This is a genomic window from Verrucomicrobia bacterium S94 (assembly GCA_004299845.1).
In the GTDB taxonomy this organism is placed as follows: Bacteria; Verrucomicrobiota; Kiritimatiellia; order Kiritimatiellales; family Pontiellaceae; genus Pontiella.
Map to the genome: position 1 here is coordinate 865,072 of CP036201.1, position 230,686 is coordinate 1,095,757.

Sequence of the window (230,686 nt, forward strand, 5' to 3'; positions counted from 1 at the left end):
CGAAAAGGTGAATATGGAACTGCTGAAGCGGTATAATGAAGCCGGCATCGAATTTGCATTCCCGACCCAGACCCTTTATGTGAACGGTCTGGAAGGGAATGTCGAGGATCTGAAAGTATAAAGGAAAAACGGATAGGGTTTCCGTTTACTTTTCACTCAGGCTCGGCGCATCGGCATCCTGAGCGGCGATTTGCTGCAGATCGATCAGGTCCGAGAGAATCATCAGGGTCTCATTCAGGATAAGGTCGTGATCGTTGTCTGCATCCTCATCTTCATCGTCGAGAAATGCTCCGGACTGAATTTCGTCGAGTTCCTTTTCCGCTTCCGCTTCTGCCAGACGTTTTTTAAGAGAGAGCGAAACGGTTTTGGTTTCGTAACGTTCTTTCAGACGTTCGCGCCGGGTGAGATAGACCTGAAATTCCTCATTGGCGGCCAGACGTTCTTCGGACTGTGAGATAAGGGCCGGAAGATATCGGTCAAAACCATCATAGGTACGGTACATGGCCGGGCGGATGGTATCCCACGGCAGTGCGTGCTCCAGCGAATCCTCTCCGACATCCATGACATCAAGATAGGAGGGAATATAGATGTCGGGGGTTACACCTTTAAGCTGGGTGGAGCCGCCGTTGATGCGGTAGAAGCCGGCGGTGGTCAGTTTGAGTGAGCCTTTTTTGTCGCCCAGCGGCATAAGGGTTTGAACGGTGCCTTTGCCGTGGGTCTGACGGTCCCCGACGATGATGGCGCGTTTGTAATCCTGCAGGGCGGCCGCAAGAATTTCGGAAGCTGATGCACTGAGGCGGTTTACCAGAACAATCATCGGTCCGTCATATTCCACCGTCGGATCGGCATCGGGAAGCACCTGCACGCCTTTTTTTTCTTTCACCTGAACAATAGGGCCGGAGGAAATGAACTGTCCGGTAATGTCAATGGCTTCAACCAGTGAGCCGCCGCCGTTATTGCGGAGATCGAGAATGAGACCTTCAATCCCTTCTTTCTGCAGGTTACGGATAAGTCGGCGTACATCGGAAGAGGCCCGTCGGGCATCTGCAAGATTCTTGCTGGTGGCGGTGAAGTCGGCATAGAAATCGGGCAGGGTGATCACACCGATTTTCCGGGTGATTCCGCCGTCGAGTTCCAGCTCTTTGATTTCACTTTTAGCGGCCTGTTCCTCCAGTTTGACCTCATCGCGCACGAGATCGATTTTTTTGGTGCGTGTGCCGGAACGGTCGGAGGCCGGAATGACGGTGAGAACAACGGTTGAATCTTTTTCTCCACGAATGAGGCGGACCGCTTTGTAAAGCGGCCAGTGCAGAATGCTGACGGGTTCCTCGTCGCCCTGGGCCACCGCAATGATTTTATCGCCTGCTTTCAGGCGGCCGTCCCGGTCGGCGGGTCCGCCGGGAATAATGCGGACAATACGTGCGGTTCCGTCATCCGGGCGGAGCATGGCCCCGATGCCGACGAGCGACAGTTTCATGTTGATGTCGAAATCTTCAACGCTGCTGGGCGACATATAGTCAGAGTGCGGGTCGTAGACGAGCGAAAAGGAGGAGAGGTAGCGCTGAAGAATCATCTCTTCATCGAAGGATTTCATGGTGAGCTGGAACTGCTTATACCGTTCCAGAATAAACTCCTCCGGGGAAAGGTTGGCGTCTTCAGCTTCTTCGTCGTATCCCGTTTCAGCCGCGGTGTTGGTGGTTTCCGTTTCGGTTTCCGCCACCGCATTACTGGAGACGGTTTCCACGGTATTTGTTTCGTCGCCGTAGACTTCTTTGGAAACAAGGCGTGCAATATATTCATTTTTCAGTCGTTTGCGCCAGAGGTCATTCCATTCGGTTTCGTTTTTCGGCCACGGGGCATCTTTGCGGTCCCACAGGAACTCTTCCTCCACCTCAAGGTCAAAACCTTTTTCGAGCTGCTGTTCAATAAATTTCATGCGGTTGTCGATGCGCTGCATAAGGGCTTCGTAGGCATTTCTGGCAAAATCGATGTCGCCTTTGCGCAGTCGCTTGTGGAGATTGTTCGCCTCTCTGGAAAAGGCATCGATATCCGACTGGAGAAAATAGCTGCGTGAAGGGTCGAGCGAGTTGATGTAGAGATCGAACGCATTGGTTGAAATATGTTCGTCGAAGTGCAGCTGATTCAAGTGAAAAACCGGCAGGGAATAGGCAACAGTCCGGCTGATCTTCTTAACGTCGAGATCACTTTTTTCCAGTTCCCCCTTTCCCAGCATAGGAAGAGTAAGCAGGGCGAGAACAGACAGTGTGGTTTTAAGTCTCATATAAATCCTTAGTCATCAAAAAATACGAACTCAACAATATCGGCTGGGTATTTCCAAAACAAGTCGCATTCAGGTTTAGATTCCTGAGTTTTTCCTTTCAACCCGGGTTCCGATACCTGTATTTTCCTGCACTCAAATTCAGACGATAACAGGAGCAATTTCTATGACAGCCAAATTAACGGAACGTTCAGAGTGGAAAGCATTGGAAGCGCATTTTGCCGATGCGAAAGATGTACACCTTCGTGATCTGTTCACCGATCCGGCCCGTGCCGATGCATTCACCCTGCAGGCGGAAGACCTGCGACTGGACTATTCCAAAAACCGCATTACCGCCGAAACCATGGAAAAACTGCTGGCGCTGGCCGAATCCGCCGATCTGAAAAAGTGGATCGAAGCTATGTTCACCGGCGAAAAGATCAATGCCACGGAAAACCGCGCTGTGCTGCACGTGGCCCTGCGAGCCCCGAAAGACGCCGTGATTGAAGTCGATGGTGAAAATGTGGTGCCGAAAGTGCATGCGGTTCTTGATCAGATGAGCGAGTTTTCGAATCTGGTCCGTTCCGGAACGTGGAAAGGATTCACCGGAAAGAAAATTAAAAATGTGGTCAATATCGGTATCGGCGGATCCGATCTCGGTCCTGTAATGGCCTACGAAGCACTGAAGCCCTACACACAACGCGACCTGAATGTCGTTTTTGTTTCCAACGTTGACGGCACTCATATTGCTGAAGCACTCCGGGATCTTGATGCCGAAGAAACTCTTTTTATTGTGGCCTCCAAAACCTTCACCACGCAGGAAACCATGACCAATGCCCACACGGCGCGCGAATGGTGTATTGAGCAGCTGAAAGACGAAAAGGCCATTGCCAAACATTTCGTGGCGCTATCCACCAACAGTGAAGCGGTTTCCGAATTCGGCATCGATACCGCTAATATGTTTGAATTCTGGGACTGGGTCGGCGGCCGGTATTCTCTGACGTCGGCCATCGGCCTGCCGCTGATGATCGCCATCGGTCCGGAAAACTACCGCGAACTGCTGGCCGGATATCACAAAATGGACACCCATTTCCGCACGGCGCCGTTTGCTGAAAATATGCCGGTTATTCTTGCGCTGCTGGGTATCTGGTACAACAACTTCTTCGGGGCGGAATCGCAGGCGATTCTGCCGTATGATCAGTATATGTCCCGTTTTGCGGCCTATTTCCAGCAGGGCGACATGGAATCCAACGGGAAAAGCATCACCCGCTCCGGCGAAAAAGTGGAATGGCAGACCGGTCCGATTATCTGGGGCGAGCCGGGAACCAACGGACAGCACGCCTTCTATCAGCTGATCCATCAGGGTACCAAACTGATTCCATGCGACTTTATCGGTTTCTGCAAATCCCAGAATCCGATCGGCGATCACCACGTTAAACTGATGGCCAACTTCTTTGCGCAGACCGAAGCGCTGGCCTTCGGGAAAACCAGAGAGGCGCTCGAGGCCGAAGGCGTACCGCCGGAACTGATCCCGCACAAAACGTTCGAAGGCAACCGCCCGACCAATACCATTATGGCCGAAAAACTGACGCCGTCCGTACTCGGTCAGCTGGTGGCGCTCTACGAACACAAAATTTTCGTACAGGGCATCATCTGGGATATCTACTCCTTCGATCAATGGGGTGTTGAACTCGGTAAAATTCTCGCTAAAGCCATTCTGCCGGAGCTCGAAGGCGACAGCGAGCTCGCGCACGATGCCTCCACCAACGCGCTGATCGAATACTTCCGCGCGAATAAATAAGGTCCGCACACCGGGCATTTCAATTCCAGCAAAGCGGGGCCTCGGCTCCGCTTTTTATATTTCGTGGTTCCAATAGGCACTCAGGATATAACGGATTCGGCGGTCGTGCTGGCCAGTTTCCGGGAAGTGGCCGCTGCGCTGGAATCATGAAATAATGAAATAAACGATGCCGGCAAAGGCGGCCAGTGTAAGAAGAAGTTTCAGCTGAAAACTGCGTTTCCGGGTTTTGTGCCGGAACAGGGTCATGCCGAGCAGAATCCCGGGGAAACCGCCCAGCAGCGTCGGCGCAATCAGCTGAATTTCCGGAATCCGCCGCCGCTGTTTTTCCGCCTTCCGCTTGTCTGCCGCCATTTGAATGAGAGCGATGAGGTTGGCGCAGATGATGAGATAGACGAAATAATGCATGTCGGTTTTCCCGGCGGAGGTGATGCTCCGTCCCGCCGTTATCGGTACTGTTTCTCCAGGTTTAAGAAGAAACGTTCTTTGTAGGGTTTTTCGTGCAGAGCTGCCTGAAAATCTTTTTCGTTCAACAGTTTTTCCAGTTTCCATAATCCCCGTCTGTCCGGTTTCTCGTTTGTGATTTCGAGTTTGTGGTAGTGTTTGCCCAGCGGATTGGTGAAAGGGCGGCTGTTGTACAGGTGGACGGCGAAGAAATAGGATTCATTCTCAACCATATAGATATAGAAATTCGGTGCGTCGACGGGAACTTTTTGGGGATCGAATCGGAATTCGATATCCCGGCCCAGCCCCTGTTTTAAAACGGAGCGAAAGCGTTCAATATCGGTAACCTTAAACTGTTTCGGAGTTCCCCTGGCATATTTCCGCTGGTGGGGCGCTGCGATAAGGACATAATGCTGCGTTTCCGTTTCTCCCTGCAGGGGATATTTACCGATTTTCCGGTGATATTCCTCAATCAGTTCCCCGAAGTATTGCAGATGGCGAAGGCGGAAGATGTCGGCATCATGCTGATAGGCCCGATCCATTTTTTCGGCAAAGGTTTCCTGTTCTTTCCAGCCGATTACGATTTCCAGCGGTTTACTTGGAAAGCCGGAAAGGTCGAATTCCAACAGAGCCTTTTTCTCCTGTTCGTTCTGAAGAATCTGAAGTGCGTTATTGTCGGCAATATACATATTCTTCTGCAGGGAAATAATGATGTGCATTTTCATTTCCATCGGTCCGGCATCATCCAGACTGACCGCAGCCTCTTCTCCGAGGATATTGCTGAATAGTTGTTGAACAGGGGTATTTCGGAGGAAGTTTTTTGTCCGGGCGAGGACGCGGATGGAGCTCGGATGTTCGATGGAATCATAGCCGAGCTCTTTAATCTCAAATTCGGAAAGCTCGAACATGTCCTTGAAACGTTCTTTGCTCATGCGGGTTTTCTCTGTGAATTTAAGATTATAAAGGATGATTTCCGTTTCTCCATTCATCGTGTTGTATTTCAGAAAACACTCGGAGAACCTGAATGTTGGCCTGGGTTCGGCCTGCACAGAGATTGCGAGGAACAGGAGGGTGGCAAACAGGGGTATTGATTTGGTCATATGTTTTCTCGGCAGCTGGTTGTACGTTACGTGATGCAGGAGAGCATACATATTCAACCCCGGATCAGGGATTTATATAATCTGTCTTTAATCGAATATAAAGTACGTATTGTTTTTTGTCTATTCAGTCGCGAGCCGGAGAGCGAGGGCGACGGCGGCTTCGGCGGTTTGTGCGGTATGGATGCCGGGGTCGGGTTGATCATTGCGGCGGATTTCCCAGGTGTTGAGGCCGATGACGGGGACTTTGAGACGGAGGGCAAAGGCGATTTCGGAGAGGGTGCCATAGGCCCCGTGGATGGCGATGACGGCGTCGCAGGAGCGGACGAGCAGGGCGTTGCGGTAGGCCCCGAGGTCGGTGGGAATGCGGATGTCAATGAATTCGTTGGCGGCGGCTTTGTCGGTGCCGGGCAGGATGCCGACGGTCAGACCACCGGCGGATTTTGCGCCTTCGGCGGCGGCGCGCATCATGCCGTCGAGTCCGCCGCAGAAGAGTACTGCGCCGTTTTCTGCAATTTCCCGGCCGACGCTGAGGCCGAGTTCATATTGTTCAGGAGTTGTGGTGTGAGGGCCGAGTACACCGATGTGTATTTTCATGGTTCCGAGTGTGTCGCTTTTGGATTTAAGTTTCAAGAGGAATGGCTTAGACTGTCTGTACGTTATGAATGGGTTGTTCCGGAAAATTCTGCCTGTACTTTTTTTCCTGCTTTTTGCGTCGGCGCTCTTCGCGGATGAGCCGGAGGGCGTGGAGTACCGCGTAAAAATAAAGGGTGCAGAAAGCTATGCCTTGAAAAAAGCGATCCGGGAATCGTGCCGTACTTTTACCCTGCGCAAGCGGCCGCCTTCCACGGCGGGGCAGTTGCGTCGTAGGATGGAGAAGGATGCGGCGCTGATTGAAACGCTGCTTGAAGCGCGCGGGTTTTATGACGGGTCGGTATCGATGACGCTGGATACAGAACGCGATCCGATGCGGGTGCTGATTCTGGTGGAGCAGGGTTCTCAATACCGGTTCGGTAATGTGGAACTGCGGTTTGCGGGTGGACCGGATGAGGAGCTGGGAAAGATTAAACCGTTGGTCCGGCGGGGGCATAAAGCGGTGGCGGCAACGGTATTTGCAGAGCAGCAGCGTATTATTGATCTGATGACGCGGCGCGGGTATCCGTTTGCTGAGCTGAGTCGGCGGAAGGTGACGGTTGACCGGGAGCAGAAGCGGGTGGATCTGCTGCTGGAGTTCGATCCGGGAGGGTTTTCGGTTTTCGGAGAATCCACGGTGAAGGGGCTGGAGCAGATTCCGGATAAATATATTCATCGGCAGATTCCCTGGAATCCGGGGCAGCGCTATGATGCGCAACTGGTCTATGATTTTGAGACGCGGCTGCTGGGAACGGGTCAGTTCGGTTCGGCCCGAGTGATTCCGCTGCGGCCGCCGGAAACGACCAATGCGATTCCGCTGGAAATTACACTGAATGAGCGGGCTATGCGCACGATCCGGCTGGGCGTGAACTATTCCGATATCGGGCCGGGCGGGCGTATTTTCTGGTCGCATCGCAATATTTTCGGAGGCGGAGAGCGTTTTGAGACGTCACTGAGCGGTTCGCCGATTGAGACGAAATGGGATGGTAAGCTGACCCGGTCCGGTTTTTTGGATGGTCGGCAGGCGCTGGTGCTGGATATGGAGGCGGGGTATGAGGATCCTGAAGCCTACCGCGCGAAAAACGGTAAAATTTCGGGCATGGTTCTGCGCGATTTTACGCCGAATATTCAGGCAGGGCTGGGTTCGGGATATCGCTATTCGCTGGTGGATCAGTTTGGGGAACAGGATCGTTTTTCGTACGTGTTTTTTCCGCTTCAGGGGGTGCTGGATTATCGCGATGACCGGTTGAATCCGCTGAAAGGGTTTCAGCTTTTCGGGCGCACGGCCTGGAACGAAGATGTTAATGGAAAAAATTCCTATTTGAAATCAGAGGTAGAGGCGCGGGAGTATATTTTGCTCTGGGAACGCATTCGGCTTTCGCTGGCATTGCGGGGCAGGGTCGGCAGTATTGACGGTGCTGATATTGCGGCTGTGCCGGCGGATGAACGTTTTTATGCGGGCGGGGGCGGTTCGATCCGCGGATATGAATATCAGCAGGTCGGTCCCCGTGTGGGAGATACTCCGACGGGCGGTAATAATATTGTGGAGTTTTCGACCGAGTTGCGGTTGCAGCCCGGAAGCAGGCTGGGTTATGCGGTTTTTGTTGATGGCGGAACGGTTTATAACAATTTGCTACATTCAGGAACAGACCGTTCTCTACGGTATGGTGCCGGTTTGGGCCTGCGCTGGTTTACCGGAATCGGACCTTTGCGGGCTGATTTGGCTTATCCACTGAACCCTGATGATTCACAGATAAAGCGATTGCAGTTTTATATTTCGCTGGGGCAGTCCTTCTGATGACGAGAACGTTTTTCAATATTTTGAGATTCGGGCTGGTGATTCTGCTGATCCCTGTCCTGCTGTTGGCCTGGGTTCAGACGCCGTGGGGTAAAGCGATGGTGTCAGAAAAGCTTACAGCATCTTTGAGCGGATCGGCTCATTTAAAGGTGCGGATCGGGAAGATCTCAGGTTGGATTCCGGGGAATATATCGATTGATTTTATTGAGGTTGCCGATGCTGAGGGGGCATGGCTGACTTTTCGGAATCTGCATTGCCGCTGGATGATTCGCGATCTTGTGCGGAAGCGTGTGCGTTTAGCTGAGCTGAGTGCGGATGAAATTATCTGGAGCCGTTTCCCGGAGTCAGAAAAAAAACGGCGGCAACTGGCACGTGCGGCCTTTCATTCGATGGAATTCTGGCTGGATGATCTGACCGTTACTTCGTTGAAACTGGGAAAACGTGTGGCGGGGGTGCCGCTGGAGTATACTGTGAACTCAGGTGGATTGGCCTACTTGGCTGATGGAACTCTTACGGGGCGGCTCGCGGTCGGGGGCGATGCTGAGGGGCTGGTTGATCTTGATGCGGTTTTGCGCGGGGGACCGGAAGACCGGCTGGTGCTGGATGCTGAAGTGGAAAAGATGCATCGCCCGGCATTTGGAATGGATTCGCTTTCCGGAAAGGGAGAAGTGATTCTCGATGCTGCGGGAGTTGATGCGCAGCTGGAGCTGGATCTGGGCGGGGACCGGCTTTCGACGCGGCTGCGTTATCGGGGGCATAAACTGGATCTGGAACAGATACAGTATGATGGAAAAGAAGGATCGCTTCAGGGGGATTCCAGTCTGATGTTCAGTAATCGGAATATCGCGGTTACATTGGATACTGTTTTTGTGGATGTGCAGACCAACCGGTATGACCTGAAGGGAGCCGCCCGTGTTTTGAGAGAGAATAAAACATGGGCGGTGGAGGTTGATTCGGCCGAGATTCGCGGTTGGGATTCGGTGGCGGTCAAGCTGGCGGGCAGGGTGGATCCGGCGGCGGTAAATTTGAGCGGTATTCTGGAGGAAATGCCGTTTTCGGGTCTGCCTGTATCCGGAAGTTCCAACTTTCAGGGTCGGGTGAGCGGGTCAGTCCGTATTACCGGTACGCTGGAAGATCCGAAGATTTCGGCCGGGATTGATGTGGTGGGTTTTTCCAGTTCTGAGGATGCGCTGGATGAACTGCCGGAGCTGGATTTTTCAATTCACTGCGGACTGGCCGGAGGCGAGCTGTCTGCTGAAACTTCAGTTACTAACGGAGCGGAAGGCCATGTTCAGGCGGAGCTGCGTATGCCCTTTGTTTTTTCGCTGGTTCCGTTCCGTTATTCTCCGTTGGTGAATGAGCTTGATATGCGGGTGACGGCTGATATGGATCTGGGGCTGATCAATCGGATGGCGGCTTTTCAGAATCAGTATCTGGCGGGACGGGTCGAGGCGGAATTGAGCTATAGCAGCGGGGTGCCGTCGGGTTTTCTGCGGATTCGTGACGGGGCGTATGAGCACTATGACTGGGGGCTGGTTATTCAGCAGTTCAATGCGGATCTGAAAGCAACGGAGGAGGGGGTTGTTGTAGAACAGGTTTCCGCCTCCGGTTCGGGGGCGGGATCGGTGAAAGTGAACGGTGGCTGGTATTGGTCGAGACTGGGGCTGGGGCTCGACTTTTCCAATGCCTGGATTATCCGGCGCGATGAGGTAGAGGCCCAGGTTTCGGGGCATCTGGCCATTGAAGGTCATCCGCTATATCCCGATATTTCCGGAAACCTGACCATTAACCGGGCGGATATTCTGCTTGATAATATTACGCCGGATCCGCCGCCGCTGCTGACGGATTATGACGCATCGGTAACCAATCGCACGGTGGTTGCCGGAGTGCGCAAAAAAGCACCGCGGTTCGGGCTTGATGTGGTGATCGATATTCCTGATGAGGTTTTTGTGAATGCGTCGATGATTGAAGCGGTGCTGGGGGGGCGGTTGCATGTGACTGATTCACCGAAGGGAATTTCAGTGAAAGGGGAAATTACACCTCGGCGGGGTTTTGTCAGTTTCATTGGGAAAAAATTCCGGTTTACGGAGGGGGAGATTGTTCTGGATGGTTCGGTGCCGACTATGGCGATTATGGATAATCTGACTGCGGAGTACGCACGGCGGGATGTTACTGCGCGTCTGGTGCTCAACGGTCCGGTAAATAATCCGCGCTTTCAGCTGGAGTCCGACCCGGCTATGCCGGAAGACGAAGTGCTGTCGCATGTGCTGTTTAACCGGGATAGCAGCTCGATCTCCCCGTGGCAGGCTTATCAGATTGCTGCTGCGGCGCGTCAGCTTTCGGGGGGGCTGAACGGGCCGGGTTTTATGTATCAGATCCGCCAGGCCGTGGGGATCGATACACTGGAGTGGCGCGAGGCCGAGGTGGCCGGGGAGTCCTCGTCCGTGGCAGCCGGGAAATACATTACTTCCGGACTCTACATTGAAGTCAACCGTTCGCTGGACGCGCAGCAGCAGACTGGAGTAGCCGTAGAGCTTGAAGTGACGCGCCATTTTTCGGTTGAAACCTATACCGGACCGGAAATGCGGGCCGGCATCGGGGTGAACTGGCGGCTGGATTATTAAGAAAATACGGAGTAAAACTGTTGTTTTACCCGTGAAAAAGGGTATCCCATAAAACCCTTACAACTATTTCCATAAATACGGCTTGACGGGTAATACAGTCATGATTATACATGATAAAAACTATAACCAATTCACGGTTTGATAGGAGATTAGCAATGAAATTATCAACCAAAGGCCGATACGCAACGCGTATACTTCTTTGTATTTCCCGTTTGCAGGGCGACCAGCCCGTTCCGAAAAAGCGCATTTCTGAGCAGGAAGGCATTTCCACCGACTATATTGAACAGATCATCGTTCCGCTGAAAAATGCCGGCCTGGTGAGCAGTGTACGGGGGCTGCGCGGTGGTTTCCGTCTGGCAAAAGATCCTGCGGATATTACCGTTTACGATATTCTGGCGGCATCAGAAGGCGACATTAATCTGGTGGGCTGCCTGGCCGAAGGCTGCAGTAAATCCGATACCTGCGTTGTGCAGCGGGTCTGGCAGGGAGCCAGTGATGAGCTTCGCGCCTACTTCTCGCAAATCACGTTGCGCGAACTGCATGACGACTATGATAAGCAGACTGCAGATCAGCCGATTAACTTCAGTATTTAATCTTAATTCTAACGGAGAGAAATCATGCCTATCTATGAAGATATTACAAAAACAGTAGGACGCACCCCGCTTGTGATGCTCAACCGGATCACAGAAGGCCTTCCCGGAAAAGTAGCCGTGAAGCTGGAATCCCGCAACCCGCTCTACAGTGTAAAAGACCGTATCGGTGTTGCCATGATTGAAGATGCTGAGAAAAAAGGCCTCATCAAACCCGGTTCCACTCTGATTGAACCGACCAGCGGCAACACCGGTATCGCCCTTGCATTCACCGCTGCGGCGAAAGGATATAAACTGGTGCTCACCATGCCGGAAAGCATGAGTATTGAGCGCCGCCGTCTGCTTCAGGTGCTCGGTGCTGAACTGGTCCTTACGCCGGCGGAAAAAGGAATGCCCGGAGCAATTACCGAGGCGCAGAAACTGGTGGATGAAAATCCGGATGCCATCATGCTTCAGCAGTTTGATAATCCGGCCAATCCGCAAATCCATTACGACACCACCGCTCCGGAAATCTGGGAAGATTCCGACGGTGCCGTTGATGTATTCGTGGCCGGTGTCGGTACCGGCGGCACGCTGACCGGAGTCGGCGGTTTCCTCAAGGAAAAGAAAGACGGTGTCAAAGTTGTGGCCGTTGAGCCGGTGCAGTCTCCGGTGATTTCCGGCGGTAAACCGGGGCCGCATAAAATTCAGGGCATCGGTGCAGGTTTTATTCCGAAAAATCTCAATACCGAACTGATTGATGAAGTGATTACTATTGAAGGGGATGCTGCGGGTGCTATGTCGCGTCGGCTGGCTAAAGAGGAGGGTATCCTCTGCGGAATTTCAGCCGGCGGTAATGTACATGCCTCCGTTGAGCTGGCTAAAAAACCGGAAAATGCCGGTAAACTGATTGTTACGGTTATCTGTGATACCGGTGAGCGTTACCTTTCCACCTGGCTCTTTGAAGATAACTAGGTTTTCCGATTCGGAAATGCAATCTCCGGAAAACTTCGGGGATTCGGATTGTTGATAAAGCTCCGGCAATTGTGCCGGAGCTTTATTTGTATCCGGATATCTTCAAACACAGGGTGACCAGCTGTTATTCATCAGCGTCGAAACGGTTGCGCTTAAGGTTTTTGCGAATATAAATCAAAGCCGTTGAGCCGTCCCTGATTTCGCCGGCTTATGCCCGGAGCAACAGGAAAACGTCCTAAGCACTCGGAATGTCTGGAGTTGTCAGATCGATGCTCTTATTGAACCCGTTTTCCGGAGGATGGGAATGTGCATTCTGAAAGCTCCTTTTGTCGGGGCTTAGCGGTGAGGAAGAGAATGGAAGCGGTAGGGGATGGTGTTCTGCTGCGTTTCCGCGGAATGCAGGGAAGGGACGCTTCATCGAAGATCGGCATGACTGGCTCAAAGTGCGGATGGATAGTTGTGTCTGTGCCGTACACGTTAGTGAATTTTGAGGTTGTATCAGTGAAATGTTAAAAATCTTTTAAATGTTAAAGAAAGCATTGATTCTTGTTTTTTAAGTCCGTTCTAATCTTTAATATATCATGTTTTTTAGTAGAATCTTGCTATCCAGTATGTCATTCACCGTAACGCTCTGAAAGGAAATAAATAATAAAAATCAACAAGAAATGATCGTTATTTTGTTGCCTGAGATCATTCGCATGAATATATTGTTTACAATCACAAAAAAGGCCGCTGACCTATGCTTCGGGGCTAGGTCGCATGTCATATGTTCATTGTGGGCGGCTGTTATGAGGAGATGATGAAATGAAAAGACTGATGTTATCGGTGTCGTGTGCCTGTATGGCGGCGTTATCGGTTCAGGCTGTTGAGTTGTTCAGCGAGGATTTCAGCACCTGGTCCGATGGGGATATCAATGGTATCAGCGGTTGGATAGCTTCTACCAACGGCTGGACTAATGCGGTCGTCAACGGGGAACTTATGCTTGAGCCGGCTGGAGACCGTATCATGAATTCAACAGCGGGTGCTGAACTGAATGTCGGGGAGAGTGTTCGCCTAACCATGGATTATCGGGTCTCTGTAGCCCCTGAGCGTCGGCATAGCGGCTGTTTCGGTTTCGGTATTCAAACCAATGATTCCGCTGTGGCCGGATCCTCTGACGAACTCATCAATGCCTATATGTTTATTTTCGGTCAGGAAGCTTCCTCTCGTGCGGATGGCCAGGTGCATTTTTTTCCGGATAATCAGCAGTGGAACGGTCCGGGAACCTATGTGATGTCCGGGGCGGATTGCGGTATGAACCCATATGGATATTATACCAATGCGGCACCGTATGATGATGTGGCGTACATTGATGCGGATTCAGATGTGCTGCGTTCAGTTTATACGGTGACAAAATCGCATATCACCAATCAGTTTAACATTACGGTTTCAACCAGTAACCTGTCATCCGGGGTTTATTATTCCGGATCGGATTACGCCATTGAGCGTCCGGCGGCCTGGGCGGCTCCTGCACTGTATGCAACGCTATACGGTGCCGGCGGAGATCATGCCGGAAATACCAATTATATTCAGAAAGTTACGTTGGAGAAGCTTCCGGTATCCATTGATGCCCCGACCGGTGTTGGTGCCTTGGGGCTGGATGGGCAGGTTGATCTGACCTGGAATATTATGCCGGGTGCGACGGAATATGATATTTTCAGAACGGAAACGGCCGGTGATTATTCGGGGGTAACGCCGATTACGGTGAGTTCGGAAAGCTACAGTGATACTTCCGTAGTTAACGGAACGACTTATTATTACTCGATAGTTGCAAAATATGCAGACGGTGATTCGGCAATGTCGGTTGAAGTCAGTGCAACCCCGAAAACGATCTACAGTGATACGCTGGTCTATTCCACTGATTTCAGCGGAATGAACGGTGATCTTGCGGGTGATGCTGAGTGGTCGGCCGTTTCCGGTAGCAGCAATAATGCATTTAATGTGATTACCGATGCGGGGACCAATTGGGCGGACACGGTTTCGGTTTCCAATTTTTTTGATGAAACTGTAGGTAACGCGGTGTATTTGGATCGTCTGATCCGCAATGATGTAGATGATGCGGTTGAGGGTTCGTTTGATGTGGTGGTCAGTGTGACGGCTTCCGGAACGGATGATTCGGATCATAACAACCAGGGAGTGTTGAGTTTCGGTATCACCAGCTCCTCTACTGAAGCGTTGGATGCGGATAAAGCCATGATGGCCATGTTCTATCTGGGCGTCCGTGCTGAAAACAATATCTATGTGACTTTTGGTCAGGAGGGCAATGACATTGATAGTAACCGTTTGGCTTTTCTCGGTTGGAGTGAGGCCGGATGGAACCCGAAACCGGTCGAAGCTGTAAGCAAGTCCTGGTTGGGGAATCCTGCTGCTCCACGTGATCTGGTCACAGATCTTCTTCGTGTCCGCTGGAAAATCCGTAAAACGCGCGAGCCGGGCGTTTATCAGGCCTGGGCATCGCTGTCCAACACGGTCTCCGGTGTTGTTAACACGACTTCCACTCTGATTGAGTTTGAAACTGATACTATGCAGGAAATGTACGATGCAGTTGCTGGTGTATTTGCAATGGGTCGTCATCCCAATGCGAAAAAGGCGGAGTACAATTCCGAGCTCTTTGCTGCGGTGGAAAATGTGAGTATTTCACATTCGTCCGGCAACCTTCCTGAGGTGATTGCGCCGACCGTGACCAGCGTTCTTTCCGGGGACCGTTCGGTCATCATCGAATGGGAGCCGGTGCTGGATGCGCTTGGAGGGTATACACTGACTGTGGAGACTCCGGATAATGAGGTCTATGTTGTCGCCGATGGTATCAGCGAAACCACATTCACCGATGCACCGCGCTGGAATGGTGAAACCAATACGTATACACTGACGGCCAACTTTGATTCGGATCTTGCTCCGAATACGGCCAGCACGAACTTTGCTGCTGCCCCGATCGGGCTGGAAACGGTTTTCGCTATGGATGGCAGCTACGGAGCCTATGTTGTTGACTTTGTAGCAAGCAATTCGGTGATTACCAATGCCGGTAATACCGTGCGGTATGTTGATTATCTTTCAACCCCGCTGTTTGTAAAAGATGAGAACGGGTATACCGGTCCTACGCTGTATGCCCTGCTGCAGCAGGATATTCATGAAAATACGGCTAACTTTTATGCGGAAGCCAGTACGGATGGCGGCGGAAAAATCGGTCTGAGTACGTCAGCGTGGAATGCCTTCGGTAACGGGCTGTTCTTTATGCCGGTGTCGGATATGGGATACGGCGCGTCGACGCTTGATGCGGTCAATAATGCGCCGCTGAGCACCTATGTGTATTTCGGCAGCTGGACCTGGGGTGCAGGAAACGGTTCTGTGCGCGCCGCTGTGCGTAACGGCAGTACCTGGTATGTCAGTGGCACCAAATATGCCGCCAATTACATTTCCGGTGGTGAACCCAAACCGGTATTTGTTCCGGATGTAGCGGCGGAAACGTGGTATGAACTCGATATTTCTGACCCGTCGGTTCATCTGGCACCAGGTGCATCAACAGACGGAAGTGGATTCACGGACGTCAATGCAATGGGCTGGTACTTTGACAATGCGGCAAATGCCTATGTTTACGAGATGGAAGTTAAAATCTCCGGAGCTTTGGGGTCCTATGACTATTGGGCGCTGAACAGTGGATTAGTCAGTTCCAATTCGGCTGCGGGTCTCGACCCGGATGGTGATCTGGTTGTAAACAGCATTGAGTATGCTTTCGGTGGTGATCCGCTGGATCCTGAAAATGTCGGAAATCTGCCTGTAATGGATGCGTCGGTTTATTCAGAACCGGGTACGGGGGATGACGCTTTCGTTTATGTCTACCGGAAGCGGCGCGATCCCATCAGTGGTATCACTTATAATCTGAAATCCACGGAAAACCTGATGACCGGTTGGAGTTCGGCTTCCTTTACCGCAGAGGAATCAGTCCTGGATTATGAGTGGATGGTAGTCACGAACTATCTTCCGCTGACATCGGATCAGTTGTTTATTCAGCTCGATGTTGAATAGGTTCCGGTAACAAGGGAGTTAGGAAATAGGTAAGTCCTGCTTCGGCAGAGGCTGCCGAATGGATAATCGCCCCGCCATCATTTTGGCGGGGTTTATTTTTGGCCATGTCGATATGTCAGGGCATAGAGAAAATTTTCGTATTCCTTATATCGTACTGTGGATGAACCAAAGGAAGGGAGTTGTTGGATATTTATCTGAGCGTCGGGAGCCGTGCTCCGGTTGAATTGCACATCAATGTTGGAGAGGCCGGCGGGACAGGTGCGCTTTATCGTGAAAACTGTGCGGTTTTCTTAGCTGTATCAAAATCAGTATTGAGTGCTGGAGATCGGGTGTTAGTTGCGAAGGGTTGGCTGTGAAAAGTACAAATAAATTGAAATGTTAAAGAAAACATAAAAAGCGATATTTACCCCTCTGTTGTTGGGATTGCTTATGCGTTAAATGATCTGATCCCTGTTCTTTTGGTCAGTATTGAAATGCGGGAAATATTAGAAAAAAACGGTGATAATTGGATTTTGTGTTAAATATTAACTTTTTCTGGTTGCATGAGAATGTGAACAAAATTATCTTGTAAAAGATCGGGAAAAGGCCGTTAACCTGACCGTGGGGTTAGGTTGCATGTTAAGTGTTCGTTCTGGGCGGTCGATCAAAAGGAGAGATGAGATGAAAAGACTACTTTTATCGACGTCATGTGCTCTCATGACGTCGATTTCATTACAGGCTCAGGAAATCATAAATGTTGATTTCAGCAGCTATGCCGACGGGGCCATTGCCGGCACAAACGGATGGGTTACCGGCGGCACGCACAGCATTGTCAACGGAGAGCTTCAGATTACCGGAGATGCATCGGATATCCTGTATTCAGGTGCCGGTGCCACAGTCCAGGTCGGTGACCGCGTGCAGATCACAATGGATCATTATGTTCAGGCGAATTTTTACGGGGAGCGTGCGCATGGCCAGTTGTTTTCGTTTGGTTTGCAGACGAATGCAACGGTCGCTACCGGCAGCTCGTCAGACCGCATTTATCCTAATATATACCTGTGGGGAGCGGAGTTAAACCGTATGGATGGTACGGTCAGCGTAATGCCGGACCAGACTCAATGGAGTGTGAATCCAATTGCGCTGGATGCGCTGGATGACTGCGGCTTCAATCCCTTTGGGTATGATGCTGTTTCCGGTACGGATATGGCCGACGAGGTTATCACCCGTTCGGAGGACTTCCGGACCGTCTATACTGTCACTAAATCCCATGTGGAAAATCTGTTTAATGTTGAGGTGACCACGAGTAACAGCCTGACCGGTACACTGACGACCTCTCTGGCAGAGATTGAGCATGCCGGTCTCTGGGAAGCATCGACGTATTATCTGTTCCTTGATGGAATCAATCGCGTCGGGCTTACCAATATGGTTAAAAGTATTAAGGTTGAGCGCCTTGATCCGGTTATTGCAGTTCCTGCGGGTGTTTCTGCTCTCGGGCTGGACCAGGAGGTTTCGCTTTCTTGGAATATTATGCCCGGTGCAACGAATTATTATATTTACCGGACTCAGACTGCCGGTGACTATGCAGGTGTGACGCCGATTGAGACCACATCGGAATCCTATCTCGATCAGGGACTGACGAATGAAACGACGTACTATTATTCGATTGTTGCGGCCTATCACAACGGCACCTCTGCGATGTCAGCAGAAGTTGCAGTGACTCCGAAGCAGATCTATATTGACGAATCGGTTATCAGTACCACATTCAGTGCTGAAACGGCAGGTTCAGATCTGGCCGACAGTGCAGACTGGAATGCCATCTCCGGTTCCGGCAGCAATGCGTTTACTGTTGTGGATAATGCAGGGACCCAGTATGTGGATACCACACCGACTACAGCGGACTTCGATGCTGCAGGAAATGCTGTCTATCTGGACCGCCTGCTTCGCAACGACGAAGACGATACGGTGGAAGGATACATGGATATTTCGGTCAGCGTGGACGGCTCGGTGATTACTAATCCGGACGGTGCCGTTTTCGGTAATAACGGCGTACTGGACTTCGGTCTCACGTCTGATACGGTAACTCCGCTGGACCCTTCAGGAACAGACAGTGCTCTATTCCATCTTTACATACGCTTCGGTATGAACATGGGTATTATCTTTGGCGGATACGGAACCACAACGGAGCTTGCTTATCTTTCACGAGAGGAAGCCAACTGGAATCCGAAACTGAATAACTGGAATTCCGGTGGCGGTGGACTCGATTATGAAACCGACAAGATCCGCATTCGTTGGAAACTTCGTAAAAGCCGGGTAGACGGTTATTATCAGGCCTGGGTGAGCATGTCCAATATGGTGAGCGGCGTTGTGGATTCCGGAACTGTGGAATTCGATACAGCAGAAATGCCGGAAATGTATAATGCTGTTGCTTCTCTGTTTACATTCGGACACTCCGCAAAAGCGAAGCAGGCTGAGAATGAGGATCTGCTTCAGGTACAAGTTTATGAAGTTGGTATTAATCATATTGCGGATGTAAAACCGATTGCGTCGGTACCGAATATCACCAGTGTAGTGAGCGGAGACCGTTCGGTTATTCTGGAATGGGATCCGATCTTTGAATGTATCGGATACTCGATTGAAATGGTTGATCCCCGTAGTGAACTGGAGGTTGTGGTTCAGAACTATCAGGAATCAAGTTATACGGATGAACCGCGCTGGAACGGTGAAATGAACACGTATACGCTGTATGCGCATTTCGATGCCGATGCGGAGCCGACGGATGTCACCAGTACATCCACCAACGGTCAGGCCGTGGCTTTGCAGCCGGTCTGCCATGCCGCTGAAGATGACTGGGCCACCACGAGTCTGACATTCGGTATGGACGGAAACTGGGAAGTTGAAGGAGACATTATTTATGTCGACCGCACGGAACAGCCGTTCTTCACGCAGGGGGTTGATAATTACACCGGACCTACGCTTTATGGAATTCTGCAGGGGCCGGCCCTGACCGGTTCGGCGGATGCCGGCGTGGCAACCAATGACTGGCTGAAAATAGAAGCCTTGGCTTCGGGCCCCGGCTCGATTGCATTCGGTGGAAGCGGGCAGATCTGGAACTATAATCCGTTTCGCCGTCTGCTGGCTTATTCAGAAGTGAGCGACCTGGATTTTGAAGGGGCGGCGTCTTTCGATGCCACCACTTCTGCACTGTACATGAAGGTGCGCACCGGACCGGGCGGATGGACCAACGGTAATAATGGCGGTCTGTATACTGCGATCCGGAATGGAAACACCTGGTATGTAACCGCGAATCCGACTCCGATTGTAGGCGGAAACGGTTCTGCGCCCTCTGAGCGTGTAGCTCTCACACCGGATGTGGATAATGAGGAGTGGAATGAGCTCAACATTAGCAATCCCGGCACCCGGCTGAGTCCGGGCACGGCGCTGTCGGATACCAGCGTCTTAACGAATATCACCGCGGTCGGTTTTCTGGTTCAGGATGTCTTCAGTGGTAACATCACCGAGTTTGAGGTTCAGACCTCCGGTGCACTGCCTTCATATGACTACTGGGCAGAAGGGTTTGACGGCTTCACCAACGCTGCACCGGAACTGGATGCAGACGGTGACGGAGTCATTAATGAACTGGAGTATGCGTATAACGGCGATCCCACCGATCCGGAAAATGTCGGGACACTTCCCAAGTTAAATCTTGATGCGGGACAGACTGAGCCAGGCAGCGGTGATGACGTATTCACTTATGTCTATATTAAACAGCGCAATCCGGATGCAGGCATTACGTATAATCTGAAGGCAACCGAAAACCTGACGCTGGGCTGGGAGCCGGCAACGTATACTTCGGTGGAGGAAAATCTAAACTATTACTGGACGGTGGTTACAAACTACATTCCGGTAACAGCGGATCAGACCTTCATTACGGTGGAAGTAGAATAAGCGTATAACGTTTGGTTGGATATACAGGAAAACCCCGCTGCGGCGGGGTTTTCCGATATTTGGATACAAAGAGGGAAAAGAATGAGCATACTCAGGAATCTGACAACGGTGGCTATGCTGGTCGTTCCGATGGTTGGAAGTGCCGTGCTGGAAATCGGATTTTCGGCCTCAGAGGGATTTGTCGACGGCACCGCAGTAAATAATATTCAAGGGATGAACGCCCAGGCCGGATGGATTGCGGAAGAGATCTCCGGGATTGGGTATATGGTCTGTACCAGCAGCTATAACCGGGCGAGGAACTATGCCGGTTTTACGTTGGAAGTGGGGGACTCGGTTGTAATTGAAACCACCCTGCGTCTTCAGGGCGATCGTTCGGCATTCCAGGATCTGAATCTCTTCAGAATCGGATTTGCTGAAAACGAGCAGCATTCCGGGGCGGATACTCCGTCCATTGGTGCAGAAGTTTCGGCACGTGCAGACGGCAGCTATACGGTGGGGCGGACGGGAACGGAAATTCAGATTCCGGCATCGGCTTCCAACGACTGGATCAAAATAACACAGGTTATTACTCGGCACTCCGAAAGCAATACGTTCTCGGGAACGGTGAGTGCGTATAATGTGACTTTGGATACTGATCTGGGAACGACATCTTCCGCCTGGATGCAGTCGACCGATGACGGTTCGTGGGGCGGCACTATGCGCCCGAGTTTCCGGGCGTGGAATTTAGCTTTTCCGGTCGCGCTGCAGGTGGATCACTGGAAGGTGTACACGCAGGAGGCAGAGGAGTCTCCGCAGGAATCTGAACCGGTTTATATACTGATTGATCCGGAGGTAAGCGTGGCCATTGGAGGTCACCTTGAACTGGATCGCCAGCAGTTTTTCAACCTGAGTGATGCGGGCCGGAAGTTTGAAGCCAGAATTAACAACGATGTCCAGGAAGCCTACTATGTTGAAGAGCTTGGGATGAATTTCGGTCGTGAACTGGGCGGGGCATATGGAACAACCGGCTGGAGCCGTGCGGTTCGCGAAGATCCGGAAAATCCCGGGCAGGTGGACATATCCTATTTAACCAATAATCTGACGGGCGATAATGGCGGCAGTTCCGCCTGGATGATGGATTCATTCAGTCCGAATCTGGATGTGGCCATGCACGACAGGTATGGAAGTGTTCCTGATTTTATGGATTCCTGGTATGCAGATGGAGACAGCGCCAGTCATCTGCATGCCGTAAATACCAATGCCTATGCGGAATATGTCGCTGCTGTTCTGGAATATGGTTACACCGACTGGACGCGCCCGAAAACGTACGAAATTGTGAATGAGCCGAACTGGCGGGTCTGGGGGATCAGCGTTTTGCCGATCTTCATACTGCGGTGAAACGTTATGTTGATGATGCGGGGCTGGATGTGGCGGTCGGCGGTCCCTGTATGTCTGTCGGCTATTTTTATAAAAACAACTATCAGAATTTCGGACTCGATACGTTTATGGCCAACACCGGCTGCGCTCTCGATTTTTATTCTTTTCATATCTACGACTACATGAGCTTCGATACCAGTAAGAATGATTTCGTCGGGCGGGTTTCCACCGGGCTGCCCATCGAAGGGGTGCTGGACATGGTGGAAAACTATGCGCTCATTACGCATGGAAAAACCGTGGATATGGTGCTGAGTGAGCACGGGGGATATATTTCGAACGATCAGGAAGGGGCACTGGACCTGATTGCCAATACCTATTTCCCCAGCAATTCATTTTCCGGAACGGCGTTTGAATGGGAAATGAAACGGCGCTCGGTGAGTGAACATCTGGCCGTCAGCAGTGCCATCGCCAATACAATGGCGTTTATGAACAACCCGCATGTGGTGCGCAAAGCAGTACCTTTTATTCTCCTGGAGTCGGCGAGCTGGGACCCTCGTTATTACTCAACATTGCTGGTGAAGGAGAATTTTGATAAGAACAGCACGGTCTGGCATGAATCGACCTATGTGAACTTTTTTAAATTTTTCCGGAATGTGGAAGGGCGGCGCGTTCGCGTGATGCTGGAGGATCCTGATATTCAGACGCAGGCCTATGTCAGAGGATCGAAGCTGTTTATTCTGATGAATAATCTGGCCGATAAAGCAGAAAATCTGGCGCTGAATCTTCCAACGGGCGGGCTGGAAACGATCACGTTACGCCGCTTCGGACGAAACGATGATTTTACACCGTTCTTCACTGAAACGGCGGTTCAGTCTCTGGACGGACTGCAGATCGGTGCGCGCGAAGCATTGGCCATTGAAATGACCTACAGCACCGGTTTTTCGGAAAACATGCTTCTGGATGAGGTACCGTATTATGGCGATCTGGTGCGGCAGGAATTTTCCGGCAGCAGAACCTTCAGCGTGGCGGTTCCTGAATATACGCGGGCCCGATCTGCCATGCTTCGTATTTCCGTGGGGCGCGATTCCGGATGGAGCAATGATCTGGAGGTGATTTTTAACGGAACGCCGCTGGAGGTGCCTATGGAAGATTGCGCCGATCGCTTGGATAACGGGAGTGAATACGGCAGTCTTAAGCTGATTCCGTTACCGACGGATTTGCTGCAGGCGGTGAATACGGTTGAGGTTTCCTTTCCGGATCAGGGAACCGGCGGTATCGGCTCGGTTGTAATTCGTGCTGCGCTTGAAGAAACGATGGAAAATCAGGTCTATGCCATTAACTGTGCCGGGCCGGAATACACGGCCGCCGACGGTACGGTATACATCGCCGACACCTATTATTCCGGCGGTTCAACGGGGACGGACAGCACTTCCGGTTTTTCCGGAACCGAAGAGGATGCGCTCTATACCAATGAACGCTATGCCGCCGACTTTTCGTATAATATTCCGGTAGCTGATGGGGATTATACGGTGACGCTGCATATGGCGGAAAACTGGTTCGAAGTCACAAACGGGCGTGTTTTCAGTGTGGATATTGAAGGTGAAAATGTAATCAGCAATCTGGACCTGTTTGCGGAAGCCGGCCGTGCCGTGATACATGATCAGATTTTCAGTACTACCGTGAATGACGGGTCGCTGGATATCGATTTTTATGCTTCAGTAAACAATGCCAAAATCAATGCCATTAAAGCTGTGCGGGCAGTTGAGCCGGGACCGGTATATTCCGATTGGGTTCTGCAGCAGGGACTCAGCCTGAGTGATGCGGTGACCAATGCGGATGATGACGGCGACGGATTTGATGCCTATGCCGAGTTTGTTGCAGGTACTGATCCGTCTGATCCGTCGTCATGTTTCCGGATTGACGGAGCCGAAGTAGAGAACTCCGGTTTCAGTATTTCATTCCTGTCTTCCAGCAACCGCACGTATACGGTCTGGTCAGCTGATAAACTGTCCGGAGAGTGGCGGATTTTAACCAACGGAGTTTCCGGCACTGGAAATATGCTTGATATCATCGACCCGGCCCTGAGCTCCAACCGGTTCTATCGTATTGATGTGGATATCGAATAATGACCTGAAAAAGGAATAATTTTACTATGAGAATAACGGTATTAACTATAGTTGCCTTGTGCCTTTTTCTGGGCCGGTCGACGGTGTCGGCCATCGCGGTCGTTTCGGATGATTTCAGCTCCTATATCTCGGGCGTTCCGATTTCGGGACATTCCTGGGATCCGAAAAATGATAGCGGAGGACAGCAGGAGCTTTTTACCGGCAGGAACGGTGAATATGCTGTTCTGGATGGAGGCGTGGAGCAGAATTATCATATTCCGAACCAGACCGGGTTTACCATTGGAGCCGGTGAATACGCAGTCGTCAGTTCCGATTTCCGTTATGTTTATGCCGGGGGGGAGGCATCACGAATCATTTCAATAAAAATGTGTTCGGCTTAATGGTTTCCACGACGTCCGATTGGGATACCGGTATCAACGAAGGGTTCTATATTGCCCAGCGTGGAGAAGCCGTCGGCAATCGCCTTCCGGATTATCCCTGGATTGAAGGCTGGATTACGCACAGTGCTCTGGGGGTGGATACGGCCAATGCCGATACCAGCGTCTGGTTCTCGGTGGAGTGGACCATCCGGGATGTGAACGGGTCGCTGTATGCGCAGGCGGTTTTGAGCGACGGGGATGCTATAAACTATGCCTCCACCGAAGTGGATCTGGGTATCCCAACGGGTACGGAGTTGTTTGCGGGATATTCGACCGGAGGGAATGATACCGGGTTGAGCATCGAAACGTTCGGTAAAATTTCCGAAGTACATGTGGATAATTTTTCTGTCGTTGACAGCACGCCGGCGGCGGGGGGACCGTATCCGTATACCGACCCGTCTAATCTGAGCGGCTGGATTGCCTATGAGCCGATGTGGGATGAGTTTGACGATTCTGTGCTGGATGCTGAAAAATGGGAACCGCTTTCCTGGAGTGGGCGGAAACCGGTGTATCATGAATATAACAATGTCAATCTGACGAACGGTGTTGCCGTATTGACGACCGATTGGAAAGACGGCGAGGTCAGTGCTGTTTCGGAAAGTGACTATTCTATTTCATCGGGCTATTTCCAGAGTACGACCGTGCGGCGGTACGGTTATTTTGAGATCAGATGCCGTGCACTTGATTTTCCGATTATGACCACCTGGTGGCTGACCGGCGGGAGCAGTTCTTTTTCCCGGGAAATCGATATGCTGGAATGTCCGTCCGGCGTTGATGGGCGGAAGGATTATTATTCATGTAATTTTCACATCTGGAAAACGCCGACGCCGGAGGGTGTGGATGACAACGGCGGAACTTCCATTGCCGATCCCGCACATTATACGCTTCCGTTTGATATGGTGGACGATTTCCATATCTATGGATTTGAGTGGGATAAAGACACTTGTAAAATCTATATCGACGGCGAGCTTTACCGCACCCGCGATACCGGAAGTTTCACGGTCGGTCAGCGGCTCATGGTGGGGAATGAATACAACAGCTGGCTGAATGACATTGTAGAGATCAATTCCAATCTCAGTAAAATGGGGGCGTCGTATGATGTGGATTATGTCCGTGCGTGGATTAAACCGGAAACTGATACCACGTGGTATGTCGATGGCGCGAACGGAGATGACAGTAATTCCGGATTAAGTTGGGCGGCGGCCAAAAAATCAATTCCGGCTGCGATCGATGAGGCCTACGACGGTGATTCCATCTGGGTGACGGGGGGGTACTATCCCGAATATCTCACTTTTTACGGCATGCATAATCTGAAGATTTACGGCGGATTTTCCGCCGGCGATACTTCGCTTGACGATCGTGACTGGATCGCAAATCCAACTATCATTGATACACCGCCGGATGGTTATTCCGCTGTTAGCATTAAGGGGTTCAGGGGTTCCGTTTCGATGGATTTACGGTTACGGGAACCACCGGAAGTTATGAGCACGGCATTGATATTGAGGGGGTCTGTTCGAATGTGGTTATTGCCAACTGCCGGATTGTTGACCACAACCCGGCCAACGGCGGCGCCAGCGGCGCCTACGTGGACGGTGTTGACGGGCAGGGACTGACGCAGGTCCGTTTTGAAAACTGTGAGTTTTCCGGAAACCGGTCTTTTGGAAATTATGCCGGAGGCGCGGCATTTGGTGCCCGGGACGGCGCGGTGGTGGAAATTGCGGATTCGCAGATTATTCATAACGAAACGTCTGGGGATGGTGGATTTTTTACTATGCAGTGGGATACGGATAATACGACGGTGCTGGTGACCAACTGTCTGATTGCGGCCAACACCAATGTCACCGGACGCGGCGTGATCCGGCATAACTGCGGTACGGTGGAGCTCGTGGACTGTACGCTCATGAACAACAGTGCGGACGGTGTGGAATCGGATAAATGGGGTGCGCCTTCCACGGCGGTGATCAACAGTCTTTTTGCCGGAAACGGTGGCGAGGGATTCTGGGCCAATCATTCCGATTTTTCGCTTCAGGATAATCTGTTCTTCGACCATCCGGACGGACATGTGAATTATAACGGGGATAAAAATACGGAATCGGCGATCAATGCTTTGGATCAGGCTTCCGGCAACAGGGTGGGGGATCCCGCTGAAATTCTGGTTGTTTATTCCGACAGCGATCTTGACGGTATGCCGGACTGGTGGGAAGCCCGTAACGGGCTGGATGTAACGACAGATGATTATGAGTCAGATGGTGATGCCGATGGCTCGTTTGCCGGGGATGAATTTGTGGCCGGAACAGATCCGCAGGATACGGACAGTGTATTCCGGCTGGTGAGTGTTCCGGACGGCGGAGATTTCCGGATTTTTCTGGATACCCGTCCCGGGCGTTTGTATGCCGTTGAAGTGACGGATAACCTGATCGGGGGCTGGAATATTCTCACCAACGGCATTGCGGGGGATGGAGACACGGTTGAAATTGCTGATACAGCAATGACGAGCAACCGCTTTTACCGTGCGACTGCTGTGATAGAATAAGCAGGAGAATCTAACTGAAAGGTGTATGTGCGTTTTCCAGAAGAACTGTCTTACTTGCGGGGTGGAAATGTATTTTAAAAGGATGTTGACCAATGGACAGAAGATGCTTTTTGGGAACTACGATGGCGGCCGGATTTGCTACGGCGGCATTGGCTGAAAAAAAACAGCAGCCGAATATTCTGTGGATTGTTACAGACGATCAGCGACCGGATTCACTGGCCTGTTATAACGAGGCGGTTCGCGGTACAAAACTGAGCCCGCTGGGGTATGTAATGTCGCCGAATATTGACCGGTTGGCTAAGCGGGGAACGTTGTTCAGTCAGGCCTATTGCAATGCGCCGGCCTGTGCGCCGTCGCGGGCATCAATGCACACGGGGCAGTATCCGTTCCGTTGTGGGATTTATGGATTTGAGCAGGCCCATCAGGCGGCGGCCCCCAGTAAAAAGACTATTCCGCAGGTGATGCGTTCGGCGGGGTACACCACCTGTCAGTTCGGGAAGCACGGATACTATATTTTTGACTGGGGTCCCGGGCTGACGTGGAACACGGTGGATCAGTATGATGTGGTTGTAGAAAAGAAAAATGATCTGCAGAAGAGCGGGAGAACCGATTATTTTCCGGAGGTGATCTGGAGTAAAGAAGGTTCAAAGCGTGTGGAGCGGTTTTATTATCCCGATGGGACAACGAAAGAATACTACACCTCTCGCGGCAAAGGAAGGGAGCCGTTGCCCGAGGATGAGAAAAACCGTAAGGCTATTGATGAAGAGCGTGATATTCTTCGGGCCTATACCCGGGATCAGAGCGGTATGATTATCGGCGGGGAAAGTTCGCAGCCTGCAGAAAAAACGCTGGATGGCGAAATCGCCACTTCGTTTATTCAATATTTGGAAAAGGAGGCGGACAGGAAGTCTCCGCAGTTTGTGTATCTGGGCTTCCACTTCCCGCATTCTCCGGTACTGCCTTCAAAGGAGTTTCGTGATCTCTTTAAAATGAAGGAAAAAGAGATCCCCTATAAAATTCCGGAATTCGATCCGGCAGAAATCGAACGGGCACCGGCGCAGTTGAAAAAACTTCATGAAAAAATGAATTTTTCAAAACTGAAACAGGAGGAAAAGCTGCAGGCGATACGCGACTATTATGCGTTTTGTGCGCACGGTGATGCGCAGATCGGCCGGTCGATCGACGCCTTTCTGAAATATAATAAAAAAGCGGGCCGCGACTGGATTATCGTTTATGTCTGCGGGGACCATAGCTGGCACCTGGGCGAGCAGGGGATTGAAGCTAAATTCGGTCCCTGGGATAAATCCACACACAATGCGGTTGTGGCGGCTTCATCGATCAAGGGGCTTTTCCCCCAGGGAAAACATGTTGAACATCTGGTCGAGTTTGTCGATTTTGCGCCGACGTTTTATGAGGCCGCCGGGCTGAAAACGAAAATGCAGGAGTTTAGGTATCTGGACGGTTCAAGTCTGTGGAGATCGGTTCAGAGCGAGCAGCGCGAATATATTGTCGGGGAGATGAACCATGTGGTCGGCCCCCGTGCGTATATGCGTTCGCGTGATTTTGCCTTTTCCATGAAAACACGCAAGAAGGATGGGAAACCTGGGGATAAGTGGGGCGAGAAGCCCGGTGCCAATATCCGTTGGGCTCTTGACTGTCCGCGCGATGAGGTTCAGATGGCGCTCTATGATCTGCGGGTGGATCCGGGGGAACGGTGGAATGTGGCAAACGATCCGGAATATGTGGCGCTGGCAGACTGGTTCCGGAATAAACTCGGCAATATTGTGCTGGGTGACCGGCGGGCAGAAATCAACTGGTCGAAGGAAAATGATTATGTCATCACCGATTTTGCGCTCGGTGCGGACGATAAGAAGCTGGATATCCCGGCCGAGATCATTCCGGAGATAGAATGAACCGGCGTCATTTTATGGCCCTGACTTCTGCCGCCGCTGCGACAACGGCATGGGCTGAGGAAATAAAAAAAGTTCTGTTTCTCGGCGATGAGGTTATGCTCACCTATAAACCGGATCTGTTGAAGCTGATCGGGGATAAAGCGCAGTGTTCTTTTGCTCTGTTTCCAAAAACCGGGAAGCCGGACTGGGAAGCTTTTTGTAATACGCAGGTCTATGGAAAAGGGTATGACGTTATTCATTTTTCCTATGGTCGCGAACTGATGTTCCATGAAAACGGTAAACCGCGGGCAAAGACGGAGAGACGTGGGGAATTTATACCGGTCTGATTAAAGCGCTCCGGAAATCGGGGGCTTTTCTGGTGGGTTGCACCACAACTCCGGTCCGCGGAAAAATGCCGGGTTATGAAGGTTCTGTTGACTGGAACTACAGTGCGCGGTTTAAGCAGATGCTCGGACCTGACGGGGTTAAGATTAATGATCTGGGCGACTACACGCGTACTCGCTTGTCTGAAATGGTGCAGTATGACTCGAACCTGCCGACGCCTCTCGGTGCCCAGCTGATGGCGGAACAGGTGGCCAACGCTGTTTTGGAAGCATTTAATGAGGGGCAGGATCCAGGTCGGCCGCGTATTCTGATTGTAGGGGATTCCATTGTCGGCGGCTACTATGGCGCTACGCGCAACCGGTTTGCCGGCGAGGCCATTGTGTATTCCGGCGGCACCACCTATAATGATCCGCATCCTGATTGGAAAAAAATAGTGGATGAATATATTGCAAAAGGGGGAGAACGCGGCTGGGACGTGATTCAGTTTAACTGGGGGCTGCATGCCATGAAGCATGTGGATACCGGGAATAAGACGATTGATGCCGATAAACCCGGTGCCCGTATTCAGTTTTCTCCGGAGGAATATATTCAGCAGCTGGAGCTTTTCGTTAAGGAATTAAAGCGGACCGGTGCTCAGTTGGTTTTCGCAACCACCACACCGATTCCTGAGGACTGCCCCGGTTCAATCATCTTTCTGGATCAGTCCGCCTACAATGAACCGGCGAAAAAGCTGATGAAGAGGGAGGGGATTGTGATTAACGACCTTTATGCTTTTGCATTGCCCCGGATGAAGGAGCTGATGATTCCGCGGAATGTTCATTTCACGGCTTACGGTTCCGAGCAGCTGGCGGAACAGAATTATTCGGTGCTGAGCCCGCTGATTTGCGACAGGTGAGAGAGATATAAAAAGCCTCCGCCGGAGCGGCGGAGGCCGGGGTTTGTCTTAGACGAGGAGACGTCTAAATCATAAAGCGTCGGCGGATAAACAGAACTGCTCCTCCGAACATGGCAACCAGTCCGAGCGTCGCCGGTTCCGGAATCACTTCAACGGAGAAGTTATCGACCTCAATACTTTTCATACTGGCCGATGTCATGATGTTGGTTCCTGAAGGATTCCATGCGGTGGAATAACCAGCATAAATCGTGGTTCCTTCGGCAATACCTAGATCCATTGCAGTCATAGTATATGAACCTGTATCATGATTAAGAGTGGCCTCTCCCCAGTATGTGCCATTGGAGACACTCAGGTTCCAGTCAATGCTGAACCAGCTGCCCACTCCGCCGACCGATGTGTCAATGCCGACGTTGTTCCATGTAACCCAGCCTTCTATCCAGGGGTCGGCATTTACACGGTTCCCGATTGCTCCGCCTCGGTTGGCAATGGCATGAGATTGTGAAGATCCGGCCCACCAGTCTGTATTGTCTGTGATGTAAAGACCGAAAAAGTTTTCATTAACGGCCGTTGGAGCGATACCGGTGTGCTCAAGACGAATGTCAGAACTGATTGTACCTGTTTCCGAACCTGTCAGTGAGAAGCCGGTGTCCATGTATGCATGGTAGTTGGCTTCCGCAAGACCACTCAAATTGGCAGTTGTACCACCATTATTGAATAGACTGTTTTGGGTCGCAGTCCATTTCTGGATCCACCCATCGAGGTTTCCGTCGTCGAAGTTATCTCCAAACGATATCGGGGTAGCCTGGCTGATCCCCGCCATCATCGAAATAACTGCAACGGCTGTTGCTGTTTTTTTCATCTTTATGTTCTCCTTATTTTTGAGTCGCTGTCCTTATCATAAATTATATGAGTACGTAAACATCGACTTATTGAGAATCTACATAACGTTGTTTAGTGTTCATATGTATATTATTTTAATATTTAACAGAAATTGAATAATTCACGGAATTGGGTGTTTTGAGTGAGAACGTACACTATCTAATGGGTAGGTTGGCGGCGGCCGGGGCGCAACGGCCGTTTCGGGCAGACGCGGCAAAGAATGGATCGATTCCCCGATTAGCCTTGATCTGAAGGGAGGGATTTCCAATTATCTGCGCTTTTGCATTCAGTCCCAACTATTGAAAAAGGAGGGCTCATGCTCGGAAACGGGGGCATCATAAAATCGGCCATGACGAAACGCGGGTTTAAACACCGCCGGACGGAGGATCAGTTTACGATCCGTGGTGAGTATGCGCGTAATCTGCAGTATGTTTATTCTAGGGAATATCAGACTCGAAGCGGTCTTGTCGTGGATCTGGTTTATTTTTCTGCGGATATGCTGAGTGAAAAACTGGTTATCGGGCTGTACCGGGAAAATCCGACGATTGAGAACGGAATTTATGAAAATAAGACGCGGTCATTGGACCTGCGAAAGTTTGATTCCGCCAATCTGGAGAGTGAGCTGGATCGGTTGATCACACCGATTAAGGACCAAATTTAATCAAGGAGATATAAAAATGAACTATGAAGCACTGTTTGCTGAACGTATCGGTGGAACCCAGTTCGGTAAATCCACCGAAATTTATAAGTTTGAAAAAATAAAACGCGCCAAAGCGAAAGCGCGAGAGCTGCACCCGGATCTCGAGATTCTCGATTTCGGTGTGGGTGAACCGGACCAGATAGCTCCGGCACCGATTCGAGAAGCATTGAAGGTCGAGTGCGATAAACCGGAAAATCGCGGCTATGCTGATAACGGCGGTCCTGACTTTAAGCAGGCTGCTGCCGATTATATGAAGACCTTCTTCGGTGTTGAGGTGGATCCGGCGAAAGAAATCAACCACAGTATCGGTACCAAACCGGCACTGGCGATGCTTCCGCTGGCGTTTGTGAATCCGGGCGATGTTGTGTTTCAGACCGTGCCCGGATATCCGGTGATGGCTACCCATTCCAAGTATCTCGGAGCGGAAGTGGTCGATATTCCTCTGCTTGAAGAAAATGCTTTTCTGCCGGATCTTGAAAAGATTGACCCGGCGCTGGCGGATCGCTGTAAACTGTTTTACATCAATTATCCGAACAATCCGACCGGTGCCGTCGCTACGCCGGAATTCTATGATGAGCTGATTGCCTTTGCGAAAAAACACAACATTCTGATTGTTCAGGATGCTCCGTATTCGACGCTGGTTTATGATTCCGAGCGGACATCGCTGCTGCAGCGTCCGGGAGCCAAAGACTGTGCACTCGAACTGCACTCGATGTCGAAAGCCTACAATATGACCGGCTGGCGTCTTGCTTTCTTCTGTGGCGCTGAATGGGCGGTTAATGCGCTGGCCACGATTAAAGACAACTGCGACAGCGGCCAGTTTCTCGCCATTCAGAAGGCGGCCTGTGCCGGTATTGCGGATGTCAGTCTGGCGGACGGTATTCGTGACCACTATGCGAAACGTCTGCGAAAAATGGCGGAAGTGCTTGCAGCAGTCGGGTTCGATGCAAAAATGCCGGGCGGCACCTTCTTTATGTATCTGAAGGCCCCGAAGGGGGCCGGCGAGGTTACATTTGCCAACGCCGAAGAAGCCTCGCTGTTTTTGATCGAAAACTATGGTATTTCCACGGTTCCGTGGGATAACACCGGACCGTTTGTCCGGTTCGGTGCCGTGTTTGAATCGGCCGGCGAGGAGGACGATGAACGCGTGCTGAATGAGCTGAAAGACCGTTTGCTGAAAGCGGATCTGAAATTTTAAAAAAAGCAAAGGGCGGGAGTGGTTTTCTGAACTTCCCGCCTTTAGTGTGCTCGTATGCTCTGGTTTATTTACAATCTGCTGTTTCCCGTAGTTTTCCTTTTTATGCTGCCGAAGTTTATTTCGCGCATGCTGAAGCGCGGTGGTTATGGGCAGCATTTTGAGCAGCGTATCGGGCACTTCGGACACAGTACAAAAGAAAAGCTGCGGGAACACAGACGCATCTGGGTGCATGCGGTGAGCGTGGGCGAAATTTATGTGGCGCTCCGTTTCATAAAAGCCTATCGGGAAAAATATCCGGAGGCGTATTTTGCGCTGAGTACCACTACATCGACGGCCCACCGAATCGGCCTGAAGGAAATTGATGAACGGGATGTGCTGTTTTATTTTCCCGTTGATCTGCCGGTGATCATCAAAAAAGTACTGGGCATCATTAATCCGCAGCGCATTGTGCTGATGGAAGGGGAATTCTGGCCCAACCTGATTCGGCTGGCGGATAAACAGGGAATTCCCATTTCACTCGTCAATGGCCGCATGTCGGAAAAATCGTACAAAGGCTATAAAAAACTGCGCTCGCTGACGGCGGATATTCTGCGCCGGATTGACCCGATCTGTGTTCAGGGTGAGCTTGATGCGGAACGCATGCTGGGTATCGGGGCTCCGAAAGAGCATGTGCATATGATGGGCACGGTGAAGTTCGATGTCGCCGAGCGTGATCCTGTCGGTGAGGCAGTGGCCGGTGCGGTGATGTGTAAAATCGCTGTTCATGAAGATGCTGTGGTATTACTGGGCGGTTCCACCTGGCCCGGTGAAGAGGACGCGCTCTGTCGGCTGTATAAAAAACTGAGGGCCGATTTTCCGGATCTTTTTATGGTGCTGGCACCGCGCCATGTTGAGCGCGCGCCGGAGGTGATCCGGTGTCTCGAACAGCACGGATTGAGTTTTGTGCGCCGAAGTGAAATCGATACGTTCCCGGCATTGGAAAAGCGGCCTGATGTTTTATTCGTTGATACCACCGGCGAGCTGCGGAATTTCTATTCGGTGGCAGATATCATTTTTGTGGGAAAAAGTCTGTGCGAAAACGGCGGGCAGAATCCGATTGAGCCGGCGATGTATGGGAAAGCGGTTCTGGTCGGTCCGAATATGGAAAATTTCCCGTCAGTTATGCCGGTTTTCCTGAAAAATAAGGCGTTACAGCAGGTGGAGTGTTTCGAGGCTTTGGAACAGACCGTGGAAAACCTGCTGCGCGACCCGTCGGAGCGTACTGCACTTGGGGAACGCGCTTTCCGAACCGTGCAGGAAAATCGCGGGGCCATTGCTCGTACGGTTGAGCTCATCGGCGATTAGGGTGGACGGTTCACGATCTTTTTGCCACTTTTACTGAAATTTTTTACTGGAAACGGATTTACGATGTCTGAGAGCGATATTTATAAGCAACGCGAACCGATCCCGATGGGGAAAAAACCGGAAAAAAAAAGGCGCCGCCGCCGTTCGGATTCCCAGCGTGCGTTTGATGACCGGCCCCGTAAACGGCGGAGCAGAAACAGCGGGTTGCGTCGGTTGATCCATTTAGCGCGTAAGTCGGAAAACGAAAAAATCGTCTGGTCGGTTTTTGGTATCGGGATTCTGCTACTGGTGGTGGTGGTCGCCATCTGGCAGTTTTTCCTGCAGGAACGGCTGATTCGTCAGGAAGAACAAAGTAGTGACTACATAGAAAATCAGACCGTCATTCCGGCCACAAGCCATGAATCGCTCATTCCGGGTTCTGTGCCGACCACCGTGTCAGCCGCGGAATAAATCCCGCAATTTTTCAGCAATTGATGCGCCGGTACTTCCGCTGCGTGCGTAGGGTGGAGGGCTGACTTCCACATCAATCTGTCCGTCGCGATATCCGCTGAAGTGCGCGGCCTGATGTTCCATCATGACCATGCGTAGTTCCTGCTGTCCGGCAAAATAGATGTAGCCGCCGATGAGGGCCAGAATCAGGTTCATGCTCCACAGGCCGTAGACCACAAAAAAAATGCAGAAATATTTACCGATGGTGGCCGCCAGTCGCGTGGCATCCAGTCGAGTGCGTTTCAATGCGAGAGCGGCGCGCAGTACGCGCCCGCCGTCCATCGGGAAACAGGGCAGAATATTAAAAAACAGGAGCACCAGATTAATGGCTCCGATGAAAAAAAGAATCGACGACGCCGTTTGAATGCCGATGAATGTCAACACTGCACCCAGTACCAAACTTACGGCCGGACCGGCCAGTGCAATTAATATTTCCTGTTTGGGGTGTGTGGGCATGTAAGACATGCGGGCAACCCCTCCGAGAATCCCCAGCTCAATATCCTTTACATGCCCGCCCAGCCGGATTGCCGTCAGGGCATGACCCAGCTCGTGGAGGGCGACGCTGGCAAAAATACCCACAACGATAACCAGACCCAGCAGCAGATTCTGTGAACTATAACGCAGGGCCAGCAAGGGTGAAAGAATCAGAAGGGTCATGCTCACCTTGATCGGTATGCCGAAGGCGCTGCCCAGTACAAGTGTGTTGTTTTCCATTTTCATCAAAAGTATATTCCCGGATTGTCAGAAGTCCGACAACCTCCCTCTATGAAGGTTCAAAAACAAGTCGAAACCGTCATTTTATCGTTTAATATCTATAAATTTCATACATTATAATGTGTGAAATAAGTGCAGGAAGCATTTGTTTTCTTGTCAGATGCGTTGACAGGTCGGGGGAAATATCCTTTTATCCGGAAATTCGGATATATGGATAATGAGTGATATTCTTGATATTTTTAAAGCACTGGCCGATGAGGGGCGTCTGCGTATTCTGCGTTCAATTGACCAGGCGGAGCTGTCGGTGGCTGAGCTGGTCCAGGCGCTGGACATGCCGCAGTCGACGGTCAGCCGTCACCTGAAGCCGATGCGTGAAGCGGGGCTGGTGGCGTCGCGTCGGGACGGGACGTCGGTTTTCTACAATCGTGGTGAGCTTTTTCGCGATGAGGCGTTTGCGCGGATTCTGAATGAGCGTCTGAAAGAGATTTCCGTGGCGAATCGCGATGCGGCGGCGGTGGAGCGGGTATTGGATCTGCGGCGGAAAAAAAGTCGGGAATTTTTTGATGAAATTGCCGGGCGTTATGGATCGCTGACGGAACCGGGCGGGGGCTGGCAGGCGCTGGCGGCCGGTCTGGCGGCCGGATTTTCGGGAAAGCGGGTTGCTGATCTTGGCTGCGGTGAGGGTGCGCTGACGTTGTTGCTGGCGCGTTTTGCAGCTTCAGTTACGGCATACGATCAGTCGGAAAACATGCTGAAGCTCGTTTCGGAAAAAGCAAAAGAGCTGAATATCGGCGAACGGCTTGAGCTGAAGGTCGGTAATCTGGAGCATCTGGATTTGAGCGGTGAGGTTTATGATGCCATCTTTATCAGTCAGGCGCTGCATCATACTTCGAATCCTGAAGAGGTTATCGAAAAGGCGGCGGCGGGCCTGTGTGCTGGTGGGCAGCTGATTATTCTGGATCTTGACCGGCATGAACATGAATGGACGCGTGAGGAGTGGGCCGATCAGTGGCTCGGTTTTGAGCGGCTTGAAATCCGCGACTGGCTGACGGATGCCGGTATTGACCCGGTGGTTATCGATTCGCTGCCGGGTTCAACCCCCGATCTTTCGGTTTTAATTGTTGTAGGAATGAAAAAGTAGTTTTGAGTTTTGATTTCCGAATGTTGACAAGGTGGCCGGCGCAGTTTCTTTCTTAAAAAAGATCAGTGTCGTCTGAGCTCTTAACATCGGGAATCTTCAATCTGAAATCATAAATGGAACAGGAGACTTCCAATGGCTGGAAAAAAGAAAGCTTCCAAAAAGAAAGCTGCAAAGAAAAAAGTACAGGACTACATCATTGCGGATATCGGTTTGGCCGATTTCGGCCGCAAAGAGATGGAGCTGGCGGAATATGAAATGCCGGGCCTGATGGCATTGCGTGAAAAATACGGTAAGGAAAAACCGTTGAAAGGCGCACGCATCACCGGATCGCTTCATATGACGATTCAGACGGCGATGCTGATTGAAACGCTGCAGGCTTTGGGGGCGAAAGTACGCTGGGCGAGCTGTAATATTTTTTCGACTCAGGATCACGCCGCAGCCGCTGTTGCGAAAAAGGGGACTCCGGTTTTTGCGGTTAAAGGTGAATCACTGAAAGAATACTGGGAATACACCGACCGGATTCTCGACTGGGGTAACGGTCTGGGGCCGAATGTGATTCTGGATGACGGTGGTGATGCCACTATGTTTGTGCAGGTGGGCTATAAGGCGGAAAAGAATCCGGCTGTTTTGGATAAAAAGCCGGGGTCTGAAGAGGAGGCTGTTTTTCTGGCGCAGGTGAAGACGGCGCTGAAAAAAGATCCGAACCGTTTTTCCCGCATCACGAAAGAAATCCGGGGCGTCTCCGAAGAAACCACGACGGGTGTACACCGCCTTTATCAGCTGGCTGAAAAAGGGGAACTGCTCTTCCCTGCTTTTAATGTGAATGACTCGGTCACGAAGTCCAAGTTTGACAATCTTTACGGCTGCCGTCATTCGCTGGTCGATTCGATTATGCGTGCGACCGATGTTATGCTGTCCGGCAAAGTGGCCGTGGTGGCCGGTTACGGGGATGTCGGCAAAGGATGTGCACAGTCTCTGCGCGGCCAGGGAGCCCGCGTGATTGTAACTGAAATCGATCCGATCTGTGCGCTTCAGGCGGCGATGGAAGGTTATGAAGTTATGACCATGAATGAGGCCTGTCTGCTTGGTGATGTTTTTGTGACCACAACCGGAAACTGCGATGTCATCACCGAGCGTCATATGAAGAAAATGAAGGATATGGCGATAGTCTGCAATATCGGCCACTTTGATTCCGAGATTCAGGTGGAGAAAATGCGGAAATACAAATGGACGAATATCAAACCGCAGGTTGATAAAATCACTATGCCGAAAGGGAACAGCATTATCCTGCTGGCCGAAGGCCGTCTGGTGAATCTCGGCTGCGCGACCGGTCATCCGAGTTTTGTAATGTCCAACAGTTTCACCAATCAGGTGCTGGCGCAGATGGAGCTGTATTGCAATCCCGGAAAATATCCGATCGGTGTATACACACTGCCGAAGATTCTCGACGAGGAAGTAGCCCGGCTGCACCTCGAAAAGATCGGTGTAAAACTGGATACGTTGACGCACAAGCAGGCTAAATACCTCGGTATTCCGAAAGACGGCCCGTTTAAACCGGAGCATTACCGGTACTAAGGTTTCCGGCAGTTGGAAAACAAAAGGCGACTCGTTGCGGGTCGCCTTTTTTCATCTAAACCTCGATGCAATAGGATTCCGTGATTACGTAATCCATACGGGGCGCTTTATCGGGAACCGGGAGATTTTTCAATCGCTGGGCATCGACTGCGAGGCCGATGGTGACGGCGTTGTAAAAAGTGAGCAGGTCATCGTAGAAGTCGAGTTCTTCACCGATTCGGTGTCCTTCATTATCAAACGCAACCCCGGGAACGAGAATGAGGTCGAGTTCGTCGGCATCGGCAAACTCCGGATTGAGCGGTTCGACGGTTCCGTATGTATTGCGTTTGAACGTCTCTCCCATTTTAGCCATGCGGTAGATGCCGAGATTTTCATCGAGGGCGGGGATGTAAAATTCACGCTCCTCCTGCGGCATAATGTGGGTGACGTCGACCTGCTCCGGCTGCGGGGCGTAGGCCCCGATTTTCCTGGCGGCGATATAATCCTTGTGGGATTTCAGACGTTTGACTGCAAGAAATCCGTTTGCTTCCACAATGGGCAGTCCCATGCCGTGGAGCTGATCTTTGATGTATGTGCGTATTTCTTCGGTTGTCATGGATGAGGTCTCCGTTCAGATAAAAAAAGCCATCGCTGCGGCATACAGGATAACCATGCATGCGGCAACCGAGAGCGAGGCGGTTCTGGTTTTCGTTTTAAGCAGCAGACTGCCGGTCAGTGTCAGTACAAAAATCAGCATAACACTCGTCCAGTGTTTGGAAGAGGCGTTGGTCAGCAGGCTGGCTTTCCGCATGGCCACATCGGCTACAAAAATGATCAGCAGGTTAAACATATTGCTGCCGAATACATTACCGACCGCCATATCCAGAAATCCGAGCCGGATGCTGCTGAATGAGATTACCAGTTCCGGAAGGCTGGTGGAAATAGCGAGGAAAATGGTGCCGATAAGACTGGCTTCAAGGCCGAACCCGCCCTGTTCAGGCGGAAGAGCCATACGGCTTCCGAGAATGGAGAGGATAACGCCGCCGCCGATAATAAGTGCACAGAGACAGAGCAGAATACTGTAAAAACGTACTGCCGGCATATGTGTGAGAGCGTCCTCTTCGGGCAGATGTTCCTCCGTTTCTTCGACGGCGTTTTTATGCTGCCGATGTTCGCGGAGCAGCACGCCGAGGTAGAAGAGGGGAAGGGCAAGCACCACAGCTGAACAGTCGAGTCCGGGAATCATCCAGGTTTCGCAGGGAGCGCGGATGTAGGCGACGGCAAAGAGGCCGAGCATGACCAACCCGTAAATAGCGGAATCCATATGCGGACTTTTCATCTCCGTTGGCTTGAAATATCTGGTGAAAAACAGTGCCATAAAAGCCAGAATAAGTAGGTTGAATACATTCGACCCCAGCATGTTTCCGATCGCGAGATCGGCCCCGTCGGCTGCCGTTGCCGCGTTAAAAACGGAGGTCAGCGAGACCACCAGCTCCGGCAGGCTGGTCACCCCCGCCAGAAAAATCAATCCAATCAGTCCGTTGCCCAGACCCGTTCGGCTGCCCAGTGCATCACCGTACATACTCAGTTTAATTCCGGCAGCCACCACCAAGGCTGCTGTAGCGATAAAAGCGAGCACCAGTCCGGATTGCGTGCCGATCAATTGTTCAAAGAATTGCATGTGTCTTTTTGTACACGAGTTTCAATCTCCGGAACAACTCTTATTGACTCAGTGTGACATCTCTAAGGGTTGAAATGGCGCGGTTTTCAGAGGTTGGAAACAGCTAATCTTTGGAAAAGGGGCATTTTTTGCGTTGGCACAGTCGGTGCGTTAAAGCAGATAACCTTATGAAAGGAGTCGAACCATGGATTTGAATAAAAGTACACAGAAGGTACAGGAGGCGCTGCAGCAGGCGCAGGTTAAGGCATTGCGGTACGGGCATCAGGAAGTGGATGCGGAGCATGTGCTTTTTGCATTGCTGGAGCAGGAGAATGGATTGGTTCCGCGTCTGATTGAGACGATCGGTGCTTCGGTGCCGGTGATTACGGCGCGTGTGGAGCAGGAGCTGGAGAAGAAACCGCGGGTTTCCGGGGCGACGGAGCCGGGCAAGGTTTATATTACCCAGCGTTTGAATCAGCTGCTGGTAAAGGCCGGAGATTTGGCGAAAAAACTCAAGGATGAGTTTGTTTCGGTGGAGCATCTGCTGGTGGTGTTTGCAGATGAGCTGCCGTTGCTGAAGGAAAACGGTGTGGATGCAACTGCGGTTTTTCAGGCCTTGGAAAAGGTGCGTGGAAATCAGCGTGTGACGTCGGATAACCCGGAGGGGCAGTACGAGGCGCTGGAAAAATACGGCCAGGACCTGGTGGAAGTGGCGCGTTCGGGTAAAATGGATCCGGTGATCGGCCGGGATGCGGAGATCCGGTCGGTGATCCGTATTCTTTCTCGGAAAACGAAAAACAATCCGGTGCTGATCGGTGAGCCCGGCGTGGGTAAAACCGCGATCGTGGAGGGGCTTGCGCAGCGTATTGTACGCGGTGACGTTCCGGAGGGACTGAAGGAGAAGTCGATCTGGGCGCTGGATATGACGGCGCTGATGGCCGGGGCTAAATACCGTGGTGAATTTGAAGAGCGTCTGAAGGCGGTGCTGCAGGAGATTAAGGCGTCCGAGGGCCGGATTATTCTGTTTATCGATGAGCTGCATACAATTGTGGGCGCCGGAAAAACAGAAGGTTCCTCCGATGCCGGGAATATGCTGAAACCGATGCTGGCGCGCGGAGAGCTGCACTGTATCGGTGCGACGACGCTGGATGAACACCGGAAATATATTGAAAAGGATTCGGCGCTGGAGCGGCGCTTCCAGCCGGTGATGGTGGATGTGCCGAGTGTGGAGGATACAATTTCTATTCTGCGCGGATTGAAGGAGCGTTTCGAGGTGCACCACGGGGTGCGGATTCAGGATGCGGCGCTGGTTGCATCGGCGGTGTTGTCGGATCGGTATATTTCCGACCGTTTTCTGCCGGACAAGGCGATTGACCTGATGGACGAGGCGTGTGCCACGATTCGTACGGAGATTGATTCGATGCCGGCGGAGCTGGATGAAATCACCCGTAAGGTGATGCGTCTGGAAATTGAAGAAACGGCATTGAAAAAAGAAAAAGACGAAGCCTCGAAAGAGCGGCTGGAGTCGCTGCGTCAGGAACTGGCAGATCTGAAGGCGGAAGCGGATTCGATGCGTGCCCAGTGGAATAATGAAAAGGTTGGTATTGAGCGGGTCCGTGAACTGCGTGAAGGGCTGGAACTGGCCCGGAGGGAGGCTGAGAAGGCGGAGCGGGAATATGATCTGGAACGCGTGGCGAAACTGCGGCATGGAACGATTCCGGATATTACGGCAAAGCTCAAAGAGGCGGAAGCTTCGATGGAGCAGAGCGATGTGGCCCTGCTGCGCGAAGAGGTGACGGAAGAGGAAATTGCCGAGGTGATTTCCCGCTGGGCGGGCATTCCGCTGACGAAGCTGCTCGAAGGCGAACGTGAAAAGCTGCTGAAACTGGATGATGTTTTACACCAGCGGGTAATCGGTCAGGATGATGCCGTGCAGGCGGTGGCCGATGCAGTGCTGCGTGCCCGTGCGGGGATCAAGAATCCGAACCGACCGATCGGTTCATTTCTGTTCCTGGGACCGACCGGAGTGGGTAAAACCGAGCTGGCGCGTACGCTGGCCTGGGAGCTTTTTGATTCCGAGACGAATATGGTCCGGATCGATATGAGCGAATATATGGAAAAGCATACCGTATCGCGCCTGGTCGGGGCGCCTCCCGGTTATGTGGGTTTCGAAGAGGGTGGCCAGTTGACGGAAGCGGTGCGGCGGAAACCGTATTGCGTGGTGCTGCTTGACGAAATTGAAAAGGCGCATCATGACGTGTTCAATGTGCTGCTCCAGATTCTGGAAGACGGTCGGTTGACGGATTCTCATGGGCGTACTGTGGATTTCAAGAATACGATCATCATTATGACCAGCAATATCGGTTCGACGCATCTGCTGGACGGTATTGATGAGGGCGGTCAAATTTCGGAGTCTGCGCGGGCTCAGGTGATGGCCGCGCTGCGAAGCCATTTCCGTCCGGAATTTCTGAACCGGGTGGATGAGACGGTGTTGTTTAAACCGCTGAAGCTGGATGAAATTGCCGGCATCGTGAAGTTACTCGCAGAGGAATTGAAGGATCGGCTGCAGCAACAGCGGATCGGGCTTGAAATCAGTGATGACGCCTTGCGGTACATTGCCGAGGAAGGATTTGATCCGGTCTACGGAGCCCGTCCGTTGAAGCGATTTATTCAGCAGTATCTGGAAACGCCGATTTCCCGCAGCATCATTTCCGGGAAAAAAACGGAAGGATCTGATGTTGAGGTGGTTCTGGAGGGAAGGGAATTAATAATCAGGTAGACCATTTCGCGGTAGTAAAAAATACTAGCGAAAATATTGACAAAAACGCATTGCCGACTAATGTGGCGGGATTAGCTTGGGGGAGAAGAGAGGAGGACCATGCTAAGATTCCTGCGTATTACGGGAGTGATCGTTTTTTCGATCCTGGTCGGTGTCAGTACCTACAACATCAAGGAGATGCGGGAGAGCGGCGCGTTGTATGAGCCGTACAACTCAGCTCGCCGCTCGAATATTACCCTGTTGAGTTCTTCGATGCTGGTGCTGTGTGCTTTGGTCGGTTTCGAGATTAACAGTATTCGTCGTCGCCGCGAACATTACCGGCTAGGGGATCATCGGCATCGGGAAGAGCGTCCGGAAAAAACAGAACGTCCGACTTCTTCTTCAATCTATGCAGCACCGCGACAGGTTGATGAATGGCAGATGCGACAGTGTAAACGTTCAAAAACGCGCAAAACAAGATTGAAGAAAAAAGAGAGTGCCGGCGGCGGACTGATCTTTCTACGTGCAATCAGTCTGGCTCTTCCTTCTGTTTATGCGGTTTTGTTGGGGTGGATCCTGATTCAACGGCCGGAGGACGAACTGTTCAGGATGCTGTTGCCGGCACTTGCAGCTATGCTGTTGACGGTTTCGGTGCTGGCTGCCATTGGTATCTTCCGGAAGAAAACCTGGGGGCTTTCATTGGGCTATCTGCTGGCACTCTGTAACCTGCTTATTTTTCCGGTCGGCACGGCCGTCGGTCTTTTCCTGCTACTGGCTCTGGTGGCTTCAGCCGATGCGTTTGCCGAAGCCGCAGCACAGCGGCGGCGTCAGGCCCGTCAGCGCAGTTCGTCCCGTTCGGGTGCCGCCACGGTTTAATGGCGGGCGGCTTCGAAGGTTTCCATAATTCCGGATTCCGGTTTTTTATCGATCAGGCTGAAGACGATAATCAGGATGCTGGAAATGATAAATCCGGGGACAATTTCATAAAGATCGAAAAGACCGCCGTTCAACTGCTTCCATATCAGGACGGTAATCCCTCCGCCGATAATGCCGGCAATGGCTCCATTACGAGTCATCCGTTTCCAGTAAAGGGAAATAATGACCAGAGGTCCGAAGGTGGCACCGAATCCTGCCCAGGCATAGGAAACGAGTCCAAGCACACTGCTGTCGGGTTTGAGAGCAATCAGGCTGGCCAGCACAGCCACGGCAATAACGGTTCCCCGGCTGACCCAGACCAGTTCTTTATTTGATGCTTTCGGCCGGATGATTACACGGTAAAGGTCTTCGGTCAGAGCGGATGACGTGACCAGCAGCTGTGAATCGGCTGTGCTCATGATGGCGGCGAGCACTGCGGCCAGCAGAATTCCTCCAACGATTGGATGGGTCAGTTGATCGACCATAATCATAAAGATTTTCTCTGCGTCGGAAGCGGGGAGTAATTCGGTAAGGTAGATGCGGCCGGTCATCCCGACGAGTACGGCACAGGTGAGGCTGACCGCTACCCAGATCATGGCGATTCGGCGGGCGGGTCTGATTTCCTCCGGCGCCCGGATGGCCATGAAACGGGTGAGAATGTGCGGCTGGCCGAAGTAGCCGATTCCCCAGGCCATCAGTGAAAGGATGGAAACTGCGGTCAGTGTTTCTCCATCAGCATGGGAAAAGATATTGAGAAATCCGGGGCTGGCTGATTTCCAGGCCGTCGATGCTTCGGCAAAGCCGCCCGTTGCATGAATGCCAAGCATGGGGACCGTGATGATGGCGAAGAACATGATCACTCCCTGGAAAAAATCGGTCCAGCTGACGGCCATAAAGCCGCCGAGTGCGGTGTAGGAGATGATGACCGCCACGCCGATCAGCAGGGCGGAGTGATAGGGCAGCCCGAAGACCGATTCAAACAGTTTGGCTCCGGCGACGAATCCGGAGGCGGTGTAGATGAGGAAAAAGACGAGAATGAATACGGCGGACAGTACACGCAGAATTTTATTGTGGTCGTCGAAGCGGTTGGCAAAGTAGTCAGGCAGAGTGATGGAATCGCCGGCGAGTTCGGTATAACAGCGGAGTTTCCGGGCCACGAATTTCCAGTTCAGGTAGGTGCCGATGCCTAGACCGAGGGCAATCCATACGGCTTCCAGTCCCTGGAGGTAGGCATAGCCCGGAAGGCCGAGCAGGAGCCATCCGCTCATGTCGGAAGCCTGGGCGCTCATGGAGGTGACCCATTTGTTGAGCTGGCGGTCGCCGATGAGATAGTCGGAGAGGGATTCGTTTTTTTTGTAGAAATGCGTGCCGATCAACAGCATGAAAAGCAGGTAGGCGGCGAAAGTGATTATTATGTGTAGATTCATCGTGTGTATTTCGTACTGTGTATTCGGTATTGATACAATACGGAATCTCAATTACCCATATAGACCATAATTTCAGGAGACCCTATGAACAAGAAAGCCAAGCAGTTTCTCGCCAGTCTTATAAACAGCATCAGTCCGTCCGGTTATGAGGGGCCGGTAGCTGAAGTATGGAAGAAAGAGGCGGAGTCGTTTGCCTCCAGCGTCTGGACCGATACACACGGAAATTCGCACGCCATTGTAAACCCGGGCGGTTCGCCGGTGGTCATGTTTGCTGGCCATTACGATGAAATCGGATTTCAGATTTCGCACATCGATGATCAGGGCTTCTGCTGGATTCAGGCACTGGGCGGCTGGGATCCGCAGATTGCACAGGGCCAGCGGGTGCAGATTAATACGAAAAAGGGGATTATTCGTGGAGTAATCGGCAAAGTGGCCATTCATCTGCAGTCGCCGGATGACCGGAAAAAAGTTTCTGAAGTGAAGGACCTGTGGGTGGATATCGGCGCAAAGGATAAAGCGGATGCTGAAAAAATGGTGGACATCGGCGATCCGCTCGTTGTGGCGTATGGCTATGAGGAAATGGCCAACGGGTTGGCGGTCGGCCGGGCATTCGACGACCGGGCCGGTGCATTTGTGGTGCTGGAGGCGGCGCGGCAGCTTTCCGGCATGAATCCGGCAGCGGAAATTCACTGTGTAGCCACCGTGCAGGAAGAGATCGGGCTGCGTGGGGCCCAGACGGCAGCGTATGGCATCAATCCGGATATCGGAATTGCGGTGGATGTGACGTTTGCAACGGATCATCCGAATATGGCTGATGCGGTAAAACGGGAGAATCTGATCGAACTGGGCAAAGGACCGGTGATTACACGAGGACCGAATATCAACGCCAAGCTGTTTGACCTTCTGATTGAAACGGCGAAGGCGGAACAGATCCCGGTGCAGATTAATGCGGAGCCGCGCGGAACAGGAACCGATGCCAATGCGCTGCAGCTCAATCGGGCGGGGGTCACGACGGCGCTGGTCAGTATTCCGCTTCGTTATATGCACAGTCCCTGTGAACTGATCTGTCTGAAGGATCTGGAAGCCTGTGCGGAACTGATTGCGAAAACGGTGGATAAAATTACGCCGGAAACAGATTTTGTTCCCTTTTAGAAAGAGTTGAAACCACCGCTTTATTGGCGGTGGATTTTCAGGGAGTTGATTGCTCCGCTGAAACCGGCGGTTTCCATATTGTCGAATTCGCGGAAAACACCGGGGATTTCGCGATGAGTTCCAATACGGATCCGCATGTTGCTGCCATTCAGCGGCGGCTGTCCCGAAACCATTGCAGCATATCTGCGGTTAAGACTGAGAAAAGCCCGTCCGTCTCTGATCCGCAGTTCAATGGTCACCCATTTTTTGTGGAACTTAGTGATGCCGCTACGTGGATTTTCCTGCAGGGTATAGGCGACATTTCCGGTGCGCACACGGGCGAAGACCTGATGATCTTCTGTATAAATGGCAAAACCGTGTCGGTCGTTGCCCTGGGAAATAATCAGACCGTCAGTAAGGAGAAATACGCGGATCGAAACCACCCACTCATCGCCCGCCGGGTCGAGCAGCGAACTGTGCGGAATGTCCAGTCCACGCCCCTCATCCACCACCAGCAGATTCCGGTGCTTTAAGCGTTCGACAAACAGATCTCCGGTGGGCACGAAGAGAGGATAAAGCGCTTTGCTCGGGATAAGCCCTGCTTTTGTACCCTCAAAATCCAGATTCAGCATCAGTCCTCTCGGGCGGGTGTTCCGGTTCCGGGCGAACGCGTTTCCGCAGGACAATCCTGAAAGTGCTGTTGTCAGCATTCCGAGGATTGGACGCTGGGCTGCTCGTCGGGTAATGCGGATTTGTTTTTGCTGTTGTTCTCGCATAGTTCGTTTAGTATTTGCCAAATTCACTTCCAGTAGCAAAAAGAAAAGGTGTGAAACAGTAGGGAAATGCAATCTGTTCAATCATACATTGAGTTAGACGAGAGTTTATTTATCAGCAAAGGTTCTCATCGGGAAACCTACCGCCATCCACAGGATGAAAACATGTGTCTGAAAGTGGTGATTCCCGGAAGCCTTGAGCGCCGGAGATCAAAAAACAGAAAATGGTATAAGCGATTGCGCAGTCTTTCCAAATTTGATGAGACCAACAAAGAGCTGCCGGCTTATCAGGAGATTGAACGGCAGGGCATTCAGATGACCCATATCCCGAAATTTTACGGAATGGTCGATACCAACCGGGGGCGTGGGATGTTGCTGGAGCTGATTCAGAACGAGGACGGAACGCGGGCCCGCTCTTTGAGAGATCATCTCGATCAGGCAAAAGATATAAACCGCTATGAAAAACCGTTGCTGGAGCTGGGGCAGTACTTAATAGAATCTGCTCTCGTGATTCGGGATTTTTCTGTGCGTGATCTGCTGGTGAAAGAATTCCGTGACGGGCATTTAAAAATGTATGTGGTTGATGGATTCGGTGGACATACCATGATTCCGCTGAATCGTATCCGGATCTTTGCACATGCCGCGGCAAGACGTCGGGTACGCCGGTTTTTCAGAAATATCGCACAACGCTATCCGGGGCTCTCAGCACTTGAAACGAAATTATAGGTATCGACCATTTGTGGCTGGCGAAACGGGACTTCTTTCTCCGGATCAGAATCGCTCTGCGGATTTTTTCTGTTGTTTTGTTTCGGTGTGTTTACTATTCATCGAATTTTTAACATACCTACTGATCTTGAAGGGGTGCGACATAGAGTCGGGATGCTGATGTGGAATTAATATCAATAAAGAGACGTAATAAAATTCGCTTTTATGCCAAGGGGTTTGCTCAGCATGTACTGGTTCCGAATGCATGGTTCCGGAGCCGGCTGGCCAGTAAACTGGCGCGAATCAATCGGTATGACCCACAATGGATTCAGGAACGGGTGGAGTATTACAATAAACTGAATGCCGCATTTAATGTTTCTGCCCAGGCTCTTGATTTAAAATCGATCCCGTCGACCAAACAGACCGCCTATTATTATGATATGCGGGCGCTGCTCAGGCATTATCCTCCCTCCTGCCGAATTGACTATAAATTCGGGGATAATCGCGATACTGCAGAAATCCCGACTTTGGTTAAAAGCCGCGCTGTCGGGGCGGGAAATGATAACAATGTCCTGTTGAAGCTGAATCAGGTGCGTCATTTTATGACGATTAAAGACCGGGTTTCTTATGCGGATAAAAAAAATATGCTGGTGTGGCGGGGGGCTGCCAGGCAGCAGCACCGGAAAGATTTTCTCGTGAAATTCTGGAATCATTCGCTTTGTGATGTGGGACAGGTCAATTCTCCGGCCCGGGGAGGAAAGGCGGAATGGGTAAAACCCAGAATGTCGATTGCCGAGCAGTTGAATTATAAATTTATTCTCTCTATCGAAGGGCACGATGTTGCTACCAATCTGAAGTGGATTGCGCAGTCGAATTCGCTGTGTTTTATGACTCGTCCGAAATATGAAACCTGGATGATGGAAGGACGGTTGGTTGGCGGGCAGCACTATGTTGAGCTTCGGGAGGATTATGCGGATCTTCCCGAAAAAATTGAGTACTACACGCGGCATTCTGAAGAGGCGAATGAGATTATCAATAATTTGCAGGAATATTACAGGCAGTTTCAGGATCCGGTCCGCGAGGAGTTGATTTCGCTTTTGGTGCTGAATAAATATCTGAAGCTTTCAGGACAGATTGCGGAAGTATGAATGAGGACATCGCGAAATGAAGCCTGAACTGGCATTCTGTCTTTTTAAATATTTTCCATTCGGAGGATTGCAGAGCGATTTTCTGGCGATTGCTTCAGCGTGTCAGCGGCGCGGTTTCCGTATTGTAGTTTATACCCGGTCCTGGGAAGGGGATATCCCTGATGGATTTGAGGTGCGTCTGATTTCGGCGAATGCTTTGAGTAATCATGGGAAGGCGTTGCGTTTTTCGCAGCAGGTGACGGAGGAGTTGATGCAGCGTCCTGCGGCGGCGGTAGTGGGTTTCAACCGGATGCCCGGTTTGGATATCTATTTTGCGGCCGATAACTGCTATGCTGCTAAAGCGGCAACGCAACGGGGTTTTCTGTATCGGCTGGGCCGCCGTTATAAAACCTATGCGGCGCTGGAAAAGGCGGTTTTTGATCCGGAGTCCGCAACGGAAATCCTGCTTATTGCCGAGCGGCAGCAAGCGGAATTCTGTCAGTATTATGGAACGCCGGCGAAACGTATGCATCTTTTGCCGCCGGGGATGAATCGGAACCGGTCGCGGCCGGATAACGCCGAAGAGATTCGGCGAACCGTCCGGGAACAGCTCGGTGTGCGGAAAGGTGAAATTATTCTGATTCAGGTGGGATCCGGTTTTGTCACCAAAGGGGTTGACCGGTCCATTCGGGCGTTGACTTCGCTGCCGTCTGAACTGAAGAAAAAAACGCGTTTGCTGGTGGTCGGGAAAGATCGTTCGGCAGCATTTCGACGTCTGGCGAAGAAACTGGGGGAGGAGGATCGTGTTGATTTTCTGGGTGGACGTGATGATGTGCCCTCGCTTTTGCTTGCGGCGGATTTGATGATTCATCCGGCTGTTAACGAAGCAGCGGGAATTGTATTGCTCGAGGCCCTTGCGGCCGGTTTGCCGGTACTGTGCTCTGCTGCCTGCGGGCATGCGGTTCATGTGGAGCGGTCCGGCGGCGGACTGGTTTCTCCGGAGCCGTTTGATCAGGAGTGGCTGAACCGTTCTTTACTGAAACTTGTTTCCGAGGCGACGACGCTGCCTGCTTTGGGCCGTGCGGGGCTGGCTTATGCAGAAAAGACCGATTTCTACAGCCAGCATGAACGGGCTGCGGAATTTATTGCAGACGTGGTCAGGCGGAAAAGCTGATGGTGTACCTAAGGGAAGATTTCAGGAAGGCATGGAAAGGAAAAGATCCTTTCGATGCTGCAGATGCGCTTGAGGGCGAAATTTTCCGTGCAGTTAAAACGCGTCGGACGCTGCGCTTTCAACTGAATGGGAAAAGCTATTTTGCGAAAATTCATCATGGTGTCGGTTGGGGTGAGATTTTTAAAAATATTTTGCAGTTAAAAATGCCGGTGTTAGGTGCGGAAAATGAATGGGCGGCGTTGCGCCGGCTTAAGGAGCTCGGGGTTGATACCATGGAACCGTGTGCCTACGGACGTCGCGGAAAAAATCCGGCAAAATTGGATTCGTTCATCATTACTGAAGATCTGATTGAGACCGAGAGCTTAGAGGATTTCTGCCGCGACTGGCCCCGGAATCCTCCGCCCTTTGCTTTGAAAAAGGCGCTGGTTGAAAAGCTGGCATGGGTGAGCCGGGTGATGCATGAAAACGGAATGAATCATCGTGACTATTACATTTGCCATTTCCTGCTCGACGTTTCCTGCGGACGGGAAAATCTGGATCCGGATAATTTGAAAGCATCGTTGATTGATTTGCATCGTGCTCAGATTCGGAAAAAGACGCCGAGACGCTGGGCGGTGAAAGATGTTGCCGGACTTTATTTTTCCGCAATGGATATCGGTTTGACCCATCGGGATATATTACGGTTCGTGAAAGTGTACGCGGATCTGCCGTTGCGGCGGGCTTTGCAGGAACGAGCCGGATTCTGGGCAGCCGTTAAGCGGAAAGCTGAACGGCTGTATGAAAAAGAACACAGGAATCCGAAGGGGTAAAAACAGGTTAATGAAAACGCTACGGTTATATTGGTCCCGTTCTAAACCGAATTTCGGCGATTGTCTGTCTCCGATTATCTGTGAAATGGAGGCCGGATGCAGGATGGTCTATGCCAAGAAAAACCGCTGTGATTTAGTGGCTGTAGGCAGTTTGCTGGATCGGTTTCACGAACATGTTTTTCATCGTAAAATTCATGTCTGGGGAACGGGATTCATTGAAGAACAGGCGTCGCGTAAGGCGCGGTTCCATTATCATGCATTACGGGGGAAAAGCAGCGCATCGTTATTAAAAGGATGTGATGTTCAGATTTTCGGTGATCCGGGATTGCTGGCAGACCGTATCTGGCCGGAGCTCAAAGTCCGTCCCAAAAAATATCGGGTCGGTGTTATTCCACATTATGAGGACCGGTCGCTGCCTCGTCTAAAGGAGTTTGTGAATGCGATTCCCGGAGCCAAAGTGATTGATGTGTTCGATGAAGTGCGCGGCGTTCTTCGCATGATTGCAGAGTGTGAATTTATTTATTCCTCCAGTTTGCACGGGTTGATTGTTGCAGATGCCTTCGGGGTTCCGAATGCATGGGTTAAGCTTTCGGATCGTGTGCGCGGAGATGATTTTAAATTTATTGATTACTACAGTGCTTTTGGTTGGGAGAGAGAACAGGTCAATCCGGTAGATTTATTATCGGGGGTGGAATCTAAGTATATAGAATCTCTGATGCAGCGCTATTCCCGTACCGGGATTGAAATGCTGAAGGATAATTTATCTGCGGCGTTTCCGTTTCGTCCATGATGCTGAGTTTCCGGGGATCGTCATTTATCGGATATTGTTGATGAGAAATTTATTTCTGAAAGAGGAAGAATAATATTTGCTGGAGAACAGGTTTGATCTGACACGGGATGCCGACTGCTGATTGGCTTGGGCTTGTTTTTCGTGATCGTTCACTTTTAACTCCAGCTAAAAAAAACGGGACTCATAACTATGCTGCAAAAAATAAAATATCTATTTGATCATTCCACTACTCGTCCGGTTTTCGTGATTGGAACGGGACGGTCAGGTACACATTGGCTTGGGTATTCGCTTGGAAATCATCCGGAGGTTCGGGCTACCGTTGAGGATAAGCCTATGTTTAATCTTTCCACGAGAATGGCTCTTAATCCGGCTCTGGAGGATAAGTTGTTTAAGCCTCTGGTCCGAGCGTACAAGTGGCAGCTTTTTAAATCAGCGCCTCGACTGTATATGGATAAAACGCATCCGAATATCTGGATTGCGGAGAAGTTGCTGGAGGCTTTTCCGAATGCTCTTTTTCTGGGAATAGAAAGAAATCCTTACGCTACCGTTGCCAGCATGATGAAACATGGAGGGGTTTCGGCATGGCACAAACGCTGGCGGGAATTTCCCATACCGAATCGCTTTCTCGGCATTACTCAGGATCTGGCGGATCGTTATGACCGGATTCCGTTTGCCTCTCAGTGTGCAATGAGATGGTTGGCTCACCATAATAGAATGAATGAACTCAGAGGAACGCTTGGAGATGCGTTTCTGCTGATTACATACGAATCATTCGCACATGATACAAAAGCTACAGTCGATACACTGAAACAGTTCCTGGCACTGAAGTCTCCTGTTCCGATTCCGGAGGTAAAAAAAGATTCTTTGAACAAATGGAAGCATCAGCTTTCTGATTCCGAGCTGGCCGATATTCAGAAAACAGTTGGTTTTTCTCCTGATAGCGTCCGCGATTAACAGGAGAAATTGTCTGACGGGAATCGGCGAACTGTTGCTGAAAAGCGGTACGGGTTATTTTTAGCGTTTATCAGAACGTGCATTAGACCTTGCCCGATGCCGGTTATGAACAGGCTTTGTTTTGGCTCGGATCGCAGTGTGTGATAAATCTATTGTCTTCAGTTGTTTGCCGGTAGAGCCCGCTCTTTTTTTCTTGTTTTATGACCGCATGCTGGTGGCAGTCGCTACCTTGAAACTGTGGGGATATCGGAATTCCCGCTTTATTGCAGCCAGCTTCTTTAGGGTGGAGTCGCTTTATTTCAAATGATAGAAACGGGACATGAAGTTTATGAATAAAGTTTTTCGAACGGGCTTTGAACGGTTCGCCCCCTATTTTTCTCTGCTCAAGCCGGTTAAGAAGCAGTTTATTATCGGTATTCTGATGGGGGTTTTGTACGGTCTCGCCAGTGGTGCGGGGCTGCCTTATCTTACCAAAGTTCTGATTCCCGTACTTACGGCCAAGCCGTTGCCGGATACGTTGATCCTGATCGGCTATATTTCCATTTTTCCCGTGGGGATGTTTTTGCGGGCGGTTTGCGGTTATTTCAATACGTATCTTATGGCCTATTGCGGGACGCGGGTACTGCTTCGGCTGCGCAGTAATGTCATGGGGAGGCTTCAGGAGCTTCCGCTCTCCTTTTATCATGAGAATACGGTGGGAGATCTGATGGCGCGGGTGACCGGAGATACAGGTGCGCTGCAGCAGGTGCTGACGCAGGTTTCGAATGATCTGATTAAACAGCCGGTGACGCTGGTTGCGGCTGTGGGCTATCTTATTTTTCTGGCAATCAGTGAACGGGAGGCTTCTTTTCTTCTGATGTTTCTGGCAACGGTTCCGCTGATTATTCTTCCGTTGAGGATTTTCGGAAAGCGGGTGCTCAAGCGGGCGAAGCAGGTTCAGAACCAAAGCGGAGATATATCGAATTATGTGTCTGAAAATCTGAATGCTGTTAGAGAGGTCCGTGCGTTTAATCTCCAGCAATCTGAAATGGCACGTTTTGATCAGGCGCTCGAAAACTTTGCGACCTATTCGATGAAGGTGGTGAAGTACAGTAAAATTATTCGTCCGACGATTGAGGTCGTCGGTGTGGTGTGTGTGACCGGAGCGGTGGTTTATATGCTGCAACGCGATATTTTTGCGATTGCGGCTTCCATGCTGGTGGCACTTTATGTGGCGTATGAACCGGTGAAAAAATTCGGCGAAATTCATGTGCTGTTCAAACGGGGGAGGCGGCTCTGGATCGTGTGGAGTATATTCTGCATGCGGAAGACCGTGTTCCTGAAGCGGATCATCCGCAAACGATAGGCCCGGTTCGCGGTCGGGTGGATTTTGAGAATGTGAAATTCCGGTATCTGGATGAATGGGTGCTGAAAGATGTGAATCTGTCCTTCAGTCCCGGTTCAGTGGTGGCCCTGGTGGGGCCCAGTGGAGCGGGAAAAACCACGATTGCGGATCTGATTCCCCGTTTTTATGATGTCCAGCAGGGCTGTGTTAAGGTGGATGGCGTGGATGTCCGGGCTATATCAAAACATGAGTTGCGTGAGCATATCTCCATCGTTTCGCAGGATACCTTTCTGTTTAATGATTCCATTCTGGAAAATATCCGGCTCGGAAAACCCGGTGCTTCGGATGAGGAGGTCCGGACCGCGGCCCGGCAGGCTTTTGCCCATGATTTTATTCTGGAGCTTGAAGAGGGATATGACACGGTGGTTGGTGAGCGCGGAACCCGGTTGTCGGGAGGGCAGAAACAGCGTATTGCCATTGCGCGTGCGTTTCTGAAAAATGCGCCGATTCTGATTCTCGATGAAGCGACATCCGCTTTGGATTCAGAAAGCGAAAAGAAAATTCAGACTGCGCTTGAGAAACTGGTGAAAGGGAAAACCGTTTTCATGATTGCCCACCGTTTTGCCACCATTCGCATGGCGGATACCATTGTGGTTATGGAAGACGGTCATGTACGCGGTGTCGGCAGTCATAGCGAGCTTTATGAAAAGGATGAGCTTTATACCAAACTATATAACCGGCAGTTCATTGATTAATGCGCAAACTGACTAAATATCTTTTATCGGACTTTCTGACCATTTTCGGGACAGCACTGCTGCTGATCACATTTGCGTTCAGTATCGGCACCATGTACAAACTGATTGACTACATGGCCAAGGGACTGCCGCTGGGTGTGATCGGGCAGTTTGCGGTTTACACTCTGCCGTATTCCCTTTCATTTACGATTCCGATCAGTGCCCTGTTTTCGACGCTGCTGCTTTTCGGGCGGCTGTCTTCCGACAGTGAGCTGGCGGCCATGCGGGGCGGGGGACTGAGTCTCTGGCAGATTTCATCGCCGATTATTCTGTTTTCCATGTTTCTCAGCATCATCTGCTTTTACAACAGTTTTACGATCTATCCCAAAACCACCTTTGCGGCGGAGCGCCTGAAAAAGAATGCGCTGAGTATGGGCGTGGAGGATCCGATCAAGCTGCTGGAGGAGGGACGGTTTATCCGTGATTTTCCGGGCTATATGATTTATGTGGGCAATAAATACCGGAACAAGGTGAAAGATCTTGTGGTGTATAAAACAGACCGGAGCAGCGGTGAGATTACGGATACGCTTCGGGCTGACAGCGGTATCCTTACCATTGATGAAGAAAATATGATCCTCAAAATCGATCTTTTTGATGTGCGTATGGAAATTGCCGATGCTAAGGAACCGGGTAAAATCCACTATATGAGTGCTAAAAAGCATCCGATTCGTGTGGATCTGAATGATCTGACCCAAACCGGTTCAGTTCGCAAAAAGCGTAAATATCTGGATTTCCGGGAATTGGTTTATGTCATACGCAACCCGGAGGCCGATTTGGGCTGGATGCGAAAATATGATATGCAGGTGGAGCACGGCCGCGACCTGATCGAATTTCATCAGCGTATCTGCCTGGCCGTTGCGCCGCTGATGTTTGTATTGGTGGCGATTCCGCTGGGGATTACTTCGCACCGAAAGGAATCGTCGATCGGGATGCTGATGAGTCTGGGTATTATGTTTGTTTATTACGTCTTTATTATTCTTTCTGACACTTTCGACAAAAAACCGCAGTATTATCCCTGGCTGCTGCCGTGGGTTCCGATTGTTCTCGGTCAGGTCTACGGGCTGATTATGATGCGCCGGGCAAATTAACGGGGAATATCAAAGGAAACGAGGTTTCCGGTCCTTGGAACTTGCCATGCCCGGAGGCCCTTAGTATCTTCCTCGTTCTTCCCTGAAAAGGGAAGGGAACGAGACGGTTCCCGGCAGGCGTGTTGAGCGTCGGCATCCGGATGACGAAATCGGGTTAACCCCGTCAGGGCCGGAAGGCAGCAGCGGTACACCATGTTTTTCGGGTGTCCGGACCCGCTGGCGGGAGCGACTGCCGGGGGCCCTTTCGTTCTCTTGTCTGCAGGAAACTTTTTATTATGGCCTATGAAGTTCTAGCACGAAAATGGCGCCCGCAGCAGTTCGCTGATGTTGTGGGGCAGGGGCATGTTACCCGCACGCTCACCAATGCCATCGAGACCGACCGCGTGGCACATGCCTATATGTTTGTCGGTTCGCGCGGAACCGGAAAAACCACCTCAGCCCGGATTCTTGCCAAAGCGCTTAATTGCGAAAAAGGTCCGACTCCGTATCCGTGCGATCAATGCGATTCCTGCAGGGAAGTTATGGCCGGCAACAGCCTCGACGTTATTGAAATCGACGGAGCGTCGAATAACGGGGTTGATCAGGTGCGTGATCTGCGCGACAACGCCCGCTATGCTCCGGCGCGCGGACCTTACAAAATTTACATTATTGACGAAGTGCATATGCTCTCCACGCAGGCGTTCAACGCGCTGCTTAAAACGCTGGAAGAGCCGCCGGAACATGTGAAGTTTATATTCGCGACGACCGATGTGCATAAAGTGCTGCCCACGATTCTCTCCCGCTGTCAGCGGTTCGATCTCCGCCGGATTTCGGTGCAGGATATTGTTGATCGTCTGCGCAAAGGCTGTGCGGAAGAGGGAATCAACATTACTGAGGATGCACTGCTTGCCATTGCCCGCGGAGCTGAAGGCGGTTTGCGCGATGCTGAATCGGCGTTGGATCAGATTATCTCTTTTCGCGGTAAGGATATCGGCGAAGACGATGTGCTGGCTGTTTTCGGGCTGGTTTCCCGGCATGTGCTTGAAAAGCTGACCGTGGCCATTCTAAAGTCCGATGTGCCGGCCATTATTCAGATTGTTTCTGAAATGGATCAGGCGGGCAAGGATCTGCAGCGGGTGGTGATGGAGCTGCTTGAAAACTTCCGGAATCTGCTGGTGGTGATCTATGCGCAAAACGGGGCTGCTGCCTTGGAACTGCCTGAAGCGCAGTTGGAATTCTATAAACGTGTTGCCTCCGAAACCGAAGCCGGGCGCGTTTTGAAAATTATCGATGCGCTGATCGAAACCGATGGTCGTATGCGCTACGCGCTTTCCAGAAAAACGTTGCTGGAAACCGGACTGATCCGCTGCTCGCGGGCAGCCGAAACCGCCACGATTAACGAGCTGCTTAAACAGGTGGCCGAACTAAAAAAAAACTTTAAATCCGGCGGAGCACTAGCTGGATCTCCTTCAGAAACCACGGTTTCCTTCGGTACAGCCGGACAAAAAAAAAAGATAGCTCCTGCCGGTGAGGTTGAACTGCTGCTTAAAAAGTGGCATGAGATTATCCGCCAGGTCGGCAAAGCTGATCCGCTCGCCAGAAGCTGTCTGCTGAATACCGCGCCGCTGCAGACTTCGGAAACGCAGTTGGTCGTGGGCTATGATCCTGAATTTTCCAAAGATCGGGATCGGCTGGAGGATAGCCGGGCAAAGTTGGCGCTGACCCGTTCGGTGGAAAAATATCTGGGCCGAATGCTTTCCGTTACCTACGAGCCGCTCAAGGCCGACGATCCGCGTCCGTTGCCGGCAGACCGTTCTGTTTCGAATTCGGGGTCCGAAAATACCGTAATGCTCACTAAAGAACAGCAATGGTATGCAAACCCCGTTGTCAAAATGGTTGTTGATGCATTTAATGGGGAGATTACCGATATAAGGGAGTGACGCACAGCGAATCCGACATGAAAACCGCTGCACACATTTTGAACAGAAAACTCAAACCGTAAAACGGGAACTTAATTATGAACATGATGAAAATGATGAAGCAGGCGCAGGACCTGCAGAAAAATATGAAGAAAAAGCAGGATGAACTGGCGAAAACCGAAGTCCAGTTCACTTCCGGCGGCGGTATGGTTACCGTGACAGCCACCTGCGATATGAAAGTCCGTTCCATCAAAATCAATCCGGATGCTGTTGATCCGGACGACGTGGAAATGCTTGAAGATCTTGTGCTCGCCGCTGTCGACGGATGCATCAGTTCCGCGCAGGAAACTATGGCGAAGGAAATGAGTAAGCTCACCGGCGGAATGAATATTCCCGGCATGGGCTTTTAACAGAAAACCGAAGTACGATCTTCGGATTTCAGGGTGTTCTGCGAATGCAGCATTTGGTTCCTCTCGATAATCTAGTGGCGGCGCTCAGCCGCCTTCCCGGCATTGGAAGGCGCACGGCCGAACGTATGGCCATGGCGCTGGTGCAGGACAGCAAAGGATTGATGCGTATTCTGGCCAATGCGCTGCTGGAGGCTGATGACGCTATTGCCAACTGCGAGCGTTGCGGAAATGTAACGCTTTCGGCCGTCAATCCGTGTGAGCTCTGCACGCGGCACCGTAAGGATGGTCACATACTCTGTGTGGTGGAGTCGCCCGCCGATATCATGAAGATTGAAGAGTCGGGCGGTTTTCTGGGGCGCTACCACGCCCTTATGGGCCGGCTTTCGCCCATGCATGGAACGGGTGCGGCAGATCTGAGGGTCGATCAGCTGCTTGCCCGTATTGCCGATGAAAAAATCACAGAAGTGCTGATTGCACTCGGCACCGATGTCGAGAGTGATGCCACCGCCAGTTATCTCAGAGAAGTGCTGTCGACACGGGATGTCCGTGTTTCGCGGATCGCCTTCGGTCTGCCGTCCGGAAGTGCCATCGAATATTCCGATGCTGCGACGCTGGCGAATGCAATTTCCGGGCGTCGGAAATTTGATTAATTCCATTTTTTTACCGCGTATGAAATCTGCAAGTTATTGGTTTCCAGGCACTGGAAAAAATCAGGATAAAAAAGTTAATTTCGGGGTGTTGACAAGGCGGAGGATTCCTGTACCTTATGCGCCTCTTTTACGAGATATCCGGCGTAGCTCAATGGTAGAGTAGGTGACTGTTAATCACTTGGTTGCTGGTTCGAGCCCAGCCGCCGGAGCCACTTTAAAACCCTGTTATCTTCAGTGATAGCAGGGTTTTTCTTTGTCTGTTTGAATTTACTGACTCCGCCCTTGTTTCCTGATAACTTCCGATATTTTCTGATGATTTGACGAACAAATGACGAACTTCTATTGACACACCCCGTCTTTCCTGTACCTTCCCACCATCAGCCGAACGGCCGATCCGGAGTAGTGCCCGGGAAACAATAGAAGGAAATCCAATGAACTTTTGCCGTCCAGATCTGTGGGCGAGCCCAATCTTTCGGGCTCGGCACTACCCTGCATTTCTGGGCGGCTCTTTTATTGGAGAAACAAATGAGCAAGAAGTTTGTGATCGAGATTAGCGACGAATATTACAAAGAACTCGACATCGTCGATTCTGAATGGCCAGCAGTTATTCAAGAGGTTGTGGTGTGCGGTGCGGTTGCTTTGGTTGAAAGTTGCGGCGACCATGCCGAGGAGCGGTACGAGCAAGTTGTTGTCAAGGAGCTTATTGAACTTGATTCTCTCGCAACGGCATCTTTCTTTGTATGAGATTTTTCCGAGCAAGCAAAGTTATCACCAAAAAGATAACATGATTCCGTACAGGAACGACTTTGTCAGTCGTGTTATATCATCCGAATGCGAAGCTTGCGTTTTTGATGATCATGCGCGCAGTCTGGCATTCCACAATAAGCCAATTAGAATAACTATCAGCGAATCAAAAGTGGAGTTTCCTGAGATATGAGGAAATAAGATCAGATGAAAAAAGAAAAACTAATACTAACAACATCTGAGGCAGCGGAGTACCTGGGCATTAAGTATCGGGAAATGACGCGGCTGGTGAAGCAGGGGCATGTTCGGCGGCAGCGTGGATTCAAGAATCCGATGAAGTTTTCGCGTATGGAGCTGAACCGCTATTTGAGTGAGGGGCAGACGTGGGGCGGTCCGTCGGCTCGGTTCGGAGGGCGCGAGCAATGATCTGGTTTATATTGTTCATATTTCTGTTGGCTGGTTGAAATCTTAATGTGCGCATTGTGTCGCCTCCTCAAGTCTGGACGGCTTTCTTATTCATCCAGCACGTACGGCGTATAGCCAACGGATCGGCGCAGGGGATATTCGGTATCGCCCATGACCGCATCCATGACACCATTAACCGTATTGCGCCCGCCCTCGTATGGGATGCCCGTTGCCTTGCCGGCGACGGCTGCGGTTTTGTCGGCCACATAGAGCAGATCCGCGAGATCGAATTCGCCGTCGTCCAGCTCGCGGGATAGACGGCCTACAGCATAGACTACATCTTGCCCGATGTCCCCGAACGGTGTTGCAGTCAATCCAGAGGCCGAACGTATGTCATGACTGATTATGGCCGCAATAACAGCATCGGCGATGTCGCCGGCCAGAAAGAGCCGGTTCATCGATCCCAGCAAGGCCGCACGCAACTGGTCTTCCTCATCCCAGCGGAAACCGCTTGCGATAAACTGGAACAGCATCGGCAACAGGAAGTGCCCGATAAAGACGCGTTTCCACGCCTCCTTGCTCTTGCCCCTGGTTCTGGCCAGTTCGCGCACACCTGCCGACACGCTGCGGTAGTAGCTGATCGGAGAGGTAGAGAACATCGTCAAAAGCTTCTGGATCGATCCGCCGCGCTGGAAATGTCCTAAATCCATTACATCGCCCGATTGCTGCGTGCGCCTGGTTGTCATTTCAAATTGCGCGAGGGCTTCGCGTTTGGCCGCTGCATCGGATTTTCCCGCTTTCTTGGCGAGGTTGTAGTGGTGCAGGTAGACGGGATAGCCGCCGATCAGGATCGCGCCCGCATCGCCGAGCTGCGTCATGATCATGAGTTTGTCCGTGAACGACTTTGCGCCGGCCAATGCCTTGGGAACACTCGAATGCAGAGCGAGAACGACATCGCGCTCGTGTCCTTTCTGGTAACGGTCTTTCATGAAATCCGACTGCATTAGCGTTACAATGGCCTCTTTCGGGTTCTTCCAGAACTCGGCCTCGCCCTTCGCCCATGCACCGGCAGGCATGTCCATCGCGTATGCGGGGATACTCGATAGCTGCTTGAAGAAGATCGGGGCTTTCAATCCGATAACGGCCTTGGTGAACCGGGCGCGGAATCGGTCGAGCGCACGCATGGTCACCATTGCGTCTACTCCACCGGCGGCGAAATGGTTCAGCTGCGTATTGAGCGCCTGCAACGCCTTTACGCCGTGGTGCTCGCGGATCACCTCCGCAACTTCCGGATCTCGGAACACACCGTTCATAAGCCGCATGGGTTCCGCCCAGGCTACGAAGTGGCTCATATTCTCGATGTGCATCATCAGCACGGCATCGCCGTCCATAAGCTCGAAGTCACGCAGATTGGCAACACGCGCTTTTACACTCATGTTTGTGACGGCCCGGCGTCCCTGCGCCGCACGCTGCTGCGGATTCATGTCCTGCACATCACTGCCGGAAAGATGCCGGTAGACCGGGCTGTAGTTTTCCGTAAAGGGCATGTTCACAAACCAGAGCTTTCGATAGGTGGGATTTATGACGTGATAGAACTCCGGATAGAACTCCTCCAACTGCCACCGCGCCCAAGCCAGCACCTTGGTGCCAATAAACTTTTCGAGCTTCTTTTCCATTTCCAGCGTGTAGCCGTTTTTCTCAAGAGCTTCTTCAAGGGTCTCGTCCTGGAATAGCTGCCAGAGTTTATAGGCCTGATTTTTGGAAAGGATCATTTCTTCGCCAAAGTGGAAAATGCCGGTCTTTTCGTGTTCGCGGCTGTTTTCGGCAAAGAGCTTTGCCACGTCCTTTTTGGTCTTCACGCCGAAAATACGCATGGCCGCATTCGTCACCTTTTCGGTCTGCTGGCGAATGATCCGGTCTTTTCGCACACTCGCGTCATGGGCAAGCCGTCCGAATTTACGTGCTGTCTTTCCACCAAGAATACCCGCGCCCGACTGGTCGAATTTATCAAGCAAAAACTCGAAAGACTGGTGGAAGGTGTCGAACGTATCCAGAGCCTTGATCCATTCCGGCGTGTTCTGGTCGTAACTGCGCTTGCGGCGGCTCGTGGCCGATGTGCCGTAGCCTTCGAGGCCGCCGAACTCGTCAAAGGCATTTGCGCGGTCGTGGTCGCGCTCCTGCCGGAACATGCGCTGCTCGATCTCGTGAATGGTCTTGCCGTCGCGCACAAGGTCGGTCAGCTCCTTCGAGGCGCGTACCACATGGGCGAGACTGCGCGAACGTCCGTTGATGTCGGAAAAGTTTTCGTATGCCCATAGCTTACGCGCCAACTGGTCGCGCTTCTCGATCATGCGCACCACTTTCTTTTCGTCGGCATTCGCCGCGTTTTCGAGCGTATCAAGCTCATGGTTCATTTCCTCGATTTCGGCCTGTAGGTTCCATATGATTTCCGAACTCTGTGCAACGTCCCGAACCTTCCATGCATCACGCACAAAGCCGAGTGCCTCGTGTTGGTCCGGGGAAAGCGGATCGCCGCGAAGTACCTTATTTTTCCCGACTTTGGGCATGCGGTTCTTGATAATGTCGTCCATGTAGGCGACGGCGTCGCGCCGTTCGGCCTCGGTGAAAATCCGGTCAATGTCGGCGACGGTCTCATCGAACCATTTGGCACGGGTCTTGTCCGATGCGGCCTTGATGAGGCGAAGGGACTTCTTTCGCGCCTTTGCCGCCGCGTCCTTCATGATCTCCGACGCACCGGCGGGGGTTTTGATCCGGATGTACTCATCGAGCAACGCCATTTTCTTGGCGATGTCGATCCGCTGGCCTTTGAGCTTGTCGGTAAGGGTCTGCTTGGATGCAAGCAACCGCTTGACCTCCTGCTGGCGTTGCCGTAGCTCGGCCTGCAGGCTGCGAACCTGCTGGCCTTTGTTGTGTAGCAATGCGTCCTGCAGTTCGTTGTCGCGCTTTGCCGGTGCGGTCTCCTTCCGGGCGTCAATCTTCGCGTTTCTGACGGCGCGGCGCACATCGAACTCGGCCTGCCGGACGGCCTGGTTGATTTCGGCCTGTGACATTTCAAGCAGATCGGCACGGGCTTCGACCATGCGCACAACCTCGTTGGCGCGGCGCACGGTCTCCGGAATATTTGCGGCGGGAAAATGACGGTTTAGAAATCCCGCCACATTGTCCTGTGCGCGGTCGAGTGCCAATTCCTTGCCCGTGATACTGTCGGCAAAGTCATCACCGGCCAGACGGCGCAGGGCGACGGAAACCACACTCTCACGTTCTGTATATTCGCGGTCGGCACTGTACCGGGTTTTTCCTGTCGTGGCTTTTACAACAGCACTGGGTCCGTTGAACACGCGCTCCATGAGGCCGCGCACAATTTTGGCGGTCTCGCGGTCACCGATCATGCTCTCGGTCGTGATCCCGAGCCAGTCCTGCGCCCATTCCACGGCGGCACGCCACACCTTTTTCTGATTTCCGGAAAGTTTACCTTTCGCGGGGTCGATCTGCTTTGCCGCGAGGTCGGCAATGTATTCGTGGACGACATCGGCATCGCTCATGGTTTCCGAAGCTCCGGATATTGCGCGTATTCGTTCAATGCCTCCTGATAACTGCGTCACACCGGCGAGTAATAGCTCCTGCATGGCTCCGAGCGCATCGACGGCGGCGTGGCCTTGTTCGTGCCCCCAGCCTATGGCCGCGGACTCTTCGGAATCCAGATTCTCGCGGACAAGGTAGATTTTGCCGTCGCTGTACCATCCTGTCGCACGCGCGCTTTCACCATGCACAGCCTCAAGTTCATTGCGCACGGTCTCGGGTAGATCGTCCTGCCGTTCCACAATCACCATAGCCGCAGCGCCCCTGGCGCGTTCCTGCATGGCCTGTATGTTGGAGAGGTCAACTTCCCGGGCATCGGCTGTAACGTCGCCGTGTTGCCCCGCATTCTGGCGCGCTGCGTCGCTGATAAGCTGTTCTTCTTTCAGGTACGCATTTTCCAAGGCCGCGATGTCGGCGGAAAGCTGGGCATCGGTCTCGGGCTGTGCCTTGGCTTCTGCCTTCGCACGGTCGAGCCGGATGCCGATCTCATGCAAAAGGGCGGGGTCGCCTGCACTCATGCCGCGTTTTGCAATCTCAATGGCGGTTACGTCCGCACCGATAGAGGGAGCCATAACAAACGGCATAACCTTCGCGGCCTGCACGGTTTCGTCGAACCAGTCGCCGAGCAATTCCGTATATTCCACGCCCTCGGCGTCCGCGAATTCCTTGGCCGCCGCCTTCATGGTCTGTTCAATTAGGCTCTGGGCGCTTTCCTCGCCGATCTCGTGCAGGGTCGTGAGTCCGCGCTGCTTCATGGTTTCGCCGAGCAGGCCTTTCCAGTTACGTTGTGCGTACAGCATGAACCGCTTTTGCGCGGGTTTTGCTGCACCCTGTAGCCCCTTGATCTGGGCATACTCGACCGCCGCATAGGGTGCGCTCGCAATCGAGGCAAACAAGAAAGCCTCATCGTGATCTACGCCGTAATCGTATTCGAGTTGATCCTGCAAGGTGGACTGAATACGCGCATAGCTGTAGGCGATACCGCCCGCCACACTCTGCGTTGCTGCCGAAGAGGCCAATGCCGCGCCCATATCGACAAGCATTTCCATCGCCTGCAACACGGGTTCGCCAGCGGTCTTTTTAAAGCGATCCAGTTCCGCGCCGTGGAAAATTGCGCGCTCAATGCCGCGCAGCTCCCAGCCGTCGCGCCCCTTGGCGTAGGCCTGCGGCACCTGATCCATGTAGCCGTCCAGCTGTTCGCCTGGTGGAGGCTGGTTAAGATTTCGTATCATGTTATAGGACATCTGCGGGCGCATGTATTGCGCTGTAAGCTTTTCCAAGATTGCTGAACGAACGGCTTCGCGCGCCTTACCGGATGCAAACCCGCCGTTTCCATCAAACAGCGGGGATCCGTCGGGCAGCATGCCGCCTGGATATTTGCCGTTGACGGCATGGAACACGCCCGCCGGATGCAGAACGGTTTGCTTGTCGGCAAAGTTTTCGGCCGTCCGGCGGATCGCAAAGACAGACCGCTTTCCGGCATCGCGCAGGCGGGGAGCAATCTGTCCCCAGAAGCCGACATCGCGTGCAGGATTTAAAAGGGCAACATAGGCCAGTACATTCCCCCGGTCTTGTTCAGGCATCGCGTGAACGGAACGCAGACCGTCCATAGGGGATGCCGTAACCGCAAGGAACCGTCCGACTCGCTCTTGGTCAGGAGAAAGAACCGATTCAAGTCGCCTGGCTTGTGTTGCAAAATCGTTGTTTTCAAGTTCCCGCTCATGATCGGCCACATCTTGATCGGATATGCTCCAATCCCCGTATGAGGTGGGGCCGAATAGACGTGCAATGGTGCGTGTGCGCTGCATACGCTGTTCTAGCGGATTTCTTTTCTCTTCATCACTGGAAGAACGGAATTTTTTCAATTCACTTTCTCCATGACGTGCTTCAAGCATTCGCGTTGTCCATTCAAAGGCATCGTCGTCGCTCATTTCTTTTCCGAAAACGGAACGGGAAATGGAGGGCAAGTCCTGGTCTGACATTCCGAAATAATCGCGCATGTACATAAGCGCAAACGCACGTTTTTTGTCGGGGGTATTGATCGAACGGCTTTTTACGGCCTGGTGCATTTTTCCGGTGTCAAGCCGTGAGTGCGGCACCATCTTATCGAGCTTGCGCAGTTGTTCTTGCGTCTCTTCGTCAAAGGTATCGATGCGTTCGAGTGTGGAGTCTAGTTCGGCGCGTGTAAAAGACATTAGTTTCCGCCCTTCGTGCTGTTAATGGCCTGCATGGCCTTTCCGTATGCCGGTGCATCCCATCCGCCGAGACCGGCCTCATATTCCGATGTGTCGAATGCCTGAACTGGCGCGAGTTCGCCCACGCGCTGGCCGGTTCCGAGCAGGGTGTAGAAATCCTCGGCATAGCCCTTGAGATTGGTCGTGTCCCGCAACTGCTTGAATGCTGGATGATCGTGCATGGCCTCGAACATCTGCGGTTCCGTAAGGTTGGCATCCTCTGACATCCGGCGCAGGTAGTTTTCGAGGCTGGTATAGAGTCGGAAAACCTCGCCTTCGCCCCGCACTTTTCCGGCCTCGGTCATATCCTCAAAAGAAAGTTTGCCGTCGAGCGGGGATTTTTTACCCCATCCCGGATCTTTGTTGGCCTCCTTTACAATGCCGATCAGTTCGCGCCGTGCCTCGCGGAATGCGAGGGTGGAAATCTTGTTCTTGGACTGAATGCCGCTTACAACCTCCGACAATTCTTTCAGAGCAAAGTCACGATCCGCCCCGAACGTAAGTGACTGTTTAACGAGCGCACGCAACTGTGTTCCGTCCGGATCCATTTTGGGGTCGTAGTCATTGGCTTCAGCAAGAAAATCGTAGTAATCCTCGCTTCGGGATGTCGCTTGGTCCCCCTTTGATGCTGCTGCATTGAATTCGACGGATTCCTGCAAGCTCATACCAAATTTGCTCGCGGTTTCCGGTGTCCATACCGCGCCGGGTTCAGTCGCGTGTTTCAGAATTGAGACTGCGTACTGAAACTGCTGTTCCTGCTGCATCTTTTTGGCGTTGCGGATAAACTGCTCACGCCCGCTTTTAATAACGCTTTTGGTTTCGGTCTTTTTCTTATCGTCGTAATCATCCTTTACGACCTGCCCGAGATAGGCCTGCGCTTCGTCGAATTGGCCGGAAGTGATCAGCGTGCCAATAACGTCGTCATGCACGGCACCGCGTGCGTCCAGCGGGAGAGCATCGACCTCCTTGCCGCCTGGGAGCTTTGTTTTTCCGGACAGGCCGCGTACGGAATTAAAGACCTTGCGAGCACTCACGACATTGCTGAATTCATCTCCGACAAAATCAAATGTAATCGCGCCGTCGGTACCGCGCCTGATCCGTGAGCGGATATTTTCCGATGCCGATTTCACCGCCGCATCAACCGCCAATTCAGAGGTTTCGAGTTCGGCGACGTGCTGCTGTCGTTCGTAATGGGAAAGTATGCGGGTTTCAAGGCGCATGCGCTCTGCTGCATAGAATGTGGCTGCCCGTTGTTTGCCCTCGGGTGAAAGGTGCTTGGTAGACTGCTCGAAGAACTTATCGAGGTTGTTTTTTATTTTCGTATTCCAGCCATCATCGGAGCCGATGAAATCGGTATCAGATCCGCGCAAACTGAATATGTCGGAATTAGCCCATTGCTCACTCGATATCGATGCCTTGGTAAAGCCGTCCACACCTTCGCGCACCACGCGCCGGCGTTTCAGCTCTGTTGCCATGTCGGCAACATCGTGGCCGGTTTTCTCTACAGCCCGTCCCATGCCTTGCACGGCACGTCCGACCTGCCCGCCGAAATCGTCGGCTGTTGCTGCGGTTGTGCTCAACGGACGTAAGCTTTCGGCTGGTTGTGAAACTGGTACTCTCATTATCGTTTGCTCCTGTTGGCTGCTACGGTGAAACAAGGGCGAGTTTGGCGGCGCAGGAATGGGAAAGCCTCAAAAAAAACCAAACCCCACGCCGCCGTGCCCTGATCAGTTATGCCGCGATTGCGCGACTCAAGATTTCTGCCGCCATAATGCGGAGCTTATGGCGGGCACTATCGACCTGTTTGGGTTGTTTTTTGAACGTTTCAAGTTCTCGCTGTAAGGTGCGGATGCGTTCATCATTTTTGATGGATTCCGCAATGCTGTTTTCGGAAATCCGAACCCCGTTACCGTTTTCATTCTCTTTGTTGAGATAATACCGGATCTCATCCTTACGCTTGATGATTTGTTGCGAGATCGATGTTTCGTATTCATGCGACGCGGCATTGATCATTTTATACACATCGTCGGCAGCGCACATTGATTTGCCGATGAACAGACAAAGCTGAATGCCGTTTTCCCGGTGCTTGGTGATAGCGGCCAAATCCAGTTCACCGCTTTTAATAAGGCCGCTGGAACCATCCAAAAAGGACTGAATATTTTTAGCCAACTCGCGGGTTTTATCGGCAAGTTCGTTATAGCTTTCGATTGCTGCTGTAATTTCCTCCGTGATCGCGTGCTCGGAATTGAACTTAACCAGGCGACCGCCCAGAACACTATGTACTACTCTCGGAATAGTTGTTTCACTCATATCATTTACTCCTATGGGTTTTTCTGGTTATGGGTTTGTTAAATAAGTGCGTTCGACTTGAGCCATTCGTGTGCAGCATCGAAGGCCTTGTCCTGCCGGTCATTCATCACAGGGGAAAAGGCCACATGCGCATTGCGCTCTTTGATGAGTTCGCGGATCTCGTCGTCCAGCTGGAAAGCCTGCTCAAAAAGGGAGGGGTGAACGCCGGCACTTTCATACCGCTCAATGATCGGGGCTTTCTTAGTTTCGATAATGCTGTTGAGTTCCTCGATCCGCTCGCCCCGGATTTTGGCCACGTCACCAAAAACAAGCCTGCGGCCATCGCGTAGCCAGAGCAGGCCCCTGCAAAGGGTTTCGCACTCGCTAAAGTAGTCGGCATTATTTTCTTCGGTATCAATTTGATGCTGCAGCTTTGTTGCGAGTTCGATCAGTTCCCGGGCTTTGGTATTGTATTCCTTAATTACGGAATCCGCCTGTGGTAGATTGTCGAAACAAAATTCCTGAACACCATGCACGTACTTTCCTGGGGCTGTATATTCAATCGCTCGTTTTATTGCATTGGGGTTTTTCATCGTCTGTACTCCTGTTGGGGGTGGTTATCCGAGCGGCTGGTAGTCGCTCACTACGTTGTTTTTGATTGCTGAAGAGGATTGTTTCTGCTGCGCCTGCTCCTGTTTTACGCGCTCGCGGCCTGACTTGATGCGGTCGTTAAGGCTTGTTGCAGGTTCCGGTTGTTCTTCCGGCTTGGGTTCGGCGACGATCTCTTCAACCTCTTCAACCTCTTCAACCTCTTCAGCCTTGGAGATATCTTCAATATCAATTGCCGGTGCGGGAAGGGCGGTCTCTTCAGCCTTTCGCATAGCCTTCACACGTTCCCTCGCCAACTTCACTCTTTCGGCAAGGCCTTTACCGGAATCGTTTTTGTCCGGGGTAAACAAGGATTTGATTTTCGCCAGCGAATCGAGGCTGCCTTTTTTGTCAACGAACCGAACCTCGGTGACGATGGAACCATCCACCTTTTCAGTAACCTTGAATGCACCAATGGCACGGCGGGCGTGTTCGGGGATGTCGGCAAGTGGACGCATGGAACCGTCTTCGTTAATCAGCTCTATGGGGTCGAGAAACCCGATAGCCGCATACTCGGCCAAGATCTGGTCGGTTTTGATTTCGGCGCGCTCGGCGGCTTCTTTGCCAAGTCGCTTGATCTCTTTTTTGATAAGCGGGTCAGCCATGAGGTTGTCGGCCATAGCAGAAGCCGACTTAATGCTGTAACCTGCCTCGATAGCGGAATCGCGCCGGGTTATGCCCTGAACAATCAGGGCGCAAAAAGCCCGGTGCCTACCATTCAATTTTTTCAGAGGAGCGTTCATCGTATTCTTTTGAAATTGCTTCATCAACCGTCTTTAAGATCCGATCCAGTTCGCTACGGGGAATTATCCAATTGCCCGCGTTACCAATGCGAGTGGCCTTGATTTCGCCTTTCCTAATCCAGCGGCGGACGGTGGAATCATCCACGCAGAGACGTATTGCGAATTCGGCCACGCTTACGAATTTCTTCTTTTTCGGTTTTTTCAGCATGAGATTTACCTGACCACTACATCTTGTGGTTGTTTTACCTTTCCGTGATCTTTTAGCACTACATATGGTATTGTAAAAGCGAAAATATGCCCGATCTGCACAATATCTTGCGGTTTGCCTGCCGACAGAGGCCGGAAAGCACAAGGATTCACACAGGAATGTGGGTTAGAGCAGTTGCGCCTGCTTATCGAACATGATGATCTCGGCCTTGTCCCGGATGCGGTTAATGATCGATTCCACCCGGTCATTCCGCTGCTGATTCTTGCCGTTGCCTGTGAGGATCTTTACCAATTCGCTTCCGACGACCTGCGTTGTGAATATCAACGGCCTGTCATTTTGCGCGGCGTGATCAATCAGGCTGAAAAGCTCGGTGACGATGTCCGCATCTACTTTCATCTTATCGATGTCGTCGATGATTAGGCCGCAGTCATGGAAGAACTCGCCATCCTCATAGAATCCGGTGAAGTTAAAAGCGTTTCCGTAAACCCCGGACTGCTTGACCTCTTTGGCAAAATCCACGGCTCGAATGAATCTATATTCGGGCAGGTCATCAAAAGTGACTCCATGAAGTATGCCCGCCATAACCGCGCACCTGGTTTTGCCTGTTCCGCTCGCTCCGGTCATCAATAGCCACGGGGGGCGTCATCGTCAAGACGGCGCAGCATCCATGCGCCTACCTCCTCGAATGCCTTCCGGTCAACAGGCTTTGAAAAATCAATCGGTACCGCATATGCCGGCGGCATATTGCCGTAGTCCTCGTTAAACAGCTCATCGGAAAAATTTAGATCGTCGGCATCCCAGCCGCAAAAGGCCTCCAGCTTGAAGACTGATTCCAGATACTTTTTGTCACGCACGCGCATTCTACTGCACCCCTTCCCAGAAAGAAACGCCGCCGGATGAAGGCGGGGCTTCCAAAGCCCCCGCCGATTCATCCGAAGCGGGAGTTTCTTTTTTAATACCCTGTGTCTTCTTCTGAGAAGAAGACAGGTTATTAAGTTGTGCAACGGAACCCCCGCCATCCGTTGCACATGGATTTCCATGCGCAATAGGTTGCGCTGTGTGCAATGTGTTGCACACGGATACATCAGGGGAAATCTTGAATTCTTTAACTTCTCGTTTGCCGGTTTCGGCATTCCATCCGGATTTTGTTTCGATCAGATCCAATGCTCTCAATTCTTTTAACCGGTAATCAATTGTGCGCTTACTGCACGCGCATTTTGATGCCAATTGCTGGCTGGTCATTTTGAATTTATGGGAGCGTTTATCGTTGGCTGTCTTTAAAAGGACGCACCAGATCTGACAGAGTCGCGGCGAGTGGTTGGGATAGGTCTCATTGATCTTTTTGAAATCCAGTTTCCCGACAGGAAAATACCCACCATGCTTTTTGCTCTCTTGACCGCCGGCATTTTCCGCCGTACTGTCCTGATCACCGTCTGTAACACCCTGCGCCCCCTCTGCCGCCAAGCTTTCGGGGGCTTCTTTTTTTCCGGACATAACTACTCCTCGTTGTCGTGCCCGGCCAGATCCAGCGAAAGCCCTGCGGTTTCACTTTCTTCTTTTGGGGTAATTGATAGCGCACCGGGGATGTCATCAAGCGTGTGCTCAAAATGCGTGCTCATGCGGTCGGCTGATTCCGTGAAGGCCAGTCCGATGCTATGCGTCAGTTTAGCGACATCGTCCTCCATCTGCGCCAGCGTTTCGCCAATCACCTTGCAGAACGGTTCCGGATCAAGTCGCATAGCCCGCATCATTCCGGCCTCCATGCCGTTTCTTAGATTGGTGCCGAGAGTCTGCGCCAGGTTGTTCCCGAATTTGGTTCCGCCGAGTGCCCGAAATACCGCACGCTCGACACCTCGCTCGATGGCCTTGGCCTGTTTTGCTTCATTAAGCATGAGCGGCCTCGCCTTCAATAATTGCGCGGATGGATGATTCGCGTACGAAGACACGTCCCCGCACTTTTACCCGCGCCAACTCTCCTTCAGAAAGCATGCGGTCAAGCGTCGGTAGAGAAACGTGCAAAGCACTACACGCATCCTTGCGGCTCACCAGATTGTCGCGCACGCTCTGCTCCGGCTCTTTTGACAGAACTTCTTTGAGTTTATTGGGGGTGAGTTCAGGACGGTACGGCGCAAGTAACGCGGTCGCCGCCGTCGCAATGTTTTCAGGTATTGCTATTGCTTCCATAATATTTCCTTTCCTGCTTAGCGGGTCATCCGCTGAGTTCGGGAAACATCAGAGCACAAAAAGAGGGAGCTCATACAAAGCACCCTAAGTCATTTGTTTTACCGAGATTGTACCTATTAAATTTCAGAAGCTTTTCTATACATATCTACGGTCTCGCACCATAAGCGGTGAAAATCAATTCCATCAAAACCCAGCGCATTTTCAGCAATCTCAATTAGCAGTTTCTCAAATGCCCCGTCCTTAGTTTTGCTCGGTTCCTTTACAGTGTTGCCGTGACATAAAAGAATGAATTCCCATGCAAAATTTTGGGCTCGGGCGCGCTCCGTATTTTTATTAAACGTCGGGATATTCTCACTCGAAAAGTTTCTGGCGGCATGCGCAGTAACCTTGAGAAAATCATCAATGAATTCATGGTGCATAAGCTTGTCAAACGGGAACTCTTCTTCCAGAAATCCGCGTTCAAGCATTTCGGTCATAACTTCTTCACCCAGCAGCTTGCGGCTGTATTCGGATGCGGAATCGAGAATGCCAGCAATGCTTTGAATTTCAGTTAACACTTTCTTGCCAATCTGCAAGCGTGATTTCTGTTTCTCGTCACCAATTAACTTTAACATGCCGACCGTAAATTCATGCTGATGTTCAGGGATAACATAATCTAGCACCCATTGCTGTAGGTATGGAGAGCAACAGGATTCCGTTACTGTAAGGTTTTTATTCCAGTCCGCGAATTCTCTATATGTTTCACTGATCTTCATTTCTTCCCCCTAAAACTTCAATAGCGTCGTCTCGCAGTTTCTCCCAGTTGCTCGCGTTCTGCTGGCGCAAAATCTGAATAGCTTTATCATTCGGGCTCATCGCTGCTTTAGAAGCGGATAGCATTTCGGGCAAAGCTTTCTGCATGGCATCCCGCAACTGCTCGCGCTGTGGCTTGAAATAGTGTTCCATGATAATTTCGGCAGTCGCGTGGCCGGTTACGGTTTGCACCAACTCCAAGGGCATGCCCTGCATGAGGGCGAGCGTAATCCACGTTGTGCGCAATGCATGGAAGTCCCGCACCGATGCCCGCCGGATTCCCGTTTTTCTATCCTGCCGAACGTCGCCACGACTGGGAGGGAGGGTAGAGCCGTCGCGTTGCTTCCCACGTATAAAGGCTATGCCCGTTGCGCTCTCGATCTCGTTTAGATATAGCGATGCCGTCCCTTTGGAAACACCCGCATATTCAGCCGAAATGCAAAGTTTGTTTCCGGCGACATAGTGGCCGAAAACAGCTTTGGCCTTGTTTCGCTTTTGATCGGTTGGAATGCTGTGGAAATATTTCTCCGCTTTTTCGGCCAGTTCATCGGCATCATACGGCGCAATGGTGGCCGGTGGTGGTTTGCCGTCGTGAAAGCCGGCGGCGGCGAGGATCTTCTTAAACCGCTTGGTGAGGTATGTTTCATCGGGCGCGTAGCGTTCAGCCAGATTGGGAAACACAAACTGCGATCCGTTGCCGATTTGCTTTTCTATTTCGGTGCGCAATAGATCGGCCAGAGGGATGTCCACGGTGCGTCCGGTCTTGGATGTCTTGACGGAAATAAATCCGCTTTTCAGGTCAACGTCGGCCCATTTGAGGCGGCAGCAGTCGCCTTTGCGCATGGCGGTGCATGTGGCTGTGACAACGAGCGGGTAGACCAGTTTGTCAGCCTTGGCGGCTTTCAGGACGGCTTTTAGCTCTTCGGGGGTGAAAGGGATGCGGTGTATTGTGTCGGTTGGTTTTTGTCGAATAGCGTTGAATGCAAAGCACCCTCCGCGCTTGCAGGCTGTTTTCATGGTGACAAGAATCGCATTCCATGTTCTGGAGGAAATGCCGCGCTCCTCCTGCGACTTCATAAATTCAAGTGCGCGTTCTTCATTCAGATGATCGAGGCGCATTTCATCAGGGTAATGAGCCTCCGCCCATTCAACAAAGCCTTTGATCCAGCCAAGACATTTGTTTTCATAGTTTTTTGAGAGCGGTTTGCTACGCGGAATTTCCTTCCAGAGGCGGGGAGGTCAGCCAGAGAGGGAGCCTTTGCCCTCTGTCCGGTGCTGGCCTTATAGACGGCTTGGGCAAGTTCTTCTTTGGAGCGGTCTGAATTAATGTTCTCCAGGTGGTTGCGTAGGGCGGCCTCGGCCTCCGACTTCGATTTTTCAAACTGGACGCTTCCGTATTCCTCTCCATCCTGCGGGGGGTTCCTCGGATCTCTACCTGAAGGTTTACGGCTCTCCGTTTCCCGTCTTTCTTGTAGCGGCCATACCACCATTTAGAGGTCTTTTGTCGCTCAAGGGTTCCTTTGATTTTAGCCATTTCTTTATCCCTAGTCGTTTGGGTTTGTCTGTAGATGACTTAACTATGGGCAATATGGCTAAATGACGAACAAATGCCATATAAAAATTAAAAAACATCAATAAAAAAGCTAAAAATGAATATTAAAGGTGACTGTTAATCACTTGGTTGCTTGTTCGAGCCCAGCCGCCGGAGCCACTTTAAAACCCTGTTATCTTCAGTGATAGCAGGGTTTTTCTTTGTCTATACTGTTTTGCCCTCTATCAAATACGTGTCTGTTCAATGGGAGAGCATTTATGCCGTTGAAACCGGATCAGAATTTTGTTCTGTGAGCGGAAACTTTGTTCTGGTTACAGGGTGGAATTGCGCTGATGAAAGGGTATACTTATCATCTGGAAAACAAAGGGTGTGATGCGCCGGGGGCGGTTTCGGCAGAGAAGATCTTCCAGCTGATGAAGGCCTTGAAACGGGCACCCTGCCTGTCGATGACCTTTTTCAGCTGAACAGGTACAGCTATTATGAAAAAGACATTTAATCTGACTCATCCGAAAATCAAATATCCGCGTATGATAGAAGCGGTAAAGCATGAGATCAGGAAATACATCAGACGGGAGCGCCGCAAGGAACTTCCCGATGGGGTGGATTTCTGGGATTTCGACTGCCGGTTCGGAGATACCGAAGCGGAGGCGAAAGTGATTCATCCGGCGGAAATCGATCAGTACATAAACGATGCGGAAAAACGGGGGGTGACTTCGTTCTATGTTGAGATTCTGCGTAAAGAAGGCATTCGGGCCGCATCGAAGAAGGCCCGCGGTGAAGTTCCGGTGGATATTCCGAAACCGAAAGGTTTTGGCGAGACCTGATCTGAAGCAGCCGGGAATGCGGTTCTGATTCGCATCGGTTTTACAGCGGTTTGTTGGCCGCTTATGTTTCCGTCTGTGGATTTGCATTGAGCGGTCTTGCATCGGAAAAGATTCCACCGCAGACTCCGGAATAATTAAACTGGAGTGTGTAATGAGCGAATCTTCCGCGAAACTGTATGAAAGTGTGTGTGACCGGTTTGAGGAGACGGCGGCATACATAAATCTTGATGGGAAAGTCCATGCGATTTTAAGCCAGCCCAAAGGGGAGCTTATGATCCATTTCCCGGTGAGAATGGATGATGGCGGCTACCGGTTGTTTAAAGGGTATCGGATTCAGCATAATAATCTGCTCGGCCCCTATAAGGGCGGCATGCGCTTTTCTCCGGAGGTCAGTCTGGACGAGGTGAAAGGATTGGCGATGCTGATGACGCTGAAGTGTGCTCTGGCGAAGTTGCCGCTGGGCGGGGCTAAGGGCGGTATCAAGTATAATCCGAATGAACACTCTCCGGAAGAGAATCAGCGGATTACCCGTCGTTTTACTGTTGCTCTCGGACACAATATCGGCCCCAGCTATGACATTCCGGCTCCGGACATGGGGACCGATGCCCGGTACATGGATTGGATGATGGATACCTATCACAATCTGTATGGTCGGAAAATCGAGGATAAAGCGGTGGTCACCGGAAAGTCGGTTGCCTGCGGAGGAAGCGCCGGCCGCGCCAGTGCCACCGGTTTCGGAGCGGTCTACTGTGTGGAAGAGTGGGCAAAAGGAGCAGGACTTCCGCTGAAAGGGGCAACCTTTGCCATTCAGGGTTTCGGCAATGTGGGTTCGCATGCGGCTTTGAAACTGGAGGAACAGGGTGCGGTACTGGTTGCAGTGAATGATCATACCGGTACGCTAATCAATCCTGATGGAATTTCTGCAAAGGCACTTGCCGAATATGTTCAGGAGCATCGTGGGATTAAGGATTTTCAGCCTGAGTATGAAACGAACGATGTTGCGGAATTCTGGGGCAGAAAGTTGAGGTGCTGGTGCTGGCGGCTAAAGAGAATGTGGTAACGAAAAGCAATGCCGGTTTAATTCAGGCCCGGCTGATTGTGGAGGGAGCGAACGGGCCGGTGACTCCTCCGGCGGAAGCAGTTCTGCGGCAGAAGGGTATTCCGATCATTCCCGATATTCTGGCGAATATGGGCGGGGTGATTGTTTCCTATTTTGAGTGGGTGCAGAACCGGAACAGCGAATACTGGAGCGCCGAAACGGTGGATGCCAAACTGCGGGAAAAACTCATCGCGGCCTATCATGACGTGGTGCGGATTTCGGGTAAACAGAACATCAGCCTGCGTCAGGCCGCCTACGTTGAAGCTCTGAAGCATCTCGAAGAAGTTTATCTCAAGCGCGGTGTCTGGCCGTGATTTCACATTCGGGTGGACGGCGGTGATATTCTGACGGTTGCCGTGTATGTGACTGGTGCACGAAAATACGATTCAGATTGAAGCGGCCGGTGAATAACCCTTTCGGAGGGGATGGTTCCGGTGTTGCTCTGAGTGCGAATCCGAAGGTTGCCAGGTGGGGAGAAGCTGTTGTGTTGATCTGTGCGGGCAACCGGTCCCGTTGGAAGTTGCGGAACCGGTTCTCGAAAGCGTTGCACTGAAATTGAGCCGGTTGTATACCGAACTTCCTTTCAGGGCGGGGACTGGGGACGGTTTGTCTGTATTCGGAAATGCGGGGTGTACGGTGTGCGGGCTTGAACTCCGGGGGCGGGAAGGGTAGATTGCGCGCTTCGTTTTTGGCTGGGGATATCCGCGGCCGTTAACCGTTAATAGTTCGGGGATAGATGGTTGATAGATAATCCCTACTCGATGGTTGACAGATAACAATTAACAGATAACCGGTTTATATTATGGCAAAGCAGAAGAAAACGGCGATTACCCCGACGCGGGGCGAGAATTATCCGGAGTGGTATCAGCAGGTAGTACGCGCGGCGGAGCTGGCGGAAAACAGCGATGTGCGCGGCTGTATGGTCATTCGTCCATGGGGGTATGCGCTCTGGGAGAATATTCAGCGTTCGCTGGATAAAATGTTCAAGGATACGGGGCATGTGAATGCCTATTTCCCGATTTTCATACCGAAAAGTTATCTGGAAAAAGAAGCCGAGCACGTCGACGGTTTTGCCAAGGAGTGTGCCGTGGTGACACATCATCGTCTGGAAGAGGGGCCGGACGGCGGACTGATTCCGGCGGGCGAACTGGAGGAGCCGTTGGTCGTGCGCCCGACATCGGAGACCATTATCGGATCCACATTTGCAAAGTGGGTGGAGAGTTATCGTGATCTGCCGCTGCTGATCAATCAGTGGGCGAATGTGGTCCGGTGGGAAATGCGCACGCGTCTGTTTCTGCGCACGGCGGAATTCCTGTGGCAGGAAGGGCATACGGCGCACGAAACCGAAGCGGAAGCGTGGGAGGAGACCCGCAGAATGCTCGAAGTTTATAAAACGTTTGCCGAGGAGTATATGGCGATGCCGGTGCTGACCGGTGAGAAAACTGCCGGAGAGCGCTTTCCCGGTGCAGTAAGCACACTGTGTATTGAGGCGATGATGCAGGATCGCAAGGCGCTGCAGGCGGGGACCAGTCATTTCCTGGGACAGAATTTTGCGAAGGCGTCGAAGATTCAGTACACGAGCCGCGAGGGGAATCTGGAATATGCGTGGACGACATCGTGGGGCGTTTCGACGCGTCTGATCGGCGGTATGATTATGACCCACGGTGATGACAACGGTATGATCATGCCGCCCCGTCTGGCTCCGAGCCATGTTGTTCTATTGCCGATTATCCGTAAGGAAGAGGATCGCGAGGCGATTCTGACCTATTGCGAGGAGATTGCCGCCAGCCTCCGGAAACAGCGTTATCATGAACGGGATGTAGAGGTGGTGATCGATTCCCGCGACATCAATGCCGGCGAAAAGGGCTGGAGCTGGGTCAAAAAAGGTATTCCGATTAAAGCCGAGGTAGGGCCGCGTGATATGGCGAATAATTCGGTCTTTATGGCGCGTCGTGATACGATGGAAAAGCAGGGGGTCGATAAAGACGAATTTGTGGCGAATATTGTGAAAACGCTGGACGATATTCAGAACTGTCTGCTGCAGCGTGCGCTGGAGCATCGGACAGAACATACGAAGGAGATCGATTCCTACGATGAGTTCAAAGCCTTCTTTACCCCGGAAAATAAAAACCGTCCGGAAGCACACGGCGGTTTTGCGATGAGCCACTGGTGCGAAAGCGGGGAGTGTGAGGATAAGATTAACGATGAATTATCGGTGACGATTCGCTGTATTCCATTTGACCGGGCTGAAAGCGGCGAGGGGGCCTGCATCTGCTGCGGCCGTCCGAGTCCGGGACGCGTGGTTTTTGCGAAGAGTTATTGATGAATCCGCGTGATAATTGAGGTGCGCTCTTTTTTGATCTTATAAAAATACGTTTCCGTTTCACTCGTTGCGTATTTCCATTGCCCGAAAACGAACCCTGATTTACATTATCCGGATTATGCAATTTTCACGAACAACTCTGCTGGCTTCGCTGTTTTTTCTGATTTCCGGTTCGACGGCGGTTTTCGCGCAGTCGGAGGCTAAGCAAATTGAGGCGTCGGGAGTCGGTGCGGACACCAAGGTGTCTGTACAGGACATGACGGAGCAATCGAAAGACGAAAAGGTCTACTGGGTTGAAGACCAGGGTCAGTTCACCTGGCGTTCGGCGTTCGATAAGAAAATGGACAATCCTGCCGCTCAGTGGAAGCTGGCATCGGAAACGCGTGAAAAGGGACAGCTGAAAAAAGCGGAACGCCGGATGATGTACCTGTACCGTCGGTGGCCGAACAGCAAAGAGGCTCCCTGGGCCGCGCGGGCCCGCGCGGATATGCTGTTTGAACGCAAGGAATGGAAGGCGGCGTTTGAGGCTTATCAGTATCTGATCGATAATTATTCAGGACAGATGGAGCACTATGATTCGGCTCTGGAGGCACAGTATGAGATTGCGGTTAAAATTATGAACCGTCGTCGTCTCCGGTGGATTTTCGGCGGATATCGCGCCCCGGAATACGCGGTGGAATATTTTGAGAAAGTGGTGCGCAACGGGCCGCAGTGGAGTCGGGCCCCGGAAGCCCAGTTTATGGTAGGCAAGTGCAACCAGGATTCGAAAGAGTATGAACAGGCGATCAGTGCTTATGAAGTGCTGGGCTACCGCTATCCGGACAGTTCGTTGGCCGAAGAGGCGGCGTGGCAGCAGATTGAGTGCTATCGCAAACTACGCAAGGATTATCCGGCCGCCCCGGAGATTCTGGACCGAATGCTGACGGCGACTACTGTTTTTCTTTCAACCTATCCGAAATCGGAATACCGGACGGAAATTATTAAGTTGCGAAATAAGCTTTATGAGGTGAAAGCGCAGCAGGTTTTCAATGAAGCTGAATTTTATGCTCAGGTACCGAAAGAACCGGAAGCGGCAATTATCTATTATGAGAAGATGATTGCGGAATATCCCAAAAGCAAACTGGTGCCGAAAGCATATAAACGGATTGAAGAGCTGAAGAAGATTCTGGCAATGCCGGCCAAGGCCCGCACTCCGGAAGCTCCGCGTTCTCGTCCGATTCCATTCACGAAAGGTGGACAGGATGTCGAAGGGTAGACCGGTGCTGTTTCTCTGTTGCTGCGGAATGGCCGCCGCTGCGGTGGCAGCCGATCTTGATCTGCCGAAAGAGATTCCGGATGAACCTTTCGATCTGACTGCCGCCCGTCTTGAATTCACAAATGATACGCTCATTGCCAGCGGGGGCGTAACCGGCCGTTTCGAGAATGTGGTTATCCGGGCTGATCGCGTTGAGGGGAATACGGCCAGCGGTGACCTGAAAATGGAAGGGGATATCTTTTTCAAGCGCGGAGATATTGAATGGCACGGCTCTGAGCTGGAATACAACTATATCAAGCAGGAAGGTGATTTTGGTCCGTCGACCCTCAATTTTGATCCGGTACTTATGAGTGTGGATCAGGTGCAACGGGTATCCACCAATGAATTCCGGTTGCAGGGGGCGGAGTTCACCACCTGTCCGAAAGATCATCCTCACTTCCATGTGAGAGCCGAAGAAGCCTTTCTGATTGATGAAGAGTATCTGAAGGCGAAAGGGGTTACGGTATATATCGGAAAAGTGCCGGTCTTCTATGTTCCGTACTGGCGTCAGAAGCTGAGCAAACCGATTTTTTCTTTTCAGGGTGGAGTCGGCTCTGAATGGGGGCTGTATCTGCTGACTACCGCAACGGTTCCTCTGACGGAGCAGGTTGAATCGGAAACCGATCTGAATCTTTACACCAGGCGGGGTGTTGGGCTGGGGCAGGGGTTTAACTGGGATTATCCCAATGTCGAAGGCACTTTCCACGGGTTTTATCTAAAGGATCAGGATAAGTATGCGCGGTATGATCCAGCGGATGGGGGCTATGACGGAACGGTCGGGGATGAAATCAGAGATGACCGCTACCGGCTGAAGCTGGAGCATCATCAGTATTTTGACGATACGTTCTATGTAAATACCAAATGGAATTATCTGAGCGATCCCGCTGTGATCGAGGAGTTTTTTAAAGGGGAGTACCGGTCTTATGCCCAGCCGGAAAACTATTTTTCGCTCGATTACGGGAACAGCTATCTGGGCACTGAGGCGTTCATTAACAAGCGGCTGAATGATTTTTATAACAATACCGACCGCTATGAATATTCTCTGGATGCCTACCGTACCCGAATCCCGGGTACGCCGCTCTATTTTCAGAGTGAAAATGCGGTGGCCCAGCTGGAACGGGTTTCGGGAACGCTTGATCCGATGGCGGAATATGATGCGACCCGGCTGGATTCACTGAACTCGCTCTATCTCCCGCAACGTTTAGGATTTTTGAGCCTGGTTCCTCGTGCGACGTATCGCGCAACTTACTACAGTGATTCTGTCGCCGGAGGTGAAGAGATGCGCCAGATTCCGGGGGCCGGGATGCAGGTTTCGTTTGAGGCCGCCAGAGTGCTGTCGGAGCGCGAGCGCTGGTACGGGAAAGGGCTGCGCCATAAAATTCAGCCTTATGCAGATTATATTTATCAGGACAGCGACGTCGATAGCTCAGATCTTTACCGGTTCGATGATGTGGATCTGATGCAGGATGAAAATAAAGTGAAAATTGGTTTGAGGAATGTACTGCAGACGAAACGTGATAACCGGGTTTCGCGGTTTATTGATCTTGATCTGTATACTTATTATCTCGTGGAGGATCATGGTTCCGGAAATAACTTTGATTCGTTGTTTATTGATGCACGAATGCCGCTGACTAAACGTGTGATGGTGGATATTGAAGGGGTGGTGGACTGGAATTCCGGAGAGGTTCCGTTTTTCAATACCCGATTTTCTTATGATTATGACGATCTGATTCTCAGCATTGAACACCTGTACCGCACGGAGCGTGAATCGCTCTGGACCCCGCGTTTTGAACTGTTTCCGGAATCCCGCCTGTCGTTGGAAGGATATGCCCGGTATAATGACAAAGACAACGATCTGGAAGAGATTGCCGGTATGATTTACGCCAACTGGTGCTGCATGCGTTACGGTCTGGGGTATCATTTCTACGATGAAAATGAACACCAGATTATGTTCAGCATCGGCCTTTCCGCATTCCCGCAGGCAAGGATCAGCTCCGGATTTTAATCCAGGCCTTTCGCTAATTCCATTTACTAAAACATTCCGGTCTTAACGACAGCGTTATTCCGCGCAGCGACGCAGAGCGCGCGGAGCCGTTTGTGACTGAATTTCTCTGCGTCCTTGTAGGTTTCTCCCGACATCATGTGAGCTTTTTCCCCTTTCGAGAATGGGAACCATTACTCGTCGGAGAAAGGGGAGGAAAAAAGCTCCTCAGTTAAGTAAGCTCAGGAGCACCAGGGAACCGCCGGGCTTTTGACGAAAAGCTCGGCGGGGTTTCGGAAGAGATCATTCAGCGCCCAGAACCTGCCGGAGGCAGCGTTCATCGCAGAGCAGGGATCCTCCGAAGCTGCTCCGGTTTTATCTCAAACAGTTGACAGAGCCTTTTGAGCTCACCTCTACAAGACGGAGAAAAACCATGAAACATGAATTAACCCTGATTGCGGTTGACGTTAGCAAAGAATCGCTGGAAATCCAGACGGATGAACGATCTTTTGATGTCCCGAACACTGAAAAAGGCATTGCCCGTTTAATTAAAGCAGCCAGAGCTGCTCAGCTGCCTTTTGTTGTTTGTGAGGCAACGGGCGGATACGAACGCCTGTTGCCGGAGAGCATGCATGCAGTAGATATACCGATCTGCAGGGCCAATCCAGCCCGGATAAGGGCATTTGCGGCCAGTGAAGGCATACAGGCCAAGACCGATCCGATCGATGCGGATGTAATCCTCAAGTTCGCAAAAAGTAAGGAATTACGTCCTGCAGCTCCGGTATCGAGTCGGCGCAGGGAATTGATCGCCCTGCTCGACAGGCGCGATCACCTTAAAGAACAGGGTGCACGGGAAAAGAACCGGATCCGGAACTCCCCGGACTTCATCCATGCCTCTATCAAACGCATGCTCAATGTCCTGAAAAAAGAAATCACAGCCATTGAGAAGCGCATCCGGGAACTGATCAAATCCGATGAGAGTCTGTCGGCCTGTTTATCCTGTCTCACTGCCATCAAAGGCGTTGGCGAAGTTAGCGCATGGATGATCATGGCCTTCCTCGGTGAAATCACGATGCTCAGCAGAAATGAACTCGTTGCTCTCGCCGGCGTTGCCCCCTACAACAGAGACAGCGGCAGATTTAAAGGAAAACGAAAAATCAAAGGCGGGCGTGCGAAGGTCAGAAAAGCTCTGTATATGGCGACCAGAACTGCAGCGATGTATAATCCTGTAATCAAAGCCTATACCGATGGACTCCAATCGCGCGGGAAACCCTATAAATGTGCAATGGTCGCAGGGATGAGGAAAATGCTCATCCACATGCAGTCCGAACTTAGAAAAGCAGAAATAAAGGTTGAGTTATGACACAGTTGCTCAGCGCCTTTGCGCGGGATCGGATAGTTTTAATGTTTGGTATAAGAAGCACAGAATTCGCACAGGTGCAGTTCTCTGAAAATCTTTAGGCAGCTCAATCATCGGAGGTCCCGGTCCCCGTTTTAGTTCTGAGACTGCCCCGGCTCTCTGGGTCACATAAATTTCCGGTTACTGGAAATTATAGGGGGCGGTGCGGATTCCGCCGGTACGGATTTCGAGATATTCCTTTTTCATCTTTTCAACCCGTTTTTTGTATGCCGGATTTATAACGAGATCATCAGCCATGATAAGGACAATGTTCGGTTTCGGAGCGGCGAAGAGGGAGGAGGCTGCGAGAAGGATGGAAAGCAGAATTTTGTTCATCAGGGATTTTCCGTGAGGTTTTTAACATCAACAAATTTAGTGGCCGGCCGAGCATCCGGTTTGGCGGTTTTCATATGCATATTGTTGAGCACCAGACCGTCTACGTGACGGGCATAAATGCCGAAAGCCGGAACGGTGGCACCGAGGCGGCTGTATTCCGGCCACCAGCCTTCGAGTACGTCAGGGGTCAGTTCTTTCAGCTTGTTAGCGGCATCTGCGGCAGTTCCGCCTCCGCCGGTAGTCATCTGAACATCACTGAAAACAATGTCTTTAATCGGATGTCCAGGCATTCCGGTAATGACGATGGCTGAATCTTTTCCGCATGCGGATGAGTCAATCTGTATTCCGTCGAATACAAATCCTTTCATCTCTTTCATCGGTTGCAGTTCACCTTTCGGTGTATCCACGCAGCAACGCTGTTGCCCGAAGGTCATAAACACTGGACGGGGCACATTGCTCATGACCAGGTTGGAAAAGGTCATGTTTTTCATGGTTCCGCCTTCGCACATCTGGATTTTAAGGCCGGCATCCTCAATATCCCTGAAGATGCAGTTGTTGACCGTGACGTTTTCAAAATCGCCCAGCGAGAGCAGACCGATACGAATGCCTGCCCATTTACTGACAAAGATGCAGTTGCTGATGACGACATCCCGGCAGGCTTTATCTTTGCGGGAGGCCTGCAGGCAGATGGAATCGTCTGATGTGTCAAATGTGCAGTTGCTGACCCGGACCCTTTCACAACCGTCGAAGTCCAGTCCGTCGCCGTTATTATTCACCCGGCTGATAACCGTAATTCCTTCTACCACAATATCGCGGCAGTAGAGCCATGCGGAGGTCCAGGCTGCCGGATTTTTCAGGGTGAGGTCATGCATCCGGATATTGGTGCAGTTCATCAGTCGGATCATCATCGGGCGCCCGGTTTCCTGATTAAAGTTATTCCAGGCCCCGTTGCCGTCGATGGCTCCGCTTCCTTTGAAGGCGATGTTATGCACACCGCGTGCAAAGATCAGACAGCGATCCATGTGGGGTTCATTTTTATACATGTTTTTGTGCGTGTTGGTTGCAAAGTGCCTGATATTCGGGCTGGCAATCAGCTTGGAACCGCCGGTGATGTGAAGGGTTACGTTATCCTTCATATAGATGGTGCCAATCATGTAACTGCCGGCGGTTACCAACACTTCGCCGCCCCCATTGGCCGAGGCTTTGTCGATTGCCTTCTGTACAGCGGCGGTACACAGTGTTTTACCATCACCAATTGCGCCATAGTCACGGATATCATGAATATAGGCGGAGGCGGTCATTGCAGTTCCCAGCAGAAGGGCGATTAAATTTCTCATGGTTATTCCCACTTGCGGTAGTGTGTTTTCAGATCTTCGTGGGTGACCCGGACGGTGGAGGGAGGAGTGTTGATGTCGCCTTTGGCTTCGGCTACCAGCTGTTTACATTTGGTGCGCAGTTCCTGCAGAACATCTGCATAGGCCGGGTCGTCGATCAGGTTGTTGGCTTCGTAAGGGTCTTCCGAGGTTTTATAGAGTTCTTCATAAACCACCTCTTCGCCTTTAATCGAGGCGGTGAGCCATTTTGCGTAGAGATCGGCTGATTCCTCGGATACTCTATACCAGTCTTTCTGAGGGGTTTTTTCGCGGCGTGCACGGTTGTCGTTTTTAAAATAGCGGATGTAACGGAATTCCTTTGTCCGCACGGTTTCGCAGCGGGGATTACCGAAAATGGTTGACCAGAGGTTTTCGCCGAAGGCGGCATCGCGCCAGTCGGTTTTTTCTCCGGCCACCAGCGGGGTCATATCCATTCCCTGCATGGTGTCCGGAACGGGAACACCGGCAATGGAGAGAATCGTCGGGGCAACATCGATGGACTGCACCAGCTCTTCGGAGCGGAAACCGCCTTTTTTGCGTGGGTCGTAAATCACCATGGGAACTTTCATGCAGGTTTCATAGCAGAGCGATTTTCCACCGAGGCCGAATTCTCCGTTGAAAAGGCCGTGGTCGGAGGCGTAGATAATAACGGTGTTGTCGGCGATCCCGAGTTCATCGAGTTTGTCGCGCATATTGCCGACGAGACGGTCGATGCCGGTGACGGCCTGCATGACGCGGATCATGCGTTCGCGGGTCTGGGCTTCGTCTTCGACCCAGTTGTAGCCGGTCTGCCGCAGATCCTGAAGGAGCAGATCATTTGGTAGCTTGTTCTTTTTCAGATCGCGTTTCGGCACATAGTAGGGGGGAAGGGGAAGGGTATCCTGATATTCGCGATAGGCGGTGCGGTAAAGCGCATCATCAGTCGGTTTCATTTTCATGCTCTGCGTACTGAAGCCGTGAGGCAGATTCATGCAGATGGAGAGCATGAACGGTTTTGATGCGTCGCGCTTCTGGAGAAACTGAATCGCGTTTTTCATGAAGGCTTCGTTGGAGTCCGGATCCAGAAATGCGTCGATACTTTCCGTAATAATTTCAGGCTGTGTTTCCGATTTCGCATTATCAAAGATTTTGTGGTAATCCTTGGGATAGAATCCGATGTGGTGGTGGCCGGCGTACCAGTAGTCGAAACTTCGGTCCATCAGCCCGGTGCGGTAGCCTTTATCGCCGATCGGGATGTGATTTTTTCCGACATAACCGGTGAAGTATCCTGCTTCGCGCAGCAATACCGGATAGGATTTGGCCCATGCTTCGGCAGACATAGCTGTGCCGGAATTGAAGTTGATTCCGTGTTTTCTTTCAAACTGGCCGAGCATGTAGCATGCGCGGCTCGGGGTGCAGATGGCCGAGGTGACAAAGGCGTTATCAAACACTACGCCGTCGGATGCCAGCTGGTCGAGGTTCGGGGTTTTCCCGATTTTCTGTCCCATGAAGCCGACAGAATCCCAGCGTTGGTCGTCGGTCAGTAAGAAAATAATGTTCGGTTTTTGTTCCGGGGGTCTGGAAGCGCCGGAAATGGCCTGGATGCCGGAGGCGAACAGGAAGGACAGGATAATCAGTTTTATATTCATGGTATCTCCGTTTTCAAAGCATCAATTCTAACAGAAGATCTTCGGGAGGAAACTATCCGGAAGATCTGTCCAATATACAGATTAATCGTCGTGTACCACGGTGCCGTCATCGGATTCATCCACTTCAAGGGTGGCCAGTTTTTTAAAGAGAAAGACAGTATCGCCTGCACCGCCGATGGTGAACCAGATGGCACTTCCGATCGACACTACGCCCTGAATACCGAGCATGACCGTCCACCAGAACATCCAACGTTCGGAGGTGATCGGCGTAGCCAGGTTGTAGATGGTGCCGAGAATAAAGGTCAGGCACCAGCCGGTGGTCCAGAGGATCATCGTGATATAGATGACAATATCGGATTTGGAAAATTCGCGCGTGACACCGATGACCTTGAGGATCCAGGGCATTTCGCCCTGTTCAGCCTGCTTGGCTTCTTTTTCCTTCTGAGCTTCTTCCACCGCATATTCACCGCGGTGCAGCAGTTTATCCATATTGTGCGGTTTTTTGCAGGTCAACAGGGAGACGATAAAATAGAGCGTGAAGGAAACCACTACGGCCACGATGGCCCAGTGCATTCCGTTGACGATGATATCGGTTCCGGGGAACATCATTTCCGGCCATTTCTGTTTGATGAAAATGCCGGCCAGAGAAATCACACTGCCCGAGATCAGTCCGGTCCATGCCCCCTGTGTTGTGCCGCGCTTCCAGTACAGACCGCCGATAATTGCACATGATGCGCCGCCGACGTAAATGGCTCCGGTGATTTCAAACCACATGTTGATGAATTCCTTCATGGTCCAGAAGGAGCTGAAGATAAAGGAGATGGCTCCGATCAGGACAATAGACCAGCGCAGGTATTTCAGATGTTCTTCGGTGGTGAACGGCTTTTTGCGGAAGGGCATGATGACATCCTGCAGGAAGATGGATCCCCAGGAGTGGTAGGCCGAATCGTCGGTAGAAACTGCTGCGCCGATCATGAAAATGGCGAAAAGGCCGAGCAGCCCCGGCGGAAGCATATTGCGAATTACAATCGGAACAAACATCTGCGACTGCAGGTTCGGGTCATTGATTTCGCCGACAGTCGTCTGAATCTGCGCCTGGATTTCGCTGTAGGCCGGATTCCATATTAAAACGTATGCCGCGATGGAGAAAGCGACCGTACCGACGGTAATCATGAGCCAGCGCCAGCTGGAAAGGATATTGCCCATTTTCGCTTCGTGCGGCGTTTTTGCAGCGGTCATGAATCCGGCGCCGCCCTGCCATACGCCGGTCTTAACAACCATGAGAATGGTGAGCATGACGAAATAAGAGATACCGAAGTCCGGCAGTCCACCCTGTTTGAAAGGGTTCATCATGGAAACGCCTTCTCTACGGCGGGCGCTTTCAATCATATCCGGATAGGTGCCTGCATCGGGAATAACACGGGCTACGGCATCGTGGAACCAGTCCGGTCCGATGGTGCCGCCGGCCGTGATGTTTTCTGAATTGAAGAGGGTGGTCATAATATTGTCCCAGCCGAAGTGGGCCACAAGAAACCAGACAATGGCGACGCAGGCTGCACTGGTGATGATGCCCTGGAAGAAACTTGTTACCATAATGGTGTTCTGTCCGCCGGAGATCGCGAGAATGACGGCGGAGGCCACCATGATGAACATGATGAGGTGATAATACTGAGGAGGAATTCCTAGGAAATAAACCATGAAATTGGCGGTTACCATCGGGAAGACGGCACAATTAAGCACTCCGGAAAAGAAGGCGGTGATGCCGGCGAAAATACGGAATTTGCGGCTGTAACGCTGTTCCAGAAACTGGGCCATGGTCATGGCTCTCGTCTGGCGGTAGCGGTAGACCACCCAGCCGGAAAGGGCCACGATGATGCCCACCGGCATCATCAGCATGCCCCACCATTGACCGCCGATGCCGTTGCGGTAAAAACTTTCAAACTGGCCGACCATGCCGATGGCGGAAAGAAAGGCCATACTCTGAGCCACCGTCAGCAGGTAACGGCCGGCAAGGCGTTCCGAAGACAGGAATCCGGCAACGGATTTAGTCATTCTGTTCGTAACAATGGATATGGCAATCAGTAGAACCACAAATCCAAATACAATAATCCAGTCTATTCCTGTCATTTATACATCCCCTGATCCTTGGTACAGTTTACATGAACGATTCAAAACGCATTAATGTCTTGTTTCGACCTGTGAAAGTCAAATATATGTTTACAGTAACATACGAACCTTAACCTGAGGATTGGACACATGATGAACAGAAGGATTTTTACAAAATCGGCGGTAATTAGCGGCCTGTTGGCATCGAAAGCAACGGCGGTCAGTGCAACGAAGAAAAAGCCCAATATTCTGTTTATTATGTCAGACGATCACACGACTCAGGGGGTCGGCTGTTACGGGTCGCGGCTGGCCAGATTCAACCCGACGCCGAATATTGATCAGCTGGCCAAAGAGGGGGCGCGGTTCGATTCGGTATTCTGCACCAATGCCATTTGTACGCCAAGCCGTGCCTGCATTATGACCGGCCAGTATTCGCAGACCAACGGGGTGCTGGATCTGGCTGGAGCGCTTCCGCCGGAGCGGCAGTATCTGGCAATCGAAATGAAAAAGGCCGGTTATCATACCGCCATGATCGGGAAGTGGCACCTGAAGGAAGAGCCGGCGGCGTTTGATTATTACAAAGTGCTGGTGGCGGCAGGTCAGCAGGGAACCTATTTTGATCCGGAGTTTATTGAGACCGGAATGAAGTTCGGAAAGCATAAGGCTCCGGGAATTAAGACTGTGAAACATAAAGGACACAGCTCCGACGTGATCACGGATATTTCGCTCGACTGGCTGTCTAATGGCTGGAACAAAGAGCAACCGTTTTTCCTGATGCACCACTATAAAGCACCGCATGATCTGTTTGAAAATGCGCCGCGTTATGATTCCTGGCTGGAGGATGAAACCATTCCTGAGCCGGAGAGTCTGTATGATCCGGGGAATCATGGATCCGTGGCTACGCGGGGGAAGGATGATTCGCTGATTCATGATATCGGCTCTTCGGTTTCCAAGCGGAATACGATCCGTAATATGGGGATGCACATGGAAATTGATCCGGATCTGCCGGATCAGGAATATACACATCAGGCGTATCAGGCCTATCTCAAACGCTATCTTCGCTGTGTGAAAGGGGTGGATGACAACCTCAAGCGGCTGTTTGATTATCTGAAGAAAAACGATCTGTGGGATAATACGGTGATTTTCTATACCGGCGACCAGGGATTTTTCCTGGGTGAGCACGACTATATTGATAAGCGCTGGATGTATGAAGAGGGCATGCGTATGCCGTTTATTATGCGTTATCCTGAAACCATTAAGCCGGGCACGGTAGTTGATTCGCTGATCAACAATACCGACTTTGCTCCGACGATGCTGGAGTATGCCGGAGTTAAAACGCCGGATTATATGCAGGGGCGTTCTTTTAGATCTATCGTTGAAACCGGGGTTGAGCCGGACGACTGGCGCGATGCGACGTATTACCGCTATTGGATGCATATGGCGCATAAACATGCGAATCCGGCCCATTTCGGCGTGCGTACCAGGCGCTATAAGCTGATCTTTTTCTACGGAGCCGATGTGTATCCCAATGGTCGGAAAGACTGGGGAACACGTTCTGAATGGCGTACGCCGGCAGCGTGGGAGCTTTATGATCTCAAGAAGGATCCGAAAGAGATGAACAATGTCTACGATAATCCTGAGTATGCTGAAATCAGGAAAAAGCTGAAAGAAAAGCTGAAGACACTCCGTTCGGAGCTGAATGAAACCGATGCCGACTACCCCCATATTCAGGAGATCATTGATCAGCACTGGGATGATTGATAGTTCGTTTTAACCACGAACGCACGGAGATCACAAAGGAAAGTATAGTAACTTTTTCGCGCTCTTCTTTTCTTCGTGGTGATGAATTCTGATCTGTTTTTATTTTAAGATTCCTGTTGACGGTAGGTGGCGGGAGGTACGCCTATCCATTGTTTAAAGACCTTGGAAAAGTGGAAGCGGTCGGTGAAGCCGGTCTGGGCAGCGATGTTGTTCCGGAGCAGCCGGGGCTTAAGTATGACTTCCTGACCGAACTGGATGTTGAGCGTCGATACCACGCCGCATCAATTCTCCGGAGGCGTAGTGCAGTTTGACATCTGGTCGATGCAGGTCCATGGCAAAACCGCCTATCCCAACTATCAGGGAATCAATAACCGCTTGTTCATGCATGACTGGTGGAACCGGAAGACTATCTGACCGGCGAGTTTATCCTGAATAAACCCGGTAAATATAAAGTTCAACTGGTCTATGCATCACAGGCCGCCAAAGACGGGAGCACACTTTCTGAACACACCGGCGCGGTATTTGATCCGAAAGCAAACACCACCGTTGGCGGCCGGTTTGCACTGACGCTGGGTGACAACACCATGCAACTGACCATTGAAGACGTAAAAAACAAAGAGCGGCCCAGCATATTCATGCAGGCCATGTTGAATTTTCAACTGCCGGAAAAAAAACAGTTTGCCCTCTAGCCCGACGCTTCCAAACCCTGGAAAGGGTTTAAGTTCCAGGGCGTTCGACTTGTACCGGTTAAATAACGGTCTCGTTCAGTTAGCTATCCATGATAGCGATCCACAAATTCGGTACGGTGGGTAATTATATCGACCTATAGGCCGCTGTTTTTCAGGAGTTCGCAGGCCCAGGTGATGCGGAGCGTAAACTATCTTCCGGCGCATCCTTTCCATCATGGCCACGAAAACCTGCGCGACGAAGAACGCGTTTCAGGCGTTTGGAAAAAAACGGGATGAAGGAATCATCTGAAATGAGCTTGGGCGCGAATGGAGGCTTTGCTTATGGAGCAGATGAAGCAACATCGAGATCCCTGCCGTTTATGGGATCAGCCTGTGAAATAAGCTCGCTCTGATCATCCCTGCATGCAGGGGGATACTCCTGTTTTTCGCTTCAAGATGGCGCAGAAGTGATTCTGATTAGTGCAACCGGATTTTCGAAACACTCGATCCGGTAGAAGGGAAAATCTCAGAGGCATTAAAGCCATACTGGGAAGATTCTTCACATGCACTAGGCCTCGTAGGCGATGGCAGGAGGCATTCTTAAGCAAACGTTTCGTAGACGGAGTTTATAACGGAATGTTTTAGTAAATGGTATGAGTCGGAACTTCCTGAAACGCTGTTTACGCGGGTGACAATGTCTTTCGCATAGATGCTGCGTGTTATGTTATGCGGCTGAAAATGTTCACTACAAAAATCCACGCGGAACCGATAAAAATGAAGGGGATCGTTATGGGACCAGCTCTTCCCATTTCTCCTTGTTCCATACAACGGGCCGGGGGAAATGGGCTGCGCGCTTTATATATTCCGCCTTTAGGGTTTCGGCCAGTTCGGGGTTCTGATCGATCAGGTTACGGGTTTCGGCCGGGTCCTTCCGGACGTTGAACAGCTCGAGGCTGGCCGGACCGCCGTCGGGTTGATCTTTATACACGCCGGCCTCGATTGTGCCGGTGAAGCGCAGTACATGATCGCCCTGCAGTATGGCCCATCCGCCGGGGGCTTTGTTCCGCTCTTCATTTTTTCCGACCATGGAACGATGGCGGTTAAAGCCCCAGGCGTGGGCGTGAATACCGGCCCAGATCAGCCGGTCATGAACTTCTGTGTCATCTTTTCCTGAAAGAATATTCAGGAGGCTTTTGGCATCGATATTTTCCGGAGGATTCAGGCCGGCGGCGGAAATAAAGGTCGGAATAATATCCATGCTGGAAGCGAGCTGGTCCAGTCGGCCTTGCGGCGGAATACCTTTCGGCCAGTAGAAGAGCAGGGGCACCCGTATACCGCCCTGACAGAACATTCCTTTGTGGCCGGAGTAGGGGGCGTTGCCCGGCAGTACGCTGGCTTCGCCGGACATGGCTCCGTTATCGGAGGTAAAGGCTATCAGGGTGTTTTCCAGCCGTCCGGTTGATGCCAGATAATCAAGGATGCGCTTTATATTCTGGTCTACTGCATAGAGGTGGGCATAAAAATTGGAAAGGTTATAGGAGGGGGAGTTGAACCCCTTCCAGTATTTTTTCGGGGCATTGGGTTCAAGGTAGTCATGCACTGCATGATAATGCAGCTGGACATAAAAGGGTTTGTTTTTCCGCTCTTTGATGAAGGCGAGTGCTTTGTCGGTAAAGACTTCCGTGTTGTAGCCACTTTGTCGTCCGGCATGTTCAAAATTTTCCCAGACCAGCGGTGAATCATAGAACTGACTGGCCCAATTGTTATAGCCGTAATAGTAGTCAAATCCGTTATTCAACGGATTCTGGGCGGGAACTACGGAGCCGTAATAGCCGGCCTCCCAGGCTTCGTTCCAGATTTCGGGATATTTTTGATTCAGTTGTCCCCACCAGATGGTTTCAGTGATTCCATGTTCCGCTAAAACATCCTGAATGACCTGCTGATCCCGTTTGCCTACATGCCACTTTCCGATATGTGCAGTGGCATAACCGGCTTCGTGCAGTATATGGGCAAGGTGTTCACCCGGTTTAATTCCGCCGCTTTCGACATCCATATTGGTATACACACCGGCATCCGGTGGGATTTTTCCGGTGGCAATGGCCAGACGGGACGGGCGCAAAGGCTGCTGGCGGCATAGGCGTGGGAGAAAAAGGCTCCGCTTCGGGCCAGTTTCGTCAGTGTGGGCATTGCTTTTTTTGAAAATTCAAGTGCCTGTTCGGGGGTGTATTCCTGGGTCCGGGCAACGCGTTCTTTAAAGTAGAGATCAAACTGATCGACCGTCAAATCATCGTTGTAGAACTGACAGTGGCCCACGCCGAGATCGTCGAGCATGATAAACAGCAGATTAGGGCGCTCCGCCGGGAAGGCCGGGAGCGAAATGGTCAGCAGTGCAAAAAGGAGAATTGATTTCATGATGCATCAGCATACGTATGCATAAAAAAAGGTCAACCGGTGTTCGGCTGACCTTTTGACTCATTCAGCATCCGAAAGAATTTAATCCAGTCCGACGAGATCGATGTTTTTGCGCAGGCGCATCAGGGCATCGATCCAGCGCTGCGGCATACGGCCGCGTTTGTCGGGCGGGCAGTTGAGCAGGAAGTTGACGCCCCGGCCGGTGGTACTCATGTACATACCGAGCAGGTCTTTGTCGGAACGGACGGCGTCGTCTTCCGCGTAGAACCATTCGCGACCGATGGTGTCGTTGGTTTCTCCCGGAATATAATAGTTTTTGCCGAGAATTTCCTTCCACTGGAAATAATCCTTTTTAGCATGGCCGTTGTAGGCATTAGGGAAGTTGCGTTCCAGGGTCATGATGTCTGAAGGCCAGGCAAAGGTGGGGTCGAAGGTTGTTCCGTTCTGGCAGGAGTGATTGTAGGCAAAGAACATTTCCGGCTTACGCTCGGTAACGTGTTCGTAAAATTCAATGCGTTTATCGAGCGGCAGTACCTTCGGCATATCCACCCAGAAATAATCGGGGTTATAGGTGTCGATCAGTTCATCGCACTGGTTCCACATGAATTCGCGGAAGGCATCATTGGTGGTGGTCATGCCCAGGGCATATTCGTTCCAGTCTTTGGTAACCGGCATGCCGAACAGGTTGGTGTTATCCCATGCACAATAGTAGAAGCCGACTTTGAGGCCTTTTTCGCGGCAGGCGGTGACGTATTCGCCAACGACATCGGTGGTGTTTCTGCTGTTTTTGACCGAATAGTCGCCATAGGCGCTGGGCCAGAGTGCGTGTCCGGCTACATGTTTGGTGGTCAGTACGGCATACTGCATGCCTGCATCGCGTGCTACGGAAATCCATTCATCCACGTTCAGATCGGTAGGGTTATAGGTTTCAATCGGTTCGCAGGCGCTGAGTTCGAGTCCGTCGAAGGTCGACATGCCCCAGTGGATAAACATGCCGTATTTCCACTGCATGAACTCCTGCAGTTTTTCAATGCTCAGGCGCTGCTCGCCTCGGCCCTCGTCGGTCACCAGTTTGATGTTGTTCTGATCAGGTATCGGGTCAGCCATAATTTATATCTCCAATGTTCAAAAGTGAGCATGGATGATCAGTGAACGGGTGGAGGAAATCCACCTGAAAACGTTGACGGTTTTCAGGAATTTATACGATTCACCGGTTAATTTGAGGCCATGACTTTTTCGAGCAGTTCACGATCCTCTTTACAGAGCAGTTTGATCGGAACCCGGATTTCTTTCCCGCCTTTTTTTTCCAGATAGGCATAGCCGTGTTTTGCTTTGACCAATCTGGCTATGGTGGCGCTTTTTCCGTTGGCGGATTTCCATTCGCGCGGATGTTCCCGAAGTTTTTTCAGCTGCCAGTCGGCCAGTGAGCCGTCGGTTGGAACGAGAACATAGGCGCGCACCCAGTCGATATAGGTGGTGTTGCGTTCGGGATCATTAACTTCCTCGGGGGTCGGCGGGGTTTCCCAGTCATAGGTTTCCGTTACCATATTGATATGCATTGGGTGACGGAACGGTTCGTCGACCAGCGAGGTGTCGAATTCCACAGTGCCGACGTGTTCGTTGTTCAGATAGAAATGGCACTTGCTCGCATTTTCCCACCAGCATCCGTAGATATAAAAATCCTCATCGGATTTGGTAGGCAGTCTGGCCTTGTTCCCGACGTTCCGGCTTTCACCGCCATGCCAGACGTGGGTGTTGGAATTCATATAATGCGCAAACTTATCGTTGCGCTTGGATCCGCCGACGGTTTCAAGAATATCCAGTTCCTGGGCGATTCTTCCGACGCCCGGATAATGCTGTCCCGAATTACTCATCCAGAATGTGGACGACATGGAGATGCTCGAAGCACGCAGTCGGCATTCATAATAACCGAAATAGGCTTCTGTTTTTCTGGAAACAACCGCTGCGCCACCCAGCGTGAACGTCTGTCTGCGCTCCGTAATCGGTTCATCCAGTGTTCCATTGGTCAGCTGAAGCATGCCGTCTTTAACCGATACGTTTTCCGGCATAAACCGGGCCGGCGGACGTCCCCGCCAGCGCGGATGATGATCATACCATTTTTCGCGATCGAGGCTGTCTCCGTTGAATTCATCGGTGAAATCCTCATTCACGACCCACATGAAGCCTTTAGGGCCGGCGGCGGTTCCGCAAAGGCCGCGCCGGTAAGAAAAACGCCGAGGGTCGGAAGCTTCCATAGATTGGAGAAAAAATTAGTCATTGTGAGCGATCTCAAAGTTGTTTGCTTTGAAACGTTTCTGCGACTGCTTTGTTGGACACGAAAGGATTCCAATATTTTTCGGTCCCTTGAAATCAAAGGTGATTCGCTCGAAAGAAACCTGATGGCGGACATAATAATTCTCGATGGCCTCCACCAGTTCATCGCGCCCCAGTTTTTCTTTCGACCAGAAATTACAGCAGGGAATAACCAGAACCGGTCGGATCAGTGCGGATTCGGCCACCGGTCGGGTGGCCTCATCGCAGTGGAGGCCGATAATGAGGTCATAATAATCCGCCATTGATGAAAGATATTCCGCCTCCCGGTTCGGGACGCCTTTCATGGTCCAGCCGCGCGGGTCGATCACTTCAGCATTGTAGTTATACTGCTTGCGCAGCACGCGGCTCAGCATACCCTGACCGCCCGCCACGTCGGCAATATATTGAATACTGCTTCCGAACCGGTCATAGACAAATTCGGCGAGGACATCAAATCGCGCCGGATCACCATGGAATTTTTTTCTGCCCAATTTAACCGTTCCTTTTGCGTTTGGCAGGCGGTCTGCCTGTGTTGGTACTAAAGGATGCCGTCTACCGGATTCCAGGCAATTTCAATGGGGTCGACTTTCCCGAGGATACCGGGGACATGCGGCGGTTTTTTCCAATGGTTTGAAATCAGTTCAATTTCTGCGGTTTTGAGTCCGTCGGCTTCCGCCCGAAGCACCGCTTTTTTGCCGGTCATCTGCACGATGGCCTGACTGAGTCCGTAGAAAGCGGAGCTTTCGGTGCTCTTCGGCGGTTCGTGGCTGGTGGGGTTGCCGTTGCCGGTTCCCAGAATCTTTGCGTCGCCTTCAACCGAGTACCGGATTTTATGGTCGGCGGTTGGAACAAAACGACCGTCGGTATCGATAATTTCGGCTTTTACCACGAAAGTGCCGTCGGACTCGGCTGTCAGGCGGATGGCTGCCGGGACGCCGACGGTTTCATTAGCGGTTCGAAGAATCTCCCGGCCCTCCGCACTGTATCCGATTGCTTCAAGTTTTCCGGGACGGTATTCCACGAACGTTTCGAAATAGCCGTTGGTTTCCACGCTTTTGCGTTCCAGTGTTTTTCCGTTGAGGATCAGTTCCACTTCCGCGCAGTTGGTATAGGCGCGGACTTTAATAGGCTGTCCCTCTTTACCCGCCCAGTTCCAGTGCGGGAAGAGGTGGAGCAGCGGTTCCGAATTCCACCAGGCTTTATAGTAGAAATAGGCGTCTTTCGGGAAGCCGCACAGATCCATCAGGCCGAACCGGGTGACGGTTGCCGGCCAGTCGAAGGGGTAGGTTTCACCACGATAGTCGAAGCCGGTCCAGAGGAAGGTTGCGGCCAGGAAATCACGGCTGGCACACGCTTTCCAGGTTTTATCGATGGGGGATCCCCACGGAGTGAGGCCGTTGTTATACGCACTGGCTACACCTTTTAGGTGTTCGTTTTCCCAGCAGATTCCACCGTGGCCGAAGTCATTCAACTCAATCGGTTTTCCGTCATAGTATTCAATGTCGTAGAGTCCGCGGGTTGCAAATGAACCGCCGGTTTCGCTGCCGATGAGGGGCCAGTTCGGGTAGCGCTCGTGAAACTGGTCATAGCGCGTATCGTCTACTCCATGATCGGTAATGTTGTAGTTGGCGCCGAAGACATCGAGGTGGAAATTCTGGCTGTCATGGAATTTGGCAATGCTGAGCCAGTCGCAGTTCATGGAATAGACCGCCGGACGGGACGGATCGAGTTTATGGACCAGGTTCTGCATTTTCCGCAGCTGTTTCACGCCGATGTTGGTAGACTGTACCTTCATCTCTTCATTACCGAGCGACCACATGATGACGCAGGCATGGTTGCGGTCGCGCTTCATCAGATCCTCCAGCTGCTGGAGGAATTCAGGCGAAGAGCCGGTGAGGCGCGTTTCATCCATTACCATAATGCCGAGGCGGTCGCAGATGTCGAGCAGGGCCGGAGTGGGCGGGTTATGCGCACAACGCAACGCGTTGGCCCCCATTTTTTTCATCTGCAGCATGCGCCATTCCTGCAGTGCGTCGGGGATAGCTGTTCCGACGCCGGCGTGGTCCTGATGATTGCAGACTCCGCGGATTTTCAACGGTTCGCCATTGAGGAAAAAGCCTTTTTCCCCGTCAAAACGGATATCTTTCACGCCGAACGGGGTACGTATTTCATCAACGATTTCGCCATTGATGCTGATGCTGCTGATCAGGGTGTAAAGAACCGGGTTGTCGGGGCTCCATTTTTGGGGGTCGGAAAGTTCAAGTGTCTGGAATGCCGTTCGGGATTCCTCTGTTTCAACCGTGAGGGCGGTTTGATCGACCTGTTCTGCATGGTCCGAGGCGTTGATGATGGTGGACTGAACGAAAACTTCTGCATCGGTTTCCAGATCGTTACGGACCGTGGTTTCAATGTTAACGCGGTTGTCTTTGGTATGCACAAAGATGCCGGAGTAGGGTACGTGCACCGGGTGGGTTTTAACCATGCGTACATCGCGGTAGATTCCGCCGCCTTCGTAGGACCAGAGTTCGGGCAGAGTGGCGTCGCAGCGAACCGCAATTACATTGTTTCTGCCGTAATTGAGCACTTCGGAGGCATCGAGTGAAAAGCTGGTGTAGCCGCTGAGGTGGCGCAGCATAAAGTGGCCGTTGATCCAGACGCTGGAATCGCGGAAAATACCGTCGAATTCAAAATGGATGCGGCAGCCTTCGTCTTCTTTCGGCACAAAGAAGGTTTTGCGGTACCAGGCGATACCTTTCTGAATGGATCCGTGGCCGACTTCGGCATCGGGTGTGAAAGGATTTTCCTGCAGAAAATCGTGGGGCAGGTCGACGGTCTGCCAGTCGAGATCGTCATAGCCGACTTCGGAAAGGCCGTGGTTGCCGGATTTGATCCAGGAAGGGTTTTCATAGAACCGTTCATGGATGGCCTGAAAGCCCTGCTTTTTTACATCCTGCTGGATAAAGCGCCAGCCGGGATTCATGGATAAAATTTCTCTCATAGCTCTGCTCCAGTAAAAATCAGCGCGTTGTTAAACCACGAAGGGTCAATGGAACGCGAAACTAAAAACATGTACGAATCTCAGATTTTGATCTGTATTTTCTGCCTTGGAGGCGCGGGGGACATATCGGTTTCTGTCATCCGTATACCGCGCTCTCCGGGGAATTAACAATCTTCAGTGTGCAAAAAGACCGGATAGGGTTTCCCCGTCCGGTCTTTTTGGTTTCCGGTATATTCCGAACTGCGGTCAGTCGACTTTCAGTACGGCACCGGAGGAGGTGTTGTATTTTCCGCCGACCATAGCGAAGAAGACATAATCCGGTTTGCCGTCCTTCAGCAGTACCTGTGTGCGTTCAAAGCGGCCTTCGCGTTCGAGGCCGTTCGGCGGTTCCGGCAGATATTTCCGTCCTTCGTAGAACGCGACAGTCGGTTCGCCCCAGTTGATTCCGTCTTCAGATTCAAACATCAGACCGTATTCGTGGTTCCAGTAGCCCATATCACGCATGATCATTTTAAATTTGCCGTCTTCGATCCAGATATAGGCATCTTCCGACTGTGCATTTTCACCGAGGTGGCTGAGGTCGATGATGGGGCCGTCGCCGACTTTTTCCCAGGGGCCTTCCAGTTTTGTGGCTTTGGCGAGGCCGTACTGTCGGTTGGTGTGGCGGCCGACATCCGCCGTCGCCACGCGGAGTCCGCCTTCAAGGTCTTTTTCCCAGTCAGTGGCGCGCCAGGATTTGTAATAGAGCCAGAGTTCGCCGTTCGGATGCTGGACGAAAGCCGGGTTGGTGGTGCAGACCGAGTTCCAGGCATTGGGGTCGGGATCGGGTTCGATCAGCGGTTTGTCTACGCGTTCCCACGGGCCGTAGAGGGAATCAGAGGTGGCCATGCCCACCCGTTTAGTGTAAACGGTGCCGTCCTGCGTACCCATGTAAAACAGGACATATTTGTCGCCGACTTTATGGATGGTCGGATTGTGACAGGTCATAGCGTCCCACCAGTCGCCGCCGCGGCCCGTAACGGCCACATCGACGGTTTCAAATTCACTTTCCGGCGAATCGGCCACGGCATGGGCGATTTCGCAGCAGGTGATCCAGCCCTGATGAGCGGCTTCGTTTTTCCAGCGGCTGTAGAATACGTGTACTTTTCCGTCGTCGCCCCAGATCGGGGAGCATCCCCAGACATTGTAATCCGGGTCTTCAAGAATGCGGCCGACAGGTTTCAGGCGCTTTTCAAAATCCGATGAAATCGGTTCGGTCTTATTCAGTTTCATTATTTTCTCTCCATATGCTTAAAATGGCTTCCCGGAGGCCGCTGTGCCGGTTCCGTTGATCAGCAGTCTGTTATGCTTAACATAATGCTAAAAAAACTATCGACAAGTTGCGGCTCATCCTGCATAACCTCTAATATGTTTACATTAACATAAGTGGTCAATATGGACAGGGGTTTGTTGTATTGTCCAGCGAATTTATAACGAATAATTGGGAACTTAGATGAACGATAACAACGTGTATTCTTTCAATGACGAGGAAAAGTCAATCCGCATCAATCGCAGCGATCTTCCGACGCCATGGATCAACTACCTTTCAAACGGCCGACTGCATGCTTTTGTCTCACAGGCCGGGGGTGGTCTGGCGTGGTGGAAAAGTCCGATTACCTACCGGATGACGCATTACCGCTATCAGAATGTGCCGATGGACGGTCCTGGATTCTACACCTATGTGCGTGAAAAGGACGGCACCACCTGGTCGCCGACGTTCCGCCCGTGCGAAACTCCGCTCGATAACTGGTATGCCGAACATCACGCCGGCTGGTCGAAATTTGTCGGGACTAAAAACGGAGTGACGGCCACGCTGAAGCTGTTCTGTGCCATGGACACGGATGCGCTCTGTTATGATCTGGAAATTAAAAACGATTCCGGCGAAGAAAAGGAACTCGATCTCTTTGCTTATGCCGACCTCGCACAGCTGGAGTGGACCACTGATCTGTTCTACGGCTATTACATTCAGAGTCAGGTGACGACATTCTATGATGAAGACATGGATACCATCATTTACCGGTATCAGCATACGCCTCAGCCGTTTGTGGAGGACGTGCCGCTGATCTGGATGGCGGCTGACCGCAAAATGGCTTCCTGGTCCGGTGACCGCGAAAAATTCCTGGGCCCGTACCGCTGGGAGCAGAATCCGATCGGCGTTGAAAAAGGGCATTGCGGCAATGATACTATTGAGTGCGGGCATCCCTGCACAGCCGGCCATGTAAAGGTTACGGTTAAGCCGGGCGAAACCGAACGGGTGGTGTTCACGCTTGGTGTTGCTCCGGGCGGACTGATTAAGCACAAAGAAACGATGGCCAATATCAAACGGGATCTGGAAACCTTCCGGTCTCTGGAGAAAATCGATGGCCAGTTCCGGGCGCTGGAAAACTGGTGGGAAAACCATCTGGGCAAATTTGAGTGTGAAATTCCGAACAAGGATATTCAGCGTCAGATCAATATCTGGAGCCCGATCCAGACCGTGCATAACGGTCGCTATTCCCGTTCCACTTCCTGGCATGCTCCGGGATACCGGGGATTCGGTTACCGCGATACAGCCACCGACATGATCGGAGTGGCGTACCGTGATCCGAAGTGGGCTACGGATATGTGCCTCTATCTGCTTTCTCAGCAGTTTGAAGATGGACACGCGCTGCATACCTGCTATCCGGAAGACGGGCCGGCGATGTCGCGCGGAAACTCTAAACATGCGGACGACCACTTGTGGATGCCGATGGTGGTGTATGCGATTCTTTCGGAAACGGGCGATTACAGTCTGCTTGAAAAAGAAGTGCCGTGGCTTTCCGAGGAAGACAACTGGACCACATACGGTTCTGCCACGGTCTGGGAACATCTGATGCGCGGAGTGGATTTCACGGAAAACAACCTTGGTGAAAAAGGATTTCCGCTGACGTTTGACGGAGACTGGAACGACATCATTCTGCGTTTCTCACGTGCCGGTAAAGGAGAATCGATTTTCTGCGGACAGCAGTATGTCATCATTCTGCGCCAGATGATCGAGATCGGAAAAGCGGCAGGGAAACCGCAGGAGGATCTTGACCGGCTGCAGGGCTGTCTTGACCGGATGGTGAAGAACCTTGAGGATCATGCGTGGGACGGTGAATACTGGCGGCGCGGCTATACCGATGAAGGTGATATTGTCGGCACCAAAAAGGCGGAATACGGTAAAATCTTTATCAATCCGCAGTCCTGGTCGGTCTGGGCCGGTGTGGGTTCCGAAGAACAGAACAACAGCGCCATGGACAATGCGATTAAGTATACCGCCACGGATTTCGGTCTGCGTCTGGTTTATCCGGGCTTCAAGACCTATCCGCACGATCCTGATCCGTTCACCGGATACAATCCGGGCTGTGCGGAGAACGGCGCGGTTTTCTGTCAGGCCAACGGGTGGGTGATTATTGCGCTTTCCAAGCTGGGCCGTGCGGATGACGCCTGGAAAATTTTCGGCGATATGATTCCGCATACGGCGCTGAATAATATCGGTCTCGAACGCTACGAAGCCGAACCGTATGCTTACGTTTCCAACATTATTGGTCCGGAAAACAAGCGTCATGGCTGGGCGAATGTTACACAGGTCACCGGAACCGCGGCCTGGATGGATCTGGTTGGGACACAGTATCTGCTCGGTGTGCGCCCGGGGCTCCGGGGGCTGGAAATTGATCCGTGCATTCCTGCTGACTGGAAGTCTTATACCGTTACCCGCGAGTATCGCGGAAGCACCTATAAGATTTCAGTAACCAATCCGGACGGTGTTGTGAAGGGTGTGAAGTCCGTGAAAGTAAACGGGGTGGAGATTGAAGGAAACATCATTGACCCGAATACCGTGAGTGGGGACGTTGTCGTTGATGTTGTAATGGGGGGATAAACATGACAAGCGCTACGGCGAACAAAATCAATACAAAACCGGAAGTTGAATCGGAATTCTGCAGGAATCTGACCGGCGTCGGACGGATTCTTGAAGATCCGGACTATAATGTCTGGGGCTGTTCTCCGATCTACGGTCCGGAAGGGAAGGTTCATGTCTTCTATTCCCGCTGGAAAAACGAGGCGGATCATGAAGGCTGGTTGACGTGTTGCGAAATTGCGCATGCCATCGCAGATGATCCTGCCGGTCCATATACAACGGTCGATGTCGCTCTGGCACCGCGTGGCGGCGACTGGTGGGATGCAGGAAGCTGCCATAACCCGACGATTCATAAAGTCGGCGATAAATATGTACTGTTCTATCTCGGTGTTTCGGACGGAACAGTCTACACCAAACGGGTGGGCATGGCTACGGCGGATTCGCTGGATGGACCGTGGGAGCGCTCGCCGGAGCCGATTATTCAACCGGACCCGGATCCCAAAGCCTGGAATTCGATGTGCACGACGAATCCGGCTTTTCTGCAGGTATCCGATGATGAGCTGCGTCTTTACTATAAAACCTGGTGCATTGCGGACTGGGAGCGGGATATCGAACTGGCGAATGAACTGGGCTCATGGACCGGAGAGAACACGAACCGTCAGTATGGTCTGACGATCGCGAAGTCGCTCGACGGTCCCTGGGTCAAACAGGGTGACGGTCCGATGATCAATCTGAAATATGTCGGTGAAAATGCGCAGTCGGAAGATGCCTATATCTGGATGGAGGACGGGCTGATCAAAATGATCATGCGTGACATGGGGTACTGGAACCATGAATACGGACTCTATTTTGAATCTGAGGATGGCGTGAACTGGTCGGACCCGCAGATTGCATACCGTAATTCTCATGAATATTTTGATGAAGAGGCCAACGGGCTTGATCGTGAAGGGCGCTTTGAGCGGCCACAGCTGCTGATGGGTGAAGATGGTCATCCGGAATATCTGTTCTGTGCTTTTCGCGGCGGGAAGTACAACACCTCTTCCGGTGTTGTGCTGAAAATCGGATAAGCGTTACGGGGGTCAGTAGGTTATCTTTTTTAAAAGATACGTTTTGCCGGTCCCGCTGTTTGGCGGGGCTGTTTTTTTAAGGTACAGGAGAGAGCTGATATGTCTGATGGAGTGTTGTTTAACCGGGAGGAGAAGTATTCGGAATTTTCGAAAAAGCTGAAGCCGGTTGGGCGGATTCTTGAAGATCCGGATTACAATGTCTGGTGCTGTTCGCCGATCTATGACGAAGAGGGGCGTGTTCACGTTTTCTATTCGAAATGGCTCAATGCCTACGATCACCTCGGCTGGGTTGCGGCCTGCGAAGTAGGCCATGCGGTGGCTGATTCTCCGGAAGGACCATATACCGATTTGGGAACGGTGCTGAAGGGAAAGCGGGATGATTCCTGGGATTCGTGGTCGATTCATAATCCGACAGTCTACAAAGTGGATGGTCGGTATGTCATGTTTTACATGGGATCCAGCGGAGCCGGTCTCGGTGTGACGCTGGAAGAGATTATGGAAATGGACGGCGATGAATATGCTCCGTATTTTCAGGCGCTGGTTGAGACCAAACGTGTGGGTATGGCAGTGGCGGACAGTCTTGACGGCCCGTGGGAACGGGTCGGTGACCGGCCGATGGTTGATGTCGGTGCGCCCGGTTCCTGGGATGATATGGTGACAAGCAACCCGGCTTTTGTGCAGCATGAAGACGGGCGCTACTGGCTTTATTATAAAGGCTGGGACTATGCGACACTGCCAACCGGAGGTAACCGGCGTTATGGCGTGGCAATGGCCGAGCATCTGACCGGGCCGTATATCAAATATGAAGGAAATCCTGTTGTTGATTATTCATCGATTGATATTCGGGTGCAGTGCGAGGACGGCTTTGTCTGGCGGGAGGACGGCCGGTATCACATGATCCTGCGTGATATGGGATTCTATAATCACGAATACGGGCTGATTATTCATTCCGACGATGGAATCAACTGGAGTGAGCCGGAGATTGCCTACAGAGAGGCTGCGCACTATTTTGATGAAGCGCCCAACGGGCTTGATCGTGAGGGGCGCTTTGAACGCCCGCAGCTGCTGATGAAAGACGGTAAACCCGAATATCTTTTCTGTGCTTTCCGTGGCGGGAAATATAACACTTCTTCAGCGGTAGTGCTGAAAGTCAACTGATGGTCTGCGTGCGGCGTTCTGAACTGATATTTTAATGTCCGGGAAACCGCGCGGGTGTGTTTTTAAATCCGGGTGGTAAGTGTCTGAAGCTTCTGTTTAATGCGCTGTTGTTCATTGCTGCCGATGGTGGATAACCGGAGCAGAGGCAGACCGCTTTTTTTCAGTATGGAGTTCTTCAGCGTGTCCCGGTACGACTGTCGGGTTTCTTTTCGGTGATAGGCATATCCATCCACTTCAATAACAAGTATCGGACGCTTATCAATTTCGCTGTAAATCAGGAAATCACATCGTGTCCAGGGATGCCGGGCATAAGCGGCTTCTTCTTCGGTCAGGAAGTCGGTGTTTTTCAACAGGGTTGATAACGGGACCTGAAAGGCCACCCGATGCCCCCGGAATGAATTTTGGAGGAGTTCCTGAAGTTCGTGATAAATGAGGTTTTCTGAATCATACGTGGATATTCGTCTTCTGCTGCGCAGCCGGGCCATTCTGGCTTCAGCGTAATCCCGGTAGAGAAGGTCGAAGACAGAACGGACTCTGCCGGGGATTACTTCGCCGTTATTGTACCGGATGTAGCGAATGAAATCGGCGATATTTCCTTCGTCTTCGGCGATCTTTTTCGAGGTGACCAGCCGGAGTTTCTGCTGTGCGCGTGAAATAGCCACATTCAGCAGGTTGGGATCATCAATGAATGCATTAGTCTGGTTTGCAACCGTTGTAAGGATCATGGCCGGTTTTTCCCGTCCCTGATATTTGTGGACGGTATCAATTTCGATGCCGGATGAGCTGATTGCCGTACGGGTCAGTTCTGTCTGTGCCCGGTAAGGTGAAACGATGCCGATATCTTCCGGTGGAATTCCTTTGAGCTCAGGAAGAACATGGGTGGCGATTTCATCGATCTGTCGCTGGTTCACTGTGCCGCGTGCGTGATTGCCTTCAACGGTTACATAGACTTTTAAAACATCCTCTTCGCCCCGATCCTCCGTCATGATGATTAATTCGTTGTTATAGAATTTCTGGTTGCAGAACTGGATGATTCTGGGGTGGCAGCGGTAGTGTTCCCTCAGGAGGGTTGCAGGAATGCCCGGAAAAGCTTTCAGAACAGAAGATAACAGGCTGTGTCTCTCAAAGCGGGCGTAGTCGGGGACTGCATAGGATCTTCCGATTTCCTCCGCACGTTTTCTGTTTTCATTACTCAGAACATGGGGAAGCTGCATGAGATCTCCGACCACTACGAGCCGCTCGGCGCAGCTCATCGTCAGTGCACCGTTGAGCAGATCCACCTGACTTGCTTCATCCACAATAACGCAGTTAAACCGGTAGCCGTTTCTGACGGATGTGATCACAGAGAAGGTTGTGCTCATAACGACCGGATATTCTTTTAGAAATTTTTCGGGTGCTTTCCATAGATCGTCCGCCTTGAAAATTTTACGGTCGCGGTTTTGGTATTTTCGGGAAAGGTGGTGTTTCAGCAATTGCATTGAAATGGTGGAGAGTCGATTCAGTTTTTCCTCGAAATGAAAGTCGGCAAGATCCTGCTGAAGCGAATTTATCCGGTGTTCCAGTTCAGCTGTTTTTCTCAGATAATATGCTTTCTGCAACAATGTAATGCGGTCTTTCGGCGCTACATCGAAAAATGCGCGGGCGGCTCTGCCCAGTTGGAAATAAAGACTTATTTTCTCAAAAAAGCGTATGGGTGTGCGATTGCGTTTGTATTTTTCTGATAGTGGGTTGGTCTGTTTAATGTTCTGTTCGCAGGCGATCCAGTGTTTCATCAACCGGTCTGACGAGGTTTTCATCAGTACGGATACTTTTTCCTGCATGGCGGTTTGATGGGACCACTCGTTTTCATACTGTTCAAAGTGCTTTAATTCCAATACAAGGGCATCACGCTGACGGATCGCATCGGCCAGTTTATTCTTTTTATCGAAGGCTTCATCCAAAGTACTGTTTAAGGTGCGGATTTCTTTCCGGATGGTGGAGATTTCATCCTGTTTCAGGTTCGGAAGTGATATGGGTGTGTGGCGCTGGTTGTTTATAAATTCCTGCTTATTACAGGAACTGCCGAGAAAGGCGCCGATAAAATCGAGGCCTGCATGCTGCAGTTTTTCCAGCACATTTGCTGTTGCGGCATTGTTGTTGGAAACAATGGCCACGCTTTTTTCCTGCATCAGCAGATTGGCAATCAGGTTCAGAATGGTCTGCGTTTTTCCTGTTCCCGGAGGACCCTGGATTACGGACACCGGATTTTTAAAGGCGTTTTGTACCGCCAGTTTCTGGCTCCGGTTACATCCGAACGGGAAAATAAGTCCGGCGGCATCCTCTTCAGAAAATATTTCATTCTGAGGAGATTTCCCTTTAAGAAAACGGGCCAGAATAGTGGTTTTATTCACGACGTTGAGGTGCTGAAATTTCCGGGCCAGTAATGCCTCTCCCTCTTCGGTTTTTAATGTGCTTTCAGCGGCAAGTTCCCGATAATAGCAGAGCAGGTCTGTATTTAAGCCGGCACTATCGGTTATCGGGCTGAGTGAGATGTCGCTAAAACGGAAGATCCTGTTTCGGTTATCGCCTCGAAACACTCTGGCCCAGTCTCCAAAACGCAGGATTTCGCTGACATCGTAGATTAGATGGCCTTTGATGGAGACGCGTTTGTTTTTGATCGGAATTATTTGGGCTGCAGTGAAATATTCGACATTCTGCGCCGCATACCGGTACGATTTACCGCTACGGTAGGTTACCTGAATTCGGTCGTCCATACGGGAAATCCGAATAACCTGCTCGGTCTGGTCTTCCCCTTTAATAAGAATGAGATGTTTTTTCAGATGAAACGGGCTTTGTGTGCGGTCTGTGTGATTCATTATTTATGTTGGCTGATGGTCAGGATAATGCCGGGGTTTGGATATGATTTATATTTCGGATAAAAATATGGGCCTTTCCCGCTTATTGGAAGTTTTGTGCAATGAATTTTTCCGTATAGTCACAACTGAATAAAATAAGGAATCGGGGTTTATGAGGGCGCAGCATGGTTTGGGGTTGGTTGTTTTTCTGATTACTGCTGCGGTTGCGGGAGCCGTTGATATTGCCGAACTTCAGCGCAGGGCGGAGGCCGGTGATATTCAGGCGCAGGGGGAGCTGGCGCATTGTTATCGTTCGGGCGACGGTGTTGAAACCAACTTTAGTCTCGCGTTTGACTGGGCGGCGCAGTCCGCCGAAGGCGGAAACCGGGACGGTCAGTATGAGCTGGGATACTGTTATCGCAACGGGTACGGCACGGAGACCAATTTTACGGAATGTCTGAAGTGGTATCATCTGGCCGCGGAGCAGGGGCATTCGAATGCCATGTACGGCATTGGATTGCGGTACCGTCATGGACAGGGCACAGAAACGAATCATTCCGAAGCTATAAAATGGTTTGAAAAAGCGGCGGCGTATGAGCATCCGAAAGCCATTTACCGGCTGGCGCTTTATTATGAAGAGGGCAGGTGGGTTGAGACCAATACGGTGCTTTGCATGGAGATGCTGCATCGGTCGGCGGAGCTGGGATATGAAGCTGCTTATGCGGCACTGGCCTATCGGTATGGAGTTGGCCAAAGTGTTGAAAGGAATTTGAAAAAAGCGTTCGAGTGGTATCTGAAAGCGGCCGAAGCCGGGCGGAAAATTTCGCAGTATAATCTGGCGGGTTATTACCGGCAGGGCAAAGGCACGGAAACCAATTTGACCGAAGCTGTACGCTGGTATCGGGCGTCGGCGGAACAGGGGTATGCGAAAGCGCAGTATGCCCTGGGTTTGCGCTATGCAAAGGGAGAAGGGGTGGAGCGCAATGAGGAGGAGGCGTTTGCATGGTATCTGAAGGCGGCCTCGAACGGTTATGATCGTGCCCAGAATGTGGTAGGGTATCGTTATTTTCATGGGGAAGGAACCACCTCGAATTGTACAGAGGGCGTTCGCTGGTACCGTCAGGCGGCAGAACAGGGCTATGCCCCGGCACAGCACAATCTGGGATTGAAATATCTTTATGGCGAAGGGGTGCCGACCAACCATACCGAAGCGGTCTTCTGGTTCCGCAAAGCGGCGGAGCAGGGAAATAGCAAGGCGCAATACAGTCTCGCACGGCGGTATCAGCTGGGCGAGGGGGTTGAGGTTGATGACGTGCTTGCTTCCGAATGGTTTCTGAAATCGGCTGAACAGGGGGATGCGAAAGCGCAGTTTTCCATAGGATGGTGTTATGAAGAGGGGGTGGGTGTGGAGAGCAACCGCCTGCAGGCGGCGGTGTGGTATGAAAAAGCGGCGGAACAGCAGCATACTTCGGCGCAGTACAACCTGGCGCGGATGTACGAATTCGGTCTTGGCGTTGAAGCGGATGCCGAGCGGGCATATGCGCTCTATCTGAAGGCGGCAGAAAACGGAGATGCATGGGCTCAGCGTAAGATGGGTTGGTTTAAACAGTCCGGAGAGATGGGCGAAAAGAATGAGGAGGAGGCTTTCCGCTGGTATTCGCTTGCGGCAGAGCAGGGATATACTCCGGCATTCAATGATTTGGGCTGGTGTTATGAATCCGGTATGGGAACCGAAGCCAATCCGGCGCTGGCGTTTGAATGGTATACCCGTTCGGCTGAAGCCGGGCATGCATTAGGTATGCGCAATCTGGCGGTTTGTTATGAGGGGGGAACCGGTACTGAAACCAATCCGGAACAGGCGGTGAAATGGTATCTGAAGTCGGCTGAGCTCGGTGAGCCGCAGGCGCAGTTTGAAATGGGCTGGCGTTATGATATTGGTGCCGGCGTGCCTCTGGATAAGGAAAAAGCGGCCGCATTCTATCGGGCAGCGGCGGCTCAGGGGCATATGATGGCTCACCATAATCTGGGGGTTTGTTATGAGCTCGGCGAGGGGGTGGAAATTGATTATGCGGAATCGCTCAAACACTATCTTTATGCCGCCGGCGAGGGATACGTGAATTCGCAGTACAATGCGGCGCGCTTCTATAAACTGGGGCATGGAACAGTACAGAATCCGGATCAGTCTTTCCGTTGGTATGCGGCGGCGGCATCGAATGGACTTGCGGAAGCGCAGTATCATCTTGCGGAGTGTTATGAGGATGGATTCGGTACGGAAACCAATACTGCGCTGGCACTGGAATGGTACCGGATTTCGGCGGAGAACGGCTATTCCGCAGCGCATCATGCTATGGGCTATCGCTATGCCAACGGGATTCATGTGGCGACCGATTATGCGAAAGCCATGCAGTGGTATTTGCAGGCGGTGGAGCTGGGGAATCCGTATTCGATGAATAATATCGGCAATCTTTATGCAGACGGACAGGGTGTGGAACAGAGTTATGAACGATCGGTGGAATGGTATCTGAAAGCTGCTCGGGGCGGGAATTCGGTTGCGGCGTATAATCTGGGCATTCGTTATGAAAACGGTCAGGGTGTTGAGAGTAACGATGCGGTCGCGGTGCAGTGGTATGCTGTGTCGGCTTCGAATGGATACCTGTGGGCGCAGAATGAACTGGGCGACCGCTATTACTACGGGAAGGGATTTCCGGAAAACAATGAGCTGGCGTTCCTGTGGTATTCACGTGCCGCGGAACAGGGGTCGGCTGACGCATTGTATCAGCTTGGGCTGCTGTATTCCCGGGGGCATGGGGTTGAGGAGAATGATCATAAAGCGTTTGATTGCTTTGCACAGGCTTCTGAAATGGGGCTGCTTAAAGCGCGTTATCAGATGGGCGTGAGTTATTACTGGGGTTACGGTGTGCCACGGAACCGGAGCGTTTCAGCCACAATTTTCCGAGAGTGTGCCGAAGCAGGTCTGGCGGATGGGCAGAACGATCTGGGGTGGGCTTATGCCCATGGGTATGGTGTTGAGCAGGATGTTGAAGAAGCGGTGAGGTGGTATCAGCTAGCTGTTAAACAGGGCCATGTCACGGCTGGGAATAATCTGGGGGTGGCGTATTATCGCGGCGCGGGCGTTTCCGCCGATCGGGGAAAAGCGTTTGAGTTGTTTCAGTTTTCTGCCGGGCAGGGCGATGCGGATGCGATGGGAAATCTTGCGGTCTGTTATGAGGAGGGCTGCGGGATTGAAAAGGATATGGAGCTGGCGCTGGAATGGCATCGGAAAGCGGCGGATGCCGGGAATGAAAGATCACAGCGGAAGCTGGCTCTTTTTTATGAAGCCGGTGGACTGCTGCCGAATGATCAGGAACGTGCGGCTTTTTGGATGGAGCGTGCGGCGGAAAACGGGAATGCAGACGCGATGTACCGCACCGGACTGAATTATGAGTTGGGGCGCGGGGTGGAAGTGTCGGGACGGATTGCGGTACGTTGGTATCGCAGGGCGGCGAAGCAGGGTGATCACGACGGCCAGTACCGGCTTGCTTTGGCGTTTAGAAATGGTCTGGGTGATCTGCGTCCGAATGACCGGCAGGCGGCGGTTTATTTTCATAAGTCGGCCGTACAGGGCAACAGAAAGGCGCAGGCGGCACTTGCGGAATGTTATTTTGCAGGACGCGGGGTTTCCAGAAGCTGGAAAACGGCGTGGGGCTGGTACCGGTTGTCTAAACGGGATTGAAATGGATGAGACGGGTTTGCCTATTGCTGATACTGGCCGCGGTTCTTTCCGGCTGTGTAACGTCGGAACGTCCCGAGGTGAAGGCGTTGCGTGAAAGGGCGGCGGAGGGCGACGGCGAAGCTCTCTGTACGTTGGGTTACCGGCATGCGTATGGTCTGGATGTTGATCAGGACTATGAAAAAGCACTGGAGTATTTCCTGATGTCGGCGGAAGAGGGATATGAAGGAGCGTGGTTTTATCTGGGGGTCCTGTATGAATATGGCTGGGGTGTTGAACAGGATCCTGCCGCGGCTCTTTCGTATTACCGGTATGGAGCTCTGCTGGAAGAGGGGTGGGCTGAGGGTAAACTGGGATGGTTTTACTTCAATGGACTGGTGGTGAATGAAGATGTAGAGCGCGGTGCCGGTCTCTATCTGCGTTCTGCCCGCCAGGGTGTTCCGTTTGCCCAGTTCAATATCGGAATCTGCTATGAATCCGGAATTGGAATTGAGCAGGATGATTTTGAAGCGGTTGAATGGTTCCGTCGTTCCGCGGAGAACGGAGTGGTGGATGCGCAGTATAAAATGGGCTATTACCTCAGCCACGGCATCGGCACGGTTCAATATGGAGCGCGTGCGGCCGAATGGTATCACCTGGCGGCGTCGCAGGGACATGCGAATGCCCAGAATAATCTTGGAGCGATGTACTACAATGGCGATCTGATTAACTGCGATCTGGATGCGGCATTTTTCTGGTACTCAATGTCCGCTTCGAATGGAAATCCGGTTGCCTGTTTTAATCTGGGAGTAATGTATGAAAATGGGGAGCTGGGAGAGACCAATCTCCAGAAGTCGGCGGACTTTTTTCTGCAGTCGGCGGAAGCGGGCTATGCCAATGCACAGTATCATGTGGCAGAAAACTTTTTCTACGGACGAGGAGGCTTTCCTGAAGATGAGGCTCTTGCGGTGGAGTGGTATGCCCGGGGAGAGGAACAGGGCGATCTGAATGCAATATACAGTCTGGCCTGGTGCTGTTCCCGGGGACGAGGGATCGAAATGGATGAAGCGCGGGCGTATACGTTGTTTAAACAGGCGGCCGAAATGGGCAGTCCGCAGGGAATGTATGAGCTGGCTGAATGTTATAACCGGGGCTATGGCATTGAGCCGGACAGACAGAAAGCCGTGGAGTATTTTCGGGCGGCAGCGAGTAATGGGGTGGCCGAAGCGCAGAACGACCTGGGGTTTGCGCTGAAAATGGGGCTTGGGACCGAAGTGGATTTTGAGGAGGCGGTTCTCTGGTACCGGCGCGCGGCGGAACAGGGGTATGCGCTGGCTCAGAACAATCTGGGGGTCTGTTATTTCGAGGGACTCGGCGTTGAGCAGGATAAAGAAAAAGCCGTAGAACTTTTCCGCCGGTCTGCGGAGGGGGGCTGCGAAGATGGTTTCAACAATATGGGCCTGAGTTTCCGGAATGGGTATGGCGTTGAGACCAATGAACAGGCGGCCGTTGAGTGGTATGTTCGAGGGGTTAATGCCGGCTATGCCGGTTCTGCCTATAATCTGGCAGAGTTTTTTTCGGAAGAAGACCGTGGTGTCTACAGTCCGGAACAGGCGTTTGAATATTATCTCATGGCGGCGAAACGCGGGCATGTTGAAGCCATGAATAAGGTGGGGTATCGCTACCAGTATGGAATCGGTGTCGGAAAAAATCCGGAAGCTGCTTTCCGGTGGTACCTCAAAGCGGCGGAAAACGGATTTGTGGTGGCTCAGCGCAATCTGGCAATCTGCTACCGCAACGGAACGGGAACGGAAATCGATCTGAAGAAAGCGGCGGAGTGGTATGAGAAAGCCGCACTCAACGGCAGTGTAAAGGCACAGCATACGGTTGCGCTGAACTACCGCTATGGTCGTGGAGTTGAAACCAATCAGACCGAAGCGGTGCGCTGGTACCGGATGGCGGCGGAGAACGGGCATGCGCCATCGCAGTTCAGTCTTGGACTTCGGTATTATAATGGCGAAGGGGTTGAAAAAGATGAGGTTCAGGCGGCCGCCTGGATTCTGAAAGCGGCGGAACAGGGACATGCCGCATCGCAGAATGCCATGGGCTATCGGTACTATTACGGTCGAGGCGTGGAAAAGAATTATGCGCAGGCGTTTCGTTGGTATCTGGCGGCGGCAGAACAGGGAAATGATTCGGCGCAGTATTATGTCGGGCGCTGCTATCGCTTCGGACGGGGTGTTGAAACGAATCTGGTTAAGGCGGTGGAATGGTATCGAAAGTCAGCGGAACAGGGGTATCACCGGGCACAGAATACATTGGGCTATCGGTATAAAAACGGTGAAGGGGTGGAGGCCGATCCGGTGGAGGCGGTGCGCTGGTTCCGGCTGGCGGCAGAAGACGGGTATCATCATGCGCAGGACAGTCTGGGTGAATGCTATTACAATGGCGAGGGGGTGGAACGGGATTTTACGCAAGCCTTTGAGTGGTTTTTCCGTGCGGCGGAGCAGGGCAATGCCTATTCAATGAACTGGATCGGAAAAATGTATCTCAACGGGGAGGGTGTGCCGGCCGATGACGCCGAAGCGGTCCGCTGGTTTTGGAAATCGGCCGAGGAGGGGAACTGCGAGGGGCAGTTTAATCTGGCGCGATGCTACTTCGACGGCTGTGGAGTTGAGAGTGACTCCGTTATTGCGCTGGAGTGGATGCGGAAGTCGGCAGAACAGGACTATGAACCGGCACAGCAGTATCTGCGGATATTGAAAAATACGGAGTAAACCCCCGTGTTTTCGAACGTTTCAAACCTTGGAAAGAGCTCGACATTCCTGCCGCTTTCCCCTAGACACTTCAGCTCATTTTTCACAACAAACGACGGAATAAATTCATGAGCGAAAAGATTATTTACACGATCACCGACGAAGCGCCTGCACTGGCAACCCGTTCTCTCCTTCCGATTATTGAAGCCTATACCGCTGCAGCCGGGATTGCCGTGGAAACCCGCGATATTTCGCTGGCCGGCCGCATTCTGGCTCAGTTTCCGGAATGTCTGACTGAGGAGCAGAAAGTCGGCGATGCACTGGCCGAACTCGGCGAACTGGCTCAGACACCGGATGCCAATATTATTAAGCTCCCGAATATTTCCGCCTCCATTCCGCAGATGAAAGCGTGTATTGCCGAACTGCAGGCGAAGGGGTACAATCTACCGGAATATGATGACCCGGAGGCTCGGCCGAAATATGAAAAAGTCAAAGGTTCCGCCGTCAATCCGGTTCTGCGAGAGGGCAACTCCGATCGCCGTGCCGCTACGGCAGTAAAAAAGTATGCGAAAAAAAATCCGCACCGGATGGGTGAATGGTCGCCCGATTCCAAATCCGTTGTTTCCTCCATGTCGGAAAATGATTTCTTCGGGAATGAAAAATCGATTACACTGGAAGAAGCCACCACCGCCCGCATCGAGCTCTGGGCTGACGGCGAAATCACGGTGCTGAAAGAGGGTCTCGAGCTTCAGAAGGGCGAAGTGCTTGATGCCACCTTTATGAGCGCCAAAGCACTGGAGCACTTCCTGGCTGAGCAGTTTATGGCAACCAAAGAAGCCGGCACGCTGTTTTCGCTGCATATGAAAGCCACCATGATGAAAGTATCCGATCCGATCATATTCGGTCACTGTGTCAAGGTCTTCTACAAACCGATTCTCGAACGTTATGCGGATGAATTGGCTGAAGTCGGCTTTGATCCGAACAACGGGATCGGCGATCTGTATGCCAAACTCGACCGCCTGTCACCCGGCACCCGGACCTCCATCGAATCCGAAATCAGGGCGTGGTACAACGCCGCACCGGATCTCGCTATGGTGGATTCCGACAAAGGTATCACCAATCTGCACGTTCCGTCGGATGTCATCATCGATGCCTCCATGCCGGCGGCGATCCGCTCTTCGGGTCAGATGTGGAACAAAGACGGTAAGCTGCAGGATACCAACTTTATCATTCCCGACCGCTGCTACGCCGGGGTTTATGCTGAAACTGTCGACTTCTGTAAAAAGAACGGGGCATTTGATCCGGCCACGATGGGCACAGTTCCAAATGTCGGGCTCATGGCGCAGAAAGCCGAGGAATACGGCTCGCACGATAAAACCTTCGAAATTCCGAAAAACGGCATTGTCCGTGTGGTCAATGCCTTCGGTCAGATTCTGCTGCAGCACGAAGTGGAAGCCGGCGATATCTGGCGCGCCTGCCAGGTAAAAGACGCTCCGGTTCAGGACTGGGTCAAACTCGCGGTCACCCGCGCACGCGCCACCGGAATGCCGGCTATTTTCTGGCTCGATGAAAAACGCGCCCACGATGCCCAGCTGATTAAAAAGGTAAACACCTACCTGAAGGATCACGATACCGAAGGGCTTGATATACGCATCATGCCGCCGGAAGAAGCCACCCGCTTTACGCTGGAACGGGCGAAGGCCGGAAAAGACACGATTTCCGTTACCGGTAACGTACTGCGCGACTACCTGACCGACCTGTTCCCGATTCTTGAACTCGGTACCAGCGCCAAAATGCTCTCCATCGTTCCGCTGATGAACGGCGGCGGCCTGTTCGAAACAGGCGCCGGCGGTTCCGCCCCGAAACACGTTCAGCAGTTCCTTTCGGAAAACCATCTGCGCTGGGATTCGCTCGGCGAATTCCTCGCACTCGGTGTTTCACTCGAACATCTGGCGACGGTCTACGGCAACGAAAAGGCGCAGATTCTGGCCGATACACTGGATCAGGCCAATGCCAAGTTCCTCGAGGAAAATAGATCGCCTTCCCGCAAAGCCGGCGAACTCGACAACCGCGGCAGTCACTTCTATCTTGCGCTCTACTGGGCCGAAGCCCTTGCCACGCAGGATAAGGATGCCGATCTGAAAGCCCGCTTTGCCAAACTGGCTGAAACGCTCGCCGCCAACGAAGAAAAGATCGTTGCCGAGCTGATCGACTGCCAGGGCGAACCGGTAGATATCGGAGGATACTATCGCCCGGACGAAGAACGAGCCAACGCCGCCATGCGTCCCAGCGAAACCTTCAACACCGCCCTCGCCGCGCTGTAACGAAGCTCTGCGCTGCTCCGTGCCGCGTGCCGTGCTGTAAAACAAGCCGATCCGATTCCCGGGGCGGCTTGTTTTGTTTAATTCATCGAAATATTTGCAAAGGCGAGAGGTATTTCCCGTCTAAATTGTCATTTTGCTCAGGAAGGGAAAGAGGCCGGTTCCAGATGATGTTGAGTTATGGCCATTTTCGGTGAAGTGCGATTCATACCCAACGTTTCCCTTCGGGTAAACGTTCGCTACACCAAATTCTGTTTCGAGGTGTAGCGTTCTGCATATCACGATAAAAGTAGCATGGAGATCAGCTCGGTTCGGAGTTTCTTTTCCGGGAGGCGTTTTCTCTGTACTGGATTCTGTTGTTTTAAGGTGTAGTGATCGGGTTCTCCTGAAGGAAGCGGTGTGATAATCCGCTCCGTTCGGTGTTTCCCTTCCGGGAGGTGTTTTCTCTGTACTGGATTCTGTTGTTTTAAGGTGTAGTGATCGCTTACCCGAAGGGAAGCGATGGGGGAGATAGACGTCGGGGTGAGGGGCGTGGGAACGCTTTCTGAACGTTTTGTTTGTTCTGTTCTTTCGGGGCAATTAAAGTCCTGACGGGTTGCAGGGGAATAAGCGTGGGTTCTGTTCGACGGGCTTCCTGTTGAAAATGTGGCCAAATAACGGCCAAAGAATGGCTTGAACGACTTTTCGGCATCTCTATAATCCCCGGTTCGCTTAAACCAAGGTAATAATTATGGGAAAAACACTGTTTGAAAAAATCTGGGACAAGCATGTCGTCAAGGAACTTCCGGGCGGCGAGGTGCTTCTCTATATCGATCGCCATCTTGTTCATGAAGTAACGAGTCCGCAGGCGTTCGAAGGGCTGCGTCTGCTGAATCGTAAGGTGCGCCATCCGGAACTGACCTTTGCCACCACTGACCACAATGTGCCGACGGATAACCGGGATGAGATTACGGACCCGATTGCTAAAGCACAGGTTGAAGCTCTGGAAAAAAACTGTGCGGATTACGGCATTACTTTTTACGGCATGGAATCCGATAAGCAGGGTGTCGTGCACATTATCGGCCCGGAACAGGGCATTACGCTGCCGGGTACAACGATTGTCTGCGGCGATTCGCATACGGCTACGCATGGAGCTTTCGGGGCTATTGCATTCGGGATCGGTACTTCGGAAGTGGAACATGTACTGGCCACGCAGACGCTTCGCCAGAAAAAGCCGCTTCAGTATAAGGTCGAGTTTAAAGGTGAAATTCCGGTCGGTGTAACCGCCAAGGATCTGGTGCTTGAACTCTGCGGAGAAATCGGTACGGCCGGTGGAACAGGCTGTGCTTTTGAATTCTGCGGCGAGGCGATTGAGTCGCTTTCGATGGAAGGCCGCCTGACGGTCTGCAATATGGCGATTGAAGCGGGTGCACGGTCCGGACTGATTGCTCCGGATCAGACGACCATTGATTATATTACGGCGGAAGACCGTCCGTTTGCACCGAAAGATGAAGCGCTTGAAAAATCGATTGAATACTGGAAGACGCTTTTCTCCGACGATGATGCAAAGTTTGATAAGGAACTCGTGATCGACGTCACGAAGATTGAACCGCAGGTGACGTGGGGTACGAGCCCGGGCATGGTAACGGGTGTGAACCAGGAGGTTCCTCAGCTGGATGGTGTTGCTGAATACAGTCCGGAAGATGTGCGTGCTGCGCTGGATTATATGGGGCTGGAGCCGGGACAGAAGATCACCGACATCAAAATTGATGCTGTATTCATCGGCAGCTGCACCAATGGTCGTATTGAAGACCTGCGTGAGGCGGCAAAAGTGATGAAAGGTAAAAAGGTGGCCGACGGTGTCCGGGTACTGGTGGTTCCGGGTTCCGAAAAGGTTCGTTATCAGGCCGAAGCCGAAAAGCTCGACCGCATTTTCCAGGAAGCGGGTGCGGAGTGGCGTTATGCCGGATGTTCGATGTGTCTGGCTATGAATTCGGATAAACTGGCGGAGAAGGAGCGTTGTGCTTCGACCTCCAACCGGAACTTTGAGGGACGTCAGGGTCGCGGCGGACGTACGCATCTGGTCAGCCCGGCCATGGCTGCGGCTGCGGCGATTAACGGTCACTTTGTTGATATCAGGGAGATTGACTAATGGAAAAATTTGAAACATTCACCGGAGTGGTCTGTGCGGTTGACCGTGCGAATATCGATACGGATGCGCTGATTCCCAAGGAGCATCTCAAGTCCATTAAACGTACGGGTTTCGGTCCGGCGCTGTTTTCGGACTGGCGGTATAATGCCGATGGTTCGGATAATCCGGATTTTATTCTGAACAAGCCGAAGACAAAGGGGGCCTCTATTCTGGTTGGCCGTAACAACTTCGGCTGCGGTTCCAGCCGGGAGCATGCGGTGTGGGCTGTGGCTCAGCAGGGTTTTAAGGTGGTGATCGCACCGATTGAAGGCGACATTCCGGGCTTTGCGGATATTTTCCGCAATAACTGTGCGAAAAACGGCGTGTTGACGGTTCAGCTGTCCAGTGAAGAGGTGGATAAGATTTTCGAGCAGGCAGAGGCGGATGAACCGCTCGAAGCAACGGTGAATCTTGAAGAACAGACGGTTACGTTCGGCGAGAACGTATTCTCCTTTGATGTGGATCCGGCGGTGAAAAACAAACTGTTGCTCGGCCTGGATGACATCGGGGAATCATTGATGTTTATCGATGATATTGAAGCTTTCGAAAAGGAGCATAATACGCAGTTGTGCTGTGCATAGTCTTTTCTTCCGCAGGAAAAAGGACTACAACAAAAAGCTCCCGGAATCCGGGAGCTTTTTTTGTTTAAGCACCGTGGAGGTGCAACTGTTTTAAACCTGTATTTTAAAATCATGAAAAATTATCTGACAGCCTTAATTTCTGAATCGGCCCTTCGGCACAATATTTCCGTTCTGCGCAGTTTGATCGGTGAAAATGTAAAACTTTGTCCGGTCGTCAAGGACGATTGTTTCGGACATGGAATGGACGTACTGTTTCCGGTACTGGCCGAGTGTGCCGATGGTTTTGCTGTGGCTGCTCCGCTCGAAGCGCTGGAACTGCGCAGAAAGGGGTATCATGGGTTTGTTCTGTGTTTCCTTTCCGCCTATTTTGATGATTTTGCTGTGCAGGATGAGCTGGTGTGGCAGGAAATCACCCAGACGGTTATGTCGACGTCTGCGCTGGATTCAATTCAGGCTGCGGCGCGGCGGGTGGGCAAAACGGCGCGGGTGCATTTGAAGGTGGATACCGGTATGGGGCGTCTTGGTGTTCCGGTCCGGCAGGCACCGAAGCTGATTGAGCGTATCCATGCAACACCGGAAGTGGAACTGACGGGGATTTATACCCATTTTGCGACGGCTGATGAGGCGGACCGCACGGCGACGTTCCGGCAGCTGGAAACATTCAGATCCATTCTCCCCGGTCTTGGAAACATTGTGGTTCATGCGGCAAATTCGGCGGCTACGCTGGATTTGCCGGAAACCCATTTTGATATGGTCCGGCCCGGTATTGCCGTTTACGGCTGCAGGCCTTCGGATGATATTCTGAATCCGATAACGCTGAAGCCCTGTATGTCGGTGAAGGCAAAGCTGATTGCGGTGAAGCATATTCCTGCCGGGGGCTGCAGCGGATATGGTCTGACGCATACCTATGACCGTGACAGCCGGGTCGGCGTTGTTCCGATCGGGTATGGCGACGGCTATTTCCGGAATCTTTCAAATAAAGCGGTGGTACGGATTAACGGCATGGATGCTCCCGTGCGGGGGCGGGTTTCGATGGATCAGATGACGGTTGATGTGACTGATATTCCGGATGTGAAGGTCGGAGATGAAGTTGAGGTGATCTCTTCTGACCCTTCGGCTCCGAACTGTGTGGAAAATCTGGCGCGGCTGGCCGGAACGATTCCTTATGAGATCACGTGCCATATCGGACACAGCATGCGTCACGAGCTCGTGGACTGAGCGGTATCGCGGAATTTTTCGGCACAGTCCGGGCAGAGGCAGTGACTGAATTCCATCTTTGTTTTAGCTTTCAGAAAGTCGTCGATGGATTGCCAGACTCCGGCATCGTCCTGAATTTTCTTGCATCCGCTGCAGAGGTTATGAAGGCCGCCGGGTTCCTGGACGTTGGCAAGGACGTTCTGCAGTCGGCCGTTGGTTTCGGTCAGCTCCTCTTCTTTTTGGCGCAGCCGTTTGTTTTTCCGGCGCATACGGCCGATACCCAGTGCAAGAACAATCTGGAGTCCAAGATAAGCGGGGGAGCTGATGAAATAGAGGTAACTGGCCGAGATGCTGAACTGCTGATAGATGAAGTGGGTCAGAGGCGTTAAAATCACCAGTGTAATCAGTCCTGCAACCGCTCCCAGCAACCCGGAGATCAGGGCCACCATACCGATACCCAGAATAAAATAGGGCTGATCCGGCGGGGCAGCAAACCGAAGAGCTGCCGAATAGACTGCCAATGCGGCCGCTGCAATCACCAGTCTGATGGTCCGATTCATTCCATAATCCGGTTAGCGGTTCCTGTCAGGGATATTGTCCGGGAAACGCAAGTGCTGTGCCAGAATCGAGCCCAAACATAAGATTCATATTCTGTAAGGCATTGCCGGCCTGACCTTTCATCAGGTTGTCGATATGCGAGATGACACGCAGGCGGTTGCTGCGCTCGTCCACATCGACCGTCAGATTGCAGTAGTTGGTGCCGCGGACATCGGCAATACTCGCCGGGGTCTGAGCGTCCTGGACCCGTACGAACAGATTATTTTTGTGATATTCCTGATAAATTTCCAGTACTTCTGCCGCTTTTCGGCCGTCCAGTGTTGCATAAAGACTCGACATGATGCCGCGGCAGAGCGGAACCACCTGGGCGGTAAAGGTCATCTGAACGGGATCGGTGCTCAGCAGACTGAGTTCCTGTTCCACTTCGACGGTATGTTGGTGTCCTGCCAGTTTGTAGGCGTTCATGTTGTCGTAGCGGTTGGGATAATGAAATGCGGCATTGGGCTTTTTCCCTGCACCGGAAACGCCGGTTTTACAGTCGGCAATGATGCTTTTCGGATCAATGATTCCGGCGGCAACCGCCGGCGCCAGACCCAGAATACAGCTTACCGCAAAACAGCCTGGATTGCCGACCAGTCTGTTGGATTCGTTAATATCATGCAGTTCGGCCAGTCCATATACCGTCTGGCTGAGAAGCTCCGGCGATTTGTGGATGGGGTCGCGGCCGATAAAGTTGGCATATTCGGCATAGCGTTCTTTGTTTCCGAACCGGAAATCACCGCTGTAGTCGATCACTTTGGCCCCGCGTTCCAGCTCTTCCGCAGCGGTCTGCATACCGACGCCGTCGGGGGTGGAATAGAAAACCACATCATAATGTTCCCGGTTTTTCGGATCATCCGGAGAGACAATGACATCGTCGCAGAAGCTGCGAAGGTGCGGAAAAACATCGCTCATTTTCCGTCCGGTATCCGACAGACTCACCAGACATCCGATTTCCACTTCCGGGTGTTTCAGCAGCAGCTCGGTAATACCGACTCCGCCATACCCTCCGGCGCCAACGACTTTTGCTTTTATCATGACAGTTCTCCTGAAAAATAAGCCGTAGAATTTAAACCACCACGCGTGTTGAATCGACATAAAAGTACTGTAACCCTGTGCTGCGCCGCCATTGTCCGTTTTCAGGGGGCAGAAATACGATGGATCCGAAGTCTGTCATAAACAGTCAGTTCTCCCAGTTTTTACAGCGTTCGACGGCCTGCTTCCATCGGGCGAAGCGCGATTCTGCTTCGTCTTTGCTGATGGACGGTTCAAAGATACGGTCGATTTTCCGGATACTGGAAATTTCGCCGGTTGATTGCCAGAAACCGACGGCCAGTCCGGCGAGTGCCGCAGCGCCGAATGCCGTGGTTTCGACCATGGCGGGGCGCTCGATGGGCACTTGCAGGAGGTCGGCCTGAATCTGCAGCAGCAGATCGTCGACACAGGCTCCGCCATCCACACGCAGAGAGGGAATCGGCCTTCCGCAGTCTTTTTCCATGGCACGCAGCACTTCCAATGACTGGAAGCAGATGGCTTCCTGTGCTGCCCGGGCAATATGGGCTTTTCCGGTCCCGCGGGTCAGGCCGATGAGGGTCCCGCGTGCGGCGGGATCCCAGTGTGGCGCACCCAGACCGGCAAAGGCCGGGACAAAATAGACGTCGCCGGTGTCGGGAACTTCCGCCGCCAGTGCGGAAATGTCGGATGCATTCTGGATGAGGCCCATTTCGTCGCGGAGCCATTGAACGACAGCACCTCCGATAAAGACGCTGCCTTCGAGGGCATAGTTGATTGATTTGCCGCGTTTCCAGGCCACGGTGGTCAGTAGCTGGTTGTTCGAAGCGACGGATTCAGTGCCGGTATTCATGAGCAGGAAACATCCGGTACCGTAGGTGTTTTTGGAAGAGCCGGGGTTGAAGCAGGCCTGACCAAAGAGTGCGGCGTGCTGGTCGCCGGCCATGCCGGCCACGCGGACGCCGCATTCGCAGAGGAATTTATTGACCGATCCGTAAACTTCGCTGGAGGAACGGACGTCCGGCATCATCGAGACGGGAATATCCAGCAGTTCCAGCAGCTCGGTATCCCATTCGAGGGTGTGGATATTGAAAAGCAGTGTGCGGGATGCGTTGGTGACATCGGTTATATGCGTGCCGCCCCGGGTCAGTTTCCAGATGAGCCAGGAATCGATGGTCCCGAATGCCAGTTCTCCGCGTTCCGCCTGTTTGCGGGCACCGTCCACATGGTCGAGAATCCACCGTATTTTGGTTCCGGAAAAGTAGGGGTCGAGAAACAGTCCTGTTTTTTTATGGAACGTGCCGGCCAGTCCGTCTGCCTTCAGTTTTGCACAGAAGTCTGCTGTGCGGCGGTCCTGCCAGACGATGGCGTTATAGATCGGGTTTCCTGTTTTCCGGTTCCATACCACCGTGGTTTCCCGCTGATTGGTAATGCCGATTGCTACGGTATCTTCGCAGTGTACGCCCGCGTGATGCATCGCTTTCTTTGCGGTGTACTGCTGGGCCGTCCAGATCTGTTCGGGATCGTGTTCAACCCATCCGGGCCGGGGATAGATCTGTTTGAGCGCTTTACGGGCGGCCGCACGTATATTCCCGGCATGATCGAAAAGAATCGAGCGGGATGAGGTGGTACCTTGATCCAGTGCAAGAACGCATTTCATAACGCGCAGTATAAGAGACGGATCGGCAAACTGAAGGATTAAGTGAGGTTAAGATAATCCCGGTCGAGCAGATGCCCGGGCCGTATATCCTTCATGGAACGAAGCATACTTTTGCCGAGGTTCGGGAAATCGGATTCCAGGGTTTTCAACAGACGTTCCAGTCTGGCGCGGTCACCCGTCCGGTCAAGCTGTTCGGAATAGTCGCATTGTCCGAGGTCTGGAAAGTCGAAGGATTCGGCAGCGGTTTCAATCAGGCTTTTCGGGGCATAGCACATCGGACGGATCACCCGCAGTTTTCCGGCATTACCGGGAACATTCGGACCCATTGTTTTCAGGCCGGTTCCTCGGAACAGTCCCATCAGGAGACTGGTGCAGAGATCATCGCGGTGGTGGCCCAGAACCAGTTTTCCAGCCCCGATTTCTTCGGCATAGCCATGAATAAAACCCCGCCGCAGCCGGGAGCAGAGTGCACAGGGGCGTTCTTCGGCTTTTTTTTCGAGGATCAGTTCGGCAATGGGGGTTTCAATGACGTTCAGTTTCCAGCGGTGCTTTTCGGCATAGTGGACGAGCGGTTTATGATCCAGTCCCTTGAATCCTTCGCTAATGTGGATGGCAAACACCTCAAACTTTACGGGTGCCCGTTTCTGCAGACGGGTGAGAAGGTGCATGAGCATCATGGAATCAACCCCTCCGCTGATGCCGACGAGCAGGCGGTCGCCCTCCTGGATCATGCGGTAATCCATCACGGCCTGTCCGGTGAGGCGGCAAAGCTGGGCAAAATAATCGGTCATAGGGTTATCTGCGGAGTATTGCTGATTTCAGTTCCCGCAATTCCGGGACCCGCAGAAGCACGGATAGCAGAAAATAGGTCAGGGCTCCGAGGGCCATGGCGAAGATCAGGGCGGTCATGTTTGCAAGTTTCTGCGGAAGCATTTCCCCAAAGAATGGAAGCAGGAGACGGGCTGTAAACCAGGCGGAGACGGCCATCAGGAGTGCACTGCACAGATGGCGGACCGAGCTGTGCGCGATGGATTGCCATTCGATATCTTTGATGCGGCGGGTCAGCAGTATGCCGAGCACGGTCATGCCGGCGGCTTCGGCGAGTACGGTCGAAAAGGCCATTCCGGCATGTTTCCAGTATTCGGGCAGGGTCAGGATGAATATAATGTTGAGTGCAAGGTTGATGAGCACAATGTAGATGCCGATGCGCACGGGGGTGCGGGTGTCCTGCATGGCGTAAAACGCGGGAACAAACACCTTGGCGGCACTGAAAACGATCAGGCCGGGGGCATAGAACATGAGGGCGCGGGCGCTCAGCAGGGTGGAATCTTCGGAGAAGCGGCCGCCCCATTCAAAGATGCAGGAAAGGATGTCGGGCGCGAGCACGAGGAGTCCGAGTGCGGCGGGCAGCATGATAAAGGAGAGGTGTCGCAGCGAATGGCTGATGGTTGAGCTCATGGCGGAATGGTTGTCTTCAGCGCGCTGTTCGGAAAACGTGGGGAGCAGTACTGTGCCCATGGCTGTGGCGATGATACCGAGAGGGAAATAGATCATGCGTTCACTGTAGAACAGGGCCGCCGGCGCCCAGTCGCCGATCCAGAGAGCAAGAAGCCGGTCGATCAGAACATTGAACTGCGTGACGGCCATTCCCAGGGCCGCCGGTGCCATAAGCAGGAGCATTTTTCGGATTTTCGGATCATTCCAACGACTGGAGAATTTAAAGGGGCAGCCGAACCGTTTCAGAGCAGGAAGCTGAATGGCCACCTGGGAAATGCCGGCCAGCAGGACCCCCCAGGCCAGTACGGTTGCGCGGGCGGAGGGCTCTTTCCCTGCAATTGGAAATACCGCCAGCATAACCGTGATCAGGATCAGGTTCAGTAGACAGGGGGCAAAGGCGGAGGTGGCAAAATGTCTATAGGAATTGAGGGCCGCCATTGAGAGGGCGGCCAGGCAGATGAAGACCACATAGGGAAACATGATGCGCGAAAGTTCGAAGGTGATGATCCATTTGTCGGAAAAACAGGGGAGTCTGGTGCAGACGGAAAAGAGAAAAACGCCGATGAGGGCAATGGAGGAGAGAAATGCAGCGGTCATGGTGACGACTTTTGCGGCCATATTCCATGCGGCCTGATCGCCTTCCTGAGTACGTGTTTCGATAAAAACGGGGACAAAGGCGGCGGAAAGGGCCCCCTCGCCGAACAGGCGGCGGAACAGATTGGGCAGAGTGAAGGCCACGAAAAAAGCGGAGGCCCAGATGGATGTGCCGAAGTGATAGGCAATAATGATGTCGCGCAGCATGCCCAGTCCGCGGCTGAGCAGCGTGAAACTTCCGACCACCCCGGCGGAACGTATGACTTTCCCGTCTTTCAAAATGTTTCCCTGGTTTGCTTATGCGTTTTGAGCAATAAACCATTAAATGTATCATAAGGCAGGATGCAATGGCAATCAATCGGAGCGGCTCTTGCATCGACCGGTCGGGAATTTTCTGTGGCATCCGGGGTCGGGAATACGGTACCTGTTTGGTTTTGATTGCCTAGTTTCACTGAAAAATCTAAAGATAGGTTATTCATTCAATCAATTTACCAACTATGGACGGAACCGTTTTATGACAGAACCAGGCACCATTCTGATGGGCGATGAAGAGGCGATTAAGGCTTCGTATGCAGAGATGAACGAAATTCCGGTTGACTGGGATTTAAGTGAAAAGCCGGTTGAGCCGCTTCGCAAAATGCAGACGACCCTCGCCGGTGAGGCGACGTTGACTGGACCGGGAACCTTTATGGGTAAAGCAATGCGCACCATTACGCTGTCGCCGTCCAATCAGGAGGGGTGGTGGCTGGACCGCACCGATCTGCCGGGGTCGCTGCCGATCCGTGTAGGCATTGCCAATGTCTGGACGACCGGACAGATCGTAAGCAATATTGTACTGCGTTCCGGCAATCCGCATAACTATGTGCGTATGGTGGAGCATCTGATTTCGCTGCGTATGGGTATGGGAATCGATAATATGACCATTAAGCTCGATTCCGGTGATCCGCCGCTTTTTGAGCAGGGCAGTCTGGATGTGGTGGAAGCCATTCAATCGTGCGGTGTGGAGGAACTGGACCGGCCGGTGAAATATTTTACGGTCAAGGAGCCGGTTACCGTGGGCGGAACCTATGGCGATTTCGTAACGCTGTCTCCGCCGAAGAATCTGGAAAACCCGCAGCTGACCATTGACGCGGCGATTAATTTCAACACGGCCCTGGGGAAACAGCGCATCCTTTTTCCGGTCTGCAGAGAACTGACGGAAATGGCGTCGGTTGCGCGGACGAATACATCGAATGCCAAAGTCTGGTACTGCCGGACGATCGGCAAGCTGTTTGCCGATGTGCGGAATCTGGGTTACAATAAGAAAAACGTATCGATTGCCGGGAAAAAACGTTATATCAATGAGCCTCGCCTGGTTCATGAAGGCAAGGCGCTTGAGGCGGTCTGGCATCGTGCTGTACTGGATCTGCTGGCGGCTATTGCACTGATTCCCAATGGGCAGTTTGTCGGCCACATTAAATCCTACAAAGCCGGACACCGCCTAGACTGTGAACTGATGAAGCAGCTGTACCTCAATGAAATGCTGGTACCGCTCGATGATTATCTCAAGGGGGTTGAATGAAATCGTATCGGAAAGAACTTTGGTTTAATGCGCCGAAACGTCGGCAGATCATTCATATCACGCCGGAAGTTGAAGAATGCCTGCGTGAATCGGGAATCCGGGAAGGGCTGTGCCTGGTGAATGCCATGCACATTACGGCATCGGTTTTTATTAATGATAATGAAAGCGGACTGCATTCCGATTTCGAGCGCTGGCTTGAAAAACTTGCTCCGGAAAAACCGTATGGACAGTATGCGCACAATGGTTATGAGGATAATGCGGACGCTCATCTGAAGCGCACCGTTATGGGCCGCGAAGTGGTGGTGGCCGTCACGGACGGAAAACTGGATTTCGGTCCGTGGGAATCGATTTTCTATTATGAACTCGACGGGATGCGCGATAAACGCGTCCTCGTCAAGATCATCGGGGAATAGGCGGTTACTGTTTCAGCAGACCGTCAAAATATTCAATGGTTTTCGCCAGGCCTTCTCGCAGTGGAACTTTCGGTTCCCAGCCGAGTTTTTCTTTGGCCAGCGTGATATCGGGTTTGCGCTGTTTCGGGTCGTCGGCTGGCAGCGGCTCATAGACCAGTTTCGAGGATGAGTTGGTCAGTTCAATCACATTTTCCGCCAGTTCGATCATGGTGAATTCTCCGGGATTGCCGATGTTGATAGGACCGGTGATTTCATCGGGGGAATTCATCAGGCGGATCCATCCTTCAATCAGGTCGGAAACATAGCAGAAAGAACGGGTCTGTGTTCCGTCGCCGTAAATCGTGATGTCTTCGCCGCGCAGGGCCTGCATGATGAAGTTGGAAACAACCCGGCCATCGTGCGGATGCATGCGGGGACCGTAGGTGTTGAAAATGCGGACCACTTTAATGCGCAGGTTGTGCTGACGCCAGTAATCGAAAAAGAGGGTTTCGGCGCAGCGTTTTCCTTCGTCGTAACAGGAGCGGATGCCGATGGGGTTGACGTGGCCCCAGTAGGATTCCGGCTGCGGGTGGACATCCGGATCGCCGTAGACTTCTGACGTCGATGCCTGGAAAACCTTGGCTTTCACGCGTTTGGCCAGTCCAAGCACATTGATGGCGCCGTGAACGCTGGTTTTCGTGGTCTGCACGGGATCAAACTGGTAGTGAACCGGAGAAGCCGGACAGGCGAGATTGTAGATTTCGTCGACCTCGACATAGAACGGGAACGTGACGTCGTGACGCATCAGCTCAAAGTAAGGATTGCTCATCAGGTGTGCAATATTGGCCTTCCGCCCGGTGAAGAAGTTATCCATGCAGATGACATCGCATCCTTCGTCCAGCAGCCGTTCACAGAGAAAGGATCCCAGGAAACCGGCACCTCCGGTTACGAGCACCCGCTTTTTGATAACATTCTTCATAACGAAATTCCCCATTTATTTTTGTTTAGCACAATGGTCCCATCGGCGTAGGTTGAAATTAATTCCAATTCGCAGAGATTTAAGCAATGATCATCTGATTTAAATTTAAGGAGTATTATGTCTGAATCGTTTGCCAAGCCCGTTGTCAGCCGCGATGAATGGATCGCTCGTCTTCCGGACCGGGATAAGAAGCTCTATGCCATGTATTCATCGGTCACTGATTGTATTGTGACAGATCAGGCTGTGATGAACGTGCCGGTGGATGATCATATGGTTCATCGTGGCGACGGGGTCTTTGAATCGTTCAAATGTGTGAACGGCAGTCTGTACAATCTGGAGGATCATCTGGAGCGTCTGGAAAAATCGTGCCGTGCAGTGGGTATTGCGCTTCCGGTATCGCGGGAGGAGATGGGGCGGATTATTATTCAGACCGTGCGTGCCGGCGGACGGCCGAATGCGCTCATACGTCTGCTGCTTTCACGCGGGCAGGGGACGATGGGGGTGAACCCCTATGCCTGTTATTATCCGGAAATCTATGTGGTGGTTTATGAGATGAAGGACGCGAAAATCGGACAGCTGCCGGAGGGGGCCAGTGTGGGGCTCAGCAAGATCCCGATCAAACCGGGTCTTTTTGCCCAGGTGAAAACCTGTAACTATCTACCGAATGTGCTCATGAAAAAAGAGGCGGTGGATATGGGGGTCGATTTTACCGTTTCGCTCGATGAAAACCGGTGTATTGCCGAAGGGGCGACAGAAAATATCGGTATAGTCACCCGCGGTAAGGAGCTGTTCATGCCGCCGCCGGACCGGGTGCTGGCCGGAACGACCGCCCGGCGGGCCATGGAGTTTGCGCAGCAGCTTAAAGCGAAGCGCATTCTGACGAATGCGGAATTCCGGCCGATTAATCTCGGTGCGGTTCGGTCTGCAGCCGAGGTCCATATATACGGAACCACGCCGAACGTTACGCCGGTTACTGTATTTGACGGCAGCCCTGTCGGTGATGGAAAACCCGGGCCGATTGCACAGCGTCTTTTCGAGATGCTTAAAGAAGAGATGATTCCTGACAGCACACGTTTAACCAGGGTGTTTTAATTATGGCTTTTGAAATTGAACGCAAATTTCTCGTGATTTCCGATGAGTGGAAGAATGCGGTGGTTGACTCCAGATCCTGCCGGCAGGGCTATCTGGTGACGGATCCGAAAAAAAGTGTGCGCGTTCGTGTGATGGGGGATCAGGGGTTTCTGACCGTTAAAGGTGCGACTGACGGGTTTTCACGTATGGAGTTTGAGTACGAAATCGACCTCGCCGACGCCCGCTATATGCTGATGCTCTGTGAGCAGCTGGTGGAAAAGACGCGCTATTATATTGAGCATGGAGGGCTGACCTGGGAAGTCGATGTGTTCGATGGGCTGAATGCCGGACTGGTGATGGCAGAAGTGGAGCTTGAATCCGAAAACCAGCACTTTGAAAAACCCGACTGGGCTGGAGAAGAAGTTTCAGAAGACGAACGGTATTTTAACGGCTATCTCTCGAAGCATCCGTTCAGTCAATGGAAATAGACGCCTCCCCGGCAAATCTAAGAATATGATCTGCGGCCAGTTCGGCACCGCCGCCCGGTATTTTTTCCGGTGGTTCCGGGGCGTTTTCTGTATTGGTGAGCGCGCGCTCCAGTTCGCCCGCATAGAGTTCGGCATTAGGGATAAAGGTGTGGCGGCAGTAGCGCTTGATCGATTCAACGAGGATCGGATATTCAAGAAAATTTTTCCGGTCGGAATAGATGATCGGTTTGTTGTTGGCGATACATTCGGAAACGATGCCGAATCCGGGTTTGGTTACCACATAGTCTACCGAGGCCACAATATCGGCAAAGCGGACGAGGTTGCGCGAAAGACAGCGTATGCCCGTTGTGCTCCAGTCGAGCGGTTCAACGGTAAAAAATTCATACCTTCGAAGGTGTGAAACTTTATCCAGAGCCGGACGGTCCAGGTTCAGGGCGGTAAAAGAAAGCAGTACCCAGGTTTTTTGTGGATCTGCGCCGGTGGCTTCCGCAATTCGCTCGCGATTCGGTGTTCCGGGGCTGGCGAGCAGCGGAAGTTCGATCCGGTTGGGGAAGATTTCCATCGATTCGGAAAAAGGCTGTTTAAGCAGCAGATCGGTTCGGCTGTAGACTTCGGCAAATTTGTCGACGAAGCGCTGCCAGCGTTTATCGGTTTCCGCAAACTCGGAGTAGATCCAGTTCCATCCGAAGTTGCCGCATCCAAGGTTGGGAACGGTTTCCTCTTGGGCGGCGGCCAGCGGGATGGCCGGAATATCGGCTACCACAACGCCGATGTTTTCGTTGCGCAGAAAGCGGCGTTCCTGATCGATCAGTTCTTTTTCACGGCTGTAAAGTCGGATCAGGGCCTGAATGGAGGCCTCGAGGTCCACGCGGATGGAGTCTTTCTGAATCAGGCCGACGTCAAATATTCCGGGACGCAGTTCGATGTCGGGGAGCAGACGGCTTTTCATGAACTCTACGGGCAGGCCGGTTTTGACTATGATCGGCACTTCCGGTCGCACGGTTTTCAGAGCGTTGAGTATATCACAGGAGCGGGCGCCGTGTCCGTAGCCGTGCGCGGTAATGTAATAGGCGATTTTTTTCATGAGGTTATCGCAACGCCGATTGCAAGGAGGAGAGACATCAGCACCGTCATGCCGATTTTAAGGAAGATAACGGCCAGTCGCGCAAAAACCGCACCGGTTGCAATGTGTGCAGCCTGCTCCGTTTTTTTCAGTCGGTTCTGTTCAACGAGAAAGGCGAAGATAAAGCTGCCGATCAGCATGCCCAGTAGATTTCCAATGATGGGTAATGGGATCAAACCGCCGAGAAAGAGTCCGGAAAATCCACCCATCGCCGCAGCAATGCCGGCCCGTTTTGATCCGCCGCGCTTTTGTACACCCCAGGTTCCGGCAAAGGCTTCAGCCACTTCGACACCGACACAGAGCAGAGTGAAGAGGATTAAGGTCCCTACGTTTGGAAATTCCGGCCAGCGGTACCAGCTGATCAGTCCGGCGGCAGCAAGTACCAGCCAGGTTCCGGAAAGGGACAGGCAGGAAAGAATGAATGCCGAAAAGCAGAGCAGGGCGGCAAAGGAATAGATGCCGACCGAGCCCAGCGCCTGCCAGTCAAATTCCATGTGCTGCGTTAATCCCGGCTGCAGACCCACTGTACCAGGGTGCGGGCTCCGACGAGGGTGGCTCCGGGAGCCTGATACGGTTTGGCCGATTCCTCCCACGCGGTTCCGGCAATGTCGAAATGCGCCCAGGGAATGCCGTCCGGCACAAATTCCTGGAGAAATGCGGCTGCTGTGGCGGTGCCGGCGCCGCCGGATTTGCTGATGTTGGAAAGATCGGCGAAATCGGATTCCATGTCATCGGTATAGTCTTTAAAGAGTGGCAGCTGCCAGTGGCGTTCTCCGGCCTCTGCACCGTGTTTAATCAGAGTGTCGATCAGCTGCTGATCGTTCCCGAGAACGGCCGATGCCGCAGAGCCGAGGGCCACAATGCAGGCTCCGGTCAATGTAGCGAGATCAACGATCGCCTGCGGTTTGTAATCCGCAGCCAAACCTAGCGCATCCATCAGCACGAGCCGGCCTTCGGCATCGGTATTGAGGACCTCAACGGTTTTCCCCTTGTAGGCGGTTAGAATATCCCCCGGTCGGATGGCATTGGAGCCCGGCATGTTTTCGGCGGCACCCAGAATGCCGATCACGGGTGTTTTGGGTTTGATTTTCGCAATCATCTGCATGGCGGTCAGTACAGCCATGCCGCCGCATTTATCGTAGCGCATCCAGCCCATGCCTTTTCCGGGTTTCAGCGAAATGCCGCCGGAATCGAAAGTGAGGGTTTTGCCGACCAGTACAATGGGGCGGACCTTTGTGTCCGTGCCTTTGTGCTCGAGTATGATCATGCGGGGTTCTTTGGCGCTGCCCTGGGAAACGCCGAGGATTCCGCCGCATCCTTTTTTCTCAAGCGCGGTTTTATTCATGATCCGGCAGTTGAGGCCGGTTTCTTCGGCCATTTTACGGGCCCAGTCGGCAATGGATTCGGGGGTGGCCTGATTGCCGGGCATGTTGGCGATATCGGCCGTTGAAACAAGTGCTTCGCCGTGGGCTTGTGCTTTTTTGATGGCTGCACGCGATTTCACTTTTCCGCAGAAGGTCAGCGAACAGGCCGGTTTTTTTTCTGCATCCGATTTGTTGATGTCATAGGTGTAGGTTCCCCAGGCGGCACCGCGGCCGGCGAGGAGATGGTAGCCGGCTTCGGAAACTCCCTTGAGTCGGATGGATGAAGCCATGGCAAAGGTTTTTAACCCGGCGGTTTTCCCTGTGCGTACGGCGGCGGCAGCGGCCTGTTCGAGCAGGGCGTTATGAAAATGTTCGGGTTCTCCGAGGCCGGTGACGATGATCTGTTTTCCGTCCATCGGAAAAACGGCGGTCTGTCCGGCTTTTCCTTTGAAGGCGGAGGTTTTAACGAGGGCGTCAACCTGCTTTGCAAGTGCGGTATTCCCGGCGGGAAGCAGGTTTTCCGATCCCTGGAAAAAAAGGATGAGTGCGTCTGTTCTGATGTCGGCCGGTGAGGCTGAGGATACTGAAATTTTCATAGATCTATTGGACTCCTGCAGGAAGTTTTACATGGGGGTTGGCGGGGCGGTTGTTGACGGCGAAGCCGGCGCGTGCAATGGCTTCTTCAAAATTCATTTTCCGGATGGTGCTGCTCTGGTATTTCACGGTCATGGTCCGTGCCGGCAGATCGACGCTGCTGCTGACATAGCCCGGAATGGCTTTGAGTCTGTTTTGGATGTATGCTGCCGCAGCGGATGTTTTCATATCGGGTATATGATAATCGGCAGAGACAATTTCCTTGCGAAAGCACCAGAACATGAAGGTCGGCTTGGAGTTCTGTTCTGTTAATCGGGCTTCATCGTCTTTACAGCCGCTCAGCATTAGCAGTGCGAGGGTTGAAAAAAATAGAGCTTTGCATTTCATGGTAAACCTTTCTGAACAGAATTTGTGTGTTACTCTAGTTCATGCATCAGTTGATATCCATAAATATCCCGCCATTTTGGCGGAGTCTTGAAACCTTCGGCGATCAGTAGGCGGAAGCCGCTGACCTGATCGACGAGCGAGGGAAAAATCTCTTCGAAGATGTAGCAGAATTCATAATAATTACGATCCGCTTCCTCAAAGCGACCCTGAAGCTGGAGGGCAAGGCCGAGGCCGATCATGGGGCCCGGGCTGTCGGGATGTTTTTCGCGGACCCTTTCGTAAAGTGTGGCGGCGTCGGCATAGCGGCCCTGCAGAATAGATAGGTTGGCGGCCAGCAGCATGGCGTTATCGGCATTGTCGGGATAAAATTTAATGATGGCCATACAGCTGGAAAGCGTACCTTCGATATTCCGCTCCATATAGGCACTGTTCATCTGCGCTTCGAGCATTTCCAGCGGCGGCGGCGCATTAAGCGCGCTGTAGATCAGGCGGACGCTTATGAGGGCGAAGAGGGTGGCTGAGATTATAATCAGGTCGCCGCGGTCGGCTTTGGCTTTCCGCATGAGTTTGAAGATATATCCGGAAACGGCACCTTTGGCGTGGTAGCGGTATTGGCGGATGGCCTGCACATTCATAATGAAGGCGCCGAGTACGGGGTTGATCGGCAGGCGTTTTTCTTTTTCAACGGCCAGTCCATGCCATTCCACAAATCCCTGTAGTGTGATGCGGGAAAAATCGTTGAGCAATTGTCCGTTCGGATCGGCGGTTTTCAGGGCCTGGAAAACAAGCAGCTGCTGGAGCAGCGGGAACGAGTTATCATCCATTGCCGATTTCCGCCAGGTCAGGACACTCAGCCCGCCGGGCAGCTTTCCGGATTCCTTCACTTTTTCAAGTACGTTGATTTTATAGGTGTGCGGAAGGTCCGGCCAAAGCAGGGGAATGAATGATGGAAATCCGCCCAGTGTACCCTCCCGGTCCCGCAGGAATGCGCGCGTGAAGGCATTGTCTTTCGGGTTCCAGAAGCGCTTAATAATATTGTTTTCAAGTGTGTTGCGTTCCGCCTCAAACAGGCCGGTGCTGGAGGTATGCTGTGCGGAGGCGGAAAGCATACGGTTCAGTGCATCAATTTCCGCCAGAAGAAGAACGGAAAGATCTACCGTTGCCAGATCGGTTTTATAGAGCTCGGGAGAAAGGCACTCCGCCGAGTTTTTCCAGCAGTGAATGCCGGTCCGTTTGGGGTCAAAATGGTGGAGCATCCATTGAATGTGCCGCCGGAGCAGGGGGAGGACCGCGTTCAGAAAATCTTCATTTTTCCGGGTGTTCCATACGGTTTCGACGGTCTGGGCGAGAAGCGGTTTGGGGGCCTCAAGTGTGGAGTGGGCGGCATGCGGGGTAAAGTGGACCGGGATGGCTCCTGCACTGGTCTGGACTTTAAGGGTGCAGAGCAGGAGTTCTTCCGCCATCTCTATATCCAGCAGCTGCCAGGCCCGGGCCAGTGCAGGTATTTCGTTGATGTCCATCATCGGAATATCGGTGGATGATGCCTGACACCAGTGCAGAGGAATGTTTCCTTCGGGAGGACGCAGCGCTTTAAGCATGGATTCCGCACTGATTACTGCAAGCGCATCGTGATGCTGCATTTCTTCGAAAAGCGATGCCGCACCGGATCTCTTCTGAAGTTCGTTCTGAATGGCGGAGTCAAAATCGTCTGAGAGATAACGCTCTGCAATGCGTTTTGCTTCCGGTCGCAGGTGAGATTTGGTGATCAGGCAGAAATGCTGCTTTTGCACCGCCAGAAAAACCAGGTCATCTCCGATCTCAATCCATTGAAAGAGGTCTTCCTGGATTACCGGTTGTTCGGATATCAATGCGGGCGGAGCGATGCCTTCGAAATGTCCCCAGGCAACACCCGGTTCCGGAGACAGAACTTCGATGCCGGCTTTTTTATTTTTTCGAATGTGGTATGCGCAGAACCCATTGAACAGGAGGTTGGTACGGCTGTTTTTCGGGGGCGCGGTCTGCAGGGCCCATTCCGGTTGGTCGGTGTTGGCGGTGATATGGCCGGAGGTCTCCAGGGTGCGGAAAAACCGGTCAGAGCTGCTGGAGCGGTAGCTGGCACTGCAGCCGCGCGGCTCAATCGACCAGCCCGCTATCCAAGGGTGGGCAGGATATGATCGGAAGGTAAATTTCATCCGGCAAATAGTGTTTGCTGCGGGGGAATTCTTCAAGTCAAATAAACCTGTGAAGCATACGTTCATATTTATGAAGGTTAAGGTTGACGGAGGGGCCGAAGTTGCTGTTTATTACTCGCTTTCTTCACTATAATAGGTGGACTGTATACTTTTATAAATAAGGATCAAAATGGCTGTTTCGAAAAAGAAGACCTCTGCGAAAAAAACTGCTGGTACTCAAAAAAGCTCTAAAAAAGCCTCGCCCGAAAAGAAAACAACCAAAACGATCACTGTCGCCAAAAAAGCCGCCGCACCAGGTGCGGCAAAGCTGGTTCCGGCGAAGAAGACCGCTAAAAAGGCTCCAGCCAGAAAAACGGCTGCTAAAAAGGCTCCGGCAAAAAAGAAAGCCGCTAAAAAAGCCGAGGTGGCAGAAGCGAAACCTGCAGTGGTGGATGTGCCGAAAACGCAGGAACAGAAAGTTGCAGCAACTGTTGCTGCTGTCGACGAAGCCACTGCCGGCGGCGTCTCGCTGATGGATCGTGAAGAGCGGAATGACCGGATCAAGGAGCTGATGGCTCTGGCGTCGGAGCATGGCTTCCTGACCTACGAGGATATCAACGAGGCATTCCCGGAAGATTTGGTGGTTGTTGAGGATATCGATAAAATCGTCGGACTTCTGCAGAGCATGGAAATCGACATTATTCGTCAGGACGATGTCGAGGAATATCAGGCCCGTCTGGAAAAAGAGCAGGCCGATAAACAGAGTGCGCGTTCAGATGTACTTGATGACCCGGTGCGGATGTATCTCAAGCAGATGGGCCAGGTTCCGCTGCTGACCCGTGAGCAGGAGGTGGAGATCTCCATGCGGATTGAGGAAGCGGAAATTGCAACCACCAGCATGTTCAATCGGCTGGGTTGTGCAAAGGATGCTTATCTCGGTGTGATCGAGCGTCTTGAGCAGGGCAAGGAGCGTTTTGACCGGATCATTTCGGATAAACATGTGGACTGCCGTGAAGACTATTTCAACGAACTTCCCAAGGTGTTGAAGGGTATTGATCGCAACAGTGATCTGAAGCGAAAATATTATCTGGAATACACCAAGGCGAAGAAGGACAGCCCGGAGTATAAAAAGGCGGTGAAAAACTTTGAGAAGGCTCAGGCGCGTCTTTCGGAGTATTTCAAGCAGCTCCATTTCAAGCAGAAAGCCATCGAGGATGTGGTACCGGAAGTGGATAAATATCATCAGAAAATGGTCCATCTCCAGGAAGAGGTTGAGCGCCTGAAAAAAAGTCGTGCGAAAAGTGCCGGTGCTGATCTGCGAGCTGTCCGCAAGGAGATTAAAGAGCTTGAAACCTATCTGAACATGGAGCAGAAGGAGTTCGAGAAGCACTATGCGGAACTCAAAGTATGGTTGCGTAAAGGGCTTAAGGCCAAGACCGAAATGATTGAGGCCAACCTTCGTCTGGTGATTTCGATTGCCAAAAAATACACCAATCGCGGTCTGTCTTTCCTTGATCTGATTCAGGAAGGGAATATGGGGCTGATGAAGGCGGTGGAAAAATTTGAATATCGTCGTGGGTATAAATTCTCCACTTATGCCACGTGGTGGATTCGTCAGGCGATCACCCGCTCAATTGCGGATCAGGCCCGTACGATCCGTATTCCGGTTCATATGATTGAAACCATCAACAAACTGATGCGGATTCAGAAACAGTTGCTGCAGGAGTTCGGCCGCGAAGCCACTCCGGAAGAACTGGCCGATGAAATGGAGCTGCCGGTCGAGCGTGTTCGGGCTATTCTGAAAATTGCCCAGCAGCCGATTTCGCTGCAGAGCCCGATCGGAGATTCCGATGATACGCATTTCGGCGATTTTATTGAAGACAAGTCGGCGGAGAAACCGGATGAAATGACGGCTTTCAGCCTGCTGAAAGAAAAGATCGGGGATGTGCTGATGACGCTGACCGATCGTGAGCAGGAGGTGCTGACGCTTCGTTTCGGTTTGGTGGATGGTTATCCGCGTACGCTGGAGGAAGTCGGACGGAAGTTCAATGTGACCCGCGAACGTATCCGTCAGATTGAAGCGAAAGCACTGCGTAAAATGCGCCATCCGACGCGTATCCGCAAACTGGAAGGTTTTCTTGACGGCGAATAGCCTGAAACCTGTAGAAGAAGATTTAGAGATCCGCCGCTTTCTAAGCGGCGGATTTTTTGTGCGTCAGACATGATATGTAGCTGGAAAAAAATTTCCAATGAGTCGTGATGAAGGAGAACTGGGCAGTTGAGTAAGAGCGTTGCTGTGAGGAGGGATCTGAAGGAATTTTAAAGCGAATTCTTGATGCCGCGGAGAGGAACTGCGGGCAGAACCGCTTGCCGGGTGCTGCGAACCGAGGCCGGTTCGCGGGGTTGAAATCTCCGGGGTCGGGGCGGGAGCCGCAAGGGCTGGAGCGGGCATTCCGGTCGCCGCAGGCACACCGCGCCATGGGGAGAGGCGGTTCGAGGAGATTGAGCGCGTAGGGTTTTCAGAACAGTATAGGAGTTTTACTAATCTAGGCTGAGGTCGCCATGAATGCGGAGATGTTCCCGTTCTTTATCAACAAAAAGCTGGTTTTCGGGGAATGTTGCGGGAAGTTTTTCAAGGAGAAGCTGCTGAACCTTATCACGCATCTCCCGTTTGACCGCTCTGGGGACCTGACCGAGGGTGGAGATCCGGATGCTGACCACGTAGCCCGGACCGAATTCCGAGCCGAATCCGGCGGAATAGGATGCCCCGACATTAATAAGGCCGTCCATTTCCGGGTTTGAAGTGGTCCCTTCGGGAGGACGGTTTGGGTGTCTGGTGAAATATCCGCTGTATTCCGCCTCAAGAATGCGGTCGATTTCATCGAAAACGTGTTTGAGCTTCAGTTCCCATTCTCTGGCTTTTGCAGTGCGCATAAAGAAAAGAAGCCAAAATAATGGGACTGAATACAAGCGGAATTACTGAAAACCGTTCGTTGGCATAATTAAAATATGAATAATACGATCTTATTATATATAATATGATTTACGGACAATAGGTATTTTTTTACTGATTGAATTGACTTTGAGCGGTGGGCACTTATGATTCCCGCTTTTACCGAGAATTGGGTGTAATATAACTTAGGAGGTTAGAAATGAGTGCTCCCACAACAAATCAGAAGCTGCTGGACTGGGTGGCTGAAGTAGAAACCATGTGCACACCGGATAAGGTGGTATGGTGCGATGGCTCCAAAGAAGAATATGACCGCCTGATGGCCGAAATGGTTGAGACCGGAATGGCGATCAAGCTGAATGAAGAAAAACGCCCGAATTCTTATGCGTTCAACTCCGATCCTTCTGACGTTGCCCGTGTTGAAAGCCGTACTTTCATTGCTTCCGTTAAGGAGGAGGATGCCGGTCCGACCAATAACTGGGTTGATCCGAACGAGCTGAAGAAGACCATGACCGAGCTCTACACCGGCTGCATGAAGGGCCGTACAATGTATGTGATTCCGTTCTCCATGGGTCCGATCGGTTCTCCGATTGCGAAGAACGCCGTTGAAATCACGGATTCCCCGTATGTTGTGTGCAATATGCACATTATGACGCGTGTTTCCACTGAAGTTCTGCGTCTGATTGAAAAAGAAGATTTCTTCATTCCCTGTCTGCACTCCGTAGGTTCTCCGCTCGAGCCGGGTCAGAAAGACAGTCGTTGGCCCTGTGCTCCGATCGAAGATAAATACATCGCTCATTTCCCGGAAGAAAACCTGATCTGGTCCTACGGTTCCGGATACGGCGGCAATGCACTGCTCGGCAAAAAATGTCTGGCGCTGCGTATTGCCTCCGCTATGGCCGGCCGCGAAGGCTGGATGGCGGAACACATGCTGATTCTGCGCTTCATCAGTCCGGAAGGTAAAAAATACCACGTGGCCGCAGCTTTCCCGTCTGCCTGCGGCAAAACCAACCTCGCGATGCTTCAGTCCACTGTCCCGGGCTGGAAAGTGGAAACCATCGGCGACGACATCGCCTGGATGAAACAGGGTGATGACGGTCGTCTGTATGCGATCAACCCGGAAGCCGGTTTCTTCGGTGTAGCTCCGTTTACGTCCAAAGAAACCAACCCGATGGCTATGGCGTCTCTGGACAAAGACTGCATTTTCACCAACGTGGTCGTCACTCCCGATCTGGATGTATGGTGGGAAGACATGAATGTTCCGATCGAAAAAGGTACCGACTGGCTGAACCGTCCGTGGACCCCGGACATGAAAGACGAAAACGGTAAGCCGCTTAAAGGGGCGCATCCGAATAGTCGCTTTACGGCGCCTGCAAGAAACTGCCCATCGATCTGCCCGGACTGGGAAGATCCTGCCGGCGTTCCGATCGATATCTTTGTTTTCGGCGGAAAACGTACCTCCACCGTTCCGCTGGTGCATGAAGCATTTAACTTTGATCACGGGGTATTCATGGGGGCAACCGCTTCTTCGGAACCGACTGCTGCCGCCCTTGACCTGGGTAATGTTTCTTTGCGTTTTGATCCGTTCGCTATGACTCCGTTTATCGGCTACCATGCTGGTGATTACATGCAGCATTGGTTCGATATGGGTGAAAAACTCGGCGACAAAGCTCCGCGTGTTTTCTACGTAAACTGGTTCCAGAAAGATAACGGCAAATTCCTGTGGCCGGGCTTTGGTGAAAACAGCCGCGTTCTTAAATGGATGTGCGACCGCGTTGACGGCAAAGTCGGCGCCCGTGAAACCGCAATCGGCCTGATGCCGGAAGATGGTGATATCAACCTTGATGGTCTGGATATCCCGGCAGAAGATTGGGAGAAGCTGATGAAAGTGGATAAGGAAGCGTATAAAGCGACTCTCGCAGACGCTCGTGCTTATCTGGCAAAACTCGGCGATAAACTGCCGAAGAAGATGGAAGAACAGCTCGATATGCTTGAATCCCGTCTGAATGCCTAAGGGCATGCACGGAAGGCTGATTAGATCAGCCTTCTCGATAAGCGCTCCGCATGGCGGGCGCTCAGTTTCTTGATAAAGCTCCGGTGATTGCGCCGGAGCTTTATTATTATGCATACCCGTAAGGCGGCTAATCCACCGGAGTTAAGTTCGGCGTAAGGGAATTCAGCTTCGAACCTCTTATACCATTTACTACAACATTCCGGTCTTAACGACCGAGTTATTCCGCGCAGAGACGCACAGAGCGCGGAGCCGTTTGTGACTGAATTTCTCTGCGTCCTTGTAGGTTTCTCCCGACATCATTTGAGCTTTTTCCCCTTTCGAGAATGGGAACCATTACTCGTCGGAGAAAGGGGAGGAAAAAAGCTCCTCAGTTAAGTAAGCTCAGGAGCACCAGGGAACCGCCGGGCTTTTGACGAAAAGCTCGGCGGGGTTTCGGAAGAGATCATTCAGCGCCCAGAACCTGCCGGAGGCAGCGTTCATCGCAGAGCAGGGATCCTCCGAAGCTGCTCCGGTTTTATCTCAAACAGTTGACAGAGCCTTTTGAGCTCACCTCTACAAGACGGAGAAAAACCATGAAACATGAATTAACCCTGATTGCGGTTGACGTTAGCAAAGAATCGCTGGAAATCCAGACGGATGAACGATCTTTTGATGTCCCGAACACTGAAAAAGGCATTGCCCGTTTAATTAAAGCAGCCAGAGCTGCTCAGCTGCCTTTTGTTGTTTGTGAGGCAACGGGCGGATACGAACGCCTGTTGCCGGAGAGCATGCATGCAGTAGATATACCGATCTGCAGGGCCAATCCAGCCCGGATAAGGGCATTTGCGGCCAGTGAAGGCATACAGGCCAAGACCGATCCGATCGATGCGGATGTAATCCTCAAGTTCGCAAAAAGTAAGGAATTACGTCCTGCAGCTCCGGTATCGAGTCGGCGCAGGGAATTGATCGCCCTGCTCGACAGGCGCGATCACCTTAAAGAACAGGGTGCACGGGAAAAGAACCGGATCCGGAACTCCCCCGACTTCATCCATGCCTCTATCAAACGCATGCTCAATGTCCTGAAAAAAGAAATCACAGCCATTGAGAAGCGCATCCGGGAACTGATCAAATCCGATGAGAGTCTGTCGGCCTGTTTATCCTGTCTCACTGCCATCAAAGGCGTTGGCGAAGTTAGCGCATGGATGATCATGGCCTTCCTCGGTGAAATCACGATGCTCAGCAGAAATGAACTCGTTGCTCTCGCCGGCGTTGCCCCCTACAACAGAGACAGCGGCAGATTTATAAGGAAAACGAAAAATCAAAGGCGGGCGTGCGAAGGTCAGAAAAGCTCTGTATATGGCGACCAGAACTGCAGCGATGTATAATCCTGTAATCAAAGCCTATACCGATGGACTCCAATCGCGCGGGAAACCCTATAAATGTGCAATGGTCGCAGGGATGAGGAAAATGCTCATCCACATGCAGTCCGAACTTAGAAAAGCAGAAATAAAGGTTGAGTTATGACACAGTTGCTCTGCGAGGGATCAAATTTATACCGGATAGTTTTAACGTTTGGTATTATTCTGAAAGATCATTACATCGCCTTTGAATGCATTTATGACAAATTAAGCGTCTGCATCGGGATGGCGGGAAAAGCAATGGGAAAAAAACGAGTTGTTGACGTTTTGAAGTATCACAAATAGAGGATTGGCTGAAGAATGTTATGTCCTGAGTAGCAGAGAAATCGCTGTCCCTGAAGAGGTGAGTCGCAACGTGTTCAGGCTCGGTGCCATCGATCTGAACCGATTGGATAGGTCTGGAAAATAGGAAAATGCAGTTTCTGCGGCGGTCTGTTCGTTCTGAAAAAGAAAAACCCCGCCGAAAGACGGGGTCAACAGTATGAGGGCGCCCGAAGGCGGCCCGCCAACAACGCAAAGCGGTTATTTTTTTGCGGTCATTTCGCCTTTGACCTGAGCTTCAAAACCTTTGTTTTGTCCGACGATAAGATTTTCTGTATCGGCGGTTTTGGTGATGATGATCGGATGGTCGAAGCCGGTGGCGGTATTGCCGCTGATTTCCACATTGCTGCAGTATTCCAGCTTAATGGTTTCTCCTTCTTCGGCTTTCGGGTAGTCGTCGGAATAGATCAGTTTATTGTTCAGAATTCTAAGGCCGTCGACGGAGCGGGCTTCGACCAGATGGCCGTTAAAGCTTCTGATGGTGTTGTTTTCGAAGGTGATATTGCGATGGTAGCGACCTTCGCCCATGCGCTGATCTTCTGTAAAAAGCGGGGAGGCGAGGAGTGGGTAACGGTTGTCACGGGCATAACCGGGATTCACAAACTCATTGTTGCGGATGGTTACATCGCGGACTGCGCCGGATTCATACCATTTGTTATTGTCGCCTTCGATCAGGATGCCGTGCATCTGGGAGGAGAGATAGTTGTTTTCGATCAGAACTTTGCCTTTGGTGGTGACGAGAATGCTACGTGCGCGGTTTTCCCGGACGATATTGTTACGGAACTCCAGATCCGGATTCCAGGTCAGGTTTTCCACGGACATAATTTCCGGCAGGTTTTCCGGAACCTCTGCCACAGTGAGTACAAAGCGGTGTTCGTTGAGGAGTTTCAGACCGGTAATGACGGTTTCCGAAACGGGAAGCACGGTGCTGCGGTCCATAAGGGCGATTTTATCGCCGGGTTCACCGAAGAGCAGCCCCCATTGCTGAAAGTGACTGATGTTACAAAGGAACTGGTTGTTGCCGAGGTATTCAGCGACAGGAACATAGGCCCCGTGAACGTTGATGGCATCGTCGAGCATGTGTTCGAAAAGACAGTTTTCAACTTTGATCAGTCCTTTGCAACCGATGAAGTGTGTGGCATCAGCCCGGGTGGAGACGACGCGATCGCTGCCGGAAGTCACTTTCATACCGTTGAGTTCAATGTTTTCGGTACGCTCCACAATAAGGCCCATGCCGCCGGCGTCGTAGACGGTCACGTTTTCAATTTTGATATCTTTTGAATTGGTGATGTGGATAGCCGGGCAGAGGCGGCTGGTGGGATGAACGCCGTAAACCACAAGGGTGGAACCAACCGGCGGCGGCTCTTTTTTGAAACATTTTTCCAGCTTGATGAGGTTTTTTCCGGGTTTGGACACTTTGACCGGCTTCCAGCTGTTTATAGCGTAGCGATCGGTGTCGTAAATAGGCGCATGAGTATCTTTGTCCCAGACCATATTGGCACCGATGGGGTCCCATTGCCCCATACGGTCGAACAGCAGTTGGCCGTGCTGGATTTTATGCGGATAACGTGTTTCGTCGCATTCAAAGACAGCAGACTGCTTGTCGACGTTGCGTTCGATGCATTTCAGTTCGGCGTGGAAGGACCGTTTCCAGTCAATAGAAAAGTTTTTCAGGGTGGCTCCATTAACACGTTCGAGTATAATAGGGATTACGCGGCCATGCATAAGAAAGAGCGACCCGTTGCCGTCGATGCTGATGTTCGTGGAATCGAACAGAGGGAATACCATCCGTTTGAGACTGTTATCATGATTTGAAACAGCTCGGTAGATTTCGAGTGCGTTGTCATGATGAAAATCGTAGGTCCCTTTCGGAAAGCTGAGCGTAACACCGGCTTCGTCTCCGATGGATTCGATCAGACGGTTAAGTGCGTATGTATTGTCTTTTCCCGGAACAATGCCGTAATCGGCTACGTTAATAATACGTGCCTCTGCGGCCAGTGCACCGAGAATGATGATGCATGTTAAAAGTGATTTCATAACCCAACCCTTTCAGTAGTTCACTTCACGGTTAAACCCAAATTGCCGTGACATAGGTCTATGTATACGTCTGTACGATTATGTGAGCTATATCAGTTTCCGTAAAAGAAATGCGGCTTTTTGTCATCATCTTCCGGAAACATTGGAGACGCGCTGGAATAATCGGCCTGTTCAGCTGTCTGGTTTGCTGATTCACGCGGTATATGTATTTTATGAATTCTGAGGTTATTGCCAGGCAAGCAGGGATCATTGCCCGTAAGGCTGGATCAGGAGTTGTTCTGAAAACGTTTGAAGATGAAAGTTATGAAATACCGGATCATCGCTGTTTGGATTTGTGCAGTGTACGCAGCTATGGCCAAAATGAATTGAATAAACCGAATGTGCTGTTTATTGACATGGATGATCTGCGCACGGAGTTGGGGGGACGGATCGCCCGTACTGCGGGAGTGGGGAGCAACCCCATTCGACCGGCAATGCGTGAAATCTATTTCGATTCGTTTCTGATGGAAGTGGAGGACCCGATGAAGAAACAGATGGGGGAGCAGTGGGGTTATGATCTGTTTAAAAACATCTCATGGGCTATGTTGTGCGTACCGAGCGGCACCGCCTGATTGCATGGAAGGAAATACCGCATCCGGATGAGGAACCTGTTTTACTGAACTCAGCGATCATGAAACCAATCCGGATGAAACCGTGAACATTGCACTACACGGTCCGAAACTGGTAGAAGAACTGCTGCTCGGCTTTCCGGCGGTTGGAGAGGCGCGGTTCCAAGGATCGGAAAAAAGTAAAAGATGCATCTGTTCGATTATATTGTAATTCTGCTCTACGTGCTGGGCATTGTCGGTGCGGGCATGGTGTTTGCCGGCCGGATGAAAAATTCAAAGGATATGTTTGCTGCGGGCGGGCAGTCGCCGTGGTGGGTTTCGGGGCTGTCCGGATTTATGACGATGTTTTCAGCGGGCACATTTGTGATCTGGGGCGGGATTGCTTATACATACGGATTCGTCGCGGTGGCGATTAATATGTGCTACGGCCTTTCGGCGCTGTTGGTCGGCTGGCTTCTGGCGGGGTTGTGGCGCAGGCTCGGGGTGAATTCTGCATCGGACTTTCTGCAATTGCGGTTCGGTTCTTCGATCGTTCAGTTCTATACCTGGTTTCAGGGTACCATCGGAATTTTTGCGGTGGGAGGTTCCATTTATGCGCTTTCCAAAATTATCTGTGCTCTGATGCCGCTGCCGCCGGGGCATCTGCTGGCTGACCCGGCCACCGGTATGCTGTCGGTTTCTTTTACATCTGTTCTGCTCTGCCTGGTGGTGATTGCCATTGCCTTTTCGGGAGGACTCTGGGCCGTATTAATGACAGATGTGCTGCAGTTTATTATTCTGGTGGTTTCGGTGGTGATTGTGGTTCCGCTGATTCTGATTAAAGCCGGAGGATGGGGAACGTTTATTGAAAATGCACCGGAAGGATTCACCTCTCCGGTGGCGGCGGATTTCACCTGGTGGTTCATGGCCGGATGGGTTGTAATCCATTTTTTTAAAATCGGTGGTGAGTGGGGGTTTGTTCAGCGGTTTACCTGTGTGTCGTCGGCCCGGGATGCGCGTCGGGCAGCCTATCTGTTCGGGGCCATGTATCTGATCAGCCCGCTTTTCTGGATGCTTCCTCCACTGGTTTTCCGGGTGCTGAATCCGGATGTGGATGCGGAACAGGCTTATATTCTTTCGTGCAGACTGGTGCTGCCGGCCGGTATGATGGGACTGATGGTGGCCGCCATGGCGTCGGCCACCGCCAGTGCCGCAACTACGCAGCTTAATGTATTTGCCGGGGCCTTTACCACCGAGGTGTATCAGCGGTTGCTGAAACCGGATGCTTCAGATCGGCAGATGGTTTTTGCGGGACGTCTTTTCACGGTTATGCTGGGCGCAGTTGTTGTTGCCGGGTCGCTGCTGATTCCGCGGTACGGGTATACAAGCTTTATTCTTGATCTCACGACGCTGCTCACTGGTCCGCTGGTGCTGCCTACGATCTGGGGGCTGTTTTCGAAGAAGATCGGTATTAAGGCGGTCTGGGGAACAACGCTGGTCGGATTTGTCAGTGCGGCGGTCGTAAAATTCGGTCTTTCGGCGAACGGGTTCCTGGCCGAAGTCTCTTTTCTTTCACCGCTTTCAGACTTTATTGCGGCGCACAGCCGGATTGCTGATCTGACGTCGGGAATTCTGGTGCCGCTGGTTGTGCTGATTCTTCTCGAACTGGTGGAAAAAAATGAACAGCCGGGCTGGCGGAAGGTTCTGGAATCAAAACAGGCCTTTCAGGAATCGGAAGCGGTCGAGTCGTCCGCCCTGCCTGCAAAAATGGTGGCGATAACACTGGCGGCTATCGCGGCGGTCATGACCGTGCTCGGCATTATCAACCGTGCGGAGTTAAAAGTACTGATTCTTTTCGCCCTGATTCTTGCCACTGTTGCGGCATTTCTCGGGTTCTTCATCCGTATGCGTTCAGCAAAATCGAAATCCGGTATGGCGAAATCGGGAAAGCCGTTGGTCAGGTGATCCGGAAGCGGCACCGGTCTGATCAAAATCAGTTTCAGTCTTTGAGTTCTGTCGCCATCCGTTCAGCGAGCAAAATCTGTGGTTCCGATGTTGTTAAACGCTTTGAAGTGCGCTGTTATGTACCCTTAGAGAGGGCGTTTTTTGTGGTTCTGCCGCTGCGGACCCGGGGAGTTCATTTTTTTTTGTGCGGAAACCGCTGTACTCAGGGCGGATTTTCTTGGATAACTTCGCCCCTTTGATAGTACAACGAATTTAACTGAAGGACTTTACGAAATGGTATCTTTGTTCATTTCCATCGCAATCTGGATTGTGATCAGCGGAGCCTGTATGGCTGCCGGTATTAAAAACGGTTCCATTGCATACGGCATTCTGGGATTTATTCTATCGCAGGTGGTGATCAGTCTGCTGACACGTCGCAAATTTAAGGCGATCAATCATGAAATGCAGGAGTCACTTGCGGCCGGGCAGAAAAAGATCCAGCATAAAATCCACCAGTTTCAGACCAAGCCCGGTGGTAATCCGCGCCTGATCCAGAAACAGCTTGAGGCCGACCAGCAGGCTCTGTTCCGGCAGGCTCTGGATTTTATTCCGAAATTCGAGGCGTATAAAAAGTGGAATATCCTCATGGGTAAGCAGATTGCCACCATGCGTCTTCAATTTCTCTATCAGCTGAAGGAATTTGATCAGGTGGATGAAATTCTCAAGAACGGTTTTATGTCGAGTCCCGTGCTGTCCGATCCATTGCTGGTGGCCATGAAAATGGCGCGGCAGTATGCCAATAAAGATATCGCCGGTGCAGAGAAAACCTTTAAGCGTCATATCCGCTGGTTCCGTGATGATCGTGGAGCCTTGCTGTATGGTCTGATGTCCTGGATTCTGGTGAAAGAGAAAAAGCCCGACGAAGCGCGCGACCTGCTGGCGAAAGCTAAAGAAAAAATGTATAACGAAACCATCAACCGCAACTGGGAGATGCTTTCCAACAACCGTGCGAAAAGTTTTTCCAATGTCGGTTTCGGGGATCAATGGTACAGCCTTTATCTGGAAAATCCACCGGCCCCGAAACAGCAGCGGGTGCGCATGAATGCCAAAGGCCAGCACCGCCCGTTCTAATCAGAATAAAACGAATACACCACTCCCGGGCGCATCGGATTCCTGCTGCCTTTAAGTCTAAAGAACCATTCAACCGCATCACCTTTTGTGTATGCTGATCTTTCTGTGTTATAAGGAAAGGGAGCTATGAGGAGATTCGTTGGGCCGGTTCTTTCGCTGTTTATTCTGGTGATGTTTTCGTCGGCGCGGATGCCGAATGTGCTGCTGATTGTTACCGATGATCAGGGCTATGGCGATCTGTCGTGCCATGGGAATCCGTATATCCGGACGCCGGAGATTGATCAGCTTTATACCGATGGTGTACGGCTTACGGATTTTCATGTGGATCCCACCTGTGCGCCGACCCGTGCGGCTCTGATGACGGGCCGCTATTCCGCAAAAACCGGTGTGTGGCTGACTTATGGCAGCCGGCATCATCTGCGTCGCAATGAAACCACCATGGCGGATGTTTTCAAAGCCAACGGCTACCGAACCGCTATTTTCGGAAAATGGCATCTGGGCGATGCCTATCCGTTTCGTGTGAATGACCGCGGATTTGATGAATCGCTTATCCATGGCGGCGGCGTGATTGCTGAAACGCCGGACTATTGGAACAACAATTATTATGACGACACCTACTTCCGAAATGGAAAACCCGAAAAGGTAACAGGCTATTGTACCGATGTCTGGACCCGGGAGGCGATGCAGTTTGTGGAGCGGAATAAAGAGCGCCCGTTCTTCTGTTATCTGGCCTACAATGCGCCGCACGGTCCGCTGCACGTTCCTGAAAAATACCGCAAACCGTTTGAAAAGGATCATGATCCGAAACGCTCGGCATTTTATGGGATGATCGTCAGTATCGATGAAAATATCGGTCGTCTTATGGATAAGCTTCGGGTATTGGACCTCGAACGCGATACGATTGTGGTTTTCATGAATGACAACGGAACCAACGGTGGGGCTTATGTCGGTCCGCATGGCCGCGACGGCTGGGTAAACAGCGGTTACAATGCCGGTATGCGCGGCACCAAAACTTCGCACTACGAAGGCGGACACCGGGCGGCCTGTCTGGTCCGCTGGCCGGCCGGAGGAATTGACGGCGGTCACGATTTAACCGGTCTTACAGCGCATATCGACTGGCTGCCGACGTTTATTGACTGGTGCGGGCTTAAAAATACCTCAGCGTTACCGTTCGATGGCACTTCATTGGCCGAATCCTTCAGAACTGGGAAGGCTCCGGATCGCATACTGGTTGTACATGATCAAGGGCGTTTCGGCAGTCCTGTAAAGGACGGCCCATTGATCAAATACAAGGATTTTTCTGTCATGCAGGGGTGCTGGAGGCTGACCGGTGAAGCTGAGCTGTTCAATCTGAAAAATGATCCGTCGCAGCGGAAAAATGTCGCCGCCCAGCATCCGGAAAAAACGGAGCAGCTGAAAGGGGCCTATGAGAACTGGTGGGAGGCGGTTTCGGCCGACGAGGATGTTTTCTGTCCGTTTGTCATCAATCCGGAAAAACAACGGGTGGTTATGATTTCCGCGCAGAATTATCTCGGAGGAAATGTGGCCTACAGTCAGCGCTCTGTGCGCAAGGGCGAAGGTGCGGAAACAGGCTGGACGATGATTGATGTGGAAAAACCGGGAACATATGAAATCGCACTGCGCCGCTGGCCGCGCGAATCCGGGCTGGCGATCTGCGCTCTTCCGGAAACGTATTCGCAGAAACCCGAAACCCATTTTGTGGAAACTATAAACGATAAGGCGTTCAATGTTGAACGTGCACGTCTTAAAATCGGCGGATTTGACCGAACGGTTCCGGTTTCAGCAAGCGATCAGGAAATCGTTTTTGAAGTCCGGCTTGGGGCGGGGTTGCAGCGGATCGAATCCTGGTTCACGATGAATGACGGCTCCTGCAAAGCCGCCTATTACATTTATATTGAACCGGGTAAATAATTGGGTGTGACATTCGCGTTTGAGTTTGTAGTTTAACCACGTCTTCTCAGGTGCGTGAGATTTTGTGTGCCTCACAGCTGCGAGGAAAATCCGGAGCGTAGGGGAGAGTGAAAATGAAACAGGATCCATCCATAGGTTCAGGCTGCTGGTATCTGGGGCAGATTTATATCAATCCATCCGACAGGCGCATTATTATTCGCAGGCGTTCCCGTATCGGCTGGACCATCAATTTGGCGCGCCCCCTGGCCATCCCGGTCTTTCTGCTTATCTGTGTCTACGCTCTTGCCCCGTTCTATCTGCTCGATTGTTATGCTATTGATAATCCATGGGCATATTTCGCCGCATTTGTTTTTGTGCTGATTTCGCTGATGGCATTCTGTCTTTCGGCGGAAAAGAAATTTGCTGAATAGAATTCTCCGGATAATGCAGGGAAGCTGATTCGGAAATAATCTATCCAGGGTTGGAAATCCCGGCGTGGTTCGCTAAGTTGCGCGGTTTTGGGGAACTGTCATGTATTTTGATTATGCTGCAACGACGCCTCCGGATGATGAGGTGCTGAAAACCTTTGATGCTGTAAATCGCAATTTCTGGGCGAATCCGCATGCGCTGCATCGCCCCGGAATGCGGGCGGAGCAGCTGCTGGAACAGGCGCGCGTGCAGGTGCTTTCTTTGTTGGGGGCGGAAAACGGATTCCGCTGTATTTTTACGAGCGGAGCGACGGAATCGAACAACATGGCGATCCGCGGGGCGGCGAACCGGTTTAAATCGCGGGGGCGGCACCTGATTACATCGGCGGTGGAGCATCCTTCGGTCCTGACGGTTTTTCAATCTCTGGAAAGTGAGGGGTTTGAAGTAACGCTTCTGCCGGTTCTGGATAACGGGACGGTTGATCCTGAGGAGCTGAAGGCGGCGCTGCGGCCGGATACCACATTGATTTCGCTGATGCATGTGAACAACGAGGTCGGCGCGATTAATGATCTGCCAACCCTCGGAAAGCTGATCAAGGAAAATTCCAATGCGGTATTTCACGTCGATGCGGCTCAGTCGGTGGGGAAACTGCCGGTTGATCTGAGTAAACTCCGGGTGGATATGCTGACATTTTCCGCGCATAAATTTTATGGATTGAAGGGTTCGGGTGCGTTGATTTTTCCGGAAAAGATGGTCTTTAAACCATTGCTGTATGGCGGCGGTCAGGAATTCGGGCTGCGTTCCGGTACGGCGGATCCGGCGCGTGCCGCGGCGCTGGCGAAGGCACTTCGGCTTTCGCTGGAAAACTGGGATGAAAAGCTGGCGAAGGTGAGCCGGCTGAAATGTCGGATTGTGGAAGCACTTACAGAAATTCCGGATGTTGAAATCAACGGCTCGATAGATGAGGGGTCACCGTATATCATTAATTGTTCGGTGGCCGGCATTAAACCGGAAACGATTCTTCAGGGGTTATCGGAAAAGGGCATTTATATTTCGACGGTGTCAGCCTGCTCGGCCCGGCAGACGATCGAAAGCGGGGTGGTGCGGGCTGTGACAGGAAGTCCGGAGCGTGCGCAGCACAGTATTCGCATCAGCCTGGCCTCAATCACTGTGCAGAAAGAAGTCGACACACTCTGCGCTACATTGTCCACTATCATTGAAATGCTCCGCTGAACGCAGTCGGAATGAACATACAGGAATTTTAAATGCAATATGACGCCATATTAATTCGTCTCGGAGAATTGTTTCTGAAGGGGAAAAACAGACAGCGGTTTGTTGACCGGTTGTTTCAAACCGCAAAAAACAAGCTCGCCGGTTTTCCGGAGCTGAAACTGGAAAAGGAACGTGATCATTTTATGGTGATGCTGAATGGAACGGATTGCGAGTCCGTGCTGAAGCAGCTTGACCTGGTGTTCGGTATCCACTCCTATGCGTTGGGCACGATGTGTGAATCCGATATGGACGCCATTTGCGCAACCGCATTGCCGGCGGCAATCCGTGCGTGTAAGAACAGGAAAAGCATTAAGTTCGAGTCGAAGCGCAACTGGAAAAAGTTCGGGCTCAATTCCATCGAAATTTCCCAGCGGGTTGCGCAGTATGTCGGTACGCATGCGCCGGAAGGATCAATTAAATTCAACGTCAAACAGCCGGATCTGGTGATCCGTGTTTTTGTGAAGGAGCATCAGACGCTGATTGTTTCGGAGGTGCGGCCGGCGGCGGGCGGGCTTCCGATCGGTCTGAACGGGCGGGCGCTGCTGATGCTTTCGGGCGGGCTGGATTCGCCGGTGGCCGGCTATTTCATGATGAAACGCGGGCTTGTGGTGGAAGGTATCCATTTCGAGTCTCCGCCGTATACCACCGTCCGGGCCCGTCAGAAGGTTTATGATCTGGCGGAAAAGATGGCGCATTATCTTCCGCGTGGAAAAATGCTGATTCACATCGTTCCGTTTACGAAACTGCAGAGGGCGATTTTTGATAATGTGCCGGAGAGCTATGGCATGACGGTGATGCGGCGCATGATGTACCGGGTAACGGAGCATATTGCGAATGACCGAAAAATCCGTCTGCTGGCGAACGGGGAAAGTCTGGGACAGGTGGCATCGCAGACACCTGACAGCATGTGGGCAATCAATGCCGTAACCCATCTTCCGGTGATTCGTCCGCTGGCCTGTATGGATAAGGTTGATATCATGGAGACGGCGCGGAGGATTGATACCTATGATATTTCCATCCGTCCGTTTGAGGACTGCTGCACGGTTTTTGTTCCTAAGTATCCAAGTACTTCGCCGTCGCTTAAAAAATGCGAAAAATATGAAGGCTTTTTCGACTGGGCTCCGCTGGTGGAAAAATGTGCGCAGGCGGCGGAGACGGTTACGGTCGAGGCCGGCAAGCCGATCCGACTTGATACGGATACAACCGACGAAATCTGTTCGCTGCTTTAGGAGTCTACAGCGGAGCAGGATGCGATCCCGGAAGAATAGGCTTTCAAGTCCGTCGCAAAGTTCTGCATAGTTTTGCCATGAAAAAGATCGGACTGACTTTGGGGGGCGGCGGTGCTAAAGGATTTGCGCATCTGGCGGTACTTGAAGTATTCGATGAGCTCGGCATTAAACCTTCGTATATTTCGGGAACGAGTATCGGTGCTATTATCGGGGCGCTTTATGCATCGGGAAACACTGCTGAAGAGATTCATGAAATGATCAGCACCCTTTTTGTTGCTCCGAAAAAAAACGGCATTAAGACGATTCTTAAACCGAATGAGAATTTTAAGTTTCTTGAGCTGTTCGATCCCCATCTGAGTCTTAAACCGAAGGGACTGATCAAGGGGGAGAAGCTGCTCAATTTTCTTTATGAAAAAATCGGTGTGTCCACTTTTGAAGAACTGGAGATTCCGCTCAAAACCGTGGCCACTGATTTCTGGCGGAATGAACAGGTGGTGTTCAGTTCGGGTGAACTGCTTCCGGCCATCCGCGCCAGTATGGCGATTCCCTATGTGTTCACTCCGATCTGTATGAACGACCAGGTGCTGGTTGATGGCGGACTGGTGAATAATGTTCCGCTGGATTTGCTGAGCTCTGAGTGTGATATTCGTATTGCCGTAGATGTGATGGGGGAGAGCTCCAAACCCAAAACAAAAGTTCCGAATCCCATTGAGGCCATTTTTCATACTTACGAAGTGATGATGATCACGATTGCCGAAGAAAAGCGTATTTCGCATCCGGTGGATATCTTTCTGCGTATTCCGCTGGTGGATGCGGAACTGCTCGATTTTCATAAAACGGAACTGATTTATAACCAGGGGCTCGCCGTTAAAGAGGAATTCAGACGCCGACTGACGAAACTGCTCGAGAATAAACATTCGATTCTTAACTGGCTGCGGAGAAGATAATGCGTCCGGAATGGCTCATTATTGATGGCTATAATCTACTGCATTGCATTGCAGAGCTGAAGGTTTTGCTGAATGGCGAAATCGGGCTGGCACGGCATAAACTGGTTCGTATGGTTGAAGCGACCGCTCACCGCATGGCCCCGCAGACCACCATTGTTTTCGACGGCCGCGAGCAGGGGCAGGATGCGGCGCTGACGTCGAAGCATCTCGAAATATTTTTTTCTCCGGGAAAACATACTGCAGATACTGTGATCGAGCGGCTGGTGGCTAAATTTCCTGCTCCCGGAAAAATTCTTGTGGTGACCTCCGATCGTGCAGAGGCCAATACGGTGCTCAGTGATGGGGCGCAGGTGATGTCGTGCCCGGAATTCCTTGCGCAATGCAATATGGATGCGCGAAAGACGGTTCCGAAACAAACGCGCCCCGGACAGGTGCCCAGACTCGGAGATCTGTTTCCTGACGGAATATAGATCAGACGCCCATCTTCACACGGATTTCATTTTTCAGGCGTTCAACGTCTTCCGGAATAAGATATCCTGAAATCAGATTCAGTGCATTGGCCGCTCCGCACGCCATACCCTGTACAAGGGCTTCTTTCAGAGAACGGCCTGTATTGAAAGCCAACGCCAGGCCCGCCGTGACGGCATCACCGCTGCCGATCGGATTGATGGCCCGGATTTCCGGTGGGAAAATTTCCAGAGACCGAACGGCATCAAAATAAAACGAGGATTGTTTTCCCCGGCTGATAAAGACCGCCCGGGCACCACGTTCGATCAGTTTTCTGCAACCGGCGGGGATGTCATCGGTCCCCGTGACAGCAGTCAGCTCGTGGCTGTTGATTTTAATCAGTTCGGGATGGTGCTGTAGAGTCTGCAACAGCGGTTCACCCTGAGTATCAATAATCAGCTTTCCGCCCGCATTTTTTACGAGACGGCAGATTTCTGCATATCCGTCCAGAGGCGCACCGGCCGGCAGTTTCCCGGAAAGTGTTGTCCAGGTGCCGGAACGGTCCAGCGTCCGGAAAAGATCGAGCACCTTTTTCCAGTCCTTTGCAATGATAGGGGGCATCTCTTCCACCAGTTCCGTGGAGTCGGGATTCCCCGTTTCCACCAGCGTTTGACAGATGCGCGTTTCGCCTTCGACCTCGATATGGCGATAGTTGACTCCTTCGGCATCCAGCAGCTGTTCGAGTTGCCGTCCGTTGGCTCCTCCAATAAATTCAATCAGTTCAGCGCATCCGCCGAGCTGATGAACCATCCGGGCCACATTGGCTCCTTTCCCTCCGATGCCGGTCGTAACCGATTCCGCCCGGTTGACCGCCCCTTTTTCAATTTTTTTGAATGTAATGATTCTTTGGATGCATGGCGTAAATCCGCAACAGATAATGGGTTTTGATGATGAGCTCATAGGTTGGAAACATTAACCGAACTTTTTCTTAAAATCACAGTAGACAATGAAAAAAATTCGGGTATGTTATTCGCTCCTTTCGAGGAAATCCCGGTGGGATAGCGAAGCGGTCAAACGCAGCAGACTGTAAATCTGCCCTCTACGAGTTCGATGGTTCGAATCCATCTCCCACCACCACTTTAAGCGCTCTGCGGAGCGCTTTTTTTGTGTCCGGATGGAAGGAGATGTTCTGTGAAATACGGCTTCGAGCCCCTATTTACTTATTTCAATTTTCCCAAATGGCATTTCCCGAAAATGCTTAAATTCAGAGGTGTGCCGCCGGATCATTTCCGTCTTTGCACGGAAGCCTTCTGTCTTCCTCTTTTTGGTGAGCCGCGCAAATTGAAGGGATGAGAACCGGATATGGCGTAAGTCTGTTAATACTGCATGGAATGGTTTGATATGTGGGGTGATGGAGGCCTGAAACGACCGGTTTTAAGAAAGAGGATCGTTTGTTGAATAACCTCTTTATTCCACATTATTGTGGTATGCGTGGTGTGGAGTTGCAGAAAGTCGCTGTACGTTTCTGGGCGGACCCGGGCGATTGCGACTTTGCCATCGTCCGGTCCGGGAATCAGCATGGATAGAATCGGGTTGATCGAGCGGTCGCCCGCAATGATGCCCAGTTCAAACTCCGGATCCTTCAGCCGGAGCGGGTGGCTGTCGGTTCCTGTGCCCAGCTGATCCCCGGCCGGACCGTTGATCCATTGATAAAGAAAGACGTTGCCGAGTTTGTCAGTTACTTCACTGCCGCGGCTCGGTGGGGCAAGCATGACGACTCTGCCAAGGTTGGGAAGCGTGTGATGCTCCAGGTGCTCGCGCAGGATCAGTCCACCCATAGAGTGCGTCACAAAATGGACCGTCTTCGTTCCGTCGATATCCGGTTCCAGTGACCGGAAAATATCGTGGGTCAGTTTTTCGATTGTGGCAGAGGTGGAAGGATAGTCGACGTTGATCACGTTGTATCCTTCCGCCGTCAATTTTCTTTCCAGCTTATTCATTGCCTTGCCGGACCGGGCCAGTCCGTGCAGCAGGACAACGGTTTCGGGGCTGGTTGCACAGGGTTTGTCTTTTGTACAGCCACAGCACAATCCGCAAATGAGGTATAGCAGAAACGGAGAGGTTGCAATTTGTTTTTTCATGATGCCCTCACAGTTTTATGAAGTGACTGAAGGTCGAGTTTTCCGGTGCCCAGTGTCGGTAGTTCCGGCAGGTGGAAAAAGTTTGCAGCGCGCGGAATCCACAGATTAGGAAGTCCAAGACCCCGGAGTTTGGAAATCAGTGTTTCAGGGTCACCAGCGGCCGGAGTGTAGCAGACGGCCAGCTGTTCGCCTTTGGTCTGATCTTCAACTCCGACTACGGCTACGCAGGGTTCTTCGGTATCTGCAACCTGCTGCAGTGCCTCCTCAATCATACCGTGCGGCACCATTTCTCCGCCGATTTTACTGAAACGGGAAAGACGGCCGTTGATGTAGACGAAACCGGATGAATCCATTTTGGCGATGTCGCCGGTATTATACCAGCCCTCCTTCAGCACATCGGCAGTTCGTTCCGGCTGATTGAGGTAGCCCTGCATCACATTCGGTCCCTTGATCAGCATCAGCCCTTCGGTATCATCCGGCAGGGGTTCAAACGTTTCCGGATCAACGATGCGGACGGCGATGCCCGGCAGGGGCTGACCGGCACTGCCGGCTCGGTGTCCGTTTTTCAGGCTGAGCAATGCTACCGGCGAAAGTTCGGTGCAGCCGTAGCCTTCCATCGGCTGTATTCCGTATTTTTCTTTAAAGGCGACGGCCACATCGGTGCGCAGTTTTTCGCCGCCGGTGATGACGTGTTTCAGCGATCGGAAATCATCGGCCGCTGCTTTCCGGGCGTATGCCTGTAGGAAGGTCGGTGTAACCAGCAGCGCTGTGAGTTTTTCTTCTCTGATCAACCGGGTCATACGGGTGGTCTGCAGCGGATTGGGATGATAAACGGTCCGAATGCCTTTGAGCAGCGGCCACCACATCAGGCCGAGATAGCCGAATGCATGAAACAACGGAAGAACGGCGCACATGGAATCCCGGGTTGTGAAATCCTGGACGGCCTGCGTGGATTCCACATTTGAAAGTATATTGGCGTGGCTGAGCATTACTCCTTTCGGCGTGCCGGTGGTTCCGGAGGAAAAGATCAGAGTCGCAATATCCTCAGGTTGCGGTTCGCGTCCACCGGCCAGGTGTTTCGGAGAGGCGAACAGCGCGGATAGACCGGCGCGGAATTTTTCAGCTGGCGTCAGTTTTTTCAGCAGATCCTCCAGGTAGAGCCAATGTACCGGAAGCTTCGGCTGTTCCATGTTCCGGACAAAACGGCGCGAGGTGATAACATATTTTATTTCAGCCTGACGTATTGCTGAGGCCTGAGCTTCGGCGGAGGCTGTCCAGTTCAGGTTTACGGTCGTTTTTCCGGAGAGGGTAACGGCAAGATTGCTGATGACGTTCCCGACCGAGGTCGGCAGGAAAATGCCCAGATTTCTCTGATTATCCGTAATTGCTTTTAACCGGTTGGCCAGCGCGACGGCCCCGATCAGCAGTTTTCCGTAGGACGCCTGCTGTCCGAGTGTGTCCGAGGCTGCCGGGCGGAACCAGTTCCGGCGGGCCTGGGCGATGAACGTGTGAGGAAGCGTGTTTCCGGGTTTCAGACTCTGTTCGCGGGCATAGTCGGCACCGAGCTCGGCAATGACGCGGCGGGCTTCATCGGCCGGGGTATCGGTCGGTAGCGCCTTGCCGAAACGAACCGAGACCGGACGGGGGAACTGTTCCGGTTTGCGGAAGCCCGGTTTTCCATTTTTAAAACTGAATATGCTGCCCCAGATGTTGCCGATATGTGCCGGAATGATCGGGCAACCGCTGTTGTGGGCGATTTTCTCAAAACCTTTATTGAATTTCATCAGATTGCCGTTGGTGGTCAGTGCGCCTTCCGGAAAGATCCCTACAATGGCACCGGCTTCCATGGCTGTACGAGCTTCTTTGAGCGAGCGGGCGAGGGCGCGGGGACCGTCGGAGGTGTGGATCGGAATGCAGTTGGTGAGTTTGAAAAAGGGGTAGGCCCATTTCCAGGTTTTGAAGACATCGCGCGACATGACAAACCGGATCGGTCGGCCGGTGGCGGCCTGCAGCAGCAGGGCGTCGGCATAGGCGGTGTGGTTGCAGATCAGCAGGGCTCCGCCTTCACGCGGTAGATTTTCCAATCCTTGGAAACGGATTTTATAGAGGCGCTTGACTAGGCGAATCAGCCAGAAGCGCGTGAAGAAGCCCGGCAGGCGCAGGCAGGCGATTACAGCCGGTACTGCAGCGATGAGTCCGGTCGCCAGAACGCAGCCGCGGGCGTTTATGTGAAGGACGGCGGTGAGAACATAAAACAGTCCTGAAGCCGCGACCATGGTGGAGAAACTCAGGAAGCCGGTGGCTCCGAACACGGCGCCGCGTTTGTCAGCCGGTATGTGTTTCTGCAGGAAGGCGTTCAGCGGAACCAGATACATGCCGCAGCACATACCGAGCAGGACAATCCATCCGCCGATCACGATTGGTCCGGCGGCGAAGGACAGGCCGATGGCGCTGAGCATCACGCCAAGGGCGCCGACGGGAATCAGGCCGATTTCAATCGTATGTTTGGAGAGTTTTCCCGTCAGCAGGGCGCCGATGCCAATGCCGACGGCGGCCAGCGGGAAAAGCATGGGGGCGCGTTCGACGGTCATGCCGAGGACTTCGCGGCCATAGAGCACGAGAGTCTGTTGAAATAGTGCTGTGATGCCGCCGAAGAGCACGAGACCGAGTGCCGCCTGTTTGGCCCAGTCGTCGTCTTTGAGTGATTTTAGCGCATGAACGACATCCGGGATAATCCACGGTGACGCATTCCGTGTTTTTCCAAAGGCCGGAACATCGGCCATTTTATACGAAGCAAATGCACCGATCAGTGCAAGGGCTGCACAGACCGTCAGAACCAGCAGGGAGCTGCGTCCGAGATAGCCGATCATCAGTGCAGGCAGTGCGGTGCCCAGAATGATGGCGACGTAGGTGGCGGCAGTCAGGTAGCCATTGGCGCGGGAGAGATCTTCATCTTTCACCAGTTCCGGAATAATGCCGCGTTTGGCCGGACCGAACAGGGCGCTCTGACAACAGAGCAGGAAAAGCAGTACATAGATCGGCCAAGCCAGACCGGAAAGCAGGGCGGGAATGGAAACTGTCAGCAGGCCGACTTCCATCCATTTACTGACAATGATGATGTTTTTTTTACTGAATCGATCGGCCAGCGCACCGGCCGTGTTGGAGAACAGGATGAAGGGGGTGACGAAGAGCGCTGAGCAGGTTGCAATGACTGTCGGCAGGCTCCGGTCACCTAAAAGGGAAATCAGAACTATAACGGCGGTCATTTTGAAGGCATTGTCGTTAAAGGCTCCGGTGAACTGACTGATATTTAACCATTTGAATGTATTTTTCATTTCCGCTCCTGAAGATTTTTGTTCAACGGGAGCCCCTAATGCACGAGATATGCCATCGAAAATGGATGTGCTGTAACAGTCTGGAAACAAACGGTTAATGTAAATTATCCGGTTTTGCTATTTTATATGAATGGACAATAATTGAATGTTTAATATACATAATATGTATGAATATAAACTTCTTCAGAATGGTATCGCAGGCGGCGTTCAGTAATCCGTTCAGCGACAAACGAGTGGATATTGACCGGCAGATTGTCGGGGCGGATGAGACGGTTGATTGGCATTCCGTGCTTCAGCCGCTGCTGATGAAGCTGGAAGAAGAAATTGAGCAGCTTAGGCGATCCGGTGATATCGTGATTGATCGTAAAGGAGGCGAGGATGCCTGGGCGGTGGGAGTCAGTATTCTGTTTCATGTTTTTCATCGCTATATGGAGCGGTTTGACCGGTTGATCGAGGAGCAGATCAGGGCGGGGGATGAGTCGCTCCGGGCACCTTTTGCCTTCCAGTGTCTGGAGGAGCTGGTCGGGTTCGGGTTCGGCCGTGAAGATGCGCGGCGCTATGTGGCGATGTTTTATCAGATTCGCCGTGCGTATTATTTTATTTCAACCGGTTTGATCGGTGCATCGCCAGCGATGAAAAAGCTGAGGGCCCGGCTTTGGGATAATATTTTTACGCATGAAATTGCGTGGTATGAATCGGGTTTATGGGACCGCATGGAAGACTTTTCCACCCTGCTGCTGGGGGAGACCGGTTCGGGCAAGGGGGCTGCTGCAGCAGCGATCGGGCGGTCGGGTTATATTCCGTTTAATCCTGTTGCGCAGAAATTCGAGGAGAGTTTTACCCGCGCGTTTGTTTCCATCAACCTTTCACAGTATCCGGCGTCGCTGATTGAATCGGAGCTGTTCGGGCACCGAAAAGGCGCGTTTACCGGGGCGATTGAAAAGCATGAGGGCATCTTTTCGCGGTGCAGTGCGCATGGGGCTATTTTTCTGGATGAAATCGGGGATGTGGGTATTCCGATTCAGATCAAGCTGCTGCAGGTGTTGCAGGAGCGGACATTCTCACCGGTGGGCAGTCATGAAAAACTGCGTTTTAACGGGCGGGTGATCGCCGCTACGAATAAGTCGATTGATGAACTGCGGCGCGCGGGTGAGTTTCGTGATGATTTTTATTACCGGCTCTGTTCCGACATCATCACGGTGCCGCCATTGCGGGAACGGATCCGGCAGACACCGAAAGAGCTGGAGCTGCTTGCCGGGCATCTGATGGGACGGATCTGCGGGACGGAGCTGAAATATCCAATCCTTGCAAAGCTCAAGGAGAATGTGGGGCACAACTATGCCTGGCCGGGCAATGTGCGCGAGCTGGAGCAGGCGATACGCCGTATTATGATTACGGGATCGTATACCGGCGATGCCGCTGCGGAATCGCATACAGAGGTTTCTTTGGAACAGGCGATGTCATCCGGAAACGTTACAGCTAAGGAACTGGTGGAAAGATACTGCCGGGAGCTCTATGCGGTTTACGGCAATTATGGAGAGGTGGCGCGTCGGACGGGCCTCGACTGGCGTACAGTGAAAAAGAATGTGGGAACCTAGCAGTCTGTCGGACTTATCTATTTTAGATTTAAGGCACCTACGATAGACTGGTTTAGTCTTAACGGATTAGACTTATGGCTACTCGACTCAAAAACCTCGACCGCAATACCCCGATGCTTTTACCGCCGGATCTTCGCGACTGGATTCCTCAGAACCACATCGTTCATTTTCTGATTGATGCCGTGGAACGGCTTCCGAGCGAAAACTTCCACGTCAACCGGCGGGGAACCGGCGACGAGCAGTATCCACCGCGCATGATGCTGACCCTGCTCATCTATTGCTACGCTACAGGCCGCTTCTCCTCGCGCGTGATTGAGGAGGCATCCTGGTCGGATGTCATCGTTCGTTATATCTGCGGGGGCGACCTGCATCCCGATCACGACACCATCTGCACGTTCCGCCGTACGAATCGCGAGCTGTTCGAAAAGGCTTTCGTGCAGGTGTTGCTTATGGCGCAGGAGACCGCCGGGCTCAAGAAGGTCGGCACCGTGAGCATCGACGGCACCAAAATCAAGGCCAATGCCAGCAGGCACTCCGCCGTCAGCTATAAATACGCAGGCGAGCAGATCGAACTGCTGCGCCGGGAGGTTGAGCAACTCACGGCCAAAGCCGAACAAATCGACAACGTTCCGCTCGACGACGGGCTGAGCATTCCAGACGAAATCGTCCGGCGCGAAGACCGAATCAAGAGCTTGGAGCAAGCCCGCTCCATCATCGAGGAGCGTTACAAAGAAGAACACCTGCAGAAACAAGCGGACTACGAAAAGAAGAAATCCAGGCGCGACGACCAACGTAGAAATGGACGCAAACCGCGCGGCAAGGAGCCCCAGCCTCCATCGGAAACGCCGCCCGACCACAAGCAGTACAACTTCACCGATCCCGAAAGCCGGATCATGAAAGCCGGGAACGGAAACCACTTCGAGCAGGCCTATAACGCACAGGCCGCAGTCGATACCGAAACCTATCTGATCGTCGGCCAGCTCGTCACCGACGCACCCAACGACAAGCAGCAACTCAACCCCGTGCTCGAAAGCATCCCTGCCGAGGTTGCCGATCCGGAAAACGTTCTTGCCGATACCGGCTACTACAGCGAAGACGCCGTCAGGAAAGCGGAGGCCAACGCTGGTCCGAGCGTTTATTGCGCCATGGCCAAAAGTGGACACCACGTCAGCGTCGCCGATCTTGAAAAACAATCCATCGCCCTTGCGCCGCCGCCGGACGCATCCGCAAAGGAGCAGATGGCCCACCGCCTCAATACGCCCGAAGGCAAAGCACTCTATAAAAAACGTAAGCAGACCGTGGAGCCCGTCTTCGGGATCATCAAGGAAGTCCTCGGCTTCCGCCGGTTCTCTATGCGAGGGAAAGAGAAGGCCGAAACCGAATGGAGCCTCGTCTGCCTCAGCTACAATCTAAAGAAAATCTTCACCCTATCGGGAAGGTGCGCCCCGGAACGACCGCTCCGAACCGCAAAACAGCACGCCAAGGCCTTGGCGCGACCTATTCTCGCGTTTTCCCGGGTTAAATCCTGCATCGAGATGAATTATTTGGCTTCAGCAGAAAAGTCTTTCGTAGTTTTGCAGTCAGGCAGTGTTTTAACTCCGACAGGCTGCTAGCCGTACTCATTTTTGTCCCTGTATGAAGCCTGTGGCACAAAAAAAGCCCGTCGAAATGACGGGCTTTTGATCGGTCTGAAAAATCAGACTTATGCGCCGAGCTGGTAGCGGACGTAGCGCTTGACCGTAATGGTGTCGCCGAGTTCCTTGCTTTTTTCTTCCAGCAGTTTGGTGATGGAAACTTTGTCTTCTTTAACAAAGCCCTGCTCCAGGAAGCAGATCAGGCTGTAGAACTTGTTCGCTTTGCCTTTGAGGATGCCTTCCATAATGTTTTCCGGCTTGCCTGCGAGCTGCTTGCGGGCAATATCCATTTCCTCTTCCAGCTGTTCAGCAGGAACTTCATCACGGCTCAGGTAGGCCGGAGCCGCCGCTGCAACATGCAGCGTGAGGTCTTTAGCCAGTTCCTGATAAACCGGGGATGCAGCGGTTTCTTCCTTTTCGAAGCCGAGTTCCAGCAGAACGCCGACTTTGCCGCCCATATGAATGTAGGAAGTGATGGAGCCTGTGCCTTCAACATCCCATTTAACGTTGCGCCGGAGTTTGATTTTTTCTCCGATCGCAGCCATAACGGTTTCAATTTTGTCATTCACGTCTTCCGCCATTTTGTCGGACTCGTGGTTCAGGGCATCCTGACGGAGTTCTTCAACAAATTTCTGGAAGTCTTCGTTACGGGTAACAAAGTCGGTCTCGCAGTTCACTTCGATCATACCGGCAGACTTGGCGTCGTCGGAAACAATCGCGGCAACCATGCCTTCCTTGGCTTCTTTGGAAGCCCGTTTGGCTGCTACGGCAGCGCCTTTTTCGCGAAGAATTTTAACGGCGGCATCGAAGTCTCCGTCAGTCTGCTCGAGAGCTTTTTTGCAATCGTCGATCCCCATAGAGGTGGAATCGCGAAGTTCCTTAATCATTTTTACGGTAATAGCCATTTCTTAAGTCTCCAGAGTTAGTCTACTTTTTTCTCTTCAGATTTTTCTGCGGCAGCTTCTTCGGCCGGAGCTTCTTCAGCAACCGGAGCAGCTTCTTCTTTTACTTCTTCGGCTTTCGGCGCTTTGGCAGCAGGAGCTTCCTCTTTTACTTCTTCAGCCGGAGCGGCGGCAGCTTCGGCCTTTTTGGCTTCTTCTGCTTTTTTCTTCTGCTCTTTGATTTTCTTCAGCACTTCTTCGCGCTTCTTCTTGTCTTCTGCTTCTTTTTTCTGACGTTCTTCACGGGCCGCTTTGGCTTTTGCGCGCTCTTCGGCTTCAGCGGCTTCGCGGGCCTCGCGCTCGGCTTTAGCTTTTGCCGTGTATTCAGCGTCGGCGGCTTTCATGGTTTCTCCGAGAACGTCGCAGATCAGGCCGATGGAACGGAGGGAGTCGTCGTTGCCCGGGATCGGATAGTCGACGAGGTCCGGATCGGCGTTGGTGTCAACCAGTGCCACGATCGGAATGTTGAGGCGTCTGGCTTCAGCCAGCGCCAGATGCTCGCGCTTAAGGTCGACCACGAAAAGGGCACCGGGTTTTTTGTCCATCTGTGCAATACCGGTCAGGTTGCGTTCCAGTTTGTTAAGTTCGCGGCGCAGTACGGAAACTTCCTTCTTCGGAAGTTTGTCCATCGTGCCGTCTTTTTCCATTTTCTGGAGTTCGCGCATACGGGCCACCGAAGAGCGGATGGTTTTATTGTTGGTCAGCATGCCGCCGAGCCAGCGATAGATCACGTAAGGCTGGTTGGTGCTTTCCGCACATTCCTGGAAGATTTCGCGGGCCTGTTTTTTGGTGCCGACGAACAGCACTTTTTCACCACGAAGAATTACATCCTTCAGGAAGGTTTTAGCCAGCTCGAGCTGGGACATGGTTTTGTTCAGGTCGATGATGTAGATCCCGTTTTTTGCGCCATGAATATAACGTTTCATTTTCGGGTTCCAACGTTTGGTCTGGTGACCAAAGTGCAGACCTGCGTCGAGCAGATCCTGTACAGACACAGTCTTAGTGAATGAATCAGCCATTTTGCCTCTCCTTATAGTTTATTCTATTTAAGTTAAACAATCCGCTTTGGCATGCCCGAGGCACGAGCAGCCTTCGCTTCCAACCGGGACTTCCGGTTGATTAAGCCGCGCAATATACGGATACGTATGCACCCGGGCAAGGGTTTCCTTGAAAAAAAAGGTATTCCGGGAAAGGGGAGAGGGGGAGAACGCGAGAGTTCGGAGCAAGGAGTCCCCGGTCTTTATCGAGAATAATCTCGCAGTAAAACTAAAATGGTACCATATTTGAAGGTGTGAAAATTCCGGTGAACCATTACATTATCGCCGGATAACCGGACGCTGAAATGATGACTGAATCTGAAAACTTCAACTGTACAAACCGCCTGATCAATGAAAAGAGTCCGTATCTGCTGCAGCATGCGCATAATCCGGTGGACTGGTATCCGTGGGGGGATGAGGCGTTCCAGACGGCGCAGCGTGAAGATAAACCCATCTTTCTTTCGATCGGCTATGCTACCTGTCACTGGTGTCATGTGATGGAACATGAATCCTTCGAAAACGAAGAAATCGCGCGCCTGCTCAATGAAGCGTTTGTCTGCATCAAAGTGGACCGCGAGGAGCGGCCGGATATCGACAATATTTATATGACCGTCTGCCAGATGATGACGGGGCAGGGCGGATGGCCGCTGACGATAATTATGACGCCGGACAGGGAGCCGTTTCATGCGGCGACCTATATTCCGCCGGAGCAGCGGCACGGTCGGATCGGGATGAAACAGCTGGTGCAGCGGATTTCCGGTGTCTGGAACAATCAGCGGGAAAAAGTCCTCAAATCCGCCGGCCGGATCTTGGATGTGCTGATTGAACAGCAACGCTCCGGCAGGGGGGAGGATCTTGATCCGGGACTGCTGGAATCAGGGTTTAATGAGTTGATGAATCAGTACGACAAACTGTTCGGCGGGTTTGGTCTTCAGCCTAAGTTTCCTTCGCCGCACCGACTGATTTTTCTGCTGCGGCAGGGGAAAGCAGAGGGTGTGGCCGCTGTTGAACATACGCTTTCGGCGATGCGCAAAGGCGGGGTTTTTGATCAGATCGGGTTTGGATTTCATCGTTATTCAACGGATCGAAAATGGCTGCTGCCGCATTTTGAAAAGATGCTTTACGATCAGGCGCTGCTGGCTTTTGCCTATTGCGAAGCCTATGAAATGACCGGGAAAAAACTCTATAGTCAGGTGACTGAAGAGCTTCTTGAATATGTGATGCGCGATATGACGGTGCCCGACGAAGAGTCCCGTCATTCGGGCGGCGGATTTTATTCGGCGGAGGATGCAGACTCTGAAGGGGAAGAGGGATTGTTTTATATCTGGTCGGCGGAGGAGATGAAATCGGTGCTTGGTGCCGATTATGATTTTGTTTCCAGGCATTGGAATGTGCAGGATGGCGGAAATTTCCGTGATGAAGCTTCAGGCCGGCAGAGCCCCTGCAATATTCCGTATTTGTCTGAATGGTGCTCCGATGAAGATGCTGTGCGGATTTCCGAGCTTCGGAAAAAGCTGTTTGCGGTCCGGGAAAAGCGGGTGCATCCATTAAAGGATACCAAAGTGCTGGCGGACTGGAACGGACTGATGATAGCGGCTTTTGCTAAAGCTGGGCGTGCTCTCGGTGATGAGAAATATACTGTCGCGGCGGAGCGCGCGGCAGCTTTTGTGGTTGCGGAAATGCAGGATGAAGATGGAAGGCTGCGGCATCGCTGGCGGGAGGGGCATACGGCGGTTTCTGGGCAGTTGGAGGATTATGCCTTTATGATTTTCGGCCTGCTGGAGCTCTATGAAAGCACACTGGACTTTCAATATCTGAAAAAGGCAATGAACTATCAGGCGATTCTTGATGAACACTTTGCTGATGATGCCGGCGGTGGATATTTTATGACGTCTGACGACGCGGAAGCGCTGATTGTGCGACCGAAGGAGTTGTATGACGGGGCGATTCCTTCCGGGAATTCCGTGCAGTTTTATAATCTGCTGAAACTGGCGCGAATGACCGGTAATCCGGAGCTGGATAAGCGGGCGGCCGAGACCGGCAGAGCGTTCAGTGGGATGATTGAGCGTTCTCCGGCCGGTTTTGCCCAGGCTCTGACTGCGTTGCAGTTTTCGGTTGGAGAAACGGTTGAAATTGTGGTGATCGGGGATAAGGAAGAGGCCCGGCCGATGATTGAATACCTGCATTCCGTTTATCATCCGGGCAAGGTGATTCTGCTCAAGGATGCAGAACATGCGGATCAGCTCGCCGTGCTGGCTCCGTTCACCGAAGAGCAGCAGATGATCGATGGAAAACCGACGGTGTATCTCTGCCGCAATTTTTCCTGCGAAAAGCCGATTAACAGGCTTGAGGAGCTGAAGGAGCGGTTTACAGCGAAGCGTAGGAATCCTCGTAAGTCATAAGGAAACTGAACGCGAGATCGTCTTCGGAAAAACCATCATATACGATGCTCGAAACCCGGGTTTCGGTATCCATCAGCTGGGTTTCCGTCATGATCAGTTCCATACCCACTTTGTCGGGGGAATAGTGCCCGAACGTGAGACCCAGTACAATGAGCAGTGAGGCGGCCAGTGGAATGAGCTGCCGCATTCCAAACATCGGAAGCCGTAATTTTTTCTTTTCAGGCACATTTTTCCGCGCCTCCCGCAGCACATTCTGTATTACTGTGGCTGACGGTTCCTCTTCCAGACTGTGGAATCGGGGTTTTGATTCGATCAGGGCAAACTGGAATTCCCGGCACGCTTCGCAGTCGTGCAGATGTGCCGCGAGCTCATTGGCCCGTTTCGCCGACAGTTCTCCGGTATCCTGTAACAGTATTGCTTTTTCAGCATCGTGGCACTTCATGAGATAGCCTCCTGCAGTTCTTCATATTCATCCTTTAATATAGAACGCAATTTGCCCAATGCATATTGCATCCGGGCTAAACAGGTATTGATCGAGCATTTCTGGAGTTTGGCAATTTCCTTGAATGACATGTTTCCATACATTCTGAGCATAAAGACTTCTTTCTGTTCTGCGGAGAGTGTACTTACCGCTTCATCAATCTGAACGCCCAGCATGGTTCCTCCGGATTCCTCCGCGGGGTTGATTCCCGGTGCGGCGAGGCGATCCTCCAGCGTTGAATCTCCATCGTCTCCACCGATTCCGCTCTGCATGGAAATATTTTTTCTGCTGCGCCGAGCCCGATCGATCACCAGATTATGGGCAATGCGAAACAGCCAGTTGAGAAAATTCTTATGTTTGAATTTATGCACGTTTTTAAGGGCCCGGAACCAGGTTTCCTGAAAGATCTCGTCGGCATCCTCGCGGCCTTCGGTCATTTTCAGAATAAATGAATAAAGCGGACGTTTGTATTTTTCCACCAGCGGTGCCAGCGCATCCGCGTCGCCGCCGAGGTAGGCATTAATACAATCAGTATCCGAAATATCCATAATGCGTAGTACTACGTGTTGCGTTTTTTAGCAAATCCGACCAATAAACGGCCGGTCCGGGAATCTATTGCAGGAATTCCGAAGTAATTTTTCCGGAGATGGGATCATTTTCCATGCGGATGGCGACGCCGCGCTTGTCTTCAATCTCGATTTCAAACTTTTCGCACTGTCCATTCGGGAAGAAGCGAATCAGGTAGAGATCAGGGAATTCATCGTCTTCTTCCGTCCACTCCTTGTCGAATTCACGTATGGTGAGACCTTCGGGGAGAATTTTATGGACTTCCTTTTCAATGCCGGCGGTTTCGCCGGATGTTCCGTCATCGTCTTTATAGCCCAGCCTTTTCAGCACATCCTGATCAATCTCGCCGTCGGCCGAATTGGTCTGAACCTGTTCGCCGCCCAGAAAAATTTCCATGGTTTCGTGATTCAGGGCAACCGTCATTACCTCTTCCCGCATGATCGCCATGCTTCGTGCATAACGACTCATGCGGCTGATGGTACGGGCCGTCGTTTTCAGGCCGGCTCCTTTGAGGGTTCCTGAAAAATAAGGAAGAGAAATTCCTGTAATGATAGCGACGATGACAATAACGAGCATCACCTCCATGAGGGTGAATGCCCGTCGGTTAAACTGGGGATGCTCCGGCAAAGGAGTTAATCCCAGTTATTTGCAGTGGCCTTTCCATCTTCCGACGTACAGGAGATGTCGAAAGTATGGGTGTTGTGAGTGCCGGGGGCCTGGTAGACAAACGGTTTTCCCCAGGGATCCAGCGGAATTTTTTTCTTCTGGAGAAAGGGGCCGCCTTTGGATTCGTCGAGCAACGCGTCCAGACTGCTGGGATAGGTTCCGTTGATGATTTCGTATTGCTGAACGGCCATTGAGAGTGTTGCGATGGTCGATTTCGCCGCATTCAGGTCGGCCTGCTGTTTTTTACCTCCGATGTTCAGGCCGTTCATGGTGACCCCGGCAATAATACCGAGAATAACCACAACAAGAATTACTTCAATCAGGGTGAATCCTGATTTTTTACTCAGATGCTTTTTGGTTTCTTCCATTTTCATCTCCGTACTCCTTTTAATCAAAATCCGCTCAGTGTATCCGTGAGTGTTAATACGGGCAGCATGAGACAGATGGCCATGCCGCCGACGATTGCCGCAACCGCTACAATTAATAGCGGTTCCAGTACGGTTGTACACGTTTTAACCAGCCGGTCCAGTTCCGAGTCATACCGTCGTGTAATATGGGAAAGTGCATTCGGCATATCCCCGGTTTCCTCGCCGACCGCCAGCATATCGGTCAGAAGGCGCGGGAAAATTTTCCCCTGGGCCAGTGGTTTGGAAATGGTGGCCCCATCGGTGACTTTATCGCGGGCTCGCCCCACTTCGTCGGCAATAACGACATTGCCGATTGTTTTCTGAACAATTCCCATGGCCGGCAGTACCGCCACGCCGTTGTGCAGCAGGGTACCGAATGTTCGGGAAAAATGGGCGTAGGCGTTGGCGCGGATGATGGAGCCCATAATCGGTATTCGCAGCTGCATCCGGTGCCATAGTGTTTTGCCCTGCATGGTTTTCAGCCAGCGTTTGAGGAAAATAATCAGCAGTGCAACAACGCCCAGCACAACCAGGCCGTATTTCAGGGTGAAATTGCTCATGGTCATAAGAATCTGGGTTGGGCGGGGGAGCTCGGCTCCCATCTCCTCAAAGGTGTTTGCAAAGCTCGGTACAATATAGATCATCAGCCCGATGACCGCGAGTCCGCCGATAGTCATGACGATGGCCGGATAGATCAGCGCGGAGATGACTTTTCCCCGGGCTTCGTGTACACGCTCGTAATGAACGCAGATATTTTCCAATGCGCCCGGAAGGTTGCCTGATGCCTCGCCGGCGCGGACGAGATTGACATAAAGAGCGGAAAAGGTTTCGGGATACATTTCCAGCGCATCGGAAAGAGAGGTGCCCTGTACAATTTCATCGCGCAGTGTTTCCACAATCCGACCGACTGCACTCTCATCTTTTCGGGCGGCAAGCGTATGTAAAGCCCGTCCAATGGTCATACCGGAGGCAACCAGATCCGAAAGTTCGCGGGAAAAGAGCAGCAGATCCTGCAGTTTCATACGGGGTTTACGTTTGAAACCCAGCTGGAAGTTGAGACCTTTCCGGTTTTCGCTGCTTTCCTGACGATGTGTTTTGGTGGTTTCCGTAATGGAAACGGGAATATGCCCCATCGATTCAATGACACGTACCGCACCGGAGCGGTCGTTTGATTCCACCACACCTTCTACGCGTTCACCGCCTTTTGAACGGCCGATATATTTAAAATGTGCCATAGCAAGTTCTGATTATTGGACAACCCGAGGATTCTTCTGCAACAACTCGAAAAGAATAGAGAATGAATCGATTTTTGAAAGCCGCAAATGCAGTGGATGCACGATGATGAACGGAGATCGCACCGCTTCAGGCCCGCGGATGAAACTGTTCGTGAACCGATTTAAGACGGTTGGGGTCAACATGGGTGTAGATCTGGGTGGTGGCGATGTCGGCATGACCGAGCATTTCCTGAATAACGCGCAGAGGAGCCCCGTTCTGCAGCAGATGACTGGCAAAAGAGTGTCGCAACGTATGCGGGGTGACATTTTTCATGATGCCGGCGTCTTTGGTGTATTTCTTGATGATCTGCCAGATGCGCTGCCGGCAGAGGGCGGTTTCCCGGCGCGAAACGAAAACATGCTGAAGATGCGGATTGTCGCACAGTATCGGTCGGACTTCCTCGAGATAGCAGCGGAGAATATTGGCGGAATTTTCGGCAATCGGAATAACCCGTTCTTTACGCCCTTTGCCGATGACGCGAATATAGCCGTCGTCCAGATGCAGGCTGGAAAGTGAAAGATTGGCCAGTTCCGAAACGCGCAGCCCGGAAGCATAAAACATTTCCAGCATCGCCCGATCCCTTACGCCCAGTGGTTTACGCATGTCAGGGGCGTTTAAAAGCAGTTCCACTTCCTTTTCCGATAGCGTATCCGGCAGGATTTTCCAGAGCCTGGGAGAATCCATGGTGTCCGTAATATTTTTATCCAGCAGTCCTTCCTGTTGGAGATACCGGAAAAAAACCTTAATGGAAACCAGATGGCGCGAAATGGAGTTGGTCGACATTCCTTTGGCCTTCATGGCCATGAGATGATCAAGCACCTGTTTGCGGCTGACCTGATTCAGCGAGGTAACCCCTTTTCGGGTAAGAAAATCAAGAAACTGACTGATGTCATCCGCATAGGCTTTGCGCGTATTGATGCTCAGCCCGCGTTCCAGCGAAATATAATCCAGGAAACTTTCCAGAAAGATGTTCATAGTGCATAAAATAGTACACTAAAGTCAGAGCAACAAGGTTCGCGATGAAATGAAGTGCTGAACCTTGTTGCCCGGCATTTGGAAAAGGCTGACGGAAAGAGATCAGTTTGTGCTGATTCTGATCCACTCTTCCACGTCTTTCTGAGTTACATTGAAAGCGCGGGGTGTTTGAATTCTTTTTTCCTGAATGGCCTTTTTACTCAAGCGCAGAAGTTTTTCCGGATCAGTTTTCGACAATTCCCCGAGGGAGCGAATGCCTACCCCCTTAACGAGCAGTTCGACCACTTCATCCTTAAGGCCAAGCAGGGTCATTTTTGACATGAGATTGGCCATATCGATGAAGCCTTGGGCCCGCTGCTCATTCGTTTGCAGAATTTTTGCCAGCCGGTCGGCTTTGGTCAGGCTGAGTTCTCCGACAGAGCGAATGCCATTACCTGCCAGTGTTTTTCCGGTTTTTTCCCCGATCCCGTCGATTTCAGTCACCGGCGTACTTCCTAAATTAACCCAGAGGTCGATCGTCTTATCTTTCCGGGGTTTTGCTGTCGGTGTGGGTTTCTGCTTTAGAATCAGTCCAAAGCTGTCCCGTCCAGCGGCATCAACATCCTTTTTAGCTGCTGCATGAGCAGTATAGCTCCAGCCGTTTTTTTTGAGTACGGAAACCGCTTCCTGAAGGGAAAGTCCTTTCAGATCAGGAACTTTGACAGTTTCCTGCGGGGGGGTGGTGGGGCTGACGGGAACCGGTTCTTCTTCGGGATTGCCGACCACACTGGTAAATCCAATTTTCAGTGTGGAGATCATGGAGGGATTTATTTCGTTCCGGGCGATATCTTCTGTCGTTAACATACGCACCATGGGAGTGCCGCGGGTATCTGAATAAACTACACCCTTGAGTTCAAGCTCCGCGTTACTGAGCATCATATTTGCAGGAACATTGATTTCTCCAAGCATGGATCGTTGAGCGGATGTGAATGATTCGCCAACGGAACGAAGTAATGCATTGAGATCCATTTCCTGCGTATCTTTTTTAGTTGTCATTTTTAAATTATTCCTGCGCGTTTTCTGTTTATTCGGTTTCTGTTGAGCGGGAAGGCTCAATACGAAGCGGAGAAGGGACCGGGACCATGGTGGCGGTCAGTTTGGAGGCGAGCTTAACCTCTTTACCGATTTTGCGCTCAGCCTGAACATTGTGTGTGTTGGCAAACAGGACTTTCCGGCCCTTGGTTTCCGATTTTTCGGTGGTGTCCTCCATTATTTCCAGATCCATGGAGACCTCAATTGTGGCTTCGGAAAAACGGTAAAATGTCGGCTGCATGCCCAGCTCCAGCAGGGAAACGCTTTGAGGCGGGGCACTTTCATAGGAAACCTTCCCGTCAGCATCAATTGTTTCTTTAATTTCGCGAACCAGTTCAACTTTGGTTTCGGCCAGCTCCTGAAGCATTTCAGCGGATGCCCGATCCAGATCCAGCTGTGCATCGGCAACGCCTTCAGCCATCATGCGAATTAAATCAGCAAAAGATATTCTTGGTGTTTCTGTAACTTTTATTTCTGCCGGAACAATCGGAGTGCGGAACGCTCGGACAGTGTTTTTTTTCGTATATTGGGGCATAGCTTTCTCTCCTCGGGGCATAAGATTTTAAGAAAATTAAATAATCGGAAACGGCATCCGATTTGTTGATATCAGAGCCGTTTCCGAAAACCTTTAATCGGGCTTGTTCGTGAGCCGAGGTTATTCCGAATTGTCGGCAGGACGGTTATCAACCAGTATCAGCTCCGGTTCAAGACGGGGCGGAGGGGGAACCGGTGTCATTTTGGTGACCAGACGGCTGGTACCATGAACCTCTTTACCGAATTTCCGGTTGTGAGAAACATCAACACTCACAGAAGCGCTCCAGCAGCCGAAGCCGACTTTGGCTTTGGCACTGACGTCAACATTCGTTTCACGTGAAGTGGTGGTTTTGATGTCCATCGTAACCTCAATGGTTGCTTCGGAGAACTGATAAAATGTTGGCATCAGGCCCACCTGCAGCAACGAAACATCAACCGGATCCGCATTCGTGAATTCCACGCTGCCGTCCGCATTGATCGTTTGAGTAACCGCCATAACCAGCGGTACTTCCGTGTCTGCCAGAAGTTGAGCGGTTTCCACTGAATTTTCATCCAGGGCGCGCTGAGCTTCAGCAATACCGAGTCCGAGCTTCATCACCATCTCGGGCAGAGGTACCGCGAGTAATTCATGTCCTACACTTGCCATGTGCTTGCTCCTTCTTTTGTTGGTTTTAATTAAGTGTCTCTGCCGCGCAGGTCTCGTGCGGTCAGTCTGGCGCCGTTCTGCCGCCAGTCGTCAGCATTTGAGCCATTCTGGAGAGACGTTCCGTGTCTACATTCACAGGGCCAATATGCGAAATTCCGATATCGTTTTTCAGTGCCAGGTACGTTTCAAAAGGAAGAAGGGCCAGAAGTTTATTGGAGCTCAGTTGCATCACTGTTTTTCCGCCGATTTTTTCCGGAAGCCCTTTGGGGAGTATATTTTTCCCGATCATCAGATACATTCCGCTTGCCGGGCCGGCCATACTGATTTCAGCCCCCATTGCATCAGAAAACTTAGAGTGTCCAACGCTCCCTCTTTTCATAATTCACGATTCTGAGTTTATGAAATTAAATAACAAGATAAAATTACAACTTTTAAAGTCATGTTTGATTTGTTGGGGTTGATGGTAAAAAAGAAAAGGGCCGCGTTAAAAAACACGGCCCTTTTTGATGGGTGTAAGATGCGGTAAAAAATTTACACGTTCAGCTCTTCGCCGGTAAGCAGTTTGTAGGCTTCCAGATATTTATCGCGGCTCTTGAGCAGGATTTCTTCCGGAATCGTCGGGCCGGGAGGGGTTTTATCCCAGTCCAGTGTTTCAAGGTAATCACGGACAAACTGTTTGTCGAATGAGAGCGGGGAAGATCCCGGTTTATAGGAATCCGCCGGCCAGAAGCGGGAGCTGTCGGGCGTCAGTACTTCGTCAATCAGGATCAGTTCGCCATTCACCATACCGAATTCAAACTTGGTGTCGGCGATGATGATGCCTTTGGTCAGTGCATAATCCGCTGCGGTTTTATAGAGGTTTAGGCTAACGTCTTTCAGCTTATTGCCCAGCTCTTCGCCGACAATCTCCTTCATCTGTTCAAAGGAGATGTTTTCGTCGTGGCCTTCGTCAGCTTTGGTGGACGGGGTGAAAATCGGTTCATCGAGTTTGCCGGCCATTTCATAACCGGGGCGCAGCGGCATACCGCCGATGGTACCGGATTTCTGGTATTCCTTCCAGCCGGAGCCGATCAGATAGCCGCGAACAATACACTCAACAGGAAGCAGTTCAGCTTTTTTAACCAGCATGGATCGACCTTTCAGCAGTTCTTTGTGCTCCTGCAGTTCCGGCGGAAAGTCCTCCACGTCGGTAGAGATCATGTGGTTTTTCACGACGTCACCGGTACGGTCGAACCAGAATTTGGAAATCATATTCAGGACACGGCCTTTATCCGGAATGCCGTCGGGCATGACCACGTCAAATGCGGAAATACGGTCGGAGGCAACAAACAGATACTGATCGCCGAGGTCATAAACCTCGCGGACTTTGCCCGATTTAAATTTTTCAATGCCTGGAAGTTCAATTTTCGTAGCAGCTGGGGTCATGATGATTCTCCATGAAGTTATGGTTCTTAAAACGCGGCGTACTTTACGAATCCGGATCGGGGCGTGCAATCAAAACCCGACTATATGAGTAACAAATACGCATTTTGACGCAAAAAAGCGGTCCTTATTTATTTTACCAAATCGAGGTTTGGCGGCTCTCTGTGCGAGGCGTATATTGTTTTGAATTGATTTTCAGGGAAATGCAATGATTGACCTACACACACATTCAGTCTATTCCGACGGTACGAATACGCCGTCAGAACTGATAAAAATGGCGGATGAGCGAGGGCTTTCCGCTATGGCGCTGACCGACCATGATACGGTCGGCGGGCTCGAACCGCTGTTCGAAGCTGCTGCGGATTCCGGTGTGGAGGCGATTCCGGGAATCGAACTCAGTGCCGAATGTGCAAAGGGAACAATGCATATTCTCGGCTATTTTTTCGACCACACGAATTCGATGCTGCTCGAAAAGATCGATACGGTTCGGGAAGGCCGCGAAGAGCGGAATCATGAAATTCTCAAGCGCCTGAACAAACTCGGTTATCGCCTTATGTGGTCCGATGTCGAAAAGCAGGCCGGGGCTGATGTGGTGGGGCGGCCGCATTTTGCCGAAGCTCTGGTGCAGCGTGGACTGGTGAAAAACCGTAAATCAGCCTTTGAACTTTTACTGGCCAAAGGGCGTCCCGCTTATGCCGAACGCTACCGCTATACCGGCCGCGAATGTGTTGAACTGATCCGCAATGCCGGAGGAATTCCGGTGCTGGCACATCCGGCCACCATTTATCTGCCCGATGATCAGCTCCGAGGTTTGATTATGGGACTGACGGAAGCCGGACTGGGCGGACTTGAAGTCTACTATGCGGAACATCACCCGGAAAATATCAGGAAATTTAAACGCTGGGCCGATGAACTGGGGCTCATCAGCACCGGCGGTACCGATTATCACGGCTCCAATACGCCCGATCTGAAACTTGGAACCGGGTTTGGTCAGCTTCGCGTTCCCGATGAGGCACTGGAACAGTTGAAAACAGCAGCCGGTAAATAGTCGTTGACGGAGCATCCGCGACCTGCAGTGACAGGGGCTCCTGCCGGTGATCATCACACTTACCGATACATTAATCGGTCATCCGTAACGGTTTTAAAATAGAGTTTTTCCACTGAATCGGGGAACTCAGCGATCGACTGTTGCGGAGAGGTTTCAAAATGGCGCAGGGATTAAACGCGATCGGGTTCTCTTTTTCCCGGGCATTATACGGTTGGATCAACGTTTCAGCGGGTAATCCGTAGCGTGTAAATTATATTTTTTTTAAGTTTAAGCTTTTATATACATTACTTTTCTTTTTTATAATCCCTTCATTTAAACAGAGGGGAATTTATGAAGAAAAGGGAATGGGGCGTGCCGGCTTTTCTGGCGGCGTTTTGTTTTCTGAGCATGCCGGAATCCGTGTTTACACAGGAGTTCCGGATCAGCGGATACGATGGAGATTCGATTACGGTTGAATATCCTCCGTGTTTTGACGGGGCCTACCTTTTTGTCGAGCAGGGGACCAATCTTGTCGATCAGAACTGGGAAACCGTGGATTATACGCAGGTCAGCCTGGCGGAGGAGGATGCGGTATCCTTTGCCGTGTCTTCGACCGGCCGGACAGCAGCTGCCACGGGAGCGATTTCAGCCGCCGAATTGCCGGAGACCGGCGGAGAGCATGAAAGCGGATTTGTCCGGATCAGTGCCGTCTCTTTCGTGGATTCCGACGGGGACGGTCTCGACAATGTCACGGAATATGCACTGAACCTGAACCCGTATGAAAAGGATGCCCCGCAGGTTTCACTGCCCGAAGATGACGGCGATCCCCGGCCGGTGCCGGGATCTGTCGACAGTGCTCCGGGCGACTGGAATACGCCGCCGTCTGCAGTGTACCGGAATGCAGGATCTGCCTATGAGCTGATCAATCATCTGATTCTGGCGCTGGAAGGAACCAACGGAACGTTCACGGCTCAGACATCTGCTGCAGCGCTGGGCGGCTGGATCGAACAGCAGTGCGGGAGCTGGTATCCGCCGCTGGAGAATGATCGGTTTCCGATTGTGTACGGCGGCCGTTTTTTCAGGATGGAGACCAATGGATTTGAATGGGCCGGAAAGGAGCATATTTATCCACTGGCTTTTTATGATTATGCGGCATCCGGCCATGCGGATGCCGTCCCTCAGTTTATTAATCATCTGGTCCGTTTGTCCGAAACAGACCGGCCGGGACTGGCGGTACTGCCGGACGGTTCCTCCGTTCTGGTCAATGCGGAAAATCCGTGGACTCCGGAAAAGGTGAATGCCTGTCTGCAGCAGTTCAGAACGGTGGTCTGCCGGCTGCAGTCGGTAGATGAAAACGGCGGTTTTGCGGCATCAGACAGTAACGCCATGGCCAGAGCAACGTGGAATTACTGGGGCACCTATAATGCCGCAACGGAATATTATCATCAGCCGCAGCAGCTGATCCGCTCTGAGTGGAAATATAATGCTGAACAGGGGGAGTGGGAGCAGGTTCCGAATGAAGACGGCGCCATTGTCACCATTTTCGCTCAGAATCAGCAGTTTGAATTTACGGGAAATCTGCGCCGGTATGGCTTCGGCAGAACGGTCCACCGCGGTTATATGAAACTGATGGATGAGGTGGAATGGCAGATTGGATATCCCGATGAAACCAGTGCATATAAACGCAGGTATGACCATCTCCCGGAAGGATTCCGGACCAACGGAATTTTCCGGACATTCACCGCCTCGGATCATGAAACCGCCTGGCTGGCCGCCGCGGCAACAAACTACAGCGCCGAAGCGTTCTGGGACTGGACGGCGCCGGATCTGACGGGCGGTACAGCGTGGACCGACCGGACGCTGGTTTATGACCGGGGCGGTTATATTGCGGACGGCTATGTGTATTCCGGATACTATCCCTCCTATGTCTCTCCCGATGACTATACCGTTCTTTCAACCCTGTCGCCCCCGGTCTTTACCGAACAGTCGCTCATTATGGATATGGACCGCAACGGCGCCATTGATGCCGACGACTTCTATCGTGTGGACGCATCCCATCCCTACCGCTTCTGGATGAATGAAGACGGTAACGATGCGGCCTATCCTGAAGCCGATATGGAGGATTTCTTTCCTGCCATGTTCAAAGGAACCGGTTCAGCCCAGACCTTTAAACTGTCAGCGAATATCGACATGGATTATATTCAAACCACCATGTTAACCAACAACACCCAGGCGTATTTACATGATATTGATCTGGCGCAGTCGCTGGCCGGTCAGATCCGGTCCCTGGATGCCGGCGATCAGAGCCCGGCTGTTTTTTCAGAAAACGAGATCGTTCTGCTGGCGGCATCTGAAGTAAACACTAATGCACAGATCTATGTCCACACGCTTGAAAACGGGGTGGAGATCTCAATTTCCACCAACTATTTCTCCTTCAGCTCCGTCACCAACATGTACCGCATCAAAAACCTGCGGGCCGGCGGTGTCAGCTTCCTCGATCCACCTTCCAACTGGCCCGACGAACTCACCAACGACAGGGACTTCGTTTTTGTGCATGGGTATAACGTGAAAGATGATTTCTCGTTACTCAAGTTTGATGAATTGGATACGCCCGCTCGTTTATGGCATCGTGAGATTTTTAAACGCCTGTGGCATGCCGGATTAAATGCTCGGTACAACGGGGTCATTTGGGACGGAACTCCCAGTTCGTATGCCGGTAAAAAACACTATCATCACTCTGTTATCAATGCTTTTGCCACCGCTCCGTTGCTGGCAACTTATTTAAATACATTCGATGATCCTGTGGTGATGGCGCACAGCTTAGGCAATATGGTCGTGGGGTCGGCGATTGTGGACTATAATGCGGATGTTTATCAGTATTATGCCATGGATGCTGCGGTTGCGCTGGAAGCCTACGGCGATGTTGCTCCGACGAATCACATGATTCCTGACTCACTGTTTGCTGTTCAGAATGATGGGTGGCTTTGTTTTAAGGGATATAGCTGGACCAATTACCCTTCGGAAACCTACGCCTCTGAATACTATCGCCTGTTTAAGGATAGTGGCGATTCGCGCACCAACCTCACCTGGCGGCATCGCTTTGCCGATATCCAGACCAAAACCGACGTCTTCAATTTTTATTCCAGTACGGAAGATATTTTGCGAGTGGATGATAAAATTGACATGCTGGATATCATCGATATTGACGCGGATCTGAAGATGAGTTTTCCGCCGGTCGATTTTGATTTCTCTACTCCGTACGCGTGGCAGCTGCAGGAAATGTATAAAGGGCTGGATCAAATTCCGATTATCAATGCGCCCGGCGGCGGTATCAGCAAATATGGAGGCTGGGGATTCATTGAAGATGGCGACTCCTGGCATATTAAAGAGTGGTTTAAAATTTTTGATGTCGGTCCGCGCAAGCCCAGACTCTATTTTGAGAAATTGGAAGACACGGATGAGAACAGGGAAACGCGTGATGAATTCAGGGCTTTGCTACAGATCGACCCGCTCTTCCGGCACGAACCCGAAGAGCTGTTCAGCGAGAATGCCGCCGCTTTCGCCGCCGGAACCATCGGATCACACGGCGGAAATCTGGAGTATCACACCGGCGATAACGACCTCGATATCTCGCAGGTGAAAATCCGCGATTGGCTTCTCGCCAAGGCGTTTCCGTCCAGAACGAGGCCGATGGGATCAACTGCAACTAGAGATATTGGCGGAGGCTGGAGCGATGTGAATTTCGATATGCACTCATTGTATATGACTGATCCGAGTAAATGGCATCATGAAGATGACGATGAAAATAAGGAGTGGCGGCATAGTGATCTAAAAAATATGCCTTATGTTCACATCTATAAACTGTACGATAAATTGATTGGTTATTGAGGAGAATTAAGATGAAGTGGATTAATCTATGTTTTGCATTACTACTGAATGCGGGATGTGCTTTCGCAAATCCTGCGGAGACCAAATATACAGTTCGCGTGCTTGATGCTGAAACGGGACTCCCCGTAACCAATGCAACAGTTCAGACAACATTTCTGCAAAAACGCGATCCGTGGGGGACAGGAAAGGGCAAAGAAAATCGTGTAAAAAAAACAGTTGATGAAAATGGTGAAGCGGTTTTGTCAGGTCGAACCATCCAGAAAGGTGAAGGGGCAACCGCTTTTGCTGAAGGTTATTATTCAGATATTGAAAGCTTCCGTTTTACGGGGAAGAATCTCGCCCTCAACCGATGGGAACCTTGGAATCCAACCATTGAAATCAAAATGCGACCCAAGAAGAACCCAGTGCCGATGGTTTATAAAGAAATACTCCGTCAAAAAGTCCCCGTCAAACAGGGACGGGTTGGTTTTGATCTTGAAATTTCAGACTGGGTCGAACCTTATGGAAATGGCAAGTCATCGGATTTTATTTTTACTTTGGAGACCGTTACTGAACCCAAACAAGGAATCAAATATATACTCTCCTTCAGCAATCCGTATGATGGAATACAAGAATACCTTCCGCCTGATAACTTGAGGAGTGAATATATTTTTCCGTATGAGGCACCAACCAATGGTTACAATATTTCACTAAGCAAGTATCGGTTTCTATACTATCCTGTCATACCAAATGAACCGGCCAATAATCTAAAGGAGGATATCAATTATATTTTTCGTGTTCGCACAAAAGTTGATGAAGAAGGCAATGTCACTTCTGCCTGTTACGGAAGAATAAAAAAAGAAGTGGTATTTTCAGATACACCGCTAATGGATTTGCAATATTGGTTCAATCCTGATCCTCAAAGCCGGAGTCTGGAATCGCTTAAGAAACCGTATTGATCTTTGACAATTGAAAGCCGTCCTGCTCTTTCTCCGACCTGAACCTGAAGCGTTGTTCAATGAGAATGCCGCCGCTTTTGCCGCCGGAACCATCGGTACGCACGGCGGAAATCTCGGATATCACGGCATAATCCGGGACGGTATTGGAGAAGGTTCCTTACGGACGCATTACCAGAATTCAGTGGTGAACGCTTTCGCGACTGCTCCGAGGGTTGCTGACTATATTCAATCCCTCTCATCCACGGAAACCATTGTATTGGCGCATAGCCTGGGCAATATGGTGGTCAGTTCTGCTATCTGCGAATACAATGCCCCGGTCCGGCAGTATTATGCCTTAAATGCCGCTGTGGCACTCGAAGCCTACGGAGATGTAACGAGCAATGAAGCCTTAATTCCGGATGTCTTTTTTTGCTGGGAACGGGAAGGGTTTCTGGATTATGAACGGCGGGGCTGGCGGGACTATCCGCATGAAACCTGGGCTTCGGAATGGTATCGTCTGTTTCCGGAAAACGATCCGCGGGCAGAGCTGACCTGGCGGCACAAGTTTGCGGATATTCAGAAAAAAACAGCTGTATTCAACTTTTATTCCAGCACCGAGGATGTGCTTCGTGTGCTCGACGATGTAAATTCCATTATCAAATTGATCGACTGGAGTTCCGTCCGTCCCGAATTACGGTTTCATGTTTTTCCCCTGACTTTTACCTCTGACAAAAAATGTGCATGGCAGTTACAGGAAATGTACAAAGGATTAAATGACTGGGTAGCAACGTATTTCGGAGGAGGATCAAGTAAGCAGGCGGGATGGGGATTTACGAAGGAGGATGGAATGCATGTAAAAACTGTACGGAAAAAAACACCGGGCAGCCATCCCCCAAGCTACAGCTACAGAAAGTACACGGAAACTCCTGCCGCAGCCACCAATGCACTGAGTACTTTGCCGGGTAATGAAACCCGGCGGGCAGACTATCTTGAAAAACTGAAAACCGATCCGCTCTTCCGGAAAGAACCGGCGATCCTCTTCGATGAAAACCATGCGGCGGATTTTGTGTCCGGTACCGTCAGTGACTATGCCGGCCATCTTGATTATACCAATGATGACACCGAACTTGATATTTCTAATGTTATTGTCAGGGATTGGCTTCTCGCAAAAGCATTCCCATCAAGGACCGGGCCGATGGGAAGTGCAGAGAATAAAGAGTGGGATGCATTAATCGGAAATTACGACATGTCAGCGTTGTACATGACTGATCCTGATAGTTGGTTTGATGACGATAAATATTTGGAACGTGCTACGTGGCACCACAGTGACTGGAAGAATGCCCCTTATGTGCATGTTTATAAGTTGTTCGATAAAATTACGACTAAAGAGAATTGATATGAAATCACTTATTATTCTGAACTTGGCATTATTGCTTTCTGGTTGTGCGTTAGCACAACCTCCCAGTACTAAGTTTACTGTTCAGGTAACTGATGCAGAGACAGGTACCCCTATCACAAACGCATGGGTAAGGACTGGATTTAAAGAACGAGCGGATCCTTGGGGAGCCGGAGTTGGGAAAAGTACACGTGTACAAAAACAGGTTGATTCTGATGGGGTTGCCCTTTTCAAGGGTAACACTATTTCCGAAGAACGTGGAGGCCGTGTATTTGCTGACGGATATTACAGCCACGGGTTCGGCATGAAATATTCCTATAATATTGCGCTCAATCGGTGGGAGCCGTGGAACCCGACTTTTGAAGTGAAGATGCGCCCGAAGAAGAATCCGGTTCCGATGTATCATAGAGAAGGTCATTGGAGTGCATTTAAAGTGCCCGAGTACGAAAAGCTTTTAGGGTATGATTTGGAAAAGCAGGATTTTGTTTCTCCCCATGGAAAAGGCTCAAAAGCAGATCTGTTTTTTGAATTTAAACGGGATTTCAAAAACTCTCAGAATTATGATGTTTCATGCAGGCTCACATTCCCTAATGAGCATGACGGCATACAGGAATATTATTTTGATGAAGCGATACAAAGTAGCTTTAAATGGCCTTATCTTGCTCCGACCAATAATTATCAACCGACTGTAGAATGGCATTCAACTCGAAGTAATGCCGGGGCTATAAGCAATAATTTCAAAGAAAACGTGAATTATATTTTTCGGGTTCGAACACAGGTTGATGATGAAGGGAATATTACATCCGCCTGCTATGGGAAAATATCCGGTCCCTTCGGACTCGGATGGGCCGATTGGGTAAACTGGGTGTATTGGTTTAATCCTGTTCCGAACGAGCGGTCGCTGGAATACAACGGTGTAAATCTGCTGAAGAAATGAAGGGATATTACATGAAGATCAAACTCCTGATGACGTTGATGATATTGGCATTGGCCGGCATTTCTGTGGCCGGTGTTCCCGGGATACCTGTTTTGAATGCCAAGGTGGGATATCCGCAGAAACTGTCTGGAGAAGTAGGGTGGATTTTAGGACCTTCTCGTGACGGAGGCAGTTGGAACACCGAGTCAACGGGAGCATACGTATCCATAAGTCCGGGGATTGCGGGAACCAAACTTTCTGTCGGATATGCTGCACTTGACGTTAATATGATAGGTTGGGCAGGAGCTCGCTTATCGGCAAGCTATATGTACATCTATGATGATGTAGGCAAGTATGATGCTGAATCCCAATACCTGGGGCCTGAATATAATTTGAGCATTTTGTTGTTTACGGCCAATCTCGGAGTCTTATGGCCTGTAAATGGCGGTGATCCAAGGATCATTGCCGGAATTGGGGTCGGGTGGTAAATTTTTCGGGAAGGTTTTATGCAGGTCAACCGGATATACCTGACAGATTCGGGATCTTTTTTAGGGGCGTAATAACAACAAACTGCTTATCCGTTTGTGCAGCGGAAGGTTCAATGAAAATAATTCTTCATACTGTTGTTCTGCCGGAGCGATCCAATTGTGTCATACGCTTAAAAAAGAGAGGAACTGTATTATTCGAACGCGAACGAAGGATGATGAGGGCCAAATTATTTCAGCCTGTTACGGATATTTTGAGGGTGAAATCATGTTTCTACCCAAAGGAGAATTCAGCTTTTCCTATCATTTTAATCCGGTTCCGAACGAGCGGTCGCTGGAATACAACGGTGAAAATATTTTAACGGAGGAAAAATAATGTCGATTATAAAGCACATATTCTTAGTTATTTCTTTAATGCTTATAGGGTATGCTCCGGTTACATCTCTGTCTGCGGAGAACATTGGCGGTGTGGATTGTGCATCTATACAGGATGAGTATAGAAGACTTGTTGAAATTGCCCAGAATGAGGATGCTTTCGCATTAGGAGTTTTCATGGTGGAGCAGATGATATTAAGCGGAGAGGATGTTCCGGATGAAATTCAGGAGAAAATCAGAATCGGTGATCCATTCCTTCAACAGGGTTCTGGTCTCAGGCTTAGAACTATTTTTGATTTAAAATTCAAATCTGCCGTAGGGGTCGGTTTAAAAAATATTAAGTCAGAACATATTGTAGCCGAAGTGGTTGATGCAAACTTTGAGGACAAAGTCCTTGTCCGGTTCAGTTATTTGGGTCAGCCGTTGGAAACTCAGTATTATTCTCTGAGAAATGGAGAAATTGACCCTTTTTCAGGTATTCTGCCTGAAGAGGAGAAAGTTCTTCGCAGGGAAAAAAAGCATCAGTTGGAACAGCTGATTCGGGCCATAGAGAGAGAGGATTGGGAGGCGTTTATCGCCTTATTGGACAACGGGGCTCCGTTGTGGTCTGAAGACGGGAATAACCCTCTGGTTGCCGCGATAGCTTTCGATCACCCGGATTATACTCAGGAGCTTATAAATCGAGGGGCAGATCCGGATTGGTGGATGAATCTGGGCATTTCGATTCATGAATATGCTTACAGGATGAAAGCGATACCCCATCTTAAAATTATGGGGAAATATGAACTGTATGAAGAAAAACTGGCTGAAAATGTGCTGACAGCCGAAGGTGAAAGACCTGCTTATTTAATTGGAAACTGGTCGCATGGAACTGAAATGGCGGAGTCGACTGTTTCCTTGCAAAGTAATGGCACGGGTTTCCTTATCCAGGCGGTCATGGGGGGCGCAAATGTCTGTGGGATACTGATGGTAATGAGGTAAGCGTCTATATAATCGATCCGAGGGTTAGTGAACTCAGTTCAATACCGCATTATGTGTTTGTCTATTACGAGGAGGAAGACATGCTCGTTGAGTCAACGTCTGGAGCCAGATATAAACGGACTGGCAGATGAAAATATCCCGCACAATCTGCAACGTGATAGCAATGGTCTTGTATTCAGGGGCGGCGCTGGTTTGTGAGGCGCGGTATGTTGGTACGAGAATTACACTTGTTATGCTGGATGCTGATACTGCAGAACCGGTTACAAATGCATATATTTATGAGAGAGATGCTCGTGATCCCAAGGACCTCAAAATGTTCAGGGCAACAAGCCGGGGAGAAATTATTGTTGAAAAAGACCGGGCTATTTTTTCCTGGGGAGGTCTGTTCACGCCGATGGGTACTATTCATCCAAAGTAAATATTAAAATAGGGGAGAATGAACGGTTGCTGTTACGGGAAACAAAACAGTGGTCTCCGACAGAAACGGTATGGATGAAAAAAATTCATCATGCGGAAAGTACAATACACGGATATACAACGATGGATTTCCCGGCGTATGACATTCCGTTGGGATATGATCTGGTGAAAAACTCATGGGTTCATCCATACGGAAACGGAAAAGTAAGTGATTTGATTTTAATATACCCTGAGCAGCTGAGTGATGATCCTCGGCGTTGGTGCCATATTACATTCCCCAATTCGAAGGATGGGATTCAGCAATATTTTCCAAACGAGAGGGAAAAACAGTCCGTGTTTAAGTTTCCCTATGAAGCGCCACTTATCGGATATACCAATCGGATATCCAAATACACAACATGGGGTATTCGTCCTGAGAAGAGCAATTGCAGCAGGAATAATTTATATATATTTCGTATTCGCAGTAAGATGAGTGAGGATGGGAAAGTCAGTGGGTTGTATGGTGTTGTTTTTCAGGGATTTAATATGAGCATTGGGTCGGGAAGCGAGTTCGGGTTTCAATTTAGAATGCCTCTTCAGCAAAATCTGTGGGTTGCTTCCGGCTCCGGGAGGTCGCCCATCGTGTGAAACAGGGCGATTTCAAGCACTTCGTAGCTTCGAAAGCCGTATGCTTTTCTCGTTACCAGATTTACTTTGCGGTTCAGGCCCTCGACGACGCCTGATGAATAGGCCTTCTTGGCTTTGAACCAGTTCAGGATCAGCGGCTGATGCCGCCGGATCGTTCCGACAAATTTTTTCATAGGATCGAGTCGCGAGCGCATGGCTCGGGTGCTCCATTTCTTGAGATACCATTCTGCCCAGTATGGGCGTAAACGTCTCTTCGTCGACCCCGTAGTCAGGCTTGCGATTCGCTGATACGGTATCGGCATGGATAACAATACTCAAGAAACATGTCGGAGACGAGTTTACCGCAGCGCGGCAGTTCGTCAGGAGTTCGTAGCTCAGTTTCATCGGAGCGGCCTTTCGGCGGTGAAGTTCTGTGCGGAGCACGAGATCAATCTGCAGACGTTCTACAGCTGGCTCGCAAAAGAGCGCAAGAACTCACCGCCGATGCAGGAAGTTCAAGTGAATCTGCCTGCTCCGAGACTGGAAGTTCGGGTCTGTTTCCCCAATCAGGTGGAGGTTCGCATGCAGGTGGATTCTCCCTCGGCATTGGGGACAGTGTTTCGTGAGGCTGCACAATGCTGAGCCTAACAGGATCGCTGCGGGTGTTTCTTGCCGTGGAGCCGGTTGATTTGCGGAAGAGTTTTAACGGGTTGCATACCGTTGTGCTCGAACAACTGAAGGAAGATCCCTGTTCCGGGGCGTTGTTTGTTTTTACGAACCGGCGAAGAACCTTGATCAAATCGCTTTACTGGGATGGAACGGGAATGTGGGTGATGATTAAGCGGTTGGAGCAGGGGCGCTTTACCTGGCCGAAAGGCGTAACGGGCGATGATAAAAAGCTGGAGCTTGCCCCGGAATCCCTATCGCTTCTACTGGACGGAGTGGATCTCAGACGCGGCTCTCTCAAGCCGTGGTATCAGCGATAATTATTGAAGTTTCTATCAGATTTTCCGCCGGGTTTTGGTATAATGCATCCCATGGATTTTAATCGGGAAAACTTCGATCTGCTGCTGGAGAAGAGCGCTTCTTTTGAAGCGCTCGAATCCGAAAGTGAGCAGCTTAAATCCAAAATAAAAATCCTGGAAGAGAAGGTTCAGTATCTGCTGAAGAAACTGTTCGGGCGCAGTTCGGAAAAACTGAGTCCGGATCAGATGGAGCTGGCCTTTGAAGAACTCTACGCATTGCAGAAGCAGCTGGAGGAGGCCGAAGAGTCGGCGGATGAGATGCCGCAACCGGAGGATCCAAAAGACTCTCGTCGCGGGAAACGTAAACCACTGAAAGAACGGGTGCCGGAAGATCTGCCTGTTGAACGGGTTGTGATCATTCCGGATGAAGTACAGGAAGAACCGGAGCTCTATAAGAAAATTGGCGAAGAAACGGTTGAAGAACTCGACGTGGTTCCGTCCCGTTACTTTCGTCGTATTATTGTCCGCGAAAAATATGTCCTGATCGATGATCGTGAAGCCGCTCCGGTGATTGCCCCGGCCCCGGAGCGACTGATTCAAAACAGCTATGCCTCAGCCGGACTCATCGCACAGATTATTCTGAACAAATACTGCGACCATCTTCCCCTGTATCGACAGGAATGGATTTTAAAGTATCGGTACGATATCGAAGTCAGTCGGAAAACGATGGGCAACTGGATGTATCTGACGGCCAATTGGCTGACGATGATTTATGAATCCCTTCGAAATGAAATTCGACAAAGTGGATATATTCAGGCCGACGAAACTGTTATCAAGCATCAGGACAAGCAAAAGGACTACTGTCCTAACGGATACCTATGGGTTTATCACAGCCCGGGGGTCGGCGCGCTGTTCGAATGGTTCGCAAGCCGGGCCAATGAGTGTCTGGACGGAATGCTCACGGATTTTTCCGGCTATCTGCAAAGCGACGGCTACGAAGCGTATCCATGCTGGTTGAATAAACCGGACCACACTGAAGAAAAAGAATCCATCATCCATGCAGGGTGCTGGGCCCATGCACGTCGCAAGTTCGTAGAGGCCGGCGACTCCATCTCGCGCAAAATCGTCAAACACATCGCCAAGCTCTACCGCATCGAAACCGACCTGCGGAAGACGCCTGAACTCGACCGATCCGCAGTTCGTCAGAAGGACGCATCACCCATCCTGGAAAAACTGAAAACCATTCTGGAGCGAGAAAAGACACGTCAGCTCCCGAAAAGCAAACTCGGCGAAGCCATTCGCTACACTCTGAGCCGGTGGGACAGCCTCACTCATTATGTCGATCACAGCCGCCTGGAAATCGACAACAACCTCGTGGAGAATGCCATCCGGCCCACGGCCATCGGCAAGAAGAACTTCCTGTTCTTCGGCAGCCCGGACTCCGGACAGACCAGCGCAGTCATTTACAGCCTGGTCGAAACCTGTCGCAAACTCGATATCAACCCCGCCGACTATCTGAGAGAAGTCCTGGACGCCCTGCCGACCATGGACAGTCGGGATGCCCCCGACTGGACGCCAGCCCAATGGAAGGCGCGCCGGGAAAACGCCGAACCTGCTCCATCATCCAAGACCTTATCAGCATCTCGCGAGGCTGCATAGGGGGTGATCCAAAAGACGCTTACGTATGGGCTCGTGTAGTTCCAGAAGAGCTGGAAGCTTTCCTTGAGCAGATAGGCCCGGACGCTCTTCAGGTCGTAGGTGAGCACATCATTGAGTTTGAGTGCCTGTTTCTCGGTGAGGTTTTCCGGGTTTTTGAGCAGGCAGTATTTCGTATGTTTAAGCACCTCGTCATCGCAGCCCTCCTGCCGTAAGCGTTTGACCTCGTCGATACGAACCTGGTTCACGGCTTTGTTCAGATGCTGAATGATGTGGAAGCGGTCGAGCACATGCAATGCCTGCGGGGCCTTTTTAGCGATGACCTTGAGGTAGGCCCTCCACATGTCGGAGCAGACGAACTCCAGCCGGGCGCAGCGATCCCGGCCGAAGGCCCGGAAGATCCGCAGCAGGGTTTTGGCCGTACGGTCTTTACCGACGAACAGCAGGCGGCGCATCCCCGCATCGATCTGGTAGACCACGGTAAGGTATTGGTGTCCCTTGCCGTATTGGATTTCGTCCACGCCGATGGCCATCACGCCGTCAAGGTTGCGGTGCGCCAGCCCATAGTTGACAATGGCTTTGACCGAGCGGTAGACCGTGTCCCAGCTTGTGTGGAACGATTCGGCGGTTTCCTTCCACGAGAGTCTGCGTGCCCAGCGGGCAAGAAACAGCTGAAACGCTTTGGTTGTATGCGACTTTCCATCCGCCCACGGAACCTTTTCGACCTTTACACCGCATTCGGGGCAGTTGACTCGGCGCATTCGGTATTCAAGTTGGACGGGAATATTCCAAAGCGGAACGAATTCGAATTGCCGCACCGATTGGCGGTCGTAGCATTTCCTTGGCTTGCCGCACCCCGAGCAAAGCACCTTGCCGTTGAGTCGGGGCCTGATTTCCGCCACCAACGCCGGACCGGCATTACGCAGTTCCAGACGGCAGGCGGAGTAAACAAATGATTTGAGCGGATGAACTCTGTTGAGTAGGGTCTGGATTCGCACCGGGCATACCTCTTCTGTGTTGTGCAGTTCTGGTAGACCACACATTACAGATAAGTTGCCCGGTGCGTTAATCATTATTTTTTACCCACAGATTCAGCAGAAGACCCTTTAGAATTAATACGAACGAGTTTTCCCGGAGTCTGGAATTCAAGGAACAAAAATAGACATGAACTCCAAAGCTGTATTTTTCACCGCGATGGTTATGTTCTCTTCCAGCGCAGTTGCTCACACTGATTATGAACGCTTTCGAGATTTATCTATAAAATGCCGGAAAACAGACGTATTTGCATCAATATTTTTTGCAGTCAAGGCCCAGAAAGAGTTGCCGGGAAAGTCAGATGAATTATGGCCTTTGATCAATCAGGGTGTTTTCAATGATATGGTCGCTGTTTCAAATGCTGCATATGCCCCGCTTCAGGGCACGTACTACTATTTTATTCTCGGGGAGAAAGGAATCTCCAAGCAAACATCTGAATATCGTTTGGCTGATGGAAGCGAAGAAGCATTGAGGAACAGAAAACAATTGCAGAAAAATACAACCTGCCTATCGAAGTTGAAAGCCGTAAGAGCAAAATTAAGTTTCGACTGATCCCACCTCAACAACTGACAATGACCGGGCGAAGTGAATATGGAAATATTCTGCGTAAAGTTAAATCAGAAGGGCCTTTCTATGTGGGGAAATATGAAGTCACCCAAGAACAATGGGAACATGTGATGGGATATAACCCATCGTGTGAAAAGTGTAGGGATCCCAAGCTTCCCGTCAACAATGTGCTTTGGGATGAATGCGAGCGATTCGTTGAAAAGCTCTGTGAATTGGAGGGGGTTGCTCCGGGGACTTATCGTTTGCTCTATCTATCAGAATGGAATGTTGTTGCTCGGGGAGGGACTCGGTCAAAGTTTTATTTTGGAGAATGGGTCAATACCGGATTTGCCAACATCAGACCGGTCGTTTCAAAAAATGGAGTTCATGAGAAAGGGATTAATCATATTGTGTATCCCGGACAGTATCCGCCCAATGCGTGGGGGTTATATGATTTGTACGGGAACGTAGAAGAATACGTGCTTTCTTCCGGTGAAATCCTCGGGAAAAAAACGGCCTGGGGGAAACAGCCCTATGCTACAGCTTATTCCACGTTGGGCGGTAGTTTTAGCTGCTCCTCCCTTAATTATGAAGGGGGGAGCGGAAAGGTTCGGTATGATCAGCGAAAATGCGGGGTGGGTTTTAGAATAATGCGGATATCGCCTTTAGTTTATAGGGAAGGTTATTCGTTTGGAAGTGATTATGTTGGCGGGCAGCATATCAAAACTGAATATTGGAGAGATATGGCTGAGGCCTCTGTTGCTTCATACGATGAAGCTCTCGAGATAATTCAGAAACTCGAGAAAAGTTCCAGAACTCAATCACCCTCATCAAGGGAGAGAATGATTGCAGCGTTGTTTCTTTCTCTATCCGGAATCAATGATGTTTTTTCTGCCGTTAAAGAACCTCTGATGGATAAAGCGGATATGTTGATCCGGGAACTGCCTTATGAAGCGGCTTCTTCTATTAATATTCTCCAACTTGGAATGCGTGCATGTAATGAACAGGGGGACTCCGCTATCAACCCTGAAAAGGAAGGTTCGGAGCAAAAACAGATCCAAGAGATGATTGCCGAAAAATATCTTCTTCCTGTGGAAGTAGAGGCAAACCAAATTCACTTTCGATTGATTCCTCCGGGAGGAATACAGCTTGGATCCGCTGAAAAATTGAGCACGGAAAACCCTTCCTTCCTGAAGCCGACCTTCCGAACGTTTGAGAAACCCTTCTATTGTGGAAAATATGAAATAACGCAGGGTGACTGGGAAAGAGTTATGGGGACGAAAGCTCCATTTAATAAGTTTGGAGGAAAGAAGGAAAACGACTTTCCTGTCCGAAAGATTTATTTTTATGATGCTCAGGAATTTGTGCGAATGCTCTGCATAAAAGAGGGAGTGCCCATTGGGACGTATAGGCTTCTGACAGAGGCGGAATGGGAGTATGCCTGCCGGGCTGGTGAAGATGATTGTGATAACATAAAGAATATTGGGGAATTGGGGTGGTTTGCAGAAAACAGTGGGATAAAACGGAAAAAGGTTGGAACCAAGAATCCCAATTCATGGGGACTATATGATATGCAGGGAAACTGTTGGGAATGGTGTATATCTCCTCATGATGATGAACAAAAATTTTACCGAATTGTTCGGGGCGGTTCTGCTTATTATCCTTCAAAATATGCAAATCCATCCATCTATTACAAAGTCAATTACAATAGCAGAGAAGATTATATTGGATTTAGGATTATGAGAATTGTACCGGACAATTTTCTTAAAAAGAAAGCTAGAGAAAGAAGTGGAGCTCCTGAAAACACTGAATGAAGTGTAAACCAGTCTCTTAAAAGAAGAGAAGTGGACTCACTCTTTAAACTACCCGCTGGCCAATAACTTCATTTTTTTCTGTTGTTTTCTCCCTCCGCCGGAGGAGGGAGGAAACAAAGAAAACAACCGGAGTTATGCACCATAACTAAAACTGACCGCCGAGTGGTTTAAAGATTGGGTCCACTTTTCATCCATCTTAAATCTTAAGCTCGTCTCTGCTTATCCCGGCTCAGGGGAAGGGGCGATAATTTCGAGGATTTGATTCAACGAGGTGATGATGGCGTCCGGTTTCAGGTTTTTGCAGCGGTCGTCTGTTTCACGCAGGCGTAATGAACGTTTGTCTCCGGCAAACAGCACGGTTTTACAGCCGGCTTCTTTTGCGGTGTACATATCGTTCAGCATATCGTTGCCGACATAGACGGTTTCCGAAAGTTTTATACCGTGGTTCTGTTCAAGAAATTTCCCGGCTTTGGGAAACAGGTCTGCTGAGGGTTTGGCCTTCAGTTCTTTGTATGACCAGATGCAGCATGCCGGATCAAAGCCGATTTCCTCAAGAGAACGTTTAAAGAATGCGGAAAAAATGATGGGGGTGTAATATTGCGCGTTTGAGACAATGCCCATCGGTAGTCCGCGCTGTTTCAGGCCGTTGAGCAGTTCAGTGCTTCCAGGCATGGGGAAGACCGGATTTACGCGGCATTCATATTCAAGCCCGAGTCGGCGGATACGTTCTACGGAAACATCGTGTGCCCGGAGCGCTTCTGTCTGGCTGAGTTTTTCAATGATTTTTTTCCAGACTTTGGTGATTTCAACTTCCGGAAAATCAGCACCGGCTTCTTTTCCGGCTTTATGCCATTCCTGAATTTCGGTTTTCATCAGGTCTTTTCCAATCACACCCGCCTGTTCCGGTTCTCCTTCGAACCCGGAAACCACCAGTGCCTGGGTCAGTGCTTCCGCGGTATCGGTTGCGGTTGCCGTGCCGACGTCGCCGGAACCTGAAATGATTAATGTGCCATAGACATCGAACAGCACAGCCTTTACACCGTCGATCTTGTTCAGCTGCGGTTCGATTCCGGTAGGGATGGGCGACAATGGCCCGCAGTTTTTGAGAATAATGTCTTCGAGTCTGTTCATGCCCTTATCTTTTTCTAATACCGGTTATTTTCCAAGCCTTGGATGCAGGAAAGGGCAGAACAGCTTTGCAGAAGGCGGAATTCAGCGTTTAGCCGGATTGAGCGCCGGCGGGAGCGGATCAACAAAATTACGGTATTTTCTCATGAGGCGCTCCACTATTTCGGGTTTGGTTTTGGCGAGATCGTGCTGTTCGCCTATATCTTCGGTCAGATTGTATAGCCAGTGTTTATCCTGCCAGACGAGCAGTTTATAATCACCCTGAACCACGCAGCCGCTGTTGTCGTGATACCAGTAGAGGGTTTCGTGCGGACGCCCTGTTTTCTCTCCCTTCAGAAAAGGCAGCAGATTAACTCCGTCGAGATGGGTGGATTCGGGAATTTCGGCTTCGGCCGCGGCGCAGAAGGTGGGGTATAAATCGAGTGTGCTGACGGCGTGATCATAAACCTGCCCTGCCGGCAGTCTGCCGGGCCAGCGGATGATGTAGGGAACCCGGTTTCCGCCTTCATAGTTTGAACCTTTATTTCCGCGAAGGGGACCAACACTGCCGAGCAGTTCCTTCGGCCAGTCTTCCGGCCAGTCGACATTGTAGGCAAATGTTGCGCCGTTGTCGGACGCAAATGCGACAAGGGTGTTTTCAGTGAGTCCGAGTTCATCGAGTTTATTCAGTACTTTGCCGACGTTTTCATCCATGGAAATCAGCATGGCTCCGTACATTTTCGTGGCTTCGGTTTTCAGGTGCGCCACTTTCGGTTTCAGGCTGGTTTTAGCCTGCATCGGCGAGTGGGGAGCATTGAAGGCCAGATAGTAGAAAAACGGTTCGTCTTTATGCCGTTCGATAAAATCGACGGCATGATCGCCGAGCCGGTCGGTCAGGTAAACATCGCCCTCACGTTCAGGGCCCCAGAGAATACGTTTGTGTCCTCCGCGGGCGACGGGTTCATCGACTCCGGCATAGTGTCCGTTTTCATCGGGAAAATACTGTCCGCCGAAATGCATGATCCATTTATATTCATCAAACGTGGTATCGGGGTAACCGGGGAGATTGTATTTTCCCGACATACCGGTCACATAGCCGGCCCGGCTGAGCGTCTGATTCATCATCAGCTGACCGTCAGGGATGCGGTTGTTTCCGATTGTTTCCGTTTGCCCGTTTTTGAGGTCATTCCAGGTATCCTGATTCCACTGAACACCGTATTTCTGCTGATACATACCGGAGAGTAAACCGTAGCGGCTTGGACCGCAGGCCGAAGCGGTGACATAGCCCTGAGTAAAACGCACGCCTTCTTTAGCCAGCCGGTCGATGTTCGGTGTCGGGACGAGGTTATCGTATCCGTAGCATCCGGCATCGCCGTATCCCATGTCATCGGCAAAAATCATGATGATATTGGGCGATGAGGCATTCGCCATACAAGCCAGCGAAAAGAGGAGAATCAGGGTTGTTTTTTTCATTGTTTACCTCGGTGCGTTGTATTCGGTTTCATAAATATTGTTTTTCTCGAGAACCTTCAGGAGCATTTCCCGTTCTTCGCGATGCTGTTCGGAGACGCTTCCCCAGTCTTTAATTTCCGGAAAGCTGCAGTGATCTTCAGGCAGGACGGAGACATCCCACCATTGGCCATAACCGTCGCGCAGCACCTTACGACCACGGGCCAGCTGTTTCCCTTTTTTATATGAGTAGATCCAGTCGTGGGGTTCCGGACCGTCGGCTGTCAGGTAGGGCCAGAGGCTTTTTCCATCCAGTTCATAGTTTTCCGGGATTTTTACGCCCATGATATCCGCCAGGGTGGGGACAATATCCACCAGCGAAGCCAGTGCGCTGAGTTCACCTTTTCTGGTTAAATTCGGGGCGTGAATAATCAGCGGAACATGAACCCCGCGCTGCTGGTCGATCCGGCCTTTACCGAATTTGTGCGAGCCGTTGTCGGCGGCAAAAATAAAAACAGTGTTTTCATAAACGCCGAGTGCTTTGGCTTTTTCGATATAGCGCCACATGATGTAGTCGCAATAGTTGATGTGGGCGTGCAGTCCCGGTTCCGTTATGGTGCCATGCGTGTCATAGACTCCTCTGCTTCCGGTGATATTCGGTTCGGTCCGGAGGTATCGGCTGCCGTCCCATTGAATGATCGGCGTTCCCGGCCATTTGTTCCCGGAATCCGGGTTCAGCCAGTCAAAATCGCCGTGACCGAGATGTGTGGCGTGATAGACAAGAAAGGGTTTCCCGGCGTTATGCTGCCGTTCCATGAAATCGAGGCAGTAGTCGGTTTCAACATCCGGTCCATAGGTATTCAGACCGAAGGCGGCTTTAGCTTCGGGGGTATTCGGCCACCATTCGAGGCCGGCCTTTTTTCCTTTTTCATTAACCACGACCTGATGCGGGTTGAAGCCGTAGCTGCGGCGGGCCAGCGGATATCCCGGAGCCGGTTTCCCGGAATCGAGGTTTTTCACGGTGGGATTCCCATCTATATTTATTACAGTCGTCCGGAAACCGTACGGGTGATTGCGTACATCCAGTTCATCGCCGGTTCCGATCATACCTTCGGCAAAACCGAAGCGCTGGAATTCCTCACCCTGTACCTGCATCTGGGTTTTACCTGCCCAGACACTGGCATAACCGCCCATCAGCGCAATCTGTCCCATACCGATCGGGGAGCTTTCGAAGAGATACCAGGTCCGTTCACCTTTCGGGGTGCGGATTTTGCCGAAATCGCGGTTATCCCACCATTTGGTGCGTGTGGCATAGCGGCCGGTCATCATCATGGCCCGGCTCGGCATGCAGACGGTGGCACCCCAGACACTGTTAAGATAGCATCCTTCCGTGGCCAGCCGATCGAGTACCGGGGTACGGGCCCGGTATTTCGGATCGGAGGTGTCGCCGCCCTTCGGTTTTGTCCATACGGTGCTTCCATAGACAGGCAGTTCGCGCGGGCTGATGTCATCCGCAAAAAGAATAACCACATTGGGCCGAGTTTCACTGAAACTGGTTAAAATGCTAAGAAAGGTAAGAAATGCAGCGATGACCAGCGTCCAGTAGACCGAATGAGAGGGGATCGGCAGTCTTTCTCTGCCGGGAGCTTCTGCTGGCCCTTTTTTCTTATTCATGGCATCTGAATGTAACGAATTCATTATTCATACTCCGGTAGAATGGTCAGCAGTTTTTCTCTTTCCGCTTGGTGCACTTCGGAAACGCGGTCCCAGTCTTTAATTTCGGGATAGGTGTTGTAGTCTTCAGGTTCTGAAGAAACATCCCACCAGCGGTTATTACCGTCCCGCATCACGTGGTGTCCGCGAATAATCTGATTTCGTTCCTGATAGGTATAGACCCAGTCGCGGTGCGTCTGTTTGTCACCGAAAAGAAAGGGCACCATGCTGACACCGTCATAGACATAATTCTCCGGAATCTCAAAACCGGTCAGTTCAGCGATGGTCGGCCACAGGTCGACGATGCCGGCCATAATATCCTGTCGTCCCTGTTTGGTCATACCGGGGGCATAGATGATCATAGGAACATGACACCCTTTCTGGTGGTCCGGGCTGTTTTTTCCGTACCCGCCCGAGCCGTTATCGGCCGTAATGATGAAGACGGTGTTGTCTAAAATATCCATCTCTTCAAATTTCTGCAGATACTGCCAGATCTGAAAATCGATATAGTTGATATGGCTGTGCATGCCGGGTTCGGTCACTGTGCCATGGGTATCATAAACCCCCTTGTCACCGGTAATTTTTGGTTCGGTACGCGTGTAGCGTCTGCCATCCCAGTGGATTTTCGGCGTGCCCGGCCAGCTGGAGGTTGAGCGGCTGTCGAGGAAGTCAAACTGGTCGTGCCCCAGATGCGATGCATGATAAATGAAGAAGGGTTTAGCCTCGTCCTTCCGGCGGTCGATGAAATCGAAGATGAATTCCATTTCAAGATCGGGTCCATAGGTGTGCCGTCCGAAATTCTTTTTCGCTTTCGGAGTATTCGGCCACCAGACCAGTTTGCCCGGGGCCGACGGATTGTTCCAGAGCCGGACATTAGGCTGCCAGTACCAGCTGTCCTGTGCATAGGTCTTTTTTTCGATGGGTTTGCCGGTATCCATATTGATCAACACGCGTTTGCCGTTGAGGGTTTGCGGGTCGAGCTGGAAATCGCTGTATGGATTGGTCGGTTCGGCGAGCAGGCCGGGAGTGATCATGGCTTCGTCGAAACCGTATTTGCTATAATCTCCTGAGAGATGGAATTTTCCCGCCCAGTAGGTGGCATAGCCCGCCTGACCGGCCACATGGCTCAGTAGAATGGGTGTGCTGTCATAAATATGATATGCCTCATTCCATCCGCCGGCCTTTTTCACTTTGCCGATGTCCCGGTTGCTCCACCAGGTCTGGCGGTGGGCATAGCGTCCGGTCAGCAGCATGGCCCGGCTTGGTTTACACAGGGTGGCCGCCCAGGCGGAGGTGATCCAGCAGCCCTGTTCAGCGAGCTTATCCAATACCGGGGTACGGGCCCGGTATTCGGGGTTCGAAGTATCTCCACGTTCCGGAGGGCTCCACTGCGGGGTTCCATAGATCGGAAATTCCCGCGCACTGATATCGTCCGCAAAGTAGAGCACGATATTGGGTTTAACCGGCATCTTGCCGAGAGTGATGCCGGATACGCAAACTGAGATGAGCAGAAGTCTGCGCATTAATTAAATTCTTCGAAGGGGTGGGGCATTCCGGCCAGATAGGCCGACAGCTGTTTTTTCATTTCGGCCAATGTTTCTGCATAAGCCGGATCATAGGCGAGATTGTTCTGTTCGAACGGATCCTTTTCCAGATCGTAAAGCTGATCGGCATCAAAATAAGCCGGATATTCCCGGTCACCATCCATGATGACGCCTTTGCTGACATTGTCAGGTGTGTTTTCCCGGCCGTCCCATGAAACGCGTCTGCGCCGCTGCTGCTCCAATGCCTGGATAGCATCCTGTTTCATGGCTTCTTCAATGTCCGCCGGAGCACGGCAGGCGATGTATTTGAAGCGGTCTGTGACCACCCCGCGCGTATGCATGATTTCAAGATAGAGCGATTCGCGAGCGGTTTCGGATTTCCCGTTGAGCATTGGCGCAAAGCTTTGTCCGTCCCGTCCGACATCGCCGGCATCCGTGCTTCCGGAGATATCGAGAATGGTACTTACGAGATCGACATTGGAGCAGATGCCGGCCGCCCGCGTGCCCGGTGTTGTATGGTTCGGCCAGCGAATTACGGTTGGCACCCGTGCTGTTTCTCCGATGGTGTTTTTGCCGCGGCTCTGGTGATCGGAAGTGAACACAAAAAGGGTATTCTCCGCCACGCCGAGTTCGTCGAGTTTTGTCAGTACTGCACCGAGAGCGTCGTCAATATGTGTGCCGTAGGCGTTGACCATCGGCAGACCGGCTTCTTCCACCCGGCGTACGACATCGGCATAGGAGGGCATACAAGCGGGAACTTCATCAAGCCATCCCCCGGGAGAACCGTGAGGATCACGTTCGAACCAGAATGGCGCGTTGGGGTTGCGGGCCTGAGAATCGTAATACTGCCGGTGCGGCAGAGGGAGGGCGATGTAGAGGTAGAACGGTTTTTCGCTCTCCTTAGCTTTATCCAGAAAATCGAGTGCGCCCTGCATCACCCAGGGAAGGTTTTCGAGTCGGAGTTCTTTGGGAGCTTTAAGTGCACCGACGTTGCCGATCTGAATGCTGGCGGCAAAATCAAACCCCTGTTCTTTTTCCATGGTACGGCATTCAATACGCTGGGCTTCTTTCACTTTTTCATTCACGCCGGGATCTGAGAGTTTGGCATTGCGCAATTCCGCATTATACATACCTGCACCATGACCGTTGTGCCACTTACCGACCATGCCGGTGAAATAGCCGTTTTGCCGGAGCACCTTCGGCAGTGTATTTTCTGACGATGGTAATGTGGCACTCCAATCAACACTGGCGGGTTTTCCGGGTTTATATTTTTTCTGGAAGCCGGTGGAGCGGCTGGCATAGCGCCCGGTCAGCATGGAGTAGCGACTGGGCGTACAGACCGGAGAGGTGATGTAAAACCGGTCCAGAACAACGCCCTCGCGGGCCAGTTGTTCGAGGTGGGGCATCAGCATATCCGGATTTTCAAAATAGTCTCCCTGGGGCTGGTCGAATTTAGGAAAGTCATCTTCATAGAATCCCTGTTGTTTCATGCCGGTGTGACTGGGAAACCGGGAAAGATCATACAGACTCCGCGGAACCTCGTCGAAATCGAGATCGTCTGTATAGAAAATAACAATATTGGGGCGGGCTTGAGCCAGGGCTCCAGCAGTGATCAGCAGTGTAAATAGTAACGAGGTTGATTTTTTCATGGTTCTATTATCGGAAATCGGCTCTGCCGGTACTATGAGTTCATCTGCCGCATTTATGCACATTTCCGCCAGGCGGCTATTCTTTAGTTTATTTGTTGTGACTTGCCGGATATGACGTCGTTGGCGGGGGAACGTGGACGAAAGATTTATCCCTCTTTCGGTGGATGTTTTTGAAACCGCAACCGGGGATGGGCATGGTAAAACATTTGTCCTTTTAAGGGTTATCCTCTAAGGATCTCCTGTTATGAAAAAATGCAAAACAGCAGTTTGGGCGATTCTGTTTCTGGCAGGACTGCAGGTCTGGGGTGCGCCTTTGTCGCGCATTCCGGAGATCCGCAACCTTACTCCGGAGATTGCTGATCAGAAGCAGGCTGTGGAGCTGGAGGCTCAGATTGTCTGGGTGGATCCGGTGCGGGGCAGTTTTTTTCTGAATGATGGTGCGCACGGAATTTATGTTCGCCATCGACAGAAACCCGGAGAGAAGGTGTGTCTGAAACCGGGGGATGTGGTCCGGGTATCGGGGGTTACCGGAGCCGGGGGATTTGCTGCCGAAATCATTGCCGAAAACGTTCAGATTCTGGAACATCGGGCTTTGCCGAAAGGACGGGCTCTATGGCCGACCCATCTTCATTCTCCGGAAGTTGATTGTGACTGGTTTTTTATGGCCGGCCGGCTGGTTTCCTATGAGGTGATTGAAGAGTCGTTTGTGATTATGGCGGAAATGATCCGTGATGAGCAGATCATGCATTTGCAGATACCTGATACGCCGGATAATCGGAAGCGTATGGCGGCCTTGATGTTTCACTGGGTGGAATTCAATGCCGTTGCCGGAACGGTGAATAACAGCAGCCGCCAGATTGTGGGACGGATTTTTCATGTTTCATCGGCCGGCGACTTCAAAGTGTCTGGCGTTTCACTGAAAGAAGCATTAAGCGAAGTGAAAGAGGCGATACCGATCCACGAGCTCATGCGGCAGGGTATGAGACTGCACAGCATTGTGAAAACCTACGGAACGGTTACGCATGTTGGAAACCGTGAGTTGTTTTTGAGGGGGGAACAGGCCGCATTGTATGTTCAGATTCAGGATCCGGGTAGCGTTGTGGTCGGAGATCGGGTCGAAGTGGTGGGGCTGGTTAATCCGCATCCGGTTTCGCCGGCCATGCGTGCACATTCGGTACACGTTATCGATCATGGCGGTTCGCCAGAACCTATTCGGTTGAATTCATTGTCGGGCATTACAGACCGTTATAATTTTGACTTAGTTCAAATTGACGCGAAACTGGTCGAAACCGGAAACTCGTTTCAATTGAGTAATGGCCGGGGAAATCCGCAAAAACTGATCAAACTGCTCTGCCGCTCCGATAACCGTTTGTTTGAGGCGAATCTGCAGGCCGGAGCAGAGCTTCCGGAATCCATCCGTTCTGGGGCTATGGTGAGGTTAACGGGATTGTGTCATGTAAATCGGGGGAACTGGCGTGCGTGGCATCTGGATATTCAGGGAATCAGGCTGGAGTTGCGCAGTGCGGCGGATATTCAGCTGATGGAGGCCGCACCGTGGTGGACGGTTAAACGGATGCTGTGGGTTGTTGGGATGATTCTGCTGATTGCTCTGGTTTTCCTGGTCTGGGTTCTGCTGCTGCGTAAAACCGTAGAACGGCAGACCGGAATTATCGGCGAAAAGATGGAGCAGGAGGCCGTGCTGAATGAACGGCAGCGGATTGCCCGTGAACTGCATGATAATCTGGAACAGAGTCTGGCCGGTGCGATTTTCCGTCTGGGCGGGGTGCGTTTTATTCAGGAGTCGAATATTCAGGAAAACCAGGAGCTGTTTGAACAGACGCTAAACGGGAGTGTTTCCGTGGAACAGCTTCATGCCGCCTGGCGTGAAAGCGTGGAGAAAAGCAATGCGGATCTGGAATCGGTTGAACATATGCTGAGTTATTGTTCGGCGGAATCGAGAACCTCGATTCTGGACCTGCGCGGCGGATTGCTGGAGAGCATGGATCTGGTCGGTGCAGCGGGAATTACATTGAAAACGTTGAACGGTCAGTGGAACGCATCGTCCGAATTGCGGGTTGAGGGAACGCCGCGGCGGTTTGCCCGCGAAGCTGAACGGAATGTGCTGCTGGTGATCAAAGAGTCGGTTTCCAATGCAATTCGGCATGCGGAAGCAGAACATATTATAGTGACGCTGGATTATTCCGCAGGATTCAGAGTGGAAATCAGGGATGACGGGTGTGGGTTCGATGTTTCTGCCGCCGAAAAAAGCGGTCGGTTCGGGCTCCGGGGCATGTGTGAACGAATGCGGAATGTCGGCAGTACACTGAAGATTCAGAGTGCGCCCGGAAAAGGGACAACGATTTCGGCAAGTGTGGAGGTGAAGGGATGAATGGATCGATTCGGATACTGATTGTGGATGATAACCAGATGATGCGGTTCGGGCTGAGCGGCAGTCTGGCGGCCATGCCCGGAGTGACGGTGGTGGGCGAGGCGGCCAATGGGGAGGAGGCGCTGGCGCTGGTGGATGAGCACCGGCCGGACATCGTCACCATGGACTATAAAATGCCGGGCGATAACGGGCTGGTGGTGACGGAAAAGATTCTTAAGCGCTATCCGGATACCCGGATCATTCTGCTTTCGGCCTTTGATTCGGAAGAGGATATCTGGAAAGCGGTGCAGGTGGGGGTGAGGGGATATCTGACCAAGACGGCGGGTAATGTAACTGAGTTGCTCGAGGCCGTTAAAGCCGTTGCGGCTGGTGAACGGTATTTTCCGGAAATTATTGCCCATCGTTTAAAAGAGCGGCAGAAGGTTTCCGGTCTCAGTTCGCGGGAGGTGGAGGTGCTTAAACTGCTCGCAGCGGGTAAATCGAATCAGGAAATTGCGGACAGTCTGGATATCGCATTGGAGACGGTGAAATCCCATTTGCTGAATCTGCGTTCCAAGCTGGGGGCGGCCGACCGGACGCAGGCGGTGGTGATTGCTTATGAAAAGGGTATACTTCATCTGAATGAATAGAGCATCCCTCAAAAGGTGGAGATCTTTCTTGGCGGGAAAAACGGTGTTGTGTCGTTTAATCGTAGTTTGACAGAGCGGGAGTGTTTCCTGATAAACAACTGGAGTGAATGATGAAAAAACTGATTCTTGTTCTATGTGCCGCCGCAGGGTGGTCTGTTATGGTATCAGCGAAAAACGAAAAGCCAATGGCTTACTGGAAGTTTGATGATGGGGCTGGTCATGTGGTGGCGGATGCTTCCGGAAACGGTAATTCCGGAAAAATTGAAGACGTCAAATGGGTGATGGGTGCAGTGAATTCTGCCGCGCAGCTGGGGTATCAGGCCGGGGTGCAGATTGATCACGATGCCAGTCTGCTGCCGGACAGTGCCTTTTCTGTACAGGCCTGGATTAAACCGTGGGCGCCGAAATATGACCAGCATCCGACGATTGTCCGAAAAAACGGGTCTTATGTGTTCAAGCTTGCGCCGAGTAAATCGCTGGCACTGGTACTTTGGCTGAACGGTGAAAAGAAAACCTTTGAGTCGAAACATAAAGAGTGGCCGAACGGCAAATGGCAGCATGTGGCTGCGACGTATGATGGCAAAGAGGTCTGTCTCTATGTGAACGGAGGGCTTGATGCTGTGTTTCAGGCTTCGGGCATGATTTCCGGCAGTGCATCCGACTGTTTTATCGGCGCCGAGAATAAGCAGTTCTTTTTTAATGGAACGCTTGATGAAGTCCGGTTGGATGGGGTTGCGCTGAGCTCGCGTGATATTGCTGAGTCGAGTTATAAGGGGCGGCTGGAAATGGCCCGTCGGGATAACCGGTTCACGGATTTTTATGAAAAGACCCGCAAACGCAGCGGTGAAACACTGGTTCCCGGAACGCTGTGGATTGATGCCGAGGATTTTGAGGATTACGGCGGCTGGTGGATGGATACCCAGTTTGTACCGCAGATGGGTTCGCCCTACCTGATGGCGGCCGGTATCGGTACACCGGTTGAAAATGCAACGACCACGGTGAATATTCCGGAATCAGGAACGTATCGCCTGTGGGTACGAAATAAAAACTGGATCGGTCATCGTCATGCACCGGGTCAGTTCGCGGTATCCATCGGCGGGAAAAAATCAGAAACCACTTTCGGCACCCGCGAGCAGCGGGCCTGGGTCTGGCAGGATGGCGGTACATTTGAGCTGGAAAAAGGTAAAACAGCCATTGAGCTGGAAGACCTGACCGGCTGGTATGGTCGGTGTGATGCACTGCTGCTGACGAAGGATCTGGAATTTTATCCGAAGCAGGAGCAGAAGGATTATCTGCCGATGCGGAATAAATTTGTCGGTACGATGCCGGTGGAAGAGCGGGGTCATTTTGACTTTATTGTGGTCGGCGGCGGAGTGGCCGGATGCAATGCGGCCATTGCGGCTGCGCGCGGCGGAGCAAAAGTGGCGCTGATTCAGGACCGTCCGATGGTCGGCGGGAATAACAGTTCCGAAATGGGTGTGCCGGTTTCGGGCGGTTCGAGTCTCGGAAAAGGGCGTGAAACGGGATTGAATGAAGAGATCGGCCGTATTCATGCCTATAATTTCCTGAGCAAATGGGCGACGGCGGCCGAGCAGGTGATTGCTGATGAGCCGAATATCACGTTATTCCTTAATACGCATGTTTTTGAAGCCGAGGTGGATAAAGATAATAAAATCACGGCGGTAAAAGCGTTTGATATGATTGACGGTCATCATACCCGCTACACGGGCGATATCTTTGCCGACTGCACTGGGGATGGCTGGTTGGGTTATTATGCCGGAGCGGACTGGATGCTGGGTCGTGAATCGAAAGAGCAGTTCGGCGAAATGAATGCCAAGGATATTGCAGACAGTGTTACCATGAGTGGTTCGTTGATGCAGAATTCCATTCTCGGTTATCAGGCGATCGATACCGGCAAGCCTTATACCTTTGAAGGGTTGCCGTGGTTTTATGATCTGCGTATGAATGAAGAAGGGTATGTAAAGCATCGACCGCGGTATGAAAACGGAATCCGTGCCGGAAACTGGTGGACGGAAAATCATGGCCGTAACGATGATCTGTGGGATCCGGAATGGGCGCGTGATGATCTGATTCTGGTGAGTCTTTCCTATTACCACTGGATCAAGAATTATTCGCCGCTGGCCGAAGAAGCAAAAAACTACCGGTTGCGGTATATTCCTGTTACCAACGCCAAGCGTGAAACGCGCCGTCTGGTAGGGGATGTGATTGTGACCGAGCACGATATTCTCAACCGCAACGTGTTTCCCGACCGTGTGGGTTATTTTGTCTGGAAGCTGGATGTGCATCATCCGCTGGGAATCTTTTCTCCGGAAAGTCCATACGACTATGAGAACACGATTTCTCCGGCGAGTTTCCCGCTGCGGATGCTCTATTCCAAAGATGTGCCGAATCTGTTTATGGCAGGACGCCATGTCTCGGTCACGCACGTTGCACTGGGTTCCGCCCGGGTTCAGGGTACAACCGGTATGATGGGACAGGCGGTTGGTTCGGCGGCGGCCATGTGTCTGAACTATGAGACCACCCCGCGGGGCATTGTTCAAAATCATATGGCAGAATTGCAGCAGCAATTGTTGAAGAATGATGTAACGATTCCGCATCTGCGTAATGAAGATCCGAATGATCTGGCGCTGATGGCCAATGTGAAAGCTTCCAGCCGGAAATCGCTGGAAGACGGCGTGCAGAATGTGATTAACGGCCTGGCCCGTCCGGTCGATGAAAACTGGGAAATGTGGATCGGCAAAGTACCGAACAACATGTGGATTTCCGATCCGAAGCAGGATATGCCGCAGTGGGTGGAGCTTGATTTCGGGGGAAACAGAAGGTGAACTCGGTTTATCTGACCTTCGATACAAACCTGAAGGCCAAGCGTTATATCAGCTGGGAGCAGAAACCGGAAGAGCGCATGCCGCCGGAATGTGTACGTGATTATCAGGTTCAGGTGCAGCAAAACGGAAAATGGGAAACGGTGGCGGATGTGACGAATAACTATCAGCGTCGTCGGATTCACCGCTTCCCGACATTGGAAACAGCGAAAATACGCATTCTGATCACGGCAACTAACGGGGATCCCTCGGCACGTATTTATGAAATCCGTGCGTATAACGAGTAGTTCTGTTTCGTATAATCAAATTGAGTTGACGCCCCGCGCTGTTTTCATACAGGCGCGGGGCTTTTTTGTATTCACTGATTTTTTCTGCCTAATATCGAATCCGGCCTGAAATGAATGAAAGTGAAGGCGGCAAAAGCGGAACAGAATGATGACTGAACAAGAGAAGATTGAATATCTGCTGAAAGCGTATTATGCGGAACAGGACCGGTTTCGCGGTTATGTCTTTTCGGCAACGAAGGATTATCATGCAACGGAGGACATTCTTCAGTCCATTGCGATCGTTGTTGCCCAGAAGGCGGCGGTGTTTGATATGAACCGTGATCTGATGCCGTGGCTGATGGGGATTGCACGGAATAAAATCAAACACTGGTTTTACCATCACGGAAAACAGGTCCGTAATGTCCAGTTTGAAGTATTGGAAAACTGTCTGGTTCATCATTCCGGAGCATTCGGACAGGATGAACTGTCGCCGCGTCAGGAAGCCCTGATGAAATGCCTGAAGCGTCTTCCGTCAAAACAGAAAAAGGTTTTAGAGCTGCGGTACGTCGGCCGTAAGGACTGTTCTTCTGTGGCGGAGGAGCTGGGGCGTTCTGTTCAAAGTATTTATTCTACCCTGAAGCGGGTAAAACGTGAGCTCAGAAAATGCATCGAGCGCAGAACCGCTGAATTGGAGATCGTGTGAGCAAACATTTATCAGAAGCGGAACAGATGGCGTTCGAATATTTTGAGCGAGACCTTTCCGAACACGAAATGGATCAGTTGTTCGATAGGTTAAACGAGTCTGCAGAACTGCGGGATAGCTTTATGGAGGTGGCGCGGGACGAATGGCTGCTTCAGCACTCGCTTCACCTGCAGCACTCGATGCTGAAACCGGAGATGAAACGGCTCAATTTCAGAAAGAAAGTTCGCCGTGTTGCCGCGATGGCGGCGGTTCTGCTGGCGGTTGTGAGCATTTTCATTGCCCATCAGGTGCGGGTGAATCTGGTGTCGGCCGCCGAAACGGTGCAATTGCATCCGCTGGCAAAGGTTGTCGATTTTTATGTGATGGAAAATGATATGATCACGCTGGTGAATCAGGGTGAAGTGCGGGAGCTGACGGCGAGGAGCCGGTTGAACAGCGGTGATCGTATTGTCGTTCCGCCCGGGGCGCGTCTGATTTTTCAATATCTGAATGAGAAAACAGCGGTTGCTGTGGCGGGTAATAGCCTGCTTTCGGTTTCAGACGGACAGCGGGGAAAGACGATTCGGCTGAACCACGGACATTTAAAAGCAGACGTGGATAAGCAGGATCCTTCCGCCCCGATGCGCGTCCTTACAGATGATGCCGAAGCGGTTGTTCTGGGAACGACTTTTGAAATCAGTGCTTTGGGGTACACCCGGTTGGCGGTTCATGAGGGATGTGTCCGACTCAAATCGTTCCTGCATAAAACATCGGTCGATGTTTCCGCGGGACATCTGGTTAATTCATTCGATATGGAGAAAGCCGGTGAGATGTCGTTTGTACAGATCGAGCTCGTTCCGGTTCTGAATAAAACGCTGAATGATCCGGTATCAGACTATTATCTGATCGTGGATGATGATCGTAACTATTCGGCTTTTCTGGCCTTTGATCTCGGAGATGTGAGTGAGCGGATTATTGAAGCGCGGCTGCAGCTCACGGTAGCCCGCAGTCAGCAGGATCGCTGGGGTGAAGGGCTGTTCCGGCTGCATCGGCTCAGTCCGTCGGCCCGGCCTGGCGAACCGGAGACCTTCGGCATGAAAACGCAGGTGGCCTATTTTCAGGGGCAGGTGGATCGGGATCTTCAACTTGAGATGGTGATTGATCCGAAACAGCTGAAAAACGGAATCAATAATTTTGAACTGAGTCTGGATGAAGGCGGTAACGACTGCTGGTTTGCTCCGGTCAAAAGCAGTACGCCACCCCGCCTGATTCTCAAGGTCCGTAACGGGCCAAGCGGTGAAGAGTGAAAGAGGAGGGAAATATGAGGAAGAAAAAAGTACAGAAACCGAAAAGGGGAAAAATGAAATATAAACTCGGTAAACATAAAACCGTGTGGTTGATGGTACTGACTGTTTTCAGCTCGGTTCATCTGGTTAAGGTGGAGGCGGCAGAATCGCCATGGACTTCCGCCAACCGGATTGCTATCAGTGCAGACGGTAATCCGGATGCTGATGCCGACGATATCGGTGCAACGCCGTTTGCATTGGCGATGCTGGCCAAAGCGGGGCTGCAGGACAATCTGGTGCATTATGATTTCAATAATTTTCTGGAATATAAGAAAATTGAACCGGCAGATAATGCCATGTGGGACAGTGCGATGGGGGCACAGGTGCGATGGGGATTTGATGCCGGCCGGTTTTTTGATGCTTCAATTGATCCGGACGGTGCGGTTGACCATCTTACGGAGGAAATCAATAAATCTTCGGCCGCCGATCCGCTCTATCTGATTGCGGCCGGACCGATGGAGCTGATTTACCGTGCTCTGAAAAATGCGGACAGCACGGCGCGACAGCATGTAACGATTGTTTCGCACCACGATTACAATGAATATTTTAAACCGCGCCTGTGGCAGCGGAACTGGAATGATATTCAGGCATTGGTTCCGAATATCGGCTATCTGAGGATTGCCGATCAGAACGGCAGTAACGGAAACGGCCTGAAGGGTACCGCGGATTCGGATTTCAGTTGGCTGGATACCCATGCGGATCCGAATCTGAACTGGGTGTATGATCGTATCGTGGCCGGGAAGCCGGATGTTTCCGATGCAGGTATGCTTGCCTGGCTGATTGGAATTAACGGAACTGATGAAAAAGTAACGATTCCGGAAATGCAGGCCTGGTTCGGCACCGGGCTGATTCCGGCCAACGGCGGCAGTTCGACTGCTCCCACTGCTCCGGCCGGCGTGACGCCGGAGGTTGTGCCGCCCTCCACCGACAGTATCTTTGAGGAAGTCGATGGAAAAATTGTGATTGAAGCCGAGAGTGTTCCGCTGACGGATGATTGGATTTTGGATACGACGGAAGCGGGGTACAGCGGCTCGGGATATATCCGCTGGGTGCCTTCCTGGATCAATAAAATCAGCCATCAGCATGAAGGGGTGCTCGTCTATAAACTGCGGATCTCCAATCCTGGCAATTATCGGATGGCGCTCCGTTCCTCCCACTTCGGTGCGCCGGCCCGTGACCAATGGAATGACTGCTGGACGGTCATGGGGCTGAATCCGGTGAATCCCTATGGTATCACCCGAAAGACCTATCATTCCATTTCGCAAGCGGAGTTTGATGCCGGGGCCGGTTTTACGTGGCATACGACGCATGATAATTATGGAACTGTTGCGAATACCGACGGCCATTTTTCGGCACCGCTCTATAATCTGGATGCCGGGGATCATTATTTCTTTATCTGCGGGCGCTCGGGGGGATTCCGAATCGATAAAATTCATTTCTTCAAAGAGGGCGTTTCCGGATTCAAAAGTGATTCAGAGCCGGCCACCCCGATTATTCCCGGAACCGGTGTGCCGCTGGTTTCCGCCGGGAATGACCGGAAAGTGCTGATGCCTGCAACGGGCACGCAGCTCGCAGGATCGGCCTCGGACGACGACGGAACGATTGTATCCACGGAATGGACCCAGAAGTCGGGACCGAATACAGCCGTGATTTCGACGCCCTCGCAACTGACGACGGAGATCAGCGGCATTACACTGGGCACTTATGTTTTCACGCTGACGATTGAGGATAATGACGGGAACATCCGCTCAGACGATGTTACTGTTGATTGTGTGGGCAGCCTGATGATTCAGGAAGATGATTTCAGTGCGTACAGCGGGAATATCAATGGTGATCACTGGAATCCGAAATGGTCATCGGGCACTGATCAGCAGAGCCTATGTGAGGGAAACGGCGGATTACTGACGCTTGATACAACGGTGGCGGCGGAAAACTATCATGTGGCGGCGAAACATCCTTTTGTCCTGACGGTGGATGGACAGAAGGCGGTGATGGGTTCTGATTTCCGGTATACCCACATGGCTGGAGGCGAAGCGGCCGAAGGACTGAACCGGTCGGTATTCGCGCTGATGTTTACGGGTGCCGACAACTGGTGGACCGGTCCGAACCGTTTTTTCAGTATCTGTAATCGCGGTTCCGGAATCGGGACGTTCAATGCAACGGGTCCGGATGTCATTTCTCATACAACACTGGGAGTGGATACGGAAACCGGCGGGCAGAGTGATTGGTTCCGGATGGAGTGGACGCTGGAACGTGGGGAGGAAAACTATATTGCCTCTGCCCGGATTCTGGATTCCGGCGGTGCGGTGCTCTATGCCGGTCCGGCCGTAGATCTGGGAATTGCCAACGGAACCACTCTTTACGGCGGGTACAGCACCGGAGGGGACGGCGGTAACGGATTCACCACTAATGTGGCTTCGTTTTCGCGGATATCGTCTGTTCAGATGGATAACTTTTCGCTGGAGGTTTTCAGTCCGCATATGACGCCTGTTTATGAAACGGTTTCAAAGATGATTGATTTCACTGAACCGGAGGGATTCGTTAACGGCGGTCTGAACGGTCAGCAGGGGTGGGTCAATGCCGGAGCAGGCTGGACGGTGGATACGACTGTTTCCGGTACGGCCGGCTGTTCCGCCGCGAATGCCAATATGACGCTGGGACGGGGCATCAGACTGAGTCATGAAGGCGATACGCTGGAATTCAGTGTCACCTATACCGTTTCCGGAACCCATGTGCCTACGGGCTGGAAATACCTTGCGCGCATCGGCATCACTTCCGATGCCTCCGGCAGCAATGCGGGGTATGATGCGGCGGGTACTTCTCTGACCGAAGCGATGTTTACCATTCAGTTGCATCAGAGTACCGCCGATGCTTATCGTATTTATGGCGACGGCTGGGACGGACCGTTTACCGATCCGTTTAATTCCAATCCAGGAGATACCTTTACGGCTCATTATTCGCTGACGTTGGGGGAGGATGCGTCCGGCACGGTATTTTCGGTTGAACTCGAAAATGATACCCAGTCGACGTTGTCGGGGGCTATCAGCGAAACAGACGGAATCGGGGCGGCGCTGTACGAAGCGATTAAAGCCGGTAATGCCTATGTCTACTTCGAAACGGGCGGGCTTGGTGACGGCATTACCGGGGTGTATGTGGATGCGGTGCGTGTGTTTTACTCTTCGCTGCAGATTGACAGTTATCCCGGCTGGATCAACGACTACGGCTTCCTCGGTTCCGAGGCCGAAATGGAGTTTGATTATGACGGCGACGGCGTGTCGAACCTGAAAGAATATATCTGCGGAACCGCGCCTGATGATGCGGCTTCGGTTTTCCGGGTAAATGCGGAACGGGAACGGACTTCAGACGGTCTGGTGATTTCCTGGCATGCAGCTCCGGGACGCTCGTACGATATTCTGAAAAGTGAAGATATAACGTCGGGCGTGTATACATCGGTTGTTGAGAATATCCCGTATCCCCGGAACAGCTGCACCGTCGAAGTCAGTCAGGTGGAATCCGGAGCCTTCTACAGAGCGGCGGTTCGTATTCCCTGAGCCCGGCTGGCCGGAACGCTCTACGCGCCGGATTCCGGAGGACGTTGCTCTTTTGAACGATAGGAAATCCGGAGAATTCAGAATACATTGGAGCCGTTTAACCTGCAGAGGAAGTGCTGGTAAAGGGGAATGGCTGTAATGAACATGATCAGATGGATTCTTCCGGTTTTCGCCGTGATTTCAGCAAGGGCTGCGATCATTGATTTTGATGCCGTCTACGGCAGCGCATCGGGCTGGACGCTGGCACAGCATTTAAGTGCGGCGGTCGATTCAGCCAGCCCGGGGGATATCATCCAGTTCAACAGTGCCTATTATGATTTTCAGGGACAGGGGCCGTCGGTTGATAAAGCGGTCACATTGCGCGGTATTGTGCCGGACTCCTTCGACGGCAGTTCGGTCGGTGCCACCAATGTGACCACGGTTTTTGATCATCTCAAACATTTCAACGTCTACAGCAGCAACTTCACACTGCAGCATCTGGAACTGCGTGAGGATGCATCAACCACGTATGCGTTCAATCGTTTCAAACGGACGGTTCCCGAGGATGAGGATCCGCATCAGTTCTACACGAATATCGTGGTGTAAAATGTGATCTATCGCGGCGGGGAGGTTCTGGTTTATGGCGGCGACGGAGCGGGCATTGAATTCCGGAACACCTCGTTTCTGGAATTCCGGAAAAACGGCTATGTGATCAACCGGCAGAACCGGGTGGACTATGCGCCGCAGGTGATTATGTACAACTGTTTTTTTAACCGGATTTCGATGCCGTCTATTTCAACGTCCGGGTCATTTCGATGGATGCGGGAAACTCGGAATATCCCGTGGTCTGGGATCAGAGCAACCTGTGGCTGGAGGGCTGTCTGCTGGATGGCACCGGTTTCGGTCTGGGATCGAAATGCTCCAATGTCACCGTGACCAACTGCCATTTCAAAGGATACCGGATGGATGTGGATATGCTGCACATCGAGGAATTCGGCTATAACTTTGTGATTGTCGATAATACCTTTGAACATGTCAGTCCGGCGCGCAGTATTTACATTGATCGTGAACTCCAGCCGAATCACAGTATCCGGATTGAAGACAACACCTGGTTCGGAGAATACGGCTGGATCATCTCCTGTTATTCTCCGGAAGGTGTGATTTTCAGAAACAATGATTTTTCAGGTGCGTGGGCCAGTGATACCAACTTTGCGACCATTGATTTCACTTATCTGCACACCTCATCCGAAGCGGCTTACCTGCCTTATGATCTGCCGTGCGCGGATATTATTTTCACCAACAATACCGGACTGACAGCTGCAAAGGATGGTTATCTGGTCTATCAGTCGCTTTACGGGGACACCTCGATTCAGATCGATTACCCGAAAATTCAGCATCGCGTTGTGCTGGAGCAGCCGCGGGCGGTATTCAGTCCGTACAGACAGTACCGCATCAAAAACAGGCAGAGCGGCGAATATATTGCCGCGATCGACGGCACAGACGAACTGGGCCTGATTTCCGGCGCAGCGTCCGATGGCTCCGATCTCGGGCTGCCTGCAGACCTTATGGTCTCCGGTTCAGAGGTGGTGCTGAAGGTTACCAATGCTCCCGCTAAGAGCTGGTTTGCACTGCTGTCCAAAACCAATCTGCATGATGCGGTATGGACCACCAACCGGACTGACCTTCCGATTGGCGGGCTGGGAGTCGGTTCCGTTACCAATTCCATTACCCAGCCTCAGGAGTTTTACATGCTGGTTGAAACCGAGGCGCCGCCGGTGCCGGTTATTGCATTTACAGCCCCGGACTATACCAACGGACTGCTTAATCTTCATCCGCGCTGGAATACCGAAACCGGCTGGATGGTCGGGGATGCGGAGGGGAGCGGACATATTCTGACGGAAGGGAATTCCGAAGCGGCCCTGCTGAACGAACCGGTGGTGCTGACGCCGGGGAGGCAATACCGCCTGAGTATCAATCTGCAGTTCGGCGGTTTCTATTCAACACCGTCGAACTGGGTTTACGCATTTCTTGGAGGACTGAAGCCGGACAATACAGGTGCCTCGGTCGGCACCGCTGAAGCTTCCGCTGCGGATGCAAATATTCAGATTTCAGCTACAGATTCTTATCGTCTGCTCAATAATTACAGCCAGATCGGCAGCAAAATAGAAAACGGGGTTTTAAATGCCGGAGATGTGCTTCAGTTTGATTATGAGCTGACCATGGGGCTCAATGCCGATGGTACATTCTATACAGTTCGGCTGCAGAATCTGACCGATGGTACCGATACGGGACTCGGAACAGTCAATGGCGTCGATCAGGCGCTTTACAGCGCACTCAGCGGAAGCGGAGCCTACGGGTTCTTTCAGTCCATCAATCCGGGGAATAACGGCAGTGGACTGAGCGGAGTACAGGTGAATTCGGTGACGGTGGAGTACTAAGGAAATAGGTGAAAAGGTATGGAGGACGTATGAAAATTGAAATGGGTTTAATTCTGATGCTTAGCGGTATCTGTTCCGCGGCGTACAAACAGCCGAATATTCTCTGGATCATTACCGATGATCATCGCCCGGATTCAATCCAGGCCTATAACCGGGCAACAATCGGCCAAAGTGAAAGTCCGCTCGGTTATGTGTCTTCGCCGAATATCGATCAGCTGGCAGGAGAAGGGGTGCTTTTCACGCAGGCATTCAATAATTCGCCGGCGTGCGGCCCGTCGCGTACCTCCATGCATACGGGGCGCTATCCGTTCCGCAATGGAAAATATGCCTGGGAGGCGACCCATCAGGAAGCCGATTTCACGCGTCCGGCGATTTCCCAGCAGCTGAAAGCGGCGGGCTACGGTACGGCAATGTTCGGCAAGGACCATTACAGCATCAGTGAAAAGCTCGGTGGCGAAGGTGATATTTTTGATTATAAAATGGAGTTCAACCGCGATCTTCATCGACAGGGATTCGGCGGTCTTTTTTCCACCGGGGCGTATGGGCTGATTGACGCAGTGTTGTATCGCCGTGATGCCACCGAAACGGTGTTTTATCCGGACGGTCGCAGAAAGACCTATCCCATTTCCCGGGCGGATCGTGCGCTGAGTCCGGAGGAGCAGCAGACGAAAGAAGCCGTGGAAAAAGAGTTTGATATTCTGCGGGCCTATACCCGTATCAATACCGGGCTGATTCTGGGCGGCGTCAATCCGCAGCCGGCGGATAAAACCGTCGATGCCCGCATCGTGGAGGAATATAAAAACTACCTCTCTCATGCCGGCACCACCTACACCACACTGGCGGGAAAGAATGTCCGGGGTGCGGATCCGGAAAAACCGTTGTTCATCAACCTTGGTTTTCACCTGCCGCATTCCCCGGTTCTTCCTCCGAAAAAATTCCGGGATCAATTTAAAAACCGATCCTATAAAATACCGGAATTCGATACGGATGACATCGCTTCATTCACCCCTCAGCAGATGCAGATTTATAATGAATCGAAAACCGATCTGATGGATCCGGAGGATAAGCTGCAGGCCATCCGGGATTACTACGCCTTCACGGCATTCGGAGATGCACTGGTCGGGGAGGCCGTCGATGCCTTCAAGGCCTACTGTGCGGAACGGAATGAAGATTATCTTATTGTTTTCACGATAGGCGATCATGGATGACATCTGGGCGAGCAGGGCATTATGGCCAAATTCGGTTCCTGGAGGGCATCACTTAACGGAGCAGTGATTGTGGTCTCTTCCGATAAGGAAAAATATCCCGCCGGCAAAGTGGTAGATAAACTGGTGGAATATGTTGATTTTGCGCCGACGATTATGGACGAAGCCGGAATTGATATTGAGCAGGATGCATTTGATTATCTTGACGGGTTCAATCTTGCGCGTGTCGTCAACGATTCCTCATTCCGCCGGGATTATATTCTGGGAGAAATGAATCTGGTCTCTGTGGTCATCGGGCTTATCTGCGCACGAAGGATTTTGCCTTCTCCATGCGTACGCGTAAGCGGCGCACGGTGGCCGAAACCCCGTACCTGAATGATGATATTACCTGGGCATTGACCACGGAGCCGCTGAATGCCGAAATGGCGCTGTATGATCTGCGGCACGACCCGATGGAGCGCCGGAATGTGGCCTATACCGTTGAATATATTGAACTGGCGGAATGGTTCCGGCAGAAACTCGGCCGTATTGTACTGGGAGACGGGCGCGTGGAAATGGACTGGTCGACCGTTAACTGTTATAATCTGAGCAATTCTGCCGCCGGGGCGGACGATAAGATGAGCGATATTCCGAAAGCGCTCATTCCCGAAGGCCCCGTTCGGCGACCGGAGCGCTTTAATCTCTGATTTCAGCATTTTCCCGTCTTTGGAATGTTCGGAGACTGTAAAATATTCTTTGAGGGTTTCGTTCTTCGTCGGACTTCCCCCATATGGGGAATGGTTTTTCGATGCACAGCGGAAGCTTCTCCTGACTTAATGTTTTCCGATTCTGTGTCGTTCAGGCCTGTGAGGTACAGGCAGGATGCAGAACGGAGTATATTTAAATTCACAGGAGGAACCATGGCTGTAACACGGAGAGGATCCTTAATCACGGGCGGCATTGCATCGTCCGCGTTGCTGATTCCCGGATCGGTACTTGGTGCAAATGAAAAAATTAGTATTGCATTTATCGGTATCGGTGCCAGAGGAAACACCCTTTTGTCGCTGTTTGAAAAATCCGGCCTGATCCATGTGGCGGCACTCTGCGACGTTGATCTGGAAACGGACTATGTGGCAGAGGCAAAGAGCCGTTTTCCTAAAGCCTGTGTCTACAGCGACTGGCGGAAACTGTTTGATGAAAAGTCGCGTGAATTTGATGCGGTGATGGTGATGGTGCCGGACCATAGCCATTTTCCCATTACCATGGCGGCGATGGCACTGGGTAAACACGTCTACACCGAAAAGCCGCTGGCACGCACGTTTGAGGAAATCGAGCTGATGACGGCGGCTGCAAAACGGTACGGCGTGGTAACGCAGATGGGGAATTCCGGATTTTCGGGACCGAATTATTTTCAATTTAAAGCATGGAAAGAGGCAGGGATTATTAAAAATGTGCGCCATGTGGATGCCTTTATCAACATCAGCTTCCCCTGGTACGGCCGCCGGATCAGCAGTTGGCCGGCAGGAGAAAAGATGCCCGGTCACATTAACTGGGATGTCTGGCTGGGAACAACACCGGAGCGGCCGTTCAGTAAAGAGTATGCCCGTTGGTCCTGGCGCGGCTGGCAGCAGTACGGAACGGGAGCGTTCGGTGACTGGGGGGCGCATATTTTCGATTCCATGCATCATTTTCTGGAGCTGGGTCTGCCGGAAAAAATCGAGATTAAAAAACTCGTCGGCCGGAATGATTTCACCTTTTCAAGAGCTTCAACCCTCCGGTTTACATTCCCGGAGCGGAACGGTATGCCGGCGTTGCGAGTCGATTATTATGACGGACGAAGCGAAGAGGATTATCCGCCGGAACCCGCAGCATTTGCCGGTCGGGAAAATGATTATACGAAACATCCCGGTAAATTCATTTTTTCAGATTCGTTAACATTTTTTGGGGGACATCACGGTACCCCATTACAGGTGATCCCCTATGGGAAAATGCGGGAACTGCTGCAGGCCGGAACATTGCCGAAGGATTTCGGGCGTCATTCGGATCACTATACCAACTTCCTGCTGGCCTGTAAGGGTGAGGAAAAGACGAGATCGCCTTTTGAAATCGGCGGACCGCTTTCGCAGTTTCTGGTACTGGGTTCTATTGCCCAGCGCATGGGAACAGAAGGGCAGATACTGACATTTGATCGAATGAAAAAATGTTTTTCCAATAACGATCGGGCCAATGCACTGCTGAAAGATATACCCCGTAAAGGGTGGGAACAGTATTACACACTTTAAGACGGAATAGGTATATGGCTATGAGATATAAACGACGCTGGGTATTTTTTATACTGTTCATTCTATCTGTTTCCTCGCATGGCTTTGAATATGAAAATGCGGATGATTATCCGCTGATGGGGGACTGGGCCGGGCAATGGTATGGGGCCACCAAAGGGCATGAACGGGTTCGACCTCAGATCTACGCCCAGCTTGTACCTGCCTGGGAGGGGTATTACCGTGTGCTGCTGCTGCCTGAACTGTATAACCGCGCGGAGCCTTATCTGGATGTCACAGTTCCCGGGAGCCATGAAAAGGTGGTGGTGAATCAGGACGGGTTTCATGTGGTATTCAGCGGTGACCGAGTTGAAGGTGTCGGGGAAATTTACGGTGAAAAGCTCCGTTTTACCCTGAGCAAACAGCCCTTTCTTCCCGCATCTGTCGGACAGGAGCCGCCGAAGGGGGCAGTTGTGCTGTTCGACGGCAGTTCGTTTGACGCCTGGCGACATGAACCGGATAAACCGGTTACCTGGGATATTGTCGGAAATGCGATGCAGATAGCTGCAGCATCAAATAAAGAGAACAGGGAAAAGGGAATCGGTGGCAATATACGAACACGGGAAGCTTTTTCGAGTATGCGGTTTCATATGGAATTCCGTTACCCGGTGGAAGAGGGCCGATCCGGACAGAACCGGGGAAACAGCGGTCTGTTTTTTCTGGGTATTGGCGAAGTGCAAATTCTGAACAGCTATACCACTCCGGGCTATTGGAACGAGGCAGGTGCAATCTACAAAACAGTACCGGCGAAAGTCAATGCAGCCGGTCCGCCGCTGGCCTGGCAGGCTTATGATGTGGAGCTGCTGCTTCCGGATGAGGGCGGCCGGCCGGCCATTATGACGGTGCGGCTGAATGGGAAAATTCTGCACCATAAAATGGAAATCCCATGTTCAAGGCGTGAAGTTGAAGTGATGCTGCAGGACCACTCAAATCTGCTGCAGTTCCGTAATATCTGGTTGGTGGAATATCCGGCTGGCACGGAATAAAATTTCCGGAGCTTGGAATCAACAGCGACAGCGGGTACATTCCGGATATGCGTAAAAAACGGTTCAGCGTATGGTGTCTGGGGTTTGTGCTATGGTCCGGATATACGTGGGGCAGGTTCCGATTACCTCCATTCTGGAGATACGCCGGTTAACTGCGGAGCAGGCGGAACTGGGCTACCCGGTCGCGGTTGAGGCGCAGGTGGTTCGGGTGAATCCGTATAAAAACCATTTTTTTATCAATGACGGCGAGTTTGGTATTTTTGTCGGAGGGATATCGGAATCTCCCTCGATTGTTGAATCGCTGAACGCGGGCGATGTGGTGCTGGTTTGCGGAAAAACAACAGCGGGTGCGTTTATGCCGGACATTCAGGCTACGTCTGTACAGGTTCGGGGCAACCGGCCGCGGCCGGAGCCGATGCAGATTTATAATACAGATTTTGTGAGTACAGGCAGTGACTGCAAATGGGGTTGGATCCGGGGCCGCCTTCTGTCCATGAAGATTTCGGCTGATCAAACGGCCATTTTACTCGAATTGATTGATGTCGACAGCGAAGAGTATGTGGTTGATCTGCCGTATTCTGAATCCAATGAGCAACGGATCAGGGAGCTGATGTTCAGCTTTGTGAAGTTGAGTGCTGTCTGCGGAACCGTGGCGAATGAAAACCGGCAGATGGTCGGCCGTATTTTTTATGCTCATTCAGCGGATGATTTTCTGCTCTCAGGGGAGGAGTGGCTGCTGAATACGGTTGATACTGCCGAAATTCATGAACTCCTGCGCTATAAAGTGTCATTTAACCGTCCGTTCCGGACTCATGGCACTGTGCTGTATTCCCGGGATCAGGAGATGGTACTGCGGGGCAGACGGGCCTGTCTTAAAGTGGCTCTGAATGATCCGGTTGATGTGGAGCCCGGGGTTGAAGTTTCATTGACCGGTTTCATCTGGCTCCAGCCGGTCAGTCCGGCATTCCGGGCCGGTAAGGTTGAGGTGACCGGTAAAGCGGACAAGCCGCTTCCTGTACTGCTGGATCTGTCGGAACCGCTTGATCCTCTGATGAATTATGATCTGGTTCAGGTGGATGCGGAACTGATCGAAATCAAGAAAGACTATGCCAAAGGCGGTACAGTTCCGCAGTATACTATGCGCTGCCGCTCGGCCGGTGAATTTTTTGAAGCACGCCTGCCGGCAGGGATACAGCCGACAGGCCGGATTGATCCGGGCGCGTTGCTGCGTCTTTCCGGTATCTGTAATATGCAGCGGGATGATGCGGAATACCTGAATCTGGTGATATCCGGTTTCTGGATGCAGTTGCGCGGAACGGCGGATATTGAAGTACTCAGTCCGCCCCCCTGGTGGACAAAAGCCCGCCTGCTCATGCTGCTCGGCGGGGTACTGAGCATTACGCTGATTTCCATGGTCTGGATTGTGATCCTGCGGAAAACCGTGGAACGTCAGACCCGTATTATTGCCGAAAAAGTGGAGCGCGAATCGATCCATGAAGAGCGGCAGCGGATTGCCCGGGAACTGCACGATAATCTGGAGCAGGGCCTGGCCGGGGCGATTTTTCATCTGGGAGGGGTGCGGCGTATTTTCCGGAAGAGTGCTGAAAAGAATTTCCGGCATCTGGCCGATTTGGCGGCGGCGGGCAATCTTGAGGGTGTGCATGCTTTTTCCGGGAAGTGGAAGACGGAAACGGATCAGAATGCAGAGGCGCTGGAAGCTGTCGAGCATATGCTCTCACACTGTTCGGAGGAATCGAGAACCTCGATTCTCGACCTGCGCGGCGGTCTGCTTGAAAAAATGGATCTGGCAGAAGCGGTCCGGGTCAGCTTCCGGACCCTGGAAAAAGAACGGGGGATTAAAGTGAACATCAGGATTGATGGGCAGCCCCGCCGTTTTGTACCGGCGGTGGAGCGGAATGTTCTTCTGGTCATCAAAGAGGCGGTTTCCAATGCCGCGCGGCATGCTTCGGCGGATCGGATTCATGTGAAACTTGATTTTTCGGCGGGCCTGAAGGCAGTGGTTATCGATAACGGATGCGGGTTTGATTTAAAGGAGCAGTCGCAAGCCGGGCGTTTCGGGCTGCAGGGTATGCAGGAACGAATGCAGAACATAAAAGGTTCGTTAAGTATTGAAAGCAGAAAAGGCGAAGGTACCGTGGTGACAGCGGAAGTGGCGTCGGTTTAGAAAGGGGCGGATGATATGGACCAATGTATTCGAATTCTGATTGTTGATGATAATCCCATGATGCGTTTCGGACTGCGGGGCAGCCTCAGTTCTGAGGAGGGATTCAAAGTGATCGGCGAGGCGGCAAGCGGGGAAGAGGCCCTGGCTTTTGTTCGGGAGTATCGACCGGATGTGGTTACGATGGATTATAAAATGCCCGGAGGAAACGGGATCGAGGCCACGACAGAAATTTTAAAGGATGTGCCGGAAACAAAAATCATTCTCCTTTCGGTGTTTGATTCGGAAGAGGATATCTGGAAGGCCGTTCAGGCAGGGGTCTGCGGTTATCTGACCAAGACTGCCGGTGATGTGGATGAACTGATTGACGCGGTTAAAACCGTGGCGGCCGGAAAAGAATTTTATCCGGAAATTATTGCTCAGAAACTGAAAGAACGGCGTAAGATGTCGGACCTGAGTCCTCGTGAGGTCGAGGTGCTCAAGTTGCTGGCTGCGGGGCATTCCAATAAGGAAATGGCTGCTGCACTGGGGATTTCAGATGAAACGGTAAAAGCGCACCTTGCAAACCTGCGGTCCAAACTCGGGGCCAGTGACCGTACGCACGCGGTAGTGATGGCCTATGAAAAAGGCATTCTTCATTTAAATGAATAATTCAGACGCTCCATCCCCCAAATAGGGAATCCTTTTTGAGCACTTACGTTCTCATTGTGAATGGTATACGTGGGTATCAAATGTGAACTGTAATAACAAAAAGGAGATTCTGGATGAGTAAGAGGATGTATTTTGCGTGCGGTGCGGTTGCACTGGCTCTGGGGGTTTGTGCGGATGTTTCGGTTATTACCGCGGTGAATCCCGCTGAGGGATGGTGGAGCAACGGTGTCAACAGCAGCAATAAAACGATGGGGGCATCGGCAACCATTACAGATGCAGGGGGCACCTATTCCGGTTTTACCGGCATCAGCAGTGTGGCGGGCAGTATCGGCGGAAACATTCTCCACGGCAGTATTGCAACAGACAATCCCGGAACAGCGGCAGAGGCACTGACCGATAACCGTCTGGATACAGGGGTGGGTAATCCCAGCGACAATACGCAGTTCTGGCTGGGGGAGACGGTCTCATCGCGGCACTTGCTGGCATTTATTTGGACCGGTACCCGAACGGACAATGGATCAACGAGTTCATGGTACGATCAACCAGCATCCATTACAGCTTTTGATAGCAGCGGTTCGCAGGTCGGAAGCACGGTCAGTGTTCCGGATGTGGGCGGTGAACATTTCGGACGGGTGAATCTGGGGGGATATACGGCTTTAAATGACCGGGGTATTTTCGGGGTCACGGTTGACATTGCCGATTTCGGCGGAACGGCTTCCGAGATTGCCTATGTCAGCATCGCCGGCACCCCCAGAACAGATACAACAGATATGATGTATGTCGGAACCGCTGCTGTTCCGGAACCTGCAACGCTCGGACTGATTGCTCTGTCCGGCGGAGCGGTACTTTGCATACGCCGCACGTTTATGATCTGAACGGAAAATTACAGGAGAAAGAGAAATGAAGAAACTATTATTCACTATAGCAGCAGGCTGTGCCGCTGCATCCGTTCAGGCGGGCGATCTACTGAACTACCTCGATAAAGTCGGCACTCCGTCGGACGGCGGCAGCGGACCGGTCATCTGGTATAAAACGGCCAGCACTCCGAATGACGGTACGGCCGGGGCGCAGTATACCTTGACCTGGGGCCAGCCGATGACCCGACTTTCAACTGATTTCTGGGGGAATGCAGATTCGGCGTTCGGTCTGGAAGCCGGTGCTTCCGGAGGAGCTAATATTGCGAATGCATCGGGGCTTTTTGCATCGGGCGATACCGGGACGGTATGTATGCTTTTCCGTACACCGAGCAATATGGCACCGGCTACGGTTTACAGCGTGTTCAACCAGGGACTGTGGGGGGACGGAGCGCCGTTTGAAATCCGAATCTATGATGGTATACTGGAAGGCAGTACGACGGAAACCGGCGGTGCCCGGCCGACCTGGGACATGATCAGTGGATTGAAAGGCGGAACCTGGTATTATGTAGCGTATGCCTGGGACCTGACTCTTGAAAGCGATACGCTTTCCTGGTATGCGGGTGAACTGGGGGTAAGCCTGAATAAGGGAACACGGACCATTATTTCGGCGGGTATGGACTCCAAGGCTGTATTTGTCGGGGGGCGGCCTTCCGGAGGTTCTTTGGATGACGGAGCTGTACAGAGTTTTGCTATTTATGAACGTATGCTGTCAGAGCAGGCGATTCAGGATCAGTTCGCTACAACCCTTTCCGATTCTGCGCAACGCTTGACGGATTATTCTGAAGTGATTGCCAACCCGGCAGATGGAGGTTCCGGCCCGGCGTTATGGTATAAAACCGCCAATCAGCCCAATCTGGGATCGGCAGACAGTTCCTATGTCCTGACCTGGGGCGGAAAAATGACAAATACGACGGCTGATGTGTGGGGCAATGAGGATGCTGCCTTCGGTCTTGATTATACGGTCGTAACCAATGGGGGGCTTAAGTATGCCAATGTGGCATCCTCATCGGGACTGTTTTGCACCGGCGATACCGGAACGATTACGTTCATGTTTAAAACGGGGTCAGCAGATGAGCTGACCGGTTTCGATTCGCTGTTCAATCAGGGTATCTGGGGCGACGGACAGCACATTGAGGTCGGTATTGAAAACGGACAGCTCCGGGTTACTCATTTCGACAGCGCCTGGACAAATGATGCCGGACGCCGGAAGACCTATTGCGGTGAAGCACTGGAAAGCGAAACCTGGTACTATTTCGGTATGACCTGGGATCTCGGGCTGAGCACGAATCAAATGACCTGGTTCAAAGGCCGGGCGGGTGATGTTGAACTTGAATCGGGCCGTGCAGGTATGACGGCATCGGGAAATACAGCCAGGTCTATCCTGTTTGCAGGCCGCAATAACTACTATCCGTTCAAAAATGGATTTTATCAGAATATTGCGATCTATGAGCGAGCTCTTTCGGAAGCTTCCATGCACGCGATGTTTGATGCAATTCCTGAGCCGGCACCGCCGGGTTATGATGGATTCAAGGAATTTTTCGGAATGCTGGGTGAACCGAATTCGGGGCCGAATGATGACTATGATTCCGATGGGCTGAACAATCTTTATGAGTTTGCTCTGGGCGGACATCCCGCCAATGGGACGATAGAGCCGGCTATGCTGCCGACGATGACGTTAGAGGGAAATTCGGTTGCCTATACCAACGTGATGCTGACTGCCGGGGATGCGGGAATCAGCTATCGGGTTGAGCAGTGTGATGATCTGATTACCGGAACCTGGACCAATGCGGGCTGGAGTTCGGTTTCAACCAATCTTACGGCCGATCCTGATTTTAATGTCATGGTTCATGAATTGGATGCAGGCGCTAAAGACCGGCTGTTTATTCGCCTGAAAATCACACAGCCGTAACTGTTTCATCTCAATTCCCTTTCACAGGGAACAGGGTGCTCTGAAAACAGAGCGCCCTTCTTGTTTATTTATAATAGGGTTGGTGAATTATGAAAGCAGAACCTATTCGATATACTTTGGCAGTCTGCTTCGGACTGATACTTTGCCAGGCCTGGGCTCAGGATATTGATCCGGCGAGCGATCCGGATGTACAGCCGGCTTCCGCTACCTCTTTGAACGGTTACCGACTGGCCTGGTCGGATGAGTTTGACGGAACGGCGGTTGATGAAACCAGATGGAATTACCGGGAGGGGGATGACAGCCGAAGCTTTGTAAAAAGCTACCAAACCTCGGCGAATAATACGGTTTCCAACGGACTCTATCACTGCATATTGAAAAAAGAGTCTATGGGCAGCAAAGAGTTCACTGCCGGCGGGCTCATCAGCTCTAAACAGATGCGTTACGGTTATTATGAATCCCGTTTCAGATGTCCGCCGACAGGGGGATGGCACACCTCGTTCTGGATGATGCCGTATAAGGGAGGTGGATCGCCGGTGATTGAACTGGATGTGTTTGAAAATGATTCGGTCAATCTATATGATTATTCCGTAAATGTGCACCGCTGGAAACCCGAACCGCATATGATGTTTGGAACCAGGAAAATCGATACTCCGAATTTGAGTGCCTCGTTTCATGTTCTGGGCTGTGAATATACACCGGATGCGGTCCGCTACTTCTTCGATGGTGTTTTGGTGCAGGAAGTCGATGCGACTGCGTTTCCCCACGGTGATATGAATATCTGGCTGACTTCGCTGGGGCTGGTATATGACGGGCAGCCGACTATTGACGAGTCGCAGCTCCCGGTTGAAGCGCAATACGATTATGTCCGCTATTTTGAACTCGGACCGCACGCCACGGTCGAGATTGTTTCTCCGATTTCCGATGGTGCAACCCTGACGGATACGAATACGACCGTCGTGCTTCAGGCGGCAGTGACGGCGGTCAATACGGGAGCGGTTCCGACGGTTATCTGGTCAAAACAGTCGGGACCGGGCTCGGTTGTTTTTGATGACACCTCCTCCACCAATACGGGGGTGCGATTTGCTGCAGACGGCTATTATGAAATCATGTGCTCTGCAATTATCGGGAATATTACTAATTCAGATACTGTTGCCATTGCTGTGAATGCGCCTTTAAGCGTGACGTTACGAAATGGTGCCGACGGATATGAGCATGCTGCAACGTTCATTCGTGAGGATTATCCGGATCTGAATTCCGGGGCGGATAATGAGCTGATTGTCGGTCGCTGGGGAGGAGGGGCTTTACGCGGCCTGCTGGAATTTGATCTGAGTGTGCTGGGTTCAAATGCGGTTATTCAGGCTGTGGAACTTTCTCTGTATAATTACGGAGGTGCTGGAGCGGTGGGTGATATGGAACTTCGTGAATTGAGTAGGTCTTTCATTGAAGGAACCGGAGATGGAGGTGGGTGGAATGATGGAAATGGGGACGGTTCAGGGGCCACCTGGTTTTCGCGTACCGGTTCTCAGAACTGGAGCACGGCCGGCGGTGATTTCTATCCTGCACTTCTATCTTCGCATCCGGGATATGACGCCACGGAAGCCGGTTATAAAACATTTCCCACTTCATCCCGTTTTGTTGATTCCGCGCAGTCCGCCCTGAATGATGTGCAGCCGCTTAAACTCATACTTTCGTCTCCGGAGGCAGAGAGCAGCCCGGACGGCAATATTAGCCGGTTCCGTTCCGACGATGCTTCGGCGGCAGATGAACGTCCGGCGCTTAAAGTGAGTTATCTTGGAAATTTTATTCCGGAGATAAGCGCGGGATCTGATCTGGCGGGAATCATCAACCGTCCGGTTGTTCTGCAGGGCAGTGCCCGTTATGCGGATGAGGTGGAATGGCGGCTGGTCAGCGGGCCCGCTCCGGTGAATTTTCCGGATCCATATGTACTTACAAATACGGCACTTTTTGCTGCTCCCGGGCGTTACCGGCTACGCCTCGCGGGAACCAGTACACAGGGAAGCGGATATCAGGAGATTTCTGTCTCCGTAGTCGATGAACCGCCGGTATTCCATGAAGCGGAATTGGTGGGCGATGCTTATGTATTTGAAGTCAGTGCCGTAACCGGACTGACCTATACCATACAGCTTTCGACCAACCTGATGTCCGGAAGCTGGAAGGATCTCTATACGACAAATGCAGATACTGATCCGATATTCATTGAAGTTCCGTTTTCAACAAACAATGCCGGTTTCTACCGTCTGATTCTTAAACCGTAAAATTTAACAATAAATATGCACTTATGCGCTGTCCGGTAGTTCTTTAGACCACTGGCTGAATGTACAGCTTTTGAAACGCGGGAAATCAGGTACCCTGAGTGGCGCAAAAGTGGTCAAAAGATGCTGTCTATGATGTATATGCCGGTGCGGCGGATACGTATATATAGCATGCTCAAGGAAACAGGAGTATTGGAGAGATGATGAAAGCTTTAATCTACTCATTGGTATTAGGCTTACTGGCTGGTGCCGCTGAAGTAACGCATGCGGATCATGATATCCGTGCATATTGGAGAATGAATGATGGAACCGGGCATACTGTTGCCGATTCATCGGGCAATGGAAATACCCTTCAGTTGACCAATTTTGCCTGGTCTGCAGGGATAAACAGTCCGGCCGTTACCATGAAAACGGGAGGATTGATTTCGGCAGAAAACAGCAAGACGCTGAATCCTGAAAAATCGATCTCTATTGAAGGTTGGGTGGCACCATGGAATCCGAATTACAAGGATTCTCCAACATGGGTCCATAAAGAAGGATCTTACAGTCTGGGTTTTATTCCCGGTGGAAAAATCGGGGCGACGATCTGGATTGACGGGAAATCCCATACCGTTCAATCGAAAAAATCCGATTTTCCGAAAACGGTCTGGATTTATGCGGCGGCCACCTATGACGGCGAAAAATTAAAGCTTTATATCGACGGAGAAAAAGATTCGGAAATCGCGGTCTCCGGAAAAATAGATAAAAGTGAATCTCCGGTATTTATCGGTTCGCAGAATGGGAAACATATTCTTTGGAATTCGATCGACGAAGTCCGGATTTCCGGCAAAGCACTGAATGCGGAATTTATTGCTGAAACGCATCTTGCAGGGCGTTTTGAAGTGGAACGGGCCGATGCACGTTTTCAGGCTTTTTTCCATAAGGGCGAAAAGCGGAAAGCAAAGGAAGTGGTACCCGGTTATATCTGGATCGATGCTGAGGATTTTGATGAATACGGCGGCTGGTGGCTGGAAACCCAGTTTGTCCCGCAGGTGGGGTCGCCCTACATGCTTGCCGCGGGAACCGGCGAGCCGGTGGAGGATGCTGTAACGAAAATCCGCATTGAAAAAGCGGGTACTTATAAACTCTGGGTTCGCAGCCGCAACTGGATTAAAGAGCACAACCCGGGCACCTTCAATGTGATCGTAAACGGCAGAAAATCTGAAACGGTGTTCGGTACGGAGCCGATTCAGGAGTGGGTGTGGCAGGATGGCGGTACTTTTGAGCTGGGTATTGGTGAAGTCGAACTGCGGCTTCATGATCTGACCGGATGGTACGGTCGTTGTGATGCGATTATTCTGACACGGGATATGGCTTATGTTCCGCCTTTTGTTCTTGCAGGGTACAAAGGGGAACAGCGCCGTCTGACCGGTCGTGGAGCAGACGAAGTCACTGTGGGCGATTATGATGTGATTGTCGTGGGTGCTGGTGCTGCCGGCATTAATGCGGCTATTGCCTCGGCTCGTACGGGAGCCAAAACCGCGCTGATTCAGAACCGCCCGATGATTGGCGGAAACAACAGTACGGAGATGGGGGTTCCGATTCTCGGTCCGGCTGACTACGGAAAGAAGAACGCCCGCGAAGGCGGTTTGAATGAGGAAATCGGACGTCTGCGCTCCTATAACTTCATGAAGAAATGGAGTAACGGAGCTGAGGTCGTGGCCGCGCGGGAGAAGAATCTGACCATTTTCCTGAATACGCATGTTTACGATGTGGAACGTACGGATGGCAATCGTATTACGGCGGTTCGGGCGTTTGATATGATTGACGGGCATCTGACGCGCTATACCGGAAAACAGTTTATCGACTGCACCGGTGATGGCTGGGTTGGTTATTATGCCGGTGCCGAACTGCTGCGCGGCCGTGAACCGAGCTGGATGTTCAACGAAAGTCATGCGCCGGAAGACGGCGATATTTTCACGATGAGCGGTGCGTTGTTCCACTCCTCGAAACTGGCCTACGGCAGTGTGGATACAGGGAAACCGACTCCGTTTAAAGCACCTTCATGGGTATGGGATCTATCGGATAATACAGAAGCGCTGGAGGCGCGTAAAGGGGTGGAGTCAAGTTGGAAAAGCGGTACCTGGTGGCATGAAAACCGGAATGAAGTGGACGATCTCTGGGATCCGGAATCCGCACGTGACGGACTGATCAATGTCAGTATCAGCTATTGGAACTGGATTAAAAATGTGTCGAAATTCAAAGAAAAAGCCGCCAATCGGAAATTGACGCAGCTTCCGCTTACCAACGCCAAACGCGAAACGCAGCGTCTGGTGGGCGACTATATTCTGACGCAGGATGATGTGCTGGAGGCCCGTCATTTCGAGGATGCCATTGGTAACGGTGGATGGGGCTTGGATATCCACCATCCGGAAGGAATCTTTTCCAAGGAAGGTCCCTTTGATTTCAATACCCATACGCCGCTGTATAATATTCCGTTCCGGATTCTCTATTCCAGAAATGTGCCGAATCTGTTTATGGCGGGGCGGAACGTTTCCTGTTCGCATGTGGCGCTTGGAACACTGCGTGTGCAGGCTACTACAGGCGTGATGGGTCAGGCGGCCGGTACTGCGGCTGCAATGTGCGTGCAGAAAGGTACGGATCCCCGGGGAATCTACGAGCACCATATTCGGGAACTGCAGCAGCAGCTGTTGAAAGATGATGTGTACATTATCGGTCTGCGAAATGAAGATCCGAATGATCTCGCGCTGATGGCTTCTGTTTCGGCGTCGAGTGAAAAGTCGGCGCTGTTCAGTGCACAAAACGTTATTAATGGCGTAACCCGTATTGTTGATGATGAAATGAATATGTGGGCGTCCGATCCGGAACAGGAACTGCCGCAGTGGATTGAGCTGGATTTTGGCGGTAAGAAAAAACTGAATGCGGTGTATCTGACCTTTGACACCGATGTGAATGAGGCCAAGCGGGCGACCTGGGAGTGGAAAAAAGAACATCGGATGCCGCCGGAAGCGGCCCGCGATTATCAGGTTCAGGTTCAGATCGGTAACCGCTGGAAGACCGTTGCGGATGTGAAGAGCAATTATCAGCGCCGGCGTATTCACCGTTTTGAAACCGTGAAAACAGAAAAAATGCGTGTGGTGATCGCTGCCACCAATGGCGATCCTTCCGCACGCATTTACGAAGTGCGCGCATATAATGAATAATTAACGGACCAGTTCAACGCGTAGCGTTGCCAGCGACGCCTTCCATTTCTTCGGGGATTCCAGCTTGAAATGGAAGGTGTTTTCTTTTTCAAGGATGCCGTCGGGCAGTTCGAAATGAAGCGGGATAAAAAGATCCTTTATACCGGCGGTGAAACCAAGCGTAATGGTTTGTGTATGCCCGTTGATGTGAAGTGTTAACGTCGAGCCCGGAGCAAAACCGTTCGGGCAGGCCAGGGTGGGGATGACCGTTGTGTGTCCGGCAGGGCGATGTGGAAGGTTGAGTGTTATGCGGGCTTCGCCATCCTGCAGACTTTGAAGGGTCGTACTGGAATAAAAACGTTCGATCGTCTGGTTTGCCGGTTTTTCGGGCGCGGGGAGATCAGCGTATATTATGACGGTTTCTTCCGGCTGAAGCGTAAGATTGGAGCAGTCGATATGTTCCTGCGGCCGGAGATCAATCCGCCAGGTCTTGTTTTCCCAGCGCATACGGGCTGCAGTTGCGGTTGTTATGCTGCCGCATTTGAGGTGGATCCGTTTTTCAGTATCAAATGCATTGTGCAGCAGAACCATCAGCCGGTTTCCGCTCCGCATCGGCAGCGCGGTCAACCCCAGCTGTTCTTCGGGTGTTGTTTCCTGCCAATTGAATTTTACGCGTTTGCCTTCCAGAGCCTGGAAAAAACGGTAGAAATTATAAAGTGGAGTTCTGACCGGTTCCCCTTTTTCGTTGCGGGTGTACATGGCCTGACCGCGTTGCGGGGCGTAGCCCGGGTCGCTGACGGGCAGAATAAAGGGAACGGTTAACTGCACCTCCGGCCGCTGCATGAGCTGCATCCAGATCCGGGTGACGGTTGTACCGTATAGATAATAATTGATGTCGTTTTTCCAGGGACCTTTCTGAGGAAAAATATTCTGCCGGCCGAATTCGGTGATAATTACCGGAAGCGACGGCTCATTCCAGAAAGCCTGATGGTGGGCATAAACCAGATCGAGAAAGGCATCAGCTTTACCGAAATCCCAGACGAACGGGTTTCCGTTGGTGTAGGAATCATAAAAATTGGGGGAATCGTGGCGGGGATTTTCCAGTGCCCACTGTTCGGCGGAATAGAGGTGAAAATCATAGGCGGCTGCCACATTGCCGCAGGTTTCGACAAAGCGTTTTTCCCATCCGGAATCCGTCCATCTCCGGAGATCTCCGCGCGGGTGCGGCCAGGCGGTGCAGGGACCGGAAATTCCGGTATTCGGAAAATCGGTTTTAAGTTTTTGGGCAAGCAAGCGTGCAAAGTCGGCCTGGTCCTGTGGAGGCCGGGGTGAATTCCGCCAGTTCCCATCCGGTTCGTTGAGTGGAGAAAACCAGCGGGGCGGGGTCACATTGTCCGTTTGAAGTGTTTTCAGCCATTGATAAACGAGGTCGGCACATTTTTCAAAATCTTCAGGAGGAATGCCTTTGCGATGTTTGTCG

Annotated in this window: 175 protein-coding genes, 2 tRNA genes, 1 other RNA gene and 4 pseudogenes (2 of these 182 running past the window's edge); 109 read left to right on the top strand and 73 right to left on the bottom strand. The window is 51.7% G+C overall.

Features of this window, described 5'->3' with window-relative positions; genetic code table 11:
- Positions 1–121 carry the end of a mechanosensitive ion channel family protein gene (locus EGM51_03770; GenBank protein QBG46555.1) on the top strand. 980 nt of this gene lie to the left of the window's left edge, so the window shows 121 of its 1,101 coding nt (coding positions 981–1,101); its start codon lies off the left edge, out of view; the stop codon is at positions 119–121.
- Between the two features lie 24 nt (positions 122–145).
- Here the strand turns inward: EGM51_03770 and EGM51_03775 are convergent, their stop codons facing one another.
- On the bottom strand, positions 146–2,281 hold the full coding sequence (locus EGM51_03775; protein ID QBG46556.1) for a tail-specific protease: 2,136 nt from the start codon (positions 2,279–2,281) through the stop codon (positions 146–148).
- A 163-nt stretch (positions 2,282–2,444) separates the two neighbouring features.
- Here EGM51_03775 and EGM51_03780 point away from each other — a divergent pair, with 163 nt between their 5' ends.
- The gene (locus EGM51_03780) at positions 2,445–4,058 is read left to right on the top strand and encodes a glucose-6-phosphate isomerase (protein QBG46557.1); all 1,614 of its coding nucleotides are present in this window, start codon (positions 2,445–2,447) and stop codon (positions 4,056–4,058) included.
- 144 nt (positions 4,059–4,202) lie between these two features.
- Here EGM51_03780 and EGM51_03785 read toward each other — a convergent pair whose 3' ends face one another.
- The 3 genes from EGM51_03785 to EGM51_03795 all read right to left on the bottom strand — a co-directional run bounded on the left by EGM51_03785 (position 4,203) and on the right by EGM51_03795 (position 6,193).
- Positions 4,203–4,463: a DUF1294 domain-containing protein gene (locus tag EGM51_03785; GenBank protein ID QBG46558.1), complete on the bottom strand. Its 261-nt coding sequence runs from the start codon at positions 4,461–4,463 to the stop codon at positions 4,203–4,205.
- A 38-nt stretch (positions 4,464–4,501) separates the two neighbouring features.
- A complete protein-coding gene (locus tag EGM51_03790; GenBank protein ID QBG46559.1) occupies positions 4,502–5,431 on the bottom strand; it encodes a hypothetical protein in 930 nt (309 codons plus the stop codon).
- A 288-nt stretch (positions 5,432–5,719) separates the two neighbouring features.
- Complete coding sequence (locus tag EGM51_03795) at positions 5,720–6,193, bottom strand: TIGR00725 family protein (protein QBG46560.1); 474 nt, start codon at positions 6,191–6,193, stop codon at positions 5,720–5,722.
- On the opposite strand from EGM51_03795, the gene EGM51_03800 reads away from it, so the two are divergent.
- The 14 genes from EGM51_03800 to EGM51_03865 all read left to right on the top strand — a co-directional run bounded on the left by EGM51_03800 (position 6,180) and on the right by EGM51_03865 (position 29,747).
- Entirely contained in the window at positions 6,180–8,027 is a 1,848-nt protein-coding gene (locus EGM51_03800; GenBank protein ID QBG46561.1) for a hypothetical protein, read from the top strand. The two genes, EGM51_03795 and EGM51_03800, sit on opposite strands and share 14 nt — an antisense overlap.
- Positions 8,027–10,651 (top strand): hypothetical protein, encoded by a 2,625-nt coding sequence (locus EGM51_03805; protein ID QBG46562.1) that lies wholly within the window; start codon positions 8,027–8,029, stop codon positions 10,649–10,651. The genes EGM51_03800 and EGM51_03805 overlap by 1 nt, the downstream gene beginning before the upstream one ends.
- A 110-nt stretch (positions 10,652–10,761) precedes the next feature.
- Complete coding sequence (locus EGM51_03810) at positions 10,762–11,244, top strand: Rrf2 family transcriptional regulator (GenBank protein QBG46563.1); 483 nt, start codon at positions 10,762–10,764, stop codon at positions 11,242–11,244.
- A gap of 24 nt (positions 11,245–11,268) precedes the next feature.
- Positions 11,269–12,195: a cysteine synthase A gene (cysK, locus tag EGM51_03815; GenBank protein ID QBG46564.1), complete on the top strand. Its 927-nt coding sequence runs from the start codon at positions 11,269–11,271 to the stop codon at positions 12,193–12,195.
- Positions 12,196–12,999: 804 nt separating this feature from the next.
- A complete protein-coding gene (locus EGM51_03820; protein ID QBG46565.1) occupies positions 13,000–16,257 on the top strand; it encodes a fibronectin type III domain-containing protein in 3,258 nt (1,085 codons plus the stop codon).
- A gap of 660 nt (positions 16,258–16,917) precedes the next feature.
- Positions 16,918–20,181: a fibronectin type III domain-containing protein gene (locus EGM51_03825; protein ID QBG46566.1), complete on the top strand. Its 3,264-nt coding sequence runs from the start codon at positions 16,918–16,920 to the stop codon at positions 20,179–20,181.
- An 81-nt stretch (positions 20,182–20,262) separates the two neighbouring features.
- On the top strand, positions 20,263–21,558 hold the full coding sequence (locus EGM51_03830) for a hypothetical protein (protein QBG46567.1): 1,296 nt from the start codon (positions 20,263–20,265) through the stop codon (positions 21,556–21,558).
- Positions 21,555–23,663 carry a hypothetical protein gene (locus EGM51_03835; protein QBG46568.1) on the top strand — a complete coding sequence of 703 codons (2,109 nt, stop codon included), beginning with the start codon at positions 21,555–21,557 and terminating at the stop codon, positions 23,661–23,663. The genes EGM51_03830 and EGM51_03835 overlap by 4 nt, the downstream gene beginning before the upstream one ends.
- Before the next feature lie 26 nt (positions 23,664–23,689).
- On the top strand, positions 23,690–24,043 hold the full coding sequence (locus tag EGM51_03840) for a hypothetical protein (protein ID QBG46569.1): 354 nt from the start codon (positions 23,690–23,692) through the stop codon (positions 24,041–24,043).
- A complete protein-coding gene (locus EGM51_03845; protein QBG46570.1) occupies positions 24,043–25,695 on the top strand; it encodes a glycosyl hydrolase family protein in 1,653 nt (550 codons plus the stop codon). Before EGM51_03840 ends, EGM51_03845 begins: the two co-directional genes overlap by 1 nt.
- Positions 25,575–26,615 carry a right-handed parallel beta-helix repeat-containing protein gene (locus EGM51_03850; GenBank protein ID QBG46571.1) on the top strand — a complete coding sequence of 347 codons (1,041 nt, stop codon included), beginning with the start codon at positions 25,575–25,577 and terminating at the stop codon, positions 26,613–26,615. Before EGM51_03845 ends, EGM51_03850 begins: the two co-directional genes overlap by 121 nt.
- Positions 26,616–26,737: 122 nt before the next feature.
- Positions 26,738–28,528: a sulfatase gene (locus tag EGM51_03855; GenBank protein ID QBG49237.1), complete on the top strand. Its 1,791-nt coding sequence runs from the start codon at positions 26,738–26,740 to the stop codon at positions 28,526–28,528.
- A complete protein-coding gene (locus tag EGM51_03860; protein QBG46572.1) occupies positions 28,525–28,854 on the top strand; it encodes a hypothetical protein in 330 nt (109 codons plus the stop codon). The genes EGM51_03855 and EGM51_03860 overlap by 4 nt, the downstream gene beginning before the upstream one ends.
- A gap of 65 nt (positions 28,855–28,919) precedes the next feature.
- Positions 28,920–29,747: an SGNH/GDSL hydrolase family protein gene (locus tag EGM51_03865; protein ID QBG46573.1), complete on the top strand. Its 828-nt coding sequence runs from the start codon at positions 28,920–28,922 to the stop codon at positions 29,745–29,747.
- Between the two features lie 64 nt (positions 29,748–29,811).
- On the opposite strand, the gene EGM51_03870 is transcribed toward EGM51_03865, so the two are convergent.
- Entirely contained in the window at positions 29,812–30,606 is a 795-nt protein-coding gene (locus tag EGM51_03870) for a PEP-CTERM sorting domain-containing protein (GenBank protein ID QBG46574.1), read from the bottom strand.
- 336 nt (positions 30,607–30,942) lie between these two features.
- On the opposite strand from EGM51_03870, the gene EGM51_03875 reads away from it, so the two are divergent.
- The 4 genes from EGM51_03875 to EGM51_03890 all read left to right on the top strand — a co-directional run bounded on the left by EGM51_03875 (position 30,943) and on the right by EGM51_03890 (position 34,318).
- On the top strand, positions 30,943–31,287 hold the full coding sequence (locus tag EGM51_03875) for a hypothetical protein (protein ID QBG46575.1): 345 nt from the start codon (positions 30,943–30,945) through the stop codon (positions 31,285–31,287).
- Positions 31,288–31,303: 16 nt separating this feature from the next.
- Positions 31,304–32,524 carry an aminotransferase class I/II-fold pyridoxal phosphate-dependent enzyme gene (locus EGM51_03880; protein ID QBG46576.1) on the top strand — a complete coding sequence of 407 codons (1,221 nt, stop codon included), beginning with the start codon at positions 31,304–31,306 and terminating at the stop codon, positions 32,522–32,524.
- Positions 32,525–32,578: 54 nt separating this feature from the next.
- Complete coding sequence (locus EGM51_03885; GenBank protein QBG46577.1) at positions 32,579–33,868, top strand: 3-deoxy-D-manno-octulosonic acid transferase; 1,290 nt, start codon at positions 32,579–32,581, stop codon at positions 33,866–33,868.
- Positions 33,869–33,931: 63 nt separating this feature from the next.
- On the top strand, positions 33,932–34,318 hold the full coding sequence (locus EGM51_03890; GenBank protein ID QBG46578.1) for a hypothetical protein: 387 nt from the start codon (positions 33,932–33,934) through the stop codon (positions 34,316–34,318).
- Here the strand turns inward: EGM51_03890 and EGM51_03895 are convergent.
- Entirely contained in the window at positions 34,304–35,077 is a 774-nt protein-coding gene (locus EGM51_03895; GenBank protein ID QBG46579.1) for a hypothetical protein, read from the bottom strand. The genes EGM51_03890 and EGM51_03895 overlap by 15 nt on opposite strands.
- Positions 35,078–35,288: 211 nt before the next feature.
- Here EGM51_03895 and EGM51_03900 point away from each other — a divergent pair, with 211 nt between their 5' ends.
- Together EGM51_03900 and EGM51_03905 are read left to right on the top strand one after the other, a co-directional pair.
- Complete coding sequence (locus EGM51_03900) at positions 35,289–36,212, top strand: metalloregulator ArsR/SmtB family transcription factor (protein QBG46580.1); 924 nt, start codon at positions 35,289–35,291, stop codon at positions 36,210–36,212.
- A gap of 132 nt (positions 36,213–36,344) precedes the next feature.
- A complete protein-coding gene (locus EGM51_03905) occupies positions 36,345–37,787 on the top strand; it encodes an adenosylhomocysteinase (protein ID QBG46581.1) in 1,443 nt (480 codons plus the stop codon).
- Positions 37,788–37,842: 55 nt separating this feature from the next.
- Here the strand turns inward: EGM51_03905 and EGM51_03910 are convergent, their stop codons facing one another.
- Both EGM51_03910 and EGM51_03915 read right to left on the bottom strand, forming a co-directional pair.
- Positions 37,843–38,382 carry a hypothetical protein gene (locus EGM51_03910; GenBank protein ID QBG46582.1) on the bottom strand — a complete coding sequence of 180 codons (540 nt, stop codon included), beginning with the start codon at positions 38,380–38,382 and terminating at the stop codon, positions 37,843–37,845.
- A 15-nt stretch (positions 38,383–38,397) separates the two neighbouring features.
- A complete protein-coding gene (locus tag EGM51_03915; GenBank protein ID QBG46583.1) occupies positions 38,398–39,447 on the bottom strand; it encodes a sodium:calcium antiporter in 1,050 nt (349 codons plus the stop codon).
- A gap of 184 nt (positions 39,448–39,631) precedes the next feature.
- On the opposite strand from EGM51_03915, the gene clpB reads away from it, so the two are divergent.
- Both clpB and EGM51_03925 read left to right on the top strand, forming a co-directional pair.
- Positions 39,632–42,205 (top strand): ATP-dependent chaperone ClpB, encoded by a 2,574-nt coding sequence (clpB, locus tag EGM51_03920; protein ID QBG46584.1) that lies wholly within the window; start codon positions 39,632–39,634, stop codon positions 42,203–42,205.
- Between the two features lie 99 nt (positions 42,206–42,304).
- A complete protein-coding gene (locus EGM51_03925) occupies positions 42,305–43,060 on the top strand; it encodes a hypothetical protein (GenBank protein ID QBG46585.1) in 756 nt (251 codons plus the stop codon).
- Here EGM51_03925 and putP read toward each other — a convergent pair.
- Positions 43,057–44,535, bottom strand: a complete 1,479-nt coding sequence (putP, locus tag EGM51_03930; GenBank protein QBG49238.1) for a sodium/proline symporter PutP — start codon at positions 44,533–44,535, stop codon at positions 43,057–43,059. The genes EGM51_03925 and putP overlap by 4 nt on opposite strands.
- A 75-nt stretch (positions 44,536–44,610) precedes the next feature.
- On the opposite strand from putP, the gene EGM51_03935 reads away from it, so the two are divergent.
- The gene (locus tag EGM51_03935) at positions 44,611–45,678 is read left to right on the top strand and encodes a M42 family peptidase (GenBank protein QBG46586.1); all 1,068 of its coding nucleotides are present in this window, start codon (positions 44,611–44,613) and stop codon (positions 45,676–45,678) included.
- Positions 45,679–45,698: 20 nt separating this feature from the next.
- Here the strand turns inward: EGM51_03935 and EGM51_03940 are convergent, their stop codons facing one another.
- Positions 45,699–46,289 carry a hypothetical protein gene (locus EGM51_03940; protein QBG46587.1) on the bottom strand — a complete coding sequence of 197 codons (591 nt, stop codon included), beginning with the start codon at positions 46,287–46,289 and terminating at the stop codon, positions 45,699–45,701.
- 210 nt (positions 46,290–46,499) lie between these two features.
- Here EGM51_03940 and EGM51_03945 point away from each other — a divergent pair, with 210 nt between their 5' ends.
- From EGM51_03945 to EGM51_04020, 16 genes are all read left to right on the top strand, one after another.
- Positions 46,500–47,156 carry a hypothetical protein gene (locus tag EGM51_03945; GenBank protein QBG46588.1) on the top strand — a complete coding sequence of 219 codons (657 nt, stop codon included), beginning with the start codon at positions 46,500–46,502 and terminating at the stop codon, positions 47,154–47,156.
- A gap of 161 nt (positions 47,157–47,317) precedes the next feature.
- Positions 47,318–48,283 carry a lipopolysaccharide A protein gene (locus tag EGM51_03950; protein QBG46589.1) on the top strand — a complete coding sequence of 322 codons (966 nt, stop codon included), beginning with the start codon at positions 47,318–47,320 and terminating at the stop codon, positions 48,281–48,283.
- A 16-nt stretch (positions 48,284–48,299) separates the two neighbouring features.
- Positions 48,300–49,436: a glycosyltransferase gene (locus EGM51_03955; GenBank protein QBG46590.1), complete on the top strand. Its 1,137-nt coding sequence runs from the start codon at positions 48,300–48,302 to the stop codon at positions 49,434–49,436.
- Entirely contained in the window at positions 49,433–50,245 is an 813-nt protein-coding gene (gene rfaP, locus EGM51_03960; protein QBG46591.1) for a lipopolysaccharide core heptose(I) kinase RfaP, read from the top strand. Before EGM51_03955 ends, rfaP begins: the two co-directional genes overlap by 4 nt.
- Positions 50,214–51,035 (top strand): polysaccharide pyruvyl transferase family protein, encoded by an 822-nt coding sequence (locus EGM51_03965; protein QBG46592.1) that lies wholly within the window; start codon positions 50,214–50,216, stop codon positions 51,033–51,035. The genes rfaP and EGM51_03965 overlap by 32 nt, the downstream gene beginning before the upstream one ends.
- A gap of 189 nt (positions 51,036–51,224) precedes the next feature.
- On the top strand, positions 51,225–51,989 hold the full coding sequence (locus EGM51_03970) for a sulfotransferase (GenBank protein QBG46593.1): 765 nt from the start codon (positions 51,225–51,227) through the stop codon (positions 51,987–51,989).
- A gap of 319 nt (positions 51,990–52,308) precedes the next feature.
- Complete coding sequence (locus tag EGM51_03975) at positions 52,309–53,334, top strand: ABC transporter ATP-binding protein (protein QBG46594.1); 1,026 nt, start codon at positions 52,309–52,311, stop codon at positions 53,332–53,334.
- A complete protein-coding gene (locus EGM51_03980) occupies positions 53,223–54,068 on the top strand; it encodes an ATP-binding cassette domain-containing protein (protein ID QBG46595.1) in 846 nt (281 codons plus the stop codon). The genes EGM51_03975 and EGM51_03980 overlap by 112 nt, the downstream gene beginning before the upstream one ends.
- On the top strand, positions 54,068–55,195 hold the full coding sequence (locus EGM51_03985; protein QBG46596.1) for a YjgP/YjgQ family permease: 1,128 nt from the start codon (positions 54,068–54,070) through the stop codon (positions 55,193–55,195). The genes EGM51_03980 and EGM51_03985 overlap by 1 nt, the downstream gene beginning before the upstream one ends.
- Positions 55,196–55,322: 127 nt before the next feature.
- Positions 55,323–55,420, top strand: an RNA gene (gene ffs / locus EGM51_03990) — signal recognition particle sRNA small type.
- A 50-nt stretch (positions 55,421–55,470) separates the two neighbouring features.
- Entirely contained in the window at positions 55,471–57,114 is a 1,644-nt protein-coding gene (gene dnaX, locus EGM51_03995; GenBank protein QBG46597.1) for a DNA polymerase III subunit gamma/tau, read from the top strand.
- Between the two features lie 74 nt (positions 57,115–57,188).
- Positions 57,189–57,503 carry a YbaB/EbfC family nucleoid-associated protein gene (locus tag EGM51_04000; protein ID QBG46598.1) on the top strand — a complete coding sequence of 105 codons (315 nt, stop codon included), beginning with the start codon at positions 57,189–57,191 and terminating at the stop codon, positions 57,501–57,503.
- 44 nt (positions 57,504–57,547) lie between these two features.
- The gene (gene recR, locus EGM51_04005; GenBank protein QBG46599.1) at positions 57,548–58,153 is read left to right on the top strand and encodes a recombination protein RecR; all 606 of its coding nucleotides are present in this window, start codon (positions 57,548–57,550) and stop codon (positions 58,151–58,153) included.
- Positions 58,154–58,290: 137 nt separating this feature from the next.
- Positions 58,291–58,365, top strand: a tRNA-Asn gene (locus EGM51_04010).
- A 313-nt stretch (positions 58,366–58,678) separates the two neighbouring features.
- Positions 58,679–58,897 carry a hypothetical protein gene (locus tag EGM51_04015; GenBank protein QBG46600.1) on the top strand — a complete coding sequence of 73 codons (219 nt, stop codon included), beginning with the start codon at positions 58,679–58,681 and terminating at the stop codon, positions 58,895–58,897.
- A 207-nt stretch (positions 58,898–59,104) separates the two neighbouring features.
- A complete protein-coding gene (locus tag EGM51_04020; GenBank protein QBG46601.1) occupies positions 59,105–59,323 on the top strand; it encodes a DNA-binding protein in 219 nt (72 codons plus the stop codon).
- Between the two features lie 86 nt (positions 59,324–59,409).
- Here the strand turns inward: EGM51_04020 and EGM51_04025 are convergent, their stop codons facing one another.
- The 13 genes from EGM51_04025 to EGM51_04085 form a co-directional block, all read right to left on the bottom strand.
- Positions 59,410–65,097, bottom strand: coding sequence for a hypothetical protein (locus EGM51_04025; protein ID QBG46602.1), 5,688 nt, complete (start codon positions 65,095–65,097; stop codon positions 59,410–59,412).
- Positions 65,097–66,758, bottom strand: a complete 1,662-nt coding sequence (locus EGM51_04030) for a hypothetical protein (protein QBG46603.1) — start codon at positions 66,756–66,758, stop codon at positions 65,097–65,099. The genes EGM51_04025 and EGM51_04030 overlap by 1 nt, the downstream gene beginning before the upstream one ends.
- A gap of 109 nt (positions 66,759–66,867) precedes the next feature.
- Positions 66,868–67,446, bottom strand: a complete 579-nt coding sequence (locus EGM51_04035) for a hypothetical protein (protein QBG46604.1) — start codon at positions 67,444–67,446, stop codon at positions 66,868–66,870.
- Between the two features lie 38 nt (positions 67,447–67,484).
- Positions 67,485–68,018: a hypothetical protein gene (locus tag EGM51_04040; GenBank protein ID QBG46605.1), complete on the bottom strand. Its 534-nt coding sequence runs from the start codon at positions 68,016–68,018 to the stop codon at positions 67,485–67,487.
- Positions 68,019–68,042: 24 nt separating this feature from the next.
- Positions 68,043–68,840: a terminase small subunit gene (locus tag EGM51_04045; GenBank protein ID QBG46606.1), complete on the bottom strand. Its 798-nt coding sequence runs from the start codon at positions 68,838–68,840 to the stop codon at positions 68,043–68,045.
- Positions 68,785–69,024, bottom strand: a complete 240-nt coding sequence (locus EGM51_04050) for a helix-turn-helix domain-containing protein (protein ID QBG46607.1) — start codon at positions 69,022–69,024, stop codon at positions 68,785–68,787. Before EGM51_04050 ends, EGM51_04045 begins: the two co-directional genes overlap by 56 nt.
- Positions 69,025–69,189: 165 nt before the next feature.
- On the bottom strand, positions 69,190–69,606 hold the full coding sequence (locus EGM51_04055) for a hypothetical protein (protein QBG46608.1): 417 nt from the start codon (positions 69,604–69,606) through the stop codon (positions 69,190–69,192).
- 41 nt (positions 69,607–69,647) lie between these two features.
- Positions 69,648–69,884 (bottom strand): hypothetical protein, encoded by a 237-nt coding sequence (locus EGM51_04060; GenBank protein QBG46609.1) that lies wholly within the window; start codon positions 69,882–69,884, stop codon positions 69,648–69,650.
- A 1-nt stretch (position 69,885) separates the two neighbouring features.
- Positions 69,886–70,518: a hypothetical protein gene (locus EGM51_04065; GenBank protein QBG46610.1), complete on the bottom strand. Its 633-nt coding sequence runs from the start codon at positions 70,516–70,518 to the stop codon at positions 69,886–69,888.
- 2 nt (positions 70,519–70,520) lie between these two features.
- Positions 70,521–70,916, bottom strand: coding sequence for a hypothetical protein (locus EGM51_04070; protein QBG46611.1), 396 nt, complete (start codon positions 70,914–70,916; stop codon positions 70,521–70,523).
- Entirely contained in the window at positions 70,909–71,208 is a 300-nt protein-coding gene (locus EGM51_04075) for a DNA-binding protein (protein QBG46612.1), read from the bottom strand. The genes EGM51_04070 and EGM51_04075 overlap by 8 nt, the downstream gene beginning before the upstream one ends.
- 116 nt (positions 71,209–71,324) lie before the next feature.
- Positions 71,325–71,963: a hypothetical protein gene (locus EGM51_04080; protein QBG46613.1), complete on the bottom strand. Its 639-nt coding sequence runs from the start codon at positions 71,961–71,963 to the stop codon at positions 71,325–71,327.
- Complete coding sequence (locus tag EGM51_04085) at positions 71,950–73,119, bottom strand: hypothetical protein (GenBank protein QBG46614.1); 1,170 nt, start codon at positions 73,117–73,119, stop codon at positions 71,950–71,952. The genes EGM51_04080 and EGM51_04085 overlap by 14 nt, the downstream gene beginning before the upstream one ends.
- Before the next feature lie 912 nt (positions 73,120–74,031).
- Between EGM51_04085 and EGM51_04090 the strand changes: the two genes are divergently transcribed.
- The 7 genes from EGM51_04090 (at position 74,032) to EGM51_04120 (ending at position 82,436) form a co-directional block, all read left to right on the top strand.
- Positions 74,032–74,376, top strand: a complete 345-nt coding sequence (locus EGM51_04090) for a hypothetical protein (GenBank protein QBG46615.1) — start codon at positions 74,032–74,034, stop codon at positions 74,374–74,376.
- A 151-nt stretch (positions 74,377–74,527) separates the two neighbouring features.
- Complete coding sequence (locus tag EGM51_04095; GenBank protein QBG46616.1) at positions 74,528–75,436, top strand: Glu/Leu/Phe/Val dehydrogenase; 909 nt, start codon at positions 74,528–74,530, stop codon at positions 75,434–75,436.
- Entirely contained in the window at positions 75,382–75,789 is a 408-nt protein-coding gene (locus tag EGM51_04100) for a hypothetical protein (GenBank protein ID QBG46617.1), read from the top strand. Before EGM51_04095 ends, EGM51_04100 begins: the two co-directional genes overlap by 55 nt.
- A gap of 488 nt (positions 75,790–76,277) precedes the next feature.
- Complete coding sequence (locus EGM51_04105; protein QBG46618.1) at positions 76,278–77,798, top strand: proline--tRNA ligase; 1,521 nt, start codon at positions 76,278–76,280, stop codon at positions 77,796–77,798.
- A gap of 118 nt (positions 77,799–77,916) precedes the next feature.
- The gene (gene bamD, locus EGM51_04110) at positions 77,917–79,053 is read left to right on the top strand and encodes an outer membrane protein assembly factor BamD (GenBank protein QBG46619.1); all 1,137 of its coding nucleotides are present in this window, start codon (positions 77,917–77,919) and stop codon (positions 79,051–79,053) included.
- Positions 79,040–81,097: an LPS-assembly protein LptD gene (locus EGM51_04115; protein QBG46620.1), complete on the top strand. Its 2,058-nt coding sequence runs from the start codon at positions 79,040–79,042 to the stop codon at positions 81,095–81,097. Before bamD ends, EGM51_04115 begins: the two co-directional genes overlap by 14 nt.
- A 409-nt stretch (positions 81,098–81,506) precedes the next feature.
- Positions 81,507–82,436, top strand: coding sequence for an IS110 family transposase (locus tag EGM51_04120; protein QBG46621.1), 930 nt, complete (start codon positions 81,507–81,509; stop codon positions 82,434–82,436).
- 177 nt (positions 82,437–82,613) lie between these two features.
- On the opposite strand, the gene EGM51_04125 is transcribed toward EGM51_04120, so the two are convergent.
- The 4 genes from EGM51_04125 to EGM51_04140 all read right to left on the bottom strand — a co-directional run bounded on the left by EGM51_04125 (position 82,614) and on the right by EGM51_04140 (position 87,936).
- Positions 82,614–82,808, bottom strand: a complete 195-nt coding sequence (locus EGM51_04125) for a hypothetical protein (protein ID QBG46622.1) — start codon at positions 82,806–82,808, stop codon at positions 82,614–82,616.
- Entirely contained in the window at positions 82,808–84,145 is a 1,338-nt protein-coding gene (locus tag EGM51_04130) for a glycoside hydrolase family 28 protein (protein QBG46623.1), read from the bottom strand. Before EGM51_04130 ends, EGM51_04125 begins: the two co-directional genes overlap by 1 nt.
- A 2-nt stretch (positions 84,146–84,147) precedes the next feature.
- Positions 84,148–85,809: an acetylglucosamine-6-sulfatase gene (locus tag EGM51_04135; GenBank protein ID QBG46624.1), complete on the bottom strand. Its 1,662-nt coding sequence runs from the start codon at positions 85,807–85,809 to the stop codon at positions 84,148–84,150.
- 81 nt (positions 85,810–85,890) lie between these two features.
- Positions 85,891–87,936 carry a sodium:solute symporter family protein gene (locus EGM51_04140; protein ID QBG46625.1) on the bottom strand — a complete coding sequence of 682 codons (2,046 nt, stop codon included), beginning with the start codon at positions 87,934–87,936 and terminating at the stop codon, positions 85,891–85,893.
- A gap of 132 nt (positions 87,937–88,068) precedes the next feature.
- On the opposite strand from EGM51_04140, the gene EGM51_04145 reads away from it, so the two are divergent.
- On the top strand, positions 88,069–89,676 hold the full coding sequence (locus EGM51_04145; protein ID QBG49239.1) for a DUF4976 domain-containing protein: 1,608 nt from the start codon (positions 88,069–88,071) through the stop codon (positions 89,674–89,676).
- A 104-nt stretch (positions 89,677–89,780) separates the two neighbouring features.
- Here EGM51_04145 and EGM51_04150 read toward each other — a convergent pair whose 3' ends face one another.
- A complete protein-coding gene (locus EGM51_04150) occupies positions 89,781–89,951 on the bottom strand; it encodes an AraC family transcriptional regulator (protein ID QBG46626.1) in 171 nt (56 codons plus the stop codon).
- A 117-nt stretch (positions 89,952–90,068) separates the two neighbouring features.
- Here EGM51_04150 and EGM51_04155 point away from each other — a divergent pair, with 117 nt between their 5' ends.
- Entirely contained in the window at positions 90,069–90,365 is a 297-nt protein-coding gene (locus EGM51_04155; GenBank protein QBG46627.1) for a hypothetical protein, read from the top strand.
- A 766-nt stretch (positions 90,366–91,131) separates the two neighbouring features.
- On the opposite strand, the gene EGM51_04160 is transcribed toward EGM51_04155, so the two are convergent.
- From EGM51_04160 to EGM51_04190, 7 genes are all read right to left on the bottom strand, one after another.
- Positions 91,132–92,547: a hypothetical protein gene (locus EGM51_04160; GenBank protein QBG46628.1), complete on the bottom strand. Its 1,416-nt coding sequence runs from the start codon at positions 92,545–92,547 to the stop codon at positions 91,132–91,134.
- Complete coding sequence (locus EGM51_04165; GenBank protein ID QBG46629.1) at positions 92,298–92,756, bottom strand: hypothetical protein; 459 nt, start codon at positions 92,754–92,756, stop codon at positions 92,298–92,300. The genes EGM51_04160 and EGM51_04165 overlap by 250 nt, the downstream gene beginning before the upstream one ends.
- Positions 92,757–92,837: 81 nt before the next feature.
- Positions 92,838–93,863, bottom strand: a complete 1,026-nt coding sequence (locus EGM51_04170; protein ID QBG46630.1) for a hypothetical protein — start codon at positions 93,861–93,863, stop codon at positions 92,838–92,840.
- 107 nt (positions 93,864–93,970) lie between these two features.
- On the bottom strand, positions 93,971–95,011 hold the full coding sequence (locus EGM51_04175; protein ID QBG46631.1) for a beta-porphyranase B: 1,041 nt from the start codon (positions 95,009–95,011) through the stop codon (positions 93,971–93,973).
- Positions 95,012–95,026: 15 nt separating this feature from the next.
- Positions 95,027–95,587 (bottom strand): hypothetical protein, encoded by a 561-nt coding sequence (locus EGM51_04180; GenBank protein ID QBG46632.1) that lies wholly within the window; start codon positions 95,585–95,587, stop codon positions 95,027–95,029.
- Positions 95,588–95,607: 20 nt separating this feature from the next.
- On the bottom strand, positions 95,608–98,067 hold the full coding sequence (locus tag EGM51_04185) for a glycoside hydrolase family 2 protein (protein ID QBG46633.1): 2,460 nt from the start codon (positions 98,065–98,067) through the stop codon (positions 95,608–95,610).
- Positions 98,068–98,313: 246 nt separating this feature from the next.
- Positions 98,314–99,339: a glycosyl hydrolase family 43 gene (locus EGM51_04190; protein QBG46634.1), complete on the bottom strand. Its 1,026-nt coding sequence runs from the start codon at positions 99,337–99,339 to the stop codon at positions 98,314–98,316.
- A gap of 220 nt (positions 99,340–99,559) precedes the next feature.
- On the opposite strand from EGM51_04190, the gene EGM51_04195 reads away from it, so the two are divergent.
- The 3 genes from EGM51_04195 to EGM51_04205 all read left to right on the top strand — a co-directional run bounded on the left by EGM51_04195 (position 99,560) and on the right by EGM51_04205 (position 104,190).
- Positions 99,560–101,986 (top strand): hypothetical protein, encoded by a 2,427-nt coding sequence (locus EGM51_04195; protein ID QBG46635.1) that lies wholly within the window; start codon positions 99,560–99,562, stop codon positions 101,984–101,986.
- Positions 101,987–101,988: 2 nt separating this feature from the next.
- The gene (locus tag EGM51_04200; protein QBG46636.1) at positions 101,989–103,032 is read left to right on the top strand and encodes a glycosyl hydrolase family 43; all 1,044 of its coding nucleotides are present in this window, start codon (positions 101,989–101,991) and stop codon (positions 103,030–103,032) included.
- A gap of 99 nt (positions 103,033–103,131) precedes the next feature.
- Positions 103,132–104,190 (top strand): glycosyl hydrolase family 43, encoded by a 1,059-nt coding sequence (locus tag EGM51_04205; GenBank protein QBG46637.1) that lies wholly within the window; start codon positions 103,132–103,134, stop codon positions 104,188–104,190.
- Between the two features lie 62 nt (positions 104,191–104,252).
- Here EGM51_04205 and EGM51_04210 read toward each other — a convergent pair whose 3' ends face one another.
- The gene (locus tag EGM51_04210; GenBank protein QBG46638.1) at positions 104,253–107,045 is read right to left on the bottom strand and encodes a DUF2726 domain-containing protein; all 2,793 of its coding nucleotides are present in this window, start codon (positions 107,043–107,045) and stop codon (positions 104,253–104,255) included.
- 151 nt (positions 107,046–107,196) lie between these two features.
- Between EGM51_04210 and EGM51_04215 the strand changes: the two genes are divergently transcribed.
- From EGM51_04215 to alr, 6 genes are all read left to right on the top strand, one after another.
- Complete coding sequence (locus EGM51_04215) at positions 107,197–110,757, top strand: cobalamin biosynthesis protein CobT (GenBank protein QBG46639.1); 3,561 nt, start codon at positions 107,197–107,199, stop codon at positions 110,755–110,757.
- Positions 110,758–110,762: 5 nt separating this feature from the next.
- Positions 110,763–113,510, top strand: a complete 2,748-nt coding sequence (locus tag EGM51_04220; protein QBG46640.1) for a cobalamin biosynthesis protein CobT — start codon at positions 110,763–110,765, stop codon at positions 113,508–113,510.
- A 107-nt stretch (positions 113,511–113,617) separates the two neighbouring features.
- On the top strand, positions 113,618–115,813 hold the full coding sequence (locus EGM51_04225; protein ID QBG46641.1) for an NADP-dependent isocitrate dehydrogenase: 2,196 nt from the start codon (positions 113,618–113,620) through the stop codon (positions 115,811–115,813).
- A gap of 727 nt (positions 115,814–116,540) precedes the next feature.
- The gene (gene leuC / locus EGM51_04230; GenBank protein QBG46642.1) at positions 116,541–117,941 is read left to right on the top strand and encodes a 3-isopropylmalate dehydratase large subunit; all 1,401 of its coding nucleotides are present in this window, start codon (positions 116,541–116,543) and stop codon (positions 117,939–117,941) included.
- A complete protein-coding gene (leuD, locus tag EGM51_04235; protein QBG46643.1) occupies positions 117,941–118,561 on the top strand; it encodes a 3-isopropylmalate dehydratase small subunit in 621 nt (206 codons plus the stop codon). The genes leuC and leuD overlap by 1 nt, the downstream gene beginning before the upstream one ends.
- A 111-nt stretch (positions 118,562–118,672) precedes the next feature.
- Entirely contained in the window at positions 118,673–119,779 is a 1,107-nt protein-coding gene (alr, locus tag EGM51_04240) for an alanine racemase (GenBank protein QBG46644.1), read from the top strand.
- Here the strand turns inward: alr and EGM51_04245 are convergent.
- From EGM51_04245 to murJ, 5 genes are all read right to left on the bottom strand, one after another.
- Positions 119,761–120,318: a hypothetical protein gene (locus EGM51_04245; protein ID QBG46645.1), complete on the bottom strand. Its 558-nt coding sequence runs from the start codon at positions 120,316–120,318 to the stop codon at positions 119,761–119,763. The two genes, alr and EGM51_04245, sit on opposite strands and share 19 nt — an antisense overlap.
- A gap of 25 nt (positions 120,319–120,343) precedes the next feature.
- Positions 120,344–121,453, bottom strand: a complete 1,110-nt coding sequence (locus EGM51_04250; GenBank protein QBG46646.1) for an N-acetyl-gamma-glutamyl-phosphate reductase — start codon at positions 121,451–121,453, stop codon at positions 120,344–120,346.
- Positions 121,454–121,538: 85 nt separating this feature from the next.
- Entirely contained in the window at positions 121,539–123,026 is a 1,488-nt protein-coding gene (glpK, locus tag EGM51_04255) for a glycerol kinase (protein ID QBG46647.1), read from the bottom strand.
- A gap of 38 nt (positions 123,027–123,064) precedes the next feature.
- Positions 123,065–123,817 (bottom strand): tRNA 2-thiocytidine(32) synthetase TtcA, encoded by a 753-nt coding sequence (locus EGM51_04260; protein ID QBG46648.1) that lies wholly within the window; start codon positions 123,815–123,817, stop codon positions 123,065–123,067.
- A gap of 4 nt (positions 123,818–123,821) precedes the next feature.
- The gene (gene murJ, locus EGM51_04265; protein QBG46649.1) at positions 123,822–125,399 is read right to left on the bottom strand and encodes a murein biosynthesis integral membrane protein MurJ; all 1,578 of its coding nucleotides are present in this window, start codon (positions 125,397–125,399) and stop codon (positions 123,822–123,824) included.
- A gap of 43 nt (positions 125,400–125,442) precedes the next feature.
- On the opposite strand from murJ, the gene EGM51_04270 reads away from it, so the two are divergent.
- A complete protein-coding gene (locus tag EGM51_04270; GenBank protein ID QBG46650.1) occupies positions 125,443–126,678 on the top strand; it encodes a hypothetical protein in 1,236 nt (411 codons plus the stop codon).
- Positions 126,675–127,091, top strand: a complete 417-nt coding sequence (locus EGM51_04275) for a YjbQ family protein (GenBank protein ID QBG46651.1) — start codon at positions 126,675–126,677, stop codon at positions 127,089–127,091. The genes EGM51_04270 and EGM51_04275 overlap by 4 nt, the downstream gene beginning before the upstream one ends.
- Before the next feature lie 4 nt (positions 127,092–127,095).
- On the opposite strand, the gene EGM51_04280 is transcribed toward EGM51_04275, so the two are convergent.
- Positions 127,096–128,049: an SDR family oxidoreductase gene (locus tag EGM51_04280; protein ID QBG46652.1), complete on the bottom strand. Its 954-nt coding sequence runs from the start codon at positions 128,047–128,049 to the stop codon at positions 127,096–127,098.
- 117 nt (positions 128,050–128,166) lie between these two features.
- Between EGM51_04280 and EGM51_04285 the strand changes: the two genes are divergently transcribed.
- Complete coding sequence (locus tag EGM51_04285) at positions 128,167–129,141, top strand: peptidase (protein QBG46653.1); 975 nt, start codon at positions 128,167–128,169, stop codon at positions 129,139–129,141.
- A 2-nt stretch (positions 129,142–129,143) separates the two neighbouring features.
- Entirely contained in the window at positions 129,144–129,608 is a 465-nt protein-coding gene (locus EGM51_04290; protein QBG46654.1) for a CYTH domain-containing protein, read from the top strand.
- Here the strand turns inward: EGM51_04290 and EGM51_04295 are convergent.
- Genes EGM51_04295 through EGM51_04315 form a run of 5 tightly spaced genes read right to left on the bottom strand, consistent with a single transcriptional unit; the run spans position 129,592 to position 135,268 of the window.
- Positions 129,592–130,692: a hypothetical protein gene (locus EGM51_04295; GenBank protein QBG46655.1), complete on the bottom strand. Its 1,101-nt coding sequence runs from the start codon at positions 130,690–130,692 to the stop codon at positions 129,592–129,594. The genes EGM51_04290 and EGM51_04295 overlap by 17 nt on opposite strands.
- Positions 130,689–131,225 carry a DUF456 domain-containing protein gene (locus tag EGM51_04300; GenBank protein ID QBG46656.1) on the bottom strand — a complete coding sequence of 179 codons (537 nt, stop codon included), beginning with the start codon at positions 131,223–131,225 and terminating at the stop codon, positions 130,689–130,691. The genes EGM51_04295 and EGM51_04300 overlap by 4 nt, the downstream gene beginning before the upstream one ends.
- Before the next feature lie 8 nt (positions 131,226–131,233).
- A complete protein-coding gene (locus EGM51_04305) occupies positions 131,234–132,691 on the bottom strand; it encodes a leucyl aminopeptidase (GenBank protein QBG46657.1) in 1,458 nt (485 codons plus the stop codon).
- Between the two features lie 4 nt (positions 132,692–132,695).
- On the bottom strand, positions 132,696–133,076 hold the full coding sequence (locus tag EGM51_04310; protein QBG46658.1) for a heavy-metal-associated domain-containing protein: 381 nt from the start codon (positions 133,074–133,076) through the stop codon (positions 132,696–132,698).
- Between the two features lie 29 nt (positions 133,077–133,105).
- On the bottom strand, positions 133,106–135,268 hold the full coding sequence (locus EGM51_04315) for a hypothetical protein (GenBank protein ID QBG46659.1): 2,163 nt from the start codon (positions 135,266–135,268) through the stop codon (positions 133,106–133,108).
- Between the two features lie 169 nt (positions 135,269–135,437).
- Between EGM51_04315 and rpoD the strand changes: the two genes are divergently transcribed.
- Entirely contained in the window at positions 135,438–137,399 is a 1,962-nt protein-coding gene (rpoD, locus tag EGM51_04320) for an RNA polymerase sigma factor RpoD (protein ID QBG46660.1), read from the top strand.
- 389 nt (positions 137,400–137,788) lie between these two features.
- Here the strand turns inward: rpoD and EGM51_04325 are convergent, their stop codons facing one another.
- Entirely contained in the window at positions 137,789–138,181 is a 393-nt protein-coding gene (locus EGM51_04325; protein ID QBG46661.1) for a hypothetical protein, read from the bottom strand.
- Positions 138,182–138,399: 218 nt separating this feature from the next.
- Here EGM51_04325 and EGM51_04330 point away from each other — a divergent pair, with 218 nt between their 5' ends.
- Together EGM51_04330 and EGM51_04335 are read left to right on the top strand one after the other, a co-directional pair.
- On the top strand, positions 138,400–140,211 hold the full coding sequence (locus EGM51_04330; protein ID QBG46662.1) for a phosphoenolpyruvate carboxykinase (GTP): 1,812 nt from the start codon (positions 138,400–138,402) through the stop codon (positions 140,209–140,211).
- A 572-nt stretch (positions 140,212–140,783) separates the two neighbouring features.
- The gene (locus EGM51_04335; GenBank protein QBG46663.1) at positions 140,784–141,575 is read left to right on the top strand and encodes an IS110 family transposase; all 792 of its coding nucleotides are present in this window, start codon (positions 140,784–140,786) and stop codon (positions 141,573–141,575) included.
- A 555-nt stretch (positions 141,576–142,130) separates the two neighbouring features.
- On the opposite strand, the gene EGM51_04340 is transcribed toward EGM51_04335, so the two are convergent.
- Entirely contained in the window at positions 142,131–143,966 is a 1,836-nt protein-coding gene (locus tag EGM51_04340) for a right-handed parallel beta-helix repeat-containing protein (protein ID QBG46664.1), read from the bottom strand.
- A gap of 203 nt (positions 143,967–144,169) precedes the next feature.
- Between EGM51_04340 and EGM51_04345 the strand changes: the two genes are divergently transcribed.
- The 9 genes from EGM51_04345 to EGM51_04385 all read left to right on the top strand — a co-directional run bounded on the left by EGM51_04345 (position 144,170) and on the right by EGM51_04385 (position 153,886).
- Positions 144,170–144,577, top strand: coding sequence for a hypothetical protein (locus EGM51_04345; protein QBG46665.1), 408 nt, complete (start codon positions 144,170–144,172; stop codon positions 144,575–144,577).
- A gap of 183 nt (positions 144,578–144,760) precedes the next feature.
- Positions 144,761–146,518, top strand: a complete 1,758-nt coding sequence (locus tag EGM51_04350; GenBank protein ID QBG46666.1) for a Na+:solute symporter — start codon at positions 144,761–144,763, stop codon at positions 146,516–146,518.
- Positions 146,519–146,791: 273 nt separating this feature from the next.
- Positions 146,792–147,628 carry a hypothetical protein gene (locus tag EGM51_04355; GenBank protein ID QBG46667.1) on the top strand — a complete coding sequence of 279 codons (837 nt, stop codon included), beginning with the start codon at positions 146,792–146,794 and terminating at the stop codon, positions 147,626–147,628.
- A 126-nt stretch (positions 147,629–147,754) separates the two neighbouring features.
- The gene (locus EGM51_04360) at positions 147,755–149,560 is read left to right on the top strand and encodes an N-acetylgalactosamine-4-sulfatase (GenBank protein QBG46668.1); all 1,806 of its coding nucleotides are present in this window, start codon (positions 147,755–147,757) and stop codon (positions 149,558–149,560) included.
- 113 nt (positions 149,561–149,673) lie between these two features.
- Complete coding sequence (locus tag EGM51_04365; protein ID QBG46669.1) at positions 149,674–149,970, top strand: hypothetical protein; 297 nt, start codon at positions 149,674–149,676, stop codon at positions 149,968–149,970.
- Positions 149,971–150,070: 100 nt separating this feature from the next.
- Positions 150,071–151,201 (top strand): cysteine desulfurase, encoded by a 1,131-nt coding sequence (locus EGM51_04370; protein ID QBG46670.1) that lies wholly within the window; start codon positions 150,071–150,073, stop codon positions 151,199–151,201.
- Positions 151,202–151,233: 32 nt separating this feature from the next.
- Positions 151,234–152,469 carry a tRNA 4-thiouridine(8) synthase ThiI gene (gene thiI, locus EGM51_04375; GenBank protein QBG46671.1) on the top strand — a complete coding sequence of 412 codons (1,236 nt, stop codon included), beginning with the start codon at positions 151,234–151,236 and terminating at the stop codon, positions 152,467–152,469.
- Positions 152,470–152,546: 77 nt separating this feature from the next.
- Positions 152,547–153,416, top strand: a complete 870-nt coding sequence (locus EGM51_04380; GenBank protein QBG46672.1) for a patatin-like phospholipase family protein — start codon at positions 152,547–152,549, stop codon at positions 153,414–153,416.
- Positions 153,416–153,886 (top strand): hypothetical protein, encoded by a 471-nt coding sequence (locus EGM51_04385; protein ID QBG46673.1) that lies wholly within the window; start codon positions 153,416–153,418, stop codon positions 153,884–153,886. Before EGM51_04380 ends, EGM51_04385 begins: the two co-directional genes overlap by 1 nt.
- A 1-nt stretch (position 153,887) precedes the next feature.
- Here the strand turns inward: EGM51_04385 and EGM51_04390 are convergent, their stop codons facing one another.
- Positions 153,888–154,823, bottom strand: coding sequence for a hypothetical protein (locus tag EGM51_04390; GenBank protein ID QBG46674.1), 936 nt, complete (start codon positions 154,821–154,823; stop codon positions 153,888–153,890).
- A 92-nt stretch (positions 154,824–154,915) separates the two neighbouring features.
- Here EGM51_04390 and EGM51_04395 point away from each other — a divergent pair.
- Positions 154,916–155,000: transfer RNA gene (locus EGM51_04395), tRNA-Tyr, on the top strand.
- A gap of 239 nt (positions 155,001–155,239) precedes the next feature.
- On the opposite strand, the gene EGM51_04400 is transcribed toward EGM51_04395, so the two are convergent.
- Both EGM51_04400 and EGM51_04405 read right to left on the bottom strand, forming a co-directional pair.
- On the bottom strand, positions 155,240–156,004 hold the full coding sequence (locus EGM51_04400; GenBank protein ID QBG46675.1) for an alpha/beta fold hydrolase: 765 nt from the start codon (positions 156,002–156,004) through the stop codon (positions 155,240–155,242).
- Positions 156,001–159,339 (bottom strand): MFS transporter, encoded by a 3,339-nt coding sequence (locus EGM51_04405; GenBank protein ID QBG46676.1) that lies wholly within the window; start codon positions 159,337–159,339, stop codon positions 156,001–156,003. The genes EGM51_04400 and EGM51_04405 overlap by 4 nt, the downstream gene beginning before the upstream one ends.
- 167 nt (positions 159,340–159,506) lie before the next feature.
- Here EGM51_04405 and EGM51_04410 point away from each other — a divergent pair, with 167 nt between their 5' ends.
- Entirely contained in the window at positions 159,507–160,937 is a 1,431-nt protein-coding gene (locus tag EGM51_04410) for a sigma-54-dependent Fis family transcriptional regulator (GenBank protein ID QBG46677.1), read from the top strand.
- A 74-nt stretch (positions 160,938–161,011) separates the two neighbouring features.
- Positions 161,012–162,367: pseudogene (locus EGM51_04415) on the top strand (DDE transposase).
- 272 nt (positions 162,368–162,639) lie between these two features.
- Here EGM51_04415 and EGM51_04420 read toward each other — a convergent pair.
- The gene (locus EGM51_04420) at positions 162,640–163,476 is read right to left on the bottom strand and encodes an elongation factor Ts (protein QBG46678.1); all 837 of its coding nucleotides are present in this window, start codon (positions 163,474–163,476) and stop codon (positions 162,640–162,642) included.
- Between the two features lie 17 nt (positions 163,477–163,493).
- Positions 163,494–164,531, bottom strand: coding sequence for a 30S ribosomal protein S2 (gene rpsB / locus EGM51_04425; protein ID QBG46679.1), 1,038 nt, complete (start codon positions 164,529–164,531; stop codon positions 163,494–163,496).
- Positions 164,532–164,857: 326 nt separating this feature from the next.
- Here rpsB and EGM51_04430 point away from each other — a divergent pair, with 326 nt between their 5' ends.
- Positions 164,858–166,951 (top strand): thioredoxin domain-containing protein, encoded by a 2,094-nt coding sequence (locus EGM51_04430; protein ID QBG49240.1) that lies wholly within the window; start codon positions 164,858–164,860, stop codon positions 166,949–166,951.
- Here the strand turns inward: EGM51_04430 and EGM51_04435 are convergent.
- From EGM51_04435 to EGM51_04485, 11 genes are all read right to left on the bottom strand, one after another.
- Positions 166,917–167,393 (bottom strand): hypothetical protein, encoded by a 477-nt coding sequence (locus EGM51_04435; protein ID QBG46680.1) that lies wholly within the window; start codon positions 167,391–167,393, stop codon positions 166,917–166,919. The two genes, EGM51_04430 and EGM51_04435, sit on opposite strands and share 35 nt — an antisense overlap.
- Positions 167,390–167,980 carry a sigma-70 family RNA polymerase sigma factor gene (locus tag EGM51_04440; GenBank protein ID QBG46681.1) on the bottom strand — a complete coding sequence of 197 codons (591 nt, stop codon included), beginning with the start codon at positions 167,978–167,980 and terminating at the stop codon, positions 167,390–167,392. Before EGM51_04440 ends, EGM51_04435 begins: the two co-directional genes overlap by 4 nt.
- A 64-nt stretch (positions 167,981–168,044) precedes the next feature.
- On the bottom strand, positions 168,045–168,626 hold the full coding sequence (locus EGM51_04445; GenBank protein ID QBG46682.1) for a prepilin-type N-terminal cleavage/methylation domain-containing protein: 582 nt from the start codon (positions 168,624–168,626) through the stop codon (positions 168,045–168,047).
- Positions 168,627–168,631: 5 nt separating this feature from the next.
- On the bottom strand, positions 168,632–169,039 hold the full coding sequence (locus EGM51_04450; protein QBG46683.1) for a prepilin-type N-terminal cleavage/methylation domain-containing protein: 408 nt from the start codon (positions 169,037–169,039) through the stop codon (positions 168,632–168,634).
- A 17-nt stretch (positions 169,040–169,056) separates the two neighbouring features.
- Positions 169,057–170,307, bottom strand: coding sequence for a type II secretion system F family protein (locus EGM51_04455; GenBank protein QBG46684.1), 1,251 nt, complete (start codon positions 170,305–170,307; stop codon positions 169,057–169,059).
- 127 nt (positions 170,308–170,434) lie between these two features.
- The gene (xerD, locus tag EGM51_04460) at positions 170,435–171,322 is read right to left on the bottom strand and encodes a site-specific tyrosine recombinase XerD (GenBank protein QBG46685.1); all 888 of its coding nucleotides are present in this window, start codon (positions 171,320–171,322) and stop codon (positions 170,435–170,437) included.
- A gap of 102 nt (positions 171,323–171,424) precedes the next feature.
- The gene (locus EGM51_04465; protein QBG46686.1) at positions 171,425–172,357 is read right to left on the bottom strand and encodes a DUF4332 domain-containing protein; all 933 of its coding nucleotides are present in this window, start codon (positions 172,355–172,357) and stop codon (positions 171,425–171,427) included.
- Between the two features lie 28 nt (positions 172,358–172,385).
- Positions 172,386–172,817, bottom strand: coding sequence for a hypothetical protein (locus tag EGM51_04470; protein ID QBG46687.1), 432 nt, complete (start codon positions 172,815–172,817; stop codon positions 172,386–172,388).
- Between the two features lie 231 nt (positions 172,818–173,048).
- Positions 173,049–173,573: a hypothetical protein gene (locus EGM51_04475; protein ID QBG46688.1), complete on the bottom strand. Its 525-nt coding sequence runs from the start codon at positions 173,571–173,573 to the stop codon at positions 173,049–173,051.
- A gap of 61 nt (positions 173,574–173,634) precedes the next feature.
- Positions 173,635–173,952 (bottom strand): hypothetical protein, encoded by a 318-nt coding sequence (locus tag EGM51_04480; protein ID QBG46689.1) that lies wholly within the window; start codon positions 173,950–173,952, stop codon positions 173,635–173,637.
- A 152-nt stretch (positions 173,953–174,104) separates the two neighbouring features.
- Positions 174,105–174,998: a phosphoribosylaminoimidazolesuccinocarboxamide synthase gene (locus EGM51_04485; GenBank protein ID QBG46690.1), complete on the bottom strand. Its 894-nt coding sequence runs from the start codon at positions 174,996–174,998 to the stop codon at positions 174,105–174,107.
- Between the two features lie 205 nt (positions 174,999–175,203).
- Here EGM51_04485 and EGM51_04490 point away from each other — a divergent pair, with 205 nt between their 5' ends.
- The 8 genes from EGM51_04490 to EGM51_04525 all read left to right on the top strand — a co-directional run bounded on the left by EGM51_04490 (position 175,204) and on the right by EGM51_04525 (position 185,398).
- On the top strand, positions 175,204–176,043 hold the full coding sequence (locus tag EGM51_04490; GenBank protein ID QBG46691.1) for a PHP domain-containing protein: 840 nt from the start codon (positions 175,204–175,206) through the stop codon (positions 176,041–176,043).
- 330 nt (positions 176,044–176,373) lie between these two features.
- Positions 176,374–179,910, top strand: a complete 3,537-nt coding sequence (locus EGM51_04495; GenBank protein ID QBG46692.1) for a hypothetical protein — start codon at positions 176,374–176,376, stop codon at positions 179,908–179,910.
- Positions 179,911–179,921: 11 nt separating this feature from the next.
- Entirely contained in the window at positions 179,922–180,848 is a 927-nt protein-coding gene (locus EGM51_04500; GenBank protein QBG46693.1) for a hypothetical protein, read from the top strand.
- A gap of 10 nt (positions 180,849–180,858) precedes the next feature.
- Positions 180,859–182,223, top strand: coding sequence for a hypothetical protein (locus EGM51_04505; GenBank protein QBG46694.1), 1,365 nt, complete (start codon positions 180,859–180,861; stop codon positions 182,221–182,223).
- A 1-nt stretch (position 182,224) separates the two neighbouring features.
- Positions 182,225–183,160: a hypothetical protein gene (locus EGM51_04510; GenBank protein QBG46695.1), complete on the top strand. Its 936-nt coding sequence runs from the start codon at positions 182,225–182,227 to the stop codon at positions 183,158–183,160.
- 11 nt (positions 183,161–183,171) lie between these two features.
- Positions 183,172–183,627, top strand: coding sequence for a hypothetical protein (locus EGM51_04515; protein ID QBG46696.1), 456 nt, complete (start codon positions 183,172–183,174; stop codon positions 183,625–183,627).
- 372 nt (positions 183,628–183,999) lie between these two features.
- On the top strand, positions 184,000–184,980 hold the full coding sequence (locus EGM51_04520) for an ankyrin repeat domain-containing protein (GenBank protein ID QBG46697.1): 981 nt from the start codon (positions 184,000–184,002) through the stop codon (positions 184,978–184,980).
- Between the two features lie 127 nt (positions 184,981–185,107).
- On the top strand, positions 185,108–185,398 hold the full coding sequence (locus EGM51_04525) for a hypothetical protein (protein ID QBG46698.1): 291 nt from the start codon (positions 185,108–185,110) through the stop codon (positions 185,396–185,398).
- 574 nt (positions 185,399–185,972) lie between these two features.
- Here the strand turns inward: EGM51_04525 and EGM51_04530 are convergent.
- Positions 185,973–186,326: a hypothetical protein gene (locus EGM51_04530; protein QBG46699.1), complete on the bottom strand. Its 354-nt coding sequence runs from the start codon at positions 186,324–186,326 to the stop codon at positions 185,973–185,975.
- Positions 186,327–186,426: 100 nt separating this feature from the next.
- Between EGM51_04530 and EGM51_04535 the strand changes: the two genes are divergently transcribed.
- Genes EGM51_04535 through EGM51_04545 form a run of 3 tightly spaced genes read left to right on the top strand, consistent with a single transcriptional unit; the run spans position 186,427 to position 188,627 of the window.
- Complete coding sequence (locus EGM51_04535; GenBank protein ID QBG46700.1) at positions 186,427–186,645, top strand: hypothetical protein; 219 nt, start codon at positions 186,427–186,429, stop codon at positions 186,643–186,645.
- A complete protein-coding gene (locus tag EGM51_04540) occupies positions 186,639–186,989 on the top strand; it encodes a transposase (protein ID QBG46701.1) in 351 nt (116 codons plus the stop codon). Before EGM51_04535 ends, EGM51_04540 begins: the two co-directional genes overlap by 7 nt.
- Positions 186,990–187,031: 42 nt before the next feature.
- Positions 187,032–188,627, top strand: coding sequence for an IS66 family transposase (locus EGM51_04545; protein ID QBG46702.1), 1,596 nt, complete (start codon positions 187,032–187,034; stop codon positions 188,625–188,627).
- On the opposite strand, the gene EGM51_04550 is transcribed toward EGM51_04545, so the two are convergent.
- Entirely contained in the window at positions 188,480–189,697 is a 1,218-nt protein-coding gene (locus EGM51_04550; GenBank protein ID QBG46703.1) for an ISL3 family transposase, read from the bottom strand. The two genes, EGM51_04545 and EGM51_04550, sit on opposite strands and share 148 nt — an antisense overlap.
- 91 nt (positions 189,698–189,788) lie before the next feature.
- Here EGM51_04550 and EGM51_04555 point away from each other — a divergent pair, with 91 nt between their 5' ends.
- Positions 189,789–190,211, top strand: coding sequence for a hypothetical protein (locus tag EGM51_04555; GenBank protein QBG46704.1), 423 nt, complete (start codon positions 189,789–189,791; stop codon positions 190,209–190,211).
- Between the two features lie 20 nt (positions 190,212–190,231).
- Entirely contained in the window at positions 190,232–192,019 is a 1,788-nt protein-coding gene (locus EGM51_04560; protein ID QBG46705.1) for a formylglycine-generating enzyme family protein, read from the top strand.
- Between the two features lie 219 nt (positions 192,020–192,238).
- Here the strand turns inward: EGM51_04560 and EGM51_04565 are convergent, their stop codons facing one another.
- From EGM51_04565 to EGM51_04585, 5 genes are all read right to left on the bottom strand, one after another.
- Complete coding sequence (locus EGM51_04565; GenBank protein QBG46706.1) at positions 192,239–193,150, bottom strand: HAD family hydrolase; 912 nt, start codon at positions 193,148–193,150, stop codon at positions 192,239–192,241.
- A gap of 81 nt (positions 193,151–193,231) precedes the next feature.
- On the bottom strand, positions 193,232–194,599 hold the full coding sequence (locus tag EGM51_04570) for a sulfatase (GenBank protein ID QBG46707.1): 1,368 nt from the start codon (positions 194,597–194,599) through the stop codon (positions 193,232–193,234).
- 3 nt (positions 194,600–194,602) lie between these two features.
- Positions 194,603–196,249 (bottom strand): sulfatase, encoded by a 1,647-nt coding sequence (locus EGM51_04575; GenBank protein ID QBG49241.1) that lies wholly within the window; start codon positions 196,247–196,249, stop codon positions 194,603–194,605.
- 23 nt (positions 196,250–196,272) lie between these two features.
- Positions 196,273–197,811, bottom strand: a complete 1,539-nt coding sequence (locus EGM51_04580; GenBank protein ID QBG46708.1) for a sulfatase — start codon at positions 197,809–197,811, stop codon at positions 196,273–196,275.
- On the bottom strand, positions 197,811–199,544 hold the full coding sequence (locus EGM51_04585) for a hypothetical protein (GenBank protein QBG46709.1): 1,734 nt from the start codon (positions 199,542–199,544) through the stop codon (positions 197,811–197,813). The genes EGM51_04580 and EGM51_04585 overlap by 1 nt, the downstream gene beginning before the upstream one ends.
- 181 nt (positions 199,545–199,725) lie before the next feature.
- On the opposite strand from EGM51_04585, the gene EGM51_04590 reads away from it, so the two are divergent.
- The 17 genes and pseudogenes from EGM51_04590 to EGM51_04670 all read left to right on the top strand — a co-directional run bounded on the left by EGM51_04590 (position 199,726) and on the right by EGM51_04670 (position 229,227).
- Positions 199,726–201,870: a sensor histidine kinase gene (locus tag EGM51_04590; protein QBG46710.1), complete on the top strand. Its 2,145-nt coding sequence runs from the start codon at positions 199,726–199,728 to the stop codon at positions 201,868–201,870.
- The gene (locus EGM51_04595) at positions 201,867–202,499 is read left to right on the top strand and encodes a response regulator transcription factor (GenBank protein QBG46711.1); all 633 of its coding nucleotides are present in this window, start codon (positions 201,867–201,869) and stop codon (positions 202,497–202,499) included. The genes EGM51_04590 and EGM51_04595 overlap by 4 nt, the downstream gene beginning before the upstream one ends.
- 110 nt (positions 202,500–202,609) lie before the next feature.
- Positions 202,610–205,629: pseudogene (locus tag EGM51_04600) on the top strand (FAD-dependent oxidoreductase).
- Between the two features lie 145 nt (positions 205,630–205,774).
- Entirely contained in the window at positions 205,775–206,311 is a 537-nt protein-coding gene (locus EGM51_04605; GenBank protein QBG46712.1) for a sigma-70 family RNA polymerase sigma factor, read from the top strand.
- The gene (locus EGM51_04610) at positions 206,308–207,597 is read left to right on the top strand and encodes a hypothetical protein (GenBank protein ID QBG46713.1); all 1,290 of its coding nucleotides are present in this window, start codon (positions 206,308–206,310) and stop codon (positions 207,595–207,597) included. Before EGM51_04605 ends, EGM51_04610 begins: the two co-directional genes overlap by 4 nt.
- A gap of 92 nt (positions 207,598–207,689) precedes the next feature.
- A pseudogene (locus tag EGM51_04615) lies at positions 207,690–209,132 on the top strand (hypothetical protein).
- Positions 209,133–211,325: 2,193 nt separating this feature from the next.
- Positions 211,326–211,772, top strand: a complete 447-nt coding sequence (locus EGM51_04620; protein ID QBG46714.1) for a hypothetical protein — start codon at positions 211,326–211,328, stop codon at positions 211,770–211,772.
- 209 nt (positions 211,773–211,981) lie between these two features.
- Positions 211,982–213,604: a hypothetical protein gene (locus tag EGM51_04625; GenBank protein QBG46715.1), complete on the top strand. Its 1,623-nt coding sequence runs from the start codon at positions 211,982–211,984 to the stop codon at positions 213,602–213,604.
- A 29-nt stretch (positions 213,605–213,633) separates the two neighbouring features.
- A pseudogene (locus EGM51_04630) lies at positions 213,634–215,495 on the top strand (sulfatase).
- A 213-nt stretch (positions 215,496–215,708) separates the two neighbouring features.
- Entirely contained in the window at positions 215,709–217,070 is a 1,362-nt protein-coding gene (locus EGM51_04635) for a Gfo/Idh/MocA family oxidoreductase (protein QBG46716.1), read from the top strand.
- 14 nt (positions 217,071–217,084) lie between these two features.
- Positions 217,085–218,092 (top strand): DUF1080 domain-containing protein, encoded by a 1,008-nt coding sequence (locus EGM51_04640; GenBank protein ID QBG46717.1) that lies wholly within the window; start codon positions 217,085–217,087, stop codon positions 218,090–218,092.
- Between the two features lie 70 nt (positions 218,093–218,162).
- On the top strand, positions 218,163–220,277 hold the full coding sequence (locus EGM51_04645) for a sensor histidine kinase (GenBank protein ID QBG46718.1): 2,115 nt from the start codon (positions 218,163–218,165) through the stop codon (positions 220,275–220,277).
- A 15-nt stretch (positions 220,278–220,292) separates the two neighbouring features.
- A complete protein-coding gene (locus tag EGM51_04650) occupies positions 220,293–220,925 on the top strand; it encodes a response regulator transcription factor (protein QBG46719.1) in 633 nt (210 codons plus the stop codon).
- A gap of 113 nt (positions 220,926–221,038) precedes the next feature.
- A complete protein-coding gene (locus EGM51_04655) occupies positions 221,039–221,800 on the top strand; it encodes a PEP-CTERM sorting domain-containing protein (GenBank protein QBG46720.1) in 762 nt (253 codons plus the stop codon).
- Between the two features lie 25 nt (positions 221,801–221,825).
- Entirely contained in the window at positions 221,826–223,751 is a 1,926-nt protein-coding gene (locus EGM51_04660) for a hypothetical protein (GenBank protein QBG46721.1), read from the top strand.
- Between the two features lie 89 nt (positions 223,752–223,840).
- Positions 223,841–226,027, top strand: a complete 2,187-nt coding sequence (locus EGM51_04665) for a glycoside hydrolase family 16 protein (GenBank protein QBG46722.1) — start codon at positions 223,841–223,843, stop codon at positions 226,025–226,027.
- Positions 226,028–226,224: 197 nt separating this feature from the next.
- Positions 226,225–229,227 carry an FAD-dependent oxidoreductase gene (locus EGM51_04670; GenBank protein ID QBG46723.1) on the top strand — a complete coding sequence of 1,001 codons (3,003 nt, stop codon included), beginning with the start codon at positions 226,225–226,227 and terminating at the stop codon, positions 229,225–229,227.
- On the opposite strand, the gene EGM51_04675 is transcribed toward EGM51_04670, so the two are convergent.
- Positions 229,228–230,686: the 3' portion of a hypothetical protein gene (locus EGM51_04675; protein ID QBG46724.1), read on the bottom strand. Its footprint extends 428 nt past the window's final position; the window shows 1,459 of its 1,887 coding nt (coding positions 429–1,887); the start codon falls outside the window, past its right edge; the stop codon is at positions 229,228–229,230. It lies immediately after the preceding gene.

Bases quoted from the DNA above. Each gene is read 5' to 3' on its own strand.
- EGM51_04210 (QBG46638.1), bottom strand. From the start codon at position 107,045: ATGAATCACACAGACCGCACACAAAGCCCGTTTCATCTGAAAAAACAT.
- EGM51_03955 (QBG46590.1), top strand. From the start codon at position 48,300: ATGAAGCCTGAACTGGCATTCTGTCTTTTTAAATATTTTCCATTCGGA.
- EGM51_04125 (QBG46622.1), bottom strand. From the start codon at position 82,808: ATGAACAAAATTCTGCTTTCCATCCTTCTCGCAGCCTCCTCCCTCTTC.
- EGM51_04325 (QBG46661.1), bottom strand. From the start codon at position 138,181: ATGCGCACTGCAAAAGCCAGAGAATGGGAACTGAAGCTCAAACACGTT.
- EGM51_03945 (QBG46588.1), top strand. From the start codon at position 46,500: ATGCAATCTGTTCAATCATACATTGAGTTAGACGAGAGTTTATTTATC.
- EGM51_04650 (QBG46719.1), top strand. From the start codon at position 220,293: ATGGACCAATGTATTCGAATTCTGATTGTTGATGATAATCCCATGATG.
- EGM51_04105 (QBG46618.1), top strand. From the start codon at position 76,278: ATGGCAAAGCAGAAGAAAACGGCGATTACCCCGACGCGGGGCGAGAAT.
- EGM51_03830 (QBG46567.1), top strand. From the start codon at position 20,263: ATGAGCATACTCAGGAATCTGACAACGGTGGCTATGCTGGTCGTTCCG.
- EGM51_04095 (QBG46616.1), top strand. From the start codon at position 74,528: ATGAGCGAATCTTCCGCGAAACTGTATGAAAGTGTGTGTGACCGGTTT.
- EGM51_04605 (QBG46712.1), top strand. From the start codon at position 205,775: ATGATGACTGAACAAGAGAAGATTGAATATCTGCTGAAAGCGTATTAT.
- EGM51_04260 (QBG46648.1), bottom strand. From the start codon at position 123,817: ATGACCGATTATTTTGCCCAGCTTTGCCGCCTCACCGGACAGGCCGTG.
- EGM51_04030 (QBG46603.1), bottom strand. From the start codon at position 66,758: ATGAGAGTACCAGTTTCACAACCAGCCGAAAGCTTACGTCCGTTGAGC.
- EGM51_04410 (QBG46677.1), top strand. From the start codon at position 159,507: ATGAATATAAACTTCTTCAGAATGGTATCGCAGGCGGCGTTCAGTAAT.
- EGM51_04640 (QBG46717.1), top strand. From the start codon at position 217,085: ATGGCTATGAGATATAAACGACGCTGGGTATTTTTTATACTGTTCATT.
- EGM51_04350 (QBG46666.1), top strand. From the start codon at position 144,761: ATGCATCTGTTCGATTATATTGTAATTCTGCTCTACGTGCTGGGCATT.
- xerD (QBG46685.1), bottom strand. From the start codon at position 171,322: ATGAACATCTTTCTGGAAAGTTTCCTGGATTATATTTCGCTGGAACGC.
- EGM51_04385 (QBG46673.1), top strand. From the start codon at position 153,416: ATGCGTCCGGAATGGCTCATTATTGATGGCTATAATCTACTGCATTGC.
- EGM51_04195 (QBG46635.1), top strand. From the start codon at position 99,560: ATGAACGATAACAACGTGTATTCTTTCAATGACGAGGAAAAGTCAATC.
- EGM51_04500 (QBG46693.1), top strand. From the start codon at position 179,922: ATGAAGTGGATTAATCTATGTTTTGCATTACTACTGAATGCGGGATGT.
- EGM51_04390 (QBG46674.1), bottom strand. From the start codon at position 154,823: ATGAGCTCATCATCAAAACCCATTATCTGTTGCGGATTTACGCCATGC.
- EGM51_04480 (QBG46689.1), bottom strand. From the start codon at position 173,952: ATGAAAAGAGGGAGCGTTGGACACTCTAAGTTTTCTGATGCAATGGGG.
- EGM51_04215 (QBG46639.1), top strand. From the start codon at position 107,197: ATGAGGGCGCAGCATGGTTTGGGGTTGGTTGTTTTTCTGATTACTGCT.
- EGM51_04065 (QBG46610.1), bottom strand. From the start codon at position 70,518: ATGTCCGGAAAAAAAGAAGCCCCCGAAAGCTTGGCGGCAGAGGGGGCG.
- recR (QBG46599.1), top strand. From the start codon at position 57,548: ATGCAGCATTTGGTTCCTCTCGATAATCTAGTGGCGGCGCTCAGCCGC.
- glpK (QBG46647.1), bottom strand. From the start codon at position 123,026: ATGAAATGCGTTCTTGCACTGGATCAAGGTACCACCTCATCCCGCTCG.
- leuC (QBG46642.1), top strand. From the start codon at position 116,541: ATGGGAAAAACACTGTTTGAAAAAATCTGGGACAAGCATGTCGTCAAG.
- EGM51_04355 (QBG46667.1), top strand. From the start codon at position 146,792: ATGGTATCTTTGTTCATTTCCATCGCAATCTGGATTGTGATCAGCGGA.
- EGM51_04665 (QBG46722.1), top strand. From the start codon at position 223,841: ATGAAAGCAGAACCTATTCGATATACTTTGGCAGTCTGCTTCGGACTG.
- EGM51_03865 (QBG46573.1), top strand. From the start codon at position 28,920: ATGCCGGGTTATGAAGGTTCTGTTGACTGGAACTACAGTGCGCGGTTT.
- EGM51_04280 (QBG46652.1), bottom strand. From the start codon at position 128,049: ATGAAGAATGTTATCAAAAAGCGGGTGCTCGTAACCGGAGGTGCCGGT.
- EGM51_04525 (QBG46698.1), top strand. From the start codon at position 185,108: ATGAAAATATCCCGCACAATCTGCAACGTGATAGCAATGGTCTTGTAT.
- EGM51_04585 (QBG46709.1), bottom strand. From the start codon at position 199,544: ATGTGCATAAATGCGGCAGATGAACTCATAGTACCGGCAGAGCCGATT.
- EGM51_03970 (QBG46593.1), top strand. From the start codon at position 51,225: ATGCTGCAAAAAATAAAATATCTATTTGATCATTCCACTACTCGTCCG.
- EGM51_04275 (QBG46651.1), top strand. From the start codon at position 126,675: ATGAAATCGTATCGGAAAGAACTTTGGTTTAATGCGCCGAAACGTCGG.
- EGM51_04035 (QBG46604.1), bottom strand. From the start codon at position 67,446: ATGAGTGAAACAACTATTCCGAGAGTAGTACATAGTGTTCTGGGCGGT.
- EGM51_03880 (QBG46576.1), top strand. From the start codon at position 31,304: ATGAACTATGAAGCACTGTTTGCTGAACGTATCGGTGGAACCCAGTTC.
- EGM51_04285 (QBG46653.1), top strand. From the start codon at position 128,167: ATGTCTGAATCGTTTGCCAAGCCCGTTGTCAGCCGCGATGAATGGATC.
- EGM51_04470 (QBG46687.1), bottom strand. From the start codon at position 172,817: ATGATGGCTGAAGGCGTTGCCGATGCACAGCTGGATCTGGATCGGGCA.
- EGM51_04655 (QBG46720.1), top strand. From the start codon at position 221,039: ATGAGTAAGAGGATGTATTTTGCGTGCGGTGCGGTTGCACTGGCTCTG.
- EGM51_04565 (QBG46706.1), bottom strand. From the start codon at position 193,150: ATGAACAGACTCGAAGACATTATTCTCAAAAACTGCGGGCCATTGTCG.
- EGM51_04015 (QBG46600.1), top strand. From the start codon at position 58,679: ATGAGCAAGAAGTTTGTGATCGAGATTAGCGACGAATATTACAAAGAA.
- EGM51_03825 (QBG46566.1), top strand. From the start codon at position 16,918: ATGAAAAGACTACTTTTATCGACGTCATGTGCTCTCATGACGTCGATT.
- EGM51_04040 (QBG46605.1), bottom strand. From the start codon at position 68,018: ATGAAAAACCCCAATGCAATAAAACGAGCGATTGAATATACAGCCCCA.
- EGM51_03940 (QBG46587.1), bottom strand. From the start codon at position 46,289: ATGCTGAATCTGGATTTTGAGGGTACAAAAGCAGGGCTTATCCCGAGC.
- EGM51_03875 (QBG46575.1), top strand. From the start codon at position 30,943: ATGCTCGGAAACGGGGGCATCATAAAATCGGCCATGACGAAACGCGGG.
- EGM51_03975 (QBG46594.1), top strand. From the start codon at position 52,309: ATGAAGTTTATGAATAAAGTTTTTCGAACGGGCTTTGAACGGTTCGCC.
- EGM51_04520 (QBG46697.1), top strand. From the start codon at position 184,000: ATGTCGATTATAAAGCACATATTCTTAGTTATTTCTTTAATGCTTATA.
- EGM51_04060 (QBG46609.1), bottom strand. From the start codon at position 69,884: ATGCGCGTGCGTGACAAAAAGTATCTGGAATCAGTCTTCAAGCTGGAG.
- EGM51_03800 (QBG46561.1), top strand. From the start codon at position 6,180: ATGTGTATTTTCATGGTTCCGAGTGTGTCGCTTTTGGATTTAAGTTTC.
- alr (QBG46644.1), top strand. From the start codon at position 118,673: ATGAAAAATTATCTGACAGCCTTAATTTCTGAATCGGCCCTTCGGCAC.
- EGM51_03795 (QBG46560.1), bottom strand. From the start codon at position 6,193: ATGAAAATACACATCGGTGTACTCGGCCCTCACACCACAACTCCTGAA.
- EGM51_04405 (QBG46676.1), bottom strand. From the start codon at position 159,339: ATGAAAAATACATTCAAATGGTTAAATATCAGTCAGTTCACCGGAGCC.
- EGM51_04370 (QBG46670.1), top strand. From the start codon at position 150,071: ATGTATTTTGATTATGCTGCAACGACGCCTCCGGATGATGAGGTGCTG.
- EGM51_04670 (QBG46723.1), top strand. From the start codon at position 226,225: ATGATGAAAGCTTTAATCTACTCATTGGTATTAGGCTTACTGGCTGGT.
- EGM51_04130 (QBG46623.1), bottom strand. From the start codon at position 84,145: ATGAGAAATTTAATCGCCCTTCTGCTGGGAACTGCAATGACCGCCTCC.
- EGM51_04250 (QBG46646.1), bottom strand. From the start codon at position 121,453: ATGTCGATTCAACACGCGTGGTGGTTTAAATTCTACGGCTTATTTTTC.
- EGM51_04515 (QBG46696.1), top strand. From the start codon at position 183,172: ATGAAGATCAAACTCCTGATGACGTTGATGATATTGGCATTGGCCGGC.
- EGM51_04545 (QBG46702.1), top strand. From the start codon at position 187,032: ATGCATCCCATGGATTTTAATCGGGAAAACTTCGATCTGCTGCTGGAG.
- rpsB (QBG46679.1), bottom strand. From the start codon at position 164,531: ATGGCTGATTCATTCACTAAGACTGTGTCTGTACAGGATCTGCTCGAC.
- EGM51_04575 (QBG49241.1), bottom strand. From the start codon at position 196,249: ATGAATAAGAAAAAAGGGCCAGCAGAAGCTCCCGGCAGAGAAAGACTG.
- EGM51_04365 (QBG46669.1), top strand. From the start codon at position 149,674: ATGAAACAGGATCCATCCATAGGTTCAGGCTGCTGGTATCTGGGGCAG.
- EGM51_04120 (QBG46621.1), top strand. From the start codon at position 81,507: ATGAAACATGAATTAACCCTGATTGCGGTTGACGTTAGCAAAGAATCG.
- EGM51_03935 (QBG46586.1), top strand. From the start codon at position 44,611: ATGAACAAGAAAGCCAAGCAGTTTCTCGCCAGTCTTATAAACAGCATC.
- EGM51_04475 (QBG46688.1), bottom strand. From the start codon at position 173,573: ATGGCAAGTGTAGGACATGAATTACTCGCGGTACCTCTGCCCGAGATG.
- EGM51_04090 (QBG46615.1), top strand. From the start codon at position 74,032: ATGAAAAAGACATTTAATCTGACTCATCCGAAAATCAAATATCCGCGT.
- EGM51_03915 (QBG46583.1), bottom strand. From the start codon at position 39,447: ATGCAATTCTTTGAACAATTGATCGGCACGCAATCCGGACTGGTGCTC.
- EGM51_04220 (QBG46640.1), top strand. From the start codon at position 110,763: ATGAGACGGGTTTGCCTATTGCTGATACTGGCCGCGGTTCTTTCCGGC.
- EGM51_03870 (QBG46574.1), bottom strand. From the start codon at position 30,606: ATGAAAAAAACAGCAACAGCCGTTGCAGTTATTTCGATGATGGCGGGG.
- EGM51_04305 (QBG46657.1), bottom strand. From the start codon at position 132,691: ATGAAAATTTCAGTATCCTCAGCCTCACCGGCCGACATCAGAACAGAC.
- EGM51_04050 (QBG46607.1), bottom strand. From the start codon at position 69,024: ATGCTGAAAAAACCGAAAAAGAAGAAATTCGTAAGCGTGGCCGAATTC.
- EGM51_04185 (QBG46633.1), bottom strand. From the start codon at position 98,067: ATGAGAGAAATTTTATCCATGAATCCCGGCTGGCGCTTTATCCAGCAG.
- EGM51_04490 (QBG46691.1), top strand. From the start codon at position 175,204: ATGATTGACCTACACACACATTCAGTCTATTCCGACGGTACGAATACG.
- EGM51_04590 (QBG46710.1), top strand. From the start codon at position 199,726: ATGAAAAAATGCAAAACAGCAGTTTGGGCGATTCTGTTTCTGGCAGGA.
- EGM51_03910 (QBG46582.1), bottom strand. From the start codon at position 38,382: ATGACAACCGAAGAAATACGCACATACATCAAAGATCAGCTCCACGGC.
- EGM51_03895 (QBG46579.1), bottom strand. From the start codon at position 35,077: ATGAAAATGGAAAACAACACACTTGTACTGGGCAGCGCCTTCGGCATA.
- EGM51_04420 (QBG46678.1), bottom strand. From the start codon at position 163,476: ATGGCTATTACCGTAAAAATGATTAAGGAACTTCGCGATTCCACCTCT.
- EGM51_04485 (QBG46690.1), bottom strand. From the start codon at position 174,998: ATGACCCCAGCTGCTACGAAAATTGAACTTCCAGGCATTGAAAAATTT.
- EGM51_03845 (QBG46570.1), top strand. From the start codon at position 24,043: ATGGTTTCCACGACGTCCGATTGGGATACCGGTATCAACGAAGGGTTC.
- EGM51_03890 (QBG46578.1), top strand. From the start codon at position 33,932: ATGTCTGAGAGCGATATTTATAAGCAACGCGAACCGATCCCGATGGGG.
- dnaX (QBG46597.1), top strand. From the start codon at position 55,471: ATGGCCTATGAAGTTCTAGCACGAAAATGGCGCCCGCAGCAGTTCGCT.
- EGM51_04495 (QBG46692.1), top strand. From the start codon at position 176,374: ATGAAGAAAAGGGAATGGGGCGTGCCGGCTTTTCTGGCGGCGTTTTGT.
- EGM51_04345 (QBG46665.1), top strand. From the start codon at position 144,170: ATGTATTTTATGAATTCTGAGGTTATTGCCAGGCAAGCAGGGATCATT.
- EGM51_04170 (QBG46630.1), bottom strand. From the start codon at position 93,863: ATGGCTGACCCGATACCTGATCAGAACAACATCAAACTGGTGACCGAC.
- EGM51_04020 (QBG46601.1), top strand. From the start codon at position 59,105: ATGAAAAAAGAAAAACTAATACTAACAACATCTGAGGCAGCGGAGTAC.
- EGM51_04085 (QBG46614.1), bottom strand. From the start codon at position 73,119: ATGCGCCTCGATCATCTGAATGAAGAACGCGCACTTGAATTTATGAAG.
- EGM51_03925 (QBG46585.1), top strand. From the start codon at position 42,305: ATGCTAAGATTCCTGCGTATTACGGGAGTGATCGTTTTTTCGATCCTG.
- EGM51_04315 (QBG46659.1), bottom strand. From the start codon at position 135,268: ATGAAATTTACCTTCCGATCATATCCTGCCCACCCTTGGATAGCGGGC.
- EGM51_04360 (QBG46668.1), top strand. From the start codon at position 147,755: ATGAGGAGATTCGTTGGGCCGGTTCTTTCGCTGTTTATTCTGGTGATG.
- EGM51_04330 (QBG46662.1), top strand. From the start codon at position 138,400: ATGAGTGCTCCCACAACAAATCAGAAGCTGCTGGACTGGGTGGCTGAA.
- EGM51_04145 (QBG49239.1), top strand. From the start codon at position 88,069: ATGAACAGAAGGATTTTTACAAAATCGGCGGTAATTAGCGGCCTGTTG.
- EGM51_04530 (QBG46699.1), bottom strand. From the start codon at position 186,326: ATGCCGATACCGTATCAGCGAATCGCAAGCCTGACTACGGGGTCGACG.
- leuD (QBG46643.1), top strand. From the start codon at position 117,941: ATGGAAAAATTTGAAACATTCACCGGAGTGGTCTGTGCGGTTGACCGT.
- EGM51_04025 (QBG46602.1), bottom strand. From the start codon at position 65,097: ATGTCTTTTACACGCGCCGAACTAGACTCCACACTCGAACGCATCGAT.
- EGM51_04290 (QBG46654.1), top strand. From the start codon at position 129,144: ATGGCTTTTGAAATTGAACGCAAATTTCTCGTGATTTCCGATGAGTGG.
- EGM51_04440 (QBG46681.1), bottom strand. From the start codon at position 167,980: ATGGATATTTCGGATACTGATTGTATTAATGCCTACCTCGGCGGCGAC.
- EGM51_04595 (QBG46711.1), top strand. From the start codon at position 201,867: ATGAATGGATCGATTCGGATACTGATTGTGGATGATAACCAGATGATG.
- bamD (QBG46619.1), top strand. From the start codon at position 77,917: ATGCAATTTTCACGAACAACTCTGCTGGCTTCGCTGTTTTTTCTGATT.
- EGM51_04635 (QBG46716.1), top strand. From the start codon at position 215,709: ATGGCTGTAACACGGAGAGGATCCTTAATCACGGGCGGCATTGCATCG.
- EGM51_03785 (QBG46558.1), bottom strand. From the start codon at position 4,463: ATGCATTATTTCGTCTATCTCATCATCTGCGCCAACCTCATCGCTCTC.
- EGM51_04175 (QBG46631.1), bottom strand. From the start codon at position 95,011: ATGGAAGCTTCCGACCCTCGGCGTTTTTCTTACCGGCGCGGCCTTTGC.
- EGM51_04455 (QBG46684.1), bottom strand. From the start codon at position 170,307: ATGGCACATTTTAAATATATCGGCCGTTCAAAAGGCGGTGAACGCGTA.
- EGM51_04340 (QBG46664.1), bottom strand. From the start codon at position 143,966: ATGAAATCACTTTTAACATGCATCATCATTCTCGGTGCACTGGCCGCA.
- EGM51_04140 (QBG46625.1), bottom strand. From the start codon at position 87,936: ATGACAGGAATAGACTGGATTATTGTATTTGGATTTGTGGTTCTACTG.
- EGM51_04310 (QBG46658.1), bottom strand. From the start codon at position 133,076: ATGAAATGCAAAGCTCTATTTTTTTCAACCCTCGCACTGCTAATGCTG.
- EGM51_04430 (QBG49240.1), top strand. From the start codon at position 164,858: ATGACTGAATCTGAAAACTTCAACTGTACAAACCGCCTGATCAATGAA.
- EGM51_03905 (QBG46581.1), top strand. From the start codon at position 36,345: ATGGCTGGAAAAAAGAAAGCTTCCAAAAAGAAAGCTGCAAAGAAAAAA.
- EGM51_04560 (QBG46705.1), top strand. From the start codon at position 190,232: ATGACCGGGCGAAGTGAATATGGAAATATTCTGCGTAAAGTTAAATCA.
- EGM51_04135 (QBG46624.1), bottom strand. From the start codon at position 85,809: ATGAATATAAAACTGATTATCCTGTCCTTCCTGTTCGCCTCCGGCATC.
- EGM51_04620 (QBG46714.1), top strand. From the start codon at position 211,326: ATGAACATGATCAGATGGATTCTTCCGGTTTTCGCCGTGATTTCAGCA.
- EGM51_04245 (QBG46645.1), bottom strand. From the start codon at position 120,318: ATGAATCGGACCATCAGACTGGTGATTGCAGCGGCCGCATTGGCAGTC.
- EGM51_03810 (QBG46563.1), top strand. From the start codon at position 10,762: ATGATAAAAACTATAACCAATTCACGGTTTGATAGGAGATTAGCAATG.
- EGM51_03885 (QBG46577.1), top strand. From the start codon at position 32,579: ATGCTCTGGTTTATTTACAATCTGCTGTTTCCCGTAGTTTTCCTTTTT.
- EGM51_04660 (QBG46721.1), top strand. From the start codon at position 221,826: ATGAAGAAACTATTATTCACTATAGCAGCAGGCTGTGCCGCTGCATCC.
- thiI (QBG46671.1), top strand. From the start codon at position 151,234: ATGCAATATGACGCCATATTAATTCGTCTCGGAGAATTGTTTCTGAAG.
- EGM51_04580 (QBG46708.1), bottom strand. From the start codon at position 197,811: ATGCGCAGACTTCTGCTCATCTCAGTTTGCGTATCCGGCATCACTCTC.
- EGM51_03860 (QBG46572.1), top strand. From the start codon at position 28,525: ATGAACCGGCGTCATTTTATGGCCCTGACTTCTGCCGCCGCTGCGACA.
- EGM51_04045 (QBG46606.1), bottom strand. From the start codon at position 68,840: ATGAAGCAATTTCAAAAGAATACGATGAACGCTCCTCTGAAAAAATTG.
- EGM51_04200 (QBG46636.1), top strand. From the start codon at position 101,989: ATGACAAGCGCTACGGCGAACAAAATCAATACAAAACCGGAAGTTGAA.
- EGM51_03820 (QBG46565.1), top strand. From the start codon at position 13,000: ATGAAAAGACTGATGTTATCGGTGTCGTGTGCCTGTATGGCGGCGTTA.
- EGM51_04465 (QBG46686.1), bottom strand. From the start codon at position 172,357: ATGACAACTAAAAAAGATACGCAGGAAATGGATCTCAATGCATTACTT.
- EGM51_04435 (QBG46680.1), bottom strand. From the start codon at position 167,393: ATGAAGTGCCACGATGCTGAAAAAGCAATACTGTTACAGGATACCGGA.
- cysK (QBG46564.1), top strand. From the start codon at position 11,269: ATGCCTATCTATGAAGATATTACAAAAACAGTAGGACGCACCCCGCTT.
- EGM51_04115 (QBG46620.1), top strand. From the start codon at position 79,040: ATGTCGAAGGGTAGACCGGTGCTGTTTCTCTGTTGCTGCGGAATGGCC.
- clpB (QBG46584.1), top strand. From the start codon at position 39,632: ATGGATTTGAATAAAAGTACACAGAAGGTACAGGAGGCGCTGCAGCAG.
- EGM51_04625 (QBG46715.1), top strand. From the start codon at position 211,982: ATGGATGCGGGAAACTCGGAATATCCCGTGGTCTGGGATCAGAGCAAC.
- EGM51_04510 (QBG46695.1), top strand. From the start codon at position 182,225: ATGAAATCACTTATTATTCTGAACTTGGCATTATTGCTTTCTGGTTGT.
- EGM51_03900 (QBG46580.1), top strand. From the start codon at position 35,289: ATGAGTGATATTCTTGATATTTTTAAAGCACTGGCCGATGAGGGGCGT.
- EGM51_04070 (QBG46611.1), bottom strand. From the start codon at position 70,916: ATGCTTAATGAAGCAAAACAGGCCAAGGCCATCGAGCGAGGTGTCGAG.
- EGM51_04450 (QBG46683.1), bottom strand. From the start codon at position 169,039: ATGAAAATGGAAGAAACCAAAAAGCATCTGAGTAAAAAATCAGGATTC.
- EGM51_04270 (QBG46650.1), top strand. From the start codon at position 125,443: ATGTATCATAAGGCAGGATGCAATGGCAATCAATCGGAGCGGCTCTTG.
- rpoD (QBG46660.1), top strand. From the start codon at position 135,438: ATGGCTGTTTCGAAAAAGAAGACCTCTGCGAAAAAAACTGCTGGTACT.
- EGM51_04300 (QBG46656.1), bottom strand. From the start codon at position 131,225: ATGGAATTTGACTGGCAGGCGCTGGGCTCGGTCGGCATCTATTCCTTT.
- EGM51_04190 (QBG46634.1), bottom strand. From the start codon at position 99,339: ATGAAACTGAATAAGACCGAACCGATTTCATCGGATTTTGAAAAGCGC.
- EGM51_03775 (QBG46556.1), bottom strand. From the start codon at position 2,281: ATGAGACTTAAAACCACACTGTCTGTTCTCGCCCTGCTTACTCTTCCT.
- EGM51_03780 (QBG46557.1), top strand. From the start codon at position 2,445: ATGACAGCCAAATTAACGGAACGTTCAGAGTGGAAAGCATTGGAAGCG.
- EGM51_04570 (QBG46707.1), bottom strand. From the start codon at position 194,599: ATGAAAAAAACAACCCTGATTCTCCTCTTTTCGCTGGCTTGTATGGCG.
- EGM51_04555 (QBG46704.1), top strand. From the start codon at position 189,789: ATGAACTCCAAAGCTGTATTTTTCACCGCGATGGTTATGTTCTCTTCC.
- EGM51_03985 (QBG46596.1), top strand. From the start codon at position 54,068: ATGCGCAAACTGACTAAATATCTTTTATCGGACTTTCTGACCATTTTC.
- EGM51_03840 (QBG46569.1), top strand. From the start codon at position 23,690: ATGAGAATAACGGTATTAACTATAGTTGCCTTGTGCCTTTTTCTGGGC.
- EGM51_04335 (QBG46663.1), top strand. From the start codon at position 140,784: ATGAAACATGAATTAACCCTGATTGCGGTTGACGTTAGCAAAGAATCG.
- EGM51_04080 (QBG46613.1), bottom strand. From the start codon at position 71,963: ATGAAGATCAGTGAAACATATAGAGAATTCGCGGACTGGAATAAAAAC.
- EGM51_04225 (QBG46641.1), top strand. From the start codon at position 113,618: ATGAGCGAAAAGATTATTTACACGATCACCGACGAAGCGCCTGCACTG.
- EGM51_04205 (QBG46637.1), top strand. From the start codon at position 103,132: ATGTCTGATGGAGTGTTGTTTAACCGGGAGGAGAAGTATTCGGAATTT.
- EGM51_03855 (QBG49237.1), top strand. From the start codon at position 26,738: ATGGCGGCCGGATTTGCTACGGCGGCATTGGCTGAAAAAAAACAGCAG.
- EGM51_04165 (QBG46629.1), bottom strand. From the start codon at position 92,756: ATGAAATCAATTCTCCTTTTTGCACTGCTGACCATTTCGCTCCCGGCC.
- EGM51_03805 (QBG46562.1), top strand. From the start codon at position 8,027: ATGACGAGAACGTTTTTCAATATTTTGAGATTCGGGCTGGTGATTCTG.
- EGM51_04380 (QBG46672.1), top strand. From the start codon at position 152,547: ATGAAAAAGATCGGACTGACTTTGGGGGGCGGCGGTGCTAAAGGATTT.
- EGM51_04075 (QBG46612.1), bottom strand. From the start codon at position 71,208: ATGGAAGCAATAGCAATACCTGAAAACATTGCGACGGCGGCGACCGCG.
- EGM51_04400 (QBG46675.1), bottom strand. From the start codon at position 156,004: ATGAAAAAACAAATTGCAACCTCTCCGTTTCTGCTATACCTCATTTGC.
- EGM51_03790 (QBG46559.1), bottom strand. From the start codon at position 5,431: ATGAGCAAAGAACGTTTCAAGGACATGTTCGAGCTTTCCGAATTTGAG.
- EGM51_04645 (QBG46718.1), top strand. From the start codon at position 218,163: ATGGTGTCTGGGGTTTGTGCTATGGTCCGGATATACGTGGGGCAGGTT.
- EGM51_04540 (QBG46701.1), top strand. From the start codon at position 186,639: ATGCTGAGCCTAACAGGATCGCTGCGGGTGTTTCTTGCCGTGGAGCCG.
- EGM51_04550 (QBG46703.1), bottom strand. From the start codon at position 189,697: ATGATTAACGCACCGGGCAACTTATCTGTAATGTGTGGTCTACCAGAA.
- EGM51_04295 (QBG46655.1), bottom strand. From the start codon at position 130,692: ATGAAAAAAATCGCCTATTACATTACCGCGCACGGCTACGGACACGGC.
- EGM51_04055 (QBG46608.1), bottom strand. From the start codon at position 69,606: ATGGCGGGCATACTTCATGGAGTCACTTTTGATGACCTGCCCGAATAT.
- EGM51_03965 (QBG46592.1), top strand. From the start codon at position 50,214: ATGAAAAAGAACACAGGAATCCGAAGGGGTAAAAACAGGTTAATGAAA.